This window comes from Psychrobacter sp. ASPA161_6 (genome assembly GCF_051970285.1).
Classification (GTDB): domain Bacteria; phylum Pseudomonadota; class Gammaproteobacteria; order Pseudomonadales; family Moraxellaceae; genus Psychrobacter; species Psychrobacter glaciei.
This window is the reverse complement of record NZ_JBEFNJ010000002.1, coordinates 230685-461370: the sequence shown is the minus strand read 5'-3', so window position 1 is coordinate 461370 and position 230686 is coordinate 230685. Positions and strand designations below refer to the sequence as shown.

186 protein-coding genes and 4 tRNA genes (2 of these 190 only partly in view) are annotated in these 230686 nt (G+C 43.1%); 80 read left to right on the top strand and 110 right to left on the bottom strand.

The features are described from left to right. A protein-coding gene (locus tag ACTQ9T_RS08025; RefSeq protein WP_440464712.1) for a RidA family protein crosses the window boundary here: on the top strand, positions 1-357 show its 3' portion. Its footprint begins 132 nt before the window's first position; only the last 357 of its 489 coding nucleotides appear in the window; its start codon lies beyond the left edge, outside the window; the stop codon is at positions 355-357. 121 nt (positions 358-478) lie between these two features. Here ACTQ9T_RS08025 and gspE read toward each other — a convergent pair whose 3' ends face one another. Further along, entirely contained in the window at positions 479-2017 is a 1539-nt protein-coding gene (gene gspE / locus ACTQ9T_RS08020) for a type II secretion system ATPase GspE (protein WP_026037034.1), read from the bottom strand. A gap of 375 nt (positions 2018-2392) precedes the next feature. On the opposite strand from gspE, the gene ACTQ9T_RS08015 reads away from it, so the two are divergent. Continuing rightward, entirely contained in the window at positions 2393-3214 is an 822-nt protein-coding gene (locus ACTQ9T_RS08015; protein ID WP_010195851.1) for a thiazole synthase, read from the top strand. Between the two features lie 311 nt (positions 3215-3525). Further along, complete coding sequence (locus tag ACTQ9T_RS08010) at positions 3526-4917, top strand: WS/DGAT/MGAT family O-acyltransferase (RefSeq protein WP_413189904.1); 1392 nt, start codon at positions 3526-3528, stop codon at positions 4915-4917. A gap of 165 nt (positions 4918-5082) precedes the next feature. On the opposite strand, the gene ACTQ9T_RS08005 is transcribed toward ACTQ9T_RS08010, so the two are convergent. Next, complete coding sequence (locus ACTQ9T_RS08005; protein WP_010195855.1) at positions 5083-5910, bottom strand: inositol monophosphatase family protein; 828 nt, start codon at positions 5908-5910, stop codon at positions 5083-5085. Between the two features lie 329 nt (positions 5911-6239). Continuing rightward, positions 6240-8345, bottom strand: a complete 2106-nt coding sequence (locus tag ACTQ9T_RS08000) for a 1-deoxy-D-xylulose-5-phosphate synthase (RefSeq protein ID WP_440464711.1) — start codon at positions 8343-8345, stop codon at positions 6240-6242. A gap of 544 nt (positions 8346-8889) precedes the next feature. On the opposite strand from ACTQ9T_RS08000, the gene ribA reads away from it, so the two are divergent. From ribA to ACTQ9T_RS07985, 3 genes are all read left to right on the top strand, one after another. Continuing rightward, the gene (gene ribA / locus ACTQ9T_RS07995) at positions 8890-9564 is read left to right on the top strand and encodes a GTP cyclohydrolase II (protein ID WP_352310563.1); all 675 of its coding nucleotides are present in this window, start codon (positions 8890-8892) and stop codon (positions 9562-9564) included. Between the two features lie 8 nt (positions 9565-9572). Then, positions 9573-10622, top strand: coding sequence for an oxygen-dependent coproporphyrinogen oxidase (gene hemF / locus ACTQ9T_RS07990; protein ID WP_440464710.1), 1050 nt, complete (start codon positions 9573-9575; stop codon positions 10620-10622). Positions 10623-11007: 385 nt separating this feature from the next. After that, on the top strand, positions 11008-11484 hold the full coding sequence (locus ACTQ9T_RS07985) for a c-type cytochrome (protein ID WP_201592598.1): 477 nt from the start codon (positions 11008-11010) through the stop codon (positions 11482-11484). Positions 11485-11621: 137 nt separating this feature from the next. Here ACTQ9T_RS07985 and ACTQ9T_RS07980 read toward each other — a convergent pair whose 3' ends face one another. From ACTQ9T_RS07980 to ACTQ9T_RS07970, 3 genes are all read right to left on the bottom strand, one after another. Continuing rightward, entirely contained in the window at positions 11622-12611 is a 990-nt protein-coding gene (locus tag ACTQ9T_RS07980) for a mechanosensitive ion channel family protein (RefSeq protein WP_440464709.1), read from the bottom strand. 70 nt (positions 12612-12681) lie between these two features. Then, entirely contained in the window at positions 12682-13260 is a 579-nt protein-coding gene (gene gloA, locus ACTQ9T_RS07975) for a lactoylglutathione lyase (protein WP_440464708.1), read from the bottom strand. A 255-nt stretch (positions 13261-13515) separates the two neighbouring features. Continuing rightward, positions 13516-14154 (bottom strand): carbonic anhydrase, encoded by a 639-nt coding sequence (locus ACTQ9T_RS07970; protein ID WP_189583081.1) that lies wholly within the window; start codon positions 14152-14154, stop codon positions 13516-13518. 648 nt (positions 14155-14802) lie between these two features. Here ACTQ9T_RS07970 and potA point away from each other — a divergent pair. The 4 genes from potA (at position 14803) to ACTQ9T_RS07950 (ending at position 18706) form a co-directional block, all read left to right on the top strand. Further along, positions 14803-16038: a spermidine/putrescine ABC transporter ATP-binding protein PotA gene (potA, locus tag ACTQ9T_RS07965; protein WP_440464707.1), complete on the top strand. Its 1236-nt coding sequence runs from the start codon at positions 14803-14805 to the stop codon at positions 16036-16038. Beyond that, on the top strand, positions 16038-16916 hold the full coding sequence (potB, locus tag ACTQ9T_RS07960) for a spermidine/putrescine ABC transporter permease PotB (RefSeq protein ID WP_440464706.1): 879 nt from the start codon (positions 16038-16040) through the stop codon (positions 16914-16916). The genes potA and potB overlap by 1 nt, the downstream gene beginning before the upstream one ends. Next, positions 16916-17722, top strand: a complete 807-nt coding sequence (potC, locus tag ACTQ9T_RS07955; RefSeq protein ID WP_440464705.1) for a spermidine/putrescine ABC transporter permease PotC — start codon at positions 16916-16918, stop codon at positions 17720-17722. The genes potB and potC overlap by 1 nt, the downstream gene beginning before the upstream one ends. 93 nt (positions 17723-17815) lie before the next feature. Next, entirely contained in the window at positions 17816-18706 is an 891-nt protein-coding gene (locus ACTQ9T_RS07950; protein ID WP_440464704.1) for a LysR family transcriptional regulator, read from the top strand. A gap of 250 nt (positions 18707-18956) precedes the next feature. Here the strand turns inward: ACTQ9T_RS07950 and ACTQ9T_RS07945 are convergent, their stop codons facing one another. Continuing rightward, positions 18957-19175 carry a DUF4926 domain-containing protein gene (locus ACTQ9T_RS07945; protein ID WP_415228517.1) on the bottom strand — a complete coding sequence of 73 codons (219 nt, stop codon included), beginning with the start codon at positions 19173-19175 and terminating at the stop codon, positions 18957-18959. A 168-nt stretch (positions 19176-19343) separates the two neighbouring features. Between ACTQ9T_RS07945 and ACTQ9T_RS07940 the strand changes: the two genes are divergently transcribed. Then, entirely contained in the window at positions 19344-19925 is a 582-nt protein-coding gene (locus tag ACTQ9T_RS07940) for an Imm42 family immunity protein (protein ID WP_194197461.1), read from the top strand. 260 nt (positions 19926-20185) lie between these two features. On the opposite strand, the gene ACTQ9T_RS07935 is transcribed toward ACTQ9T_RS07940, so the two are convergent. The 4 genes from ACTQ9T_RS07935 to ACTQ9T_RS07920 form a co-directional block, all read right to left on the bottom strand. Then, entirely contained in the window at positions 20186-20557 is a 372-nt protein-coding gene (locus ACTQ9T_RS07935) for a CrcB family protein (RefSeq protein ID WP_440464703.1), read from the bottom strand. Between the two features lie 55 nt (positions 20558-20612). Continuing rightward, entirely contained in the window at positions 20613-21671 is a 1059-nt protein-coding gene (gene tsaD / locus ACTQ9T_RS07930) for a tRNA (adenosine(37)-N6)-threonylcarbamoyltransferase complex transferase subunit TsaD (RefSeq protein ID WP_440464702.1), read from the bottom strand. A 423-nt stretch (positions 21672-22094) separates the two neighbouring features. Further along, positions 22095-22616: a c-type cytochrome gene (locus ACTQ9T_RS07925; RefSeq protein WP_440464701.1), complete on the bottom strand. Its 522-nt coding sequence runs from the start codon at positions 22614-22616 to the stop codon at positions 22095-22097. Between the two features lie 109 nt (positions 22617-22725). Beyond that, on the bottom strand, positions 22726-23100 hold the full coding sequence (locus ACTQ9T_RS07920; protein ID WP_440464700.1) for a hypothetical protein: 375 nt from the start codon (positions 23098-23100) through the stop codon (positions 22726-22728). Positions 23101-23800: 700 nt separating this feature from the next. Between ACTQ9T_RS07920 and rpsU the strand changes: the two genes are divergently transcribed. Both rpsU and ACTQ9T_RS07910 read left to right on the top strand, forming a co-directional pair. After that, entirely contained in the window at positions 23801-24016 is a 216-nt protein-coding gene (gene rpsU / locus ACTQ9T_RS07915; RefSeq protein ID WP_010195908.1) for a 30S ribosomal protein S21, read from the top strand. Between the two features lie 238 nt (positions 24017-24254). Further along, complete coding sequence (locus tag ACTQ9T_RS07910; protein WP_194620723.1) at positions 24255-24704, top strand: GatB/YqeY domain-containing protein; 450 nt, start codon at positions 24255-24257, stop codon at positions 24702-24704. 76 nt (positions 24705-24780) lie between these two features. Here ACTQ9T_RS07910 and ACTQ9T_RS07905 read toward each other — a convergent pair whose 3' ends face one another. Then, positions 24781-26340 (bottom strand): M48 family metalloprotease, encoded by a 1560-nt coding sequence (locus tag ACTQ9T_RS07905; protein WP_440464699.1) that lies wholly within the window; start codon positions 26338-26340, stop codon positions 24781-24783. Between the two features lie 636 nt (positions 26341-26976). On the opposite strand from ACTQ9T_RS07905, the gene ACTQ9T_RS07900 reads away from it, so the two are divergent. The 4 genes from ACTQ9T_RS07900 to thiS all read left to right on the top strand — a co-directional run bounded on the left by ACTQ9T_RS07900 (position 26977) and on the right by thiS (position 29426). After that, a complete protein-coding gene (locus tag ACTQ9T_RS07900) occupies positions 26977-27444 on the top strand; it encodes a sulfurtransferase TusA family protein (RefSeq protein ID WP_440464698.1) in 468 nt (155 codons plus the stop codon). A gap of 241 nt (positions 27445-27685) precedes the next feature. After that, entirely contained in the window at positions 27686-28549 is an 864-nt protein-coding gene (gene rpoH, locus ACTQ9T_RS07895) for an RNA polymerase sigma factor RpoH (RefSeq protein ID WP_201574459.1), read from the top strand. A 65-nt stretch (positions 28550-28614) separates the two neighbouring features. Further along, positions 28615-28989 carry a DUF423 domain-containing protein gene (locus ACTQ9T_RS07890; protein WP_440464697.1) on the top strand — a complete coding sequence of 125 codons (375 nt, stop codon included), beginning with the start codon at positions 28615-28617 and terminating at the stop codon, positions 28987-28989. Positions 28990-29225: 236 nt separating this feature from the next. Beyond that, positions 29226-29426 carry a sulfur carrier protein ThiS gene (gene thiS, locus ACTQ9T_RS07885; RefSeq protein WP_010195929.1) on the top strand — a complete coding sequence of 67 codons (201 nt, stop codon included), beginning with the start codon at positions 29226-29228 and terminating at the stop codon, positions 29424-29426. Between the two features lie 367 nt (positions 29427-29793). Here the strand turns inward: thiS and hpf are convergent, their stop codons facing one another. Both hpf and rpoN read right to left on the bottom strand, forming a co-directional pair. Next, on the bottom strand, positions 29794-30174 hold the full coding sequence (hpf, locus tag ACTQ9T_RS07880; protein ID WP_010195932.1) for a ribosome hibernation-promoting factor, HPF/YfiA family: 381 nt from the start codon (positions 30172-30174) through the stop codon (positions 29794-29796). Between the two features lie 360 nt (positions 30175-30534). Then, positions 30535-32232: an RNA polymerase factor sigma-54 gene (rpoN, locus tag ACTQ9T_RS07875; RefSeq protein WP_440464696.1), complete on the bottom strand. Its 1698-nt coding sequence runs from the start codon at positions 32230-32232 to the stop codon at positions 30535-30537. 404 nt (positions 32233-32636) lie between these two features. Here rpoN and ACTQ9T_RS07870 point away from each other — a divergent pair, with 404 nt between their 5' ends. Beyond that, complete coding sequence (locus ACTQ9T_RS07870; protein ID WP_440464695.1) at positions 32637-33551, top strand: nitrilase-related carbon-nitrogen hydrolase; 915 nt, start codon at positions 32637-32639, stop codon at positions 33549-33551. A gap of 59 nt (positions 33552-33610) precedes the next feature. Here ACTQ9T_RS07870 and ACTQ9T_RS07865 read toward each other — a convergent pair whose 3' ends face one another. The 4 genes from ACTQ9T_RS07865 to lptM all read right to left on the bottom strand — a co-directional run bounded on the left by ACTQ9T_RS07865 (position 33611) and on the right by lptM (position 37508). Next, entirely contained in the window at positions 33611-34627 is a 1017-nt protein-coding gene (locus tag ACTQ9T_RS07865) for a tyrosine recombinase XerC (protein ID WP_440464694.1), read from the bottom strand. Positions 34628-34633: 6 nt separating this feature from the next. Further along, positions 34634-35521, bottom strand: coding sequence for a diaminopimelate epimerase (gene dapF, locus ACTQ9T_RS07860; RefSeq protein ID WP_010195942.1), 888 nt, complete (start codon positions 35519-35521; stop codon positions 34634-34636). A gap of 201 nt (positions 35522-35722) precedes the next feature. Beyond that, on the bottom strand, positions 35723-37099 hold the full coding sequence (gene lysA / locus ACTQ9T_RS07855; RefSeq protein WP_440464693.1) for a diaminopimelate decarboxylase: 1377 nt from the start codon (positions 37097-37099) through the stop codon (positions 35723-35725). A 94-nt stretch (positions 37100-37193) separates the two neighbouring features. Then, positions 37194-37508, bottom strand: a complete 315-nt coding sequence (lptM, locus tag ACTQ9T_RS07850; protein WP_010195946.1) for an LPS translocon maturation chaperone LptM — start codon at positions 37506-37508, stop codon at positions 37194-37196. Between the two features lie 867 nt (positions 37509-38375). Here lptM and ACTQ9T_RS07845 point away from each other — a divergent pair. From ACTQ9T_RS07845 to ACTQ9T_RS07790, 12 genes are all read left to right on the top strand, one after another. Further along, complete coding sequence (locus ACTQ9T_RS07845) at positions 38376-39608, top strand: acetate/propionate family kinase (protein ID WP_201593283.1); 1233 nt, start codon at positions 38376-38378, stop codon at positions 39606-39608. A gap of 131 nt (positions 39609-39739) precedes the next feature. Beyond that, positions 39740-41887: a phosphate acetyltransferase gene (pta, locus tag ACTQ9T_RS07840; RefSeq protein ID WP_194620713.1), complete on the top strand. Its 2148-nt coding sequence runs from the start codon at positions 39740-39742 to the stop codon at positions 41885-41887. Between the two features lie 429 nt (positions 41888-42316). Next, a complete protein-coding gene (locus tag ACTQ9T_RS07835; RefSeq protein WP_440464692.1) occupies positions 42317-43246 on the top strand; it encodes a nicotinate-nicotinamide nucleotide adenylyltransferase in 930 nt (309 codons plus the stop codon). Between the two features lie 129 nt (positions 43247-43375). Beyond that, a complete protein-coding gene (gene rsfS, locus ACTQ9T_RS07830; protein ID WP_010195955.1) occupies positions 43376-43789 on the top strand; it encodes a ribosome silencing factor in 414 nt (137 codons plus the stop codon). Positions 43790-44002: 213 nt separating this feature from the next. After that, entirely contained in the window at positions 44003-44782 is a 780-nt protein-coding gene (locus tag ACTQ9T_RS07825; RefSeq protein WP_440464867.1) for an MOSC domain-containing protein, read from the top strand. A 157-nt stretch (positions 44783-44939) separates the two neighbouring features. Further along, entirely contained in the window at positions 44940-46295 is a 1356-nt protein-coding gene (locus tag ACTQ9T_RS07820; RefSeq protein ID WP_440464691.1) for an APC family permease, read from the top strand. A 44-nt stretch (positions 46296-46339) separates the two neighbouring features. After that, positions 46340-47236, top strand: a complete 897-nt coding sequence (locus ACTQ9T_RS07815) for an N-acetylmuramoyl-L-alanine amidase (RefSeq protein ID WP_440464690.1) — start codon at positions 46340-46342, stop codon at positions 47234-47236. A gap of 50 nt (positions 47237-47286) precedes the next feature. Continuing rightward, positions 47287-48033, top strand: coding sequence for a pyridoxine 5'-phosphate synthase (locus ACTQ9T_RS07810; RefSeq protein WP_440464689.1), 747 nt, complete (start codon positions 47287-47289; stop codon positions 48031-48033). A gap of 234 nt (positions 48034-48267) precedes the next feature. Beyond that, positions 48268-49458, top strand: coding sequence for a glycine C-acetyltransferase (gene kbl / locus ACTQ9T_RS07805; protein ID WP_440464688.1), 1191 nt, complete (start codon positions 48268-48270; stop codon positions 49456-49458). A 63-nt stretch (positions 49459-49521) separates the two neighbouring features. Beyond that, positions 49522-50547 (top strand): L-threonine 3-dehydrogenase, encoded by a 1026-nt coding sequence (gene tdh / locus ACTQ9T_RS07800; protein ID WP_440464687.1) that lies wholly within the window; start codon positions 49522-49524, stop codon positions 50545-50547. A 119-nt stretch (positions 50548-50666) separates the two neighbouring features. Continuing rightward, a complete protein-coding gene (locus ACTQ9T_RS07795; protein ID WP_440464686.1) occupies positions 50667-50843 on the top strand; it encodes a hypothetical protein in 177 nt (58 codons plus the stop codon). A 111-nt stretch (positions 50844-50954) separates the two neighbouring features. Further along, positions 50955-54035 carry an HD domain-containing protein gene (locus ACTQ9T_RS07790; protein ID WP_440464685.1) on the top strand — a complete coding sequence of 1027 codons (3081 nt, stop codon included), beginning with the start codon at positions 50955-50957 and terminating at the stop codon, positions 54033-54035. A gap of 418 nt (positions 54036-54453) precedes the next feature. Here the strand turns inward: ACTQ9T_RS07790 and purL are convergent, their stop codons facing one another. Further along, on the bottom strand, positions 54454-58464 hold the full coding sequence (purL, locus tag ACTQ9T_RS07785) for a phosphoribosylformylglycinamidine synthase (RefSeq protein WP_440464684.1): 4011 nt from the start codon (positions 58462-58464) through the stop codon (positions 54454-54456). Positions 58465-58918: 454 nt separating this feature from the next. On the opposite strand from purL, the gene ACTQ9T_RS07780 reads away from it, so the two are divergent. Then, entirely contained in the window at positions 58919-59413 is a 495-nt protein-coding gene (locus tag ACTQ9T_RS07780; protein ID WP_189583168.1) for a pyridoxamine 5'-phosphate oxidase family protein, read from the top strand. 127 nt (positions 59414-59540) lie between these two features. Here ACTQ9T_RS07780 and pgsA read toward each other — a convergent pair whose 3' ends face one another. From pgsA to ACTQ9T_RS07735, 9 genes are all read right to left on the bottom strand, one after another. Then, on the bottom strand, positions 59541-60221 hold the full coding sequence (gene pgsA / locus ACTQ9T_RS07775) for a CDP-diacylglycerol--glycerol-3-phosphate 3-phosphatidyltransferase (RefSeq protein ID WP_440464683.1): 681 nt from the start codon (positions 60219-60221) through the stop codon (positions 59541-59543). Positions 60222-60950: 729 nt separating this feature from the next. After that, positions 60951-62168 (bottom strand): NAD(P)/FAD-dependent oxidoreductase, encoded by a 1218-nt coding sequence (locus tag ACTQ9T_RS07770; protein ID WP_440464682.1) that lies wholly within the window; start codon positions 62166-62168, stop codon positions 60951-60953. 383 nt (positions 62169-62551) lie between these two features. After that, complete coding sequence (gene acs, locus ACTQ9T_RS07765) at positions 62552-64522, bottom strand: acetate--CoA ligase (RefSeq protein ID WP_440464681.1); 1971 nt, start codon at positions 64520-64522, stop codon at positions 62552-62554. A gap of 521 nt (positions 64523-65043) precedes the next feature. After that, complete coding sequence (locus ACTQ9T_RS07760; protein WP_189583181.1) at positions 65044-66273, bottom strand: ABC transporter substrate-binding protein; 1230 nt, start codon at positions 66271-66273, stop codon at positions 65044-65046. Between the two features lie 152 nt (positions 66274-66425). After that, positions 66426-68396 (bottom strand): AMP-dependent synthetase/ligase, encoded by a 1971-nt coding sequence (locus ACTQ9T_RS07755; protein ID WP_440464680.1) that lies wholly within the window; start codon positions 68394-68396, stop codon positions 66426-66428. 5 nt (positions 68397-68401) lie between these two features. After that, positions 68402-69244 carry an ABC transporter ATP-binding protein gene (locus ACTQ9T_RS07750; protein ID WP_010196012.1) on the bottom strand — a complete coding sequence of 281 codons (843 nt, stop codon included), beginning with the start codon at positions 69242-69244 and terminating at the stop codon, positions 68402-68404. Beyond that, the gene (locus tag ACTQ9T_RS07745) at positions 69244-70011 is read right to left on the bottom strand and encodes an ABC transporter ATP-binding protein (RefSeq protein WP_010196014.1); all 768 of its coding nucleotides are present in this window, start codon (positions 70009-70011) and stop codon (positions 69244-69246) included. Before ACTQ9T_RS07745 ends, ACTQ9T_RS07750 begins: the two co-directional genes overlap by 1 nt. Beyond that, a complete protein-coding gene (locus tag ACTQ9T_RS07740; RefSeq protein ID WP_189583192.1) occupies positions 70008-71105 on the bottom strand; it encodes a branched-chain amino acid ABC transporter permease in 1098 nt (365 codons plus the stop codon). The genes ACTQ9T_RS07745 and ACTQ9T_RS07740 overlap by 4 nt, the downstream gene beginning before the upstream one ends. Before the next feature lie 49 nt (positions 71106-71154). Continuing rightward, positions 71155-72033 (bottom strand): branched-chain amino acid ABC transporter permease, encoded by an 879-nt coding sequence (locus ACTQ9T_RS07735; protein ID WP_189583195.1) that lies wholly within the window; start codon positions 72031-72033, stop codon positions 71155-71157. Positions 72034-72396: 363 nt separating this feature from the next. On the opposite strand from ACTQ9T_RS07735, the gene ACTQ9T_RS07730 reads away from it, so the two are divergent. Both ACTQ9T_RS07730 and ACTQ9T_RS07725 read left to right on the top strand, forming a co-directional pair. Continuing rightward, positions 72397-73710, top strand: coding sequence for an NAD(P)/FAD-dependent oxidoreductase (locus ACTQ9T_RS07730; RefSeq protein ID WP_440464679.1), 1314 nt, complete (start codon positions 72397-72399; stop codon positions 73708-73710). Between the two features lie 168 nt (positions 73711-73878). After that, positions 73879-74883 carry a pirin family protein gene (locus ACTQ9T_RS07725; RefSeq protein ID WP_440464678.1) on the top strand — a complete coding sequence of 335 codons (1005 nt, stop codon included), beginning with the start codon at positions 73879-73881 and terminating at the stop codon, positions 74881-74883. A gap of 165 nt (positions 74884-75048) precedes the next feature. Here the strand turns inward: ACTQ9T_RS07725 and ACTQ9T_RS07720 are convergent, their stop codons facing one another. Then, entirely contained in the window at positions 75049-76152 is a 1104-nt protein-coding gene (locus tag ACTQ9T_RS07720) for an alkene reductase (protein WP_440464677.1), read from the bottom strand. 551 nt (positions 76153-76703) lie between these two features. Here ACTQ9T_RS07720 and ACTQ9T_RS07715 point away from each other — a divergent pair. From ACTQ9T_RS07715 to ACTQ9T_RS07705, 3 genes are all read left to right on the top strand, one after another. Continuing rightward, positions 76704-77960 carry a PAAR domain-containing protein gene (locus ACTQ9T_RS07715; RefSeq protein ID WP_440464676.1) on the top strand — a complete coding sequence of 419 codons (1257 nt, stop codon included), beginning with the start codon at positions 76704-76706 and terminating at the stop codon, positions 77958-77960. Positions 77961-77963: 3 nt separating this feature from the next. Continuing rightward, positions 77964-78533: a hypothetical protein gene (locus tag ACTQ9T_RS07710; protein ID WP_440464675.1), complete on the top strand. Its 570-nt coding sequence runs from the start codon at positions 77964-77966 to the stop codon at positions 78531-78533. 63 nt (positions 78534-78596) lie between these two features. After that, entirely contained in the window at positions 78597-79499 is a 903-nt protein-coding gene (locus tag ACTQ9T_RS07705) for a tetratricopeptide repeat protein (RefSeq protein ID WP_440464674.1), read from the top strand. Between the two features lie 72 nt (positions 79500-79571). On the opposite strand, the gene ACTQ9T_RS07700 is transcribed toward ACTQ9T_RS07705, so the two are convergent. From ACTQ9T_RS07700 to ACTQ9T_RS07690, 3 genes are all read right to left on the bottom strand, one after another. Further along, positions 79572-80774: a serine hydrolase domain-containing protein gene (locus ACTQ9T_RS07700; RefSeq protein WP_440464673.1), complete on the bottom strand. Its 1203-nt coding sequence runs from the start codon at positions 80772-80774 to the stop codon at positions 79572-79574. 189 nt (positions 80775-80963) lie between these two features. Next, complete coding sequence (locus tag ACTQ9T_RS07695; RefSeq protein WP_440464672.1) at positions 80964-81920, bottom strand: hypothetical protein; 957 nt, start codon at positions 81918-81920, stop codon at positions 80964-80966. A 154-nt stretch (positions 81921-82074) separates the two neighbouring features. Beyond that, the gene (locus tag ACTQ9T_RS07690) at positions 82075-84210 is read right to left on the bottom strand and encodes an FAD-dependent oxidoreductase (protein WP_440464671.1); all 2136 of its coding nucleotides are present in this window, start codon (positions 84208-84210) and stop codon (positions 82075-82077) included. A 345-nt stretch (positions 84211-84555) separates the two neighbouring features. On the opposite strand from ACTQ9T_RS07690, the gene ACTQ9T_RS07685 reads away from it, so the two are divergent. Further along, positions 84556-86220 carry an AMP-binding protein gene (locus ACTQ9T_RS07685; protein WP_440464670.1) on the top strand — a complete coding sequence of 555 codons (1665 nt, stop codon included), beginning with the start codon at positions 84556-84558 and terminating at the stop codon, positions 86218-86220. 146 nt (positions 86221-86366) lie between these two features. Here the strand turns inward: ACTQ9T_RS07685 and ACTQ9T_RS07680 are convergent, their stop codons facing one another. The 4 genes from ACTQ9T_RS07680 to hemA form a co-directional block, all read right to left on the bottom strand. Beyond that, complete coding sequence (locus ACTQ9T_RS07680) at positions 86367-86786, bottom strand: DUF6691 family protein (RefSeq protein ID WP_189583229.1); 420 nt, start codon at positions 86784-86786, stop codon at positions 86367-86369. A 72-nt stretch (positions 86787-86858) separates the two neighbouring features. Next, complete coding sequence (locus ACTQ9T_RS07675) at positions 86859-87296, bottom strand: YeeE/YedE family protein (RefSeq protein WP_010196045.1); 438 nt, start codon at positions 87294-87296, stop codon at positions 86859-86861. A gap of 280 nt (positions 87297-87576) precedes the next feature. After that, a complete protein-coding gene (locus ACTQ9T_RS07670) occupies positions 87577-88713 on the bottom strand; it encodes an aminotransferase class V-fold PLP-dependent enzyme (RefSeq protein ID WP_440464669.1) in 1137 nt (378 codons plus the stop codon). Positions 88714-89126: 413 nt separating this feature from the next. Beyond that, on the bottom strand, positions 89127-90518 hold the full coding sequence (gene hemA, locus ACTQ9T_RS07665; protein ID WP_440464866.1) for a glutamyl-tRNA reductase: 1392 nt from the start codon (positions 90516-90518) through the stop codon (positions 89127-89129). Positions 90519-90942: 424 nt separating this feature from the next. Here hemA and ACTQ9T_RS07660 point away from each other — a divergent pair, with 424 nt between their 5' ends. The 11 genes from ACTQ9T_RS07660 (at position 90943) to ACTQ9T_RS07610 (ending at position 100494) form a co-directional block, all read left to right on the top strand. Further along, the gene (locus ACTQ9T_RS07660) at positions 90943-92859 is read left to right on the top strand and encodes a tetratricopeptide repeat protein (protein ID WP_440464668.1); all 1917 of its coding nucleotides are present in this window, start codon (positions 90943-90945) and stop codon (positions 92857-92859) included. Between the two features lie 180 nt (positions 92860-93039). Beyond that, positions 93040-93684, top strand: coding sequence for a lipoprotein insertase outer membrane protein LolB (gene lolB, locus ACTQ9T_RS07655; RefSeq protein ID WP_440464667.1), 645 nt, complete (start codon positions 93040-93042; stop codon positions 93682-93684). 74 nt (positions 93685-93758) lie between these two features. After that, positions 93759-94703, top strand: coding sequence for a 4-(cytidine 5'-diphospho)-2-C-methyl-D-erythritol kinase (ispE, locus tag ACTQ9T_RS07650; protein ID WP_440464666.1), 945 nt, complete (start codon positions 93759-93761; stop codon positions 94701-94703). Between the two features lie 77 nt (positions 94704-94780). Then, complete coding sequence (locus ACTQ9T_RS07645; protein ID WP_440464665.1) at positions 94781-95260, top strand: hypothetical protein; 480 nt, start codon at positions 94781-94783, stop codon at positions 95258-95260. A 214-nt stretch (positions 95261-95474) separates the two neighbouring features. Beyond that, positions 95475-95550 (top strand) — tRNA-Gln (locus ACTQ9T_RS07640). A 242-nt stretch (positions 95551-95792) separates the two neighbouring features. Beyond that, positions 95793-95868: transfer RNA gene (locus ACTQ9T_RS07635), tRNA-Gln, on the top strand. Positions 95869-95978: 110 nt separating this feature from the next. Continuing rightward, complete coding sequence (locus ACTQ9T_RS07630) at positions 95979-96926, top strand: ribose-phosphate pyrophosphokinase (protein WP_010196062.1); 948 nt, start codon at positions 95979-95981, stop codon at positions 96924-96926. 419 nt (positions 96927-97345) lie between these two features. Then, positions 97346-98035, top strand: a complete 690-nt coding sequence (locus tag ACTQ9T_RS07625; protein ID WP_010196063.1) for a 50S ribosomal protein L25/general stress protein Ctc — start codon at positions 97346-97348, stop codon at positions 98033-98035. A 205-nt stretch (positions 98036-98240) separates the two neighbouring features. Next, complete coding sequence (pth, locus tag ACTQ9T_RS07620) at positions 98241-98822, top strand: aminoacyl-tRNA hydrolase (RefSeq protein ID WP_201593610.1); 582 nt, start codon at positions 98241-98243, stop codon at positions 98820-98822. 100 nt (positions 98823-98922) lie between these two features. Beyond that, on the top strand, positions 98923-99303 hold the full coding sequence (panD, locus tag ACTQ9T_RS07615; protein WP_010196068.1) for an aspartate 1-decarboxylase: 381 nt from the start codon (positions 98923-98925) through the stop codon (positions 99301-99303). A 210-nt stretch (positions 99304-99513) separates the two neighbouring features. Beyond that, positions 99514-100494, top strand: coding sequence for a calcium/sodium antiporter (locus ACTQ9T_RS07610; RefSeq protein WP_010196070.1), 981 nt, complete (start codon positions 99514-99516; stop codon positions 100492-100494). A gap of 42 nt (positions 100495-100536) precedes the next feature. On the opposite strand, the gene ACTQ9T_RS07605 is transcribed toward ACTQ9T_RS07610, so the two are convergent. From ACTQ9T_RS07605 to ACTQ9T_RS07595, 3 genes are all read right to left on the bottom strand, one after another. Further along, positions 100537-101190: an RDD family protein gene (locus tag ACTQ9T_RS07605; RefSeq protein WP_352309652.1), complete on the bottom strand. Its 654-nt coding sequence runs from the start codon at positions 101188-101190 to the stop codon at positions 100537-100539. A 352-nt stretch (positions 101191-101542) separates the two neighbouring features. Beyond that, positions 101543-101619, bottom strand: a tRNA-Arg gene (locus ACTQ9T_RS07600). Positions 101620-101795: 176 nt separating this feature from the next. Next, positions 101796-101885: transfer RNA gene (locus ACTQ9T_RS07595), tRNA-Ser, on the bottom strand. Positions 101886-102338: 453 nt separating this feature from the next. On the opposite strand from ACTQ9T_RS07595, the gene ACTQ9T_RS07590 reads away from it, so the two are divergent. Continuing rightward, entirely contained in the window at positions 102339-103145 is an 807-nt protein-coding gene (locus tag ACTQ9T_RS07590) for a hydroxymethylpyrimidine/phosphomethylpyrimidine kinase (RefSeq protein ID WP_440464664.1), read from the top strand. An 81-nt stretch (positions 103146-103226) separates the two neighbouring features. Here ACTQ9T_RS07590 and ACTQ9T_RS07585 read toward each other — a convergent pair whose 3' ends face one another. From ACTQ9T_RS07585 to ppx, 5 genes are all read right to left on the bottom strand, one after another. Beyond that, positions 103227-103796: a YggT family protein gene (locus ACTQ9T_RS07585; protein WP_010196074.1), complete on the bottom strand. Its 570-nt coding sequence runs from the start codon at positions 103794-103796 to the stop codon at positions 103227-103229. Positions 103797-103928: 132 nt separating this feature from the next. After that, a complete protein-coding gene (gene proC / locus ACTQ9T_RS07580) occupies positions 103929-104759 on the bottom strand; it encodes a pyrroline-5-carboxylate reductase (protein ID WP_189583258.1) in 831 nt (276 codons plus the stop codon). 176 nt (positions 104760-104935) lie between these two features. Further along, positions 104936-106501 (bottom strand): tRNA lysidine(34) synthetase TilS, encoded by a 1566-nt coding sequence (gene tilS, locus ACTQ9T_RS07575; RefSeq protein WP_440464663.1) that lies wholly within the window; start codon positions 106499-106501, stop codon positions 104936-104938. Positions 106502-106668: 167 nt separating this feature from the next. After that, on the bottom strand, positions 106669-107472 hold the full coding sequence (locus ACTQ9T_RS07570; RefSeq protein ID WP_352309658.1) for an acetyl-CoA carboxylase carboxyltransferase subunit alpha: 804 nt from the start codon (positions 107470-107472) through the stop codon (positions 106669-106671). A 198-nt stretch (positions 107473-107670) separates the two neighbouring features. After that, positions 107671-109197: an exopolyphosphatase gene (gene ppx / locus ACTQ9T_RS07565; RefSeq protein ID WP_189583278.1), complete on the bottom strand. Its 1527-nt coding sequence runs from the start codon at positions 109195-109197 to the stop codon at positions 107671-107673. A gap of 390 nt (positions 109198-109587) precedes the next feature. Between ppx and ACTQ9T_RS07560 the strand changes: the two genes are divergently transcribed. Then, positions 109588-110019 carry an Mpo1-like protein gene (locus tag ACTQ9T_RS07560; protein WP_440464662.1) on the top strand — a complete coding sequence of 144 codons (432 nt, stop codon included), beginning with the start codon at positions 109588-109590 and terminating at the stop codon, positions 110017-110019. A gap of 127 nt (positions 110020-110146) precedes the next feature. On the opposite strand, the gene ACTQ9T_RS07555 is transcribed toward ACTQ9T_RS07560, so the two are convergent. After that, positions 110147-111910, bottom strand: a complete 1764-nt coding sequence (locus tag ACTQ9T_RS07555; protein ID WP_440464661.1) for an AMP-binding protein — start codon at positions 111908-111910, stop codon at positions 110147-110149. 396 nt (positions 111911-112306) lie between these two features. Between ACTQ9T_RS07555 and ACTQ9T_RS07550 the strand changes: the two genes are divergently transcribed. After that, positions 112307-112696 (top strand): lysozyme inhibitor LprI family protein, encoded by a 390-nt coding sequence (locus ACTQ9T_RS07550; protein WP_440464660.1) that lies wholly within the window; start codon positions 112307-112309, stop codon positions 112694-112696. Between the two features lie 95 nt (positions 112697-112791). Here the strand turns inward: ACTQ9T_RS07550 and hemL are convergent, their stop codons facing one another. Further along, positions 112792-114093: a glutamate-1-semialdehyde 2,1-aminomutase gene (hemL, locus tag ACTQ9T_RS07545; protein ID WP_440464659.1), complete on the bottom strand. Its 1302-nt coding sequence runs from the start codon at positions 114091-114093 to the stop codon at positions 112792-112794. A 103-nt stretch (positions 114094-114196) separates the two neighbouring features. Then, the gene (locus tag ACTQ9T_RS07540; protein WP_057758016.1) at positions 114197-114550 is read right to left on the bottom strand and encodes a zinc ribbon domain-containing protein YjdM; all 354 of its coding nucleotides are present in this window, start codon (positions 114548-114550) and stop codon (positions 114197-114199) included. Positions 114551-114849: 299 nt separating this feature from the next. On the opposite strand from ACTQ9T_RS07540, the gene ygfZ reads away from it, so the two are divergent. Continuing rightward, the gene (gene ygfZ / locus ACTQ9T_RS07535) at positions 114850-115602 is read left to right on the top strand and encodes a CAF17-like 4Fe-4S cluster assembly/insertion protein YgfZ (protein WP_440464658.1); all 753 of its coding nucleotides are present in this window, start codon (positions 114850-114852) and stop codon (positions 115600-115602) included. 92 nt (positions 115603-115694) lie between these two features. Then, positions 115695-117020: a D-amino acid dehydrogenase gene (locus ACTQ9T_RS07530; protein WP_440464657.1), complete on the top strand. Its 1326-nt coding sequence runs from the start codon at positions 115695-115697 to the stop codon at positions 117018-117020. A gap of 114 nt (positions 117021-117134) precedes the next feature. Here the strand turns inward: ACTQ9T_RS07530 and ACTQ9T_RS07525 are convergent, their stop codons facing one another. Further along, positions 117135-119297 (bottom strand): molybdopterin oxidoreductase family protein, encoded by a 2163-nt coding sequence (locus tag ACTQ9T_RS07525; protein ID WP_440464656.1) that lies wholly within the window; start codon positions 119295-119297, stop codon positions 117135-117137. A 211-nt stretch (positions 119298-119508) separates the two neighbouring features. Next, entirely contained in the window at positions 119509-120195 is a 687-nt protein-coding gene (locus ACTQ9T_RS07520) for a TetR/AcrR family transcriptional regulator (protein ID WP_440464655.1), read from the bottom strand. Between the two features lie 178 nt (positions 120196-120373). Here ACTQ9T_RS07520 and ACTQ9T_RS07515 point away from each other — a divergent pair, with 178 nt between their 5' ends. The 4 genes from ACTQ9T_RS07515 to ACTQ9T_RS07500 all read left to right on the top strand — a co-directional run bounded on the left by ACTQ9T_RS07515 (position 120374) and on the right by ACTQ9T_RS07500 (position 124454). After that, positions 120374-121603, top strand: coding sequence for an NADH:flavin oxidoreductase/NADH oxidase family protein (locus ACTQ9T_RS07515; protein WP_440464654.1), 1230 nt, complete (start codon positions 120374-120376; stop codon positions 121601-121603). A gap of 454 nt (positions 121604-122057) precedes the next feature. After that, positions 122058-122261, top strand: a complete 204-nt coding sequence (locus tag ACTQ9T_RS07510) for a CsbD family protein (protein WP_010196100.1) — start codon at positions 122058-122060, stop codon at positions 122259-122261. Positions 122262-123386: 1125 nt separating this feature from the next. Further along, positions 123387-123866, top strand: coding sequence for a hypothetical protein (locus tag ACTQ9T_RS07505; RefSeq protein WP_210540862.1), 480 nt, complete (start codon positions 123387-123389; stop codon positions 123864-123866). Between the two features lie 225 nt (positions 123867-124091). Further along, the gene (locus ACTQ9T_RS07500; protein ID WP_440464653.1) at positions 124092-124454 is read left to right on the top strand and encodes a hypothetical protein; all 363 of its coding nucleotides are present in this window, start codon (positions 124092-124094) and stop codon (positions 124452-124454) included. 179 nt (positions 124455-124633) lie between these two features. On the opposite strand, the gene ACTQ9T_RS07495 is transcribed toward ACTQ9T_RS07500, so the two are convergent. From ACTQ9T_RS07495 to ACTQ9T_RS07460, 8 genes are all read right to left on the bottom strand, one after another. Beyond that, positions 124634-124945, bottom strand: coding sequence for an NGG1p interacting factor NIF3 (locus ACTQ9T_RS07495; protein ID WP_413189842.1), 312 nt, complete (start codon positions 124943-124945; stop codon positions 124634-124636). A gap of 70 nt (positions 124946-125015) precedes the next feature. Next, the gene (locus tag ACTQ9T_RS07490) at positions 125016-125648 is read right to left on the bottom strand and encodes a DNA-3-methyladenine glycosylase (protein ID WP_440464652.1); all 633 of its coding nucleotides are present in this window, start codon (positions 125646-125648) and stop codon (positions 125016-125018) included. A 677-nt stretch (positions 125649-126325) separates the two neighbouring features. After that, entirely contained in the window at positions 126326-126553 is a 228-nt protein-coding gene (locus ACTQ9T_RS07485) for a hypothetical protein (protein WP_440464651.1), read from the bottom strand. Between the two features lie 551 nt (positions 126554-127104). Continuing rightward, the gene (gene purC, locus ACTQ9T_RS07480; RefSeq protein WP_010196111.1) at positions 127105-127818 is read right to left on the bottom strand and encodes a phosphoribosylaminoimidazolesuccinocarboxamide synthase; all 714 of its coding nucleotides are present in this window, start codon (positions 127816-127818) and stop codon (positions 127105-127107) included. A gap of 140 nt (positions 127819-127958) precedes the next feature. Further along, positions 127959-128279, bottom strand: a complete 321-nt coding sequence (locus tag ACTQ9T_RS07475) for a hypothetical protein (RefSeq protein ID WP_227669975.1) — start codon at positions 128277-128279, stop codon at positions 127959-127961. Between the two features lie 126 nt (positions 128280-128405). Then, a complete protein-coding gene (gene dapA, locus ACTQ9T_RS07470) occupies positions 128406-129311 on the bottom strand; it encodes a 4-hydroxy-tetrahydrodipicolinate synthase (protein ID WP_189583329.1) in 906 nt (301 codons plus the stop codon). A gap of 700 nt (positions 129312-130011) precedes the next feature. After that, positions 130012-131220 carry a hypothetical protein gene (locus ACTQ9T_RS07465; RefSeq protein WP_440464650.1) on the bottom strand — a complete coding sequence of 403 codons (1209 nt, stop codon included), beginning with the start codon at positions 131218-131220 and terminating at the stop codon, positions 130012-130014. Positions 131221-131465: 245 nt separating this feature from the next. Next, a complete protein-coding gene (locus tag ACTQ9T_RS07460; RefSeq protein WP_189583335.1) occupies positions 131466-132920 on the bottom strand; it encodes a Do family serine endopeptidase in 1455 nt (484 codons plus the stop codon). A gap of 664 nt (positions 132921-133584) precedes the next feature. Here ACTQ9T_RS07460 and ACTQ9T_RS07455 point away from each other — a divergent pair. Continuing rightward, entirely contained in the window at positions 133585-135816 is a 2232-nt protein-coding gene (locus tag ACTQ9T_RS07455) for a cation:proton antiporter domain-containing protein (RefSeq protein ID WP_440464649.1), read from the top strand. Between the two features lie 391 nt (positions 135817-136207). On the opposite strand, the gene tmk is transcribed toward ACTQ9T_RS07455, so the two are convergent. After that, positions 136208-136918 carry a dTMP kinase gene (gene tmk, locus ACTQ9T_RS07450; RefSeq protein WP_440464648.1) on the bottom strand — a complete coding sequence of 237 codons (711 nt, stop codon included), beginning with the start codon at positions 136916-136918 and terminating at the stop codon, positions 136208-136210. A 111-nt stretch (positions 136919-137029) separates the two neighbouring features. After that, the gene (gene mltG / locus ACTQ9T_RS07445; protein WP_440464647.1) at positions 137030-138325 is read right to left on the bottom strand and encodes an endolytic transglycosylase MltG; all 1296 of its coding nucleotides are present in this window, start codon (positions 138323-138325) and stop codon (positions 137030-137032) included. Positions 138326-138494: 169 nt separating this feature from the next. Here mltG and ACTQ9T_RS07440 point away from each other — a divergent pair, with 169 nt between their 5' ends. Beyond that, positions 138495-139259 (top strand): DpnI domain-containing protein, encoded by a 765-nt coding sequence (locus tag ACTQ9T_RS07440; RefSeq protein WP_440464646.1) that lies wholly within the window; start codon positions 138495-138497, stop codon positions 139257-139259. Here the strand turns inward: ACTQ9T_RS07440 and ACTQ9T_RS07435 are convergent. Both ACTQ9T_RS07435 and ACTQ9T_RS07430 read right to left on the bottom strand, forming a co-directional pair. Then, complete coding sequence (locus tag ACTQ9T_RS07435; protein WP_440464645.1) at positions 139256-139750, bottom strand: hypothetical protein; 495 nt, start codon at positions 139748-139750, stop codon at positions 139256-139258. The genes ACTQ9T_RS07440 and ACTQ9T_RS07435 overlap by 4 nt on opposite strands. Positions 139751-139809: 59 nt before the next feature. Then, a complete protein-coding gene (locus ACTQ9T_RS07430) occupies positions 139810-140376 on the bottom strand; it encodes a hypothetical protein (protein ID WP_010200911.1) in 567 nt (188 codons plus the stop codon). 155 nt (positions 140377-140531) lie between these two features. Between ACTQ9T_RS07430 and ACTQ9T_RS07425 the strand changes: the two genes are divergently transcribed. Beyond that, positions 140532-140729 (top strand): DpnD/PcfM family protein, encoded by a 198-nt coding sequence (locus ACTQ9T_RS07425; protein ID WP_141629748.1) that lies wholly within the window; start codon positions 140532-140534, stop codon positions 140727-140729. Here ACTQ9T_RS07425 and ACTQ9T_RS07420 read toward each other — a convergent pair. Then, complete coding sequence (locus ACTQ9T_RS07420; RefSeq protein ID WP_440464644.1) at positions 140726-141748, bottom strand: aminotransferase class IV; 1023 nt, start codon at positions 141746-141748, stop codon at positions 140726-140728. The two genes, ACTQ9T_RS07425 and ACTQ9T_RS07420, sit on opposite strands and share 4 nt — an antisense overlap. A gap of 15 nt (positions 141749-141763) precedes the next feature. Continuing rightward, positions 141764-142438, bottom strand: coding sequence for a hypothetical protein (locus ACTQ9T_RS07415; protein ID WP_415195660.1), 675 nt, complete (start codon positions 142436-142438; stop codon positions 141764-141766). A gap of 376 nt (positions 142439-142814) precedes the next feature. Between ACTQ9T_RS07415 and aroE the strand changes: the two genes are divergently transcribed. Next, entirely contained in the window at positions 142815-143675 is an 861-nt protein-coding gene (gene aroE / locus ACTQ9T_RS07410; protein WP_440464865.1) for a shikimate dehydrogenase, read from the top strand. An 81-nt stretch (positions 143676-143756) separates the two neighbouring features. Here the strand turns inward: aroE and ACTQ9T_RS07405 are convergent, their stop codons facing one another. Then, positions 143757-144896 (bottom strand): FUSC family protein, encoded by a 1140-nt coding sequence (locus tag ACTQ9T_RS07405; RefSeq protein WP_440464643.1) that lies wholly within the window; start codon positions 144894-144896, stop codon positions 143757-143759. A 405-nt stretch (positions 144897-145301) separates the two neighbouring features. On the opposite strand from ACTQ9T_RS07405, the gene ACTQ9T_RS07400 reads away from it, so the two are divergent. Both ACTQ9T_RS07400 and ACTQ9T_RS07395 read left to right on the top strand, forming a co-directional pair. Further along, positions 145302-147122 (top strand): acyl-CoA dehydrogenase C-terminal domain-containing protein, encoded by a 1821-nt coding sequence (locus ACTQ9T_RS07400; protein ID WP_440464642.1) that lies wholly within the window; start codon positions 145302-145304, stop codon positions 147120-147122. Between the two features lie 151 nt (positions 147123-147273). After that, positions 147274-147741: a hypothetical protein gene (locus tag ACTQ9T_RS07395; protein ID WP_440464641.1), complete on the top strand. Its 468-nt coding sequence runs from the start codon at positions 147274-147276 to the stop codon at positions 147739-147741. 54 nt (positions 147742-147795) lie between these two features. Here the strand turns inward: ACTQ9T_RS07395 and ACTQ9T_RS07390 are convergent, their stop codons facing one another. Both ACTQ9T_RS07390 and ybaK read right to left on the bottom strand, forming a co-directional pair. Further along, the gene (locus ACTQ9T_RS07390; protein WP_440464640.1) at positions 147796-148170 is read right to left on the bottom strand and encodes a 5-carboxymethyl-2-hydroxymuconate Delta-isomerase; all 375 of its coding nucleotides are present in this window, start codon (positions 148168-148170) and stop codon (positions 147796-147798) included. Between the two features lie 70 nt (positions 148171-148240). Then, positions 148241-148729: a Cys-tRNA(Pro) deacylase gene (gene ybaK, locus ACTQ9T_RS07385; protein ID WP_440464639.1), complete on the bottom strand. Its 489-nt coding sequence runs from the start codon at positions 148727-148729 to the stop codon at positions 148241-148243. 293 nt (positions 148730-149022) lie between these two features. Between ybaK and plsB the strand changes: the two genes are divergently transcribed. Continuing rightward, a complete protein-coding gene (plsB, locus tag ACTQ9T_RS07380) occupies positions 149023-151800 on the top strand; it encodes a glycerol-3-phosphate 1-O-acyltransferase PlsB (RefSeq protein WP_440464638.1) in 2778 nt (925 codons plus the stop codon). Positions 151801-151913: 113 nt separating this feature from the next. Here the strand turns inward: plsB and ettA are convergent, their stop codons facing one another. Beyond that, entirely contained in the window at positions 151914-153575 is a 1662-nt protein-coding gene (ettA, locus tag ACTQ9T_RS07375) for an energy-dependent translational throttle protein EttA (RefSeq protein WP_010200887.1), read from the bottom strand. A 515-nt stretch (positions 153576-154090) separates the two neighbouring features. Here ettA and ACTQ9T_RS07370 point away from each other — a divergent pair. The 4 genes from ACTQ9T_RS07370 to ACTQ9T_RS07355 all read left to right on the top strand — a co-directional run bounded on the left by ACTQ9T_RS07370 (position 154091) and on the right by ACTQ9T_RS07355 (position 158265). Further along, on the top strand, positions 154091-155395 hold the full coding sequence (locus tag ACTQ9T_RS07370) for a flavin reductase family protein (RefSeq protein WP_440464637.1): 1305 nt from the start codon (positions 154091-154093) through the stop codon (positions 155393-155395). A 504-nt stretch (positions 155396-155899) separates the two neighbouring features. Continuing rightward, positions 155900-157234 (top strand): fatty acid desaturase family protein, encoded by a 1335-nt coding sequence (locus ACTQ9T_RS07365; protein ID WP_440464636.1) that lies wholly within the window; start codon positions 155900-155902, stop codon positions 157232-157234. A 195-nt stretch (positions 157235-157429) separates the two neighbouring features. Continuing rightward, positions 157430-157723: a GNAT family N-acetyltransferase gene (locus ACTQ9T_RS07360; protein ID WP_189583406.1), complete on the top strand. Its 294-nt coding sequence runs from the start codon at positions 157430-157432 to the stop codon at positions 157721-157723. A 248-nt stretch (positions 157724-157971) separates the two neighbouring features. Then, entirely contained in the window at positions 157972-158265 is a 294-nt protein-coding gene (locus tag ACTQ9T_RS07355) for a 4a-hydroxytetrahydrobiopterin dehydratase (protein ID WP_010200883.1), read from the top strand. A 141-nt stretch (positions 158266-158406) separates the two neighbouring features. On the opposite strand, the gene ACTQ9T_RS07350 is transcribed toward ACTQ9T_RS07355, so the two are convergent. Then, positions 158407-158562: a DUF1328 domain-containing protein gene (locus ACTQ9T_RS07350; RefSeq protein WP_010200882.1), complete on the bottom strand. Its 156-nt coding sequence runs from the start codon at positions 158560-158562 to the stop codon at positions 158407-158409. A gap of 471 nt (positions 158563-159033) precedes the next feature. Here ACTQ9T_RS07350 and ACTQ9T_RS07345 point away from each other — a divergent pair, with 471 nt between their 5' ends. The 3 genes from ACTQ9T_RS07345 to ACTQ9T_RS07335 all read left to right on the top strand — a co-directional run bounded on the left by ACTQ9T_RS07345 (position 159034) and on the right by ACTQ9T_RS07335 (position 162499). Continuing rightward, the gene (locus ACTQ9T_RS07345; protein WP_440464635.1) at positions 159034-160338 is read left to right on the top strand and encodes a saccharopine dehydrogenase family protein; all 1305 of its coding nucleotides are present in this window, start codon (positions 159034-159036) and stop codon (positions 160336-160338) included. A gap of 445 nt (positions 160339-160783) precedes the next feature. Then, the gene (locus tag ACTQ9T_RS07340) at positions 160784-161620 is read left to right on the top strand and encodes a hypothetical protein (RefSeq protein WP_440464634.1); all 837 of its coding nucleotides are present in this window, start codon (positions 160784-160786) and stop codon (positions 161618-161620) included. Positions 161621-162055: 435 nt separating this feature from the next. Next, positions 162056-162499 (top strand): hypothetical protein, encoded by a 444-nt coding sequence (locus ACTQ9T_RS07335; RefSeq protein ID WP_440464633.1) that lies wholly within the window; start codon positions 162056-162058, stop codon positions 162497-162499. Between the two features lie 145 nt (positions 162500-162644). On the opposite strand, the gene ACTQ9T_RS07330 is transcribed toward ACTQ9T_RS07335, so the two are convergent. Then, entirely contained in the window at positions 162645-165182 is a 2538-nt protein-coding gene (locus tag ACTQ9T_RS07330; protein ID WP_440464632.1) for a helix-hairpin-helix domain-containing protein, read from the bottom strand. A 359-nt stretch (positions 165183-165541) separates the two neighbouring features. Between ACTQ9T_RS07330 and ompR the strand changes: the two genes are divergently transcribed. Together ompR and ACTQ9T_RS07320 are read left to right on the top strand one after the other, a co-directional pair. After that, entirely contained in the window at positions 165542-166300 is a 759-nt protein-coding gene (gene ompR / locus ACTQ9T_RS07325) for an osmolarity response regulator transcription factor OmpR (protein ID WP_025651114.1), read from the top strand. A gap of 55 nt (positions 166301-166355) precedes the next feature. Further along, the gene (locus ACTQ9T_RS07320) at positions 166356-167576 is read left to right on the top strand and encodes a CobW family GTP-binding protein (RefSeq protein WP_440464631.1); all 1221 of its coding nucleotides are present in this window, start codon (positions 166356-166358) and stop codon (positions 167574-167576) included. Positions 167577-167682: 106 nt separating this feature from the next. Here ACTQ9T_RS07320 and ACTQ9T_RS07315 read toward each other — a convergent pair whose 3' ends face one another. The 4 genes from ACTQ9T_RS07315 to ubiG all read right to left on the bottom strand — a co-directional run bounded on the left by ACTQ9T_RS07315 (position 167683) and on the right by ubiG (position 170764). Continuing rightward, entirely contained in the window at positions 167683-167949 is a 267-nt protein-coding gene (locus tag ACTQ9T_RS07315) for a DksA/TraR family C4-type zinc finger protein (protein WP_010200867.1), read from the bottom strand. 152 nt (positions 167950-168101) lie between these two features. After that, positions 168102-168875, bottom strand: coding sequence for a YciK family oxidoreductase (locus ACTQ9T_RS07310; protein WP_415195723.1), 774 nt, complete (start codon positions 168873-168875; stop codon positions 168102-168104). A 225-nt stretch (positions 168876-169100) separates the two neighbouring features. After that, positions 169101-169811, bottom strand: coding sequence for an HAD family hydrolase (locus ACTQ9T_RS07305; protein ID WP_189583430.1), 711 nt, complete (start codon positions 169809-169811; stop codon positions 169101-169103). Between the two features lie 71 nt (positions 169812-169882). After that, entirely contained in the window at positions 169883-170764 is an 882-nt protein-coding gene (ubiG, locus tag ACTQ9T_RS07300) for a bifunctional 2-polyprenyl-6-hydroxyphenol methylase/3-demethylubiquinol 3-O-methyltransferase UbiG (protein WP_440464630.1), read from the bottom strand. Positions 170765-171189: 425 nt separating this feature from the next. Here ubiG and ACTQ9T_RS07295 point away from each other — a divergent pair, with 425 nt between their 5' ends. Further along, a complete protein-coding gene (locus ACTQ9T_RS07295; protein WP_440464629.1) occupies positions 171190-171810 on the top strand; it encodes a thiol:disulfide interchange protein DsbA/DsbL in 621 nt (206 codons plus the stop codon). Between the two features lie 183 nt (positions 171811-171993). Here ACTQ9T_RS07295 and yjgA read toward each other — a convergent pair whose 3' ends face one another. From yjgA to mazG, 8 genes are all read right to left on the bottom strand, one after another. Further along, the gene (yjgA, locus tag ACTQ9T_RS07290) at positions 171994-172506 is read right to left on the bottom strand and encodes a ribosome biogenesis factor YjgA (protein ID WP_010200860.1); all 513 of its coding nucleotides are present in this window, start codon (positions 172504-172506) and stop codon (positions 171994-171996) included. Between the two features lie 210 nt (positions 172507-172716). After that, on the bottom strand, positions 172717-173676 hold the full coding sequence (gene rapZ / locus ACTQ9T_RS07285; RefSeq protein WP_440464628.1) for an RNase adapter RapZ: 960 nt from the start codon (positions 173674-173676) through the stop codon (positions 172717-172719). Positions 173677-173726: 50 nt separating this feature from the next. Then, entirely contained in the window at positions 173727-174647 is a 921-nt protein-coding gene (gene panC / locus ACTQ9T_RS07280; protein ID WP_440464627.1) for a pantoate--beta-alanine ligase, read from the bottom strand. Positions 174648-174711: 64 nt separating this feature from the next. Then, positions 174712-175512: a 3-methyl-2-oxobutanoate hydroxymethyltransferase gene (gene panB / locus ACTQ9T_RS07275; RefSeq protein ID WP_440464626.1), complete on the bottom strand. Its 801-nt coding sequence runs from the start codon at positions 175510-175512 to the stop codon at positions 174712-174714. Positions 175513-175588: 76 nt separating this feature from the next. Continuing rightward, positions 175589-176119: a 2-amino-4-hydroxy-6-hydroxymethyldihydropteridine diphosphokinase gene (gene folK, locus ACTQ9T_RS07270; protein WP_440464625.1), complete on the bottom strand. Its 531-nt coding sequence runs from the start codon at positions 176117-176119 to the stop codon at positions 175589-175591. Beyond that, entirely contained in the window at positions 176112-178427 is a 2316-nt protein-coding gene (pcnB, locus tag ACTQ9T_RS07265) for a polynucleotide adenylyltransferase PcnB (RefSeq protein ID WP_440464624.1), read from the bottom strand. The genes folK and pcnB overlap by 8 nt, the downstream gene beginning before the upstream one ends. A 166-nt stretch (positions 178428-178593) precedes the next feature. Further along, entirely contained in the window at positions 178594-178968 is a 375-nt protein-coding gene (locus ACTQ9T_RS07260; RefSeq protein WP_440464623.1) for a ComEA family DNA-binding protein, read from the bottom strand. Next, on the bottom strand, positions 178965-179831 hold the full coding sequence (gene mazG, locus ACTQ9T_RS07255; protein WP_440464622.1) for a nucleoside triphosphate pyrophosphohydrolase: 867 nt from the start codon (positions 179829-179831) through the stop codon (positions 178965-178967). The genes ACTQ9T_RS07260 and mazG overlap by 4 nt, the downstream gene beginning before the upstream one ends. A 300-nt stretch (positions 179832-180131) precedes the next feature. On the opposite strand from mazG, the gene ACTQ9T_RS07250 reads away from it, so the two are divergent. Beyond that, complete coding sequence (locus ACTQ9T_RS07250) at positions 180132-181619, top strand: phosphomannomutase CpsG (RefSeq protein ID WP_440464621.1); 1488 nt, start codon at positions 180132-180134, stop codon at positions 181617-181619. A gap of 95 nt (positions 181620-181714) precedes the next feature. Here the strand turns inward: ACTQ9T_RS07250 and ACTQ9T_RS07245 are convergent, their stop codons facing one another. From ACTQ9T_RS07245 to ACTQ9T_RS07225, 5 genes are all read right to left on the bottom strand, one after another. Next, the gene (locus ACTQ9T_RS07245) at positions 181715-183061 is read right to left on the bottom strand and encodes a UDP-glucose/GDP-mannose dehydrogenase family protein (protein WP_440464620.1); all 1347 of its coding nucleotides are present in this window, start codon (positions 183059-183061) and stop codon (positions 181715-181717) included. Positions 183062-183109: 48 nt separating this feature from the next. Further along, complete coding sequence (gene pgi / locus ACTQ9T_RS07240; RefSeq protein WP_440464619.1) at positions 183110-184777, bottom strand: glucose-6-phosphate isomerase; 1668 nt, start codon at positions 184775-184777, stop codon at positions 183110-183112. A gap of 3 nt (positions 184778-184780) precedes the next feature. Continuing rightward, the gene (locus ACTQ9T_RS07235) at positions 184781-185653 is read right to left on the bottom strand and encodes a UTP--glucose-1-phosphate uridylyltransferase (protein ID WP_440464618.1); all 873 of its coding nucleotides are present in this window, start codon (positions 185651-185653) and stop codon (positions 184781-184783) included. 56 nt (positions 185654-185709) lie between these two features. Continuing rightward, a complete protein-coding gene (locus tag ACTQ9T_RS07230; protein ID WP_440464617.1) occupies positions 185710-186687 on the bottom strand; it encodes a CgeB family protein in 978 nt (325 codons plus the stop codon). A gap of 177 nt (positions 186688-186864) precedes the next feature. Next, positions 186865-187989, bottom strand: a complete 1125-nt coding sequence (locus tag ACTQ9T_RS07225; RefSeq protein ID WP_440464616.1) for a hypothetical protein — start codon at positions 187987-187989, stop codon at positions 186865-186867. A gap of 99 nt (positions 187990-188088) precedes the next feature. On the opposite strand from ACTQ9T_RS07225, the gene ACTQ9T_RS07220 reads away from it, so the two are divergent. Both ACTQ9T_RS07220 and ACTQ9T_RS07215 read left to right on the top strand, forming a co-directional pair. Next, positions 188089-188442: an IS630 transposase-related protein gene (locus ACTQ9T_RS07220; protein WP_440464615.1), complete on the top strand. Its 354-nt coding sequence runs from the start codon at positions 188089-188091 to the stop codon at positions 188440-188442. Beyond that, positions 188393-188935 carry an IS630 family transposase gene (locus tag ACTQ9T_RS07215; protein ID WP_440464614.1) on the top strand — a complete coding sequence of 181 codons (543 nt, stop codon included), beginning with the start codon at positions 188393-188395 and terminating at the stop codon, positions 188933-188935. The genes ACTQ9T_RS07220 and ACTQ9T_RS07215 overlap by 50 nt, the downstream gene beginning before the upstream one ends. Positions 188936-189024: 89 nt before the next feature. On the opposite strand, the gene ACTQ9T_RS07210 is transcribed toward ACTQ9T_RS07215, so the two are convergent. The 17 genes from ACTQ9T_RS07210 to sdhC form a co-directional block, all read right to left on the bottom strand. After that, positions 189025-190818, bottom strand: a complete 1794-nt coding sequence (locus ACTQ9T_RS07210; protein ID WP_440464613.1) for a hypothetical protein — start codon at positions 190816-190818, stop codon at positions 189025-189027. A gap of 60 nt (positions 190819-190878) precedes the next feature. Further along, positions 190879-194817 (bottom strand): hypothetical protein, encoded by a 3939-nt coding sequence (locus tag ACTQ9T_RS07205; protein WP_440464612.1) that lies wholly within the window; start codon positions 194815-194817, stop codon positions 190879-190881. A gap of 130 nt (positions 194818-194947) precedes the next feature. Continuing rightward, a complete protein-coding gene (locus ACTQ9T_RS07200) occupies positions 194948-195679 on the bottom strand; it encodes a DUF6270 domain-containing protein (RefSeq protein WP_440464611.1) in 732 nt (243 codons plus the stop codon). A 141-nt stretch (positions 195680-195820) separates the two neighbouring features. After that, entirely contained in the window at positions 195821-197326 is a 1506-nt protein-coding gene (locus ACTQ9T_RS07195; protein ID WP_440464610.1) for a hypothetical protein, read from the bottom strand. A 33-nt stretch (positions 197327-197359) separates the two neighbouring features. Continuing rightward, positions 197360-199336: a heparinase II/III family protein gene (locus tag ACTQ9T_RS07190; protein WP_440464609.1), complete on the bottom strand. Its 1977-nt coding sequence runs from the start codon at positions 199334-199336 to the stop codon at positions 197360-197362. A 136-nt stretch (positions 199337-199472) separates the two neighbouring features. Continuing rightward, positions 199473-203174, bottom strand: a complete 3702-nt coding sequence (locus tag ACTQ9T_RS07185; protein ID WP_440464608.1) for a glycosyltransferase family protein — start codon at positions 203172-203174, stop codon at positions 199473-199475. A gap of 103 nt (positions 203175-203277) precedes the next feature. After that, on the bottom strand, positions 203278-204519 hold the full coding sequence (wecC, locus tag ACTQ9T_RS07180; RefSeq protein ID WP_440464607.1) for a UDP-N-acetyl-D-mannosamine dehydrogenase: 1242 nt from the start codon (positions 204517-204519) through the stop codon (positions 203278-203280). A gap of 26 nt (positions 204520-204545) precedes the next feature. Further along, on the bottom strand, positions 204546-205691 hold the full coding sequence (wecB, locus tag ACTQ9T_RS07175) for a non-hydrolyzing UDP-N-acetylglucosamine 2-epimerase (RefSeq protein ID WP_440464606.1): 1146 nt from the start codon (positions 205689-205691) through the stop codon (positions 204546-204548). Positions 205692-205826: 135 nt separating this feature from the next. Continuing rightward, positions 205827-206702 carry a succinate--CoA ligase subunit alpha gene (gene sucD, locus ACTQ9T_RS07170; protein WP_440464605.1) on the bottom strand — a complete coding sequence of 292 codons (876 nt, stop codon included), beginning with the start codon at positions 206700-206702 and terminating at the stop codon, positions 205827-205829. 159 nt (positions 206703-206861) lie between these two features. After that, positions 206862-208028 (bottom strand): ADP-forming succinate--CoA ligase subunit beta, encoded by a 1167-nt coding sequence (sucC, locus tag ACTQ9T_RS07165; RefSeq protein ID WP_240216310.1) that lies wholly within the window; start codon positions 208026-208028, stop codon positions 206862-206864. Positions 208029-208187: 159 nt separating this feature from the next. Then, the gene (lpdA, locus tag ACTQ9T_RS07160) at positions 208188-209642 is read right to left on the bottom strand and encodes a dihydrolipoyl dehydrogenase (protein ID WP_201589356.1); all 1455 of its coding nucleotides are present in this window, start codon (positions 209640-209642) and stop codon (positions 208188-208190) included. A gap of 247 nt (positions 209643-209889) precedes the next feature. After that, complete coding sequence (odhB, locus tag ACTQ9T_RS07155) at positions 209890-211149, bottom strand: 2-oxoglutarate dehydrogenase complex dihydrolipoyllysine-residue succinyltransferase (protein ID WP_210540907.1); 1260 nt, start codon at positions 211147-211149, stop codon at positions 209890-209892. A gap of 141 nt (positions 211150-211290) precedes the next feature. Then, positions 211291-214170, bottom strand: coding sequence for a 2-oxoglutarate dehydrogenase E1 component (locus tag ACTQ9T_RS07150; RefSeq protein ID WP_440464604.1), 2880 nt, complete (start codon positions 214168-214170; stop codon positions 211291-211293). A gap of 832 nt (positions 214171-215002) precedes the next feature. Next, positions 215003-215713 (bottom strand): succinate dehydrogenase iron-sulfur subunit, encoded by a 711-nt coding sequence (locus ACTQ9T_RS07145; RefSeq protein ID WP_010200796.1) that lies wholly within the window; start codon positions 215711-215713, stop codon positions 215003-215005. Between the two features lie 180 nt (positions 215714-215893). After that, on the bottom strand, positions 215894-217744 hold the full coding sequence (gene sdhA, locus ACTQ9T_RS07140; RefSeq protein WP_440464603.1) for a succinate dehydrogenase flavoprotein subunit: 1851 nt from the start codon (positions 217742-217744) through the stop codon (positions 215894-215896). Between the two features lie 255 nt (positions 217745-217999). Further along, positions 218000-218386, bottom strand: a complete 387-nt coding sequence (sdhD, locus tag ACTQ9T_RS07135; protein ID WP_227500963.1) for a succinate dehydrogenase, hydrophobic membrane anchor protein — start codon at positions 218384-218386, stop codon at positions 218000-218002. A 20-nt stretch (positions 218387-218406) separates the two neighbouring features. Then, entirely contained in the window at positions 218407-218793 is a 387-nt protein-coding gene (gene sdhC, locus ACTQ9T_RS07130; protein ID WP_010200793.1) for a succinate dehydrogenase, cytochrome b556 subunit, read from the bottom strand. A gap of 1027 nt (positions 218794-219820) precedes the next feature. On the opposite strand from sdhC, the gene gltA reads away from it, so the two are divergent. Continuing rightward, positions 219821-221101, top strand: a complete 1281-nt coding sequence (gene gltA, locus ACTQ9T_RS07125; protein WP_010200792.1) for a citrate synthase — start codon at positions 219821-219823, stop codon at positions 221099-221101. A 125-nt stretch (positions 221102-221226) separates the two neighbouring features. Here gltA and ACTQ9T_RS07120 read toward each other — a convergent pair whose 3' ends face one another. Together ACTQ9T_RS07120 and ACTQ9T_RS07115 are read right to left on the bottom strand one after the other, a co-directional pair. Beyond that, entirely contained in the window at positions 221227-222207 is a 981-nt protein-coding gene (locus ACTQ9T_RS07120; protein ID WP_440464602.1) for a hypothetical protein, read from the bottom strand. 81 nt (positions 222208-222288) lie between these two features. Continuing rightward, positions 222289-222801, bottom strand: a complete 513-nt coding sequence (locus tag ACTQ9T_RS07115; RefSeq protein WP_240216316.1) for a type IV secretion protein Rhs — start codon at positions 222799-222801, stop codon at positions 222289-222291. A 408-nt stretch (positions 222802-223209) separates the two neighbouring features. Between ACTQ9T_RS07115 and ACTQ9T_RS07110 the strand changes: the two genes are divergently transcribed. Then, complete coding sequence (locus tag ACTQ9T_RS07110; protein ID WP_440464601.1) at positions 223210-224499, top strand: replication-associated recombination protein A; 1290 nt, start codon at positions 223210-223212, stop codon at positions 224497-224499. Between the two features lie 328 nt (positions 224500-224827). Beyond that, entirely contained in the window at positions 224828-225940 is a 1113-nt protein-coding gene (ribBA, locus tag ACTQ9T_RS07105) for a bifunctional 3,4-dihydroxy-2-butanone-4-phosphate synthase/GTP cyclohydrolase II (RefSeq protein WP_189583552.1), read from the top strand. 95 nt (positions 225941-226035) lie between these two features. Here the strand turns inward: ribBA and ACTQ9T_RS07100 are convergent, their stop codons facing one another. The 5 genes from ACTQ9T_RS07100 to ACTQ9T_RS07080 all read right to left on the bottom strand — a co-directional run. Continuing rightward, complete coding sequence (locus ACTQ9T_RS07100) at positions 226036-226527, bottom strand: acyl-CoA thioesterase (protein ID WP_440464600.1); 492 nt, start codon at positions 226525-226527, stop codon at positions 226036-226038. 74 nt (positions 226528-226601) lie between these two features. Further along, the gene (locus tag ACTQ9T_RS07095) at positions 226602-227609 is read right to left on the bottom strand and encodes a hypothetical protein (protein WP_440464599.1); all 1008 of its coding nucleotides are present in this window, start codon (positions 227607-227609) and stop codon (positions 226602-226604) included. Between the two features lie 99 nt (positions 227610-227708). Further along, positions 227709-228695, bottom strand: a complete 987-nt coding sequence (locus tag ACTQ9T_RS07090; protein WP_440464598.1) for a uroporphyrinogen-III synthase — start codon at positions 228693-228695, stop codon at positions 227709-227711. A gap of 205 nt (positions 228696-228900) precedes the next feature. Further along, complete coding sequence (hemC, locus tag ACTQ9T_RS07085) at positions 228901-229935, bottom strand: hydroxymethylbilane synthase (RefSeq protein ID WP_440464597.1); 1035 nt, start codon at positions 229933-229935, stop codon at positions 228901-228903. 194 nt (positions 229936-230129) lie between these two features. Further along, positions 230130-230686 carry the 3' portion of a LytR/AlgR family response regulator transcription factor gene (locus ACTQ9T_RS07080; RefSeq protein ID WP_010200781.1) on the bottom strand. 181 nt of this gene lie beyond the right edge of the window, so only the last 557 of its 738 coding nucleotides appear in the window; the start codon falls outside the window, past its right edge; its stop codon occupies positions 230130-230132.

Genomic DNA, 230686 nt, shown 5'->3' with positions numbered 1-230686 from the left:
CCTGTCTTTTTGGGTGATGGTGGCAACTATCCGTTTTCAGAAGCGGTACGTGTCGGCGACACTTTATACATGTCTGGACAAATCGGTTTTAAAGATGGCAAATTGGTCAAAGGCGGGATCAAAGCGGAAGCAAAACAAGCTTTAGACAACATCCATGCCACGCTACTAAAATACGGCTATCAAAAGTCTGACATCGTAAAATGTATGGTGATGCTGACAGATATGGATGACTTTGATGATTTTAATAAAGTCTATAAAGCTGAATTGGCTAAGCCCTATCCTGTACGCTCCGCGTTTGGTGTCGCAGAGTTGGCGGCGGGTGCTAGCGTTGAAGTCGAGTGCATCGCTGAAAAATAGTAGCGCTATTAAAAATAAGCCAAACTGGCTTTTTCCATGACGCGGTTATTGAGTCAATTGACCTAACTTTTGACTCAATAACCGTTCTGCTTTAGACAACCATGCTTTATACAATCACGCTTTATACAATCATATCATCAGTGAGTGCGCTTTCTTTGGTCACTCGTAACACTTCTTCCAACGTTGTCCTTCCTGCGATGACCTTGCGCAACCCATCAGCACGTATCGATGGTGTCTGCTGGCGTGCGTATTCTTCTAGCTCGTACTCCGCCGTATTACTATGAATCATCCGTCGCAAGGTGTCGTCAACGGGAACGACCTCATATATCGCGGTACGCCCTTTAAAACCCGATTGATTACATTTATCGCAGCCCACTGGTTTGGGTAAATTGATGACCTCAGCTGCCAAACCTTCAACACCCAACGGTATGCCAATTTCTGTAAATAATTTTGCCTGTTCGCTATCAGCAGGCTGCCACGTGTGACAATGCGTGCATAGTGTGCGTACCAAACGCTGGGCAACCACGCCGATGAGCGATGAAGATAATAAAAATGGCTCTACGCCCATATCTTGCAAGCGCGTCACCGCACCGATGGCAGTATTGGTGTGCAAGGTTGATAATACCAAATGTCCTGTTAACGACGCTTGTACCGCAATCTCAGCGGTCTCTAAATCGCGAATCTCACCGACCATCACCACGTCTGGATCTTGGCGCAACATCGCACGCAGACTCTTGGCAAAGGTCATATCAACTTTATTATTGACTTGCGTCTGCCCAATACCATCGAGCTGAAATTCAATCGGATCTTCTGCGGTCAAGATATTACGGGTTTGATCGTTGAGGTCAGTCAATGCTGAGTATAGCGTGGTGGTTTTACCCGAACCTGTCGGCCCTGTGACCAAAATAATGCCATGGGGACGATGAATTAAGCGTTTAAGCTCGCTATAATCATTATCAGAGAGTCCCAAATAGGTCATGTTGAGGCGACCCGCTTGTTTATCGAGCAGACGCATCACGACCCGCTCACCAAAGCTCGATGGCAAGGTCGATACCCGCACATCTACTTCTCGTCCTGCTAAACGCAAACTGATACGCCCATCTTGTGGTACGCGCTTCTCAGCGATATCGAGCTTTGCCATGACCTTAATACGCGAGACCAATAGCGGTGCCAACTGGCGTTTTGGGGTGATAATTTCTTTCAACTCGCCATCGACGCGAAAGCGCACAACCAGACGTTTTTCAAAGGTTTCAATATGAATATCTGAGGCGTTGAGGCGAATCGCTTCGGACAGCAACGCATTGATCAGCCGAATAATAGGCGCATCGTCTTGCTGATCCATCAAGTCTTCAGTTTCAGGTACGCTATCCGCTAAACTATCGAGGTCGGGATGATCTTCAAGCCCAGCAGCGATATGCTGTGATTCACCCGTGTTGCCCGCATAAGCGGCGTTCATGCGTCTTTCAAAGTCATCAGCGCTGACGCTTTCGTAAGTCGGCACACCACGTATGCCCTGCTGCTGTAAAAAACGCACCGCCTCATTAATCGCTGACAATGGCGTGGCTTTGGTCAGCACTAAAGTCGGTGGCAGCTCAGGATCAATAGCAAGAATGACCAAGAGTTGATGGCGTTTGGCAAAACTGTACGGCAGTTGCATCATATAGTCGACCTGATAAATAGACATAACGTCAGAAATAAGAGCCTTTTCATGCTTCACAAAGGCATTGTGCACCTAATTGACTAAACCAAAAAAGACTGCAAGTAAGCGCGCATGAGTTTGTTATAATAGCATTTTGTTTTGAGCGAGTAGCATTTTATGTGGCTGGCTTATTCGCTAACCGCTTTATACTCAATAAGACTACCATGTGATTTCTTATTTTGCTGACAATGCGTTACTATTAGTTAGTAATTACCATCTACGAGTTGACGGCTATTAATTAATAACTAGTGATTAACACTCGCTTCTTAACGGCTTACATTGTTAACGCTATTTTTTCTGTCCAACCCTGCACCCTCGCTATTAGGATTCTCAGTTATGTCACAGGCTTCCACTGCTACCATCCCTATGCCACTTTCCCAAGACACCTTCACTGTCGGTAGTCGTACATTTTCGTCGCGACTGTTGGTCGGTACAGGCAAATATAAAGATATGACTGAGACAGGGGCTGCCATTGGTGCCTCAGAAGCAGAAATTGTCACCGTCGCCATTCGCCGCACCAATATCGGTCAGAATAGTGACGAGCCCAATTTACTTGATGTGATCTCCCCTGATAAATACACCATTTTGCCCAATACTGCGGGCTGTTTTGACGCTGAAACCGCGATTCGTACTTGTAAGCTTGCTCGCGAATTATTGGGTGGACACAATCTGGTTAAGCTGGAAGTGTTGGGTGATGAAAAAACCCTTTATCCTAATATCATGGAAACTTTAAAAGCCGCAAGAGTGCTGATTGATGACGGCTTTGAGGTCATGGTTTATACCTCAGACGATCCAATTGTCGCGCAAGAGCTTGAAAGCATGGGCTGCGTGGCGATCATGCCGCTTGGTAGCTTGATTGGCTCGGGTCTTGGTTTGCTCAATCGCCACACCCTTAGCCTCATTATCGAAAACGCCAAAGTGCCTGTGTTGGTTGATGCGGGTGTCGGCACGGCTTCTGATGCAGCGATTGCCATGGAGCTTGGCTGCGATGGCGTATTGATGAACTCAGCGATTGCCAATGCTCAAAACCCAGTGATGATGGCTCATGCGATGAAGCATGCTGTGTGGGCAGGACGTCAGGCTTTCTTAGCTGGTCGTATGCCGATGCGCAAAATGGCCACTGCCAGCTCACCGCAAACAGGCTATTTTTTCCAGTAGCTGTCGGCTGGGTTGCTGGTTAGCATAGCGTTTTTAATACATATTTTTAATGAAAAACCAGTGATAAACTAATAAGATAGAAACCACATAACGCTGATGGGTGCCATGACATTTTATTAAATCATGGTTTTAGTAGCCATCCAAATAGCCACTTATTGATGATGGTCAGTCCACAATAGTATCGATACAATAAGACTGAGTGTAAGCGATACCTTATTTAGTATGGCTTACGAGGTTATTGCTGTAGCGATTTTATAATGGGCAGATCATATATTTTTTATTGAAAACTTATCGCCATAAAAGGATTTATTATGCGACTACTCACCGCTGTTGACCAGTTATTCTTACTTCTTGAGTCGCGTAAACAACCCATGCACGTGGGAGGATTGTTCTTATTCGAGTTACCACAGGATGGGCAAAATGAGGATGGTGACTTTGTCAATCAGCTCGTGCAGCAGATGCAAACCGCCACGGTACCGCCAAGCTTTCCCTTTAACCAAGTGCTCGACAGACTGGTGTTTTGGAAAGAAGATGAAGAGTTCGATGTGGAGCATCATTTCCGTCATGTCGCGCTGCCAAATCCCGGGCGTGTTCGTGAACTGTTGATGTATATCTCGAAAGAGCATAGCCGTTTGCTAGATCGCGCCATGCCTTTGTGGGAATGTCATATTATCGAAGGTATTTTGCCTGAATCCGAGGGTAGACCTGAACGTTTTGCCTTATATTTCAAAATCCATCATTCATTAGTCGATGGTGTTGCAGCCATGCGTCTGGTCGAAAAATCCTTATCACAGTCCCCCACTGAGCCTGTCAGTTTGCCGATATGGTCATTGATAGCGCGTCATCGTAAGTCAGTGGATAAGTTATTACCCGCTGACCGCTCTATAACCAGTATCTTAAAAGAGCAATTATCTACCATCAAGCCCGTCTTTACCGAACTGCTCGACAACTTTAAGCATGGTGATGATGAAGGTTATGTCGGTACCTTTGATGCACCCATGAGTATTCTCAACCAACGTATCTCAGCCTCACGGCGTATTGCCGCTCAATCTTATGATATGCAGCGCTTTCGTGTCATCGCTGATGCATTTGAAGTTAACGTCAATGACGTGGTGTTGGCTGTCTGTGCAGGAGCGCTGCGTCGCTACTTGCTCTCCATGAATGCCTTGCCGACTAAGCCATTGATCGGCTTTGTACCGATGTCTTTACGTTGCGATGAAAGTGCATCGGGCAATCAGATTTCATTTTTGATGGCAAATCTGGGCACGCACTTAGACGACCCAGCCAAGCGTCTACAATTGATTTATAAGAGTATGAATAGTGGTAAACGTCGCTTTAGACGCATGAATAAAGCGCAAATTATCAACTATAGCGCGATCGCTTATGCGTGGGAAGGTATCAACGTACTGACAGGTTTATTCCCTAGAAAGCAGGCGTTTAATCTCATTATCTCAAATGTGCCAGGCTCTAAAAAACCATTATATTGGAATGGCGCACCGCTAAAAGCGCTATATCCAGCCTCCATTATCGTTGATGGACAAGCGCTGAATATCACGCTTTCTAGCTATCAAGATAAAATTGAATTTTGTATTACTGCTTGTAGTAAGCTGCTACCGCACGTTCAAGACATGCTAGGATTACTTGAGGAAGAGCTAATCTTATTAGAAGGTATCAGCGAGGCTAAGACTGTAGCGGCAAATTAATAAAATATTTCAGCAATAAAATACCCAAGCTATTACGCAATAAAAAAGCTGGCACCATTATGGCGCCAGCTTTTTTTATGTCGAAAACTTGAAGGCTAGGAATACAATATTACTGACTCATCATTTGAGCACATATCACGCCATCACAAGTTTATCGATGATTTACTATACCGCGTCACCCCATATTGGGACAACCACTTGCATCAGTGGTTTTAGCAGCTTAATGTTGCACGCAAAGATAGAGCCTGAAGTCATTGAGTCGTGTGCACCAGTATGATCGACGACCACACCACGTGCCTCAGTGACGATAAGCTCACCAGCAGCGATGTCCCACGGCTTGATAGACATCTCAAAATAACCATCGAAACGACCAGCGGCCACATAGCATAAATCAAGTGCCGCTGAGCCTAAACGACGAATTTGACCGCCCGCTTCAGAGACTTTCTGTAGGCTTTCAAAATGCTCTTTCGCATAAGAGACAATCTCACCATTGCGCTTACGCTCAAGCGGATGACCCGTAGTAAATAGGCCACCGTCAAGCGTTTTGCGTTCGCTCACTTGCATACGGCGATTGTTCAAGCGCGCGCCTTTACCGCGGCTAGCAGAGAACATCTCATCACGGACTGGATCATAGACCACGCCATGTTGGGTGACACCTTTATGCTGTACAGCAATCGATACGCAGAACTGCGGCACACCATGGACGAAGTTTTTGGTGCCATCTAGCGGATCAATAATCCAGCACCAGTCAGCGTCTTCGCCGCGACCTTCTTGCATACCAAACTCTTCACCCAAAAACGAATGGTTTGGATAGCTGGCCTTTAGCGTCTCAATCGTCAGCTCTTCACTGAAACGATCAATACGTGTGACCAATCCATCAAGTCCTTTTGACTCGATGTCCAATTCGATTTTGTGGCGGTTTTGATGCGCATATAAAATCTCTTTACCAACTTTTTCAGCAGTACGTGCTGCGATGACGACCATGGGTTCCATAAATAACCTATTTGCTTGATGAATGAATATAAAAATAAGACTAACTCTGTGCCCACAACATGCCGATTAGACTAGCCGCATCACACCACATCTATGCGATTTAAAAACGTGTCTTTTATAAATAAAAACTTATAAACGACAACCGCATTATACTAAAATTGTTCGATAAAAACGAAAAAACCATTACGCTCACAAAACCAACCATTATTTTGGTGGTCGTCACGAACTGCGCAAGTTGTAAAAAAGTCAGCACCCACGGCTAAGTAGGCGTTATATCTATTAATCAAGCTATCTGTTTTTTTACTTAAACAGGTCGCTATCAAAATATTTTACGATAATAAGTTTTGTAGTTGGCCAACCACGCCTTGGACATCTAAACCACAATCAGCCCATTGCTCAGCTTGTGAACCATGCGCGATAAAGCGATCAGCGATGCCAATATTACAGACAGCCGGACGACTATTTTTGAAGGCTAGCGATTCGTTAAGCAAATACTCATTGACCGCACTACCTGCGCCGCCCATCGTCATATGCTCTTCTAAGGTCGCGATATGCGTGATACCTTGCTCAATTAAGGTTTCGAGCAATTTAGTATCTAACGGTTTTACCCAGCGCATATTGACCACATGCACCTGACAGTCTGGTTCTGAGTGTAGTTCTGCATCATCATTGGCGATAGCTTGTGCTGCTTGCTGAGCCGTCGCAACCATCGTTCCAAATGCCAGTAGCGCCAGTTTATTAGGCGCATTGTCGTTACCTAATACTGACTCTACCACTGCCTCGCCGATGTTATAAGTTTGTGCTGGCTGAGTAATAATAGCCCCAGTACCGACACCGCGCGGATAGCGTACGGCTGTACAACCTTGGTACTCATAACAGGTATTGAGCAAATGGTAGCATTCGTTCTCATCTTTTGGCGCGGCAATCAACATGTTGGGCACGCAGCGTAAAAAGGCAAAATCAAACACGCCAGCATGGGTTGCGCCATCTTCACCAACCAGACCCGCGCGATCGATAGCAAAGGTCACATCAAGGTTTTGCAACGCCACATCATGAATCAGCTGATCGTAACCACGTTGCAAGAACGTCGAATAAATCGCCACGATAGGTTTAACGCCTTGGGTCGCCATACCAGCGGCCAGCGTCACCGCATGTTGTTCAGCGATAGCAACATCAAAAAAACGCGTTGGGAAATGATGAGCAAAGTCGATCATCCCCGAGCCTTCTTCCATAGCAGGCGTAATAGCCAACAACTTATCGTCTGTCGCCGCTTTATCACATAGGAACTGGCCGAATACTTGCGAGTACTTTAAGGCAGGCCTAGTTTTTGGAATGTCAGCTTTTGGAATATCAATTTTTGGAGTATTAGTTGCTGAAACTTTGTCTTCTGTAGGTTTTGCTTCAGCATCTTCGACAGGCAATTTACCGATAGCATGATAGCCAACTGGATCTAATTCAGCTGGCGCAAAACCTTTACCTTTAGTGGTATAAATATGGACTAACACCGGACCCTTTACTTGCTTGGCAAGCGACAATACTCGTAGCAGCTCAGGCACATTATGTCCGTCAAAGGGACCAAAATAAGTAAAGCCAACCGCTTTGAATAAATTGTCTTCTAGCTGCGGCACATCGCGCATTTCTTTATGGCGTTTACGGCGGTCAAACGCTTGCATATCAGGGCGCTGGCATAGCACTGGCTCGCCTGCATCAGAGATATCAACTTGATAACCTGATTCCCACAGCATGGCTAAATGCCGTGAAAAGCCGCCGATAGAGCAAGATATCGACATATCGTTGTCATTTAAAATAACCAACAGATCAGCATCTTGTTGCACCGCGTCGTTCATGGCTTCAAACGCCATACCACCGGTCATCGCGCCATCACCAATAATACAAGCCACGGTTTGCGCGCGGCCTTGGTAACGCAGCGCCAGACTCATGCCTAGACCAGCTGAAATGGAAGTCGATGAATGCCCAACGCCGAACGTATCGTAAGCTGACTCAGCACGCTCAGGAAAAGCGGTCAAACCGTCTTTAGAACGAATCGTTCCGAGCTTATCGCGGCGGCCTGTCAGTACTTTATGCGCATAAGCTTGGTGACCCACATCCCAAACGATCTGATCTTGCGGCGCATCTAAGAGGTAATGCAGCGCAATCGTCAGCTCAACCACCCCTAAATTTGCACCGAAATGTCCGCCACTCTGACCCGCTGAATACAATAAAAAAAGCCGCAATTCATCAGCCAAATTAATAAGCTGCGCGGTAGTAAATTTTTTCAGATCAGAGGGCGTATTGATCGCATCGAGTAGCGGTGTATGAGGACGCACACGTGGAATCACTGCATACGTCTGTTGCAGACTGGATAGCTTAGCAGCAGACTCCATGGCTGACGCAGATACTGACTGAGACTGTGGGGAATAAGGTGACTGCTGCATAAACCGTACGATACCTACCAATCTGCTGACAAGGGATTACCCTAGAATATTACTATGGTTATCAATAACTAAGTGGCGTTAATAATAGTGGCGTTAATAATAGTGGCGTTAATAATAGCAATAATCACGACACCATGATGGATGTCATTGACTATAAAATTACTGATAGCGCTCATCGCTTATATAATGACGCATAGCAATAAGTACGCCGCCATAATAGACGACGATGGTCTTAACGCTGTGACACCAAGTATTGCTATTATGCCTCATTGTCTGGCATCAATATCAGACGTTAGTGACGACATAGTAATGTAAGGGCAAAGACTTGTCACTGTATCCGTTAAAATAGTATGGCATAATAGCATTATTTTTTAATTGTCGCTTTAATCATCGTGCGTCGTCTGTGAACTTTGTGTGTTTTTATAATAAGCGCTATAAACACGTTGTCTTCACGAACCGGTTATACTGATAACCTCTTAACCATAATAATATGGCTATGCCAAAATCCGCTACCGCCTCGATGATCGGCTCATGTAGGACATTAATGTCATATCAATTTATCACCAGCGCCACACTACCTACTCGTCACGGCGAGTTTGATATCCATATCTTTGAAAATGAAGACGGTCAAGAGCATGTGATGCTGACGGTCGGTCTGTCTGTGGTTGAGCAAAATAAAGACGCTGTCGATGTCTTGACGCAAAAGCATGACACGCTAGCAGAACGACCTATCCCATTGGTACGTATTCACTCTGAATGCTTGACTGGTGATGCATTTAGTTCATTGAAGTGTGACTGTGGCCCCCAGCTTAATACAGCGATGCAAGCGATACAAGAAACTGGTTACGGGGCAATTCTTTACCTGCGCCAAGAAGGTCGCGGCATTGGGCTGACCAATAAAATCCGTGCCTATGCGCTGCAAGATCAAGGGCATGATACCTTAGATGCCAATCTGATGTTAGGCTTGCCTGCTGACGCGCGCGTTTATGATATGTGCAGCCCGATGCTCGCCCATGTGGGCGTTGATGCAGTGAGACTGATCACCAATAATCCAGACAAAGTTGCTTATTTGACTGCCCATGGCATCGATGTCGTGGAGCGCGTACCATTGGTCGTTGGTGTTAATGACATGAATGCAGACTATCTGGCCACCAAGCGTGATCGTATGGGACATTTACTCGATAAAGAATTCAATACCGCAATACACCTGAATAAATAGATATTTTTATGAACAATCAAAATTTAGACAACAATGCAAACCCCTTAACTACAGACTCTGCAAACCTGGAATCGAAGAACCTAGAATCGAAAAAACCGGAATCGAAGAAAACAGTCACTCCGACCAGCGATGATATCACGCGCGTGCGTGCGTTTTTAGTCGATTTGCAAGCGCGTATTTGCCAAGCGTTAGAAGCACAAGAGCGCGACGGTGGAGGTACTGCAACTTTTGTTCCCGACGATTGGGAGCGTCCTGAAGGCGGCGGTGGTAGGTCGTGTGTATTGGCAGATGGCGAGGTCATCGAAAAAGCTGGCGTCATGTTTAGCCATATTCATGTGCATAACTTACCTGCCTCTGCTACTGCGCGTCACCCCGATATTGCAGGTCGCAAAGCACAAGCCATGGGTGTGTCATTGGTTGTTCATCCCAAAAATCCCAACGTCCCTACCAGTCATGCCAACGTACGCTTGTTCATCGCCGAAGCCGAGGGCGAAGCGCCCATCTGGTGGTTTGGTGGTGGGTTTGATTTGACCCCGTTCTATCCAGTATTAGCCGACTGTATCCATTGGCACCAAGTCTGTCACGACCTATGCGCACCCTTTGGCGACACTGTCTACCCTGACTTTAAACAATGGTGCGATGAGTATTTCCATCTGCGCCATCGTGATGAGCAGCGCGGTATTGGCGGTCTTTTTTATGATGACGTCAGTACTGAAAGTCGCGGCTGGGACTTTGAGACTTGCTTTAACTTTATGAAATCCGTGGGCAACGGTTATCTTGACGGTATCATGCCGATTTTTGAACAGCGTAAAAATACGCCATATACTGAAGCGCAGCGCGAGTTTCAACTCTATCGTCGTGGCCGCTACGTCGAGTACAATCTGGTATATGATCGTGGAACGCTATTTGGGCTACAAAGTAACGGACGTATTGAGTCAATTCTAGTCAGTATGCCACCGCTTGCCAGCTGGCATTATCGTTTTGAGCCTACGGAAGGAACGCCTGAATTTGAGTTAACCGACTTTTACTTAAAACCGCGTGAATGGTTAGCGCTATAGGTTTTGTGAACATTACGGTATTCATACTTTTTGAAAACATTAAGAAGGTCAGCTACTATCGCTGGCTTTTTTTATTGTCAGTACTGTTTAAACCACCCACTCTCTCGTTGTTATCGTAAAAAATATGTTGTGTAATTACTATACAATCATCGCAACCAACCATAAGCAGCCATACCTAAGTTAAGTTATACTTATTTAAAATATTACGAGGATATAACAACTATATAATTCCCATCGCCCAGATAACCGTTACAATAGAAGGCATTCTTTATTAGCAACTGTGCTCAAAAGAATTTTAGGCAGTATTTTGTATAACTATATTTTACGACAAAGCGAGCGTTTGTAATCGCGCTTACTATTAGCCAAGTTTAAAGGAGTAAGTCATATGGCACAGGTTTATACCAATAAATCTTTCAAATCTTTGGTTAGCATTACTTTGATGGCAGCTGCACTGGGTCTAACGGCCTGTAGCACCTCAACAGAATCTAACCCTGACGTGCAAGCGCGTCAAGACACTATGAAAAACTGGGGCGATGCAATGGGCGTCATGGGTGATATGGCAAAAGCACCTGACACATTTGATTCTGAAGTATTTAAAGAGCAAGCGGCGTTCTTAGCAGAAGATTCCGCCAAGCCTTGGAGTCATTTTGAAGATCCAGAAGCGGTAGGTAATACTACTGAAGCGGTTTGGTCTAATGCGGATGAGTTCCGTGCAGAAGCCGACAACTTCCAAAAAGTCACTGCTGAGCTAAGCGCTACCGCACAAACTGCCACTAGCATGGATGATGTTAAACCTGCCTTTGGTCAAGTTGGTGCAAGCTGCAAATCATGTCATACAGATTTCCGAGCTAAAACTGAATAAATACCCGTTGATTGATAACAAAAAAACCGCCGTATCCTTTGATATGGCGGTTTTTTTAATGTCGTTTGAAAGTTCGATTACTTAGGCAATAGATTTGGCAAGTCTATCGAACAAACAAAATTGCCTCACCAGTTCAACTACTCTGTCGCTGCTTTATTAACATCAACAGCTTGTTGCTCATTTTGTTGCTCATTGATTTTATTGACAATCGCTTTCACGGACGGATCACTCAAATCGATCGTGCGTATCGGGAATGGAATATTGATCTCTGCTGCATCAAGCGCATTTTTAATCTCTACAATAACTTGGTGAATAGAGGCAACCTTATTGGCCTGCGTACCATCTTCAATAAACCAGCGCACCATCAGATCCATAGACGATCCGCCAAATCCCGTTGCAATCACGCTTGGCTTAGATTTAATGGAAACACTATCCACTTTATCCAATGCTTGCATAATCTCAGCTTTGGCCGCTTCGATATCATCTTCATAACCAATGCCGACCGCCACTTGTAAACGACGCTGTTTGTAGGCGGTATTGACCGTCAATGCTGAGGTATATAGGTCTGAGTTTGGGATAACGACTTGTCGACCATCATAAGTCTTGATGGTGGTTGCACGGATTTTAATATCCTCAACTGTACCCTCATATTCACCAGAAACGATCTGATCGCCAATACGAAACGGCTCCGAGATGAGTAGCAAAATACCCGACAGTAAGTTTTGAAAAATATCTTTGAAAGCAAAACCAATCGCGACCGAACCAATACCGAGTGCGCCAATCAGCTTGGCAGGCGTAAATCCTGGTACGGCGATCACCATGGCAATCATGAAACCAATAAAAATAATCAGCGCGCCGCCTACCCGTTGAAACACTTTGACCAAGTTCTGATGCCGACTACGGCTACCCAGCAATTTGTAGACGATTTTTTTGAAGACGATTGATAGAAACCAAAAAATCAGAACAACGATAATCGACGCTACAAAGTACGGAATACGCTCAACAAAGCCGATAAATATTCCATTCGCCGAATCAATAATACTTTGATAAGTAAAAACATCAGTCGTTGTCGCTGAGTTCATCGTCGCTGGATCAGCAGTAGTAGGGTTTGCCTCAGGGCTGGGCATGCAGGGATCACTCCTTAAATTATTAAAATTTTTTATTCATCAATGCTTATATTTTTTAACTGTCTAACATTTAGCGCATCAAATCTGCTTGTACGATTTCAATCCAGTAGCCGTCGACGTCTTTGATAAAGGCGATGTTTTTCATACTACCCTCTTCTGGACGTTTTTTGAATTCGACATCATTTTTATCAAACCAAACAACGGCTTCATCTAAGCTAGGTACGCTAAAGCAAATATGACCAAAGCCTTGTGGTTCGCCATTGCCATCGTGATAGCTGAAGTCAGCCTTTGTCTCAGTACCGTAATTATGGGTCAACTCTAAAATTCCGCGTTGACGGAACGCAAATATTTCTAAGTCGTCACCAGCGGGCAAATTGTCCCGCTCACTCTCAGTTAACTGGGCTAAAAAGTATAAATCAAAACCCATATCAGGGAACTTTTTTACCGCGAGCAAGGTCATACCAAGAACACCAGTATAAAACGCTAATGATTTTGCAGGGTCTTTCACGCGTAGCATCGTATGGTTAAAAGTAAAGCCAGTGGTTTGTGCGGCAATCGACTGCACACCATCGGCCTTAACACTGTTTGCGGGCTGCGCGACCGTTGCTTCATTATGCACATTTTCTGAATGGGACGCTGAAGTAGACATGTTTATCCTAATAGTTGAAGAGTTATTAATATTGAAAGACCAGAAAATCATGGTTGTCATGATTGGCCTGAAACTCTCATCATAATAAAAAATCGCGGGACTAGTGATAGGGTTTTGTAAGAGCTGATAGTCTATACAGTCAATCGATAGGGATATTTATATGAAATAACTCGGTGTAGCCGCACAAACCATACATCAAATAAGAGTAAGGCAGGCGCGACTTTATTAATAAGTTTATTAATAAAAGAATAACTATTAGCTGTCTAAAAATCTTACCTTTCCTGTCTCTAAATCATACTCTGCACCAACGACCAATAACTGACCACTGCTGGTTAAGTCTTCTAACGCTCGCGAACCATGCTTGAGCTGGCTGACCGACATGCGCACGTTGGCACGTATCGAGCGATCAACCAATTCATCAGCATCGACATCTTGCCCATTGGCAGTGGCGAGCTCATGAAGGTTGTAGACGCTTGGGCGAATACGATCGACGATTGACTGTAAGTTTGGCGAATAATTTTGCTCAGGATTAATCAGCGCCTCGACGCAAGCAGTGACAGCGCCGCAATGCGAATGTCCCAAGACCACCACCAATTTTGTGCCAAACTTTTCGGCGGCAAACTCTACCGAACCGATTTGTGAAGGCGCAACCACATTACCCGCTACTCGAATGACAAACAAATCACCCAAGCCTTGATCAAATACAATCTCGACTGGTACGCGAGCATCCGAGCAACCCAAAATGATAGCCAGCGGGTCTTGATCGCTCACGAGTTCTGGACGTCGTTGCATCATTGGATCAGTGTTCGTCAGGCTATCAACGTAGCGCGCATTACCGTCTCTTAGTAGTTCGAGTGCTTCTAGACCTGTTTGTGGACGAGTATCATTAGGCATAAAGGGTCCTTGATTATCAAATGATTAGAATAATAAATCTCTGTTTTTTGACCATGGCTGGCTAGGGCGTGTCTTCATTTCAAAAATGGTGATAAAAATGAGATAAATTGCCGTCAAACAAGAAAAATAGCGCAGATAATATCGGGATATTAACCAGCTATTTGACGATGTTTGGCAAGATTTATCCATTTTTAGCCCATTTAGATGACTATCGATTGAATTGAAGACACGCCCTAAGCATTTTGCCATACATAGCCGGCTCATTTTATTTCTTAGCCACAAAATGATTGTATAGGAATAAAAGCAGAAAAATAATAAAAAAATCGCTTTTAATCTCGCTAGGGCGTGTCTTCATTTTAAAAACGATTTTAAAAACGAGATAAATTGCCGTCAAGCGAGAAAAATAGCATGGATAATCTCAGGATATTAACCAGATATTTGACGATGTTTGGCAAAATTTTATTTTACGACAAAGTAGCATCGCTAACTTATAACGAACTGGCACTGACTTATATCCAAGGTTTGTTATAATACGCAGCAACCAAACCCTATTGATACCCATCGTTTATACCCATACCAAACCACCTTGAAGGCAGTGCTTTAGACGTATAGCTGTACTGAGATGTTGGATACTTAGGAACCAACCTTATGACCGAATCACCTTCAAACACGCACCAAGCTGCGGCATCAATCGACACGGTACTGCTGCAACTGACTGGTATAAAAAAAACCTATGACCAAACCGAAGTACTAAAAGACATCAATCTCGACATCAAGCATGGTGAGTTTTTGACCTTGCTTGGCCCGTCAGGCTGCGGCAAGACGACATTGCTACGCTTGATTGCCGGTTTTGAGCAGCCAAATGCTGGTGCTATCTATCTAGATGGCGTGCAGATGTCAGGCTTGCCAGCGGATAAGCGTCCGGTCAATACGGTGTTTCAGCAGTATGCCTTGTTTCCGCATATGACCGTCGCGCAAAACGTGGCTTATGGTCTTAAAATTAAAAAGGTGCCTAAAGATGAGATTAAAACGCGCGTGAGCGAGATGCTAGCAATGGTACAGCTAGAACATCTCGCCAATCGCAAACCGCAGGATTTATCTGGTGGTCAGCAGCAGCGTGTTGCCATCGCACGGGCGGTCATTAATCGTCCTAAATTATTGTTACTTGATGAGCCGCTATCGGCACTCGACCACAAGCTACGTTTGCAAATGCAGTCTGAGCTTAAACGGCTACAGCGTGAGCTGGGCATTACTTTTGTTTTCGTCACCCATGACCAAGAAGAAGCACTATCGATGTCAGACCGTATTGCGGTGATGAAAGACGGCACCTTTCAGCAAATCGGCACACCTATCGAGATTTATGAAACGCCCGCGAATTTATTTACCGCCAAATTTATCGGTGAGACCAATCTATTCAAAGCAGAAGTCAAAGGCGTCTACGCTGACCAACCAGATCGTGATGGCAAAGTCACTAACGGACGTATCGAAGTCGAAGTCTGTGAGGCACAAGCGCAAGACGGCCCGACGACGTTACGTAATTTACGTCGTCCTGATTTTGCCAATGATGTGCAAGTAGGCGACATCGTCAACTTACTACTGCGCCCTGAAGATTTGCGAATTTATGATCCTAATGACGATGTCCATACTGGACTGTTTGGCCGAGTGATTGAAAGTAACTATAAAGGCAGTACTTTGGACTCGATTATTGAATTGGCAAACGGTCATATTATCAAGGCTTCTGAATTCTTCGATGAAGATGATCCAAGCTTTGATTATAAATTGAATGAAGCGGTCAAGGTCTCATGGGTTGATGGCTGGGAATGGGTATTGCCAGAAGACTCTGAAACTGTGCCCGACACGACTGTACAAAAGGACGGTAGCTGATGGCTCGCAACCACTTAGGCAGTAAAAGTCCATTTCGTACCGCCACGCTTTGGCTAATATGGGGTTGGCTACTGATATTTGCACTATTACCAAATATCCTAGTCATCGCTGTCAGTTTTTTGACCCGCGATAGCAGCGCTTTTATCAGCTTGCCGGTCAGCATCGACAGCTATGTACGCATAATTGATCCGTTGTATTTTGAGGTATTTGTCCATTCATTATGGATGGCAAGTATCACCACGGTTATCTGCTTGCTGCTTGGTTATCCTTTTGCGTGGTTGGTCTCTAAAGCCAAAACTTGCTGGCAGCCGCTGCTCATGATGCTATTGATATTGCCGTTTTGGACGAACTCTCTAGTACGCACTTATGCCCTCAAGTTATTGTTTGCTAATAATGGTTTGATTAATAAATTCTTGCTAGCGATAGGTGTGATTGATACTCCTATTGATATTTTATACACGCAAGGCGCGGTCATAGCGGGACTGACCTACTTATTATTTCCCTTTATGGTATTGCCGTTGTATGCGGTCTTTACTGACTTGCGCAATGATATGCTACTCGCGTCGCAAGATTTGGGTGCATCGAGAAGGCAGACCTTTTGGCATGTGGTGCTACCACTCACAACACCAGGGATTATCTCTGGGGTACTGTTGGTGTTATTGCCAGCGATGGGTATGTTCTATGTGGCCGATATTTTGGGCGGCTCGCGCAACTTGTTGGTCGGTAATATTATTAAAAACCAGTTTTTGGATGCGCGTGACTGGCCCTTTGGTGCAGCGGCAAGCGTATTATTGACACTGGCGATGGCGGTATTATTGCTCGCCTATCGTGCCAGTAGTCGCCGCATTGGCAAGACTGACTTTAATGAGGTGGCCTAATGTCTTATAGATCACCAACCAAAAAACCTCGTACGCTTAAGATTGGCAGTATCGCCGCCAAAGGCTATCTCGGGTTGATTTATGCCTTGCTATATCTGCCCATTATCGTCCTAGTCGTGATGTCTTTTAACAAGTCAAAAATCGGCTACAACTGGGATGGCTTTAGCTTAAAGTGGTACGAATCACTATTTGATAACCAAGCCATGCTCGATGCATTTTGGCACTCTATTGTATTAGGCTTGGTTGCCGCGACTGTCTCGACTTTGATAGGAACGCTCACTGCCCTAGCCTTACATCGCTATAATTTTCGCGGTAAAGGCTTATTAAATGGGCTGTTATTTGTCCTGATGATGTCACCTGAGATTGTATTGGCTATCTCATTATTGGCGCTATTTTTGCTGATTGGTCTACAGTTAGGCTTTATCTCACTGCTATTGGCGCACATTACTTTTTGCTTACCGTTTGTCGTCATTACTGTCTTTGCACGCTTAAGCAGCTTGGATGAGCGCTTGATGGAAGCGGCGCGCGACTTGGGCGCCAATGAATCAACCATGGTGCGTACCGTGCTGATTCCCGTTATTTTGCCAGCAGTAATGGCAGGTTGGTTGCTCGCCTTTACGTTGTCATTGGATGATGTGGTGGTTTCAACCTTTGTCACAGGCCCTAGCTATGAGATATTACCACTACGAATTTACTCGATGGTACGGGTAGGACTCAAGCCGGAAGTTAATGCTATTGGTACCCTATTATTAGTCGCTTCTTTAATATTGGTCATTATCTCACAGCTACTGTTACGCAAGCGCTAGCTGTCCATGGCCTATTAATCATACGCTATGAATGAAAGTCAGCAACATATGTACTATAATGAATTTTTCTCAACTTAGCAGGCAGGTTGTCTTATGCTAGAGCTCCGCCATCTTAATACGTTAACTGCATTACGAGCGCATGGTTCACTTGCTGCGGCTGCCGATGAGCTGCATGTGACAGCTTCTGCAGTCTCGCATCAGCTAAAAGAGCTAGAGAATTATTACGATATTAGCTTGGTCAATCGCCGTACACGTCCGCTGACTTTTACGCCAGCTGGCAAGACGGTATTGGCATTGGCAGACAGCATTATGCCGCAGGTTACCCGTACCAAATCCAACCTTAAACGCTTAGCGCATGGTCAAGCGGGTAGATTACGCCTAGCATCTGAGTGTCATAGCTGCTTTGATTGGCTAATGCCGATACTTAATCATTACCGCCGCGAATGGTCGGATGTCGAGCTGGATTTTGCGACAGGTTTTGAGCCTGAGCCGCATCATTTATTAATGGAAGGTGATATTGATCTACTCATTACGACCAGTGATTTACCGATAGAGGGCATCAGCTATCAGCCGTTGTTTGAGTATGAGAGTCGCTTGGTGCTATCGCCAACGCATGATTTGGCGGTGCAGAAGTTTATTGAGCCGACTGATTTGACTGAAGAGACCTTGATTGCCTATCCGGTAGAGGCCAAGCGTCTCGATATCATTGCCAATTTTATGACGCCAGCTCAGGTCAGTTTTGATAGTATTCGTACGACAGAGTTGACGGCGATGCTGATTCAGCTGGTCGCTAGTGAACGCGGTGTGGCAGCATTGCCCGATTGGGTCGTTGCTGAATATGAGAAAAAAGGCTGGGTCGTCTCGCGACCGCTAGGTAATGGTGTGCATTGCCAGCTGTATGCAGCGACACGCACGTCAAGTCGAGATACGGCGTATATGCAAGGATTTGCCAGTTTATTGGAAGGGATAGTAAAGCCGGTGTAATATTTCGCTATTTACTAAATTATTCCAGTTAAGAAATATCGTTCGCTCTCTTACGTCATGACGAGCATTATGGTAAATGACGGTTCCCTAGTGAGGACTTGAAACTTCAGCTATAACCCACGTGATTCCAATAGATATAGACTTTTATATTGAATCAATGTACATCTGAGTGTACTTAATGGGCTTGGCTTAATGGTTTTTTGACTAGGTTATTAGGTAGTCATTAATAATAAGGGTAATTCACCGTTGACTATTCGACATATGTTTCAGTGCTGGCAACCCAATAAAGGCTCATGTCTTCTTCTTTTAGAGATGCCATGTCAGTTGTACGGCCTTCATTATCAATAAACTCAATTAAGTACACAGGGGGATTTTGATCAAAAATATGTACTACAGTACCCAAATGACCTGCTCTGATATCGTCTTGAATATTTTTTGACACCTTAATGACATCGTTTATATTCAACATACTGCTAAGCCTTATATTTAATAACATCTTTTATTGGAACATATTTGGTGCGCTATACAGGCATCGAACTATAGGTTATATATGTATTAATTAGACTTCTTGCAGCCGTTGGAGCTTCGGTGTTGAAAGTCAATAAAAATGGTACTTGTGTAAAAGGTTTAATAAACTATGATTTTTGGTAAACCTGAAGAATTCGCTTTGTATGTTGATACTATCCAAGAACGAAGTAATGAATTTAATGACCTAGAAGGCATAAGTGGTATTTGGTTAAAGAATAGATTATTCGTTACTAACTCAGGTTTAATTTCGTTACAAAGAGATTTCGAAAACATTATTGAGACAGCACCGCAGCTTATAGAATGTTCAAACCTTTACATGCTTGATAATCTAGATATTCTAAAGGAAATATTAAAGAAAAGATTTCCTAACTGGTGTGCAAATTCAGATATAGAGTGGGAAGAAAACATCGATGAATGGCTTGATATCGCAGAGACTACTCAATATGATATTTGTCTTGAAAGTTGCACTATGGGAAATGCGCTAAGTTATTACTTATTTGCTGTAAAACATGATGATATGGTAAAAATATTAATGTATATAAAAAGCAAAGAACATGATTTCTTTAATTTCGGAACGATAGTAGACAGTGATCTAGAATGTGTAGAAATATCGTATAGAGAATTTCAGACTATAATTGGCCAATTAGAAAGTTTTATAAAAAAAAGTAGACTTGATATTTTAGGTCGTTAATTTTTACTCTTAATACATTAAAAATAAAATTTTTTGTTTGAGCTGACAGTCCGCAATCAGTCAATAATAGTAGGATAAGAAATAATCCCTGACGCAGCGAGTAATTATGATCTCACCATATCAGAAATAGCCCTAATTAGGGTATACCCTATCGGAACCACCTAAAAGGTGCCAAAAACCAATTAATAGACCACTTAAAATAGACTGCAATAAAAGAACTACTCAAATCAGACCATTAAGTGAGTAATATCTATCGAAGGTTACAAAATCAGCTTAAACAAATAAAAGCCAAGCGCCGTTGCCAATAATGTCAGTCCCACATGTAGACCGATGAGCGCCAATCCTGCCAGCAAACGGCCGTCATTAATAAAGGTAAAGACCTCCGCGCTAAAAGTGCTAAACGTCGTCAGCCCACCCAAAAAACCAGTGATTACGAACAGCCTAACATTGTCAGACAAGCCGCTACCCATGCGCCCGAACCACACTAGAGCGAGCCCTATTAACAAGCCGCCCAACACATTAGCGCCCAACGTACCTAGTGGTATCCAATGATGCAGCGGATTAAAGCGCGCAAGCCAGCCTCGAAAACACGCGCCCAGTGCGGCGCCTAAACCAATCGCAATCCACTGCATAGATCATCCTTAGGCTTAATAAAGGTTAACGAATAGCGTATTGAGAAAGTCATCTTTAAACCGCTGGTAGCTCTGTCATCGGCCAGCGCGGCACGCAGCTCACCGCCAAATCATCTGACTGTCCCGCTTGCAGGCGCTCGTAACCGGCATAAGCAATCATCGCACCATTGTCCGTACATAATGCTGGCGGTGCATAATGAACCGTCGCGTTTATCTTAGCCAGCTCAGCTTCTAATGTCTCGCGCAGATGAGTATTGGCACTGACGCCACCCGCAATCACCAAACGGTTCATCTCTGCTTGCTTGAGCGCTTTGATGGATTTTTTTACCAGTGTATCGACCATCGCGTGTTGGAAACTGGCAGCGATATCCGCGCGAACTTGTGGATCGCTGTCCGAGACATTACTCGAACCACCTGAGCATGGCGTGTCTTTGATAAGGTTATGCACGGCCGTTTTCATACCGCTAAAGGAAAAATCCAAACCACGGTGTAACATCGGTCTTGGTAAACTGTAAGCATTTGGGTTGCCAGTCTCTGCCAGTTTGGCGATATTGGGGCCACCAGGATAAGGTAAGCCCAACATTTTGGCGGCTTTGTCAAAACACTCACCTGCTGCATCATCGATTGACTCACCCAATATCTCATACTGACCCACACCACGTGCGGCGATAAGCAAAGTATGCCCACCAGACACTAACAGCGAGACAAAAGGAAAGGCTGGAGGGTTTGCACCCATGAGCGGTGCCAACAGATGACCTTCCATATGATGGATACCAATCGCAGGAATGTCTAAGCCATACGCCAAGCTGCGTCCAAACAATGCACCCGTCATTAGAGCGCCAATAAGCCCGGGGCCTTTGGTATAAGCAATCGCATCAATCTCGCTTTTCTTGACGTCGCACTGCTCGAGCAACTCATTAAGCAAAGGCACCAGCTTGCGAATATGATCACGGCTGGCAAGCTCAGGTACAACGCCGCCGTAGAGTGCATGCAGCTCTATCTGTGAATACAATACCTGTCCAACCAGACCTTGATTGTCGCTGTTCATTTGCTCACTATCAAAAATCGCCAGTCCCGTCTCATCACAAGAGGTCTCTAAACCCAATACCTTCATACTTTTGCCTTTACACCTTTATTTTCGAGCTGCTTTTTGCCGTTTTTTTATCTTACATCACTTTAGGAATTTGAATAGCGAATAAAATAAGCCAAATACTATTTCTAGGGCGTGTCATCATTTAGATTGTGAGACTTAAAATGAGGAAAATTGCAGCCAAACAAGGAAGAAATTGCCGTAAATATGAACATATTGACAAGATTTCTGACGATGTTTGGCTAAATTTAGCCATTTTAAGACCACTAAATGTATTCATGTGCTAATTGATGACACGCCCTAGTTCAACAAATGATTTTCGCACAGTCAGTCATCTTCGTTAAGGTTGATATCAATAAAAAACGGGCATAAAAAAACCGCCATTGTCAGTCACAATGACGGTCAGTTTAACAAATTTCAATGGCTAATATATGCCATTAAGCCTTATTAGCTCACAGATGCTAGCATATAATCAACCGCTGCATGCACTTGCGCTTCAGTGACGCCATTTACCGCTTGCGCTGGCATTTTATTAAAGCCTTTAGCGGAGTGACTATACAGCGTTTCTTTATCCTTGGTCAGACGAGCCGTCCAAGCCGCCGTATCGCCATATTTTGGCGCATTGAGCAAACCAGCAGCATGACAAACCTGACAGTTTGACTCATACAGTTTAGCACCAGCATCAGCAGCCAGCACTTCAGGCTCAGCAACAGTTTCAGGTGCTACCGCTTCTTCAACTATCATGTCGGTAAACTCTGTTTCTGCTTCAATCACAGGCTCAGGCATCGTGATTTCAGGTTCTGCTACGACTGTCTCTTCAACGGCAGTATTAGTATTAGCAGGTTCATTGGCTGCTGTAGTCTCTTCAGTGGCCGTGTTATCGCCACTACAAGCACTCACTGCAAATATCACGCTCATACTGATTACAGACAATCTCAGTTTCTTCATATACGACTGAATATCAATCATGGTTTTACCCTTACTTAATAAGTCTGTAATCGGTTAATAATGCATTATATAAGCTCAAAATACTTGCCTATACTACTAATGACTGTCTAAGAGTTCGTTCAGCACTAACTTATTCAGCAGTGGTTGCCGCTGCATCTTCAGTAGCCATATCAGTGCTGTCAGTAGTCGGAGCAGCAGCTGTATCAGCACTATCGGTAGCCGTTGCTTCTGCCATATCAGTATCAGCCATACCGGCTTCAGCAGTAGTAGCACCATCGACTGCCATACCGTCTGCAGTCATATCCGCAGCTGGCATCGGGGCGGTTTCTGGAAACTCCATTTCTTCAGCAGGTGGGCCATTTTTGATCGCAAGTGCCGCTGCTTCATCAACGCGATCTTTTGCATATACTTCATGCTCTTTGTCGCCACCACAAGCGCTCACGCTCGCACCCAAAGCAACGATAAATGCTGTGCTCAACACCGTACTTAATACTGTTTTTTTCATGCCAACATCCTCAATAAAATACACATAAAACGGTTCATATGCTTACTAGGGTCTATTTGATATTCAAACGTGGTGCTGGCACTCACTATTTTTTAGACAATATGCAGTGAAATTGTTGAAGCCTAGTCATTCTAGGTTAAACCATTTCGCCATATATTGGCAAAAAATAGCCCTGCCCTCCACTCGAGCACAGCTCTTGCCTTGCGAACGGGCAAAGCAGTGCTTTGCTCTATCCGTTCTCAAGGCTGATGCTAAAATTACCCCAACCGTTGTTGAAAACCTAGCTAAGGTCTCGACATTATCGTCGGTTTTCGCCTAGTTTGAGTTAACTTTAGCCATCAGCAGCCCTAATATTTGAATATCAAACAGACCCTATAATATGGAAATTATCATAGCATAAACTCCAACCAAACCGTTATAGACTGTAGGGACTTTTTATTCACGGTAAATTTTGTGCCCTGACTCAATCTAAAGCAAGACAGTTGCGCCTAAATACTCATCTAAGCAAATAACATATAGACAATAAACCATTAAAATCGTTGACTTTGTTGGTATTTTTTATTAAAATACCTGCCCTTGTGCTAATGCGCAAGAATTGTCCTAGTTTGAGCTGATGCCAGTAATCTTGAGATATTACGGCTAAATACTAATACACAGCCAAGCTAATGCCCTTATATCTCATCCTAATCGAGGAGTCTTCATGCCTGCAGTTAAGGTTAAAGAAAACGAACCAGTAGATATCGCTATCCGTCGTTTCAAACGTGCTTGTGAAAAAGCTGGCGTATTATCAGACGTACGTAAGCGTGAGTTTTATGAAAAACCAACGCAAGTACGCAAGCGCAAAAAAGCAGCTGCCGTAAAGCGTTATAAAAAGAAATTACAACGCGAAACTATTCGTACCACTCGTATGTACTAATCAGTAATCTGATTTAGTTACGTACAAGCGCTACACTAACGCCACTGTTATCCATTGATATCAGTGGCGTTTTTTATGCTACAATTTTTGTTATTACTGCTGATACATTTTTTATCAAAGCCACTTTTTTTATTAAAGCCACTTTTTTATTAAAGCCCCGATCAGCAGGTTTTGCTCTAAAAACCTAACAAACAACATATGACAAATAGCATTTAACAGATAAATAAGGATGATAGCAGTGAGCCAACTTAAACAGACTTTATCAGACAATATCAAAGTTTCCATGAAAGCTCGTGAGCTTGAGCGCGTTAAGGTATTACGTAACGTACAATCAGTCATCAAGCAAATTGAACTTGATCGTCAAATAGAGCTCGATGATGCAGGCGTACTCGAAGTTTTACAGAAGCAGCTTAAACAACGCCAAGAATCGCTTGGTATTTTTACCGAAAACGACCGTGATGACTTGGCAACCAAAGAGCAGTTCGAGATCGATATCATCAATGAGTTCATGCCACAGCAAATGAATCAAGACGAGATCATGGCATTGGTAAATGCCGAGATTGCCACGCAAGGTGCTACTTCTATGCGTGATATGGGTAGTGTGATGGGCGTGCTAAAGAACAAAACCGCTGGTCGTGCTGACCCTGCGCTCATCTCTAAGCTGGTAAAAGAAGCTTTGCAAGGTTAATACTTTTTATGGTCAACATCGTTGCTTGAGACTGATGTGCCGTAGCTATAAATGATGAACATATAAACACAACCGCCTAAGGCTTAAAGTCTTTGGCGGTTTTTACGTCTTTGATTTCTGCATTAATACTTGCCAAGAGCGGACGCGCACTATTTGCTTGCGCGGTCGTTTGCATGCTTTCAGCCAATCGTTTGGCCTGCGTTAAGGAAGTAAGCGCACTTTCATAGCGCCCATTCCATAGCTGATCATGGCTGCGATAGCGCAATGCGTTAATTGTCGCGATGTTGGCTAGCTGCGGGGAGTCAGTCGTTTTGGCAATTTTCTCATTGGCAAGTTGTAAGCTTTGCCATGCATAACGATCGCTTGGTTGCTGCTGGGTCAAAGGTTTTAACAAAGCTTGTGCTTTGGTCGGCTGATTACTGTTCGTCAACGCTTCGGCTAAATACAAGCGCAAATCACGGCGCTCTGGGTAAACACGCTGCTGACGCTCTAATACTTCGGCGGCTTGCTGCCATTTGCCTTGTTCACTCAGCATTTGGCTATGCGTAATCGACAACAATGGCTCTAATGACTGGCGCTGCGCCGCTGGTAACACGACAAGTTCCGCCAATATGTCATTGGCATCAGTAAAGCGTTGTTGCTCGCTATACCAAGTCATCAACGCCAATTTGGCTCCTAAGCTGTTTTTGGCAGCCGTTGTCAGTATGGTCTCAGACGCATGCTTACCTGTACTTTGGACGCGCCAATAAAGCAAATCAAACTGCACTTGATGACGCTGCTGCTGGCTTAATGACATGGCGGGATACTGCTGGGCGCGGCTCTGTGATTCGCTCAAACGTTCATTGCTTAAGGGATGCGAACGTACAAAACTGGGCAAAAACAGATTGGCTGTCTGATTAAGTTGGTTTTTTTGATTCATCGTGGCAAAGAATCTCGGCATCGCGCGTGGGTCATACCCAGCTTGGGTCATAATTTGCATCCCTACCCGATCGGCCTCGCGTTCGTTGTTGCGACTAAAAGCCATGCTGCTATTCATTAGTGCTGTTTGGCTGCCCATCAGTACTGCTGCTGTGGCGTCACCATCGACCGCTGATGCGGCAATCGCAGCCAGCATACCGCCTATTTGCATCAGCAAGGCTTTCTTACGTTCATCAACGCCACTCTCATAATGGCGTTGGCTAATGTGCGCCACTTCATGAGCGACGACACTAGCCAATTCATCCATACTACTCGCAGCCAGTATCGTCCCTGTATTGATGCCAATGACGCCGCCTGGCACTGCAAAAGCATTAATACTGGGATTGTCGATAATGACCAAGCCCAAGGGCGCTTGCTCACGCGCTTGTGCATTGAGCCGCCACGTCATTTCTTTAACCGTTTCTTGCACCCAAGGATCATGCTCCATTTTTGCGCGACCATTGATACGCTGTAATGACCATTCACCAAGCAGCTTATTTTGATACTGTTCCGCGAAGCTCAGTCCTTGCCCGCGTAAATTGGGTAAATCGAGCGCTTCTGCCGCTGGTGTTTGCCATGAGTTATAGGCAAATGGCGCAGCAGAATTTTCGCTACTATTGGCGCCAGTTGTCAGAGCCAATAATACAGCCGATAGCCCTAGCTTGATTGCATGAGGCATAAGCAAACGACCTGTTTTTTGTTTGGATACAAACAATATCATTTTCTGTATATCCTTAACGATGGCGCACTCATTCAATATATTGCTGCCTTGTCTATAGTCGGTTCAGTATAATTTGGATACAAGGAAGGCGAGTGAAAGTACTACAAGTAGTAGACTAAGCAAGCTTGACACCGTATCCAATTTATAGAGGATTGACTATACCAAGCAGTGACTGTCTATTAGAATGATACAGATGCGCATCTTACCCGCTTGATAATAACGTAATTTTGACTATACGAGCTTGTTTATACAAGGTCAATTCTAGTCTGTATTTAGCTACCAATAACTCGGCTGTGCGTCACTATTGTGCAACATGACAATGTAATTATTGATGGTCAATTTTTGGTTTGATTGTTGATAGCATTTTTAGCCGTCAGCCTTGAGTAGTCATTCTAGTGAGCCAAACATTACGATGACTATATTCAACTGCAACTGCATCGCGGCAATTTGCTATAATAACGAATGGTGGCGAAATGTCCACATTAGTGCCTTTTACTTAATAGACCCAACATATTAATAAGTTAATATTAATAAATATGGTCTATTAAATTCTCTACGGCTACCAACTCAAGTTTTAATATCTCAAGGTTTTTTATGTCTGCTGACAGTCAGTTAATTACCGCACAAGGGTCTTACTCTGTTTGTTTGTCAGCAAGTTTGCCTGATACGCAGCAGCATGTTATTAAAGAGTTATTAGACTTATTGCCTACTGGTCATACGGGTAATATGGAGTTGGATGGCACGACAGGCTCCGCTCAACCGATTCTTAATATAAAAAGTTGGGTAGACGGGCGTGGACTTGCCTGCCCGATGCCACTTTTAAAAACCAAAGTGGCACTACGCGATGTAGCAGCTGGCGAGTCGTTATATGTGGTGGCAACCGACCCTAACTCGAAAGCGGATATCACCGCTTTTTGTCAGCAAAGCAAGCAAGCTAAAATGACGCCTAGTTTGGGATTAACGATGAGCGAAATGACCGAAAAAGTACTGGTTGATGGCGCTACATCACAGCGTTTCGATACAATATATCACTTCATCATTACTAAAACTGATAGCAACTAAGCGTCGCTATCCTTTACAATTACAACAATAAAGATTTTTATCTGACTGTTTGTTTATCTATTTAACCAAGGTCAAGAATATGGCTACTACCGCTAATGATGCTGCGAAAACACGTAAAAAAGATGGCGCAGCGCCTGAAAAAAACGAAGCGCGCGATGCAGCCCTAAAAGCTGCTGCCGCGCGTCCACCTTATGATGCGAGTGCATTTGAAGATACGAGCACTCGTGACTTAGTCCCAGCGATGCCAACGCATTTGTCAGCGCCTGGGGTGAATTTGGGTGCTTATATTAATACTGTGCATCAAATCCCTATTTTAACCCCGACGCAAGAGCAAGAGCTTGCCCATCGCTATTATGATGAAGGCGATGTCGAAGCAGCACGCTTGCTCGTTATGTCGCATTTGCGCTTTGTGATTCACATCGCGCGCAGTTATTCAGGCTATGGTTTACCACAAGCAGATTTGATCCAAGAAGGCAACTTGGGGTTAATGAAAGCCGTCAAGCGTTTTGATCCGAATAAAGGCGTGCGTTTGGTTTCTTTTGCAGTGCATTGGATCAAAGCGGAAATTCACGAATTTGTGATTCGTAATTGGCGCATTGTAAAAGTCGCGACCACCAAGGCGCATCGTAAGCTGTTCTTTAACTTACGCAGTCTTAAAAAGACCAATAACCAACTCACCCTTGAAGAAGCAGATGCCATCGCCAATGACTTAAATGTTACGCGTAAACAAGTGCTTGAGATGGAATCACGTCTCACCTCTTATGATGCGTCATTTGAAGCGCAATCTAGCGATGATGACGATGGCCGTTATGCGCCGCAGCTGTTTTTAGAAGACGGTATCGATCCTGCTGAGATGGTGGAAGAATCAGATTGGGAAGAAAACAACTCATCGGCATTGATTGCGGCGATGGATACCCTCGATGATCGTTCACGCGATATCGTTGAGCAGCGCTGGCTGTCTGAGCAAAAATCAACCTTGCACGAATTGGCAGCGGTTTACTCTATCTCGGCTGAGCGCGTACGCCAAATCGAAAAGAACGCTATGGATAAAATCCGTGAGGCGATGACTATCGATAGTGTCATTTTACCCAATGACATTCAGTAAATCGTCCCCTATGCGCTATTACCACCGCGCTATTGACAGGCTTGAATGATAATACGAGTTTTCGCATGGTAAATTGGATAGGTATTGCAGCGATCAATATGGCCATTGCTGTTGGCTTAGGCGCGTTTGGGGCACATGGTCTCAAAGGTATGGTCAGCACTCAGCAGCTTGAGTGGTGGCATACCGCAACACTCTATTGGTTTGTCCATGCACTCGGTTTATTGCTGGTCGGCATACTTGTCCGTCTAAATTATACGACTCAGACGAGTGCATGGTTGCTACAAGTTGGCGTCATTATATTTGCTGGCAGCCTGTATGCGATGACATTGGGCGCACCGCTTTGGTTTGGCGCAATCACACCTATTGGTGGTGTTTTGATGATTGCAGGTTGGCTATGGCTTGCTGTCTCAGCGTTCCGCTTGAGCAAGGTAGCCAGCTAAATATAATCAAAATATTCTAAAGACGCGACGGTATTGCTGATATCAATTTTTTGTAGCCTCTGTCTGCGTAGGCATAGCAAGCAAGAAAAATTGATATCAGCATTGAGTGATTTATCGATATTACTTTTCACTGACTACAGTAAAGTGATTAACAGCTGCGAGAAAGATAGATAATAATGATGTGACTGAAAGATATGGCAAAAAAAGGAATTTTAATCAATTAAGGAGTACATTTTATGAGTACCATTAGCGTTAATGGTAAACATCTACAGACCACCCATCAGACCGTGCAATTGGTCATCAATGAGCTTGGACTGAGCGAAGGTCGCTATGCAGTCGAGGTCGATGGAGATCTGATCCCAAAGAGTGAGCTGGGTCAGCTACGTATCACTGAGGGGATGAATATTGAGGTGGTACAAGCAGTTGGTGGCGGCTAGTTGTTCATTTCCTAGCGACCTCCAAAATACTAATTGAGCAATATCAGTAGCTACAACAAGCAAAAACTTATTAATAACATCCTCTCTTTCGTTAAATGATGACGGGATGATAAGCAATAAAAAGACCTCAACGTTAGATACGTTTGAGGTCTTTTTTATTGCTTATTACGTCGTTACTCAATCAATGGGCTATTTATATTATTTATTCATATAGTCGATTCAATTTAAAAGTAGTACAAGGCAACCGAGTGTAGATGTATATGTGATACTTCAAGCGAGGTTAACGCTGTAATACTTATATAGTGGAATGACTATACTATTTATGGGTTTATTAGCCACTATATATTGAGCATCAATCATAATAAAACTAAACGGCTGGCGCTACATCAGCGGTGCTGAGATCTTCATAGCGTCCGTCACGCCCTGCACCCTGAGTCTTTTTACGCTCTTGACGGGTTTTATACTTACGTACTTGTCTATCAAGCTTGTCTGCCATCTCATTAATGGCTTTATACATATCATCCTCAAGCGCTTGGACAAACATTTCTTGACCTGAGACTCGCATAATCGCTTCGGCTTTATGGCTCTTTTTACCACCATCACTTGCGCCGCTATTGTCTAGCGATAAGATCACTTTAATACTTTGTATCTGATCGAAGTGACGCTCTACTTTTTCAAGTTTTTCGCGAACCGCTTTGTCCATTGCATCGGTAACACTGATATGGTGACCACTGATAGAAACATTCATATTATTGTCCTTTTATTTATGACTTACAATCAACAGATGAGGTGGCATTCCTACCCTTTTCATCTTGCCTTACCAACGACCGCTACAAAATTTTCGGTAAAAACTGACATATCCTTATATTGCCAATTTAGTATCGCCATTTTTTTACCAAAAAAAAATTTGCGTCGTTTTTGTCCTTGGTATGACTCTAATTTGTCATGAAAACCTGATAGTAGCAAGACAGTAAATTGTAATTAAATGTAATAAAAACTGTTGTTTCTTGCAGGTTTCTATATAATCAAAAAATTTTATTTTTTATATTTATAATCAGGTATATTGAAATTTTCCTGACTTTGAGGATAAGTCATTGAATCATGACAATTAATATTTTTGTTTGCGCTGGGCAGATGAGCCAATATTCATCGCTTCACGATATTTGGCCACCGTTCGGCGAGCAATATCGATACCTTCAGAAAGCAGCTGATCTTTTATGCGATTGTCAGACAGCGGTTTTTTGGGGTCTTCATCCGCTATCAGCTTCTTAATCATCGCGCTGATAGCCGTCGAGGAGATGTCGCCATCGCTACTACTGACATGCGATGAGAAGAAATGCTTGAGTGAAAACAAGCCTTGCGGTGTCAAAATGCTTTTGCTAGTGGTCAAACGCGAGACGGTCGATTCGTGTAAATCAACCTCTTCAGCGATGACTTTTAAGATAAGCGGTTGCATGGCAGTCGCGCCGTGCTGCAAAAACTCTTGCTGATAGCGCACGATACTGGTCGCTACCTTTAACAGGTTTTGATTGCGCTCTTCGATACTACGAATAAACAGCCGCGCATCGGTGAGATTTTCACGCAAATATTGATTGTCAGGGCTGTCATCGCCACGTTTGACCAAATTGGCATATTCTTGATTGACCCGTAGTTTTGGTAATGTCTCAGGGTTCAGTCGTACTTGCCAGCCATCTATTTGTGCAGTAGCATTGGCTCTGTTGCTATTATTGGTGTTCTGAGTATTATGGCGACGGATAGGCGTAACCAGCACATCAGGAATGTCATAACTGGCAGGCGGTTGAGCGTAATCTGGCTGATTGCTTTGAAACAGCAAACCTGGCGAAGGGTTTAAGCCGCGCAGTAAGTTAAGCGCAGGGGTAATGTGCTCAGGTGCCAACCCTGTCCGTTCAGTCAGCGCTTTGATATTATTACTGACTAAATGTTCACTGGCGGACAATAGCGCTTGCGCCTCTTTGAGATAGTCAGTATCAGCATCGAGCTTGACCAGCTGAATCGCTAGACACTCACTCAGATTGCGCGCACCGACGCCCAATGGATCGCACGATTGGATAACGCGCAGTACCGCCATGACCTCATCATGCTCAACGCGCTCCTCCCATTGATAAAAGCTTGCCATGGTCTCAAAGCTTTGTAACAGCTCATCAATATCAAGGCGCACAAAGCCCATATCATCCATCGAGTCCATCAGATATTCTGCAATCAGCATGTCCGTCTCCGAGAGACGCTTAAAGTTAAGCTGCCAACGCACATGATCCTGTATCGTGGCGCAGGTAGCACCTTGATAACGATCAAACTCATCATAATCTGATTTTGCTAAAGCACTAGAAGCACTGCCAGCACTAAAATGACTGGCATCAAAACGGTCAGTATCAAAGCGACTATCGTCATCGTTATCTAACGCTTGATAATCTGTCGCACCCTCATCGATACCTGACTGCTGTAGTTTATCAAAGCTATCCGCTGAACCATCACTGTAATCGCCCGTACTATCATCGTCATAGCTGGAAGTAGATGACGCGGTAAATGAATCAGCGCTAGCAGCTTGGTTCCAAGTATCGAGGGTTAATGGCTCGCTAAAGTCATCTACCATCGTATCGTTATTGCTCTCGTATTCGTCTTCCTCATCCTCGATACGTTCAAGCAGCGGATTACTATCCAGCTTGGCCTGAACCTCTTGTGCGAGCTCAAGACTAGAGAGCTGCAACAATTTAATGGCTTGCTGCATTTGCGGGGTGAGCTTTTGTGATGTACTTAGCGTGGTCGCCAATCCGAACGACATACTCATAGGTAGCTTATTACACTCCAATCGTGGTGATATAGTCTATAGTTAATTTACTCTAAATCAGATACGGCGTTAGGCTTGCTTAGTCCACTGTTTGTAGTACTTCCAATCGCCTGCTTTGTATCTAAATTATATTGAACCGACTATATGTTATGCTGATTAAGGTCGTGAGTTCATATTATCAGGTCATGACGATAGCATTTTTTGCCACAATTTTGCTATGATAATTTATACCCCATGCGCACGAGCTTTTAATACCTTTCTTATAAAAATACCTAGATACAGATTTTACTGCCTAAATGAATCAAGATTTCAGCACATATAACCTGTTAATAATGACAAGCTTATTATGATAAGAAAGATGAGATAAGCGCCTTGTCAGCTCAAGAATAACTGAGGAGCAAACTATGAATAATCCTATAAATAATACGCAATTCACCATTGCTGCGATCCAAATGAACAGTCAGCAAAACACGGATAACAACTTAGCTGATATAAAAGCCGCCATCATTGATGCCCGTGCCCAAGGTGCTCAGCTGGTTGTGTTACCAGAAAACTGCTGCAGCATGGGTGAGCAGTTTGCCACTGCTGAGCAATTTGATGCACTATCAGCGACGTTGGCGGATTACGCTCGTACCTACGGTATTTATGTGCTGGTCGGCTCTCTGCCCTGTGTTTATCGCCCAGATGGCATGGTCGTACCTGATGGTAGATTGCGTCAAGTCAGCCAGTTATTTGCCCCTGATGGCAAACGGGTAGCACGCTACGACAAAATTCATTTATTTACAGCGACGGTGGCAGATAAGCAAGGCAACTATAATGAAGCCGCCACGTTTGAGCCGGGCACACAAACCATCATCGCACCGATTGAGGTAAATGATGCCGTGTATCAACTGGGGATGATGGTTTGTTTTGATTTGCGTTTCCCCGCCTTGGCTCAGCGTTTGCGCCAAGCGGGTGCTGACATATTGAGCGCCCCGTCAGCCTTTACTTATCTGACGGGGCAAGCACACTGGTCGCTGTTGCTACGTGCGCGGGCGCTAGACAGTCAATGTATGGTCATTGGCGCAGCACAAGGCGGTGACCATCTCTACAAAAATGGGAATACACGGCAGACGTGGGGACATACCGCCATCACCGCTTTTGATGGCACTATTATAAATAGTTATGATGATAGTGCACTGAGTAAGCAGGCTGTGGGCGAAGAAGCTGTTGTTCAAGAACAGCAAAATTATGAAATCGTCTTGGCAACTTTTGATAAGTCTGCCCAAGCGCAAGGTCGGCAAAAGATGCCTATCTTTGACTGCCATCGTTTGGCTTAAGGGTAGCGCTGGTTTGTTTACATAAGCGGCTTTAGGGTTTGAATGTCAGTCTTTAAACTTTACGTTGAGTCTTTGTCATTCTGCGCATGAGTCGCGCGCGGATGGGCGCGATCATAGACTTGCGTAAGCTTAGCAAAATCCACATGGGTATAAATTTGTGTGGTGCTAATGTCGCTATGCCCAAGCATCTCTTGTACCGCACGCAAGTCGCCACTGCCCGACAGCATGTGCGAGGCAAAGCAATGGCGCAATAGATGCGGATACATATTTTGGGCAATGCCTGCCCGCGTTGCCGCGACTTTTAGACGTTGTTGCACTGCTCGCGTTGACAAGCGTGTGCCCAATTTCTCACTGATAAATAATGCGGTGTCCATCTGCTCTACCCACAGGTTACGATGCGGTAGATAGCGCGTAATCGCTTCTGCTGCTTTGACGCCCAATGGTACTAGGCGCGTCTTATTGCCTTTACCTGTCACTCGTACCCGCAAATCAGACAAATCCACATCTGCCATATCTAGGGCGACCAACTCGCCGACACGCAGACCACTGCTATAAAGTAGTTCAAACATCGCTTTATCACGCAACCATAAGCGCGCTTGCTCCGGCGTATCAGGGATTTCTTGATCCAGTAGTTGCGTCAGTAAATCCACGTCAGCGATCGACGGTAGTGGTCGAGGGCTGCGCTTAAGCTGATAGCCGGTCGTTGGATTGATACGTGCTAAATCCTGTTCGATCAACCATCCATAAAAGTGGCGGATGGCGGACAGCTCTTGCTGGACACTAGCAAGTGCCAGCTTATCTTCATCGAGTCGTTGGCTGATATGCTGGGCTAATTGACGCTTATCACAGCGCGTCCACGTCAAACGCTTGCCGCGTAAAAACAGCGCCAGTTGGTTCAGTCCCGCAAAATAAGCGGTCAATGTATGAGGTGAATGATTGCGCACTGACAAAGTGTTTAGCCAACGATGTACTGGTGCGAGCAGCTCTCGTAACGAAGCGTCTGACTCGATAGTGGCGGCCAGCTCAGCGGATAGCCACGATTTTGACTTGGAATCTACTGTAGGCGCTGTCGTCATTGTCTATCAGCTATCAGCACTGGGCTTGATGCCCGCTTGCGCCATCAGACCATCTGGGCTAAATACGCCCTCGTAGACAAATGCCGTTGGCCCCGTCATCATGACCGAATAGCCCGGCTGCCATTTGATAATCATGCTACCGCCATAGAGCTGTGCGCGCACATCTTCGCCTTCATCGAGCCAGCCTTCACGGATACCGACCGCCACTGCCGCACATGCGCCAGTACCACAAGCTTGGGTCTCGCCGACACCGCGCTCATAGACACGTAGACGAATATGACGCTGGTTCATCACTTGCATGAAGCCGACATTGACACGGTCGGGAAATGCCGGATGTGACTCAATGGCTTTGCCCAAAGTTTCAACATCGGCATCGAGTACGTTGTCGACTTTTATAACGGCATGCGGGTTGCCCATATTGGCAACATAGAGCTGCACAGGCGTCCCATTAACGTCTAGGTGGTAAGCGTTTTGGATCTTGGTGGTGGCTCTTGGGGTAAATGGAATCTCGTTTGGCTCAAATTTCGGCTTGCCCATATCGACTTCTACCCAACCATAACGATCAGTGGTCAAAGAAATAATACCGCTCGCTGTCTCAACACGCAGACGCTGCTTAAATGACAGTTTACGTGCTTGTACAAAACGCGCAAAACAACGTGCGCCATTGCCACACTGCTCGACCTCGGTGCCATCAGTATTAAAAATACGATAACCAAAATCGACATCAGGGCGCATGGGCGGTTCAACCACGAGCAATTGATCGAAGCCAATGCCCAAATGACGATCACCCAACAACTGCACCAAATCCTTGGTTAATTCTAAGCGCTGGGTCACCAAATCGATGACCATAAAATCATTGCCCAGACCATGCATTTTTGTAAATTCTATGAGCATATCCTTGAGTCCTATCCTATTTTTATGTATGTGTTATATTAGCACGCTGTCAGATACAATCATAATTATCACCGCTATCAAATACTAAGTTATATTTATCCTTTAAAACCAATATCTTGGTAAAGCTCTGCCATAAAAAAACCCACTATCAGTACGATAGTGGGTTTTTTATATTCAAATGTCATGGTAGACCTAATAATGTTACTCGGCTTGCCACAGCGTTTCGTCTGCATATAACGCTTCAGTGGTTTCGCGTTTGCGAATCAGCTGATGGCGATCATTAGCCACCATGACCTCACTAGCACGCGGACGCGAATTATAATTGCTACTCATGGTAAAGCCATAAGCACCAGCGCCCGTTATCGCTAAAACGTCACCTGTAGCGAGCGACAACAAACGGTCTTTCGCTAAGAAATCCCCTGTCTCGCAGATAGCACCAACGATATCCCATGGCTGTGTACCGTCAGTGTCTAGACCATTCTGTGGTAACATTTCAGGAATCACTGCCATTTCAGCTTGGTATAAAGCTGGACGAATCAAATCGTTCATCGCGGCATCAACAATGGCAAAATTCTTATGCTCGGTTGGCTTTAATACGTCAACTGTAGTCAATAAGATACCGGCATTGGCCACAATACTACGACCCGGCTCAAAGAATACCGTCAGGCCAAGCGCGCTTAATTTAGGTAATAACGCCTCGGCAAACTCATCGATAGACACGGGCGTTTCATCAATATAACGCACCCCTAAGCCGCCGCCCAAATCGATATGGCGTAGCTCGATACCTTTGTCGCGCAGGCTATGCACCAGTTCAATAATTTTATCGAGCGCGGCAACAAATGGCTCAACCTCAGTCAACTGCGAGCCAATATGACAATCAATTCCGACGATATCGATATGCGATAATTCTGCCGCTTGTTGGTAGACAGCAGCCGCATCTTCATGGGCGATGCCGAATTTGTTGTCTTTTAATCCAGTTGAGATATACGGATGGGTGTTGGCATCGACATCTGGATTGACCCGTAGTGATATTGGCGCAGGCTTATCAAGTGACTTTGCGACGTCATTGATTAAGGTCAGCTCGCTAATAGACTCGACATTAAAGCAGCCAATACCTTGGGTCAGTGCATATTCGATATCACCGCGAGTTTTACCCACGCCGGAGAATACCACGCGTGCAGCTTTACCACCTGCTGCCAACACTCGCATCAGCTCACCACGCGAGACAATATCAAACCCTGCACCCGCTTGCGCTAGGATACCGAGCACGGCCAGATTAGAGTTGGCCTTAACCGCATAACAAACCTGATGCTTTAGACTAGAAAAGCTATCCGTATAGGCTTGATAGACATCTAATATCGCCTGTTTTGAGTAGACATAACAAGGCGTACCATAATGCTTGGCCAACGCTGCAACACTAACTTGCTCCATATATAACGCGTCGTCGCGATAGTGCAGTGCTGGTAAGTGGGCAGTTAAAGCGTTAGGGTCGATATATAACCCTTGCTCAGTCTGGGTGGTGACTGACTCACCAATAGTAAAATCGGTTACGCCTGCGTGTTGCTCAGAATGACTCATATAAACATCTCTAATTTCATCAGGTTATCAAGGGTAAAGATTGTCGGTTGCGGCGAGCAAGAACGGCTCTTTGACAAACAATTTTTCTATAAAATTAATAATCGTTAATATCGGTGCTCGGCTCAGGCAATACTTGCTGCTGTTCTAGGTAGCGCGTTTTTTGATAGTCATCATCATCGACACTAGCGAAGGCAGCGTCTTGTGGATTGCTGGTACTGTCGATTTTATCGGTACTCTCTTGCACGGTCTGGCTACTGGAGTCTACTAAATACAAATCGCCTTTTTGCCCGCAGCCTGACAAGCCCAACATCATGGTACTGCCAATAATGAAAGTATAGAAGACACGACGGCTACTGCTAACCAATACGTTAGTAGACTCAGGCTTGGAGAAATGGGGTTTAATAAACATAGAATAGAGGACCTTTAACGTTGCAATGGTGTGGAGGCGCTAAAAACAAGCAGTATTAGGGCGTGTCTTCAATTCAATCGATAGTCATCTAAATGGGCTAAAAATGGCTAAATCTTGCCAAACATCGTCAAATAGCTGGTTAATATCCCGATATTATCTGCGCTATTTTTCTTGTTTGACGGCAATTTATCTCGTTCTTATCACCATTTTTGAAATGAAGACACGCCCTAGTAAAAACCAAATTAAAAATCGAGCACCAAAACAGGAGGATACGACAAGGTTTTAATCATAGCATTATTCTATAAAGCTGTGCGCATAGTGGCTATTAATAATGACCATTCATAATGGCTATTCATGGTTGCTATTCATAGTAACTGTGAATCACTCAAAAATTTATTAAGCGTTGGTATTATTTTGAGGGGTTACTTTATTTTGGATGTACTACATTACCTTTAGAACTATTACGAGAGCACCATTTTAGTTAGCAAATAGCGTTTTGGCAGCTTTTTGACAAACTTTCTTACAATTTATATTGCTTATGGTTTTAGTGCTTTAGCAGCTATCACACCCCAATGATACTCGGTGCACAGTTGTATTAATTACACGCTCAGTACTGAATTTAAACCTTATCGTGGTCGTGGTATAAGCACAAAAATATGTTACATTATAGCCCGACCTTGCAGCTGTGACGAGCGCGCTAGCAAGCGCCTCATCGACACTCGACAAGTATGGCCGTGCAAGAATGACCAAAATCAGCCCTATTTTTGTTTGACGGATGTCAGCATGAATACGGCTGGTTTTTGTTTATTTAACCCGTGTTAATCTATAATGATTCAACACTTATAAAATATAATCTAAGGATAGAGTATGAGCGCCAGCCTGACCACCACTTTTGATGATAAAAACTCTGACACATCAACCCTGACCAGTCCTACTTTAGTCCTTAATTGTGGCTCTTCTTCTATCAAATACGCATTGATTAGTGATGACAACTCTACTCGTATTACTGGTCTTGCCGAAAACTTAGGTCTGGATACTGCCCGTATCAAACACACCACTCTAAATGGCGAAAAACTCGAAATCTCTATCCCGGGTGGTCGTCATAAATTGGCGCTACAAAAAATCCTTGAGCTATTAGAGCAGTACCATTTCATCGCGGTCGGTCATCGCGTGGTACATGGTGGCCGTGAATACTCAGCAGCTGTGCGAGTCGACGATCATGCACTCGCAGAAGTCAAACGCCTCAAGATACTGGCACCACTACACAATCCTGCCAATGCGTTGGGTATCGAAGCGGTGCAAGCCATTTATCCTGATATGCCGCAAGTTGTGGTGTTTGATACCGCCTTTCACCAAACGATGCCGCCCGTTGCGTTTCGTTATGCCCTGCCAAAGTACCTGTACGAAGAACACAAAATCCGTCGTTATGGTTTTCATGGCACCTCTCATGCCTATGTCTCAGAGCGTACCAGCCAAATCACGGAGTCTAAAGGGCCACATGGTTGGCTAACAGCACATCTCGGTAATGGCTGCTCGGTGGCTGCCGTATACGATGGCAAGAGTCTCGATACCAGTATGGGTCTGACCCCACTCGAAGGTCTGATGATGGGTACGCGTAGCGGTGATGTCGATCCTAGCTTGCACATGCATCTAAAGCGTCAACTCGGTATAAGCCTAGAAGAGACTGATAAAATGCTCAATAGTGACAGTGGACTGCTGGGCATATCAGGCTTATCTAACGATTTGCGTACTATCGAGCAAGCAGCCAGTGAAGGTCATAAAGACGCGCAACTTGCGATCGAGATGTTCTGCTACCGCGCTGGTAAATACCTTGCCAGCTTGAGCTGTGCGCTACCGGAGTTTACTGGTATCGTCTTTACCGGTGGTATCGGTGAAAACTCAGTGACCACGCGTGCCAGCATCTTAGCAGTGATGCGTCATTTTGGTATCAAAATAGATGCGGACAAAAACGCGGATTTATCCCGTGGTAAAGAAGGCAGCTTCCATGCAGATGACAGTAGTATTGAGCTGTGGGTCGTACCAACGGATGAAGAATACCGTATCGCGCAAGAGACGCGTCAGGCCTTGAATTTGGTATAAGCCTATTTAGATATTATACTCAGCGTTTATCATTCTTGATGGTTATAAAAAAATAGAATAAAACGCTCAGTATTTTTTATGCTACCAATAATAAATCGAAGTCTAAAACAAAATAAATCGTAGGAAACCTTATGCAAACCATTTTACTTGTTCCCATCAGCCGCGGTATCGGTGTGACATCGGCTGCGCTTGGATTGATTCGGGCGTTTGACTATAACGGTATAAAAGCGGGCTTTATGAAGCCGTTTTTGCAAGATGACACCCTTGATAAACAACACAGCTTGGACAGCTCAAGTGCGTTGGCCATGCATGCCTTTGGTCTAAAGCCACCCAAATCTATCAGCCGTCAGCATGTCGAGCGCATGATCGGCGATGACAACCTCGATGATTTAATGGAAGAAGTCGTCGGCAATTATCATACGCTCGGCGATGATTATGATGTGGTCATCTGCGAAGGTTTGGTGCCGACCACCGAGACCTCTTATGCCTCCCAAATCAACCGAGCAATCGCTCATGCTTTGGATGCCAAGATTATATTTGTCAGTACCGCTGACATCAGCAAACCGGCCTATTTAGCAGACAAACTTGATGTGCACGCCCGTGAGTTCGGCGGTGTCATCGATTCGCGTACGTTAGGCGTGATTTTGATGCGTGTGCAAGATGTGCCCAACACTTTTGACAATCAACCTGTCGCACCTGGGGAAGCCGTCGTCAGCTTGGACCAGAACTTTATGCAAGAAGTTCAGCGCTTATCACCTTCGTTCAATACCGAAGCGTTTCGCCTCATCGGTGTGGTACCCTTTAGCGATTCATTATCTGTGCCGCGTACATGGGATATTGCTACAGAGCTTGATGCCACGTGGCTAAACATTGGGGAAGCCAAAACACGTCGTATCAACCGTATTAGCCTAACGGCGCGCTCAGTGTCACGCGTCAATGAAGTCTTTAAGCGTGGCACCTTAATCGTGGTGCCGGGTGATCGTGATGACTTGCTGTTGGCCGCTGGATTGGCCTGTATCAATGGGATTCCACTGGCAGGCTTGGTATTGACTGGCGGTATCACACCCAGCCCGACGGTTACAGAGCTTTGGCATTCAGCGCTCAAAACTGGCATCCCTGTCATGAGTGTCGAAAGCGACAGCTATGAGACAGTACAGAGCCTTGTACACATGAGCTCTGAGATTCCAAGCGATGATATTGACCGCGCTGAAGAAGTGGCTCGTTATGTGGCTGCGCACTTGGATCTAAGCTGGATTAAAGAATACTTTAGCCGCAATCATGAGCCGCGCTTGTCACCTTCTGCATTTCGCCATCAGCTAGTCAAAAAATCCCAGCAAGCCAAAAAACGCATCGTGCTACCAGAAGGTTCTGAGCCACGTACCGTAGAAGCTGCCTGCATCTGCCAAAGTCGTGGCATCGCTAACTGTGTACTGCTTGCCAAGCGTAGCGATGTCGAGCAAGTCGCCAAAAACCGTGATTTGACGCTGCCTGAAGGTCTAGAAATCATCGACCCTGACAGCCTCGACATGAGCAAATATATCGCCGCCATCGTTGAGCGCCGCAAGGGTAAAACATCCGAAGACGTCGCTGCCGAATACCTAAAGGACACCGTGTACTTGGGTACCATTATGCTTCAGTTAGATGAAGTCGACGGTCTGGTTTCAGGTGCGATTCATACGACTGCCAATACGGTACGCCCAGCATTTCAGTTAATCAAAACCGCGCCGCAGTATTCCTTAGTATCGTCAGTCTTTTTTATGCTATTGCCTGAGCAAGTGGTGGTCTACGGTGACTGTGCGATCAACCCTGATCCCAATGCTGAAGAGCTGGCAGAGATTGCTATCCAGTCGGCACAATCTGCCGCAGCCTTTGGTATCGATCCAAAAGTCGCGATGATCAGCTACTCGACTGGCTCATCAGGCACAGGCGCGGATGTCGAAAAAGTCGCCCGTGCAACTCAAATCGTCCGCGAGCGTGCGCCAAACCTAAAAGTCGACGGCCCACTACAGTACGACGCGGCCTCTGTCATGAGTGTCGGCAAGCAAAAAGCGCCAGACTCACCTGTCGCTGGACAAGCCAATGTCTTTATTTTCCCAGATCTTAATACGGGCAATACCACTTATAAAGCAGTACAACGTAGCGCCAACGTCATCAGTGTTGGGCCGATGCTACAAGGCTTGAATAAACCAGTAAACGATCTATCACGTGGTGCCTTGGTCGATGATATTATCTATACCATCGCGCTAACTGCTATCCAAGCCCATAGCGACTTAATTTAAGTGACTTAATTTAAGTGACTTGATTTAAGTGACTTGATTTAAGTGACTTGATTTAAGTGACTTGATTTAAGTGACTTGATTTAAGTGACTTGATTTAAGCATCACACGGTTTTCTGATTAAAAGTTTAATGATTAGCAGTATATAACACCGCCGACTATCACTATGATGGTCGGCTTTTTATTGCCATTTTAATGACAGACGCTCCGTTGCCCACTACAATAGCGCTATAGTCAGGTCAATATAAAAAAGAGACAGTGTGACTGATATAAATTTTTTGTAGCCTCTGTCTGCGTAGGCACAGCAAGCAAGAAAAATTTGTACCAGTCACGCATTATAATGTCGTGTATCTATTTTATTTAGTATCGACTATATCGTCTATTTTTAATCCATCATAACGTTTTCTTATCAGCCATTTGACCCATTTATTTATGCCAAACCTTACCCATGACCGCCTTGCAGAAAATCCTGCCCCTGCCATTCGTGCCTATTTGGGTGGCTCATTTGATCCGGTACACAAGGGTCATCTGCAAATGGCGATGTACGTCTACCAGCATTTATTGCCAATAACGAAGCAGCAACAGCGTGCACTGCATGTGTCCTTATTGCCCAATGCCCGCTCGCCTTTTAAAAATGAAAGCACCAACCCTAAGCACCGTTTGGCAATGCTAAAACTCGCAACACTTAATACCCCATTACAGATTGATGAGCTGGAGCTGTGGCAAGCACCGCCCGTCTATACCATCGATAGCGTCCGCACCTTACGGCAGCGCTATCCGCATGACAGCCTGATATTTATTATGGGGATGGACAGTGCACGCAGCTTAGATAAATGGAAAGACGGACTCAAGCTGACGGATTATGTCGACCTCTGGGTTTTTAACCGTGGTGGCTTTTCTGACAGTGATGACCATCTTTTTAACATCACTACACATCTTGCTGATAAAAAACCAACGATGCAGACGTTAGCCAATCTACAAACCCAGCTGCACGCCCAGTTACCTATTGAAATGCAAAATAAAACAACCGACTCTCCTGCTGAACTGGTCGCGCTACCTACACCCACACCCACGCAAACTCAAGCAGATAGTGGCGTCTTGAAAAATCCTCATCAAGGTCGCATCTATATAGACCCGCGTCCTATATCGGCCATATCGAGCACTCAAATACGCAAGCAGCTACAAAATCTCGGCAATCAACCAAATATAATGCCTTCAGCCGAAGCGCAAATCACATCTATCCCGTCAATAAATGATATCATTGGCAATACTGAATCCAATCCATTCGCTAAATGGCTAAATCCTGCTATTTATCAATATATTATTGCCCATCAGCTATATTCTGCTGCTCAATTCCGTTAAAATTGTCTTATCTTTGTTTTTTGCCTATTATATCTCTATACGTCACTGCCTCTATCTGGTCAGTGCGAGATGGCAAATTGACAATTAACCTATTTATTTTAATGTTTACGATTCAAGAGATTAAATTTTATGACCAACACCATGACTGAAGAACGCTTAAAAGAATGCTTAACCGTTGTTGAAACTGCGCTAGACGATATGAAAGCGAAGAACATCACTGTAATGAATGTAGAAGATTTGACAGATGTGATGGAGCGCATCGTGATCGCTGACGGTACCTCTAAGCGCCATGTACGCGCAATGGCTGACAGCGTTGGTGCTGAAGCTAAGCAAGCGGGCTTTATGCCGCTTGGCCGTGAAGGCGGTATCGATTCTGACTGGACGTTGATCGATTTGGGCGCTGTTGTCGTCCATATGATGACGCCACAAGCTCGTGAGTTTTATGACTTAGAAGGCCTATGGTCATCACCTGAGCAGTTGGCTGAGCTAGTCGCCGTGCCACGCGAAAAGAAAACGGCCGGTCGTCGTAACAAAAATAAATAAGATTATTGAATGCAATGATCATGTAAAATTAAAAAGACCAGAATATCTATTCTGGTCTTTTTTTATGTAAAATTAAGCGGCTCTGTATCTAGGAAATGTTCTCGTAAATATTCTGAAAATGGTTCAAGATTAGGCTAAGATATCAGCAACCAGTCAGCATTTACTGCCTCAAAAAACAACCAACCATCAGAGCGGCTTATGAGCACAGAACCGATGATATCTACGTTACCAGCAACGGCACAAAGCAAGCCAGACTTTAACCAAGACTTGCCGCTACATATTGCCACCCTAACCTGTGTGCGTGCTGGCAAGTCCATGCCATTCACCCGTGAACAACTGAGCGCCATTGATAAAGCACCCATCAAAGCGCCTGTCGCGGTCAATTTCATGGGGTTGATCACTGATGAGCAAGCCGATCGTAAACATCATGGTGGTCCGCTAAAAGCGGTGCATCAACTGGCACCTGCGACTTATAAGCACATCAATACAGAGTTTGGCCTAAAAGTACGCGTCGGTACATTGGGCGAAAATCTTACGACCGAAGCCGTCAACGATCTACCAGAAATGACTGAGTCTACGGTTTGTATTGGTGACATTTTTGAGTATGGTGATACGGCTACTAGTGCTGATGCTGATGCTGATGCTGATGCTAGTTATAATTTACAACTGCGCATCGTCCAACCGCGCCGCCCTTGCTATAAAATCAATGATCAAATTGGACAGTTTACCAAAGTGCCAAATATAGCAGCATGGGTCAGTAAACAAGGTATCTCTGGCTGGTACTTCCAAGTCGTGCGTGATGGCATCATAGATGCTGATTTACCTGTGTATTTGGTTGAGCGCCCTTATCCGTTTGCAACACTTGAGACACTGTGGCAACTGGCCAATTCTAAAGAGAAATACAATACTGAAGTAATTGAGCCATGGCTCGCGATTGAGTGTTTGGAGGACAGTTGGAAAAAAGTATTGGCTAAAAAAATTCAACAGGATTGAAAAGGTATCACTCAGAAAAAACCTTTAATATGACTTTTCCATTTATAAAAGATAGCCACTACCCTGGGTAGTGGCATCACAAGGTTTTTCATGTCCTGCATTCACCTTTTAATAAGCACTCCCTCCTTCTCCATTTTTGATCGTGAAGGAGTATTCTATGAGTGAAAAAACAGAAAGTATCAGCTATCTACAAGCGATAGCGATTAGCGTCGGTGCGATTATTGGTTGGGGTGCTTATGTCATGCCAGGCGATTTGTTTTTGCCGCAGTCACAACTATTAGGTTCTTCTGTCGCCATCATTATCGGTACTTTGGCCATTTATATGGTCGCGCGTGCCTATATTAATTTGCTAACCCAAACACCAGAAACTGAGTCAGGCGGTATCTATTGGATTGAAAAATACATCAATAGAAAACACGCCTATATTTATGGTTGGGGCGTCACGATAGGCTATATCTCCATTATCGCGCTCAATATCTCAGCTGTCGCTTTGCTGCTGCGCTACCTGTTACCTAGTGGCTTACAATTAGGCTATCTGTATACGATTGCTGGTTGGGAGGTCTACGCTAGTGAAGTGTTCTTGTGCAGTGCAGCTATCATTTTGTTCAGTTATATCAACTTAAAGGGTGTACGAGTCGGTGCAAAAATCCAACTCTATATCGCCCTCTTTATGATTCTGTCAGTCACGGCGCTGTTTTTTGCCTCGCTTTGGATGACACCAACGACCCAAGCATTTTTGCCAACTGATATGTCTAGCGGCTCAATCACCAGTCTGGCATGGTTACCTATTTTGGCCGTTATGCCATGGGCGTATGTCGGTTTTGAGACCACACCGCAGATTTCAAAAGCCATTAGCGATTCAAAAACCAAGACCAAAAGCATTATCCTAATTTCACTCATCGCAGGTATTTTGTTTTACTTTTTAATCAACTACTTTACCGCGCTAAACATGAGCTTTGACTATCAAGCCATCAAAGACAGCCACTGGGCAACAGGTGAAGGCATAGACAATCGTATTGGTAGCATCGGTATTTGGCTACTATCAATTGCTATGATCGGCTCGATAATGAGCGGTATCAATGGCTTTATATTGTCATCGGTTAAGCTCTTAGAGTCTATGGGCGACACTTCATTATTGCCTAGCGTATTTACGGATAAAGACAACCAATTCAGTAAGCAAAAGACCGTTATATTGATATGCTTGGTGTGTTTACTTTCTCCTTGGCTAGGTAGAAACTATCTACTCGATATCGTAACGATGGCATCCTTGGGTATCACCGTTGGCTTTGCATATGTCACGACCGCTGACCTAATTAATGAGCGAAAAAAGAAACAAGCCAATCTACTGAACTATCTTTCTGTATTGATCAGTGTGGTCTTTATATCGCTGCTGCTTCTACCATTTTCGCCAGCGGCATTGTCATTTAATGCTTATATCTTGCTAGGATTCTTTATTGTCTTGGGCATGATAGGGTATCGAAGAATAATGCCTGTGCAAAAAGTAACACCGTAGCGCATAATATCAGCGCATAACTTCCCAGCTATATAGAGCAATTTATGGCAAAAAGTATTACCTCTTTAGCATTGGCTTCAGTATTAGCATCGTGCTTAACCCTGCCCTTGATTGGCTGCGTGACCACGACCTCCCCAGTCGCGACCACTGAGAACTACATCGTAGATAATAAAACCTATCAAGCCACTGGCAAAAGCGAACGTATCAAAACCATTGTGCTGCACTATACGGTTTCAGACAATGACCGATCTATCAAAACACTGACCACAGGCAAGGTCAGCGCCCACTATCTAGTGTTAGATAATGACGATGATAAAATCTATAATCTAGTACCAGAAAACGAGCGCGCGTGGCATGCGGGTGATGGCGGTTTTGCAGGACGGACGATCTTGAACGATACCTCTATCGGCATCGAAATAGTCAATACAGGCATTGCGCCTGAGTATCAAAATGCCCTAAAAGACGGCAAGTTGGCGTATCATCCTTATGAGCATTATGTTGCCTTTAACGAGTTGCAGATTAAAAAGGTCGCGGAGCTGGTGCAAGATATCACCGCCAGATATGACATCTCACCAAAGAATATCATCGGTCATTCTGATATGGCACCCTCGCGCAAGATAGACCCCGGTGCAAAGTTCCCTTGGCAGCAGCTGTATAAGCAATATGGCATCGGCGCTTGGTATGATGACGCTGATAAATTTTCTTTTATGGACATAGACGCATTTGCAGCGGCAACGATACCTGAGATTAAGCAGCAGTTTCGAGACTATGGCTATCAGATCAATAATAGTGATGAATGGGACAAAGCCAGTCGCGATATCGTCTATGCATTTCAGCTTCACTTTAGACCCCGTAACCCAACAGGAACGGTAGACTTAGAGACTTATGCTATTTTAAAGGCATTGAATAAGAAATATGCTGATACCAACGATTTTTATTAGCCATTAACAACCAGAAATCTATCCATAACAACAATGAAAAAGGAAATACTATGAGCACATTGTTTAGCGTAAATTTGAATAAATTGGCTTTAATCCGTAACTCTCGCGGTACTGACTACCCTAACCTGTTGACCTTTGTGAAGAAGCTAATTGATCTAGGTGTCAAAGGCTTTACCGTACACCCGAGACCCGATGAGCGTCATATCAGATATCAAGATATCTATGATATCAGTGCGTTCTTAAAGGACTATCCAGAGATTGAGTTCAATATCGAAGGCAACCCAAACGAGCAGTTTTTAAAGATTATCCGTGAAGTAAAACCGCATCAATGCACGCTCGTACCAGACAGTGATGATCAGCTGACCTCCGATCATGGCTTTGATATCATCACACATCATGAGTTTTTATCAACGTTAAGCAAAGAGCTAGAAGCGTTCGGTACGCGCTGTGCGGTATTTATCGACCCTGATATCGAACAGATCAAAGCGGTCATCGAGAGTGATGTACAGACGATCGAGATGTATACCGAAGAATGGGCGCGCGCTTACAGTAATGGTAAGAGCGATGACAATATTGATTTCGATGAGGTCAAGCAACGCTTTAGCGACTGTATCACCCTAGCCAATCAAAACGGGATCCGCGTCAATGCGGGTCATGATTTGAATTTGGATAATTTGGCTGACTTGCTCGCGCTTAGTGATATCGCTGAAGTGTCGATTGGTCATGCCTTTACGATTGAATCGCTGGAGCAAGGCATGGATAATGTGGTGCGTCAGTATTTAGCAATTTGTGGTTAGTTCATATTAATGAGTAAATAGTCTATTCACTTTACACTCGATGCGGTGATGCTGGGATATATTTTATGCAGCCTCTGTCAGCGTAGACACAGCAAGCAAGTAAAATTTATACTAGTAGCACGGCAATATTGGCGTATCAATTTTATTTTAAAATGACTACAGTTTGGTTCTATGAGCAGTCCTAATATCTGCATTATCAATACGAACGCCAATAATATTAAAAAAGGAATCTTTATGTATCAAGACTTTCAGAAGCACTTACAACAAGAAATCAGTGATATACGCGCGGCAGGCCTGTATAAAAACGAGCGCGTTATCACCTCCCCGCAAGATGCGCTCATCAAGATTGCCGATGGTCGTGAGATGCTTAACTTCTGTGCCAATAATTATCTTGGATTGTCTGATCACCCTGAGATTAAAAAGGCGGCTATCGAAGCCATTGAAAACTCAGGTTATGGCATGTCATCGGTGCGGTTTATTTGTGGTACGCAAGATTTGCATAAGCAATTAGAGGCGGCGATTTCTAAGTTTTTTAATACCGAAGATACGATTCTTTATGCGGCCTGTTTCGATGCCAATGGCGGTGCCTTTGAGCCACTGCTAACTAGCGAAGATGCCATTATTTCTGATTCGTTAAATCATGCCTCAATCATCGATGGTGTACGCCTGTGTAAAGCCGCGCGTTATCGTTATGCCAATGCGGATATGCAAGATTTAGAGGCGCAGTTACAAGCGGCGCAAGCACAGCGTTTTCGTTTGATTGTCACCGATGGTGTGTTTTCAATGGATGGTAATGTAGCGCCAATGGATGAAATTTATGCGTTGGCACAAAAATATGATGCCATGGTGATGATTGACGAGTCGCATTCAGCAGGCGTGGTCGGTCACACTGGTGGCGGCGTGACTGAATTGTTTGATCTACGTGGTGATATTGAGCTTATCACTGGTACCTTGGGCAAGGCTTTTGGCGGTGCTATTGGCGGCTTTACGACGGGTAAAAAAGAAATGATTGAGATGCTGCGTCAACGCTCACGCCCGTATCTGTTTTCAAACTCCATTCCTCCTATGGTGGCTGCCGCTGGGGTAAAAGCGTTTGAGATGCTGTCGCAAGACAATACCCTACAAGATAAATTGCATGAAAATACCGCCTATTTTGTGAAGAAAATGCAAGATGCAGGCTTCGATATCAAGCCCACTGCATCGGCAATTTGTGCGGTTATGCTTTATGACGCCAACGTCTCCCAACAAATGGCAGATGCGCTGCTGAAAGAAGGCATTTATGTGATTGGCTTCTTTTACCCTGTCGTACCCAAAGACGAGGCGCGCATCCGCGTCCAGCTCTCTGCCGCCCATACTCGCGAGCAGCTAGACAAATGTATCACCGCCTTTATCAAAGTCGCTAAGCAAATGAATGTGATTGATTAAGCGTCGTTCGGTATTTATCTAAATTCAACCATTAAGTACAACACAGCTAAATAAGAGAAAAGTATGAAAGCACTGGTTAAAGCCCATGCCAAAAAAGGCATCTGGATGCAAGACATGCCAGAACCTACTGTTGGCATCAATGACGTTAAAATTAAAATTAAAAAAACCGCCATTTGTGGGACAGATTTGCACATTTATAAGTGGGATGAGTGGTCAGAAAGAACCATCAAAACGCCTATGATCATCGGACATGAATACGTCGGTATCATTAGCGAAATGGGCGATGGTGTAAAGCACTTTGAAGTAGGTGATCGAGTCACTGGCGAAGGGCATATCGCTTGCGGGCATTGCCGTAATTGCCGCCGTGGTAAGCTACATGTGTGCGAAAACACCATCGGCGTGGGCGTCGACCGCGATGGCGCATTTGCCGAATATTTGGTGATACCTGCCGATAATGTCATCAAACTCGATGAGCGTATCAGCGATGAGATGGCAGCCATCATGGATCCCTTTGGCAATGCCACGCATACTGCCCTTTCATTTCCTGTCCTTGGTGAGGATGTACTGATTACGGGTGCGGGACTGATTGGTTCGATGGCTACGGCGATTTGCCGATTCGCAGGGGCGCGTAATATTGTGGTCAGTGATATCAGTGATTATCGCTTAGAGCTTGCCAAAAAGATGGGCGCGACCATGACCATCAACCCAGCCAAAGGTGAAACCATCGAAGGTGCCATTGCTGAGTTAAAAATGCACGGCTTTGATATTGGGCTTGAGATGTCAGGCTCGCCTCAGGCCTTTGATTCGATGATTACTAACATGTATAACGGCTCTAAAATTGCGCTCTTGGGCATTTTGCCTAACACCACCACGGTGGATTGGAGCAAGATTATCTTTAAGGCGTTAACCCTAAAAGGTATTTATGGGCGTGAAATGTGGGAGACGTGGTATCAGATGGAGCAAATGCTGATTAGCGGTATTGATCTGTCGCCCATCATTACCCATCGCATGCACATTGATGACTTTCAAGAAGGCTTTGATATCATGGAAAGTGGGCAATGCGGTAAGGTGATTTTAAGCTGGGATTGATAATTTGGTGCGTCAGTATTTGAGGAGTCGTGGTTAGCTTTTACATTGTCACGACTTATAAAACGGCACTGATTTCAGTGCCGTTTTTTATAGGGTAAAAATTATATGGGGGATAAACTATGGGCGATTCTGAAGCCGATAAACTTGAAAAGTATTTAGTAGAGAAAGCCAAGCAAGCACAAGAAAAGGAGCAGGAAGCGAAACCGCTTTCTGCCTATGATGCTTGTGTGCTAAAAGAAAGCGCTAAGATTCATGAGTTGATTGCTGAGGCTAAAAAGCGTTCAGAGAACGAATAGTTGGATGGAAATACTTTTATCCGTTAATCTTGCGTTTACGGTAAAATCAACCTATGTTGATAAGTAATATAAAACTCAAATGTCATATGTAAAAATTAAAAGGGACTTACCATGAGCGCAGGATTAATCAAACATCTAAGAAAGAAAACTGATGAAGACAGCAATACCAGAATATTGATGTCGCAATGGGAGTTTGATGAAAAGCTCGTCGGTAAGTCGCTTGAAAATGTGGGTAGTTATTACCCACACTTTAGTAGTCATAACGAATCACATTCACAGCAAATCCTCGTCAATATAGAACGTTTACTTGGTAGCAATATTGAAAAGCTGACAGCGACAGACACATGGTTAATTCTAGAAGCTGCTTACTGGCATGATATCGGTATGCTATTTAATGCTGATGAAGTTCAAAAGGTCTTTGAAGAAGATGACTTTAAAGAGTATGTCGAAAGCCTAGCTAATGATAATACGCAAGACTTACATGAATTTGCAAAAGTGTGGCATGAAGATGGTTGGAATAAAGCACTGGTTAATCATTCAGACCCACATACAGGCGTAGAAAAATATCGTCAAATGATCGCTGAATGGTATCGCCGTGGTCATGCCAAAAACTCAAATTCAGTGGTTTTAGATCCTTTTGAGAAACTTGGTATTAGCTCTCCTCGCACTGAACTCCTCCCGAAACGTATCTATCGTTATCTTGGTCAAATATGCTGGGCACATGGTCTTGGTTTTGAAGATTATGTGATGAAAACATTACCTTTCCGTCAAACAGGTATGGGGACAGAAAACTGTCACCCTCGTTTTGTCGCTTGCTTACTACGCTTAGGTGACTTATTCGATATCGATGACAATCGTTTTTGTCCTGTCATGGCGAGACAAGTTGGTAATATGCCATCGTTTAGTGAAACCCATAGACATAAGCATCAAGCGATTCGTGAGTTTCAGCTAGATAACGAGACCGTTAGTATTACTGCTGTTTGTAGTACAGAAATGGCATATATTGAATGCCGTAACTGGTTTGATTGGATCAAAGAAGAAATTCAAAATCAAATGTCACAATGGAAAAATATCGTACCTAGTCGTGATTTTGGATTACTTCCAACTATCAATAAACTTGATGTCAAAATGACTGGTAAAAAGATTTTACTTGATTATAAACCGATGAAATTCTCACTAGATGAGCGTAGCGCTATTGAGTTGTTGCAAGGTAATAATTTATATGAAGATGATATGAGTATCTATCGTGAGCTCATTCAAAATGCTATTGATGCAACTATGATTCGTGTTTGGTTAGAGCATGGAAAAGAAAGTTCTCAAGAAGTTTTACCATTTAACTCTAATCCATACGATGAAGATACTCGTAAGCTGTTTGAAAAATTTCCTATTACAATAGATTTTAAAAAAGTGATAGACAACAAAGACTTAAAACTTTGGGAATTTAGTGTTGAGGATAATGGCATTGGTATTTCCCTTAAAGATCTTGAGTATATGCAGAAGATTGCAGGTTCAAAAAATAATAAAGAAAAACGAAGAATCATTCGTGAAATGCCTCAATGGATGCGTCCCTCAGGAGAGTTTGGTATCGGCCTACATAGTGCATTTCTTCTTATGAGAAATTTACCATCAGAGCAGCAGAAAATTATTATCTTTACTAAAAGTCGCATAACTAATGAGAGTCTAAAAATCGAATTAAACTCTCCTCTTTCAGATAAGGCTGGATACTGTTTCATTGAAAAAATTGACGATATAGGTAGATATGGGACGCGTTTAATTATCAAAACTGTATTTAATGAAGAGAAGTATCTCCAAAGAGCTTCCCATATATCTCCATGGGTAAAAGACTACAAATTTGATAACTCTGTTGTGTTGGATCACTTGTTATCTATAAATGAATTTATTATACATAACAGTCCTTTTAAAATACAGTTCACCAGTAGGATCAGTAGTCTACTTGATACAGCTTTTACTATGTTTGATAACTTGACTACATATTCTTTGAACGTAGAGGCAAACTACAATAATAGTAAGGCTTATTGGAATGAAGAATATCAGTTTGCTCTAAGTATTTTCATTCCTAAAAACCTTTCTGAACACACATACGGTTTTTCAGATAATATAATTATGTATAAAGGTCAATCAGTTGGAAACTATGAAATATCTGAGAATCAAGACTATCCTTTTTATAGAGATTTATTCTTAGGTTATCACTATAAGTTAGATATATACGATTCGACCTCTGGAAAGTATTTAAAAATAAGTAGAGATGAATGGAACTACGATTATCTTAGGAATAAACTTAAATTGTTTAGCGATGCATTTTTAAAAGAAAATTTGTCTGGTATATCTAGTACGGCTCTGGCTTTCAATAAAGATAAGACTAAACATGCATTGTTTTCATATAGCTATGAACCCAACGATTCGCTTATAAGTAGCATAAAAGAATACAAAATAAATGAAACTGACTCTATTGGCGACTTATTTAAATTTGAATCCTTTCAACTTGTGATAAATATAGAAGATTTTAAGAATACTAATTCACCACATTGGGTTAACTGCTTTGAATGTAAGATTAATTACCCTACCTATTTAGTTGAAACTGTTTTTTCTATATTCAAGAATGAAGGTTATAACATCTATTACTATAAAGAAGAGTTTGGCTCTAGAATGAAACTCAATCTTAAACAGAGAAAATCTGTTTATTTTTCCCGAATAGAGCAAACAGGAGAATTTCAACACTTTGAATTTAATAAAGATAATTTGAAATTAAGTAATGAAATGTCAAATTTGGATAGTGTATTTTACTACTTAATACCAAGTCTATATCCTATGGATAGAAGAACTTACTTAGCGCATGGAAGTTTGACTAGTATGCCGTCGCTCGATTTAGGTAACTACTCAGGTTTTCAAGACATCAATATACAAGGGAAAGTTTATATACCCTTTGTAAGGATTGATGATTTGATTGTTAAAACTGAAATAGATAACTATGTAAGATTCATAATAGACCATAAGCCTGAATACAATGAAGTATCTATCAGAGAACAATACGAAAAACTTGTTGAGCTAGTATTGAACCATGCTTCCAAGCATAAAGATTATGAAAGATGGAAAGATGCTTATGTTCGTGGTGAAATTTTCAAACCATTAAATCTGTCCTCATTAGACGAACTGTATAAACTAACTTTATAGTTAAACAATATATTTTAGAAGATTTAATTGTTGACTTGAGATGCGTTTTAGCCCCGACTGTAGCGGTATCCTGCTGGTTTGGGCGAGTTGCGATGGCTAGGTTTTGGGGTGGCGACGCGAAGCAAGCGACGATCCAAACCGTAGCCAGCGCCGCGTCCAGACTGGCGGATACAAGTGGAAGGCGGGAAATAGCTCCCCTAAAATCGTTGGGTGTCGAAAGCTACACACCAACCTACTCAAAATTCAATCTCCAAACACAAAAAAGGTGAACCGAAGCCCACCTTTTTCTCTTAAAAAATAGCTACCTAAAACTATAAGCAATTGCTAGAGGTTTGAGTAGCGAGGAAAACATGCGCAAGCACTACATGTCGTAGGCTCAGCAAGTTTGACGAAGCTAATCAAGCATCTAGGTTTGCGACTAGCGCAACCAAGCACGGGCGTTACGGAACATACGCATCCACGCGCCGTCCTCGTCCCACTCTTCTGGTTTCCAGCTGTGGTTATAGGCTTTTAGGTTACGCTCAGGATGCGGCATCATGATAGTGACGCGACCATCAGTGCTACACAGACCCGTGACACCGCCGACCGAACCGTTTGGATTGAGCGGATACGTCTCAGTTGGATGACCTTGGCTATCGACATAACGCATCGCAAGCTGACCGTGTTTTGCCATACCGTCGATTTCGTTATTATCTAGTGTGGCATAGCCTTCACCATGCGCCACAGCGATTGGCAAGATGCTGTCTTGCATGCCTTTGAACAGAATAGACTTGGTACGCTCGATTTTTACATTGACCGTACGCGCTTCAAAGCGAGCCGATTGGTTGGCGATGAAGCGTGGGAAGTTATCTGCACCTGGGATGAGGTCTTTTAACTGAGCCATCATCTGACAACCGTTACAGACACCTAATGAGAAGGTATCAGGACGGGCAAAGAAGCGGACAAACTGCATGCGTAGCTCGTCATGGAACAAGATAGAGTTCGCCCAACCAGAGCCTGCGCCCAGTACATCACCATAACTAAAGCCACCACAAGCGACCAGACCGTCGAAGTCACGTAGGTTGATACGGCCACTGAGTAGATCGCTCATATGTACATCGACTGCTTCAAAGCCAGCTTGGGTAAAGCCTGCTGCCATCTCTGTCTGACCGTTGACTCCTTGCTCACGCAAGATAGCGACTCTTGGTTTATTCTCGCGACTGGCTAAATACGGCTCTTCAACTTTTTGATTCAGATCAAAGTTTGGCGCAGCGATCAGGCCTTTATGGCTCGCATCAGCAATCAAGTCATACTCTTGCTGTACGCACGCTGGGTTATCACGGCGACGCGCGATTTGATAGCTGACCTGAGTCCACGCTTGCTGCAATTCAGTACGGCTAAAGCGTAAAGTGTCATTAATACCATCGGCACCCATGAGCGTTGGCGTTTGGATAAGTAAGCTGTCTTCTTCCGAGCTTTGACCAACAAGGCTGAGCATATCAGCAACGTTAAACTCTTCTGCCAACTGCATTAGCGCCGCGACGTTTTCTGGTAATACTTGGATGACTGCGCCTAGCTCTTCACTGAACAGTTGACCGAGTAAGTTATCATCGGTCAATGACAGTTTGATACCTTGACGGCTAGTGAACTGCATCTCAGCTATGGTCGCCAGTAGACCACCATCACCGATATCGTGATAGGCGCTGATGACGCCTTGTGCATTGCCCGCTTGGACAAAGTTAAAGAAATCAACCAAGTCGCTCGGCTGCGCCAAATCTGGGCAATCGTTACCCAATTGACTCAGCGTTTGCGCAAGGATTGAACCGCCTAGACGTAGCTTGCCTTTAGACAAGTCAATACGGTAGAACGCGCTGTCGCCATTGACTAGCTCAGGGGTTAGCGTTTTTGCCACATCAACGACAGGAGCAAAGGCCGTAATCACCAAGCTCATAGGTGACACGACTGATTTGTCTTTGCTTTCGCCATTGTCGTTGTCAGTCCAGTTGGCACGCATCGATAGCGAATCTTTACCGACTGGAATCGCGATACCCAGTGCTGGGCACAGCTCTTCGCCGACTGTATAGACCGCGTCAAACAAAGCTGCATCTTCTGCGTCATCACCACATGCTGCCATCCAGTTCGCTGACATCGTGATGTCAGACAACTGAGCAATACGCGCACCAGCGATGTTAGTAATCGCTTCGCCAATTGCCAGTCGTGCTGAGGCTTGTGGGCTGATTAGCGCAACTGGCGTACGTTCACCGATACTCATGGCTTCACCACTCATCACCTGGCCATCTAGTGCAATCAAGCCTGACGCTGTCACCGCACAATCCGATACAGGCACTTGATAGCGACCCACATACTGATCACGCACGACCATACCAGTGATAGAACGGTCACCAATGCTGATCAAGAATGATTTGCTAGCGACGGTTGGGTGACGCAACACGTCTTTGATAGACTCAGCTAAATTGACTTCGCCTAACTCTAATGCAGGTAAGCTGGTGTCATGACGCTCAAAGCTACGCTTCATCTTCGGCGTGCCACCGAGCAATACTTGCATCGGCATATCAACAGGCTGCTCAGCGAGCAATGTATCATCAACGACTAGCTGACGCACATCCGTGGCTGTTCCTAAGATGGCATACGGGCAACGCTCACGCGCACAGATCGCATCGAATTGGGCTTCGCTTTCTGGACGAATCGCGAGGACATAACGCTCTTGCGCTTCGTTTGACCAGATGGCCATTGGTGACATGCCAGCTTCTAACGATGGAATTTTACGCAGGTTTAGTACCGCGCCCATCTCGTGGTCATTGACCAGTTCTGGCATTGCATTAGAGATACCGCCAGCGCCCACATCATGCAATGACACGATAGGGTTGCCGTCTTTACCATTATTGCTCGCATCAACGTCATTACCGGCTAGTGCCCAGCAGCGATCCATCACTTCTTGGCAACGACGCTCCATCTCAGCATTGTCACGCTGAACTGAGGCAAAGTCTAAGCCTTCATCAAGTGAACCACTATCAACTGAAGACGCCGCACCACCGCCCAGACCAATCTGCATCGCAGGGCCACCAAGGACGATTAATAAATCACCTTGTTGAATGGCATTTTTTTCAATGAGATTGCGTTTGATATTGCCGTAACCACCTGCCAGCATGATTGGCTTATGATAGCCGCGCATCTCGCTGCCGTCTTTTGCCGCTGACGTATCAAGCTGGAAACTACGGAAATAACCGCATAGGTTAGGACGACCAAATTCGTTTGAAAAGTTGGCTGAACCGAGTGGCGCTTCAGTCATGATCTCAAGACTGGTTGCCATACGATCTGGGGTGCCATAAGCCTGAGTACTCAACTGACCCGACTGCTCCCATTTTTCAGCAAGCTCTGGGATATGTAGATGTGATACGTGAAATCCTGTCAGACCTGCTTTTGGTTTACCGCCACGACCTGTAGCGCCTTCATCACGAATCTCACCGCCAGCACCTGTCGCTGCACCCGCATACGGGGCGATAGCCGTTGGATGGTTATGCGTTTCGACTTTCATCAGAATGTCGATTGCTTCTTGATGGAAGTCATAAGGATGGGCAGAGTTTGCATCCATCGCATCAGTCGGAATTGGGTAAAAACGCATGCCGTCAGACCCTGCCATCACCGCAGCGTTGTCTTTATACGCTGATAAGATACCTTGTGGATTAGACTGGTAAGTATTTTTAATCATTTGGAACAGTGACTTTGGCGCCACAATGCCATCAACTGTCCACTCAGCGTTAAAAATCTTATGACGGCAATGCTCTGAGTTGGCCTGTGCAAACATCATCAGCTCAACGTCAGTTGGATTACGCTTTAGCTCATTGACATAAGCATTCATTAAATAATCAATGTCTTCACTTGATAATGCAAAACCAAACTGGGTATTGGCAGATTCTAATGCTGACTGACCTTGTCCGATGACGTCAATATGATTCAATGATGCTGGCTGCTCATCATCAAACAATTTGTTCAAATCATTCAAATCATAAACCAAACTCTGCGTCATACGGTCAAACAATAATTGCTCAGCGTCTACTGGTAGTTTTTCGCCTGCTTCACCCTCAATCGTTAACGTATAAACAACGACGCGTTCAACACGGTTAAGCTCAATTTCACAGTTATTAAAAATGTCAGTCGCTTTACTTGCCCATGGCGAAATCGTGCCAAAACGTGGACCAACGATGACTTGTAATTGATTGTCCTGCGGGTCAGCGAGTACTGTCGCACTGTCAACAGCGAGTAGGTCTAACGCCTTTTTATGTTCATCACCTTCGAGCTTGCGTGATAGCACATACACTTGCTGGGTACTTATTTGACTGACATTGAGCTCGGTTTTTTGCTGAAACTGACTGATGAGTTGCTGCGTCTGAAAATCGGTAAGAAACGGTTGTCCGGCGATGGTCATCATAAAGGCATAATCCGTAAGATCAAGGCATCTCTGCCATGCTAAGTAAATGGTCTGCGTATTATAACAAGAAGCCCTGTAATAAGCAGGTCTAAACCAAGATAAATTGCTGATAGGTTGCGCTCTGCTACGCAGTCAGATATTTGCAGAATAGCGAGCTTGCACTGACGTCTAAACGCTACCCTATTAACTTTGAACTAGATAATCAGACAGCAAAAATACACAGCGTCACAATTTTTACCTAACCCTCATACTCCTTACAAACACTCACATCGCATTACTGGTCGCCTATATAAATGTATGGGTACAACTCGGTATTCTAGTTCCAGTTGTTAGGACGATGATTGTTTTCACTATGTCGAAAGCATCTAGCCAGAATAAAAATTACTAATATATAAACAACCAATTATTTAATCACTATTATTATTTAATCACTATAAAGAAAAGGAAATCAACTATGAGTAGACAAGACCATATCGATAAAGTACAAGCTTTGGTAAAAGAAGTGAAATTTGCCATGATGACGACTCGCACTCACGAAGGCCATTTACATGCCTGCCCAATGACAACGAGTGAGACAAGCATTGGCGCAAAAGAGATTTGGTTCATCGGTGATAAGAGCACTGAAACCGTCAGCGACATTCAAAAAGACCCACAAGTGAACTTGGCCTATGTCAGCCAAGATGCAAAAGACTATGTGTCAATCAACGGTAAAGCAGAGTTGGTAGAAGACCAAGAGAAACTCGATGAGCTATGGTCACCAATTTACAATGCATTCTATGAGCAAGGCAAAGAAGATCCAAACGTCCAGCTAATCAAAGTCGTACCACATGGTGCCGAATATTGGTTAAGCGGTAGTTCAGTGGTCAATATGTTTAAAATGACCACTGCTGCCGTAATGGATGGCAAAAAAGCGACTAACTTGGGTGAGAACAACTCAGTGACGCTATAAAAAATAGTTATTTAAAAGAAAATAGCAAAAACAAAAACGCCAGTGGCTAATGCGACTGGCGTTTTTTGTTGTCTAACATTTATGTTTTTGATACTAAGGTTATGAACTTAACCGCTTTGCTTGAAGTTTAACCGCTTTGCTTGAGGTATGGCCAAGCAGCTTTTAAATAAATCATCATAGACCACAACGTCAGTATCACAGCAGCGACCATCAATATATAGCCAATCATTTCGAGCGATTCCCAGTTGAGTAGTAACACTGTGATAGCCACCATCTGAAAGGTCGTTTTTAGCTTGCCGACATAGGACACGGCAACACTGGTACTTTTACCCAATTCTGCCATCCACTCACGCAGCGCTGACACCGCGATTTCACGCGAGATAATCACAATCGCTGCTATCGCCATAATGATGTTGGGATGCCACTGAACCAATATAATCAACGCAGCGGCGACCATGAGCTTGTCCGCAACGGGATCTAAAAAGCGCCCAAACGCTGACATAACATTGAGCTTCCGCGCAAAGTAGCCATCCAACCAGTCGGTAATCGCCGCGATGATAAACACGCCAGTCAGTAACAAGTGCCGCAATAAGCTGTCGCTGAATTCACTCATGCCAACTCGGGCAATTACGTTATCTGAAATGGCTGGCATCCCGATACCCATGGCTGGTGGCCAATAGGCAATCGCCACAAACAGCGGAATCATTAGGATACGCGCGATAGTAAGGTTATTGGGCAAGTTAAAAATACTTTTGGTATTTTGCGTACTTGACGGCTCCTGCGTATGCACTTGCGTATTCTCAGTCATGGCAAACCCAGTTTAATAGAGACATAATAATGGCGGATAGCTTAGCATTTTTCCAGCACGTCGTCATGCCATCTCTTGATGTATTGTTTTACTGCTCGTACTCAAAGACAGCCATTACTTTTATCTCAATACATCAATCTTGACTATCCACTGCTGAAATAGTGATAGCGCTATCTATTTTATAACACAATCACACGTCGTAAACACATGCAATTTGCTAAACCAAATCCCTCATTCAGCAATAATTGCTCAACGCATAGCAAGGGATGAGAATATCGAGAAACGTAATGTCATGTAACTAAAATAACCAAATGAGAATTATTTGCGCTATGATAGCGAAGGTAATAAAACAGTTGTACACTTAAATTTGTAAGCAAATATATATACCCATTGAATTCTCCATTATTACCCTAATCTTAGTTAAACAATAGCAAAGAAAACCAATAATAATAAGTCATCATCACTGCCCTGTAGTCAATCTACACGATCAGTTTTCCTCAGCCCACAGCACCTCCTCTGTGGGCTCTTTTTTTGTCTGTAAATTCTTGATATAGCCAAAAAGGCTATGAATAACGTCGTTACGTTAGCCTTTTTACTTTTCAACTTAAAAAGGTGCTAAGAATCGTAAAATGAAGAAACAAGCAAGACGATTGAAAGCACGACAAATAGTAGGCTAAATGAGCCTGACACCGTATTTAATTGATATAGAATTGACGATATCCTGCTTATTTATGGTGTGAATTGTTTGATTGCCTGAACCGTTTCTACTGCCATTTGATAGCAACTTTCTATATTGCCCTGTCCGCACCAGTCACCACTGACAATCCATTGATGTTGTGGATCAACCAAGATACCCAGTGCCTCGTTATCATCGACAGTCGTTGCTGCATAACGCCAGCGATGGCAGTCTACTTGGCTTGGAGCACTATCTTTGTCCCAGTTTAGGGCTTGCTGCGCGGCTTGCAATAACTGCTCTGTTATTGTGTCGATGTCGTCATCAACGTGTATCTCTGACCAGTCGTTACGCGCATGAATGGTGACACTGGGCAGCAAATCATTATGAGCAGGCTTTTGATGCTCGATAAATATTCTGTCTAATGGTGAATCATTTACGTAAGCCACGTCCCATCTTGATGGTGTTTGACTGGTCAATGTTGCAGGTAATGATTGCACCTCACCCCAGCCTAACATTAAGGTATAACATGCCTGCATCTTTGGCTTGGCGATGTTGGCTGACTCCGTAAAGCCGCTCTCTGCCATCAGCTCTAGTGCTTGACTATTTGGCGTGGTACAAATTACCCAATCAAAGCAGCCCAGACTATTGCCAGATTCATCGAAAAGCTCAGTCTTGTCATCAGTTTGGTTTTGAGGATATTGCGCAAGGGGTGCGACGCGAGTTTTGAATTTTATATTGGTATGTTGCAAATCTTCGGCTAATGCGCGCCCCCAACTTGTCATTTTTGGCGTACTGATGTAGCGAGCTTGGGCAGTACCCCATTTATCTTTGTAATGCATATCAGATGACTGAGTGTTGTCATTAGCGGGCGTTAACTCAACCACTTCGGCACACCACGGTTGTAACAAATCAGTCTCAAGCCAAGGTGCAATAAACTGCTGAAAGCTAGGCGTTTTTGCGGTAAAAAACTGCGCCCCAAATGCCCATTGCCAATTTTTACCAGTTTGACTATCGGTACGATAACGGGTGGCTAAGCGCCCTACACTGCGTGACTTTTCAAAAATGGTTATTTGCGGTATAGAGGATTGGTCTGTGCTTTGAATGTCTGTGCTTTGAATGTCTGTGCTTTTAATGGCTGTGCTTTTAATGGCTGTGCTTTGAATAAAGGCACGCTCTAGTAATGTGGCGGTCAACAATCCTGTCAAACCACCACCGATGATGGCTATTTTTGGGAAAGATTCATCAGTTGAGAGTAAAGTGTGATCAGTCATAATGACAGTAGACCTTATAAATTATTTGATAAAAAAAGACTTATATTCAACATATCCTAAAACTAGTCAAAATACCCCAAGAACGCTACGATACTGATGATATCAATTTTTTGTAGCCTCTGTCTGCTCAGGCACAGCAAGCAAGAAAAATTGATATCAGCAGTACATGATGTATCGATATTACTTTGTACTGACTATATAACAATGGCAGGGATATTTTGAATAATATGTCTATCAATCATATTTAACCTTTGAAAGGCTTCAAGATCAATATTATCTCCGTAAAAAAGCCATGCTATTCTCGATAACATGGCTTTTACTCAGCTGTGATAGACGAACGAGAACAACTGGCTCTCAACAACTCTTTTAACAATATAGCCCTATTAACCAGCCTTCTCTGCGCGACCAGCTTTGACCACGTCGACCAACTGATTGATCACAGAGCTGTCTGCAAGCGTAGACAAATCACCCAATCCAACATACTGTCCCGCCGCAAGGTTACGCAAAATACGGCGCATGATTTTTCCTGAGCGCGTCTTTGGTAGCGCATCAACCATATAGATGGCATCTAAAGTGGCAATTGGGCCAATTTCAGTGCGCACATGACGTTTTAGCTCAGCCTTGAGTGCGTCTGTTTTTTCTTCACCAGATTTTAGGATAATAAAAGCACAGATGCCTGTACCGCGAATCTCATGCGGCATACCGACGATAGCGGCCTCAGCAGTAGCAGGATGAGCGACCACCGCGCTCTCAATCTCCGCAGTGCCCAAACGATGTCCGGCAACGTTGAGTACATCATCGACGCGGCCTGTGATCCAATAATGACCATCTTCATCACGCTGGGCACCATCACCAGTGAAGTAAAAACCTGGGTAATCACTAAAGTAGGTCTTCAAAAAGCGTGCGTGGTCATTATAAATGGTACGCATTTGCCCCGGCCAGCTACTGTTAATCGCCAGATTTCCTTCTGCAGCGCCTTCTAGTACCGCACCATCACCATCGATAATCTCTGGTTTGATACCGTATAGTGGCGTCATCGCTGCACCTGGCTTAAGATCAACCGTGCCTGGAATAGGTGCCATCAAAATACCGCCAGTCTCGGTTTGCCACCACGTATCGACGATTGGACATTTGCCATCACCAACGACATTATAGTACCAGTCCCATGCTTCTGGATTGATAGGCTCTCCAACCGAACCAAGCAAGCGTAGGCTTGAACGATCTGACTCTCGTACAAAAGCATCCCCCTCTTTCATCATCGCGCGAATCGCTGTCGGTGCGGTGTATAAAATCGTAATGTCATGCTTGTCGACGATATGACCGATGCGCGCCCACGTTGGATATTCTGGCACACCCTCGAACATGACTGTCGTTGTGCCATTGGCAAGCGGTGCATAAGTTGAGTATGTGTGACCAGTAATCCAGCCCACATCTGCCGTACACCAATACACATCGTCTTCTTTAATATCAAAAACATCACGAAAGGTAGAGAGTGCATAGGTGATATAGCCGCCGGTGGTATGCAGTACGCCTTTGGGCTTGCCTGTAGAGCCGGAGGTGTATAATAAAAACAGCGGATCTTCGGCATTCATGACTTCAGGCTCGCAGTGCTCTGATTCACCGTCTATCAGGTTGTGATACCAGACATCACGGCGACCGCTCATCGGTATGGCACTACCCGTGCGATGGACGACGATGACTTTTTCTACACTGTCCGTGCCATCTATATCTAACGCGTGATCGACATTGGCTTTGAGCGGTGTATGCTTGCCACCACGCAGGCCTTCATCAGCAGTAATGACGACTTTTGAGCGGCTATCGATTAAGCGATTGCCCAAGCTCTCCGCAGAGAACCCACCAAAGACCACTGAATGCACCGCGCCAATACGCGCACATGCCAGCATCGCTATCATGGCTTCTGGTATCATCGGCATATATAGCGTGACGCGATCGCCTTTTTCGACCCCAAGCTTACGCAGTGCATTGCCTAGACGACAGACTGATTCATATAGCTCTTTAAAAGAGATAATTTTATGTAGTGAGGGATGATCGCCCTCCCATATGATGGCGGGCTTATAAGGGCTTTTTTTCATATGTCGATCAAGGCAATTGACGGAGATATTCAGTTCACCATCTTCGAACCACTTAATATGGAAATCATCTAGATCATAATTGACGTTGCTGATTTTGGTGGGTTTTTTGATCCAATCGATTAGCTCAGCACGCTTCGCCCAAAAAGCATCACTTGTCTCAGTTGATTCGATAGAGTGTTCGTAGTCTTTGAGGTACTGCTCAGGCGTGGTATTGGCAGCAGCCATGAAGTCGGCGGCGATAGGAAATGATTTCTGGGTCATAGTGTTCATCCTTTTTAATTATTATGACCTATATAAATAATCGTCTATAACGACCATCTATACGGGCAATAAGAGTCATCTTCCATAATGTGTGACACTTCATGATAGTTTGACAAATAAGCGCAACGGTTGCAAGGCATCAACAGTCAATCATAACAATTTCGCTGTACATCTGTATACTTAGGCACAGATAGTCTCATCCTTATAAAGCGACTAATTTGTCATCCTAGTTAATTTTTATTATCGGTAGCTAGTGGCTTATTTTGTGTTAAGTACGGATTTTAAACTCATAAAAAGCTATAAAGTAGTTAAAATATAAAATGAGACTATAGTCGGTTCAGTATAATTTGGATACAAGGAAGTCGAGTGAAAGTACTACAAATAGTAGACTAAGCGAGACTGACACCGTATCCAATTTATAGAGGATTGACTATAATCAAACACAAAGTTTATAAACGATACAAGCCATACTTATGTATGGCTTGTTGCTATCAAAATTTCACTAAATGAATAATGCGTACTTATTTGAGCTGTTTAACGGTTTTCCATGCACCGCTTTGTACTTGCGATAAGTAAACATCGTTAAAGGCGACATGGCTTTCAGGAGTAATCGCAATAGTAGATCCTGTGATGCCATCTACAAAACTAACGGTTTCCATACCGGTATTAAAAGTATCGGCATTCAAATCTTTGCCAGCAGCTTTGAGTCCTTCAACAGTGATTCTGGCTGAAGTATAACCAAGGATAGCACCTGCTGATACATCTTCCCCTGTGACTTTTTTATACTTTTCAATAAAGGCTTTGGTCTCAGGCTCATTCGCTCTCAAAGCCAAATCGTTATAGTAAGAAACTGCATATAGGCCTTCACTAGCGCCACCTGGTGCCTCGGCAACTGCGGGATGGAAACCCGTTGCAGGAGCGATGAATTTTACGTCAGTCCAGCCCATAGCGTTCGCTGTCCCTACCGCAGTGATAGCGCCGCGTATCGTAAGAGATAGGCCGATTAGCTCGCAATTGGCTTCTTTTAATTTGGCGATTGCACCAGCAAAGTCTGTTTCATCAGGACGATGTGAGCTGGCCTGAACTAACGTGACATTAGGATTGTTATCGCTGATATCCTTAGCCGCCTCATTGGTCTCTTCACCATAATCTGAGGGGATATACATGACACATAAGTTTTTAATATCATTTTCGGCAATCAAATATTCCATACCCATTTTCATAGAGTCGTAATACGTACTACCCATCGTATAACGGCGATTGAAAGCCCCTTCTTCTTGCATTGGCTTTGCAAAAGTGATCGGCATAATATTAGGGACATTGGCGCGATCCATAATAGGGAAACTCGCTAAGTTATGCGGCGTACCAAGCGACATCAGCATACCAAATACTTTATCGCGACTAACGAGCTTATTAGCAGCCTGTACCGCCTTTGGTACTTGATAAGAATGATCCTCGACGACGTAACGAATCATGCGACCGTTGACGCCACCTGCCGCATTTACCTCATCGAAATACATATTGGCACCCGCTACCGCAGGATTACCGAATCCTGCGAACGGACCTGATAGATCATTCGCACCGCCCAATAGAATCTCGGTATCCGTAACACCTTGCACTGGCATATCACTCGTTGAAGCGGTTTCAGTATCTGTACCAGCTGCGGCGGGCGTTTCTGAATTGCTACACCCTACTAAACCTATCGTACCGACAGATAGTGCCAGTAGCGTCGTCTTGAATGTCCATTTCATTGCCTTTCTCCTTGCGACTCCAGTCGCTGTTAGTTTGATGCTTTTGAGATTAATACTTTTGAGGCTGATACTTTTAAGATTAATACTTTCAAGGTTGAGATAACGTCAAAAAATCTGAACGGTGCTAAGCTGAACTTTGATAAAGAGCTAGCTCAGTACATAGAGTCGATAAGAACGTGATGCTTTTTCTCAACCAAACTTCTTTTCAATTTCATGGTCGCAGTCAATTCGTCATCTTCAGGACTGAGCAGCACATCAATAAGCCGGAAGTGCTTGATGGTTTCCACCTGAGCTAACGTCTGATTGGTAGACTGGATAACCTCATCTATTAAGGCGATGACTTCTGGCGCATGACACAGCGAGCGAAAATCTGAGAACATTACCTGATTGTCTTGCGCAAACTTTTCGACATTTTCCTGATCTATCATAATCAGGCAGGTCAGATATTTGCGTCTATCACCGATGATAACGGCATCTGAGATATAAGGTGAGAATTTAAGCTTGCTCTCAATCGCAGCTGGTGTGACGTTTTTGCCGCCTGCGGTGATAATAATGTCCTTAATACGACCGGTAATGAATATATAGCCCTCTTTTATCTCGCCAACATCACCAGTATGTAGCCAGCCGTCCCGTAAGTCCTCAGCGGTTTTTTCGGGCTTATTCCAGTAGCCTGCAAAAACGTTCGCCCCTTTTACGAGTATTTCCCCGTTATCGGCAATGCGGACTTCAGAATCGGGTAGTGCCTTACCTACGCTACCAGCCATCTGTGCTTCAGGCGTATTAACCGATATCACACCCGCACTTTCAGTCATGCCATAGCCTTCATAGATAGGCACGCCTATCGCATGAAACCAGCGGATAATATCTAGCGAGATGGGCGCGGCCCCAGTGGTGGCACGGCGAATATTACTCATGCCTATCAGGTCACGAATTTTATATAGCACCAGCTTGTTCCAAAACTCGTAACGCAGTCGTTGACCTGTCGTGGGCGTATTGCCTGCCATCACGATATCAGCGTGGTCATGACCTGCTTTTATGGCCTGATCAAATGCCCAGCCATTAAGCGCACTGGCATCACTACGCATATTACTGATGGAGGCATACATTTTTTCCCACAATCTAGGCACAGCGGTAAAGGTATCAGGCGAGACTTCCTTCATATTCTCAAATACCGTCTCTGTGCTCTCAGCAAAGTTGACAATACAGCCTCTATGGATAGGAAGATCCACTGATGTTAGGCGCTCAAGCACATGGCACAATGGTAGAAAACACAGCTGCTCATCAGTGGGCAATATAGGAAGGATATCAATGCTTGTTTTTAGCTCAAAGAGGACATTGGCGTGCGTTAAAATCGCACCTTTTGGGTTGCCTGTCGTGCCAGAAGTATAGATTAAGGTGCGTATATCGTTCGCTGTACCTTGATCGATATAATCGCCAAAACGCTCTCTTACGTTTTCAATAGTCCGACCGATCGTATATAGATCATCTAAGAACATAACCTGATCATCATCTAGGCTACGCAAACCTTTACGCTCAAAGACAATGACTTTCTTAATATTAGGCGTTTGTTCACGAATCTCTAAAAACTTATGCAGCTGCTCATCGTTTTCTACGATCAAAAACTTAGAGTGGCTATCACTCAGTATATAAGCAAGCTGCTCGGGACTGTCGGTCGTATAGACACCGTTGGGTATCCCGCCTACGCCGCAGATGCCCATATCACAATAGAGCCATTCTTTATTGTCTTCGCTTAAGATAGAGACAGTATCGCCTTTACTCAGACCAAGCTCGACGAGTGCCATGCCGATATCGCAGCCATGATGATAATAGTCAAGCCAACTATAACTCTGCCAAATACCAAAGCTCTTTTCGCGATGAGCAATCTTGTCGCCTCGGCTCAAGCAAACCTGTCGCCAAAGTTTGCTCAGCGTATCGCACCCTTCTAGGATTTGGGGCGGATGATCGAAAGGCGCATTGCGTATCTTTCGATTAGTCTCATAATCATTATCGTTGGAGTAATCGTAAGACGATACTGGCGCGGCAGATGTGACTTTCGTGACCGTCGCATCCGCAGGAGAAAGTGAAGTATTGCTTTCAGTAGGAACATCAATAGAGGTCGTCATGATTATTATCGCCAAGTCTTTTTGCGTTTCCACCGAGTGGCTTCCGCAGTGTTGTCTTTGGTTTGTCCCAAATAGAACTCTTTAATATCATCAGAGTGCATCAGTTTGTCCGCTGAGCCTGCCATGACAATACGCCCTGTTTCTAACACATAACCGTAATCCGCTGCTGCCAAGGCAACTCTGGCGTTTTGTTCAACCAGTAAGATGGTCACGCCCTGCTCTTTATTAAGCCTGCGAATAATCGCAAATATTTCTTGTACTAATAAGGGAGACAGTCCAAGAGACGGCTCATCAAGTAGCATAAGAGAGGGTCGTGACATCAGTCCGCGACCGATAGCTAACATCTGCTGCTGACCACCGGACATCGTGCCCGCTGCTTGTGTACGGCGATCTTTTAGGATGGGAAAATACTCATATATCATCTCGACATCGCGCTGTATCTCAGACTTGTCACGCCGAGTATAAGCGCCCATCGCCAAGTTTTCGGCGACATTCAAAAAGGGAAATACCTCGCGCCCTTCGGGTACGTGCGACAAGCCTTTCTTCACCAGCCGATCAGGTTCAGTGCCATCGATACGCTCACCATGGAACCACACTGCTCCTTTGCGAGGATTGATAACCCCCGAGATAGTCTTCATTAACGTCGTCTTGCCTGCACCATTCGCCCCCAAAATAGTGACGACTTTACCTTCGGGCACTTCTAGGCTCACGCCTCTCAATGCCATAACCGGACCGTAAGCGGATTCTAGATTTCGCACTTCAAGCACGTTGTTTTTTACTTCAGAGTCGACCAAATTCATTTCAGTAGCCGGCGCGGCAGAGGATAGTGATTTTTTAATAGCTGACATTACACACTCTCCTGTCCAAGATAGGCTTCAATAACCTGTGGATTGGCTTGCACCTCAGCTGCCGTGCCCTGAGCCAAAAACTTACCTTCAGCGACGGCCAATACTCGATCTGACACCCGATTCACAAGACTCATGTCATGCTCTACCATCAAGATAGTCAGGCCAAGATCCTTTTGCATGTCTTCGATCCACCATGCCATCTCGGACGTCTCCTCTACGCTGAGACCAGAAGCAGGCTCATCGAGCAAAATAAGTTTTGGATTAGCGGCTAGTGCGCGCGCAATTTCGACTACTTTTCTAATACCATAAGGCAAACCTGCGATCAGCTTATCTCGATAAGGCGCTAACTCTAAAAAATCTATAATTTTTTCAACTTGCAAACGATGCTCTCGCTCACTACGGCGCACCTTTGGTAAAAATAATAAGTCCTGTATCCACGACGTATTGCGCTGCGAATGTCGACCGATAAGCAGATTCTGTAACACGCTTGAGTGATCAAACAATTCGATGTTTTGAAAGGTACGGGCAATACCCAGTTTTGCAATATCGTGAGCAGGCAGCTTGGTAATATCAGTACCATCAAAGGTAATACGACCACTAAGCGGCTCGTACAAGCGACTGATTAAGTTAAAAATCGTTGATTTACCAGCGCCATTAGGTCCTACGATAGTAAATACCTCGCCCTCGTTTACCTCAAAGCTAATATTATCAACGGCTTTGACACCACCGAACGCGATAGATAAGGAGTCAACTTTTAATAAGCTCATCGCATACGCTCCGTTTTCAGATAAGTTTTGGAACGACGAAATAGTCCTTTTCGATACAATGGAAACATCTGAAACCAAGTCCGTATCTTTATCCAAATACCGTATATACCGCGTGGCTCATAGATGATCATGATGACAATGACTAAGGCAAATAGCGCCGTATCAATACCAGGAATACTGGTGATATTAGAGCCCGTACTTTGACCGATGACATCGCCTAAGATAGCAATCACTTGTGGCAATAGGACAACTACGATAGCACCAAAAAACGCGCCATGTATCGAGCCTAAACCGCCGATGACAATCTGCAATAGTATGGTGATGGAGATAATAACGGTGAAGCTTTCATAATTGACCGCTTGCACAAAGTGCCCGTACATAGCGCCGCCAATAGCGGTAATCGCACAAGATATGCTAAAAGCGAGCGTTTTGGCTTGCGGGACATTGACGCCAAGCGCGCGGGCGGAGACTTCGCTGTCTCTAATGGCTAGGAACGAGCGCCCTGTGCCGCTTCTGAGTAAATTGATATAACCTAAGGTCACCAACACTACTAGCACGAGGCACAAGTAATAAAAGGCCTTTGGCGTGATGTAGCGATCGATAGTGTAGCCAAAGAGATTAATGGGAGAGGCAAAGGTACCAGAGATACCGCCCGTAATAGGCTCAGCCACGATAGCGATGTCTTCGACGATTATGCTAAGCGCCAAGGTCGCGATGGCTAAATAGATACCGCTGGTTCTCAAGATTGGTCTGGCAATGATAGCGCCGATCACTCCGGTGATAAGCGCGCAGGCAATCAAGGCAGGGAAAAAATTCCAACCTCGAGCCATCAGTGCCATGTGGCTAAAGGCACCTATCGCCATAAAGGCTGCGTGACCTAAGCTGACTTGTCCGGTGTGACCCGTCAAGAGCATCAGACCCAGTCCAGAGATAGACCAGATCAATATGGCACTGAGCTCACTAATATAATAGTTACTCAGCAGCCAAGGTGCCATTAAGAGGAGTAAGAGGAGTACGCCATACTTTATGAGTTGGCGCTTGTCATCGAAGATATTGATATCTTGATCGTAACTGTGTTTAAACTGGGCTTTCATGGGCAGTACTCATCCTTGAAATATTTTAGTCATCCTTGACTCAAAACTTCTATACTTTTTTCTGTTTTACCTGAGAAAAAATACCGCCTGGACGTACGATTAGCACGATCAGCATAACCACATAAGGCGCAATTTGACTTAAGCCTAGCGGTAGATAGCGACCAGCAAAGGGCTCTATCACCCCTACCAGCAACCCGCCTGCAAGCGCCCCCGGTAAAGAACCTAAACCGCCGATTACGGCAGCGGCAAAGGCCTTGATACCGAACAGTAGTCCGACAGAAGGCTCAATCGCGCCTTTGGCGGCAAATAGTATGCCGGCAAGTGCAGCAACCACCCCTGATAATGCCCAAACGATACCGTTGACGCGCTTAACGGGAATACCCATATAATAGGCGGCCATTTGGTTTTGGCTACTGGCTTGCATCGCAATACCGAGCCGCGTATGGGCAAAAAAGAAGTATAAAATGGAGGTTAATGCGATGGTAGATATGATGATAATGATGTCGACATAAGCAATGCTAAGCGAGCCTAATGCCATCATCTTGCCTGAGAATGGTGTCTGTAGTGAGACTGGACTATGTCCCCAGATAACACCAGCGACAAAGCGCATTAAGAATCCGAGCGAGATGGTAAGGATGACCATCGCAAATTGCGGTTGACCAAAGATACCACGTAGGACAAAGCGATCGAGTAAGTAGCCAAATGCGCCCATGATAATAGCCGCAAAGGTGATACCTAATAAGAAAGGAAAGTTTGCCTGATCGGCATTAATGAAAGATATGCCTAAGAAGGCACCGAGCATAAGCATGTCGCCTTGGGCAAAATTCACTGCCTCTGAGGCTTTGTAAATGAGCACAAAACCCAGCGCTAACAGCCCATATATACAGCCATTAGCAATCCCGCTAATGAGCAGTTGTAGGATATCCATAAAGTCCCTTTTGTCTTAGCATTGTCATCCGTGACAATGTTTGAATAAGCCGTTCAATCGGCTGGCTTTTTAACTCAACTACTTTTGAAGAAATTCATTTCCTTCAAATAAAAACGACTAAAATTCTAATAGGTAACAAAAGTGGCAGCAATAGGTGCGAATAACATTCATATTTTTACATTATACCAATCATCAATTGTTGTCTATAGAAAAAGTAAAGTTATTCAATGATTTATAGCAAGCAGACTAAAGCTCTCTATATTACTCACCTAAAAACACTTCCATTATTGCCATGGTATAATTGAGATACTTTATATCGTTTATCCAAACCTATTATCTTAACCTACCCTATAAGTCATTATCATGAGCCAAATGCAAAACCAAGCCGCACCCGTTAAGTTAAACAGCCAATACGATGTCATCATCATCGGTGCAGGCGCTTCAGGGTTATACTGTGCGCTCACTGCGGGTCGCCGTGGTCGCCGCGTGCTGGTATTAGACCATGCCAATAAAGCTGGCAAAAAAATCCTCATGTCGGGTGGTGGCCGCTGTAACTTTACCAATTATTTTGTAGAGCCTGAGCACTTCATTGGTGCCAATCAACATTTCTGTAAGTCAGCCTTAAGTCGTTATCCGAGTTGGGAATTTATTGGCATGGTGGAAGCGCACAAAATTGCTTACCACGAACGTGAGCATGGTCAGCTATTCTGTGATGACTCGGCACAAGATATTTTGACCATGCTGCTGGATGAATGTAGCGCGGTAGGTGTACAAGTAAAGCTGAATGCGCAAGTTGAAAGCGTTCAAGCGATCAAAAATGATAAAAATGCCCGATTTGAATTACTGACAACCAAGCAACTCAGCAAAAAAGAAAAGCAAGAGAGAAAAGAATTAGGCAATCAAACCAAGCTGCCGCAAACAGGCTACCGCTGTGAATCTTTAGTGGTGGCGACTGGCGGGCTGTCTATCCCAACGATGGGCGCTAGTGGCTTGGGTTATGAATTGGCGCAGCAGTTCGGGCATACGCTTGTCGCAACCGATGCCAGTCTCGTGCCTTTTACTTTCACCGATAAAACGGGCGAGCTCATCCGTGCTTTGGCAGGTATTAGTCTGCCAGTGATTGCCAGTAATGAGCGCATCTCCTTTAAACTGCCTGTGTTGTTTACCCATCGCGGACTCTCAGGTCCTGCTATGCTACAGCTTTCAAACTACTGGCAAATTGGCGAAACCATCAGCATTAATTTACTACCAAATATCGATATGACAATGCTACTTTTGGCGCATAAAAAATCGCATCCCAGACAGCTCATTCGTACCGTTTTGGCTGATTATACCGATAGTGCATTACCCAAAAATCTATTGGCAGCGCTGCAAACGCACTTGTGGGATGACATCAAAGACACAGAGCTGGCCAATATTAAGGACGAGCGTCTGACTGAACTTGGTACGACGCTCAATGGCTGGCAGCTTAAGCCGTCTGGTACTGAAGGATATCGTACCGCGGAAGTGACGCGCGGCGGTGTCAAAACAAATGAAGTCTCGTCAAAAACCATGCAAAGCAACTTTCAGGACGGCCTATACTTTATCGGAGAAGTATTGGATGTCACAGGTTGGCTCGGTGGCTACAATTTCCAGTGGGCGTGGGCCAGTGGCTTTGTCTGCGGCGAAGTGGTTTAATAGAAATGGATTTTATATAGGGTCTATTGATAAGTTTAAAAATAAACCCTAAATAGAGCCCAGATAGACAGTTATCGTCTGGGGACGTGTCAATCCGTTGTATATACGATTGACTGTGATGACCATCATTATAATAGTAAATATAAACACGGGCTTGCGAGGTGAACAATGCGTGCAATTAAACATATTCATGGTGACAAAACACCGCATTGGGTCGGTGACGGTTTTTATGTGAAAACCTTAGTAAATCATCTTGAGGATGATCCCAGTTTTAATTATAGCCACACTGACCCATTTTTATTATTGGATTATGGCAAGCCCACGACCTTTGCCCCAAACCCCAATTATGAAGCGCAGCCTCACGGTGTCGGACAGCATCCACACAAAGGCTTCGAGACCGTGACCATCGCTTACTCTGGTGAAATCAGTCACAGGGACTCAGCTGGCGGTAACGGCATCATCTTCGAAGGTGATGTGCAATGGATGACTGCAGGGCGCGGTATCTTACATGAAGAGTTCCATTCGCAAGGTTTTGGACAGCGCGGTGGCGTCTTTAGTATGGTGCAAATGTGGTTAAACCTACCAAGCGCCCACAAGCTGACTGAGCCAAAATATCAGTCCATCAGACGGACTGATATGCCGATTATTGAATTGCTAGATGATAGTGAGGCTGCCCATCAAACAACCATTGGTAAAGTCGCTATTATCGCTGGTGAGTGGCAAGATATAACTGGAGCAGCCGATACTTTTACACCTATTAATTTATGGGATATCGAGCTGCATGCAGCAGGATCGACGACGCTACAGGTGCCAGACAGCCATAATGTCTTATTATTGGTACAAGAAGGCGAGCTACTCGTCAATGATACCTCTATCGCAGCGGGTCAACTGGTTCAGTTTATAGCACCTACCAAAAACACTATAAACTCTCAAACTATAGATTCACAAACAGGACAGTCTGCCTCATTTATTGCCGATGCCACTGACACTATTCAGCTGACTTACCCAGCAACGTCTGATACTGAAAAAACCGTCGCACCTGTTAAATTACTGCTATTAAGTGGCGAACCCATTGGCGAACCTATCGCCAGTTATGGGCCGTTTGTCATGAATACTCAGGCCGAACTAAAACAAACTTTTCGCGATTATCAAACAGGTAATTTTGGTAAATAATAGGGTCTGTTGAATAGTATAAAAGCCATAAGAAATGAACACAGTAAACGTTCAAATTATTGACAATAAAAAAGCCACCTCACTATTGATAGTAAGGTGGCTTTTTAATGGATATACCTTTTACAGATATTTATTGGCTTAGCATTTACGCTAGCTGACAGTCCATTATGCTTGGTTTAGAAATGGATAATCGGTGTAGCCTTCAGTGCCGCCGCCGTAGAAGCTTTCTGGATGCTGCTCATTTAGCGCAGCGCCTTCGCGGATACGTTCGGCCAGATCAGGATTGGCGATATAGTCACGACCAAAGGCGACCGCATCGATATAACCTGCTTTGATGTTTCTCTCTGCTTTTTCAGCAGTATAACCACCAGCCGCGATAATTGTCTGACTAAAGGCTTGGCGGATGTGCTTACGGAATTCATCGTTATAAGGCGTGCCACCTGCCCAATCAGGCTCTGACAGATGTAAATACATCAAACCACGGTCATTGATCTGCTCAATCATCCAGATGTTTTCATCTTCATTATAGCCAGCTTCGACATTATTAAAAGTACCAAGTGGCGAAATACGAATGCCCACATGGTCGGCATCCCAAGCGTCGACACAAGCATCGATAACGTCAAGCGTCAAGCGAGCACGGTTTTCGCGACTACCACCATACTCATCATCGCGCTGGTTGGTTTGCTCAACCCAAAACTGATGCAATAGATAACCATGAGCCCCATGAATCTCTACACCATCAAAACCTGCTTCTTGCGCATTTTTGGTTGCTTGTGCAAAATCAGCAATGACTTGTTTAATTTCATCAAGTGTGGCTGGACGTGGTGTCGTTGCTTCAACACGGATGGCTTGATTGTTGCTATCGCGCAATGAGGTACGGATACCAACATGAACATCTGACGCAGAAATTGGCGCTTTGCCATCAGGCTGCACGCTTTCATGAGAAACCAGACCGGTATGCCATATCTGTACGACGATTTTTCCGTCTTTGGCATGTACATTATCAACGATGGTTTTCCATGCTGTAATTTGATCTTGGGTATGAATACCCGGCGCGCCAGCATAGCCTTTTGCTTGAAAAGAAACCTGAGTCGCCTCAGTGATGACAAGCCCAGCACCACTACGCTGTGAATAGTATTCGCTTGCCAATGCTGTCGGAACATCACCTGGCTCGACAGAGCGCAGACGCGTCAATGGTGCCATGATAATGCGATTTTTTAGGGTTTGAGTGCCCATATCGAGTGGTTCAAATAAGTTGTCGTGTGCCATGATATGCCTTATATCTAATTGGTTTGTTATTACAAATGATGATCGTTGTTGTAGATGCCCGTTACTATAAATCAATCCGCTCAGCGCTATGAAAAGTTTATGAGTTATTGAGTTCATAAAATGTATCCATGCTTGCGATTGAATCATGCAATCGATACACAAAGTATCTTGTGAGCAGTTCGACTACATTATGGGGAATAAGACTTTATATTCAATGATAATTTATCAATCCTGTTGTTTGATAAAGCTAATTTTAACTATCAAAGCCTTACTCCACAGACTTCCGAGACCACCTTATTGAAAATATCAGGGAATACTTGATTGGTGAGTTGGAAGGTTAGATTTTTGCTAGGTATTGAAAACAAGTGAAATGGTTGAATCTTTAGTACAGTCAATCGCTTTTACGCTAAGCAGTGCCTAAACTTGCATATAGACGATATACTTTGACGAACTTAAGTTTGATTTTTAACGCTTTAGGCCTCTATAATGTCAGGCAAATAATAGATTCGCGATAAGCGTCTAAACGTTGGGCATTTAAGCAAGGTAGCACTATGGCAGCCTATATCACAGTCGGCGCAAAAACCTCACATGGTGGGACGGTCATCTCTGGTTCACCGCACACCACTCATAACGGCATCCCTATCTCGCGTAAAGGCGATAAAGTTGTTTGTAAAAAATGCAAAAAGGTCACGACTATTCTTACGGGTGACCCGTCGTTTATCGTCGATGGCGCACCCATTGCACGCGGCGGCGATGTGACCAGCTGCGGGGCTAAGCTGATTGCGATTCAGCAGGCGTTTGCGGAGTCTGGCTTTGAGGTGTTTGGGGTTGAGCAGGCGGCGCCTTTGGTGTTTGCGAAGTCGGATAGGAGTAATTCGTTTGTAGAGAATGATGAGGAAAAACTTGAAGAGATTCACTTTGCTATTGAAGTAATTGAGTTCAACCATGAAGAAGATCCAATAAGTAATTATGGTTCAGAACGTAGCTCTAGCAATATTGCAGTCGATAAATACAATAGCGATGGAGATTATGTAGGTAGTTATTCTCTAGCAGATAACCCTAGTGATCTATTGGCTTCTGATTCAACTTGGTATAAAGAAAAAGGTATTGGAAATCAGCTCTCTGCTCTTGCGTCAGATTCGTATAAGGAAGCTGTTGATACTGTAACTTCATATTGGGGTGGCACTAAAAAGAAAGGAAAAGAGTTTGGTGAAAATACGGTCAATGTTGCCAAGCATACTAAAAATGCCATGATTGTAAACCTTGGCGTTATAGAAGCTGGATTAAAGGATTTTCCCCAAAGAACTAAAGCCTCAGCAGCAACTGCCATGCTACGATTTGGCCAAAGATCGAACGTAGACTTTGTATATATCGCAAGTGGCGGCGGTGTTAAGCATTTTGGTATTGATATAGGAATGTCTGTAAACGTTCATAATGGGAACGTATATGAGCCTGTAACTGCAAATGCTAATGTTAATACTAATAAAGCGCCATCCATTAGTGTCCAGGTAGGGGTTGGACGTATTATAAGTAGTAATGCTGGCGATGGTACTAAAGCGACAGATACCATCCTATCAGGCAAAGGACACTCATATTCCATCGAAGTTGGTCCAGCAACTGCTGCCATAGACACTACTGATGATGGCCATACAATAGCAGGAACTATTGGAGTTGCAAAAACTTATTCGGTAAATGCTAGACAAAGTAGTTCCTCTACTGGTGCTAGCAAAGGCTCTACAAATATGGAGTTAGCAAAAGGTATGAAGTATAACGCTGCAAAAAACATAATAGTATATACAGGAAAGTAATCAGTGGAAATAAGAGGCAAAGAATATAAATTATCCGATATCTTATTTATTGCTTTCGTTCTCATTTTCTTTATTTCATTTATTAAATTAGAACCAGATAAAGCGCTTGAAGTATATCAACAAGAATTGATTGAGAAGGAGAGTTGGTTAATATACCAGTTAAATGATATCGCAAATTTCATTAACTTTAATAAAAATGAATTTGATTATATTAACCGAAAGGTTTGGTTTACTGCTTGGTATGTTAGTCCTGAGTTTAATGAGAAAAAGCTGTTACGTTTACATAGCTTTCTTCTCAAAGAAGGCTGGGTAGATATGACTGATAAAATTGACAAAAACGATTATATAATCAAAACATCAAGCAGATCTGATGAAGCATCTAATCATGTCCGTATACTTTGTAATAACAAAGCTACTATATTTATGTACATGATAGACATGAGAAATTATTATGAATATAAATCCTTTAAAACTGGTACTTTAGTAGAACTATTATATGACTCTAGCCTACCCTGTTATAATTTAGATGAAAAAAAATATGAGAATTCTAGCGACATAGAACTAAATAATTAGTATCACTTTCTAAAATTTAATGGCGAGAACATATAAAAAAATAAATTGTTAAAAGGATATCCAATGTATCAAAGAAAAACTAATACTCTCATTCCGTCTCTACTACTAGCTACAGTGCTATCCAGTAGTTTGTTAGCTTCTGCTTGTTCAGCGGAGTCTTCAAGCACACCTATATTATCTAATCAAAGCACCCCTACTGAAATATATAAACTCGGGCTAGCCTACTACGAAGGTGACTCAGTCCCTGAAGATGATGACAAAGCTTTTGAATTATTTCAAAAATCTGCCGATCAAGACTATGCCCCTGCTAAATACTATTTAGGTATTATGTATGATGAAGGTATTGCGGTTGAGCAAGATTATCTAAAAACATTTGAGTTGTTTCAACAAGCCGCCAACCAAGGATATGCTGATGCTCAAGTTGATCTTGGCGTTATGTATCATGAAGGGACTGTTGTCGAGCAAGATGATTTAAAGGCAATTGAATGGTTTATACAAGCTGCCGACCAAGGATCCGCCAATGCTCAAACCTATCTCGGTGTTATGTATCATCAAGGTAGTGGCGTTAAGCAAGATTACCAAAAAGCAATGGAGTGGTATTTATTAGCAGCTGATCAAGAGTTGGATTTAGCCCAACTCAATATTGGTAGTCTTTATGAGAACGGTTACGGTGTAACGCAAGATTATGATAAAGCTTTTGAATGGTATACCAAAGCGGCTGATCAAGGGTTAAATGTGGCACAACTTAATATTGGTGGTCTCTACGAGAATGGCTATGGCGTGCCGCAAGATTATGATATAGCTTTTGAGTGGTACAAAAAGGCCGCCGACCAAGGCAATCAAGAAGCCAGTAATCGCATTGGTAGATTGGTCATGGATGATAAAATCGACGGTACAGGCATCACTATCTACAGCACCCAAGAAACTGGTCTCACATTAGGTGATATTGAAGATATGAGCCAATGATAATGATGGCTGTATGAGCCAGTAGCTTTTAACTCATACAGCCACTAGTTTATGAAATATCTAACAACCCCATCACTCCACCAAACCATCCAAAATCATTTTCACCTCCGTCACATATTGACCCAAATCTGGCTCTAAATGAAATCCCTCTACTGGTGTGGGCAAACCTTTCTGCTTGCCCAACCTGACGATGATTGCATTCTCTTCTGGCAACACTAATACTCTCTGACCTAAATGACCAAGCATTGCATAAAACGGAATCGGACTGTCCATATCCGTCCACACTGAATGTCCATAAACTTGCGCCTGCCCTTCTGCAAATGCACCCGCGTTTGGCGTAATCATAAAATCAACATGCGCTTTGCTAAGCAGTTGCTCACCTTGCCACTCGCCACCATTTAATAATAACTGCCCAAATTTAGCAAAATCCAGCGCACTGGCGTTTAGACAGCAATATACTTTTTCGATGCTCTCTGAGCCGTCAAGCGACCAGTAAGCGTCACCTTGCATACCAAGTGGCTGCCAAAACTTCTCTTCCAAATAGCTAGAAAGTGTATAGCCATGAGGTTCTAATGCACGTGATAGAGCAATACCGAGCATTTGCGTGTCACCCGATGAGTATTCAAACTGACCGCCACACGCCTCTACGAAATCTCGATTGACCATTTGCTTGACTAAGTCATGACCATAGTAGGATTCTGCGGTGGGGTTAATTGGAAAGTAGTAATCCTCCGTCCAATCATAGCCTGAGGTCATCGCTGATAAATCCGCGAGGGTACAGTTTTGCGCATATTGATTGTCCGCATATTCAGGCAACCACTTGGTAATCGGCTCATCAATGCTACCGATGTATCCGTCTTCCACCGCCTTGAGATAGAGCATAGTTGTGACGGTTTTTGCCATCGAAAAGCTGTTGGTGTGCGAATCGCTGCCATAACCTTGCCAGTAGTTTTCGTACAGTAGCTTGCCGTCTTTGATAATAGCAAAGGCCACCGTTTGGTCTGTATCTAAAGCATTCTGCAACGTTGTGGTGAGTTTGACTTGCTCAAAATTGGAATCTTTTTCCCATTCGATAGCGTCTTTTGCGCGGATAGTCCGATTATCAAAATCGACATAATCATCAATATTGGCAGTGGCTTCACCTTTAAGGTAAGTAAGCTGTAAACCGCGAAAGATATAAGCATTACCGGTCACTACTAAGCCCAAGCTGATAATAATTAATAAACCTAGGATGGGCACAATGATCCATTTAAACAGTGTCTTTAACACTACCATTATAAAATCCTTTTTTATGGCGTGATTGATAGATATGACTATCGTTGATAGGGTTTAATTTAGCATGGATAGGGAGGTTTGGGAGGGGGTTTTTTTGGGTGATGAGCTTAGGTTGTAGGCTGGGCTTTTGGCCTAGCTTTGAAACTTTGCAAAATCAAAATGCTGGGTTAAAAACCCAGCCTACGCTTGCTAATCGCTATAACTTTCTCTACATTTAATTTTAGTCTCCAGTATCTTTTCGAGATGCTTAATAAATACTTTAGTCTCAGGTCTACTATGCTCGTCAGTAATCACTAAACCTTCTATCGAGACATAGCAGACACCACCAAACTTGGTGGGTAGCAGGTTATTCCAACTACAGTTAAGACCTTTTTCTAGTTTTACCGTTTGCCAATAGTCCGACAGATAATAATCTCCTGCTAAAGATTGCCACGTACAAATTTGAGATTCAGTTATTCTTGATCGTATCGCTAATGGGGTCTGAAAAAGGGCTTCTTTCTCCAGTCCATCAAATGCTCGGACAACAAAGTCAGCGGGATAATCTGAGAACATATCTCTTTCCCTTGATCGTCGCATATCTTGTGCCTGCTTCGTCTGGAAGGACTCAATAGAACTAAGAACAATTTGATCCGCCATTTTAGCTTCCATATCTCTTATAGGCTTTGAATATAAGGCATCTAAAAGCCCTACGTCAGTCAACCATATTGACAAACAGCCAATAATTCTTTCATCGTCTTCCTCTCTCACGCCACCATACATACTGACGCTGATCCTACAATTATCAAATACCCATTCACAGTGTTCTACTACATTATCACTATAGTAATGGCTATCGGAGGAATAGTCTGACCCTTGTCCTAAATAGGCTATAAGTTTTTTAATAACTTGTTGCCTATCTATTAGTTGTGCTGGAATATTAATCCATATTGAATCAATCAGTCGGTCATCATCTACTGCACTAAAATGACAGTGAGCAACATTAAGAGTCCAAAACTTAGGTAGTTTTATGGTGACTACTTCAGGCATGTAACTTGCCTCATCAGAAAGAGTTATCGTATCTTTCTCAGGGAGTTGAGACTTAACGTCAGCTAACTGGTCACCCCATTTAAAATTTACGTCACCAAATTGAAAGTTTTCTTTTCTCATACCTCTTAGCCTTTACCCAAATAGTTATTTAAAGACAAATATAACTTTTTGCGATCATCTATACACTGAGCAAGTGTATATTATCTAACAAAAAAAACGGCGAGATAATTAATCTCACCGCTTCTATTTTCGAACTAAGCTTTTAAATCAAACCTTAAATCGCTGCCGCAACCTCAGCACCATCACGAATCGCGCGTTTGGCATCCAGCTCAGCGGCAAGCTTGGCACCACCGATAAGATGGTATTGCGCGTCCGGTGCATCACCGACATTTGGCATCAGCTCAACGACCGACTCTTGACCGGCACAGACCACGACGCTATCGACACGGAGCAACTGAGTTTGGCCTTGGTTATTAGTAATCCAAACACCTTCATTGGTGATCTTATCGTACTGCGCACCCGATACTTGAATGACACCATGCGATTTAATATGAGCACGATGTACCCAGCCCGAGGTTTTATTCAGACCACTACCCAAGCGACCTTTGGTACGCTGCATCAGATAGACTTGGCGAATAGGCTTGATCGCTTCAGGCTTAATCAGACCACCCTCAGTTTGGTAATCGGTATCAGAAGTTACGCCCCACTCTTCACGCCACTCGCTAACTGACTGTGCTTTTGGACGATAGCTTGGGTCTTTTAACAGCTCAGGGCCTAGCTCATCAAGTGGCTGACCATGCTTAGCTGTGAGATATTCACTGACGTCAAAACCAATACCGCCAGCACCGATGACGGCGACGGTATCACCGACTGATTTTTCACCAGAGAGCAATTCAGCATAGCTCATCACTTGTGGCAAGTCAGCTCCTTCGAGCTTACCTGCGAGGCTTCTAGGCACGACACCAGTAGCAACGATGACATGATGGAATTTGGCTTTTTCTAGCATAGCTTTATCGACTTTGGTATTGAGTTTAATCTCAACGCCTAAGTGCTCAAGCTCATTGATATAGTAGCGAATGGTCTCAAAGAATTCTTCTTTACCCGGGATGACTTTGGCATAATTGAACTGCCCGCCCAAGATATCTTTTGCTTCAAATAGCGTGACCTTATGACCACGTAGCGCGGCGACGTGAGCGGCTGACATACCAGCGACACCGCCACCAATGACTGCGACCTTTCTAGGTTTTTTGGTTTTCTTATAAACCAATTCAGTCTCGTAGCAGGCTTGAGGATTGACCAGACAAGTTGAGCGTTTATTGGCAAAAGTATGATCGAGGCAAGCTTGGTTACAGGCGATACAGGTATTGATGCGATCGGCTTGACCGTTTTTGGCTTTATTAACCCAATGGGCATCGGCTAAGAATGGACGCGCCATTTGAATCATATCCGCCTGACCACTAGCGACAATCTCTTCAGCGGTTTCTGGCATATTGATACGGTTAGCCGCCATCATTGGAATATTAATATGCTTTTTAATTTCAGCGGTAAAATCAATAAACGCCGCACGCGGTACACTAGTGACAATCGTCGGAATGCGAGCTTCATGCCAGCCGATGCCCGTATTCATGATGGTCACGCCCGCCTCTTCTAACGCTTTGGCAACAGTGATGACTTCGTCCATGACGTTACCGTCTTTGACCAAGTCAATCACTGATAAGCGAAATAGAATAATAAAGTCTTCACCGGCAGCTTCTCGCACCGCTTTGACCACATCAACCGCAAACTTCATACGATTTTGAATGTCACCGCCATACTCGTCCGTCCGTTTATTGACATGGCGCGATAAAAACTGATTCAGCAAATACCCTTCTGAGCCCATGATTTCGACACCATCATAACCCGCCTGCTTAGCAAGCTTTGCGCAACGGGCATAATCTTTTACCGTTTGCTCGATATTTTTAATGCTCATCTTACGCGGTTTAAATGGCGAGATTGGTGATTTTATCGGACTTGATGACACCACAAACGGTTGATAACCGTAGCGTCCACTGTGCAAAATTTGCATGATGATTTTGCTATCATACTTATGTGCTGCACGAGTGACACGCTGATGATTAATCACATCAGCTTTGGTGTTCATCGTGCCACCAACAGGCGACAACCAACCTTCACGATTCGGCGCAATACCACCGGTGATCATCATCGCCACGCCGCCTTTGGCACGCTCTGCGAAATATGCTGCCAGTTTACCGTAATTATAAAAACGGTCTTCGAGACCTGTATGCATCGACCCCATCACTAAGCGATTTTTTAGCGTGGTAAAGCCCAAGTCTAACGGCTCAAATAAATGTGGATAGTGCTCATTGGTGCTAGCGGTCTCAATAGAATTGGCAGTGCGGCTGGCGGTCATATCATTTTCCTTATGAATGGTTTGTTGATCTAAACACAGTTTACAGTTTTACATGACTGGTATCGTAACACACCGCTATTATTATCAGCTACGCAGACGAGCGACTGATGAGTGAGCACTATATCGACAGCCCTCTTTAATCACGCAATTTTATGGTATTTGGTTAAGTAAAAACCACAAAATCAGCCTAACTTTGCCACGCCTTTGGCTATAATAAAGGCTAATTATTGATAGCATAGCCACTACCAGTTCCACATTTGAATGTTCAACAGACCCTAGTTATCAATAGAAAAACCCTGAGCTATAAAAATAGCCAAACTCAAAGTACGATAAAGGACTATCTCCATGACTGACTTTCACACAGGTCTCGGCAAAACCCCTGCCAATTATCAACCGCTGACTCCCATCGATTTTATCATTCGCAGTGCACAAGTTTATCCTGACAAAACTGCGATTATCTATGATGACTTAGAGCACAATGACCTCACGCAGACTTGGCAACAGACCTACGATCGTTGCAGGCAGTTGTCAGATGGCTTACGTAAACTAGGTATTGATAAAAATGATACCGTCGCGGTCATGATGCCCAACACCCCAGCGATGGTCGAATGTGCCTTTGGCGTGCCCATGTCAGGAGGTGTACTTTGTACCTTAAACACCCGTCTCGATATCAATGCGCTTACCTTTTGCTTACAGCACTCAGAAGCCAAAGTGTTGATTTTAGACAGTGAGTTTGCTGATTATGCTGAGATTATCGATGAGACTTTTCCTAACCTAATCGTCATTCATGCGACAGACAACGCTATCGATGTCGAGCGCTTTGGAAAAATGAGTTATGAAGCATTGATTGCCAGCTCAGACAGCTTAGATAACTGGGAAAAGCCAGCAGATGAATGGGATGCTATTGCGCTGAACTATACGTCTGGCACGACGGGCAAGCCCAAAGGCGTGGTCTATCATCATCGCGGTGCCACTCTCAATGCAATCTCTAATATTTTAGATTGGGACATGCCAAAGCACCCAATGTATCTGTGGACACTGCCATTATTTCATTGCAATGGCTGGTGCTTTCCGTGGACGATCGCTGAGCGCGCTGGGGTCAATATCTGCTTGCGAAACATTGATGCTGATTTGATATTGCAGTTGATTGCCAAGCATCAAGTCAGCCATTATTGTTCAGCGCCTGTGGTACACAATATGATTGCGGGCGGCAAACCTGAGTATAAAGAAGCCATCACTCATACGGTCAAAGGCTGGGTCGCTGGTGCGCCGCCATCTGAGACCATGCTCGCAGCCATGGAAGCGATGGGCTTTCACATCTCTCACGTTTATGGTCTCACTGAAGTTTATGGGCCCGTCACCGTCTGCGCAGAACAAGAAGAATGGGATACGCTTGATGTCGCTGGCCGCGCGCAGAAAAAATCACGTCAAGGGGTGACGTCACATTTGATGACGGGATTTGACGTGTTCAAACAAGGCACGACTGAACCCGTTGCCACTGATGGTGAAGAAATGGGCGAGCTGGCACTGCGCGGTAACATGGTCATGAAAGGCTATCTAAAAAGCCGTAAAGCGACCGAAGAAGCCTTTGCTGATGGCTGGTTCCGTACGGGTGATTTGGGCGTCAAATATCCTGATGGCTATATCAAAATTATGGATAGACTCAAAGACATCATTATCTCGGGCGGCGAAAATATCTCTAGCATCGAAGTCGAAAACGTCTTATATAAAATGCCTGAAATCCAAAGCTGTGCTGTCGTCGCCGCGCCACATGATAAATGGGGTGAAGTCCCTGTCGCTTTTATCGAAATCCATGAAGGTAGCACCTTGCAGCGCGATACCGTCATGGAACATTGCAAGCAGCATTTAGCGGGCTTTAAAGTGCCCAAGTATATTGTGTTTGCCGAAATTCCAAAGACCAGTACGGGTAAAGTACAGAAATTTGAGCTGCGCCAAGCCGCCAAATCATTGGCACATGAAACGCCTAAAGTTACTCCAAGCGCCAAGTAAGCTTTTCCAGTATCAAATGATTACTGAATAGCCATTAAATAAAAAGGGTCAGTCTAATAAATTTAGACTGACCCTTTTTTTCACACTGTTATGAGTAAAGCAATTATTTGTCATAATATTTTTGAGAGATATCAACCAAGCTCATGTTAGTTGAGTTTAGGCTCAAGCCATTGATAGACCAACATCCCAACGATCATCGCTGGAATAAACACATATATTTGCCATTGTCCCGTCCCAAGTAGCACGATACCGGGTCCTGGACAAATACCGACTAGACCCCAACCGATACCAAACAGCATTGCGCCGATAAGCAGTTTTTTATTGATGACGGTTTTGTTTGGCATCTCAATCAATGTGCCAATCCAGCTGGTCTGTTGGCGCTTAGCCAATTGCACGCCGACCATTGCCACTATCAATCCGCCACCCATCACCAGTGCGAGTGAAATATCCCACGCACCAAAGATATCCAAAAACCCCTGCACTTTAACAGGCTCGGTCATACCAGATATCAATAACCCAAAGCCAAATAATAATCCAGCCAGTAATCCAATTATATTTTTTAGCATGGTTGTGTCTCGCTATTCTCTTCTATTTATAGTATCAAGCACTGCCTTCGCAACGTGCTGTCTATGCCACTGTTAGATCAAGCCCAAGCCATGCCGACCAATATAGACGGTCACAATACCAAACAACATAAAGGTCACCGTCGCTGCCATAGAACGTGGTGACAGACGCGCATTACCGCAGATACCGTGACCACTCGTGCAGCCAGAACCCAAGCGCGTGCCGAAACCAACCAGTAATCCCGCCCCAATTAATAATGGCAAAGAAGTACTCATCTCTATATCAGGTAACGGTTTTCCCAGACCATATAGTATCGGCGAGACAACCATGCCAACTATGAACAATACCTGCCACATCTCTACCTGCTTGGGTTTAAGCAGATTTGAGAAAATACCACTGACACCAGCGATACGCCCAATACCTAATAGCAGAATAACTGTCGCTACACCCAGTATCAGACCACCCACTAAGGAGATAGGCGTAAATGCTTGCCAGTCTATTTGTATATTCATAATATTTACCTAGCTTGCTTGTTTTCTCAGTTGCTTAATTGCTTAGTTGCTTAATTCATTGATAAGTAACTAACTCATATGACAGCTTTCGATTTATCAAAAAACATTATATTATAAAATATAATAAAAAGGTAAAAAAATACTGAACCTATTGTTATAAAGGCTCAGTATTTTTAAATTAAATAGATTTCATTTTGAGTAGCAAGGAAAGCGAGCATCAGTGCTACTTCAAATAGATAAAGCAAATTTGGCACAGCCAATCATGCTTCTGCGACAGCTGCTATTTCGCCAATACTTTATCAAGCGCGGTTTCAAAACGCGTTACCGCACCATCAATATCCGTCAATTTATCTAGACCAAACAAACCCAAACGGAAGGTTTTAAAGTTTTCTGGTTCGCCAACTTTTAATGGTACACCAGCGGCGATTTGCAAGCCCGCTTCAGCAAAAGCGCTACCTTTATGCATGTCATCACGCTCAGTATAAGCCACCACCACACCTGGCGCTTTAAAGCCTTCAGCGGCAACACTTTCGACGCCTTTGTCTTCCATGACCTTACGGACACGGTTGCCAAGCTCCCACTGTGCGTCAGACAGTTTAGCAAAGCCCACTTCTTTGGCCTCATTAATAGTATCGCGGAACTGACGCAGGCCATCGGTTGGCATGGTCGCATGATAAGCATGACCACCATTTTCGTAGGCGCGCATGATGTTCAACCATTGCTTAAGATCGAGGCTAAAGCTATCAGATTCTGTATTATCGACTTTTTTGACGGCTGCATCACTTAGCATCACCAAACCAGCACAAGGCGTACTGCTCCAGCCTTTTTGTGGCGCGCTGATAAGCACGTCAATGCCCAGCTCTTTCATATCCAACCAAACACAACCTGAGGCGATGCAATCGATGACCAATAAGCCACCTACGCTATGGACGGCTTCGCCCAATGCTTTAATATAGTCATCTGGTAGAATAATACCAGCTGAAGTTTCGACATGCGGGGCAAAGACAATGGCTGGTTTTTGTTCTTTGATTTTTGCTACAGCGACATCGATATCGACTGGTGCAAACGGCTTTGGCGCATCAGTATTTTCTGTACGATCAGCGGTCAATACCGTCGAGGACTTGGCAATGTTGCCTTTTTCTAGGATTTGCGTCCAGCGGTAGCTAAACCAACCGTTTCGGATAATCAGACAATCTTCATCCTTTGCCAATTGACGGGCAACAGCTTCCATCCCATAAGTGCCAGAACCTGGCACGATAGCAACGGCATCAGCGTTATAGACTGATTTTAGCTCGCTAGATAAGTCGTTCATTACTTGTTGAAAGACTTTAGACATATGGTTGAGAGCGCGGTCAGTGTAAACCACTGAATATTCTAATAGGCCATTTGGATCAATATCTTGACGTAATGCAGTCATGGAACGCTCCTAGTTTATGGTTAGATAATTTGATGGCGCTTAAATCTCAGTACAGCCATATCCAAATATGGATACAGCCTAGGTACTAATATCGGATAAGAAACCAGAAAACGACGTAAGGCTGACAATATTGTACTTTAGCCTAGAGCGTGTCCTCAATCTGAACGGAAGAGACTAAATGGGCTAAAAATGAATATTGATAAAGCCTATAAACGCTAAGCCAATATATTCATAGCCACACGCTTAGCGAACACCAGTACGGTATCTTAATCCAAACCATTTATTTAATGAGAGCTTGATATTAGCACCGATACCGAGGGTTGACAACGATACGCCTAGGCAATGATATGACTTGCACTATTGACTGTTTATTGGTAAATACGGCTTATTGGTAAATGCGGTGCTGATCAGCATCAATGTCCACGATTGGCATCTTTTAGTCCTGAGACGACAAAGTCTAACAATTCACTGTCCCCTTCACGTGCCGCTTTACGCATCAGCTTGGATGGTGCATGGGTCAAAGTTTGGGTTAAACGTCTGGACAGCTCGGCTATGATATCTTCAGGGCTCGCACCCTCAGCGTTAAGCTTAGCAATAGACTCATTAAGCAGCTTATCTACTTGGTCATGAGTACGCTCACGATACTGCTGAATATCTTTGCCGACTTGGCGCACTTGAAAACGTCGATCCATTTCGACGACCAATTGGCTAACGAGTAGCTCGGCATCTACTGCTGCTTGACGACGCTGTTCAATATTACCCGCTATCACATGTTGCAAGTCGTCGACAGAATATAAATACACGTCATCTATGCGGCTCACGGTCGAATCGATATCACGTGGCACCGCCAAATCTATCATCAGCATTGGCTGATAACGACGACGTTTCAGCGCCTGCAATGTCATGGTCTTATCAATCAATAAATCCATACTACCGCTACAGCTACTGACAATATCAGCCTCTGCCAGCACTTGCGGCAACGCTTGCAAAGTTCTGACTTCCACTTGTCGTCCAGGTTTGCGCAGCTCAGCCGCTAGAGCCTCAGCACGCTCAGGGTTGCGGTTACAAATAATCACCCGCCCTACCCCAAGCCCCGCAATATGAGTGGCAACCAAACGATTCATCTCGCCAGCGGCAACCACCAACAAAGTACGATTGGGCAAATCATCAAAAATCTGCGTCACCAATTTAGCCGCAGCAAAGCTGAGCGATACGGCTTGAGCGCCAACCTTGGTCTCATTACGTACCCGTTTGGCAGCAGCGAATACCTGATCGACGATCCAACCTAGCTGATTGCTTAATACTTTTTGTTCTTGCGCCATATGTACGGAGCGCTTGATTTGACCCAATATCTGCGGCTCACCCAATATCATAGAGTCCAGCCCAGCAGCAACCCTCAACCAATGAGTCAAGGCGTGAGTATCACGGTGCACATATAGATATGGGTCAATCTCGGTGAGCGACAGTTGCTTAAAATCAGCCAGCCAAGTTTTAATCTTCACGATATGGGCGCTGATGACCGCTGATGAGATATTGGTGCTGAGCGCAGCATTGCTAGTATTGCTGCTAAAAGATGGCGAGGTAACGTCATTGACCGTGGGCGACGCTACTGCTTGCTGAGACAAAGTCTGCGGAACGAGGGCATAAATCTCCGTACGGTTGCACGTAGAGACAATCACGCTACCATCGGTAAAGGCCTCTAACTGCTCAAGGGCGATAGCCACATCCTCACCCACAAGCGCCAAGCGCTCTCGTAGAGCGACTGGTGCGGTTTTGTGATTGACCCCAATGACCACTAATCTCATTATTGATAGACCATAAATATAACGCTCACTTGCCAGCCAAGCGTGCTCGCCGTTTGCCAAAGGCAGTTTTTATAAATTAGAAAAGCAGTGTTTAGCAAACAGCGCTTAAAGGAAAACCTAAAACCGCTTATTATATCATTATTGCTGGCTTTATTTAACACTCGACCACCTATGGTGACTATTTGCTTGTATCTGGGCGCATGAGTAACAAATCAACTACCTGGTAGATTTTTTGGACGAATAATTGAGTAACACGGGCGCTATTGTTTATCACCTCAATCTCCTTCTATAATGTCAATCATGGGTACTGGCTACCGATGTCTATTTTAAAATCATCAGTATAAAATTGCCTTATTAATGGGTAAACAATAGGTGTACACTGCTATTTATGATTTTTTTTGAGTCATCATTTCGATCACAACTTGTGCATAACGATCAATCTAGCCTTCGCGCTTTATTACACGTCATTATTGAACGTCTATGCCAACGTTATAAGCTAACATTATCGTTGGCCATTTGTCTGTGCCTAGCCTCACCCGCTCATGCCAATCCGCTCGACCCATCAGACATTCATAATGCCACTAATAATCAATCCTCATTAAGCCAGCCTTCAGTCGCAATGATGAATACAGATGCGACTAATCGTAATACATTTTCCAATGAACCAACACAGAACGAGTCAGCAACGACAATAACAAGTGTGGCAAATGTAAATAGCTTACCACCGACGATTGCCGCACAACCGACGCTGACCGAGCCAAGCTTGTATGCGCTTTTGGATGCAGAATTTTCCGCTGATCGCAATGACACACGCCGGGCGGTGATGATTTATAAGCAGCAATCTTTTAAAGAAGATGCGACGGCAGTGTTTGAGAGAGCGCTTAGCTTATCTTTGCGTAATGAGAGTGTTGAAGATTCATTACAATTTGCCAAAACGTGGCAAGATCAAAATCCCGATCATGTACCCGCATGGTTTTATGTGGCACATTTGGCCTTGCGCGCGCACGACTATCTGTTGGCAGGTGAGACCTTAAATCGTATCTTGCGTTATGACCCTCGGGCAGACTTAAGCGAAATCCTTATCGGCATTTATCCCAATACCGATAATGACAAACGAGAATTACTCGCCGCCCTACAACCCCTTGATAGTGAACAAAATGCCTCGCTATCGGTGTTAAAGGCAGGCTTGCTATACCAATTTAACGAACCTGAAATTGCCATCGTCCATATCAATCGCGCGCTAGAGCGTCAGCCTGACTATGTGCCTTTTATTACCTTAAAAGCAGATATATTGCGCAACATAGAAAAGCCTGAAATGGTGATTAATTATGTTAGCCAATCACGTCTGCGTAATCCTGATAGCAAAAGCTTGTACCTATATGAGATTCGTTACTTACTGGATTTGAAACAAAGCGAGCAAGCGTGGCAGCTATTACTAGAGGCGCACAATCGCTTTGCTGATGATGCTGAGATCACCTTATTGGCCGCACTGGTCAGCTTGGACATTGAAGAATACCCTAGTGCTGACCGCCTACTCAATATGCTGGCAAAAAGTCCTGCTTACCTTGACCAAGCCTATTATTACCTCGGTATCAGTGCCGAGCGCCAGCAACGCTTTGATCAAGCGAAATACTATCTCAATGGTGTCATGCAAGAAGACTTAGTGCTAGAAGCACGCAAAAAAGTCGTCGCTTTTGAGTTGATTAATGATGACGTGGATGCAGCCATCGCTACCTTAGAAAAACTACGCAAAGAATTTAACGTCTTTGCGCCTGACACTTATGTACTACAAGCCGATATTTTATGGCAACAGAATGAGCCAGAGGAAGCGCTGCGGTTGTTGACGCGGGCAGCGCGTAAGTATCCTAATAGTGAGATGTTACTGTTTGCCCGTGCTCAGCTGTTAGATGATAAAGCCGACTACGTGGTCAAACGCACCTTGCTCAATCACTTGCAAGCGCTCGATCCTAACAATCTCTCTTATCAGCTTAGTTACGCCCAATTATTGCTCTCCAACGAGCGCAGCTCTGAGCAAGGGTTGGCGCTAGCGACAGCGATTATCCAAATTCGCTATGATGACCCACGTTACGATAACGAGCTACATCTGCAAGCATTGAATATCTTGGCAGGCAATGCCTTGGCCAACGAAGACTATCGCCAAGTGATCAATTACCTGCAAACCCCTTACGATGTCTTACCCACTCTACGTTCAGGGACACTATTGCTGCGTGCTTATCAAGGCCTAGGGGATAATGACAAAGTCGACGCCTTGCTCGCCGATCTACAGCAGCGCTTCTCATTTGGGCAACACAATGTTAATGACCGCATACAACTGTATTAATGACAGTTGGCGTCATTTTTAAGCAATATCTTGTATAACAAATAAGCCATAACCATTGCGCAGGCTATCAAAACCCAAGTTATCAAAGCTACAAGGCTCTTATAAGAAGCTAACAGCGACGTATAAATGGGTAACAAATTCAGCTTAAGCTATTATCTTTGTTAATTTTGAGGAAGCATCATGTCAGTATCACAAACAATCCCTTTTCCAGCCAAAAAACTAAGTCTAATGACGGCTTTGACAGCAGCCATTTTGGTGACGACTGGTTGTCAATCATTAAAGACCACCAGCGGCACAAACCAAGCTAGTAGCACCGTACAGGGACAAAGTGGCCAGCAGCCACAAAAGCTTGAGAGCTTCAATATCACTGGCAAAATTGGCGTTACGACACCTGCTAATGACACTAACGGTGCTCAAGGCGGCAGTGCCTTTTACGCATGGGGACAACAAAACGACCGCTTTGCGATTGAGTTGATAGGTGCGCTCGGGATTGGTAAGACCAACATTGAATACAATGGTCAAACGGCAACGCTAGTCAGCGAAAAAACCGGTACATTGACCGCTGACGATCCTGAAACCTTGCTCAAAAAAGCCACTGGCTGGCAAGCACCGATCTCGCAAATGCCGTATTGGGTATCTGGTCGCCCAGCGCCTTCCGACACCGCCCCTACCCTTGACAATCAAAATCGTTTGATTAGCTCAGTTAATGGTGAGTGGAATGCTAGCTTTACCTATAAAGGCAACGATAAGCTGCCTAGTAAAATCAGCGCTGCACAATCACAAGGCAATAAAGTCGTCATGACGATTGATCATCAGAATCGTTAAAGCATTGAAATATTGAGACATGTAAACGTTGAAATGTTGAAACATCCATAAATCAAATGGCGATGCAAAATAATATGAGCGCTAAAACGACCATCACTCGCTTGTCCCCAGCAAAAATCAATTTGTTTTTGCACATTACTGGTAAGCGTGCTGATGGCTATCATGACTTGCAAACCGTTTTTCGCCTTCTCGATTGGGGCGATTATTTGCACTTTTCGGTCACAGATGATGCCGTCATTTCTACGGCTGATAATCGGTTAGATGCCAATAAACTTTGTCTTCAGCTGCTGACCTTAACTGGCGCAGACGCAATAACTGCCAGTATAGATGACAATTTGATTTTTAAAGCCGCACACGCATTGCTAGCATTTGTCATAGAATCAACCAAATTACCTAAGCAATTAGCGTCAGTGCAAATTACTTTAGACAAGCATCTACCGATGGGTGCAGGCTTGGGCGGTGGTTCTTCCAATGCCGCGACGACGCTACTAACATTAAATGAGATTTGGCAGCTTAATTTAACGTGTGATGAGCTGATAAAAATCGGTGCTAAAGTGGGTGCGGACGTGCCAATCTTTATTTTTGGTCAAGATGCCATTGCGATGGGTATTGGCGAGGAGCTGACAGCGATTGACTTGCCTGAGCAGCAATACTTAGTCCTAACGCCAAACGCGCATGTGAATACCGCCAAACTGTTCGCCCACCCTGAATTAAGGCGCGATATTACGCCACTATCAATTGAGACGATTAAAAATCAGTTCAATGACTATACTCAACGTTTGAATGTGCCTTATCACAATGTCTTTACGCCAGTGGTGATGAGCCTCGCACCTGCTGTTAGAGAGGCATTGGATTATTTGCAAGGGTTAGAGGCGCAAGCACTAGGCACAGCACGCATGACCGGCTCTGGTAGCGCAGTGTTTTTGCCATTGGATGCAAGCGTTGCTACTGACAAAACACTTCTAGCAAAGTGGGTTGCGGAAGCTCCTTGTGCGGCATATATAGTTGGGAGTTTATAACTGCGCAAGTTTTTATAGATAGATGAAAAGGTAAGAGCCGCAAATACTATCAAGCCTAAAGCATTTAAGAGCAAAATATGATCACTCTCGGAAATACAGAAACTATTGCTTTTAAAATACACGAAATGGAAAAACCATTCATAGTGATAGATATTATTGTGAACTCAGTAAACATCAGTTATCAAGATAATAATTATTATGTGTTTCCACTTGTTGACAATATTAAGAAAGAAATAGAACTTATTACTAATGGCGAATTTCACCTAAGTAAGAGCTTGATCAATAAACCACGGAGCAAGCTACACGATATTTTTTATGAAAATGAAACTGGAGTTTACGATAGCAGTAGTGAGAAAACTAACTTTTTGTTCTATGACTTATCTACTAACAAATCTCTATTTTACGTTTATCAAGAAAATGAATGTCTGATATTTTTTGGGAAATTTTTTGATAGTAATAATACTATCACTTCAAGAATAAAGAAAAGTGAGTTCTTAGCTACATTGCTAAAGCTGTTGCATACAGTTGAGTCTTACGCTGCTCCTCGGAACATATAAGACTACTTTGGAAATCCCGTACCAGACACGCTAGTCTCAAGCTCACTAATATAGCCCTACGAGAGGATATCAGTAAGGCATCAATCCTTATTACCGACTTTCACCATATACCTATCGAAATCATACCGTCCTTGATGAATTAAGAATAAATAGCAGAAAAAGCCGCAAATGACTTGCAAAATCTGAAAATTTAATTATAATAGGTCGCCTCAATAGGGGTATAGCCAAGTTGGTAAGGCATCAGGTTTTGATCCTGACATCCGTTGGTTCGAGTCCAGCTACCCCTACCATTTTTTAGTACGAAGCGTTCGATAGACACTGATTATAATTGGTATTATAAATACTCACTTATTTTGATTGTCATTGACAACGTTATCCCAGTTTCGGTATAGTTCGCAATGGACACCGCTAGGGAAAAAGTTGTTTTTTAGACGGTTTAATCGTTTATGAGATAATTAACAGGTGATGACATCATTCTAAGAATAACTAGTAGTTACTATTAGATATCGGATGTTCATAGCCTAGACATTACAGGGGTATAGCCAAGTTGGTAAGGCATCAGGTTTTGATCCTGACATCCGTTGGTTCGAGTCCAGCTACCCCTACCATTTTTTACTGTAATAGTAGTCTCCAATCATTTTCACCACTCTTTTCTGAATTTGAGCAGTTTGACACTGCTTAGCGGTCGCTGCTTGAGTCAATCAATAGGACTTCTGTCATGCCTTATTTGGCGATTTTTACGGGCAATGCCCACCCAGAATTAGCAAAAACCGTAGCCGATCACCTTCATATACCTCTTGGTAAAGCTGACATCACGCGTTTTTCTGATGGCGAAATTGCCGTGGAAATCAAAGAACACGTACGTGGTAAAGATGTGTTTATCATGCAGCCTACTTGTGCACCGACCAACGACAACTTGATGGAAATCATGATGATGGCTGACGCTTTGCGTCGCTCTAGTGCTGGCCGTATCACGGCTGTTATGCCTTATTTCGGTTATGCCCGCCAAGACCGTCGCCCTCGTTCAGCTCGTGTACCTATTTCGGCCAAAGTCGTCGCTGACATGTTAAACATCGTTAGTATCGATCGTGTCATGACCGTTGATTTGCATTCAGATCAGATTCAAGGCTTCTTTGATATTCCAGTTGACAACATCTACGGTACGCCCGTACTACTCAACGACCTCAAAAAACAAGACTATGACAATATCATGGTGGTTTCACCTGACGTTGGCGGTGTGGTACGTGCGCGTGCGATGGCCAAGCAATTGGGCGATACCGACATGGCGATTATTGATAAACGCCGTGCCCGTGCCAATGAATCACAAGTGATGCACATCATCGGTGATGTCCGTGACCGTGATTGCGTCATCGTTGATGATATGGTCGATACTGCAGGCACATTGTGTAAAGCGGCTGAAGCATTAAAAGCAAACGGTGCGCGTCGCGTCTTAGCTTACATTACACATCCTGTTCTATCGGGTAATGCGCTGAAAAACATCAGCGAATCTGCGCTAGACGAAGTCGTCGTTACCGATACAATTCCGTTATCGGCTGAAGCTAAAGCATGTAGCAAAATTCGTCAGGTCAGTATTGCCCCAATGCTTGCTGAAAGCTTACGTCGTATTAACAACGAAGAATCTATTAGCGCAATGTTTGATGCCTAATTTTAAACCGTTATTGCAGTGATTTTGATAGTAAGCACTGTGACCACGAAGCCTTAATAGCAAAAAATAGAGCGTCAAGTATCATTACTTGGCGCTTTTTTTTAGGTAAGCCTTTTGTCTAGGTCTTTATTATCACAACAAAACCACGTATAATGCGCGCCTGTGCCGACCATTTATCTTATCTAAAGTGGTCGATATTACCAAAAGTGCTGATCACGCTGATAAGTAATGGCTTTTATGCTCACTATAATGACTTTTATGATCATTATAGTGATAGAAACCGTTGCTATGAGCGAATGGTTTAAGAGGCTGATTATTAATCATTAGCCATCTTAGCTATCATCACGTCTTAGTGGATCGGTCGCAAATCCACTTTTTATGACCAGACACTTTTTCATTCTTTTTATAGGATTATATCCATGAGCATTAACCATTTCGAGCTAAACGCAGTTGATCGTTCTGCTGAACAACAAGGTAAAGGTGCGAGCCGCCGCCTACGTAAGCAGAATCTAGTTCCTGCTATTATTTATGGTGGCAACGAAGAGCCTACCTCTATCTCTATCAAAATCAATGAGTTGGTAAAATCGCTTGAATTTGAAGCGTTCTTCTCACACATTTTGACCATCAATGTTGACGGCGTAGAGCATCAAGCTGTTATCAAAGATTTGCAACGTCATCCAGCTAAAGGCTTCCCGATGCATGCTGACTTCCAGCGCATTGTGAAAGGTCAAAAAATCCACATGAATGTTCCTGTGCATTTCACTGGTCGTGAAGATGCGCCTGGTACTGCTGCTGCTGGTGTACTATCAACGCTAGTATCTGACATCGAAATCATCTGCCTACCATCACTACTTCCTGAGTATCTAGAAGTAGACGTATCTGGTATGGAAATCGGTGATTTGTTCCGTCTATCAGACATCAAACTTCCTGAAGGCGTTGTCATTCATGAGCTTGAGCTAGAAGACGGCCATGACCGTACTATCGTTAACATGCAGCCACCAACGGTTGAAGAAGTTGACGAAGATGCAGCTGACGTTGATGCAGCTGACGTACCAGCCACTGAGCAAGATGCTGACGGCGAAACTGAAGACAAGAAAGACGGCGAATAATAAACCACCACTATGTAGCGACTTATCGTAGGCTACGTAGAAAAGGTTTGTTTGGTTAGAAAAACAGCAGGTGATGAATATCTCCTGCTGTTTTTGTCCGTAAGGTTTGAAAATTAGGACAACTTTTATATAGGCTAAATATTATAGAGTCGTCTTACTTTTCAAACCTTATCACTCATTTATTAAATTTAAGCAGGGTGTTTTTATGGCCATAAAACTTATTGTCGGTCTTGGTAATCCCGGTCAGCAGTATATGTTTACGCGCCATAATGCAGGATTTTGGTTCGTCCATCATTTAGCGCAGCAGTTTAATATCACGCTCGCCCCTGACAAAAAGTTTCACGGGGTAACAGGACGCGGGCAAATTCATGGGCACGATGTTCGTCTTTTGATGCCGCTGACTTTTATGAATAAATCTGGCGAATCCGTGGTACCCATGATCAATTTTTATGGCATCCACAATGATGAATTGTTGATCGCTCATGATGAGCTCGATATCCCCGCTGGTAGTATCAAGCTCAAAACCGATGGTGGTCATGGTGGTCATAATGGTCTGCGCGATATCACGCCTCACATCGGCAATGATTTTCATCGCCTACGTGTGGGTATCGGTCACCCTGGTCACAAATCTAAAGTCAGTGGGCATGTCCTTTCTAAAGCGTCTCCCGATGAGCAAATTGCCATTGATAGCGCATTAACTGCTGCCTTTGAGGCCTTGCCATTACTGCTAGGTGGTGATGTCGAAAAAGCACGTTCACAAATTAATGGCTTTAAATTACCCGAATAATATAGTGGTGCTATTATAATGGCCTTTTATTTTGGCAGTTCTGTCCCCATTAACCTTTTGATTTAGTTATTTAATATCAGTTACGCTAAGGAAGCAACCTATGCTACTTAATATGCTTAAATGCAAATTACACCGTGCTCGCGTTACCCATGCCGAGCTTCATTATGAAGGCTCATGTGGTATCGATGGTGATCTGTTAGATCTTGCTGGTCTACGTGAAAATGAATCTATCGATATCTATAATGTGACCAATGGCAAGCGCTTTCGCACCTACGCTATTCGTGCTGAAGCAGGCTCTGGTATTATCTCGCTAAATGGTGCTGCGGCGCATATGGCAGATTTGGGTGATATCGTCATCATTTGTGCTTATGCGCATTTTGATGAAGTTGAAGCCTCAACGTATCAGCCAAAACTGGTCTATTGTAATGAAGACAACACCGTAAAAGACACGGCAAATATCATCCCAGTACAAGTGGCTTAAGAAAATTACTTCAAATTTTGTTACATAAAGTATGGGTAAATACGTCATCATACAGTTGCTGTTGCTGTCAAAATCCCATTAAAATACTTGCACTTATATCGAAGCTGAATCCAGATTGTGATTCAGCTTTTTTTTATGCCATTTTTATATGATGTAAGCTTATTCAACATCTAATATCTATTTTTTATCCCTAACGAAGGAGTTATCTACATGTGGTTGGCAGTCATTGCAATTTTGATTGGTTTAGCAATTTTGGTTTGGAGCGCTGATGTTTTTATTGATGGAGCGACCGCTTTAGCCATTAAGTTACGCATGCCAAGTTTTTTGATTGGCGTGATTATATTGGGGGTAGGCACATCCGCACCTGAGATGGTCGTCTCCGTGTTGGCCGCACTAGAAGGCAGCCCTGAGCTGGCATTAGGTAATGCTTATGGCTCTAATATCATCAATATTGCTTTGGTATTGGGTGCAACCGTATTGATTAGCCCTATTATCATTCATAAAGGTGTCATAAAGCGCGATCTACCGATACTGGTAGTGATTACCGCATTGGCAGCATGGCAACTGCGTGACGGGCTGCTGAGCTTAACTGACGGGTTAGTATTATTAGGAATGCTAGTGCTCGTCTTAGGGATTCAAATCGTGCTGAGCTTACGCGAAGGCAAATCAAATGACGCCGATGCTATTACAGAAAGTTTGAGCGACACAGAGCACAATCATCCTAGCTTGATGCGTGGGTTAGGCAGTTTACTGATTGGCTTGTCAATGCTGGTAGCAAGCTCGCAAGCCATTGTCTGGGGTGCGGTAGAGCTGGCAACGTTTTGGGGCTTAAGCGAGCTAATTATCGGCTTAACCATCGTTGCGGTTGGTACATCGCTGCCTGAATTGGTCGCCAGCTTGTCCGCAGCGCGTAAAGGCGAGCACGACATGGCGTTGGGCAATATCATTGGCTCTAATATCTTTAATACCTTAGGCGTCGTTGGTCTGGCCGCCCTCATCGCCCCCATCACTGCCAATCCGATTATCTTATCGCGTGATATTTTAGCGATGGGGTTGATCACTCTATTACTCGTGGTACTGTGTGTTTTTGCCTTTATGACCAAGCGTCCATTTGGTCGCATATCTGGCGCGACCTTAGTCATGTTTTTCGTCGGCTATACTTTATGGCTGATGCAGACAGCCAACATGTAACGCTTAACGTGTGTTGACAGACTATGGCGATGATGGTGCGGTTTATTTTCCTTGCTTGCGGTTTCTAATGACCCGCCATAGTCCTTCATTCTCTGCTTTTGGCATTTTTAACGTGATGGTATTGGATAGCATATCTTGCACCGCGAGACCACGCGGGTTGAAGAAGCAAAAAGCATAATTAAAGATGAAGCCCAAAAAAGCACTGGTTAATAAGATAGCCCGCGAGCCATCGATGACACTACCAATGATGCCAAATATGAGTGGCATGATAAAGGCGGCTAAAATGCGCTTAAAGGACTGACCCCACGTCAGTAAATGACCGCTATTATTGACCGTTTTTAAGCGCCACGTCTGCATACCTAATGTCTGCCCACCACGACGCCAAAATATCCCGTAGAACCCCACCAGCGTCAGTATAAAAGACGGCGTCATAATAAAGTTTTGATACCATGTCGGCAGCGACTGCGCTTGTGAGGACTCGCTACCCGTCTCCATAGTCATAAGTGTGCCAATCACCGTCAGCAAAGTCCCTACCAAAAATAACAACGCTAAAATCAGCATCCCATCATAAAGGATCGCTGCCATACGAGTGCTAGGTTTGGCAATCGTTGGTTCTTCAATTTCAGGGGCACGAGGCATGGAGGTTTTTGGTGGCAATTTGGCTTTATTAGCCGCTTTTGACGACGATTTTGACATGATACAAGCCCATAGCAAGCGAAAAATAGAGCGCTCATTGTACCGTAATTCAGGCACTTATCGTACATTATGATGAGAGAAGACGTCAGATGCAAAAGACTGTTTATTCAAATCTAGAAGAAGGATAACAAGTAGGACATGGCTTTATAATATAAATAGTGGCTTTATAAATAGTGGCTTTATAAATAGTGGCTTTATAAATAGTGGCTTTATAAATAGTGGCTTTATAAATAGTAGTTTTATAAATAGTAGTTTTATAAAAACTGTAGACATAAAAAAACCGCCAAATTGTCATAAGACAGGCGATTATTTTAATGTTTCTTTAACTGGGTTAAAGAAGTGATAATGCAAATGGTGCGCTTGGAGAGATTCGAACTCCCGACCCCTTAGTTCGTAGCCAAGTGCTCTATCCAACTGAGCTACAAGCGCGTACTTTGCACATCATTCACTACGCAGTAAATAACTTTGTAGTAAATTAGGTTGGTCATTATATAGATAATATCGCTTGTGTCAACATATTTATTCATTAAAATCAAATTACTTTTTAAATGATAAAAAATCAACCACTAATTTTTTCGATACTACTCTAAAAACAACACTATAAATGGAGGTGAAGGAGGGATTCGAACCCTCGATACGCGCAAACGTATGGTTCCTTAGCAGGGAACTGGTTTCAGCCACTCACCCACTTCACCAAACGATGTAAGACTTTTTAAGTTCTAAAAAATAGTATTATTGCTGATAATACGTCTTATCCCGTGGGCGAGTATTATAGCAAAGCCGAAACGAATTGCAAGCGTTGTCTACAGATTTAATGCGATTTTTATCATATTTATTTGTTTACATCGCCTTATACCCTCTTGAACGACCAAAGTACCAGAGTAATCAGTAAAAACGAGGTTTAGAGCAGTCAGCCTAATCTGATACCATTCACAAAAATTAGAGTAGCAAGGAAAACGAGTGTAAGTGCTACGCATTGTAGACTAAACGAGTTTGACACCGCTAATCGTACTTTTTGGGTTTGGTATGCGTTGTTATTGATTGATGGATTGACCGTCTATACACAACCTCTAACCTGCTATGGCTTTTTTAGTAGTGGGTGTCTATAGTATTTGTTACTCATTTTAGATTATGTCAAAGGAAATATTATGCGACCAGTAGTACTGTGTTTTTCAGGATTGGATCCCTCAGGCGGTGCTGGATTACAAGCAGACATCGAAGCCATTGGTCAAGCAGGTGGTCATGCTGCCATTGCTTGTACAGCCATTACCATACAAAGCTCGCAGCAAGTTTTTGGTTTTGAAGCTTGTAGCGCTGAATTAGTCAGAAATCAAGCTATGGCAGTGCTCGATGATTTGCCAGTAAAGGTTATCAAATCGGGCATGCTCGGCACTACTGATAATATAAAAATGATGACTAGATTATTCGCTAATAAAGTTATCAAGAAACACACCTCTTTTGTACTAGACCCAGTATTGGTTGCCAATAGTGGTGGTAGCTTAGGTGACGAGCAGACGTTGGTTGCCGCTTTCAAGAAGCTGCTGCCCTATGCCACTCTAATTACCCCAAACACTTATGAACTGCGAGCCTTGAGCGGTGAGCAAGACTTGCATACAGCTGCGAAAAAACTGTGCGCACAAGGGTCTTATGCCGTATTGGTCAAAACCTCACACGATTTTGATAGCGGTGATATCGAGCAATATCTATATGTACAAGGTGATATGGTGCATAAAAGCACTTTACCACGCCTAACAGGTGAATTTCATGGCTCTGGCTGCTCGCTGGCTAGCTTTATCGCTGGACGATTGGCGATGGGAGACGTGCTTATCGATGCGGTCAAGGCAGCCGATAGCTGGATTACACAAACCCTGCGTGCGGCTGATGCTCCGCACCCTGAGGATAACCAAGCCCAATTGATACCCAATCGTTTTATAGACTTTCAGAATAATCTATAAACGATAAATAAAAAAAGACGCTCTATATTAATAGAGCGTCTTTTTTAGCGAATCTTTTCTTAGCTTTCTGTCTTTATTTTACTAGCCCAACATCGGCATAAAGCTCGCTGCCAAACCACCAATGAGCATTTCGAGCAAAATAAAAGCAAAAAAGGCGACCATAGGTGACAAGTCAAGCATGCCTAAATTTGGTGTGATACGGCGAAAGGGCGCTAAGATTGGCTCAGCCAAATTAATGATGATACCAATAATAGGATGCTCAGATTTAGTGAACACAACAATCCAGCTCACAATAATAGAGCCGATGACCAAATAGCGACACATGCGCAAAAAGTCTAATATCAAGCTGATGGTACCCGTAAAAAATAGCGGGACAGGTGCGATGCCTTTATGGGTCAGCGCGGCTTTACCAGAGATATCAATCAGGCGTATCAAAAACATCAGCACGATGGCGGCAATACTGATACGACCTTGCCCGACAGTTGGGAAAATACGCCCAAACACATCGACGATATGAGTCGCTTTGTAAGCCGGAGCAATCATCGGATTGCTAGCATCCATCCCTGCAAACTGCAGCATAAAACGGATGAAGACCAACATCATAGCGAAGGTGGTGACCAAATCAAAAATTTGAAATAACAGGTTGTTCATGAATTGCTACTCAATGGGCTTGTACGCTAATAACAACAAAATTAATAAAAGACGAATAATCGAGACCAGTATTAACCATTTATGATGACAGCCACTCTCAAAGTGGCTGGTTGTATCTGGTGGCTATTGGTATTATTTCATCTCTTCGCTAAGCGCTTGGCTACGGTCATAACAAGCTTGCATGGCTTCACCGATTTGGCGACCAATCTCATTGGCTTGCATTGATTCTACCGCAGCTTGAGTCGTACCGTTCGGTGACGTGACTTTGCGGCGTAGCTCAGCAGGCGCATCATCACTATCCATTGCCATTTTTGCCGCGCCTAGCATGGTTTGCATGGCCAATGCTGAGGCTTGTTCTTTATCTAAACCTAAAGCAACTGCCCCATCGACCATCGATTCGATGATATAAAACATATATGCTGGCGCTGACCCTGACACGGCTGTGACTGCATGCATATGCTCTTCCTCATCAACCCACATGACCAGACCCGACGCTTCCATCACCGCGGTTGCTAACTGCTTTTGTTCCGTAGAGATATCATCCGTACCATACAGACCGGTCGCACCCATCTGAATCATGGCAGGTGTATTTGGCATCGCGCGCACGATGTTACTATAGCCACCTAGCATGCCTGACAAAATATCCGTCGATAAACCTGCCGCGACCGAAATCACCAATTGCTTGTCTAACACATCGGCAAAAGCGCTCACAACCGGTTTCATCACTTGCGGTTTTACTGCCAGTACCACAATGTCAGCATCGATAATAGCAGCAGTTGCATCTACAGTGGGGTCAACCGTATTCAACCCTTTAGCAGCCAGTTGCTCGCGAGCCTCGCTACTAGGATCAGCAACAGTAATTAAACTCGGTTTGATACCGCAGCTCACAAGCCCGCTAATCAAAGCCTGCGCCATATTTCCGCCACCGATGAAGCTAATTTTCTTATTATCTAATACTGACATACATGTCTCCTACTCAAAAAATTCAAAGGTAATCAAAGTAACATAATGGCATTTAAAATGACACTCAGTTTACCATACTGCTACTACGACCGTTTGATAAATTCAAAGTACCCGTTATGCTCGTTATGCTGTCGCGCCTAATGCTATCGTTACATTAGAATGAACTCAGTAATTATTCAGACTCTCTTATTTAGGCTGAGATTACTCTCAATATATTTTGCCAACTGATTGTCGTCGAAATGAATACCTGAATGATCACTCCCTAGCACCCAACTTTCAAATGGCGATACTAGCAATAACGGCAATTCTTCATCTGTATGAATACACATTACACTAACCACTATTAAACTCTCACGTAGCCATGATGGAATGCCCAACGTTTGATACAGTTTTTTTCCTGATTGTGGGCGCGATGCCAATGCAGTCTGTAAGCGCTGCTTGCGATCTAGTGCTGTTATCTTCACTACTGTCTGTAACGCATGCTCATCTTCCGTATTGTCTAATAACTGTGTCAATGCCTGAGGTGATATCTGCAACTGCCAAGTAAAGTCGGTGCTCGTTCGTAAATGAATCGGTGCCAAATTATTCTCAGATAAGCCATTGCTAGGAATGTTGGACAGATTGGCAGGGGCTAACGTTTGGGTTTGTTCATTAAGCGGCATGTTAAGCCATGCCAACCAATCATTGCTTAGACGATAAAGCTGCTGCCGATAACGACGAATAGTATACGCATGCTTACGAGCTTGCCAAAAAAGTTCCGTTTGGTGATCATTATCATCACGTTGGCTTAGATGTAGTACATCATCGACTAGCTGCTTAGCGGGCGGCAATGGCTCATCTTGACCGAGCCAATGATGCAATAATTGACGCTTCCGATAAAGCGGTAGTTTCTGTAGCTCATCAATATTTAGCACACGCTGCGCAGGTGGTAACTGTAGCGAACTACTAGCTGTGTGATGCATGTCTTTTGCTGATTGAGCGCTGACAGTCGCTTGCGCATCGCTTAGTAGCTGCGCACTTCGAGCAATGTTATCAATGACGTTGGGATTATATTTTGTCAGTGCTGGCATGACATCACGGCGCAGTCCACTGCGTACATTGTCGCCAACATCATTGGTCGGGTCGTCGATATAGGGCAGTTTTAAATGCTGGGCATAGGTGCTAATACTGGCACGTTGGACGGTCAGCCAAGGCCGCCATAGTGCCATACGATGTGTGCCCTGCGTTTGGATGCACCACGGCTGTATGCCTGAGAGCCCATTCACCCCAGCGCCCTGAATCAGCCGCATCAATACCGTTTCTGCTTGGTCATCGGCATGATGCGCTAAGAGCAATACATCATCTTGATTGAGTTGCGCTCGCATGACACCGTAGCGTGCTTGCCGTGCCGCCTGCTCATCATGACCGTTCACTTGCGCATGTAAAATCTGACACGGTATTTTTTGCACCTCTGCCCAATCAGCGACATGTTTCGCCCAAGCACCACTATCCGCTTGCAAACCATGATTAACATGCAGTAATTGCGGTAAAAATGGCAATTTACCTTGGCGATAGAGTTGCACACACAATGCCGCCAGTGCCAATGAATCGCGCCCGCCACTACAAGCCAGCCAAAGTCGTCGACCATGCAGCTGCTCACTGTACTCAGCCAAACTGGTCAATAACGCGGTTGCTAGTGTCTCATCGACTGGCAAATCGGCAATTGATTTAATAGGATGCGAGATGATTGCGCTGCTGGTCATAATCAGCCTTATTTGTAGTTACGTTAGATGCTTCATATACTAACAGCCATAAAAAAACGCGCCATTAAATGACACGTTTTTATTTTAGCATTAAGATTCAGGCTCTAATATGAAAAGCCTATTATTAAGTAGTAGAGACTTAACAATAAAGGCGCCGTAGCAACCAATTAAGCAGGCAACATCACTTCTGAGTTAAAAGTTTTTAGCTTCTCATAGCGTAGCTCGCAACGCTCATGCGCATCTAAATCCTTAAGCTCATCTAACTGCTCAGCAATGAGTGCTTTCAATGCAATCATGACTGGCTGTGGCTGAATATGAGCGCCTTCACCCTCTTCGATGACGGCATCAATTAAACCCATTTGATATAAATTAATGGCATTTAATTTTAAGGCTTCACTGGCATCTTGTGCTTTTTCGGCCGTTTTCCACAAGATAGAGGCACAGCCTTCCGGAGAGATAACTGAGTAAATACTGTTTTGCAGCATATTTACCTTATCACCCACACCAATCGCTAATGCGCCACCTGAACCACCTTCACCGATAATGGTCACGATAATAGGTACTTTTAAGCTAGAAAACACTGCGATGCTTTCGGCAATGGCTTGCGCTTGTCCACGCTCTTCCGCGCCGATACCAGGGTACGCGCCTTGAGTATCAACAAAGGTCATCACGGGAATATTAAAACGCTCCGCCATTTTTACCAAGCGAATCACTTTGCGATAACCTTCAGGATTGGCCATACCAAAGTTATGGGCGATACGCTCGCGAGTACTGCGACCGCGATGTTGACCAATCACCATTACTGGCATACCGTCAAAGCGCGCAAGCCCGCCCAAGATGGCTTTATCATCAGCAAACGCACGGTCGCCGTGCAGCTCATCAAATTCGGTAAACAGCTGATTAACATAGTCCATAAATAATGGACGCTTGGCGTGCCGTGCAAGCTGCACACTATCCCAGACAGTGCTCATAGACCTTTCCCTTTAATAATTATATTTAACAATAGCATCGTTATCGGTTTGTAGATAATAAAAGTACAGTTGTAAACTCAATAGAAGCTATAGTAGCACATCTTAAATGGCATGACATTACCGACAAAGCCGCTTTTGTTACGTTAATCTGTAGCTTACTCATCACAATAGTAACGACTCAATGCTAGCGCTCAGCACTTATGCCTCGACCACGCTTAACGTCACGCCCCACTTAGCAAACTGCTCGACCTCATTGTGCAAATCTGACAATAGAAAAGCATAATGCTCATTATTATCGGTCACTGTGATTTGCCAGCAGTTGGTATCAATGACTTGAAGCTGCAGCGTTGGTAATTCGTTATCGCTACGACTGTGATGCGCGAGTACTGCTAACCGTAACAATAAGCATAGATAAACCAGCGAATCACCGCCAATAGTACAAGTCTGCTCTAACATATCCGACTTGAGCTTGCGACGATGATTAAGCATCAGCTGCGCCATACGCTTTTGATCTACTTGTGAAAACCCGGGAATATCAGAGTGTTCAAGCAAGTAAGCGCTGTGTTTGTGGTAGCTGCTATGGCTAATCGCCAATCCTATCTCATGTAAAAACGCCGCTCGCCTGAGCAAATCGCAATCGTCGCTACTGAGTGACAGCTTCGCCTTCACTTGCTCAAACAGATTACGACTGGTTTTTACCACCTGCTTGGCTTGTTTTTTATCCCCTGAGTATCGTTTAATCAGCGCGAGCACACTACGGTCACGCACATCTTCACTAGCAAAGCGCCCGAGCATGTCATACATGACGCCTTCGCGTAACGCGCCATCAGAATAGGTCATAGTCTCAATGCCCAGCACTTTCATAACTGCACGCAGCACTGCCACGCCTGCAGGGAAGACGGCCTTGCGATGCTCCTTGACGCCTTCAAGCTCAATATCATTGACATTGCCAATCTTAATCAATAATTTTTCTAGTTTTTTGACGCCTTTATAAGTAATGCGTTCTTGCTCATCCGCCCAACCTTTAGAGACAAGCACGTTACGCACCGCTTTAATTGTGCCACTAGAGCCAACCACGCTGCTCCAGCCCGTCTTTTGATAGCGCCCGTTAATCGCCAATACTTCTTTGCGTGCGCCTGATATGGCATTGTTAAACGCTTCTTTGGTAATCTGCCCGTCATCAAAATATCTTTTGGTAAAGGCAACGCAGCCCATTTGTAAGCTTTCGGTCAATAGCGGGTCAAACTCTTGACCAATGATGAACTCGGTCGAACCACCGCCGATATCGACGACCAAACGCTTATCACTACTGGCATTGGTGTGTGACACGCCCAAATAAATCAAACGTGCCTCTTCTCGTCCAGCGATGATTTCGATCGGCTTGGGTAAGATTTTATTGGCACGGGTAATAAAGTCATTCGCATTCTTAGCTTGGCGCAGAGCATTGGTCGCCACCACGCGGATGCGCTCGGCAGGCACCGAATCGAGGCGAGCCACAAACCGACTTAAGCACTCAAGTCCGCGTTGCTCAGCTGCCGCCTCCAAGATATTATTTTTGTCCAATCCTGCCGCCAACTGCACCTTTTCAGACATGGAAACCACTTTTCGTACCTCACCATGATCGAGACGCGCAATGGCCAAATGAAAGCTGTTCGAACCAATATCAATGGCTGCCATCATTTCATCTTCGGCGATTGGTGGGTTTGCTAAATAGTCATTAGGCATAGGAGATATCGTTACCGTGTTAGATAAAAAGGATAGGATATTTGCTGAAATATAAGAAAATTGCTCTATGAATAGCTTATATCACTGAACGAATCACAGCGAGTTTCGCCATTAAAGCATTTATGCCAAACACTGGCAAGTAAGACGCACACTTGGCTAAAGCCCCGCACCAGCACAGACAAGTAGAGCACATTTGGCGCTTGTGTTAATCAGGGTGATTTGCTACATTAAAAACCATAAATATTATAATAAAGAACAAGCACTTACTTATCCATTCTAATTTTCTATTAAACCAATCCGTGCTCATCGCATAGTAAAACCGTTCGGCTTTGGTAACAAAAAGCGCCACGGACGGATGATTAATAAATAACCCGCAAGGAAGCGACGACAATGAATCAAACCACCAATCACACACTGCATGCCAATCAAACATCGCATAGCAATAAAACAGCAAATGCTCAGACAAACAGCCAAGTGAACCATGACATAGTAAAAGCTGCCACGCCCACTGAGCAGAAGTTTTACGATTTCTATTTAGAAGAACATCAAAATATGGCGTGCCGACGACTGCATTTCGCAGGCAGCAGTTTTGGCTTATTGGGTTTGGCAAAGTCGGTCAAAACCCGCTCACCAAAGCCATTGCTAAAGGGTATCGTGGCAGGCTACGCTTGTGCTTGGGTCGGTCATTTCTTTTTTGAAAAAAACAAACCTGCCTCTTTTAAATTTCCGTTAAAGAGCTTTGCTAGCGACTTCCGAATGTATAGCGATGTGCTACGCGGCAATTTGAGTTTAAAAGATCGCAAGTTTGATAAATCACGATAAGACTCAATCGTTATATACAGCACGCATTAAAAAACTGGGCTCCTAAAAATAGCAGCCCAGTTTTTTAATTTGTATTGAGGATTTTATTTATGTCAGGTCATTTTCATCAGTGAAATGACACATTCATTTAGCGTAAAGACTTACGTAATATTTTACCGACTGCCGTCTTTGGCAACTCATCGATAAACGCATAAGACTGTGGACGTTTGTAGCCCGTCAGACGCTCACTGGCAAAAGCAGCCAGCTCCTCAGCCGTCAAGCTTGGATCTCTTTTGACCACAAAGGCTTTTGGCACTTCTCCACTATGTGCATCTTCAATCCCAATGACCGCTACCTCAAGCACTTTTGGATGTTCAGTCAACGCCGCTTCTAATTCGTTCGGATACACATTAAATCCTGACACCAATATCATGTCTTTTTTGCGATCAACAAGCGTCAAAAACCCTTGCTCATCCAGCACGCCAATGTCTCCTGATTTGAAATAACCATCGGCACTAAAGGTATCCGTATTGTCTTGACGCCAATAACCCTGCATCACTTGTGGCCCCTTAATACCTACTTCTCCTGGTGTTCCGATAGCACACGCTGAGCCGTTGTCATCCATGATTTTGATGTCCATCATGGCGAGTGGCAGACCCACGCTACCATTAAAAGTCGTAATCCCTGGTGGATTGAACGAGATAACTGGTGCCGTCTCAGACATGCCATAGCCTTCATGAATCATAATGCCAGTGACTTGTTGCCACTGCTCAGAGACCGCTTTGATAATAGCTGTACCACCACCGATGGAGAGTGCCAGTCGGCTGAAATCAAGGCCTGCAAATTTTGGATGATGCAGCATCCCGATAAACAAGGTATTGACCGAAGGAATGACATGAGGACGATGCTGTTCAATTGTCTTGACCAGACCATCAATATCACGAGGATTGGTGACCAGTATATCTTCCCAGCCGCCGTAAAGACCAAGCAGCCCGCAGACTGTAAATGAGAAAATATGATATAGCGGCAATGGATTGAGTATTTTAATCTGCTCGCTGCGACCGGTTTCAATCGCTTTGCCAAACATCGCATAACACTGACAGACATTGGCCATGACATTATAGTGTGTCAGCATCGCGCCTTTTGGCTTACCAGTCGTGCCGCCCGTATACTGCAATAAAGCCAAATCTTCACGCTCGATAGTGACGGGCTGACATTGCTCAGCATGGTAGGTATTCATAATATGCGCAAAGCTGACGCTCCGTGCTGAGGTATCGTTTGTAGCGACATCGTTTGCGGCGACATCGCCTGTGGTTTCGTGAGCGTTATTTGCTTGGCTTGTAGCACTTGCTGTCTGATCGATATGAGTAAGCAAGGCGATATCGTTATCGGTAGGTGCGACAGTGGGATCAATAGAGCAATGTATGACTAATAACAATTGCGCTTTTACTTCCTCATCGAGCTGCTCATAAGCGGATGCCATGCCATCAAGGACAATGAGTACGCAGGACTCAGAATCAGTCAGCTGATGTGCCAATTCATAATGGGTATACATCGGATTGACATTGACCAATACTGCGCCTGCGCGCAGACAACCGAGCAATGCCACCGCGTACTGCAATATATTTGGCAGCTGTACGGCAATTCGTGCCCCTTTTTCGATGTTTTTTGCTTGTAAAAATGCAGCAAAGCGCCGACTAGCGATATCTAATTGAGCAAAGGTAAGTGTGGCGGGTCCCATGCTAAAAGCCACAGAATCACTATGCTGATCTATCTTTGGTTGTAATAAATCCAGCAGATTGTGCTTACCTTCTAACACATCTAAATTATTTCTTAGCCCATACTTCTCATACGAAGCTTGCCATAACGGTGGCGTATTAGTGCTAGGCATATTATTAGTGCTGGTAGTCATGAGTTAGCGTCCTTGCTGAGTAAGTTTTTCTCAGCATAGCACACTCTAATCCTAATTTTCTAAGCGGTTGAGTCACTCTATTAGGTCTGTCATTAACAGTATTTTTGGTCTATACGAATCGCCTTTTATGACCAGTATATAGAACAAAAACTTGGCGCTACCAGCTTAAAACTACATAGTCATTCCACTAAAAAAGTGTTACTGCGTTAACCTCGCTTGAAGTATTTGATATACATCTACACTCGGTTGCCTTGTACTACTTTTGAATTGAATCGACTATAGGTTCAATTCCGTACGAACATTTACCAAACCTCTCATAAATTTGAGATATGTCCGAAATATAGCCATGTTATGCTAAATGCCATTTCATACCAGTAACGAGATTATATGTTTATCATGAGCCATATTAAAAACGTCGGCTATCTTGCTTTATTGTCAACAGGGCTATTTTTCAGTGTTCAAGCATCCGCAGCAAACACCTGCGACAATGCATATACTCAGACTGATATTAACAAGTGTATTGCAGCTGATCTGGCCGTAGAAGACAAAAAACTGAACCAGTCTTACCGTGATTTTCAGCGCTTACTTAATAGCTCTGAGAAAAAGCAATTAAAAACGGTGCAGTTGGCATGGATTGATTTTAGAGACAAAGCTTGCCAGTTTTCTGCCAGTCCGGTTCGTGGCGGTAGTGCTTATCCAATGGTGCTCAATGGTTGTTTGACCACTTATACACAACAACGACGCGTACAATTAGACGCCGATATTAAAAACATCAAAAGTAAATAGATGACTGTAGAAAATAAATGGCAATAAAAAACCAGCACCACTCATAAAGTGACGGTACTGGTTTTTTTATAAGCTAAAAAATAGCTCTAGCTAAACTATGCTTTTGCCATTTCTGCAAATATCTCATCAGCAGCTTTGATAGACGCATCAATATCTTCATTGCTATGCTTGATAGACATAAAGCCCGCTTCATAAGCCGACGGTGCCAGATAAATACCACGATCGAGCATACCGTGGAAGAAAGTATTAAACACGGTCATGTCACACTCTGTCACGTCATCGAAGTTCTTCGGCGTTGCAGTTTCAGTATCTTTGACAAAGAACATACCAAACATGCCACCCAATTTATTGGTACGCAAGTGAATACCATGTTTGTCAGCCGCCGCTTGAAAACCATCCACTAGATGGTCTACTTTCGCTGCTAACTCGTCATAGAAACCCTCTGCCGTCAAATCTTCAAACATGGCAATACCAGCACGCATCGCGAGTGGATTTCCTGATAACGTACCGGCTTGATAGACACCGCCAAGTGGTGCAATGCAAGACATAATGTCTTTTTTACCGCCGAACGCACCAACTGGCAAGCCAGCACCGATGATTTTACCAAAGCAAGTCAAGTCTGGGTCAATACCGAAATGCGCTTGTGCACCGCCAAGTCCGACGCGAAACCCAGTCATCACTTCATCAAATACCAATACCGCACCATTGGCAGTACACTCTGCGCGCAAGGTGTCATGGAATTCTTGAGTCGGAATGATCATGTTCATGTTACCAGCGATCGGCTCTAAGATAACGCAGGCAATCTCTTCGCCCCACTTTTCGAAACAGTCTTTGATCGCTTGCGGATCATTATAAGGAATCGTAATCGTGTGCTTGGCGAAATCCGCTGGCACACCTTTAGATGTTGGTTCACCAATATCAAGCATGCCTGAACCTGCTTTTACCAATAAGCTATCTGAATGACCATGATAACAGCCTTCAAATTTGACGATTTTGTCACGTTGGGTATAACCACGTGCCAGACGAATCGCGCTCATGGTCGCTTCTGTACCAGAGCTGGTCATACGAATCATCTCAACGCTCGGGACTATTTCGCAAATCTTATCAGCAACGGTGGTTTCAAACGGCGTTGGTGTACCAAAGCTCAAACCATCATCGGCAGCCTTTTTAACGGCATCAATAACTTTTGGATGCGCATGACCCAAAATCATTGGCCCCCAAGAGCCGACGTAATCGATATAGGCATTGTCTTCGGTGTCATAGATTTTGCTGCCATTGGCACGGTGCATAAAGATTGGCGTACCACCGACCCCTGCAAAGGCGCGGACTGGTGAGTTGACACCACCTGGGATATGCTTGCGTGCTTGCGCAAAGAGCTGTTCGTTTTTAGTACTCATAGTTATTCTCTATTTATTGGTTCTGTATTATTTTATTAAAAGTAAACTTTCTGATTAATTATTATCAGATTTTAGTATTATTCTTTGAATTAAACGTAGCCGCTTAAGCTTTTTTGACAACAGATGATTTAAGCTTCATTGGTCCGTAGCCATCAAGTTTGCAGTCGATATCATGACCATCGGTCGCATCTGGCAACAGACGAATACTTTTCGCTTTAGTCCCTACTTTGATCACAATTGAAGAGCCTTTGACCTTTAAGTCTTTGATGACGGTCACAGCATCGCCATCTTGTAGCTCATTGCCAACAGCATCACGAATGACGGCATCTTGGTCTTCAGCTTGCGCTGCATCAGTTTCAGCTGCCGTCCATTCATGAGCACACATAGGACATACCAGTAACGCACCATCTTCATACGTATATTCAGCATCACATTTTGGGCAATTGGGTAAGCTCATTCTATCCTCGGCAGCCATCGTACATTAGGTTAATTGTAGAGCCAATATTGTACCGTAACTCGCCATCTTTAACCAATTTGTACGGTTGAAAATGGGACGCTATGCCCAATTTAACGCTTAACCCATCGCTTAGTGATGACGTTTCTTATGACAGGGGTTTTTGTGGTACTCTTCTTAGCCTCATTTAGATTTATGTGCACATATACTGTCAATGATAAAAGCGCCCGTATAATTTTTTATCACTTCGATTTACCCTCTATATTATTAATAAATAAGCTCTCATCAGAAGGATAATAACAATGACTCAGTCTTCAAATACATCAGCCGTACCGCAGTTTTCGCAATTAACTATTCAAGGTGAGGACGCCGAAAAGTTCTTACAAGGGCAATTGACTTGTGACGTCACCAAACTCGGGCTTAGCTATCAGGCAGCCGCCATCGGCAACTTAAAAGGTCGTATTGAATTTGGTATTTGGATCAAAAAACAAGCAGAAAAGCATTATGACGTGGTCATAAGTAGCGATTGTGCTGAGTCTTTACAAGCACATCTCAATAAGTACGGGGCGTTTTCAAAGTTTGAAACCAGTGCCCCAGCAGCGATTTATCCTTGTGTATTAGCCAGTGAGCCAACTTTTAGCCATAAAGACGATCACAATACCGTCGCCGACACACAGGATTGGATGGCATGTAGCATAGCCACTGGTAATTATTGGATCGTAGCTACGACTCAGGGCCAGTTCCAACCACAAGAGCTGCGTCTACATCAGCGCGGCGGCATGGATTACGATAAAGGCTGCTACTTGGGTCAAGAAGTCATCGCCCGTATTTATTTTAAATCTGCCCCCAAAGCATTTTTACACTATGTACAAGGCACCGGTGAAGCACCAAGCGCAGGTGACAAGCTTGATAAAATCCAAGTGGTCAATGCGATGAAAAATGATGATGGCTTTACCGCTCTGGTCGTGGCTCGTCCTGAACAGCTAGCAGAAAGTGGTCTGAGCATATTGGACTTGCCAGCTGCTCTACAGGTAGATGTTGCACGTCCAAAATAAGAAGTAAATCGAATCAAGCAAGCGACGCAGCAAAGGTGATGGCAGTTTAATACAGCGCTACCGTCATGATTAACATGAGCATAGAGAATCCTATGACACATATTGCGGTACTCGGAGCAGGCGTGGTGGGCGTGACCACCGCATGGTATCTACGTCAGGCAGGCTATGATGTGACCGTGATTGAGCGCGAATCAGCGGCAGGTATGCAGACATCATTTGCTAATGGCGGTCAAATATCAGTATCGCATGCTACGCCTTGGGCCAATCCTGCGACTCCGATGAAAGCGCTTAAGTGGTTGTTTAAAGAAGATGCACCACTACTCTATCGCTTGCGTGCAGATAAAGCCCAGCTCAAATGGGCCATGCAATTTTTGCAAGAGTGCCGCGCCGATAGAGCCGATGCCAATCTCGTGCAAATGGTGCGCTTGGGTCTGTATTCGAGAGATACTTTGCAACAGCTGCGTGCTGATATCGGTATTGATTACGAGCAGCAAACGCGCGGTATCATGCATTTTTATACCAGCCAAGCAGAGTTTGATGCTGCCATCGAACCAACCGAACGCATGCAAGCGCTTGGTTGTGAGCGCTACGTGATTGATATCAATAACGCTGTCAGTTTGGAACCAGCGCTTTACCCAATCGCGCATAAGCTCACTGGCGCAACCTATACCAGCCGTGATGAGTCTGGTAATGCACATCTATTTACCCAGCGTTTGGCACAGCGCTGCATAGACGCTGGCGTACAGTTTTTATATGATACTGAGATTTTGGCACTTAATACTGATGCTGACTCTACCCGTCCGCGTGTGCACAGTATTACCATTCGCCCAAAAGGCGAAAATGCGCAGACCTTTAGTGCTGATAGTCATGTGTTGGCGCTTGGCAGCTATAGTGTCTCCCTATTAAAACCGCTGAACATTCATGCACCTATTTTTCCCGCCAAAGGATATTCAGCTACTTATCAAATCAATCCCCGTGCACCGCATTTAGCGCCTTTTGTTAGCTTGATTGATGATGAGTTTAAGCTAGTTACCTCACGATTGGGTGACAAGTTACGGGTGGCTGGCACCGCAGAGTTTAATGGCTATAACTTAGACTTAAATACCACTCGCTGTGAAGCCATTACTCGGCGCGTGCAGCAGTTGTTCCCCAAAGGAATTATTGCAAATTCCGTAGAATACTGGACGGGACTGCGGCCTATGACACCTTCAAATGTCCCACTCATTGGACGGGCACATTGCGGTCAAGTGAAACACGGTAGCCGCAACGATGGTGCCACCTTTGATAATTTATGGCTCAACACGGGTCATGGCACACTAGGCTGGACGCATGCTTGCGGCTCTGCAAAAGCAATTAGCTTATTAATCCAAGGTAAAACCCCTAACGTGGATTTTGACTTTGTCGGTATGAGCGCTTAATCGGATAAACGATGTATTAAAATATTATGTAAAAGAAAGAAGGCGCTTACCTATAGTAAGCGCCTTCTTTTAAATTTAGGAAAAATCTTATATTACTGTGCTGCCCATCAAGATTTATGATGCCGTAGCCAATGCGTCATCTGTTGCTGATTCAAGCGCTTCTAATTGTACTGGCACACCATTCACTGCTGCATTTCCACTTAACTGATCGATTAGGGTATCATCTGTCAGATCATTAACACTGACCCCTGCATGCGCTTGCGCAATCTTCTGCTTAACGCCTTTGCGACCATGACCGAAGCCATGTGGAATACTCACAACGCCTGGCATGAGCTCATCCGTCACTTCTGCTGCAATGATAACGCTACCCACTCGAGAAGTTACTCTGACATCTTGACCATCTTCAATACCATGCTGCTCAGCAGTTTCAGGGTGTAACATTAACGTACAACGTGATTTTCCTTTTACCAATCGATGGCTATTATGCAGCCAAGAGTTGTTGCTGCGCACATGACGGCGGCCAATGAGCAAAATGTGACTGTCATCATATTGCTGCATCATCTCTTTTACACGGTCTAAATCTGCTTGATAAAAATCAACATTGAGATGAATCTGCTTGTCTGCATGCTTGATGGCCTCTGGCAGCATACTGTGCAGTGGCCCTAAATCAACACCGTGCGGATTGTCTATCAGCACATCCAAGGTAACCTCTTTATAAGGCCCATACTTGAGACCCTGCTCGAGTAAAAACTTTGGCCCAAACGCTTTTGTCGCTGCACGTTCTTTTTGTATTGCTTCTGGGGCATCTTTATCCAAACGATCAGCCAATTCTAAATAAATCTCCCAATCATGCTTTTCATTGTCTTTTCGATCAAACAAGGCAGGCGAGTATTTGGCGACATTGTGCACGGCAAAACCATTAAAGGTCACGTCATAATGGTCACGTTCTAGTGGCGATACCGGTGGTAAAATAATATTGGCATGACGGCTGGTTTCGGTCACAAAATAATCGAGCGACACCATAAACTCCAACCCTGACAAGGCTTCATCTAATTTTTCACCATTTGGGGTGCTGAGGACAGGATTGCCGGCGACACTCATAAATCCTTTCAACTGACCTTCGCCTGCTACCAACATCTCATCCGCCATCGCAACCACTGGATACTCGCCATTGAAGTCAGGCAGATTGCTTACTCGGCTGTGGCGTTTGCCTAAATATCCTAGGCCCGAGCTATTGACAACATCGACCGCAGGATTAGGGAACATCAATCCGCCCACTTCATCTAAGCGACCGCTCACGATATTAATGACCATCGACAGATACTGGCTTAACAAGCCGAACTCTTGCACCGATATACCCATGCGACCATAGCAGACCGAGCTTTCAGCCTCGCAAAACTCTTTTACTAAACGTTTAATTTCAAGTGCGGTAATACCAGTAATACTGGCTACCGACTCAGCCGTATAGTCTTTGGCAAAAGAGGCTATACGATCAATCTCTGGGGCCAAAGCCGCCGCTCTACTGTCTACCTTGGCATAGCCTTGCGCGTAGATTTCGTTCAACATAGCCAGTAATAACAGAACATCAGTTGCGGGACGAATAAAATGATGCTCGCTGGCAATCTCTGCGGTTTCTGTGCGTCTTGGGTCAATCACAACCACTTTACCCGCGCGAGCTTTGATATCTTTTAACTTTTGACGCATGTTCGGCGCAGTCATGATACTGCCGTTAGAGGCCAGCGGATTACCACCAATAATCAACATATATTGTGTGCGATTCACATCGGGCACAGGGATACGCAGCATGTGACCAAATAGATGCATGCTGACGATATGATGCGGCAGCTGATCAATTGAAGTGGCAGAAAAGCGACTGCGTGTTTTTAGGCTGGTTAATAGTTGCTTGACCGTTAGCATGCCACCCATGTTGTGCACATTCGGATTTCCCAGATACACCCCAAAGGCGTTTTGACCGTATTTTTGCTGTACTGATTGGATGCCTGCCGCTACTTTGTCTAGGGCGTCCGTCCAGCTGATTTCCTTCCAACCGTCAGCGGTTCTTTCGACAGGTTGACGCAAACGGTCAGGATCTTCATGCAAGTCTTGTAAGGCCGTGGCTTTCGGACAAATATAGCCTTGAGAAAAGGGATCGTTTTTATCGCCTTTAATCGATAATACTTTTTCGCCATCATGTTTTATTTCAACGCCGCACATCGCCTCGCACAATGTGCAGGTCCTAAAATGTGTTTGTTCGTCAGCTACCATTTCTTTAGCCATAGTCGTGCTCCCTGTGTGTTATTTACTCTAGTTTCCGTTCTACTTTCGTTTTATACAGTCGATTCAATCTAAAAAGAATACAGTGCTGTTGGGATAAATTTTTTGAAGTCTCTGGAGTGCAAAGCACGCAGCAGTCAAGGAGTATTTATACCAGCAGAACACTATTTTTAACGTGCCCCTTTTATTTTGAACCAACTACAAGTTACTTTCTTTATTGTTGCGTTCGTGCAAAAAAATTGCCAAACAATGCAGCAAAATTTGCACTCAAAATGGTGATCGCTTGTTGTTTTGAATAACGCTCTTGATGACAGCCTAAAATTAATTCATGGACTTGTGCGCTAGCAATATCGACACAGAGATTCACGTGAGTGCGTTCAATAGAACGACCAGATAACTGTAGTCCCTGAATGAATATCTCCGTCCACTCTTCTTGTATTTCTGTAATAAGATTGCCTAACTGTTTATGCTCCGAATCCTTATTCACGGCATTTATTGTCTTTGAGCCAAAGCGCGGGCGGTCTTCGACTAGGTGTTGAAACAAGGCAATATTCTGAAACGCCGCATCAAAAATCAGGGTCAAACAGGACTGGCAACGCTGGTTAAATTGCTCTTTATTCAAAAAATCATAATCTTTTATCATCGTTACCCAAGCCATACGCATGGGGGATAGATAGTTGTCTTTGAGCTGTTCGCTTAATTCATGTTGCAAGGCATCGAGGCTATCAAAATGATTGTAAAAGCTAGGTTGAGCAATGCCTGCACCCTTGGCAACTTTATTCATGCTCATGCCACAAGCGCCCTCTACGCTATAGAGCTGTAGGGCACTCTTTAATAGCGCGCGACGCGTTTTGGCTTTTGCCAGCTCACGCTTTGATTCGGTTGCTGGACTGGCAGCCATGCGAATGAAGTCTGTTCTAGCATTTACCTTCAATATCGACCTCGATTGATGTTTTAAAATGACTTATGGGAATAATTACTATATCGACTATAAGATTATAGTCATTTAAACTATAAGTCTATAGTCAAATTCATCGTCAAACTTATTTTTCACGAAACAATACTTTTAGGTTGCCATCATGACATCAGCAGTTTTTTCTCCTTTTTTATTACCTTGTGGCACCAGTCTCTCAAATCGCCTTGCCAAAGCTGCTATGGAAGAGAATATGGCAGATGAAGGACAAGTCCCTGGCTCTACTATTTTGCGCTTATATCAACGCTGGGCTGAGGGTGGTACTGGCTTATTAATTACCGGTAATGTGATGGTCGATGGTCGCGCGATGACCGGTCCGGGCGGTATTGTATTAGAAAAAGACAGTGATATAGCTCCTTTTGAAGCGTGGGCTAAAGTGGCCAAAAAGAATGACACCCAAGTTTGGATGCAGATTAACCATCCTGGTCGCCAAGTGTATGCGGCTATGGGAGGTGATGTGTTGTCACCTTCTGACGTTTCCCTTGATTTAGGAAAGCACTCTCATCTGTTTGGCAAACCCCGCGCCATGACCCATCAAGATATCGAGCAGCTGATTCAACGTTTTGTCGATACTGCTTTAAAAGCAGAACAAGCTGGTTTTGACGGCGTGCAAATTCATGCCGCTCACGGTTACCTTATCTCTCAGTTTTTGTCGCCATTAACCAATAAACGTGACGATGAATTTGGCGGTTCGATTGAAAATCGTATGCGCTTATTAATCACGGTTATTAAAGCTGTTCGTGCACAAGTTTCGCCTCGCTTTGCCGTCACTGTAAAAATGAATTCAGCCGATTTTCAGCGTGGAGGTTTTGATGCTGATGACGCAAAGACCGTTATTCTAGCAATGAATGGGCTTAGCGTTGATTTGGTGGAGTTATCTGGTGGCAGTTACGAAAGCCCAGCGATGCAAGGCACAACAGCAGACGGCCGAACCTTGCAGCGAGAAGCTTACTTTTTAGACTTTGCAAAAGAGATTGCGCAAGTGGCCACCATGCCCATTATGACCACAGGCGGTGTCAGGCGTTTGGCAGTAGCAGAAAACGTCCTAGCCCAAGGCATTGATATTGTCGGGATGGGCACAGCCTTAGCGATGAACCCCGCTTTGCCTAATGACTGGAAAGAAAACGATCAGCTCAGTGCCCACGATCCAGTGGTTCAGTGGAAAGACAAAACCTTGAGTGCGATTGCGACTATGGCTGTCATTAAGCGCCAGCTACAACGTATGGGTGCAGGAAAGCCACCAAAACCCAATGCTTCACCCCTATTTTTATTGATTCGTGATCGTCTCCGAGTAAAGAAGCTGACCAAGCGTTATCAAGATTACTTGGCTAAGTAGTCTGTGTTTGCACCTTTATAAGAGGCGTGTTACACCTTTATAAATAGGCATTGCTGATTGCTAAAATTGTTCTAGGGCGTGTTCTCATTTTATTCCGAGCTAAATACAGAAGAATACAAAATCTGAGCCATTGATAAATCATGATGGTATTGGTAGATTGTCAGAAAATCTCTTAGGTTATTTACGTATTTCGCTGACAACACACCCTATTTATTACACAAATATGGTCTCCATAACATACTCATGCAGATTGCTATCATGAAGTAACACTCTAAACATTGCATATACAGACAGCGTAATTTTCAAAGCCTATATTAGGGGCATCAGTTAGCTTATTTTTATAGATATCCAATAAATGGTAACTAAATAAAAATAGCGACTGAACTTAGCATTAAGTAAAACCAAACAAGATAAATATCTGGATTAATTAATAATCAAAAAAAGGAATATAATAATGAACGAACATACCCTAAAAGGTGAATGGAACCAAGTGAAAGGCTCAGCTAAGCAGAAATGGGCTGATCTTACTGATGACGATTTATTACACGTTGAAGGCAGCCGTGATAAATTGGTTGGTAAAGTCCAAGAGCGTTATGGCCATAGTAAGGATGATGCTGAGCGTGAAGTAGATGATTGGCGTCGCGAAAACAAATACTAAGCTATCAGTTAAGTCACAATGACAATATTGATGATTTGATAAGTAAAAAAACCGCATGATTCTCATGCGGTTTTTTATTAGCAGTTATTTAACGCTTTATACAGTACTCAATAACGTACTTAGAACAGGTTGAATAAAAATTTCTCAACCTATAGACACGATAAAACCGCATAGCAATTAATTGTTATGCGGTTTTATTGTTAACCATCCATGTTACCTATCACGACTGTAATCTATGCATCCTTGCATAACGTTCAGCATGTTGCGATACCGGGCATCCTACCCTATTTACTACGGTTACTAGCATTAACTGCTATCAGCAAAGGTTATGTATCCTTTCTTCATTTACCGTTATCATCCTGATGCCAGTAAACGAATCATTATCCTTAATGCGGTCAACTCAATCCTTGAGTTACATTCCCTGATGCCGTGTATGTATAATGCCTAATTCTCACCCTGATGTTAAGTCGCGTAAACGTCATTGCTTGTAAGCATATGCTTACAAGCCCAATTTACTCTAATGTCGTTAATACTTCCAAATCAGCATTTCTCCCAAAACACTTCCCTACCCTTTGGCAATATAACGAACGCCAACGCGTAGAAAACAATACTTACCCCACATGGCATAAAGGGGTAAATAAACTCATATTTAACGGAGCTGTCTTTGACATGGCGGTCGAAATATTGGTCAGTAGCCTACATACAAGCACCGTTATACCTACAAATTATGGAAACAACATAAGCTTAAATAGCATCTATGGTTTTTTTATTGCTAATACTCAGGTATGTGCCGTATTGTTGTTTAAGTGATTGTTTAAGCGACATATCCTTAAACGTGGAATTACAACTCACTAACGCAAATGACACTTAACATCAAGTTTTGTGCCTTATCATAGATAATGTAAGAAAATATTTCAAAACGCAATATTCTCCAGTTATTAGAGCAAACAAATAAGACGGCTAATATAAAAAGGCATCAAGTCCTTCTTTATTGGCGCTACTAATTTATCGGTGCTATTAAGTCAAATATATATCAACTGCATTACGCTGTTAGAGGTGAAAAGCAATCACGTAACTATCAATCACGTAATTATCAATCAAAAAAATATCGTAGGAGATTTGATCATGAAGATTTTACAGCTATTCTCATTGAAAACAGCGAGGTCTGCTGGCCTTTCGCTCACATTGTTAGGTACGATGGTTGGTTGTACTGTCGTAGGACCAGGCTATGACAATAACTCTGTCTATCGCGGTGACAAGGGTTATGACAATAACGCTAGCTATAACCGTGTGAGCCAGAAGCTGCGTCAGGATTTGCGTCGTAAAGGCTATCAGGTCATAGACATTAAATCCGATAATTATCGAGGCAATCGAGCGATCACTGCCTATGCCAAAAAGAGCAATCAAACCTATGAGCTCAAGTATACTTATCCCAGCCTAAAGCTTATCAGCTCAAACAGACAAGACTGGTCTAAGAAGCGCTACGATGACAAATATGATAATGACCGTGACTACGATAAGCATGATTATGATAAGCACGGTAAATACAAGAAAAAAGGAAAAGGTAAGTACAAAAAGAACCACAAATATAAAAAGAACTGGTAATCCTAAGAAAGCCAGTGAAGTGCTGTATTTAAATAGTTTTCAGTCGTAAGTTTCACATGATATCTCGAAACTTACGACAAGGTAATGCTAGATCTCATATTGCCTTAATGTAAAATTTTGGCATCGTTAACCTATTGATGTCTAAGGTCAAATAAGCCAGCCCTTGGTTTGTTTGGCCATTTTTTATAACACTGTCAAAAAACTTGAACTTGATAAGAGGACATTATGAATATCACAACCCTACTAAAGCCAACCGTTGCCACCGCTATGATTACAGCGTTAATGATAACGACAGGTTGCGTCACTGCCCCCGGCTACAATGCGTACGGCGACCTTTACGAGGACGTTTATAAAGACAATAAAGTCTATAAGAAGCATAAAAAAGCTATCAAAAACGTTGATAAAGAGCTTTATCAACCAGCTATCGAACAACGAGCCGCCAATAAAGTCAGTAATATGGGCTACCGTGTCAAAGACGTCAAATATAAAAGAGGCGATAGCAAAATAAAGGTAAAGGCCACACGTGGTAGTAAAGATTATAAAATCGAACTTGGCTATCCAGGCTATCAAGTAATTAAGATAAAATAAGCCTAAACCACTGCTAATAGCGCTATAGTCAGGTCAATGTAAAAAAGAGACAGCGTGACTGGTATAAATTTTTCGTAGCCTCTGTCTGCGTAGGCACAGCAAGCAAGAAAAGTTTGTGCCAGTCACGCATCATAATGTCATGTACCCATTTTATTTAGTATCAACTATACCTCTAAAGCTCAAAAATCTAGCACTTCGATGACATCATAGGCAGGCGTCTCATAAGGGTGTGCCTGCTTTAGTGCATCAATGACTTGCTCAATATTAGCAGTGGCAACCACCATCTCGACTCGCCACTCATCAACTTTTTCGAGCTTATCTTGCGCGCCAATATGCGGATCACTGCCTGCCAGCGGCATAAACTGCCCCACCCCTTGTACTTGCCAGCAGCATTGCTCGTAATTGCCAATCGTACCAGCGCCTGCGGCAAATAAAGCAGACTTAACTGGCTCTAATGCCGCTTCGGGAACAAAAACCGTCAATTTATACATAGTGTCACCCTTTGTTTTATCTATTAGCATGAGAGAGCAGCTCTATTACCATCATAGCGCAGCCATCGTTTTATTTTTTTGATAATGAAGGATGGTCGCTCCAGATATAGCGCAATAGCCAATCTTTGGCATCGCCAGCATAGTCAATGCCGATACGAGGACGCAGCGATACTGGTGGCTGGCAGTCATCATCTTCGAGCCATACTGCTGACTCCACACTGATAGATTTGCCATTTAACGCGCGATCAATTTGTAAGCGCTTCGTTAATTTGCCAGGACCTGCCATCTGGGTTGGATGAGTAAGTTGCTTGTTCGTGCTCAGAAGCTGTTCTTCCATCAAACGATCACTATCGTCGGTTAAAAACCCAGCCCGTATTAATACCGACTCAGGAGACTCTTCTCCACCGCTGACCAGATTGAGCATATGATGCACACCGTAAGTCAGATAGACATAAAACATGCCGCCTTGCGCATACATAATTTCAGTACGAGCCGTTCGGCTACCCGCATGCGAATGACAGGCTGGATCGTCCTCACCGATATAAGCTTCGGTTTCTGAGATACGCATGCGCAAGATTTTCACTATGCCATCAGTATCCGTTAACTTTCTACACAATACTTTGCCAATCAAATCAGCGGCGACTACGCAGGTTGGTCGAGTAAACCAACTAGGGTCTAAAACAGTTGATGAAGCAGTAGACATTAGCGAAACCTTCTCTTATTTTTATCATCTAATTGACATGACCAAATATTAATAAACAAGTATTAATAAATTAGCATAAAAGTAAGATAAGATATTGAAGACAATGTTGGCGCTATGTTTGATTTTTTATACGAATTAAGCTACAAACTTGTGCCTAAAGGGATAATATTCATGGTGTCTAACAGACATCAATAATTATGGCTAGAGAGGATTTTATCACTGAGCATTATTAGGGCGTGTCCTCAATTCAACCGATAACTACCTAAATGGGATAAAAGTGATTAAATCTTGCAGTCTGTTTTGAGTGGTTCCATTACAACGGTCTGTTTTAAATGGTCTATTAATTGATTGATGACACTAATTAGTTGGTTCCGGTGGGGTATACTTTTCCATGTTATTACAGAAGTAAGTGTGCCATCAATAATGATTACTATACCCAGAATGATACATATTTTTTAAGAAGTTTCTGAGCTTATTTTTTTGATAATAGCAGTCTTATTCTTTAAGGTTTTTTCTGTACAAATAATAGAAACGAGTAGATCAAGACATAAGACAACCGCAAGTACTGAACCTAGAGATTTAATGATAACTTTCCTATTACCATAACCTGCGACACAAAAAACAGCTTCTAATTAGGAGCTGTTTTTTATCAGATAATACGATTAAAATTACATCAACTAACGGCGGTTTTGAACATATACCACTTTAGATGCATGCTTATGGTTTTGAGCCACAAATTTCTTATGTGCAACTTTCTTAACGACCACTTTCTGAGGGGCTTTTTGTTGCTGTCCATGGGAGACTTTATGTTTTACAAAATGCGGTGCAGGTGCGGCACTTGCTTGACCAATCATCGCAAAACAAGCAGTAGCAGCTAGAATAGAACTCATCATTATCTTTTTCATTATCATTTCCTTCCAAATGCTTATCAAGCATGAGTTATTAATTAAGATGTAATGCTTACAATCAAACAAAATGGTTTGATGAAGCCTTGCTTTGTTGACAAAGGAAATAATAAACGATTAGGAGGTTGCGTAGCTTTATGAAACTTAAAGAAAGGTTACTACTGTTACTAACTGCTCTAATCTTCTTGAGAAGTATGATGTTCTTGTATTTTTGCTAGCACTGGTAACGCTCACTAGGGGGTATAAAGATCTATCAATACCAATTTTTTTGGAAAACCATAGCCTTAAGCCATGCTATCGATTTCATAGTTATTAAATTCATATCCAACACAAGCAGTTCGATACCTATATAGCGCATCGATCACAGATAGAGTATGTATGATAAGTAAACCGTAAAGTACACTGTGGCTATCTCAGCGTGTCAAAACGTTGATATCATTAGCCCACAGCCGTAGATTCAAGTCCTCACTAGGGAACCATCATTCATATAATGCCATAAAAAAACTGAGCACATGGCTCAGTTTTTTTGTTTTGCGCTAGACATTTACGACTTAGCTAAGTGGCACACCAATACGGTTGGCCACTTCTTCGTAAGCTTCGATAACATCGCCCAATGATTGACGGAAACGGTCTTTATCCAATTTCTTCTTGGTATTTTTGTCCCAAATACGGCAACCATCTGGTGAAAACTCATCACCCAAAACGATACGGTCATGGAATACGCCAAATTCTAATTTGAAATCGACCAGTATTAAATCGCCTGCATCAAACAATGCTTTTAATACATCATTCACTTGATGCGTCAGCTCTTCCATTTTTGCTAATTGTGCTTCGGTAGCCCAACCAAGAGACACAGAAAGTGACTCATTGACCATCGGATCACCAAGCGCGTCATCTTTGTAGAATAGCTCATAAGTAGGCGGCGTCAATGCTTGGCCTTCTTCTAAGCCTAAACGACGAACCAAACTGCCCGCAGCGAAGTTGCGTACGACGCACTCAACTGGAATCATATCCAAACGCTTGACCAGCACTTCGTCATCAGACAATTGTCTTTCGAAATGAGTTTCGATACCAGCGGCAGCCAGTTTTTGCATAATAAAAGCATTAAAGCGGTTATTAACCACGCCCTTACGTGCCAACTGTTCGATACGCTTACCATCAAGCGCCGAGGTATCGTCACGAAAGTGTAAAATCAGAAGGTCATTGTCTTCTGTTTCATAGACTGATTTGGCTTTACCTTTATACAGCAGTTGTTGCTTTTGCATTATGGAGTTCCTGTTCGTTCAAGCTTATGTGGTAAAAACGCGCAGCGACCGCTGAATCCTATATGACGTCATTCATGAGACCATCATGTCCTGAACAATCACAGTAAAAAGTCAGCGGTGTAAGTAGGGAAATACGGTGTTTAGTTTGAAGTATCGCTCACAGCGACAGCGCGTTGAGGCTTAGGCAGTTGATACTGCTTACCTGCTTCGTTCTGTAAGGTGAGCGTGTTTACGCCTGCATTTGGGGTTGTGTATAACGGCACAAAAGCTGCTGGTTGTTGAGTCACTGGTAGCTCTAGTGGTGCAAGCTTCTTACTCTCTTGATACTCTAAGCTGCCATTATCGCGCTTACCAAGAAAGCCTTTGGTCATTTGACAGCCACTTAATACTAGTGTGCTACCCAATACCAAAACCATCATAGCAGGAAACGTTCTTGTAGGGGTTGATGATACTTTCATCATATTATCTCTCTGAGTTAGCAATTTTTGCTCATTTGGACGATTGGCTCGTCGTTTTGATAGAACCTTATAAGTTCTTGCTAAGCCAATGTCATCAGCGACTGGCTCAGCATTTACAATGCTTCACTTCTATAATAAATTTGCGCGAACCAACGCTTCATCAATAGTGGCATGATGTTGTTCTGCTAGCCAAACCAATGGCAAGCGGATACCCGTATCTATCATACCCATTTTATGTAACGCATATTTTGCTGGAATGGGGCTCGATTCAATAAATAAATCACGATGCAAGTGCTTAATCACGTCATGTACTTTGTGCGCGGCATCAAAATCACCACGTAGCGCGGCCGAAAAGGTCTCACTCATGGCGTTCGGTGCGACATTAGCCGTTACTGAAATATTGCCTTTGGCACCCATTTGCATCAAATCAAGCGCCGTGCCATCATCGCCAGATAGCACGACAATACGGTCGCCAACCGCTTTAATCAATTGCTCACCGCGAGCGACTGAGCCCGTCGCATCTTTAATCGCAACGATATTATCGATATCAGCCAAACGTTCAACCGTATTTTGAGCGATATCGACCACGGTACGCCCCGGTACATTATAGAGCATCTGCGGGATGTTTACGGCTTGGGCAATGGCTTTATAATGTTGGTACAAGCCTTCTTGTGGCGGCTTATTATAGTAAGGAGCAACCAATAATGCACAGTCTGCACCAGCATCCGCCGCATCTTGCGTCAGTTTGATGGCTTCAGTCGTATTATTCGCGCCTGTACCTGCTATCACTGGCACGCGGCCTTTGACATGCTTCACAAAGTAACGAATCACATCGCTATGTTCTTGCATCGATAACGTCGCTGATTCGCCAGTGGTACCGACGGCAACGAGACAGTGGGTGCCTTGCTCAATCTGCCAGTCTATGAGATCGGCCAGACGTTTATAATCGACCGTGCCGTCAGGGTGCATGGGCGTTACCAAGGCTACCATTGAACCTTGTAGTCGGGTTTTGATCTCGTCGTATGCTGTGCTCATAACCGTGCCTTACTGTTGTATTATCCTAGCTTTATTAAAGCTGTCACATGATCGATCATTTGCAACTACCTATATCCATTTTTAAGTCAATAGACAAGCCAATGACAGGTATTGCTTGATGTTCATACTGGGTGTTTATATACCTACAATAATGACATTTGCACTATAAAATCATGTGCAGGTCTACCCGCACTAACATTATTTTTGTCAATTGCCGATGTTGTTTATTGATAGCCATAAAAACGCTTACTAGTGTAGCATATTTTGATTTGACCGCTATCAGTCAATTAATGCTCAGCCTAGGTATATCGTGTGCCATTTTAAGCCCTATTTAACGCGATGGTAATGCGCAAGAGTGACTGATTATAGACTTTATTATTTAGGGTCTGTTGAACATTCAAATATTAGGACTGCTGATCGCTAAAATTGCCCCAAACTAGGCGTAAACCGACGATACTGTCGAGACCTTAGCTAGGTTTGCAACAACGTTTGGGGCGATTTTAGCATCAGCCTTTCAGGGCAGGACTATTTTTTGCCAATACATGGCGAAATTGTCTACCCTAGAGCGACTAGGCGTCAAAAATTTCACTGCGTATTGTCTAAAAAATAGCCACTGCCAGTTCCACATTTGAATGTTCAACAGACCCTAATAGTTAGTTTAGCGTAATTATGAAACTGGGATAAATGCTTTTGAGTCGTTTTAACGAATCGTCAACACATCGATAGTCGGACGATACAAGCGAAAAGGCAATCCTCGAGTGCCCACTCCGCTACTGACAAATATCTGCGCGCTACCATGCTGATATAAACCGCGCTGCTTACCCATCCGGCTGCTATCCAATAACGACGACTGATTGCCTATACGGCGAATATCTTGCTTTTTTTGCGCCTTTAGTATGTTTTTCTGTATCGCTTTAGCAGCCCCCGTTATCAATAGTGGTCGCGGCTGTAGCAATTTTGGTAAGTCGCTAATACTATCAAATCGTGACGCAAGGATAATGACAGGTTTAGTCGCCTGCGCGATTTCGGCACTGAGCGCCACTTTACTAGGTACCTGCAAAGTTTTGGCATCGCTCGATTGTTTCGGAACATCTTGCCAACCGCAAAGCACCGCCACGACTGGATTATCCTTTGGGTTTGTTTGTGTACGGGTATTCGGGTGACCTTTAACGGAGCTTGTTTGATTTGCTCTTGATCGACCGTTGCCAGTTTGGGCACATTTAAGCGGCAACGACGTACATTGCTGCCCGATATAATTGATATCAAGCACATCAAAGGCACTGGCCAAGGTATCTTTCAATAGTGGCTGACCTTGCTTGGTAGTATTAATCGACTGATAACGCAAATCCGAGGTACTCATCACCGTATAAACGGGTTTGTTTACTCCCTTAAACAGCATCAACTGCCCCACCAAATCTGCGCTCGGATAATAGAGCCAGTCACCTGTAATCAGCACTGCATCTGCTGACAGCGCATTGATGGTAGCGACAAGCTTGCGAATATGACGCGGCTTGCCACTATATAAGCCAATACGCAAATCTGCTAATACCGCTACTGTGAGCGGGGCTGACAAGTCTAAATCAACCGCATGATGCTGCACGCGCAAACAGTTGGGCTGCACAACGACAGTATAAAAATACAGACCCATCGCGATGGTAGCCATCAATACAACGCTCGGTGATAATTGTGCCAGTAAAGGCGTCACCTCTTGTACTCGCCCAATTACCAACAGTAACGCCCAAACTGGCATGGTATAAGCAGCATAATATAGCGTCAATTTTGACCAAATACGCAAAAAGCGTTTTGTAGGATTGGCATTGAACGTCTGTAATCCTGACCACAAGATGATATACGCTAGCAATGCTGCCGCTGTCGTGATGCTGAGCGTATAAAAAGCGTGGTCAGTCATAATTACCTAGCTGTATATAGAGGTATGAATAGTCGTTTGTGCAGTGGTCAATTAATGTTGTTCAATCAAATCAACACCCAACTCAATGTCGCTTAATCAAAGTTAAATCGAGCAATAGCATATCATCAAAATCAATCGATAAAAAAATCAGCCATTATAGAGGTCGCGCTCTATGATAGACAAGTATAATTATCAACGCTTAGTGAGATACTTCATTTAAGCATAGTGGATTGACTATATGGTGGCTATTCAATGCGCAGGCCGATAATACCGGGGATGCCTTGGCGCATGACTTCAATCGTTACTACCCCTTTTTTGGGAAGTGAGGAGATAGCGCTGGAGAAATCCGTGACCTTCGCAATCGGTTTTTGGTGAAAGTTGGTAACGATATCGCCAGCGAAAATACCTGAACGAGCGGCTAAGCCAGTCGGGTCGACGGTCGTGACCAATATGCCTGTTTTGTTGTCAACAGCTAGCTCTGCCTGCTCATCTGGAGTCAAATTGCGCAGACGTAAGCCCAGTTGTATCTCATCGTCTTGCTGTGAGCCGCTTTGCGCTCGGACATCATTTGGCGCGTACGTTAGCGTGCCTTTTACGGTCATTTGCTTGCCATCACGCTGAATCTGAGCACTGAACGGATCATTGGGTCGCGCCCGATTGAGCAGATTCAATAAATCTGCGGCGCGCATAATCTGCACATCATTATATTGCAAAATAATGTCGCCTGATTGCAGACCTGATTTTTGTGCTGGTGAGTCTGGTGAGACACGTGTAAGCAGAGCGCCCTGTGGACGAGCCAAGTTATACGCTTCGGCCAGATTGCGATCGATGTCTTGAGGATAAATACCCATATAGGCACGCGCGACTTCACCATTGGTTTTTAGCTGCTCGTAGATATCCATCGCCGCGTCAATGGGGATAGAAAACGACAAGCCCATATAACCGCCCGTCCCGCTAAAGATACGTGAGTTGATACCGATAACTTCACCGCGCTGATTGAATAAAGGTCCACCTGAGTTACCCGGATTTAATGCCACGTCGGTTTGAATAAAAGGCACACTGGTCTCACGTGAAAAACTGCGTGACTTGGCACTCACGATACCTGCGGATGCCGAATAATCAAAGCCAAATGGCGAGCCAATCGCCAATACTGGCTCACCTACTTTTAGACTGTTTGAATCGCCAATGGGCAAAGCTGGGAACTGATCACCCACGACTTTGAGCACGGCCACATCTGAGCGCTCATCGCTGCCCACCAAGGTCACATCCAGCTCGGTTCTATCATTAAGAGTCACGGTGATTTTGTCTGCTCCAGCAACCACATGATGATTGGTCAACATATAACCATCAGTGGTGACAAAAAAAGCAGTGCCATAAGCGTGTTCAATCGCGGGCTTCGCTGCTTGATCTGGGATACGCAAGCGATCCCCGAAGAACTGACGTAACAGCTCGGCGGTTTGCGCTTTGGCAAGCTCATCTTCACTGACCGTTTTGGTGACATTGACCCGTGCCACCGCTGGCGTCACTTGCTGTACCAAGTCAGAGAAATCAGCAGTGGTGACCGCTGCTTGTGCCTGAGGCATAGTGGCTGCATTAATGCCTATCGCCATTACCGTGCCGATAGACAGTGCCAAACTGCTACGTTGCAACCAACGCTGCATACGAATAGTGGGTTGCGCTTGAAACATATTGATAGGCATATTGTCTCCATATGAGTGGTTATTATTGTTAGCAACAATATTATCGCTATTATCGCCATAATAGAATAGATAGCAAGCTTGTATAAATCTATAGGGATAATCTATAGCAATAATTTATAAGGAACAATTTATAAGCAACCATCTTGAACGCTGGTCAGCTTATTACTATTACTTGCCTACCAGTTTGTGTCGTAGCGATGGGTGAGGATAATGACGTGAATATAAGCCATTCTGATACCGCGTCGTCTTATCCCCTCGATTTTGTAGTCTTTTATAGCGCGTTCACCTAATCATGTGTCAGCGCAGAACGATGGCGCGCGGCTATCGCGTCAGACAGACCCTTGACATATATAAAATAAAATCATGATATGATAACAAGCCTAATAAATTTTTTAGCAAACAATAGTTAGCCGTATCAAGCAGCTATGAACTATACACTAATCGAATTGGCTTTTAACGCCCTTATTTTCCATCTTTTGCGCTTCTAGCATTTTTTTATTTATCTAGAGACGCGTTTGTCTTTACTACTATATAGTATATATATCATCCATGATTCATGATGGCTATGGTTATTATTAATTTGCCGTTATAAAAGGTTTTGGCCGCTAACGATAACCCACTTTAATAACTAGACAGCATCACAAGATTATAAAAGGATTAATTTATGGATACCGCCCTATTATTATCCGGCGTGGTTGGGATCGGCATTGCCGCCCAATGGTTGGCTTGGTATTTAAAGCAACCGTCCATTTTATTTTTGTTACTCATTGGCATTATTGTTGGACCCGTACTCGGCGTTTTCGACCCTGATTTAGTCTTGGGTGAGCTGATGTTCCCGTTCATCTCTTTGGGCGTGGCGATTATTCTGTTCGAAGGCTCACTGACCCTTGAGTTTGATGAAATCAAGCAACACGGCACGGTCGTACAGATGCTGGTGTCGGTCGGGGTGCTCATCACCATTGCTATCGTCGCGCTGTCGACTTATCTATTGTTCGATGTCGATCCATTGATTGCGTTGCTATTCGGGGCGCTGGTATGTGTCACTGGTCCGACGGTGATTATGCCGTTGTTACGTAGTGTGCGCCCCAACAAGACCATCTCCAATATCCTCAAATGGGAAGGCATTATCATCGATCCCATTGGCGCTATCGCCGTGGTATTGGTCTATGAGTATATTATCTCTGGTGGTGAAGCCAGCAGCATATTGCTATTTGCCAAAATTGTCGTGCTTGCAACGGCGCTTGGTATGGCTGGCGCGTGGGCATTGGCGTTTTTAATGCGCCGCCATATGGTGCCTGAGTTTTTACGCAATGTCTTTACCCTAGCCTTTGTTTTGGTTTTATTCTCTGTCTCCAACCATTTAGAGCATGAGTCTGGTCTGCTAACCGTCACCGTCTTGGGCGTCGCACTGGCGAACTGGCCCAAGTTCCCACGTGAGACTATTTTAGAGTTTAATGAATCTTTAACCGTTTTACTTATTTCGGTATTATTTATCATTCTAGCAGCTCGTGTGGAGCTGGCAAGCTTAATGAGTGTGGGCTTTGCAGGCTTGGTGCTACTCGCTATCGTGATGTTCATCGCGCGTCCCTTATCGGTCTGGGCTTCTTCTATTGGCTCAAACCTAAAAACCAATGAAAAGCTAATGATCAGCTGGATTGGACCACGCGGTATCGTCGCCGCTGCTATCTCATCGCTGTTTGCGATTCGTTTGCAAGAGTATGATATTCAGGGCGTTGAGCTGCTCGTACCTTTAGTATTTATGGTCATCATCGGTACGGTCATGATTCAGGGCTTGGGTGCAAAAGTAGTGGGCAACTTACTTGGCGTGCGTGAGCCTGAGACCAATGGTATTCTTATCGTTGGCTCCAATCCAGTTGCGTTGCTAATCGCAACCTCCTTAAAAGACCAAGGCTTCGATGTCATCGTCGCTCATAATAACTATACCAATATCGCCCGCGCGCGTATGAGTGGTCTGCGCACCTATTTTGGCAACCCCATCTCCGATCACGCCGACCATCATCTTGACCTTATCGGTATTGGTCATCTATTCGCGATGAGTATGGATAAAGAGATGAATACCTTGTCTGAGATTCATTACCGCCATGAGTTCGGTGAGCGCAAGCTCTATCGCCTCAAGTTCAGCGATGAAAAAGTAAAAAGTGAGCGCGATGATAAGCAGTCAAACTTTCATTCGCAGTGGTTGTTTGGCAAAGACGTAACCTATACCAAACTTGCTAGTATGCTGTCCAAAAAAGCCCGTATTAAAATCACCAACATCACGGACAGCTATACGTTTGAGCAGTATAAAGCCGACAATAAACAATTTGTGCCGCTCTATACCCTAGACAAAGAAGGCAAGCTGCAAGTCATCACTGATAAGTTCGAAGGATCAGTACCACGTGATCGCAAGCTGATTTCTCTGGTCGTTGATGATGAAGTCCAGCCAAAGCCAGTGGACGTCACGCCAAAACAAGAGCAAGCCCGTGCTGCCGCAGATGCCAGTTTTGAAGCCAACTCTAAAGCGCCTGAAAAGCGTAAAGAAAAAGAGATGGTGGAAGATATCGCTGATACGCCAGAGCAAGAGCCATCCATAGCGGTGGATAAAGAGAGTGACGCAGCGAAAAAAACCGTAAAGGCTGAAATAGATAAACGTCAGGGAGCGGAAGCTAAAGATGTCTCTACTAGCACAGTCAACAAAGGGGTGATGGCAGATAATTCAACGGCAATGTCAAAAACCAGTAAGTCGACTAATAGTAGTACAAACGGTAATGGTAGTGCGCCCAAGATAAAAGGTGGTGCGCTCGACCCTAACCGCCTACCCGACTCAGATCATGACAATACCACCAACAATGTGAAGGTGAAGGATTCGGTAAAAAAGGATGCGGATAAACCATAAACGCTATAGTCGATTCAATTTAAAAGTAGTACAAGGCAACCGAGTGTAGATGTATATGTGATACCTCAAGCGAGGTTAACACTGTAATACTTTTATAGTGGAATGACTATATTGTCTGAAAAGCTAATAAGCAAATTAAAAGCCCTCATACTGATTATGAGGGCTTTTTTATAGGGCACTAGTTGACGATGTTTGGCAAGATTTAGCCCATTTAGATGATATAGTCAGTGCAAAGTAATATCGAACCATCACGCACTGCTGATATCAATTTTTCTTGCTTGCTATGCCTGTGCCTGTGCCTGTGCCGACAGAGGCTACAAAAAATTAATATCAGCAGTATCGTAGCGTTTTTGGGGTATTTTGACTATATCGAGTGAATTGGAGACACGCCCTAGCTAAGATGAAATCTTGTCGCAACTGTTTGCCATACTCGTGCACTGACCTCCTCAGCGCTACCTGAGGCATCGATACGCTGGATACGCTCAGGGTGCTCGGCTGCGAGCGTACTGAAACCTGTATGCACCCATGTAAAAAACTCAGTCGCCTGCTGCTCAAAACGATCCGCAGCACCGCGCTTATTGGCACGTGCCATGCCTTCTGATATCGATAAATCCAACCATAGGGTCAGCTCAGGCAACTGCGGTACGAACTGACTGATAAGCATATCAATCTTAGCTCGTACAGCCTCATCACCATGCGCACGTCCGAATCCTTGATAGGCGATGGTAGAATCGGTAAATCGATCACATATCACCCATGTACCCTGCTGCAATGCAGGTAGAATCACTTGCTGTATATGATCACAGCGCGCGGCAAACAGCAGCAACAGCTCGGTATCATCCTCGATATCCGTTGTAGGGTCTAATAATATAGCGCGCAAACGCTCTGCAAACGGACTGCCACCTGGCTCACGCGTACGAATATAGGGGATGCCACTGTCCTCTAGTCGCAAGCACAGTTGCTCAATCGCAGTGGTTTTTCCCACCCCTTCTGTGCCCTCAAAGCTGATAAAACGCCCTGTATTGGGCGTGCTAGTTGTAGGAGAAGTATTTGATTGATTTGGATTCGAAGATGATACGTTGGTGTGCACGGGTACTGACATGATATGACCTTGTGTCATCGATGAGCGCCATAGTGAGATTATAGCCGTCAAGTTATAGCGCTCAATAAACGATAGGTTTTAAAAGAGTAAAGGTGCTGCTGTTATAGACAGTTACTGCGCTGCTGCTTGAGATTTTTTCTCACGCATGACGCTCAAATAGTCTTTAACCGCTTGATTATGTGCCGCCAAGCTGTTGGTAAATTTATGCCCGCCGTTACCGGTTGCCACAAAATAAAGCGCGTCACTATCGGCAGGGTGTAGTGTCGCTTCGATAGAGGCCGCAGACGGTAGCGCAATCGGTGTGGGCGGCAAACCATCGATTTGATAGGTGTTGTAGGATGTTTTTTCGTCGATGTCTCTACGGCGGATATTGCCATCATAACGACTGCCCATGCCATAGATGATGGTCGGATCAGTCTGCATGCGCATTCCTTTATCCAAACGATTTCTAAACACGGCAGAGACGATAGGACGCTCCTCTGATACGCTGGTTTCTTTTTCAATAATAGAGGCCATGACCAGTGCTTCGTAAGGTGTCTTATAAGGTAGGTTTGGCGCACGATTTTCCCATGCTTTGGTCAACGCTTGCTGCTGACGCTTATACAAATCCGTCAATACCTGCTTGTCACTGGTGCCCTCGCCGTAATAATAAGTGTCAGGCGCAAACCACCCTTCAAGATTATGATTGACGATAGGGTCGTTACTGTTGGTCACGCTCTTTGGCAATATACCGACCAAGTCCAGTCCTTGAGCAATACTGGCGTTACTAGCATCACCGCTGCCCGCTATTAGCACTTCTTTTTTGATATTGTCGTTATCACGTAGCGATTGATATAAGTCTTTGGACGTTTTACCTTCGATAATTTGCACTTTTACCATTGCCGCTTTAGCACCCTGCGCGAGCACTTGTAGTGCCTCAGCGATGGTTGGGTTCTCTGGTAATTGATAAATGCCTGCATGTAATGGTGCATCGACTTGCGACTTAATATAAAGCTTGGCGACACTAGCAGAAAACAGTGGCGTCTGCTGTTGCCACTGCGGCAGCAATCCGTAGTAGGTCTGACCTTGCTCGATCGTGACCATCTGCTGCGGCTGCTCAATCCGTCCAAACAGTGTCTGGTAGACTATGACTAAGAGAAACGCAGCAATAAGCCCCAGCACAAGCAATACTTGATAGCCACGCTGCATAAAGAACGATTGATTGTCCACTTTATATTTACGCGGTTTACTTTTGCCGCTGATGAGCGAGATATCCGTTGCCGGCAATTCTTCGCCTGCGGCCTCATCCACGACTGGCTTGGCATCCGATGGCGCTCTAGCGATGCGCTCGTCAACAGTGCCCTCTTGCTCATTGGATGGAGTATCATTAGGACGTTCAGGAGGCGTTTCAGGTGTTGGATTGCTCATGGCAACTCGCAAGGCAGAGGTTTGCTAGAATTTAGCACTGAACCGTGCGCTTTTCAATGGTATTTGCTTAGCTTGTGAATTAACTTGCTGTAGATGCGCATTTATATGACTGAATATTCCTGCGCTTTTATTGATATTTTTGTTTTGTCTACTACAACGAAAACTTATTATGAATCTATATTTCAATCAACCTCTCTCTGCAAACTATCAATCTGAACCCCAAAGGATTCGTGTGCTCAGTGAAGATTGGGTTGCGAACCAAAGCTATTGCCCTAATTGTAATGCCGAGCCATTGGTTGAATTTGTTAATAACCAACCTGTCGCTGATTTTTATTGCTCAAACTGTCATGAGGAATATGAGCTAAAAAGTAAAAAGGCAAAATTAAGCAACATTATTAATGATGGTGGTTATGACACTATGATTGAACGTATTAATAGTGACAATAATCCCAGCTTTTTCTTTTTGACCTACTCTCAAGAATATAAGGTGAATAACTTTTTAATCATTCCTAAGCAGTTCTTTCAGCCGGACATGATTATAAAACGCAAACCATTATCCGTTACTGCCAAACGCGCTGGTTGGGTTGGCTGTAATATTGACTTGCGTAAAGTGCCTGAGTCGGGGAAAGTGTTTTTGGTCAAAGACCAGCAAGTCATACCACGCGATAATGTCACCAAGCAATTTCAGAAAACCTTGTTTTTACGCGAGCAATCTATCACATCACGTGGCTGGACATTAGATGTTTGGCAGTGTATCGATAGGCTGGATGTGAATTTCTCTCTCAATCAGGTTTATGCTTTCGCTGACTTATTAAAACTCAAACATCCCGAAAACAACCATATAAAAGATAAAATCCGTCAACAATTACAAGTGTTACGTGATAGAGGCATTATTGAGTTTTTGGGTCGTGGACATTATCGAAAATTATATTAAATTTGATTATCATCCCAAAGTGGCAAATAAGCGCTTGCCACCAATCGTTCATAGAATTTGTGCGGAGGATAGTCCATTTCCAACTCATCATTTACTTTAAAAAAAGTGTCCATATTGTCTTTAATACATTTAGAAAATTTGTTTTTTACCTGTTTATTCCAGCCTATTAATAGTTCTAATGGCGTACGAGAAGCCTTGGTAAAAGCTTGTCTTTTTACGGTAAGCGCACACATCACAAGCTCATCATGAGGCAGTTTATCTACGCCTTGCTCTATGACTTCTTGGCGGATATGCGCATACTTAAATACCCCACCAAATGCTGTATATTTTTTATCTTTCTTAGAATAAACAATACTGAATGCTATCTTCGAATAACCAGCTAAGTGAACAATTTCATCAGGGTGTTTTTTTGCTTTACGACATATTTCATTAAATAGCATTAATCGGCGGATTTGTAGTGGGATACGTTTTTCTTCATAGGTAGTACGCATTTTTTATCTCCTGCTAAATAATCTTTAATCAGATACGATTGATTTCTACGTATTTTAAATTATATTAAACGTTTCTCATTGAAGCGTTCAGGTTTTGGCTGCCCTTTATTATCACGGTAGACGTCTGCGATTAACTCCTCTCTATCGTCCCATAAAGGTAAACGTGCCGTTGCAACGAGACGGTCATGAAACTTATGCGGTGGGTAGTCTGAGTCAATTTCATCATTAATCCGAAAAAACACTTCTTCACGATAATCGACGTAAGCGTGCATTCTATTTTTAACATAGTTATTCCAATACCAAACTAGCTGGATAGCTGTGCGCGCGGGCTGAGTAAACTGCTTTAAATTGACTGTTAGTGCACGCGTGACTGGTTCGTCGTTAGGAAAAACTCTAATACGTCGCTCGATAACTTCCTCTCTTGTTTCTGCGTACTCAAACACACCGCCAAACGCAATAAACTTTTTAAAGCCTTTCAAATACATAACACCGAGCGATAATTCCGTGAATCTTGATAAGTGAATAATTTCATCAGGTTGTTTTTTTGCTAATTTGCAAATCTCATCAAAAATTAATAGTCGACGGATTTGTAAAGGTATACGTTCATCTTCGTAGACGTAGTCCATGGATTTCTCTCCTTATCAAATCACTATCATTGATCGATTTTCCTTATCGCACAAGGCTACGTAACAAAAGACGATCACTTCTTTTTAAGCGCTTTTGCTAACCTAGGCTATATGAATAATAAAGAAATTTTGATAAAGATATATTGGGAACAGCGATGATGAAAACTGATAAGAAATTGAAGAGAGTTTTTCAGATAGAAATTGTCGAAACGTTGAGTAATATCGTGGAGGTTAACGCAGAGAACGAGCAAGACGCGCTATTAAAAGCACAAGATATGTATCGCAATGAAGAAGTCGTTTTATATCCTGATGATTTTCTTGACACCAAATTTAATATTTTTAAATACGGTTAAACTGATTCAAAACCCACCACTTCACCCGACAATAACGTCAAACTGGTCATTGGCATGATGCCGCGTAGCGCATTACAAAAAAATAGCTGCTTTACTTTAGGTAAATCCGCATCTTGCAACGATCTAATGATGACCGGCTGCTCTGTGCTGGATAACCCATCGATAAGCACTTGTCGCATTACGCCAGCGACACCCGATTGCGCCATCGACGGCGTGTACCATTGACCAGTGCTTAGATAACTGCTGTTTTGAAGAGGTGGAGGATTGGAAGATTTTGCGAATGGCGATTCTGATAATTGATAGAACACATTACTCATCGTCCCTTCAACCCAGTGCCCGCTCATATCACGCAGCAGCCCCTCACCGATATTGGGTTCGGCACTCGCTGGTAAAAGATTGGACGATAAATGATTGGCTGGTAAGAAGGGGTTGGATGTTAATGTTTGGGCTTTAACGCGTTGTAGCTCAGCGCTTGCCAATACATTATCCAGACGATTTAAGCTTTTGAGTCCGGCCAGCGGTGGCGGTAGACAGGCGAGTTGTGAAGACAAGCAAGTGGCAGAAGCCACTGGTTGCACAGGCACTAAGCGTCCATTCGGTAGACGTAGCTGATCAGCAGTGGCGATAGACATGGCAGAAGACTTGAGCCAGACCTCGCAAGCACTACCGGATGTACTTGGCGCATAACCATAACCACGGACATCTTGCGCCGCGCGGGTGACGATAAGCTTAAGCATGCCTTGCTGCAATTGCTTGGCCTGTGTCTGCAAAGTGGCCAATAGCGCTTGGCTATCGATATCGAGCTGTAGAGCGTCGGCATGAGAGTCAAGGCGCTGCTGATGATAGTCCGACCACAGTATCAGCCCATCGATGACGCCCATAGTGGTAAAAAATCCATCACCGTATGCCAGTCCGCGATTGTCTAACGGCATTGTTAACGCTGTTACTGCTGTTACTGCTGCTTTATCGCTAGCCTCGCTTAGAGGTTGCAGACGTATCCAGCTGTTAGACGGCGGCATGATAGCTCCCACCATTTAGCTATTGTCTGTTTGGGCAGCAGCTTTATTAAGCACCAGCATACAACTATAAAACTCACATTTCGCCAGCTCTATTTTTTGCCCACCGATGGTTTTATCTTTGATAATTTGACCGTTCAGCATATCAGCGAGCACTTTGCCACCGTCATCACCCATCAGCTGACGCGCTAGCATATAGGATTTTTTGGCATGATTTTGACTCAGCTCTTTTTCTTTATCAGAGTCAGTTGGATTGGCATAATACCAGCCAAGTTCCAGATATTTTTCGGAATCGATGATATCTAAATAAGGCGCATCGGTATTCATAAAGCGATACTTAGAAGCTGGATTACTGGCATAGTCTAGGCTGTTTTCGTCGGTACTCACCACTTTACCAAAGGTCGCTTTGATACCATCTAGCTCATCAACCGTGATCGGCTCTACTTGGTCAGCGCCCCATGCCAGCACATCATATTTTACTGGTGTGCCTTGCTGAGCAGTCGCACCATCTAAATCAGCCGTACCAGTCGGAGCGGTCTGCGTAGAAGTATCTGTGGCGGTCTGCTCGCTAGTGGTTGCCGCGCCAGCCTCTGGATCTTGGGCGTCTTCTTTGGTGCTATCACAGCCACTCAACGTCACGCCAACTGCCATTATCATACTGACCATCAGGGTCTGTAGGTTATTATTCAACATGGACAATGTACTCACACTTTTAGATTGATCTCAAAATAGTATTAACGAGCTGGCAGATACGCCACTGATAATGAAGAATGTTTTATTAAAAAGCTTGGTGATAACCTAGCAGTTACTAGCGCATATTGATATCGATTTTTATGCTCACTAGTTTACCCAACTGCTGAACGCTTGACTACCTTTTACGTTACGGATACCACTCCCAGACAGTACAGATTTGTTAAAGACCTCACGTTTTAAACCCCTATGTTCAATCCTGTATTTGTCGCTTGACCACCCTATTTGTCAAACATAGCGTTATCCCTTATGATGAATGGGTTTGAACGGTTATCAATCTGACTCCTTCATGCCCTTACTGCCAGCGGACTATTTATTTATGACCCAGCACTTTATCGTTATTGGCAATCCGATTGCCCACAGCAAATCTCCTGGAATACATACGCTATTTGCGGCGCAAGCAGGCATTGATATTCGCTATCAACGCCAGTATTGTCCCGATGATGCAGCCAGCTTTGCCGCGGTCATCGAGGCATTTTTTCATGGTGGCGGTGTGGGTGCCAATGTGACAGTTCCCTTTAAACAAGTCGCTTATGCGTGCTGTCAGTCGCGTGGTGGCTTATCAGAGCACGCCAAAGTCGCTGGTGCGGTCAATACGCTACTGCTCAATAAAGCACTATTAAACAGTGGCACGCCAATAGCAGAGGCGCTGTACGGTGACAATACCGATGGGCAAGGGTTAATCAATCATATCACCAGCTTAGGCTGGCCGCTGGATGGTGCTCGCGTTGCCATCATTGGCGCTGGTGGTGCCGCGCGCGGGGCAATATTACCTTTGATTCAATCCGGTATCGCAACACTCACAATTGCCAATCGCACAGTGAGCAAAGCCACCGACTTGGTCAACGAGCTTAGCGCTGCCAGTACGTCTATTAGTCAGCAGCAGATTACTACTTGTACGACTAGCGAGTTGAGCGGACAGTTTGACATTATTATTAATGCGACATCGATTGGTCTATCGGGCGAGACCTTGCCACTGAACGACACGCTAAGCACGCAATATGCTTACGACATGATGTATGGTCGCACTCTACCGTTTTTAGAGCATTTTTCGGCACGTGGGACGCAGACCTCAGACGGCTACGGCATGCTTATCGGACAAGCGGCGCTAAGTTTTGAGCGCTGGACAGGTCATAGTATCGATGTCGTACAAGCCACTAAAGCTCTCAACGCCAAATAAATCAGACCGTCATTTATATGCTGCTTTGAACCACAAAGGCGTATGAAGCCGAATCAGACAACTTTGTCATACGCCTTTCATTTATTCTTTCGTTGTCTGACCAAAACGCGCGAGCAGCCAAGCTTCTATTTGTCTTAGCGGCACACGCAAACGGCTTGAGTGTATGGCCAGACCACCGCTAAGCCCCACCACGCAACCAATCGTAGTATCAAGCATACGCACACGAATGATCTCCTCGGCGACAGGCGGCACCAGCGACATGCTGCCATATTCAGCGATAAATATCGTCAACGGCGTGATAAATACCACTGCCAAGCCGTAATGACGATCGACTAATGACTCGATACAGAGCATCATTATCAAAATAGCGATCGCAACGCCCCATATCGATAGCCCCCACGACAGCATCCAACTCGCCACTGCCATTCCCACTAATGTACCGAGTAAGCGATGCATTTGTTTGATCCACATCGTGCGTAGCTGCATGCCTTGAATAATGATGAAACAGCTCACAGCTGCCCAGTAGGGATAAGGCATCTTTAGCAAAATCGCGATGGCCAACGCCAAGCTCACAAAGCTGGCCACAATGAGACTGTCGCTAATCATGTCCGATTCATAAAGATAAACGGGCGCAGGCACAGTAGGACGCGTCGCTAATAAAAACAGACTATATAACAGCGCTAGTAACATCGACATGCCACCACCTAACATCACTAGCCCTGTTGCTGATAGTACTTGCGCCAACGGCACAGGAATAAATAACGCGATCGCCCCTGCCATCATCACAAACAATCCTGCCGGTGGCGGCTGTCGATAGTAACGACCCAACATGACGATAGCAAAAGCGAGCAATGCAAATACAGGCAATCTGAGCACAGGTATCTGCTGAGCGATCAGTCCGAGTGCAAAGCTCAACACCATGGCAAATCCCCACGCCATGACCGTCACCAAACGATACGGTAGTGTGCCTGACAACGGCAAGTTGAGGATAATCATCGCCCCCAGCGAAGCCTTAATACCCGAAGACAAAGCATCAAAATAAGCACCGACGAACACGGGGAAGCTAATGGCAATGGCAGCGATAATCGGCATATGCCATGGTCTTTTGCTGCGACTAACTGTTAACAAATGCGGCAACTCACCTAACACTAACGACTTAACATAGGCAAACCGTTCTGCCAGCCAAGTTATCCAACTTGCCTTACGCTTTGATGCGCTCATAAATCGATTTTCCTCTTGCCTCGATATTGCGCCGATTGATGAAACATTGTCTTTCTTACTTTAATTTGCACGATGTTTGAATGAAAATGACTCGTAATGCCATTATTTAAACGTGAATATTTTACCGACACATAACTTAATTTAATATACAATAATACGAATTATGAATATTAGTTATAAGTTATATATTTGTCGTTATAGAAGTCTTATACTTGGATAACTATCATAATAGTTAACTTTTATTAAGTAACACTTAGCGACTGTCATTACAGACGATATTTTAATAAGTTTAACTCACCATCTACAATATCATTCATTTGTATCAAAATAAGCAAACATCCGCTCGAATAAACTCTGGTTTTCAATCCTAAGTCTACGACAGCGAATTAACCAAAGAGACCGACTATGTTAACTTACAAAGCACCTTTACGTGATATCAAGTTTTTAATAAATGATGTGTTCGACTATCAAACGCATTATAAAAGCTTAGACAATGGCGAAAACGCTGACCCTGAAACCGTTGATATGATTCTTCAAGGTATGGCAGATTTTGCCGAAAACGTCTTGGCACCTTTATATCAGCCAGCTGATGCAGAAGGTTGTCATTTTGAAAATGGCGTAGTCACAACCCCTAAAGGTTTCAAAGACGCTTATGACCAGTTTGTAGAAGGCGGTTGGCAAGGTATTTCTTATCCTGAACAATACGGTGGTATGAACTTACCGACTTCATTGAACCTAATTAAAGCTGAAATGATCGGTACGGCGAACTGGCCATGGGCAATGTATCCTGGTCTATCTACAGGCTGTATCAACACCATCTTACAGTATGGTACAGATGAGCAAAAAGAGACTTATCTACATAAATTGGTCGAAGGCTCTTGGGCAGGCACCATGTGTCTGACTGAACCACAATGTGGTACTGACTTGGGTCAAGTAAAGTCGAAAGCCATTCCACAAGATGACGGTAGCTACAAGCTGGGCGGCACCAAAATCTTTATCTCAAGTGGTGAGCATGACTTAACAGATAACATCATTCACATTGTGCTAGCACGTCTACCGGACGCACCAGAAGGCACACGTGGTATTTCATTGTTTATCGTACCGAAATTTTTGCCGAATGCTGAAGGCGAAATTGGCGAGCGCAATGGCGTTTCTTGTGGTTCTATTGAACACAAAATGGGCATCAACTCATCAGCAACTTGTGTCCTAAACTTTGATGATGCGGTCGGTTACCTCATTGGTGAGCCAAACAAAGGCTTAAAAGCCATGTTTACCTTTATGAACACCGCTCGTATCGGTACTGGCATCCAAGGTTTGGCGCACACTGAGCTGTCTTTCCAAAACGCCCTACCTTATGCGAGAGATCGTCGCTCAATGCGTACGTTGTCAGGGACTAAAGATCCTGAGAAAGTAGCCGATGCGATCATTCATCATGCCGATGTCCGTCGTATGCTATTGACCCAAAAAGCCTTTGCTGAAGGCGGTCGCTCGATGATTTATCATTCAGCCCGCTATGCTGATAAAATGGCACAAGGCATCATCAATGGTGATGATGAAGAGTTTGAAAAATGGGATGATAAACTTGGCTTCTATACACCTATCCTCAAAGGCTTCTTGACTGAGCTAGGTATTGAAGCGGCCAAACACGGTCAGCAAGTATATGGCGGTCACGGTTATATCAAAGAGTGGGGCATGGAGCTGATTGCTCGTGATGCGCGTATCGCTACTATGTACGAAGGTACGACTGGTATTCAGGCACTTGATTTGCTCGGTCGTAAGGTTATCTTGCAGTCTAAAGGTAAAATCATCCGCGATTACACCTCAAGCATCATGAAATGGTGTGGCGAGTATGCACTTGATAAAGACATGCGTAAATTCGTTTGGGCATTGACCAAGCTTTGTGCTGAGTGGAATACCTTAACGGTTCGCTTGATGCTAATGGCTCGTAAAGACCGTGAAATCATCTCAGCAGCATCAGACGATTTCTTGATGTACTCAGGCTATGTCATGATGGGTTATCACTGGGCACGTATGGCGGCTGTCGCTTATGACAAGCTTGAAAATGGCGGCACAGAATCACCAGAGTTCTACAAAGCCAAAATCCAAACTGCTGAGTTCTACTTCGATAAACTGTTGCCACGTACCTCAGGTCACGCCGAAGGTATGGTTGCACCAAGCAGCAGCATGACTGCCATGAAAATCGAAAACTTTGCTTTCTTAGATTAAGATTTAAGTTCAAAAACAAATTCATCAATCATTGATAAAAAAAGCGCCTATTATTTAGGCGCTTTTTTATGCTTAACTAAAAGTCAGAGAATACTAGATCTGGAAATAATAGATAGATAACAAACTCAGTTAGGAGGCGATGATGTTGTCCATGAATAACAAGAGCACTTTGTTAACCGCACGAGTGATAAAAACGCTGTTGCTGAGTGCCACATTAATAGGTGTTAGCGCGAATAGTGCGTTGGCTAAAAGTAGCGACACTCCTATTCAGTTTGCTAAAGGTGCTATCAGTAGCACGGTAACTGGTCAGCTAAAGCCTAATGAAGATGAGCGCTGGTATCGTTTTCACGCCAACAGTTGGCAATATGCCATCATTAATATTGCATCACTTGCTGGTACGCCTGAGACTGCCAATGTCGGTGTGCTGCATATGCCCAATGGCACACAAGATGGCACCAAAGGCGGTATCATTTATCAAGGCTGCTTGCCTGCCACGGGGATTTATCGATTGCGCATTGCTCGTAATCTGATGGCCACCCAAGGTCAAACGGCAGGTTATAGCGTTGAAGTGATTGTCTTACCTAAGTATGCCAGCGAGCCACTGTGCGAGTATTTGTAGATTTACTAAAATACGAGTAACGGTAAAGCACACGGCAAATATTGATTAATAATACTATTCACCAAGCATTTTTTTATGATAGACCGCACTAATCTCTTCAACTTCCACGCATATCTGCAATGCTGAACGTCCCGATTGCGCGGCGCTCAACTGATCTTCTATCGTTGCGACCAATAGCTCTGCCAACTGATTGCGAACGGCAATATCGCGTCCTGTCATCATTTTTAGATGCGCGTAAATAAATCCATTGGCCTGCTCATCATCTTCCACACCCACCAGAAATGTTTGGATGGGTAGGATACGTGCTTTGATATCAGTTTGTTGTTTGAACTGACCACTGTCCCATAGCACTTTATTGAGCGACTTGAGCAATGATTCTTCATGAGCAAGACTGACGTTAGGCGTGACTTGGATAGTTAAATGCGGCATGAGTCTATCCTTAAAGAAGTGTGAATAATGAGTGAAAATTTAGTGTCCATATCAAGTCTGAGTTTAACCATTAGTCATCGGTAATATCAGCAAAACAGGCCTCAAGAGTGGCAGCCAATTGTGTCGGTGGTAATTCGATTTCTAACCCGCGGCGACCCCCGCTCACATAAATGGTTGGCTGCTGTTCAGCCGACATATCAATGACGGTCGTCAAGCGCTTCTTTTGTCCAAGGGGACTAACCCCGCCCAGTACGTAACCTGTACTACGTTCAACTTGCTTAGGGTCTGCCATTTGTACTTTTTTGCAGGCTATCAATTTATGAGCCGATAAGGCTTTTGCCATTTTTTTGAAGCTCAGCATTTTGTCCACTGGCAAAATAGCCACTGCCAGTGAGCCGTTGTCAGTGGCTACCACCAAAGTCTTAAACACTTGAGCTAATGGAATGCCCAGTTTTTCGGCAGCTTCCAATCCATAAGAAGCGGCATTACTGTCGTGAGTATATTCGTGCAGCTGATAATCAAGGCCGCGCTGTTTGGCAAGTTTGATAGCAGGAGTCATAGGTATTTAACTTATGGTTATGTAATTGAAATAAGTGAGAGTAAAGATTAGGGCGTATCCTCAATTCAACCGATAGCGATCTAAAGTTTGATATTTAGTAGTAGTTTACGCCACTATATCATTGCGCTAAAGCCTTTATACCTCAAATAATTAAGCATCTCACACGGTATTTAACTCTCGAAATGGTCACCAAATCGTATTAATATTAGCAGTATATACAGACACAATATATCGCTTTGATGGCTTTTATGGCATCATGAGGGCAATACAATTTACTAATTTTGATATCCATTATGATACCCAGTTTCTTAAAGAATAAGTTCCTAAAAAAACGGATTTTTAAAGCGCCAGTCGTGACCGATAGCCAGTCAGCGACAGGCAGCGATGCAGCAACCGATGACGCTGCAATTGCGACTAAGCCTTACTCGAATGCGCCCATCAATCAGCTATATCGCAAAGTATCGGGTCAACTGCTCGATATCGCTGTTAAGCCGAAGCTGTTGGGTGAATTGCCGGAGTTTGATACTGACGATCAGACGCTAAGGTTTTATGTGCTGCAAGATTATTCACGCTCCAACAGTATTTTGATCGATTTGCAGACGCAAGAGCACAATCTGCCACCAGCATTGGTTGGGGTAAATGACGCCGCCCATAATATTAAAGAGAATGCGGCCATCATATTTTTGCACCATCCCCATGCCAAAGACAGTCAGCTATCGCCGCGCCTTTCTCGTTTGGTGTCTGCTGTTTTACAGTATCCAGAGCTAAAAGTGCGTCTAGTGCCGGTATCTATATTGTGGGGACGCGCACCTGAGAAAGAAGACTCCCTCTTTAAGCTTTTAACGGCTGATAACTGGGAAGATCCCAGCATTACCAAGCAGTTATTTAATATTGGGGTGATGGGACGCGATACCTTTGTCCAGTTCCATCCACCGCAAGATTTGCGTACCCTTATTAATGACAATCTTAAAGGGCACGTAGAAGGTCCAGCTGTCTTTGATTCTGTTGCCACTGATTCAGTCAATTCAACTACTGATGGCACCAATGAGACGGATACCGTACCAAGTTATGCGTTGGTCGCAGCTGCCGATGGCAATCGTGAGATGGTGCGCATGCTGCAACAACAGCTCAAGATCTACCTAGACAAGCAGCGCGCCAGTATGCTCGGTCCTGATTTATCAGACAGACGCAACTTGGTCGATAAGCTGGTCTATTCACCAGCGATTAAGCATGCGATAGAAGCTGAGGCCGAAGCATCGGGGATCAATGTTCGTGACGCCCGTAGCCTCGCGAAGGGCTATGCCAATGAAATGGTGAATGACTACTCCTACCCGATTATTCGTGTCTTTGATCGATTTTTGACATGGTTATGGACACAGCTTTATGACGGTGTAGAAGTCCATCATTTTGAGCGAGTGCGCGAGCTGGCAACAGATCACGAAATCATCTACGTGCCTTGTCATCGTAGTCATGTCGACTATCTGCTACTGTCTTACGTTATCTACAAGCGTGGTCTGAGCATCCCTTACGTTGCAGCAGGTGATAACTTAGATGTGCCTGTCTTAGGTCCACTATTACGCGGAGCGGTGGCGTTTTATATTCGTCGTAGCTTCCGTGGTAATGCGCTTTATACCGCTGTGTTGCGCGAATACATGCATACGCTTATTACTCGTAATACGCCTATCGAATACTTCATCGAGGGCGGTCGCTCACGCTCAGGTCGTCTGCTACCACCAAAGATGGGCATGCTGGCGATGACTGTACACAGCCAGTTACGCCAAACCAATAAGCCAGTGGTATTCATTCCAACTTACATCGGCTATGAGCGGATTATGGAAGGCGGTACTTATGTGGGCGAACTAAAAGGCAAGCCAAAAGAGTCTGAATCTTTAATCGGCTTACTCAAAGTTGGTCGTAAAATTGAGCGCATCTTTGGCAATGTCCATCTAAGTTTTGGCAAACCGCTTCACCTTAGCGACTTTATGACAAAGTTCGATGTGGCAGCCAATAGCTTACCGACTGATCGCACTGATACCCCACTTGATGTCAAAACCAGCGCCATGGTCGATAATATCGGTGTAAAAATCATGCAGCATATCAATAAAGCTGCGGTGGTCAATCCCGTATCGTTACTGTCATTAGTACTCCTATCCGCTCCCAAAGCGGCACTAGATGAAGATATCTGCCGTGAGCAAATCGCGCTCTATCAAGGTCTTGCTCAGCAGCTAGCTTATTCAGAGGATACAGTCATCACTGATATGAGCCCGCAGCAGATTATCGATTATGGGGTCAAGCTCAAACTGATCGAACGTATTCCACATATTTTAGGCGACATCATTCAGGTCGCAGACAAGCAAGCAGCACTGCTTAGCTACTTCCGTAATAACATTTTGCATGTCTTTATTCTGCTATCATTCCTAGCTGCTTTAGTCGCGCGCAATGGACGTATCGAACGCAGTCGTTTGGATAATATTGCCGAGCAATTATATCCATTTTTACAAAGTGAGCTGTTTTTATATTATCCAGCACATGGCTTAGCCGAAACACTCAACAAAAAAGTAGATAATCTGCTCAGTCATGGACTGATCGTGGAGTTGGGTGATGGCGTACTTAGCGTCCCCGAGTCCAATAGCAAATGCTATCAGCAGCTACAAGTGCTTGCAACACCAGTTGAGCAAAGCCTTGAACGTTACTTTATGACGCTTGCCCTCCTTGCTCAACAAGGCTCTGGCAACCTGACTGAAAACGAAGTCGTTGATCTGTGCCACTTGCTCGGTCAGCGCTTGTCTGTGCTGTATGCGGATGACATTCCTGACTTCTTTGACCGCGCCTTATTTACTAGCTTTATTAGCGCTTTGACTCGCCTTGACTATCTACAAAAGGACGATGAAACGGGCATACTGACCTTTGATCACCGTATTCATGACATTGCGCATCATGCCAAATACGTGCTAACGCCTGATATGATGCAAATCTTGCAGCAAGTCGCCAGCTTAGATGAAGAGGAAATTACCCATGCGATTACTGAGATTAGTAATAAAAAGCAGCGTAAATTTGGGCGCAAGCGCTAATCTCTAGCTGGAATTGATTTATCACCAGTTATCTTAAGTAGATGAAGCACAAAAAAAGACCTCTAACGATTAGAGGTCTTTTTTATTGGATTGCAATATACTAAACAGCCGTATTAGTTCGTAATCTTCTTATACTTCATACGCTTAGGAGTGGCAGCATCACCCATGGTCTTTTTACGATAGGTCTCAAACTCAGAGTAGTTACCATCGAACCAAACAGGGCCTTCTTCTTCGAACGCCAAGATATGGGTGGCGATACGGTCAAGGAACCAGCGATCATGCGACACGACCATGACGGTACCTGGGAATACTTGGATCGCATCCTCTAGTGCACGCAGGGTTTCGATATCCAAATCGTTTGATGGTTCATCGAGGAGTAATACGTTCGCACCCTGCTTTAGCGTCTTCGCCAGTTGCAAGCGGTTACGCTCACCACCAGATAACTGCCCGACATGCTTCTGCTGGTCTGAACCTTTAAAGTTAAAGCGACCGATATAAGCACGACTTGGCGTGGTATATTCACCAACAGTGATGATGTCGAGGCCGTCAGACACTTCTTCCCAAACAGTTTTGCTATCGTCTAAGTTGTCACGTACCTGACCAACATAAGCGACTTTGACACTTTCACCCAAATCAACGGTTCCAGTATCTGGCGTATCACGTTCAGTAATCATGTTAAATAGCGTGGTTTTACCCGCACCATTTGGACCAATGATACCGACGATAGCACCTGCTGGGACGTTAAAACTTAGGTTTTCATAGAGCAAGCGATCGCCAAATGATTTAGAGATGTCATTAATCTCAATAACCTTGTTACCCAAGCGTGGACCAGGTGGAATATAAATCTCAGCCGTCTCGTTGCGCTGTTGGAACTCTGTTGAGTTCAGCTCTTCAAAGCGTTGTACACGAGATTTAGACTTGGCTTGTTGGCCTTTTTGGTTTTTACGAATCCACTCAAGCTCTTTTTTCAGCGCTTTAGCAAAGGACTCTTCTTGCTTATTCTGCTGCTCTAGACGCGTGTTCTTTTGCTCTAGCCACTCAGTATAGTTGCCTTCATACGGATAGCCATGGCCACGGTCAAGCTCCAAAATCCACTGCGCGACATTATCCAAGAAATAGCGATCATGGGTAATGGCAACGATAGTACCGCTGTAGTTCTGCAAGAACTGCTCAAGCCATGCGACAGATTCGGCGTCCAAATGGTTGGTCGGTTCGTCAAGTAATAGCATATCAGGGCGTGATAATAGCAAACGACATAGCGCCACACGGCGTTTTTCACCACCTGACAGTTTACTAACATCTGCATCCCATGGCGGCAGACGTAAGGCATCAGCGGCTTTTTCTAACTGAGTGCTTAAGTTATGGGCATCCCATGTTTGGATGATGTCTTCCATTTTGCCTTGCTCTTCAGCAAGTTTATCGAAATCTGCATCAGGTTCAGCGTATTCAGCATAGATAGCATCTAAACGAGCGAGCGCATCTAACGCTTCGCGCATGCCGTCTTCGACGTTACCACGTACGTCTTTGCTGTCGTCAAGCTGTGGTTCCTGCGGCAAATAGCCGATTTTGGTGCCCGTTTGCGCGCGTGCTTCGCCGCTAAATTCTGTATCCACACCTGCCATGATGCGTAGCAAGGTTGATTTACCTGAGCCGTTGATACCGAGTACACCGATTTTGGCACCCGGAAAAAACGATAGGTTGATATTTTTTAGGATTTCACGCTTAGGTGGAACAAGTTTTGACACGTTGTTCATCGTGTAAATATATTGAGCCATTAACACTCCGATAGACTGCATAGAAGAGGCAAGCAAATCATACTTAGCAATGATGCCAAGCGTGCTGCACCTCAAAATCAGGGTTACAAATTATAGGCCATTATCGCATTGTGGCGCATACCCTGCAAGCTAGTAGATGGCTTTAGCACTCTTTGGCATTGATTTCGTATTTTTGCACCTATAAGCGCAAGTTTTTACGCCTATCAGCACAAGATTATTTGCTTGAATGCAGCCTATAATAGTCAGTATAAGCCCTAATTTGAACAATAATCATATCACCCTGATACGCTTCTGTTTTATAAACTCCACAAAAAGTTGCAGCAAATTTTTCGCAAAATTAATGAATAGCCGTTAAGATATTAGATATTCTTAATAAAATATTTCAGTAATTGTAGAGTTGTTTTGTCTGTTCTAATATGTATAAACGCTGATAAAAATAACGGCAAAAGCACTTAGGTGAGCAGTCAAACGCACGACTTTACAATGATTGAAAAGCATATGATAAAAGGTATTCTATGACGACCGGCTACCGCCCTGAGATTATCCAACGCGCGTTCGTTGATTTCATTGGGTCGCGCCTGCATCCGTTTTGGTCATTGACCACACCAAAACTTCGCCTTGTGGCACGGCAAGTGCTCAATGAAGAACTGATTGCGCTGCAATTTGAAGTCAATCAGGCATTCAAACGACAGGCATTTTCGGTCAACGATAGCTGGCAAGGTGGTCAATATATTCATTTGACCGTACCTATCGATGGCATCAATCATCAGCGCAGTTACTCGCTGGTTGGGCTGTTTCCTCAGCCAAAAAATTTATATGATGCTATTTTCACTAAGAACTTTGTAGACAATAGTGTTGCTAATAACGCTGACCATAATACTGAGGATCGCGCTAGCAATACTCTACATGCTACCGTCACTATTGCTATCAAATCGCAAGGGCTGGTTTCGGACTATCTGACCAGACAAGCGCCACTTGGTACGGTATTTAATAGTAGCGTTCCGAGCGGTGACTTTACCTTAGCGGATACATCAGAAAAATTAGCCAAGCAAAAAAGTGGACTGCCACACTCTGAGCAGTCGCCCCTCTTATTTGTCGCTGGTGGTAGCGGTATTACCCCAATGTTAGGGTTGATTACTCAAGCATTGACACAACGACGTCACGTTACTTTGTTATATTATTATCGTTCGACATTGGCAAGAGCGCCTTTTCAAGCGTACTGGCAACGACTAGCTACCACCTATCCCAACTTTGCTTATTATATGGTTAATACCACTGATCCAAATAACCACAGTAGCCAGCTAGCAGGCACGCGACATTTAGACGCTGATACTTTATCACTGCTACCATTATCATTAGCAGAGTCGACGATATTCGCTTGCGGCTCATCCTCATTATTAGCAGGGCTTTACCGCGCCCTTGACACACTAAGCCCGCCAACAGATAAAGAGAGCTTAACTAACAAGCACTCACTACGAGACAACGTGATTATCGAACATTTTGGCACGGCATTGACCGATGCTGATATGAACGTTGGCACAGATGAGTCAAGCAAAACGGCAGATATAGCAGCACAAACGGTATATTTACGCGGGCGACAGCAGCAGTTTAGTAGTCGCACCACCTTGCTTTTAGGGGCTGAGCAAGCAGGCATACGGCTGAGCTATGGTTGTAGACAAGGAATATGCCAGCTGTGTCGCTGCCAAAAAATAAGCGGTGTCGTCAAAAATATCCAAACGGGCAAAGTGAGCAGCAATGGTTATGAATCTATTCAGACCTGTATCAATATACCAATGACAGAAGTTATTTTAGATGTATAAAGCATATTGCTTCTATTAAGCGGCTATTTTTAATAGAGACTCATAGATATTTTTTATAGATAGACTTACAGTGTTGGTACCGCCTTATTAACGGTTTTGAAGCATTTAAAATACCTTGTGAACTCAAAATAAAGCCCCGCTCACTCATTAATTATTCTTATCATTATTACTGTTTAATTAAGACCTGCCCTAGGGCGTGTCATCATTTAGATTGTGAGGCTTAAAATGAGAAAAATTGCAGCCAAACAAGGAAGAAATTGCCGTAAATATGAACATATTGACAAAATTGCTGACGATGTTTGGCAAAATTTAGCCATTTTAAGACCACTAAATGTATCAATGTGCTAATTGATGACATGCCCTAGGTAAACTAACTAAAATACAGCAACTTGTACCAGATTTCGATAGATTAACATTGGTGCATATTATATGCTAAAACTCACTTGAATCATTGGACCGACGCTGTCGTCTGACACCCTAAGCAGTCTCGGTTAAGGACTATCTATGCGCTTATTACCCTCTATGTTCACCGCACAGTCTGCCGTGCCTACATTTTCTGGATTAACGACTGTACCGCCAAAACAAGGTTTATATCCAACTTTGAGCGGCTCGCAATTGTCAAAAGCGCGTACAGAAGCATTGGCTGCTGAGTTAAACACTCTGTATCAGAGCGTGATGGACTCACTGGGTGCTGAGGATGCTCGCTATATTCAGCGCGTTTATACCACCGTCGTCTATAGTGAAGTGCTGGCACGTGGTCTACTGGCTGTCGCAGGTCGACTGTCATCACGACGACGTATAGTGGCGACTTGGTTATTGGGTACTTCCTTACTAAGTTTTAGCAAAATCTTAAACAATATGGAGCTTGGTCATAATGTCATGCACGGGCAATATGACTGGATGCAGCATCCGCATCTGAATAGTAAGCAGTTTGATTGGGACATCGTTTGTCCTGCCCCACTATGGCAGCATTCGCACAATTATTTGCACCATACTTATACCAATATCGTTGGTCGCGATCATGATGTGGGTTACCATTTGATTCGAGTGACTGACGAGCAGCCTTGGGTGCCAGAAGATCGCTACAACCTGCTTAGTACCGCAGGACTGGCACTTGGATTTGAGTGGGCAGTTGCTTTTCATGATATTCAAATCAGTACCGATGAGTATGCGGACTCTCCTGATCTGCATAACATCATGCAGCAAAAATCTCGCGCTTTATTTGCCAAAATCGGTCGACAAGTGGGCAAAGACTATATCGCCTTGCCAGCCTTAGCAGCAGTAACGATGGGGCGTCGTAGCGGCATAAGTACATTAAGCGGCAATTTCACTGCCAATATCGCTCGCAATATCTGGACGTGGGCAGTGATATTCTGTGGTCACTTTACCGAACAGGCGCATATCTACACCCATCTCGATGCTAACGAAAGCAAAGGGGACTGGTATGTCCGTCAAATCCTTGGCTCTAGTAATATTCAAGGTAGCAAATGGTTTCATCTTTTAACGGGTAATTTGTCACACCAGATCGAGCACCATATCTTTCCTGATATGCCCGCTCGCCATTACGCTCGTATCGCGCCACAAGTACAGGCAATCTGCCAAAAGTATGGCTTGTCTTATAACACTGGTCGGTTTGGTCGCCAATTCAAACAAGTAATAGGTCGTATCAAGCATTTTAGCAAACCAAGTGCAGAAGAATGGCAGGCACATTTGCAAGCACAATCCAATCTACCAGCGCATGCAAATAATGTTGTCGAACCAAAAGATGAACCGCTCATGCGCGGCTTAAGCAAATATCTACCGCCTGTGGTGCAAAACGCCTTATTTTATGCCAAGTAGATGTTATAAGAATGAACGGTAACATTTCGCCTATCTGTATTTACCATAAGCATTCGTAAGTATCTATTATATCTATGAGCAATGACTCATAATAAAGATTGGCAATGACTCACATAAAGAAATAACTAATTATAAAAACAAGTCATTTCATACAAACATTAATAATGCGAAAACTTATAAAAAATGGAGTGCTATATGAACGATAATATTGACAAAAAACACTTAGATATTGTCCATGATGAACAAGCCAAACGTTTTGAGACCTCAATCAATGGTCACACTGGCTATATCAGCTATCAAGAACGCGACGGAAAGCTCGTCTATGACCATACGATCGTACCGCAAGAATTGGGTGGACGCGGTGTCGGTTCAGGTCTAGTCAAACATGCGCTAGACTATGCGCGCGAACAGGATAAAAAAGTCGTGCCACAGTGCTCGTTTGTCGCCTCTTACATCAGCAAACACCCTGAGTATCAAGATTTGGTATAGTCGAATACCATCCTTTAGCTCTATTAAAATCCAACAATTGATGCCACACTACCCTCCTATTTGTTTGCTATCTACAATCATATGTTTATCGTTAAATATATGACAAGATGTCGAATATAGGTGGGTTTTTTGTCCTATTCTAATCATAAAACCCATATAGCATTTACTAAAATGGAGAAGTCTACCAATAACCAAAAGCTAGCGAATACTCGACCAGTAAATCCAACATAATAATAAAGGAGAACACTATGAGTAGTTTATCTGACAAGCAAATTGATCTACAGCTAGAAGACTTGGCTGGCTGGCAGCGCGATGGCAACGGTATCATTAAGAGCTATAAATTTAACGACTTTATCGAAGCCATAAGCTTTATGAACCAAGTTGCATTTCACGCCGAAGCACTCGAACATCATCCTGAATGGCACAATACTTATAACGTCGTAGATGTGCGTCTAACGACCCATGATACGGGCGGTATTACCAGTCTTGATATTCGCTTAGCTAAACGCATGGAACATATTGTTCAGCCCAAACATTTATAATTATTTAGCTCGCCTCTTTTATATATAGAGACGTATTTAATACCTCAAGCAATACCTTTAGTAAAAAATCCCCATAAAAAAAGTCCTCAATCGAGGACTTTTTTTTATTACTGAATAACGTTTATTTCGTTCAACTTATCATTACATTTTACGACTAACAAACGCGACAATGAACAAGATCACAGCCAATGCTAGCAAAATGTATGCGAAGTTTGCAGACAGTCCAGCGACACCGCCAAACCCTAGAAAACTTGCGATAAGTGCGATTACGGCAAAAATAATAGCCCAGCGAAACATAGATTTCTCCTCAATAATTATCAAAAATCAGATGCTAAGACACATATAACAGACCTTATAAACGACCGTTACTAATATTTGCCTTACCTCATCCAATATCCATTTTAAGTTGTTGTTTTTTTTAATACTGTCTATAACTGCTTACAAACATAGATTAGCAATGTTTCGCACCGATAAACGTTCATTTTGGTAATAATATCGGTAGGTTATGTAACCTTTGTAGCAAATCTTAATATGCTGATATTTTTTCTTGGCTTTTCGAGATTTATATGTAGAGATAGTAAAATACCCCTCAATCACTAGCATTTTCCTCTTATAGTCTGCTATAAACCATCACAGTTCACACTAACGGGTTTCTACTTACGGTTAACATGTCTTAGAATAGAGTCAATGGCATATAAAAAATGATTTTTTATTTCTACCATTCAGTATGAGATCACATATAAAAAACACTTATTAAGGATAATAAATATGGCTACAAATACGGATACCTCAAAGACTATCAATGCAGCAGATGATAATAAGCAGACCAGTAGCGAACAGCGTCCTTACACCATCGTCTTATATGGTGCGACAAGTTTCGTTGGGCAAATCACCGCCCATTATTTAACAAGCTTTTTGTCTGATGCCAAAAATAAAAATGGTGATAGCGTCACGTGGGCGATAGCGGGTCGTGACGAGGACAAGCTTAACGAATTACAGTCCAAGCTTGAGAACAAAGTAGACATCATTATAGCCAACAGTAAGGACGCTACCAGTCTTGATAAGATGACCAAACAAACACAAGTCATTATCTCAACCGTCGGCCCTTACCTAAAATATGGTGAGCCGTTGATCAAGTCTTGCGCCGAAAATGGTACAGACTATGTCGATCTCACCGGTGAAGCTATCTTTATCAAAGACATGATGGATAAATATCAAGAAACTGCCAAACAAAGCGGTGCTCGTATCGTCAACTCCTGTGGTTTTGATTCTATCCCGTCAGATTTGGGCGTTTATTTTACCCAGCAGCAGGCAGAAGCTCAGTTCGATAGCACTTGTGATGTGATTCACATGCGCGTAAAAGCGGCGAAAGGTGGCTTATCTGGTGGTACGATTGCCTCGATGGCGACCATCTTTGAAGAAGTGGGACAAGATAAATCACGTCGTAAGCAAGTGGCAAACCCTTATCTGCTCAATGATGATAAAGACGTGCCTAGCGTGCGCCAAGCCAATATCAGCAAGCCAGAATATGACAGTGAGCACAAACGCTGGTTGGCTCCTTTTGTGATGGCAAGCATCAATACCCGTATCGTACATCGCAGTAACCAACTACTCGGCTATGAATATGGACGCGACTTTAAATATGACGAAGCCATGTGGATGACAGATGGCATAAAAGGTAAGCTGTCAAGCTATGCACTGAGCGCTGGACTGTTAGGATTTGCCACCGCGATGATGATTAAGCCAAGCCGCGAGCTACTGTCCAAGCACGTCTTACCAAAAGCTGGTTCTGGCCCGTCAAAGTCTGATCAAGATAATGGTTACTACGATATTCGTCTCTTTGGCCAAACTGCCAATAAAGACACCATCAATACCAAAGTAACGGGCGACAAAGATCCTGGCTATGGCAGTACATCACGCATGCTGGCACAAGCGGCCTTGTGTTTAGCGCAAGATATTAGCAAAGACGATGTCTGTGGTGGGTTTTGGACGCCAGCATCTGCAATGGGCAACAAACTGTTAACGCGCCTAGAAACGCATGCAGGTCTTAGCTTCGAAATAGTCGAGGGTTAGACTTTTATAGATTATAGAGTGATAAAGTCTTAAGTTTTACTAACCGTATCTTGGTAACAGGGTACGGTTTTTTAATAGGTAAAATTTCCCATGATTTTTTAGCAGATGTTAATAAATAATAATAACGTACATTTTTGGTGAACAATGTTGCCAGTTTTCCCTTTTTTTATACATTATGCTACACATTCTTAGCCTGATGTCACAGCCATCTATTAGCAACTGACGTAGCATTGAAAACGTTAAAGTAAAGAAACATTAAGACAGAAACATTTAATTAGAAATTACGACGTTATTTATTAAGTAAGTGATTTTATTAAGTAAGGAATTACTTCACTAATAATTTTCATTAATGACACGCCCTAATGACTCAGTATAAAAATAAGCCATACAAGCAAGCCACCATTCTGACTACAACACATTTATTTATAATTAAAAGGAATTAACTATGAAATTGAATATATTAACCGCCGCTGTCATCACCTCAGGTCTGGCAATGATTGGCAGTAATGCAAATGCTGGGATGACGACCGATACTCACGGCAACGTAGGCTACGACAGTTACGACGAGTGCGTCACCGCTGTCAAAGATGGCTCAGCCAAATTTTATACCCCTTATACGTATCAAAATCCCAAACGCCAAGCTGGTGAAACCTCTATCAAAAAGATGCGCTTATCTGATGTTATGATTCCACAGAATGTCGTTGACAGCAATAACTTGAATACTAGCGACTATACAGCAGGCGCTTGTGATTTAGGCGTTGGACAATCGAATGGTCGCTACGGCGTGTCGGGTGCCTTGGTCGGAAAATACGTTCCCATTGCTGCTGATATGCCAGTCAACGTTTATATGGACAAAACCGGCAATCCTGTTCGTCTAAGTATGCAACAGTGTGACAATCATTTTAGCACCAAATTCCCGACACCGATTATGGCTGAAGTCACTGAAGCTGACGCGCCAGAAGCACAACTTGCGATTACTGAAGAGCGTAGTGTAGAGCCAGTCATTATCGAAACCACTCGTGTTATTCGACCCGCTAAGTATCGGGTAAAAGAAGTAATCGTCGCTCCCGTGGATCAAATCAAACGTGTCAACACGGCTAACGGTACTGCCATTGCTGTAGAAGACGCTGGACGTACCGTCGTCGTTGGCGAAGCAGCAGATGCCGAGGTAATCGACAGTACAGAAATTAGCCAGACTTTCCCAGTTATCCGTGTCCCTGATAATGACTTACAGCAGCGCGTTATCGACCCTACGACTGGTAGATATGTCATCGTCGAATAGTTTTTTCTACAGGACAAAGGCTTGACTCTCAGTAGGTCATGCGCTTATTTAGTAACCGACATACCTAAAGATAAGGTGGCAGCGCTCATATTCTTACCTGACAATAAGAATACAATAGTTGCACAAAGTCACCTGCGAGCGCTTGTCTGTTAGATTTTTAATCTATGTACTACTGAAATATTAATGGCTTAGTTGGTATTCTCTTGCTTAGAGTTTTATTAGATGATTTTATAAAGCTTTTCGTTCAAATTGGTCATGATAATCGCTATACGGTTGTCATGATTTTATTTTATCTACACATTAAATGTTAGATATACTAAATATATATATTCAAAATACTAAATTAATTTATGATAAACGAAAGCATATAAATAAGCGTCAAGTTTGAAATACTTTAAGCTGACACTATAAGAATGCAAACTGAGGAATCAACTGATGAAAAACCGTACCCTACCTTTATCGTTACTTATTGGCGCTGCACTTACTATCCCAAGCTTGGCCATGGCAGCACCTGCTGAGACTGCACAAGCAGATATGCAAAATGCTACTACCGCTACCACACTCGAGACTGAAGCTGTAAATGCTGACAATCAATCAGTACCAAATCAATCTAATTCGATTCAGATCAGCGAAACTCAGCGCATCTCAAGAGCAAGCGTGAATAGCAACGCTAATCAACAGCAAATGGCGCCTAAGCTTCAAGCACAACAACAAGATCAAGATATGCAAGTACAACAACAAGAGATGCAGCAAGCACAGCAACAAGCCATGCAAGCACAACGACAGGCTATGCAAGCCGAACAACAAGCGATGCAAGATCCAGAAGAAGACATGCTAGATGAAGAGGATTTATTAGAGTCGGAACAAGACGACCAATAAGCTGAGTTATTAGCCACACTAAAGCACTTCTAGTAATATATGTTTCAAATATATTCCCAATAAAAAAGGCAGCCTAATGGCTGCCTTTTTTATTGATTATTGCTGTTAATTATTTAGAAACGACTTAAGAAATCCATAAAGCCACTTATTTTTTAGTTTTAGTCACACCTGCTTCTTGCAGCAATGCACCCAACGTACCCATTTTGCTCGGCACTTCTGTTTTATCAGCCCTTGGCGCTTTGCTACGATTGTTGCTCGCGTTGTCTTTATCCTGACGCTTACCACGTGGCTTAGACGGACGTTTATCAGCAGCTGGGCGACTGCTAGTTGGACGGTCACTACGCGAGCGATTACCCTTCTCATCAGAACCAGCATCTCTCGCAGTAGGTTTTGCTGCTGGGCGTGCAGGTTTCTCAGATTCAGGCTTCATGCTAAACCCGATACGACCACGTTTTTCATCAATAGAGATAACACGAACTGACACGATATCACCCGGCTTGACGCGGTTCATTGGATCGGCAACGAAATCATTGGCCATCTGTGAGATATGCACTAAGCCATCTTGATGGACACCAACGTCAATAAAGCAACCAAAAGCCGTCACATTGGTAACCACGCCTTCTAACGTCATTCCTTCGCTCAGATCTTTGATGCTATTGACATCGTCACGGAAATTAGCTGTTTTGAACTCAGGACGTGGATCGCGAGCAGGTTTGGCAAGTTCTTCGATAATTGCTTTTACACTGATATTGTCATCATTTGCAGCGATCGCAGTAGTGTCGATCGTGTTTAGTACACCATCATTCCCCAATACTTCCGGCAATGCTTTACCGGTTTGCGCAAGTAAGCTATCAACCAGCGCATAGCTTTCTGGATGTACGCCAGTCGCATCAAGTGGATTGCTACCGTCGTGTATACGTAAGAAGCCTGCTGCCTGCTCAAATGTCTTAGCACCCAAGCGTGGGACATTCTTCAATGACTCACGACTGTCGAATGCACCGTGCTCTTTGCGATAAGTGACAATTTGCTGGGCGACGTTTTTATTCAAACCAGCAATGTGTGCCAAAATAGCAGGGCTTGCCGTATTCACATCAACCCCAACCGCGTTTACGCTGTCTTGGGTCACTTTATCTAGACTATCTGCTAGCTGAGTCTGATTCACATCATGCTGATATTGACCAACACCAATCGCTTTTGGATCTACTTTGACCAGCTCTGACAACGGATCTTGTAAGCGACGCGCGATAGAAACCGCACCGCGTACAGAGACATCTAAATTGGCAAGCTCATCACTGGCAAGCTCACTCGCCGAATAAACAGAGGCGCCAGATTCATTGACGATGACGGCTTTGGCTTTTAGCTCAGAATTGGCAGCCAAAATTTCTTTAATCATCGCATCTGTTTCGCGGCTCGCCGTACCGTTACCGATAGCGACCAAATCAACGTTGTAAGTGCTTAACAGCTCATCGATGACTTTTTTAGCTGCATCCATCTTATTATCAGGGGCAAACGGATACACGGTAGCGACAACTGGCTTGTCTTCGTTATCCAACATGACATGACCTTGGGCATCAACGATGGACATTTTTACGCCATGACGAATACCAGGATCAACGCCTAAGATAACCTTACGACCAGCAGGTGCTGACATCAATAGGTGCTGTAAATTATTGGCAAACACATCAATCGCATCTGCTTCAGCGGTCAAACGTTTTTCAGTCAATAAACGATGCTCGATATGCGGACGCCATTTTTCTTTCCACAAGCTACTCGCCGCTTCTGCTAAAAACTCACGACGGGCAGCAGGTGCCTTGGCATCGATATCAAAATGAGCAATAATCTTTTCGATAAAAGGAGTATCTTCGCCTTCAATTTTGAGACCCAAAACGTTTTCTTGGCGACCACGTAGCATCGCTAATAGGCGATGATTCGGTAGACGAGCAAGGCTTTCACTGTGCTCAAAATAGTCTTTAAATTTCTCGCCGACTTCTCGCTTATCATCACTGGCAACTGCCGAGACGATGCTGGCCGTTTTGGCAAAACCACTGCGTAAGTTATCCAGCAGATCTAATGCCTGCGTCCATTCATCAACGATGATGGCTTGTACGCCAGCCAACTGCTTGTCGATATCGCTAAAGTCGACCTCAATCTCATTACCGCTATCGTCAGAGATACTAGATGGCGCTTGATAGTCAGCCAGTGCCTCTGTTGGGGTAATCTCTTGTATTAAGACTGCTTGAGCAGCCACATCGAGACCGGCAGCGCGTGCTTTGGCCGCTGGTGAACGGCGACGCGGACGATAAGGCAAGTAGATGTCTTCAAGCTCAAGTTTAGACGTCGCGTTATCAATACGCGTCTGTAGCTCGTCGGTCAAATTGCCTTGCGTACTAAGCAGCTCAGTAATTTTAAGGCGACGCGTTGCCATGTCGCGCTCATAATTGAGCGACTTCTCTAAAGCACGCAGCTGCGCATCGTCAAGATTCTGCGTTTTTTCTTTACGGTAACGCGCGATAAACGGAACGGTCGCGCCTTCATCATAAAGTTTGACAAACGCATTGACTTGAGCAGTCTTAATGCCAAGCGCGCGAGCAAGCTTGTCGTGAATATTCGCGTGTGTGGTTGCATCCAAAACCTGTGCATTTGTCGAGGTTTGAGATGGCGTTAAGGTATCAGTGCTACTCATAGACGTATCAATCGTTGATAAATGGTGTTTGGCATTATAGCAAAAGCTGCATGAATAAAAATCCTTTTTATCTTTTCCTTATTTATCTGTGATTTTATAGCTTAATTCGGTTGCTATCCTAAGTTCTGTAGCCTTGTTAAACAAACGCATACAGCATTTATGCCTACAGGTGATGCAATTGGCGGTGCAATCTTATACACTAAAGTACCAAGAGCACAAATATTGATACGTACTGACGAATTGAACAAAAGTTTTTTATTTATATGCAATTTCTATAATAAATGGCTCAACCATAAAATAACGACAGTGTTTTTGCTGATAATTTCTACTAATAATAATTTTTATAAGAGGATGCCTGTATGCCTGACAATAACAGCCCCGATACTTTGACTCAGCGTATCTTAGTGGTCGATGATGATGCCCGTCTGCGTTCTTTATTACAACGCTTCCTAGAAGATGATGGCTTCGTCGTTCGTACTGCCCATGATGGCAGTCAAATGGACAAGTTGATGCAACGTGAGCTTTTTTCTTTGGTGGTGTTGGACTTGATGCTACCGGGTGAAGATGGCATTAGTATTTGCAAGCGTCTGCGTGAAGACAATGGCGATATTCCAATCATCATGCTGACTGCAAAAGGCGGTGATGCTGATCGTATCGCTGGTCTTGAAGCGGGCGCGGATGATTATCTGCCTAAGCCCTTTAACCCAAAAGAGCTGCTTGCTCGTATCAAAGCGGTACTGCGTCGTCAAAATCGTGAGCTGCCGGGTGCGCCAAGTCATCAGCTAGAAGTGGTTGAGTTTGGACCTTGGACACTTGATTTATCGACTCGTACGCTCAAACGTGACGGCAACGTCGTTACCTTAACGACTGGTGAATTTTCAGTACTAAAGGCATTGGTTCAGCATCCCCGTGAGCCGTTAACTCGCGATAAGCTGATGAATCTAGCCCGTGGTCGTGAATGGGGTGCGATGGAGCGTTCAATCGACGTACAAGTCTCACGTCTGCGCCGCCTCATTGAAGACAACCCTTCGCAAGCCCGCTATATCCAAACCGTTTGGGGTGTAGGCTACGTGTTCGTTCCTGACGAAGCTGAAGTTGAAACGGCAAAAAGTGAATAGTATTTACTTTATAGTTGCTGCTTTATAACCACTTATGACGATGGTTTAGACAACAATGGCTTTGACCAAATCAACCATGATTCAAAACATACCCTGCACCTTGGTGACAGGGTTTTTGGGCGCGGGTAAAACCACCGTCATCAACCAGCTACTCTCTAGCAAGCCCGCCGATGAGCGCTGGGCGCTATTGATTAACGAGTTTGGGCGTATTGGCATTGATGGTGCGCTGCTAGCAAGTGCGCAAGACGACAATGCTGATGCAGGTAGCATTGCCATTCGTGAAGTCAGTGGTGGCTGTATTTGTTGTACCAGTCAACTGCCCCTACAAATTGCGATTACTCGCCTGCTTAGTGACCATCGTCCGCAGCGTCTTATTATCGAACCCACTGGATTGGCACATCCGCGCGAGTTGATACAACAATTGAGCGCTCCACATTGGCAGACAGCGCTCAATATGCAGGCCGTGATTACGGTGCTGAGTGGCGTGCAATGGCAACAACAAAAGTATCGTTCGCACGATGGTTTTCAAGCGCACGTCCGTGATGCTGATGTCTTAGTGATCAATCGCTATACGCAACTGGATGCAGATGAACTCAAGGCTTTACAAGAGTGGATAGCAATGCTCAATTCTGAGGTGGCTGTCATCTGGACAGAGTCTCTCTCTCGAACCGAAGATAATAGCTCAAATAATACAACTACTTTGAATACCCCCTCGTCAACGCTGATAGCACAGCTGACCAAACCAAGCCATACCATCTCTCAGCAACGTGCTACCGATAAAACCAAGCCTAATCATATTCGTACTTCTTTAAAGCCACTTACTAGACAGCCATTTACTAGCTTGATGTCTAACCGAGCTACAGAGAACGACCAAAGTCTTGAAGACATAGAGGCAGATACCGATCTACCCTACCGCTATCATGAGCAACAACAAGATGTGCTGCTAGGTGGCTGGTGCTTGCCTGCACATTATGTGTTTAACGCTGATGGTCTACAAGAATGGCTGTTAAGACTGCCTAACTGGCAACGTATTAAAGGCTTGGTTAACACCTCTGATGGTTGGTTAAAGATTAATTTTACGCCTGACAGTTTGACTATCACCACGGCGAGCGCCCAAATTGATAGCCGACTAGAGGTGATTTTGCAGTCAGTTATAGATAACGGTGTAGTGTCTAATAAAGCAGAAGTAGAGAATACTCTACCGTTATTATCTTCACTAGATTGGCAGGCTTGCGACAATGAGCTGATGGCGCTGTTGATGGAAGACATGCCCTAGTTACCTATAAAAAGACTCCCTTTTAAAAAATACTACGTTCAAAAAAAAGACCAACGCTACTAAGTAAAATAGTAGTGTTGGTCTTTTTTTAATTAACTTGTACTAATTAACGCAACTGACTGTCTTTACTGCCGCGACGATTAAACAGTTCAGCCGCTCTCGCCTCTTGCTCAAGCTCGGTTTGACAGCCGACGCAGTGCTGCACACCCGGCACGGCAATACGTCGCGCTTCTGGAATCGGATTGCCACACTCATCACAAAATTCTGCACTCTTACCCGTTGGTTGCGCACGCCTCGCGCGCTCAAGCGCATCATTGACCGTCGCATCCATTTGTTCGTGCTCGGCACCATCTTTTGACCAGCCACCTGCCATAATCTTATCCTTTTTGTCTATTATTATTAATATCTTATAAGATAAAAGTCTTTAAGAACAGATAGATGGGGCTTTCTAAGCCCAATTACAACCCGCCAGCGACTGTAAAAAAACATATATAACGCTATGGTTTTTACAGTCATCTTTCTCTGCTAGTCTTTTGGTTGTAAATCTACCACTTGTCCACGTATTCCAATACTGGCGTCACTCATCAAACAAACATAGCCCGCCATAATGTCTTCAGGTGTCTTAAGAGACATAGGATTCTCACCGGGATAAGCGTGAGCGCGCATATTGGTACGAGTGCCACCAGGATTGATACAGTTAAAACGCAGATTCGTCGTATTCTGCGTCTCTTGAGTAAAAATATCACTCATTCCTTCGACGGCTTGCTTGGAGAGCGCATAAGCACCCCAAAACGCGCGAGGGTGCGTACCGACCGTGCTAGAAGTAAAGACGATAGAACCATGATTCGCGTCCTTTAGCAGCGGTAACAACGCTTGCGTGAGCATAAAAGTCGCTGTAAAATTGACCTTCATTACTTGATCAAAAGTATCAATGTCATACATCTCAAGCGGCGTCAATTGTCCGAGCATACCAGCGTTGTGTAATATACCATCAAGCTGACCCACTTCTTTGTCGATAAGCCTTTCTAACTTCTGCATGTCTGCATAGGTTGCACCTTCTAAATTCATCGGTAGCATGGCTGGCTGCTTGCCACCCAAGCTCTCAATTTCATCATAGACATATTCAAGCTTGCTACTCGTGCGACCCAATAGTAGAACCGTGGCACCATAACGGGCGTAGGTTAATGCGGCAACCCGTCCAATGCCATCGCCTGCACCTGTTACCAAGATAGTCTTACCATCTAAACAGTCAACAGGTGGCACAAACTGACGGATATCGTCGTGCGTTAAAGGTTGCATCGCTTTTCCCGTGGCTGCTTGATGGTTCTGTTCGGTCGCCGACTGCTTAACATTGTCGCTCATGATATGACTCACTGCTTGTTATTTATAATCAAAGGTATTTAATTTCAAAAGCATTTATTTTTAGAAGGACTTACTTAAAGGCAACTATTGCAGGTGACCTATTTATGAGTCATTTACTTATAGTTGATGTTCCTATCACGGCTCTACTGATGATTGGTTTGTTTATAGATATTCAAATTTACCTGAAGTAAGCAATAGCTTCTTCAACTGCTCAGGGGTGTCAGTAATATAGTCTGCGCCCCACTTCTTTAGGCTTTTTTGATCTTCAAGTGGAATATAGCCATAAGCGGCCAAAATCGTCGACATGCCAGCGGCATTGCCAGCGTCAATATCACGTATGTGATCGCCGACATAGAGAACACAGCCAGCAGCGCCGCGCGGTATACCGAGTTTCTCTAATGCCATATACATCGGCTCTGGATCAGGCTTGGAACGTGACACATCCTCAGGACAAACTAAGGCTGCACAGCGTTCATCTAACTGCATTTTTTGTAACAGTAGCTCTGCTAGATAGCGCGGCTTATTGGTGACAATACCCCAAGGTACGCCTTTTTTCTCAAGTGTGGTCAACACTTCTTCTAACTCGCTAAATACACAGCTATCAATACAAATATCTGCGGCATAATCATCCAAAAACTGCTGACGAAAACCAAGTAAATCATCTTCGCTAACGCTGTCTTGCCCATTTTGATGCAGCATGAGCTTGACCATGGCTGACGCACCGGCAGAAACTTGTTCTCGAATAAGCGCTTCAGGCGGGGCTTGCCAATCGTTTTCGCGGCTCATTTTACCGATAATTCGTACGAAGTCAGCGGCAGTATCGATTAGCGTCCCATCAAGGTCAAATAAAACGGCTTTGACGAATTGGCTCATAAGGCATACTCTTTTAATTAGTGAGGTGTTTGGTGCGTTAATGATGGGACGATAAACAATGACTTAAGCTATCAAGCCTTTGGCTTTTGTACGGCTATCATATAATTGACATCGACGTTTTGTGCCAGCCAGTAACGCTTGGTTATTGGGTTGTAATGTAGTCCAATGATATCTTGGCGTGTAAACCCAGCAGTAACTGCCATTTTGTCCAGCTCAGCAGGCGTGATAAATTTGGCATAATCATGGGTGCCACGGTCAAGCAAGCGCAATACATATTCGGCGCCAACGATAGCAAACAGATACGATTTAGGATTACGGTTGATCGTCGATAACACACACACACCGCCAGGCGCTAACAGCTCAAAACAAGCCTGCACAATCGAGCTTGGATCAGGCACATGCTCAAGCATTTCCATGCACGTCACCACATCGAACTGACCCGCATGGGTTTTTGCTAGCTGTTCTACTGGGATATGCTGATAGCGCAACGTCTTTTCTAAATTGCTTTGTCCGGCATGAAGCGTGGCCGCTTTTAGGTTTTCAGTCCCTAAGTCTATACCGGTCACATCAGCACCGCGACGTGCCATCGACTCAGACAATATACCGCCGCCACAACCGACATCAAGCACTTTTTTGCCACTCAGACCCATCTCAGCAGTCTTACTAGCGTTTGTACTATCACCGCTATTTTGATAGCCGCGCTTAATATTTTCTTCTATCCAGTTCAGGCGGAGTGGATTGATTTCATGCAAAGTCGCAAACGCGCCAGTATTACTCCACCATTCGCTCGCCAATTTATTAAACTTGTCGACTTCGCTAGGATCCACATTTATCGTCGCAGCCGTTGTACTATCAGCCACAGTATCATCCGTAACCGTATTATTAGTATCAGCATCATCGAAACGGCTGGTCGCTTGATCATTTACAGAAGACGAAGATAAAGCTGCGCTCATAGCATTTTCCTTTAGAGTTATTATCGTATACAGTGCACGATTATATACTTAATATTAGCATGCGAGCGGCGGTTTTGTCGTGAGTACATCGTCACGGATTGTGAATGAGGTTAGCAAATACTTGAACATCATCATCACCGTGTGCTGTTTACTTTATAGTAACTGTTGCGTCAATGGCAATTTCTATCTTTACCTGATTAAAGGTTTCAGTTTTGAAAATCAGATAGTGATAAGTAAGATACCTTAAATAATAGCTCACAGGTTTACAACCGTTAGTTAAGAATCGGGTTCACAACCACACCTATTTTACGTTATTATAGTCGGTACTCTACTGTAGGTTGATTATACTCGACACTTTGTCATTTATACCTTCAAACCCATAGAAACTTCTAAAACTCTCAGTCTCTACCTCTCAAGGAAAAAGTATGAAACGTGTCATTACATTGACTGGTCTGGCTTTCGCCATTGGAATCGCCAGTATGGGCGCACAAGCAGCCGATTATGTCGCCGGAAAAGATTATCGCGTGCTAGACAATCCAGAAAAAATCACCGGTGATGCTATTATTGTGCGTGAATTCTTTTGGTATGGTTGCCCGCATTGTAATGCGCTTAATCCACATATGGAAAAATGGGCAAAAAACAAAGACAAAGATGTGGCATTCTTCAAAACGCCAGCAGCGCTTAACCCTGTTTGGGAAGCCAGTGCCCGTGGTTTTTATTCTGCTCAACTCCTAGGCTATGAAAACAAAACCCATGATGCGTTATTTGATGCCATTCATAAAGATGGCAAAAAGCTGTTTGACCAAGCTTCATTAAGCAAATGGTATGCATCTCAAGGTGTTGATCAAAAGAAATTCAATAGCCTTTATAACTCATTTGCCGTTGGTACAAAAATTGGTCGCTCACAGGCAGGCGCTAAACGTTATCAGCTATCAGGCGTACCAGCTGTTGTGGTACAAGGCAAGTACGTGGTAACGGGTGAAGACGCCAAAGTAGTTAAGGTTGTCGATTACTTAGTTGACAAAGCACGTGCTGAGAAAAAATAAACACAGGCATGTCTACGTTTATGACGTTAATTGTCTTTAATTAAACTGTATTAACGCCGCTAAAAAAGCCAATCACTCATGATTGGCTTTTTTATGTTTAGACTTCGATAAACTTTCTTTTTCGTCTATCTATTGGTATTTGTGCAGATAACCGTTGTAGCGCTATTAGTTGTTGTAGGACAACTATCCTTTTAAATCCGATAAGATTGTCACTTCGCGAATATAGCTGGCCAAATCTTCTTTAGACTCCATCATCAGCTCGTCATCGTGCGTGTGCTTGGCGTATTCGATCCAAAGCAATAACTGATAAAGACTGTTGCGCTCTGAAATTTTATACTGTTTGACAAACTGCTTTAGTGTGCCTTCATCATTGATATTTAGACGTTCGGACCAGCTTTCTATTTTAGAGACTTGTTCTTTTGGGAAAAAGGCATCGAATAAGGCTTTTACCAATTCATGGCGATTTTCTTCGCTGATCAATTTGCCGACTCGCTTGGTCTGTCTAATACGCGCAGTGGCACTGGTGATATCCGCAAGAGCCATCAACTCTGCCATAAAATAATCACTGGCTGGCAGGTTTTTCAGCTGTTTTTTCGACAAGCTGGCAAGTGGTATCGATAACTGTTGTAAGCGCTCATGGGATTTTTTGAGTTCTGTGCGCGAGACGCGCATATCATGTTCTGACCAGTCAATCATAAAAGCGTTCCAAAATAATGAATAATAAAAGTACTAGGGCGTGTCCTCACTCTAAAAACGGCGATAAAAATAAGACAAATTGCAGTCAAACAAGAAAAATAGCGCAGATAATATCGAGATACTAACCAGCTATTTGACGCTGTTTGGCAAAATTTAGCCATTTTTAGCCCGTCAATTAAATTGAGGACATATTCTAATGTTTACCAATAACTACCAACGGTTTTTTTCACGATGTTTCGCCAACACTTTTATAGTGTCTGGCATCGCATCGGCAAGACGACGTTGTAAACTATCGGTAATAAATACTGAGCGGTGCTTGCCACCAGTGCAGCCAATTGCCACTGTCACGGTATGACGGTTATTGTGTAAAAAGTCAGGCAGCCAACGGCTTAAAAACCTTTCGAGATCGTCGGTCATTTCAACCACTTCTGGATAATCTGCAAAAAATTCACCGACCTCAGAGTCAAGACCAGTCAAAGCACGCAGCTCAGGTTTCCAGTGTGGGTTTGGCAAAATCCTAACATCAAATATAAAATCAGCATCAATTGGGCTGCCGTACTTAAAACCAAAAGACAGCAAATTAATGACAATTTGATTGTCAATACCGACATAGGCACGCAACGTGTCTTTGAGCTGATGGATATTAAGCATACTGGTATCAATTGTGATATCAGCATGGCTAGCAATGGGCTCTAACAGCTCGACTTCTTTTTTGATCGCGGCTGGTAGATTGAAAGCGATATGCCTAGCATTATCACTGTCGACATCTTGTGACATCAACGGATGAACACGTCGCGTTGCATTAAAGCGTGCAACCAAGGTGCTTTCTTGCGCGGTCACATACACTACTTCAACAGCCTGCTTACCATAAGTCTGTTTTAGAACGTCATGGGTCTCAGCGAAATTAGACAAGTCAGCGCGCGGGGTACGAATATCGACACCAAGCGCGATGCGTTTGATACCACTGTCTCTGACCAGCTTCTTGGCAGCATCAGGCACCAATGATAACGGTAAATTATCGATAGAATAATAGCCTAAATCTTCTAAGATATTCAATACTGACGTTTTACCTGAGCCAGAACGCCCTGACACGACTAAAATGCTCAGCCGCTCATCGTTCGTTACAGCCACCACTTCTTGCTCTATTTGCTTACTGTCGTTTGCATCCATGATCCGTCATCCTAGTCCATTGCATCCAGCAAATTACTACGTCACAACGGCTAATGTACCGTCACTAATTGGTTGTCTAACAATCGTGCCCGTCCTAGCCAAGCAGCGACTAGAATCATTAAATGGCTACTTCTACCATTACCGTTTGCTTCACTACTATCACTAGTATCAATAGTCCCTAGCTGGTCAGTTTTTATTTCTAGATAGTCGATATTGAAGCCAGCATCGCTAATACGCTGATACGTTTCTGCTAGTAATACGTCAAACCCTTGCATGCCCTGCTTATTACCCGTTAACTGCTGTGCTAGTTTCTGTGCTAGGCGTTGCAGCTCCATATGAAGTACGGGAGCTGTTTTGCGCTCAGCGGCGCTCAAGTATTGATTGCGTGAAGACAGCGCCAAACCGTCGGCAGCACGAACAATAGGTGCACCCACAATCTCAATGGGATAGCTCAAGTCGCGTACTAACTGTTTGATAATCGCTAGTTGCTGGTAGTCTTTTTGTCCAAATACCGCCACATCAGGCTGCACGATATTGAATAATTTAGAGACGACAATACCAACACCATCAAAGTGACCAAGACGTGATTGACCACATAGTTGATTGGTAATGGCACCAGCAAGAACTGAGGTCGATGGTGGCAATACCGGGTACATCTCATCGACATTGGGTGCAAAAACATAATCTGCACCAACCGTTGCTAGCTTAGCGACATCTTCATCCAAGGTGCGTGGATAACTATCAAAATCCTCTCCTTCCCCAAACTGGGTAGGATTGACAAAGATACTCACCACCACAATATTGGCATGCTGCTTAGCAATGCTTACCAGCTCAAGATGACCTTCATGCAAATTGCCCATCGTTGGTACTAAAGCAATACGCTGAGTGCTATCTGGTTTATCATTTCTTTGACCACGATAAGGCTGTAGAGCGGCGCGCAACTCTGAAATCTGCTGATAAATGATTGGCATCGTTAAATATTCTTCTACTGATAATCGTAAAAACCAAAAGACTCGTTAAGACTGGCTAAAAAAATTAGCTAAATTGGTGCTGCTCGGCTGGAAAACTGCCGTCGCGCACTGACTGCTGATAAAGGGCAAAGGCGCCTTCGATACTGTGCGTACTATTGCGCTCATCAGTTAAAAAGTCATGAACGAAGCGCGGTACTCGGCCATGAGCCATGCCCAGCATGTCATGCATGACCAAGACTTGACCATCCGTATCTGCGCCAGCGCCAATGCCGATCACTGGTACTGTAACCGCTTCCGTAACCGCTTTAGCAAGCTCAGCAGGTACGCATTCTAATACTAAAAGTGCGGCACCTGCGGCAACTACCGCTTTGGCATCAGCAAGCAACTTATCAGCTGCTGCGTCACCGCGACCTTGGATTTTATAACCGCCAAACACATTGACTGATTGCGGGGTCAAGCCAAGATGGACACAAGTGGGCGTACCTGCTTGCGCCAATGTAGTCACCAGTTCACAAAGCTCACTACCGCCTTCGATTTTAATCACATGCGCGCCAGCTTGCATCAATCGACGGCTGTTAGCGACCGCTTCTGGCAAGGTCACATAACTCATAAACGGCAAGTCGGACAATATCAGTGCGTATTTATTGCTACGGGCAATATTGGCTGTATGATAAGCCATATCATCGACTGTTACGGGCAAGGTGGAATCATGGCCTTGTACCACCATACCCAAACTATCACCGATCAAAATGGTATCAATCTGCGCCTTGTCCATCATGCGTGCAAACATCGAGTCATAGCACGTTAAGCAAGTAAACTTGGTGCCGTCTTTTTTGAATTTATTTAAAGTAGATAACGTCGTCATATGACCCTCGATTAATCTTCAATGCCTTTAGTTATAAATACCTTTAACTATTATCGTGCCTATGATCCAAACTTTATCAGTCGCTTGATAATAATTTTAACCCTGTCCAATCTTTACTAGATGGATAATCATCTATCGATATACCATCAATGATGAGCGCTGAGGCTAACTCTCGCAGCGGTAACAAGACAAAATTACGCTCAAGCAGTCCAGCATGCGGTATGGTTAGCTGCGGCTCGGTAATTCGCGTGTCACCATATAACAAGATATCGACGTCCAGACTACGCTCACCCCAACGTCGTAAGCGTGCCCGCTTAGCCTGCTCTTCTAGCTGCTGACAAAATGCGAGCAACTCAAAGGGGGGCAATATCGTCTTAAAACCAGCCACTGCATTAACGAAGTCAGGCTGATCTTGTGGCCCCATAGGCGCTGACGCATAAAATGAGGAAGCTCTAACCTCGCGTATCTGCTTATGCTCTCGCAACCCTTGCAATGCCTGCTGCAAATGCTCTGTAGGTGAACCCAATTCATTGGTTAGATTGCTACCCAAGCCCACATAGCAGGTTACCCAATTAACATTATCCGCATCGTCAGCAATACTAGACATTATCAGTACTGGGCTGGCGACGGCGACGTTTCGATGGTACAGGGCCTTTATTGTCGCCCATTTGATTGTCGCTCACTTGACCGGCCAACGATTTGCTATCAGCATTTTGACTGTTCTTAGTAGATCTAGCCTCTGCTGCTTTGGCTGGTTTTTTAGCTTTCGCAGATACAGTCGCTTTATTGGTTTCTGTCTTATTCCCTGCCGTCTTAGTTGCTGCAGGTTCTACTGTTTTTTTAGCTTTACCAGTAGATTGAGCTGCTGGCTTAGGTGCTTTTTTGGTGTACTTCGCTTCAGTTTTATCGGCGTTATTAGCAGCTACTTGCTTCTCGGTGCTGTCAGCAAGATTAGTATTGCCTACACTTGGCTGACGGCGACGGCGTTTATGCGGTATCGGCTCATTGTTCATAGTGACGAGCGCAGGCGTTCTTGCTACCGAACGGGTAGGATAGGCATTAGCAGCAGGTGACGTAACCTCTGGCTGTTTATCCTTATTTGAGCGATCAGCCTTGCTATCAGTTTTTGCATTCTGATCATGTAGATCTTTATCAGCTGATGCGTTCTTAATAGCTGACTTTTTCTGCACAGACTCTGGACGTTGCTTAGGCTTATCAGCAGGTGATAGCTGCTTTTGTAATGGCGGAACGACGTTTGCGTGCTCGATAACAAACAATGGCGCAGGCTTAGAGTGATGGCGTTTATTTGCATTTTGACTACTGGTATTAGCAAGAGACAACTGCTGTAGCTGAGCAAGCTCATTACTGTCTTGTTTTACCTGCTGCAAATCATGACCTTTATCTTTATTACCACTAAACTGCTTGGCAGGAGTAGATTGGCTGGCAGCACGGCGACGGCGTGAGGGGATATTTGACGAATCATTTACCACGGCTTTTTCATGACCATTTTTCTCAGTACTGTGATTTTCAATGCTATGTTTTTCAGTGCTATGCTTTTCAGTGCTGCCATTGGCTTTGCTACGCTTAGTGTTGTTTTGATTAGACATCGATTCATCCACTATATTTGATTCCGGCTTTTGACGATTACGTCCGCGCCCTCGCTGCCCTTTCTTATAGGCACCGCGACGAATATTTTCATCGAAATCATCAATCGCTTGCTCTTGCTCTTGTTCAGACAAGGTTTGATACGTTTGCCACCAGTCGCCCATATCATTGGTCGATTCGGATAGCGGATGCTCAGCATCACCGCACTGTTCGCGCAATAGTAAAAAGTCAAAGCCCGCACGGAAGCGTGGGTGCTCAGAGAGCTGAACGATTTGTTTACTACGCGGAGCCGCTAGTTTTGGCTGCAATATCCAAATATCACGGATAAACTGCTCTGCAAATTTAGGAATAGCGGTCTTGATGCGTTGACGATCAATGACTTTGCCGGCCGCATGCATCTGCGCTTCAGCAAATGGCATATTGCGCTTTTTGGCTTTTTCTAACTGATGCAGGTAATTTTCCCATAGTATGGCTGCGTAGAAAAATGCTGGGTTGATGCTTTTGCCTGCCGCGATACGTTTATCCGTATTGATGGCCACTTGTTTTACTAAAGGACTGGGCTCAGATGGCGGATAAATAATTAAGCTATCAATCGCACCTGATTCAAACAATAACGGCAGCAATGGCACCAGATAGCCACCCGTAAACATTTTCTGCGTTTCATCATAGAGACGATGCGGTGATATTTGCTCAAGCAGCGCCCAATTACCATCATGAAATTGCTCAGACAATGCGTCATCAAACTCAAAACCGAGCTTGGCTTTAAAACGTAACGCCCGTAATAAGCGTACTGGATCTTCTTCAATACGAACCGGCGCATGACCTAAGAGACGAATGATTCTATTATCAATGTCTTCAAGCGCACCGCAAAAATCATGAACCACACCTTTAAGTGGCTGATAATAAAGCGCATTGATAGAAAAATCGCGACGAGAGAAATCTTGCTGGATATCGCCCCAGACGTTATCACGCAGGATCATACCATCTTGATTGGTGGTACCACTGCTGGTGGGCGGGCCACGGAAGGTAGCGACCTCAATCAGCTCACGGCCTGAATATACGTGCGCCAACTGAAAGCGGCGACCGATAATACGGCAGCGCTTGCCAAAGACGTCTTTGATCTCATGCGGCTTGGCATCAGTGACAGCGTCAAAGTCTTTTGGACGTAAACCCAATAAGGTATCGCGCACGCCGCCACCGACGATATAGGCGTCAAACCCAGCTCGGGTCAAGGTGGCAATTACTTCAGTAATGGAATTGGGTAATTCAGATTTATTCAGTTCTAACTGCTTGGCGGCACGCTCGGCCATGCATCTACTCCTCGCCGGTATTCTTTAACCACCCCTGACGAACACAGCGTTTATCAGGCGGATGTACTCACTAGTTTAACAAATTTTGCGCGCGCTGGGTGCGTTATGACATGTACTTACGTGCTATTTTGTCAATATTAGGGTTAATTAATGCAAAACACGGCCATTAATCCTGCACACTTAAACGTCTTCGATTTTTCTCAACTGTTTTTGCACCAATACCTTTGACCTTTGCTAACTCATCTACTGTCTTAAAACTACCGAACATTTCACGATATAAAATAATCGCTTGGGCTTTGCTACTACCAATACCATTTAGTGAAACCAGCTCGCCTTCGCTGGCACGATTGATATTCACGGTATATTGCTCACGCGCTTGAGTGTTGGCATTTTCTTGCGATAAGAGATAATCGTAAGCCCTTTGAGGATTGTCAAAACAGGGTGCAGCATTAGCATTGTTAAGCATCAGAATAGCCAAAACATGACCTAAAACAGCAGTCTTGACTAAACCGATAAACGAGACTTTAGAATAAGCGTTCATGATGATCGTTCATATTGTTTCGCCGCTTCCCACAATGCATCCATTTCTGTTATGTCGCTGTCTTCTAAACGCTTGCCAGCTGCTGCCAGTTGCGCTTCAATATAGCCAAAACGTGACTTAAATTTGTGCACACACGTCAGCGTTGCTGCTTCTGCATCAAGGTTCAATTTACGCGCGACATTGACCAGCGCAAACATACAATCGCCCAGCTCCTTTTCAACCTCTCTGATATTTGTTTTGACCTCAGTTTTAGATTTATCCGTCAGCTCATTTTTTAGCTCGGCAATCTCTTCATCTAGCTTATCAAAAGCACCGCTAACGCCTTCCCAATCAAATCCAAGTTTTGATGCCTGATTTTGTACATCTTGTGCTTGCATGAGCGCACTGCCCGCTTTGATATTGTCTAGACGACGTTTGGGTTTACCGCGTGCCTCGCGCGCTTGCTGCTCTTCCATTTTAATCTCATCCCAACGTACCTTTACCGCTGCGTCATCTTCAAGGGTTTCAGCTTCAAACACATGCGGATGACGACAAATAAGTTTCTCTTGCAAAGTAGTAATAACATCGCTCATATCAAAGCGACCTTGCTCCGCATACATCTGGCAATGGAAAACAACTTGCAGCAGCACATCACCAAGCTCGCCTTTGATATCCTCATCATCCTCACTCTGTACCGCTTCGCCTAGCTCATAAGCTTCTTCGATCGCATAAGGAATTAGGCTGTGATTGGTTTGCTTTTTGTCCCACGGACAGTTAACACGTAGCCGTGCCATCAAAGCTAATAAATCGTTTAATTCACCACTGGCAGTTGGCGTTCCTTGTACTGGTGCAGGCGCTGCTATTTTATTGTCTTGATTGCTCATGAGGGATACTCTTACACTTTCGTTTGTTATTAGATATAGTCAGGTCAATATAAAAAAGAGACAGCGTGACTAGTATAAATTTTTCGTAGCCTCTGTCTGCGTAGGTACAGCAAGCAAGAAAATTTTGTGCCAGTCACGCATCATAATGTCGTGTAACCATTTTATTTAGTATCGACTATAAAATTACGTTAAGTTCATAACGATTTTCTCGTTAGTGTAGCATTGAACGCTTATTAGCTTATAATTGTGTTGTCCATCTCATTATTTTATTACTGCTTTAGCATAAGGAATTTTATCATTATGTCTACGTCTGCGACCACTAGCTACCAGCCAGCGACTGAATTCAACCCTATTATTATTGATTCATTCAAAGCTTACGATATTCGCGGCGAGCTGGGGGTAAATCTAAATGAAGACATCGCTTACCGTATTGGTCGTGCCTTTGCACAGATTTTATCTCAGCGTTATAGTGCGGCGGTTGAGGCTCATGACAATGATATGGCAACTCTAAAACCTGCCATCGTTATTGGTAGCGACATTCGCCATTCAAGCGAGCAATTAAAACAGGCGACCATCGCTGGTATTGTAGATGCTGGTGTTGACGTGATTGACTTGGGCATGAGCGGTACAGAAGAGGTGTATTTTGCCACCAGTCATTATCAGGCGTTGGGTGGTATCGAAGTCACTGCCAGTCATAACCCTATTAATTATAATGGCTTAAAATTGGTTAAAGAACACTCAAAACCAATCAGTGCTGATGATGGTCTGGCAGAGATTCAGGCACTGGCAGAGTCTGGGCAATTTACCACTGAAAACCGATCAGGAACATTGCAGTTATTAACTGATAAAAGTGCGTATATCAATCATGTCATGACTTTTATTGATACTGATAAACTCAAACCGCTTAAATTAGTGATTAACTCAGGTAATGGCAGTGCGGGACCTGTGGTTGATTTATTGATTGAAAAGCTTGCACAAGCTGGCGCGCCAATTGAAGTGATTAAACTACACCATACACCGGATGGTAGCTTCCCCAATGGCATCCCCAATCCTATGATTGAAGCCAATAGAGTCGCAACCCAACATGCTGTTTTGGAAAATAAAGCTGACCTTGGTATTGCTTTTGATGGCGACTTTGACCGCTGCTTCCTATTCGATGAACATGGTGAATTTATCGATGGTAGCTATGTTGTAGGCATGCTTGCACAAGCGTTTTTAAACAAATATCCAAATGAGTCAATCGTCTACGATCCGCGTGTCATTTACAATACTGAAGCAGTGATTAAGGAACATAACGGTAAGGCTGTCATCAGTAAATCTGGACATTCATTTATTAAGCAAGTCATGCGTGATTCTGGCGCTGTTTATGGCGGCGAGATGTCTGCACATCACTATTTTCGTGACTTTTTCTATTGCGATAGCGGCATGATTCCTTGGCTGTTAACGATTGAGCTATTATCTATCACCGGTAAAACCTTGTCAGAATTGGTCAGCGGCTATATCAAAGCTTATCCAAGTTCAGGCGAGCTTAATTTTCGTCTCACCACTCATGATGCGCCAATGATTATTAGCGCTATTGAGGACAAGTTTAGCAGCGAAAATCCGACCAAATCAATGCTTGATGGCTTGAGCCTTAACTTTGGCGAGTGGCGCTTTAATCTGCGAGCTTCCAATACCGAACCGCTTATCAGATTAAACATCGAAAGTCGTGGTGATAAAGAACTGCTGGCTATTAAAACTCAAGAAGTTCAACAGTGGCTAGCGGCACAAGGTGCTGTCCCAGCATAAATTAATACGATTTAATACGCCCTACTTAAAATCAAAAAAAAGCTCGCTGATTATTATTAGCGAGCTTTTTTAGCAATAGAAAAACTTGAATAGAACTATTTAGACCGACCAATACCCAAATAGTCACCCACTAAACTATCTATCTGCGAGCGTGTCATTACATTTTGTGCATCAAATACTGGCATCGCCTGTTGATTAAGCTTGGCAATATCTAGTTGATCTTGTGGCGACCAACTAACGATAAAAACAGCCTGTGCGGCATTTAGCTGCTGATAAGGAGTATTAATCAATTGCAGTAATGGTTGCTGCTGATAAAGCGCGGCAAGTTCATCTTGTGCTTTATCGCTATACACCAAAGTACGAATATTATAAGACCACAGCAATGCTAGTAATGGATGTATGGCTGAGCCTGCAGTACGTCCAGAGCCTGATTTATAACTACCGCCCCAAATCATCACCGTTTTGTTATCAATAAAGCCATCAAAATATTGCCAAAATTTACGGAATATCAGCTCTTTTTGGTCTTCATTGATGTGCATGACTGACTGTAACAGCGGCATATCTAAACTATGACTCACGCTCGACTGCTGTAATTTAGCCAGCTCGGTCGGCAATGTATTGCCTCCAAAGCCCCAGCCTGCTTGCAGATAGCTGCTGCCGACACGCTCATCTAGCCCCATAATACGACTGACTTGCTTGATATCAACCTGCTGACTATCAGCCAAGCGTGACATCTCATTCATAAAACTCACTCGCGTCGCGAGCATTGCCATGATACTGCTACGGGCAAATTCTATCGTCGCAATATCAGCGTAATGAGTGGCACGCGCATGCTGCATTAACGGCTTAAATATCTCTAGATGCTGGCTACTGTTGGCTGTTTTTTCACCGAGTAACCACAATGCAGGGTTCAACATCGAGCTATAAGCATCACCGTCTTGCAAGAATACAAACGGCACATAATATACCCACGCGCGCTGCAAATTCTGAGCGAGTACTGAGACAATCCCTAGTTTCTCAATACCACTCATAATCACAGGCAGCGCCTGTTGATGGCTGTGGTTGAATGCGGTAATCCAGCTGGTTTCTGCCCATACTGGCTTGATACTGTCTAAAAACAACCAATAAAGTGCCACAATGCTCTGAGTATCCGCTTCGTCATGACCTACTGATTCATAGCCTTTTATTAATGTATCAGCACTATCTGGCAACGCTTTACTTAGAATGATTTGCTGCTGCTCATACATTTGCCACAGCGCTTGCAAGTGATGCTCAAAGCTATATTGCTGCAACTGCTGCTCTAGCATCGCTACGTCTGCATATAAATGAACAGTCTGACCCAAGCTTGCCAGCACTACGGCACTGGTAATGGCTTCAATACTATGACCAACGAGCACGCAGACGGACGGTTTTTTACATTTATGACTCAGTTCATCTGACATAGAACGACCTTTCGATATGTTTATATTAATATCAGTATGCGAGTAACGTTAAGACCAACGCTTGATATGCTTTAACAGTTGATCAGTAGAGGTATCAAATTGACCGCTTACCTCTTGCTGCATGGCTTGATGTACAGATTCTGCCATCTGCTTGCCCATCTCCACGCCCCATTGATCAAACGGATTAATATCCCAAATGCTGGCCATGACATAGACTTTATGCTCATAAAGTGCAATCAGTGCTCCCAAACTGTGCGGCGTCAGCTCATCGATCAGCAGCGTGGTTGACGGCTGGTTGCCACGGTAGTATTTATATTTTTCCGCAGCAGACGCTACTTGTACCTCAGACTCTTGGAGCGCAGCATTACCAAAGGCCAGCACCCGACTTTGTGCCAAACAGTTGGCTAAAGACAGCTCATGCTGCTGTTGCAATGGCGCGTTTTTCATCTGACCACTATAGCGACGCACACAAGCAATAAAGTCACAAGACACCTGCTGTGTGCCTTGATGTAGCAACTGATAAAACGCATGCTGAGCATTGGAGCCAATTTCACCCCATAGAATCGGGCAAGTATCATAGTCAATATGATCGCCATGTTGGGTGACAGACTTACCGTTACTTTCCATCTCCAGCTGAGTTAAGTAGCTTGGCAAATAGCTGAGACGACCATCATACGGTAATACCGTATGGGCATTCACCTGTAAAAAAGTACTATTCCAAACAGCAAGCAGCCCTAATAGTACTGGCAGGTTCTCTGAAAAATTAGCTTGCGCAAAGTGCTCATCCATACTATGCGCACCAGCTAATAATGCTTTAAAACCAGACATACCAATACGAATGGCAATGGCCAGTCCAATCGCCGACCATAAAGAAAATCGACCGCCAACCCATTCCCAAAGCTGTAGCTGATGCTCTGGATGAATACCCCACGCACTCATTTTTTCACTATTGGCCGATATGCCAATAAAGTGGCGACGTAGCACACTGTCTTCCGTACCAGCACGCAGCTTGGCAGTGGCAAGTAGCCATGATAATGCTGTCTTAGCATTAGATAACGTATCAACCGTGCCAAAGGATTTGGACGAAATAATAAACAAGGTGGTCTCAGGATTAAGATGCTTGAGCAAATTATCAAGCTGAGTACCGTCCATGTTAGAGACGAAATGTACTTCAATCTCGGTATCTGCCCACTCATCCAGCGCGGTAGTCGCCATCAGCGGTCCAAGATCAGAGCCACCAACGCCAATATTAACCACATCCGTGATGGCTTGACCCGAAAATCCACGCCATGTACCGTTGCGGACACGTTCAGATAAGCGCGCTACTTGTGAAAGACTATGATGGACGTCAGCAACGACATTTTGGTCACCAATTTTCAGCTCTGCCGTCTCGGGCAAACGTAGTGCCGTATGCAAGGCTGCTCGCTCTTCACTGGTATTCACCATCGCGCCTTGCATGAGTGCATCAATCCGTGTGGACAGTTCACAACTATCTGCTAGCTGTAATAGAGTTGCCAGCACCTGCTCATCGATACATTGCTTGCTATAGTCCATATATAGCGCGCCAGCTTGCATACTAAAGCGCTCAGCACGATTATCATCTTGCGCAAACAAGGCTGACAGTGACCATGGCTGCTTAGCAAGCGTTTGTAATTGCTGCCAATATGTAGAGTTTCGAGCACTGTTGTAAGCGTTATCGCCCTTTATCTCATCCATCAGCTATTCATCTTCTGCTAATTGCTGCTGGGCAAAATAGATAAACGCCTGCATATATGAACGCATGTCACCAGCATCATAGCTGTCACCTCGCATGGTCGTGACGTTGACGCCATATTCACTAATCAAGGCATCGATAGCATCCGTCAACTGAATTTCACCACCGACCGAGGCTTTGGTATTGGTCAAATAGTCAAAGATTTGATTGCTAAAGACATAACGACCAACCACTGCTAATTTAGAAGGTGCATCGGCTAAGTTAGGCTTTTCTACAAATCCTGCGACTTTAAAGCTAGTATTAGTATCTGATTGCTCATCAATCTCAATAGCGTCGCTCAGCTTAGCAATACCATATTTATGCACATCTTCATCGGCAACATTATCAACCAATATCTGTGAATGTGCATCGTTGGCAAAAGCATCAATCATAAAGGCTAAATTATCATTAGTCATATCGCCCGTAAACGGATCAAGCACAACGTCAGGTAATAATACAGCAAAGTCATGCTCGCCAATGATCGGGCGAGCCGCGAGTACCGCATGACCCAAACCTAATGCCTTGCCTTGGCGTATCATAGAGACTGTCACATCGTCTGGTAACCAGTTTAAGCTATCCGCCAGCGCGTCTTTACCTTTTGCTCTAAGCTGACTGTCTAGCTCAGCATTGATATCGAAGTAGTTTTCAATCGCACTTTTTTGTGCATGGCCGACTAGTACAATATGCTTGATACCAGCAGCGATTGCCTCTTCGACCACATAATGAATAGCGGGACGATTACCTAGTGGCAATAGCTCTTTTGGCACAGATTTAGACAATGGCAACATACGAGTGCCAAAGCCTGCAACAGGTATAACAGCGTGAGTGATTTTTTTCATAGTATGTTAGCTATATTAAGAAGATATAAGGAAATACAATATATGCTGATAAGGAGCTATAAATCAATAAACTCTACAATCCGTTTAATCCATTGATCATAATTATAATTTTGTAATACATGGTCACTGGCGTAGCGCATCATCTCTGTCTGCTGTTTAGTATAACTTCTAGATAATTGTGCAAATAATTCATCTGCTTGCTCTTTACTATCAATGACTTCACACATACCTTCAAAGCGGGTACTGACCGACAAGCTAGGATTGGTCACTGCTAGTCGTCCACAAGCCATAATCTCAATCAGACGACGGGAAAACATACTTGGAGAGTCAGTCACAGTATTGACATTGAGGCAATGTGAATAATTCCTAAATAGTTCACCTGTCTTGTCATAAGGTACCGCAGGCTTGATAGTCATGTTCGGTAGCTCTGGATAACGATAGACATCTGACTTACGGTCAGAGTTACGGTCTACGATAGTCAGTCCATAAGGAGAAGCGGCCGTAAATGCCATATCTTGCCACTGTTGCCGTGCATTATGTATGTGGTGACTATAGCTACCAACAAACAAACTTTCGTTATAACGTGGTGGCAACGCGGTAGGATAATGAAACTTAGGCTGGACTGCAAAAGGCAGAACCCCTACTTTTACGCTCTTACCTAATATAGCGCGGTAACGCTCGACACAGTTTTCATCAACTGTCAGTATATATTTGAATAAACTGGCAGAATCGATAAAACGGTTAAAGTGAGCACCATCTTCTTTATTCCAAAAAACTGCTGGAATATTGTACTTATCTGCCATCTCTAAGAGTTTACGTAGTTCAACATTACTGCGCTCAGGGTAATCAGGATAATTGGCTATTTTATAACGCCATTTGTCTTTGTGACCGCGCCAAACAGATTCAACAAGAATAAAATCGGGCTTATGACGGCGTTTGAATTGATAATGCCAATTTTTGTGAACTACTTTTACAGCCCCTATTAGATCTAGCGCTTGCGAGGTTAATTCATCACTGATCAATGCTATTTTCAAGAAATATCTCTCAATTCTACATATTTATGTGGTAATTTTAGCAATTATTGAATCAGATAGGGGATTGCCAGCATGTTAAAAAGCGAACGCGTATGGTTACTAAGAAATAATGAACACAGGTTTTAGGTTATTAACCCTACAAGACGGATCAGTACTCTGAAATATTCATTTATATAATCAATGTAGTTGCAGTGCTATTTGTTTAGAGCTTTTATTAGCTATCATTTCTGATAATACCTTTAAAATAACATCTTCACTCGGGGCTATATGTCCTTTCCCCCATTTCTTTAACCAGAAAGTCAAGGTTTTAACTTCACCACTTATAAAAGTGTATTCATCTACATTTTCCACTTCTAAAGCTTTCATTAAAGGTTTAGCATGCTTTTCAATATGGTGTGTATCACCTGTATTTTGTAAAAATAAAATGTTATCTGATTTCTTCAGTTTACGATAAATAGATATTAGATCATGAGAGACACCTATACTTTCTAGATTTTTATACAAATCACTTTCAATAGTATGTGAAGAATAACAGCTCTCAATATAACGTATTACTTCTTGTTTCGTATATTTGGAAATTGAAGTTTGAGGATTCCAAACAGCTACATTTACTACATGTGACATCTCAGCTGCAATATTCAAGGCTGCAAAACCTCCACCTGAGCCACCAAAAAGTGTTAACTTAGTGTCGAACTTTTTTACAACCATATCAAGTATATTAGCAAGTTGTTTAGGAAGATCCTTAATACTCTCATTACCTGCGTACCAACTTAAAGCTAATGAGTTCGATAATGACAATGAAGGATCCGCAATTGCAACTAGGGGCATATCTAGTTTCTTAGCAATCTTTAGGCCAGAAAAAAAAGGAGCTTGCTTAAGATGCCTACTGCCTATAGCGGCTGAAAAGCAGACCAGTATACCTTTATCTAGGTTTAGACTATCAAAGTTATGAAATAAGATATCTATAGAGCAGTTGCTCAGTTGCAATTGATGTAGACCATCTAAATTATTTCTAGCATTCATAAACGAATCAATGCTAGTCTTAACTATTCTAGTTCGCCATCGGTCAATATTGTATGGCTGTAAGTTAATAGCTAATTTTTTAGAACTACAGCTCTGAACCTCAGCAGAATCTATTTCTCGAACAAAGCATTTGACATGAAACCTACCTACTCTATTACCAATATCAAATAGTACTTCTGTATATTTAGAATAACCTCTTTTTTCATCAATAAAGCCATCCTTGTATAGAAAAAAAGCATACTCATATTTAGAAAAATCAAAGAGTAAATTATCTATCAATAGCTTTCCTAAGACTTTATCTTCAAATATTGATATATAGTCAGTCTTTTATAAATAAGATACAATGCTTTTAAAATAAGCAAAGTGGCAGAAGAATCCATGACCTACTCAGCAGATTTCCGAGCGCAAGTGATTAAGAGCGTTAAAAACCAAGATATGACTATCCGTCAAGCTTGTATTTTCTATAACGTGAGCAAAACTGCATTACAACGCTGGCTGAAAAACCCAACTATCAAGCAATCTCGGAATAAGCCACCCAGTAAAATACTGAATGAAGCGCTATTAAAAGACGTTGAACAGTATCCAGACGATTATATGTACGAGCGAGCTCAACGTTTAGGCTGTAGCAAATCGGGTATTGAGATTGCCTTAAAGCGTTTGAGTATCAGTCAAAAAAAAGACCTTGGAGCATCCAAAAGCCTGTCCGATAAAAAGAGCGGCGTATCAGAGTAAGCTTAATAGGCTTACACAACAAGGCTATCCCATTGTTTATATGGATGAGAGTGGCTTTGAGGCAGAAACCATTCGTCCTTACGGCTATGCACCGATAGGTAAACCTTGTATTGATAGCTACAATTGGCAAGCTAAAAAACGTACCAATGTCATCGGTGCGCTTTATGAAAAAATGCTATTTGCGCTTGATTACTTTGAACAGAATATCAACAGCCATATATTTTATGACTGGTGCAAGTTCACTCTAATTCCAAGTCTTAAAACTAAATGCGTGATTGTCATGGATAACGCTCGGTTTCATAAAAGCAGACGTATCCAAAAATTACTGAACAGGCATGGTCATCGTATCCTTTGGCTACCACCCTATAGCCCTGATCTTAATCCCATTGAAAAGAAATGGGCACAAGCTAAGTTTCTACGCCAAGGATGGATGGAGAATAATTTGCCTAAACTGTTTCATGATATGGGCTGTATCTCTTTTATTCTGGATTGACTATAAATACTTCAATCATTTATTAGTCCTAATATAAGTTGTTAAAAAATCCATAAAAATATTCATTTTATTTCTTATATAATTATTAGTTATTTTAACCAATTCTCTGATAACCAAACATCTGCTATAAAGAGTCGCCATATTGCAGATTTGAAATTTCTTAAATGCATATTAGAAGGTGGTTGTATAGTACCCAATGCAGACTTAGAAACAGCTTCAATAAAATCACAACTTAAAATTTCCTTGTAATCCTTTAAGCGAATGGAGTTTTGAATTTGCTTTGCCAATTCAAATATGGTCTTGTCACTCATTGCAGAAATATATTCCCTGGTAACATATTTTGGAGGGATTTCTAAGTTCTTAGACAAGTCCTCTATCGTTGCGTCATTCAGTTTATCACCTATAGAGGCACTTGTACCAGCGGGCCATCTAGAATTAGCTAAAGGTAAATGCGTTATATAATTGTCCATACTATCCATTACAGAATATAGAGCACTTTGAGAAACCTTTTCAAACATTGTCAACGCATCCGAAACTGCGGTGACTTCCGCATCACTTATAGGATAAAGAACGTCAGCATCTCTTGAAAGTAATGCTACATTACTCTGTAGCCATCTACCTGAACGGAAAGTTCTAGAAAATAAATAAAGTTTTTCTAAGTTGCTAGACGCACTTGTTTGATTCATCCAATCAAGTATGTAATTTTGAAAATAATCATAATGCGTTTTTTCAAAAATAGGATAAATAATACTGGTAAGTTTTTCTTTTAATACCTTCTCATCGTTTTTCATGCTATTAGCATAGCCACCTTTAAATAATGGCCATTGGCCCATCATAATTGACTCGTTATCCGTTCGTGGCTCAGAGCCTACATAGATGGCCGTATGGGGTTCAGAGGGCAGTATACCGTCTGAAAGCATTAAAAGATTCTCTACCTTTTCCTTAATTGAATTTCCTGAAATGAGTTTGGGAGAAGTTATTTCTAAAGGAATATTGACATAATTACAAATAATTGCAGAAAGATCAGTTTCCTCTTCTTCCATCTTGCCAAAGTTAACTGCAAAAAACTTACTTTTATAAGGTTGAGCTAATAGAGCGCATAACCTAGAATCTTTACCACCGCTCATTCGCAACTGAATTTTCCTCCCTCTCATATTGCTAATAGATCGCTTCATGGCATTTTCTAGTGCAAGTTTAAGATGTTGTCGGGCTTCTTCCTGAGTATGCTCAACGGGCAGGGTGGACTCAATGAATAGTGGTGCATCCTTGAAGCTAATGTGACCGCGAATAACGTTTAACATCTTATTAGGGTGTAGTATCTTAACGCCTTTATACGTGGTATTACCAGTGATTGAATAACCAAATGCTAAGTACTCTGCAAGAAAATCAGTGTTAAAGATGACATCTTTAATTACTCCTTTACTCATGGCTAAGGCTATAGGTAGAGGTCTGTTACTCACGTAAATATAGTTATCGTCCTCGGCATAATGGATGGACTCGATAGCAGGCACAGTATTCCAAGCTTGAAACTGACTCAAATATAACTCAGCACGGGTAACTGTATAATGTCCCCATATGGGCTTTAAATACTGTAACTCGCCACCCCGTCTAGTAGTTTGCTCAGCTATATTTTTTGAGACATTGGTACTTGAAGAAATCGCCCATACTCCATTACTGTTTTTATGAAAAAAAGAAGCTGGATCAATTCTATCCCATACTATTAAGCTACCTGATTTATAAGGATTATCAGGCATATAAAGATGATACTTATAATCAATATCGCTAAATAATTCACTATAACCTACTGCAACTTTCTTTAACAAACTTTCTAAGTGAGAGTTGTTTGATTCGATTTTTGGTAACACTACTAAATATATAGACATTTTACACGCTCTTATAAAGACATCATTTTATAGTTTTAATCAATTTCTTAATGAAATATTTTACTGAACAATCATTTTGTTTAAGCCACTAAGCACTTTTTGATAGCCAAATTGATCAACTAAATACGCTCTATTTTTCTGTGCCAAATCGTCAATATTGTTATAGCTTATATATCCTTCAATGAGAGTTCTGGCTTCGTCCACATCTTTAACCACCCAGTTTTTAGGATAAATAACTGTTGACTCCTTCCAGTTCCATACTACAGGCAAACATCCAGACAATACGCCGTCAGCTACAGCATAATGGAAGGACTCATTCTCTGAAGGCGATAAAATAATATCTATTTCCTCATACCAATCGCGAACATTTGCTCCCCAACCCTCAAAATTGACATACTCTGCTAGTCCGAGACTATTAATCATTTTGTAAGTATCATAATAATAGTCTAGTTCCTTTACTCTAGAAGGAGCATGCATAAACTCAAGCTCTTCAGGTCTGTGTCCTTTCACGCTTAACGTTGCATTAACTCCGGACTTACGTAGTGAATCTAAAAGTAATACAGCTCGATCCAATCGTTTTGTCTGTGGAACAAATCCAAGCAGACCTAACGTCACAGTATTCTTACTTCTATTTCTTTTGGCAAAATAGAACTCATCGTCCATTACAAAATTGGGGATGAATTGAGTTTTACTTTCTTGATAACCGAACAGCTCAATAGCTTGCTCACATATATTTTGAGAAACAAAAATAATCTTTTCTATGTTGTCCATATCAATTTGTTTACCAAATTTCTGAGCCCTTTCTCTTACTTCTTGCGCATGCATTCGAACATATATTGGTTTATTATCAGGATTATTGTTGGAGTACCAAACAGCATTGGCTAAGCCCCATTCACAGAAAATAGTATCAGCCCAATTATAACCATCTATCAGTTGTTTCGAGTTTTTATGACCGCCCCATTCCCAGACCTCTCTCTTAACTGGTACGCCTTTAGATTTTAGGTAAGAAATATAAGCATCTATGAATTTGAAATCGTGACCTGCAAAAAGCACCTTGTTTTTAGATAATGCCTTTGATAAAAAATGGCTATGGAAATTCTCGCTAATTTTCTTTAGAGAATGTCTCTGCCAAATATTTTCAGAAAACTTACTATCGAGCTGCAATTCCCTTTTACTCAAAATATCTTTGAAATCATGGTAGTTTTTAATGAAGAAAGGATAATCTCTTCCTAACGATTCGATATTAATAACGCTTGGATAACACAAGCATCGACCCCCAATCGCAACCGATTCAACAAGTTTTGTCGATAATTCCAAAGTAGCATTTTCAAAATCAGCAGGTCTAAAGCACCATATAAAGTCCATTTTAGAAAGCATTTCAAGGCTTTGCTCTCTATTAAAATTATCGTAATACTTGACATTAAGCTTTTTAAACCAGTTTTGAATTTTCTGACGAAACTCTTTCAAATTGGTAGGTGATGATATCTTATTGGCAGCCATATAAAGCTCTACATCAAAACCATCGCTTTTTAATTTTTCAACAAAACTAAATAATTCAAATATACCCCAGCCAGGGGTTATTTTACCTGCATAGCCAATCTTTATAACATTGTCATCTGCCCCAGAATTAGTATTTATTTCTAGTCTATCAGTTATATTGTTTGTTCCCTCAAAAAACTTATCATTAATTGGCGGCGGCATATCAATATACTTAGGACTGTTACTCACTATTTCATCAATTTTATTTTTAATCAATTGAGTTTGTACAAGCATATAAACAGACCTAAGACTAATCAGTTTTAGCTTTTCGACCTTTTCTTCATTCATTATCAGCTTATTATCATCAACTGTATAGAAATCTGTAATGTAACTGGCTAGTCGATTATAAAATTGTCTAGTTTCTGATAGCCTATATGCTACTTCACAACCTCTTACTACCACTAATTTCAAATTAGGGGAAGCATCGTCGATTTTTCTGAGTAGCTCAACACCTTTTTCAATATCGAACACACCATCAAACCCAACTTTTTCCGGTGTTATTAGTTGTACATTTCGGATGTTTTCAATATTGGATACAATTTGATTATGTCTTAAGTTTTCCTTTATTATTATTGCCGTTTTGCCCTTAGCAGCCAATATACTTGCCATTGATGAATACCATACAGAAGATCCATCAACGACGTTAGCATTTATATCAGCATATAAGAGAAACTCTAGATGCTCAGTATTGATTTTATCTAGTGTAATTCTATTCCATTCACTATTTAGCTTTGAAATAACTTTTCCAGACTTAGTTATATTTTTATTATTTTTTTCTATAACAAACTTATCAATTTTAAATTCTGGTAAAGTGCAGTAAAAATACAACTCGCATTTTTTTATTGAAATATCAATATCTAAATAAAAATCCTGATAAAAAACACCATCTTTCTCTAATCCTGAACCCATATAACAAAATGGTTGTTTATTAAAATCTGATATATATAAGTTTTTTTTATTTTTATCTGACAGTCCTTTAAAAAAAAGAATTAAGGACTTTCTGTTCTCGAATACTTTTTTATTTTCATGAGTAACTAACATTCTATATTTGCCATCTGCGAAACTTCCTAAAGAAAAAACTTTGCTAGTATTTTTATAAAAACCTAAGTTTAAATGCTCTTCTTTAGATTGTGTACTTATGTTCTCAAATCTTTTACGTATCTCAAGCTCTGTTTCAGCACGAATTGTAAGATCACTTAATATCACCTGCTCACTCTCTGAACATAAAAATCTATTAAACCCAAAGTGAATAGTCGTTACCCCTTCAGGTACGACGAATGTATATAGCTCTTCTACTACACCTTGTGTAGGAGCAAGATATTTAAAGTGTGCATCAAAAGCTTCAGACCATGCCATTTTACTAAAAGATACGTTAACTTCATTAGCAGCTTTATCATACGCTCGAATCAGTAAGACAGCTTTGCGAGTATTAGCAGGGTCAATGTTTAGATACTCTACTATCGCTTTAAGATTGATTCTTTGACCTGACTTCACAATCGTTGGATACCAGACGGGCACTTCTAATGGCAGTGAAATATTTTCTATAAGCTGGGTGTTTGGTGTTTCTAGCTTTTTAGTTGATTCAATTATTTCCGTCTCTACTTCAGGCAATATAGTAAGATCACTTAATATCACCTGCTCACTCTCTGAACATAAAAATCTATTAAACCCAAAGTGAATAATCGTTACCCCTTCAGGTACGACGAATGTATATAACTCTTCTACTACATCTTGTGTAGGAGCAAGATATTTAAAGTGTGCATCAAAAGCTTCAGATCTTGCCATTTTATTAAAAGATACGTCGACTTCATTACCAGCCTTATTATAGACTCTCATTAGCAAGACGGCTTTACGAGTATTGGCAGGGTCAATGTTTAGATACTCTACTATCCCTTTAAGATTGATTCTTTGACCTGGCCTCACAGCTGTTGGATACCAGACCGGCTCTTTTAATGGTAGTGGAAGCCTTTCTATAAGTTGGGTGGTTGGCGTTTCTAGTTTTTTAGTTGATTCAATTATTTCCGTCTCTACTTCAGGGAATATAGTAAGATCACTTAATATCACCTGCTCACTCTCTGAACATAAAAATCTATTAAACCCAAAGTGAATAGTCGTTACCCCTTCAGGTACGACGAATGTATATAGCTCTTCTACTACACCTTGTGTAGGAGCAAGATATTTAAAGTGTGCATCAAAAGCCTCAGATCTTGCCATTTTATTAAAAGACATATTCACTTCATTACCGGCTTTATCATACGCTCGAATCAGTAAGACGGCTTTACGAGTATGAGCAGGGTCAATGTTTAGATACTCTACTATCCCTTTAAGATTGATTCTTTGACCTGGCCTCACAGCTGTTGGATACCAGACGGGCACTTCTAATGGCAGTGAAAGACTTTCTATAAGCTGGATACTTGGTACTTTCAATTGCTTGCTCACTCTATCTTTACTCTTGCGCATAGTAAAATTACTCTATAATATATTTTTTGGATTTGTCTTTAATTTTTGGGTAGCATTGATATAGATAAAGACCTGCAAGTTTCATTCAGTTAATTCAAATTAATTCTAAGGTTTAGCTAAAAAAACAAAGCTAACCTCTGAATGTATTCACCATCCTTCTGTAATAATCATCGGTAAAATGAAAGGGGGATAGTCCCCACTTATGGTCTGAATCTGCTATTAGCAACTCTTTATCAATTTCAATAATGCTTGATGATGGCAGAATTTTTTCGACATGCTCATACATAGCAGCAAGTTTTGCATTATTTTTTTCAATATCCCACTTCTCATTTAATACAATACTATCTTGTGAATTAGTCGCAACATTTGTCCAGTAGACCTTATTAATCCTTACAGCTTCTAAACCTACTGTATTACTAACCGCATTAAATAGGTTATTCACTCCTTCTTTCCATAATTTGAAATACTGCTCTGAAAAGGTATTTATAACTCTATCAGGCTTGATACCTGAACGTAGAAACTCTACTGAACGAGTCACTAGCTTACCGTCTATTTCAGCCAAGTGCAGTCTATCAACAAGAAAATCGATTAGTAAAAAATCATAGTCATTTACAGCTGTAGACTTTATGACTTCATTATCGAAATCGGACTCAACCATACGACGTTGAAACTTTGATTCTATATTAGACAAAGAGTCATAATACTTCTTTGGAATTTTCTTTGCTACATTATCAGATCCAATGGTCGCTAGAGAAGATCTTGCATGATAGTGAACTAGCTGAAGCGTATCAGAATCATCAAAATTAAAAATATCTCGAGAAACGCAACCGCCATAAACTTTGAAATTTATTTTATTTGACAAATAGAACCTCTCTTGTTGTTTAAAAGTTAAGCCTAATATGCAATATCTTAAGAAATCAATGAGTGAACAAACCTAAGAAAGATCCAATCTATGGAAATTACGACTCAAGCACCTCTTTTTTCTTTAATAAATTAATAGCATTCAATTATATCTCAGATTCGATAAAGCCTGTCTAGCTTCAACTCGTTTCTTCGCTCTATTAGTTATCTGTCTAACTGTCTTTTCCAATTGAAGTTTATTTATTTCAAAATCAGAATCACTTTTTATCAATCCCATATTATAAAAATATAAACACTGACCTAAAGCAGTTTGATCCAACATCCAGCCATCCCTACCAGTCTGGAAGCAAAATTTAATATACTTTATCAATACATTAAAAAAATTTGCGTTCCCAGTATGTTTACCAAAGACATTAAAACCTGCTGTGACTCTTAACCAAGGTAAATCATTATCTTTGATGTTTAACGCAAATTCATTATCATTTACGCTGGTAACCACAGATATAAGCCCTATGTTCAGGAAGTCTAAATCTGCATCCGCTACAATAGTAGGTAAATTATATCTATTAAGTATCTCTGGAAGAATTAAGTAACGAGAAACACTATAATAAGTTCTAAAATTACCTATGGACTCATCGATAAGTTCATAGCTTACAAATATATTTTCATGCTGTTCGGATATCTTACTTAAGTTTAACTCTTCAATACTACCAGGTAAAATTAAATGCAAGTGAACAGTTAAATTTTTATCAAAAGTATGTAAAATGTTTTTTAGGTAAGCTGAAAAATATCCAAAATCACATGATACTAATATACAGCCTTGAGAGTTTGTAGGTAGAGACTTGTTTATGTAAGTTATTTGAGTCTCATTAAAGTCGTTATCTAGAAATTTACTAGTATCTGACAAATACGATAAAGCCCCAGTTTGGTGAAAATCTAATTCACTCTTATAGGATAATAAAACACTAAAGGCACTATAAGCTATGTCTCCACGTCCTAGTTTGTGCTGCATAAGTCCAAACCAGAACAGTACATCTTTTCTAGCCTGATTAAATTTATTTATGATAAGTTGACTAAATAAATTACGCTCATGTAAAAGTAAGAAATCTTTATTTCCTATATAAAAAATACAGTTAAATAAAAACTTAGCAGTTTCATATGTGCAATTTTCTGTAGAAATAATTTTTAGAGCAGCTTCTGATAAACAAAAGAAAAAATTATATTTTTCACTATTCCATTTATGTTTCTCTACTACAATAACTTTGAAATCAATTTCATTTAAACCCGTCTTTACTAAAGACTGTATTATTTTTTCAGTAGAGTTACATTCATATAATTTAGGCAAGAAATACTTTAAAACTTTTAATTCGATTGGTGAAGTCAGAAAGGACTCAAAATATTTAGTATCGCCTCTATTCTTGACAAAGAACTTTACTTGATACCTACCACTCTCTAGAAATACATTATGACTATTTAATTTGTTTCTGTAACTTACTTTATGTATTACAACTCTAGGACTATCTTTTGCACATTTATATATATATGCAGCAATAGTAATATCATTATTTTTTAAAGTATAATAAGATATTTCTAAAGAGTTTCCTTTAGGAAAAATACCATACTCAAATAATTTTTTAAAATTCTGCATAAATCAATCTCTAATAAATTTTCATTTTTTACATCAAGAAAAAACCATTAACATCCTTACATCAATATTAGTTATTTCTTTAAAAATAAATCTAATTACTTGACTATCAGTATAATTATTCGCTGTAAGAGAAATAATACTATTTATTTGTTTCTTATTTACACCTTTTCTAACTTCAATTTTATCTGGTTTTGCATTTAAAGATAATGATAAAATCTTGTTTTGATTTTTTGAAGATATAAGGATTTGCTCATCTATTATCCTTATTTCCTTATCCATAGGTACATGTAGTAAAAAAGTAACGTTCCTTTCCACATTATCTAAGCAATTAATACTATCTTCAACTTTTATATTAAGATTATTATATTCGATTTTTCTACTATGTTTTACATTTTGTAATACTGTGTTCTCAGCTAAGACATATGGATTACTATCGTTTTCACTATAGTCAATTATTGACCAGCTTTTAATTCTATGACTAAAATCTTCATGGCTATAACTTGTATTAGAAACTAATGGTATGTTGTGAGCTTGCCTTCTACGTACATAATATCTTATAGGGTCTTTGTTTACATAATTATATAACCCAGAATCAATTATCCAATCTTCACCAAAAGCAAATAGAACAAAATTATTCTCATCCTGTTGATGATGGTATCGACTCAAACACCCTGCTTTAAATATCAACTGCATACTGTCTTCAAAGTCTTCCTCATTCCCCCAAGTATTCCTGAATATTGCGTAACCGGACTCTGGATAAACGATATTATTTTTATCTGGTATTTTACCTTTTCTGCCTTGGGTCAAAGAATATAAGAAACACTCATACTCCGCCGTTCCCGAAAAAAAATTTTTATATGCATCGCTAGTGGGTTTTAACTCTGTATCACCTATTATTGGTAACTTGTTATCTGGTCGTAATATATAAGTAATATACTTTAACGCTTTTGGAGCTATCTCTTTGAAGTTAGAGTTTAACTCTAGTAATTTAGTACTTGAAAAGCTTTCAATTATCGATAAAAATATTTTGAATACAAATTGATGATATCCAGGACTATTTTCTTTATGTACGCCTTCGCTAGTGAATGAGAAATTCAACTCATCATTTAGACGTAGAATAGAGAGATCTACCCATTTTTTATTATCTAAAGTGACACCTAAAAGCATGAGAACTCGGACTTGCTCTAGTCCATGGTTGGTATGTTTGGAATAAAAATTTTCTTGCTCTAATTTTGCTCCTAGCACATCTAAGGCCTCAAACAATAAAAGTATAAATTCAAGATGAGAGTTCATCCAAGAATTGTTATATTTTTTTAGATAAGACAACAATAACAATATCTGCTTTGCTCTTAAAGCAGTAGCGTGGTCATGCCATATAAACTCAAAATCTGTTTTTTCATCATACAGATAATTTTTTATCCAACTAGAGATTAATTCTTTTAATTTGCATAGTACTTCTTCATTATTAGTTTTATGATAAAATGCTAAAAGATGCTTACTGAAATCAAACCAATGTAGTGCCCATTGCCAAGACCTATTATTAAATGGGTCTGCTTCCCAATTGTCCCATTTAACTGCTGGAAAAGTAGTTAACTTTAACTTATTATCTTCAAATAACATTCTACCTTTTTCAATATTACCTGTATTTGTAATATATCTCTCTATATCTTTTCCTAATAAAGAGCCATTCGATTCGTTGTTTAAAAAATACTTATATTTATAAAATATATCTAACGATTTTGAAATATAGAAAAACTCAGACGAGCGTACGTTTTTCTTTTTATCCCAAATAAAGAACCTAATATTTAGCTTAGATAATTCTTCTAAGTTAACTGAGTGGAAAAAATCTAGAGCATGTTGATAATGATATTTAACTACTTCTCCATTTTTGAAATAAAAGTAGCAAGCATAAACACAATCTTTTATCTTCTTATTTAGAGAAACTTGTATCTTAGCTTCTGAATCATCAATATAAACAGATAACTTTTCAGAAAGAAATATTTTAATCATATGAAAAGTCTCAGAGGTAGATTTACCAATAATTACTGAAAATACAAATAAATTTCGTATATCCTTGGCTTATATGAAGCATTAAATACTGTATGCAACATACTTATATTTCAATTAAAATACAATAACAGTTACTTCATAGCTCAATCTCTTTAGCTATAGTATTCTCAAAACTACATTGTGTACTAGCACGTTCTGCTGCACCTTCTGACTTGTTTAAAAATAAAGAAGAGTCCCGTACAATATCTTTGATTTTTTCTACCATATCCTGCACATCCTCAGCTTCAAATAATGCACCTTCTTCGTCAGAAATAAACTCTGGCACTGCTGCTACTTTATTAGTTACTACTACCAACCCTGAAGACATTGCTTCATCTCTAGATACACCTTGAGAGTCCCATCTAGTAGGATTTAAAAAAACGCCATGTTCTTTATGAGCTGCTGCAATCTCATGATGACTCAAAAACCGCTTATGCAAATGAATGTTTTCAAATTGCAGTAGAGGCTCATTAATCGAATCAAACTCAAACCCATCACCATAAATATTGATTTCTAAATCTTTAAAGAACTCATATTTGGATAACTCTAATAAGGCATCAGTTGTCATATCATTACCATACTTAAGACCTGAATAGGGTCTAATAGACAGTAATTTAAGTCTATCCTCAGGCTTTTTTTCAGTGTATCCGAATATAGTTTCGTCTACATAATTATGTATTACCATCTTGTTTGAGCTTGGTATGGTAAGTTCTAGATCCTCTTCTACCTCTTGAAGAAAGGTATTAGACACAAAAACTAAAGTGATATTGCTGTTTAACTCCTCAGTAATGAGTTTCTTCCAAAATCTTAAACGGTAATCAGCAAGCTTCTTTTTTCTTTCTATGTCAGAGTTACTCAAGCCTACAAGGTCAAAGTCACGACGCTGCCAGCTTTGTGCTTCAGCTCCATGTAACCATATGGTTATTTTCAACGTTTCTCGATAATCCTTGATTATGCTCCACATCTTTTCATCCATAAGATGAATAAATATATTCTTTACTTGACCTGATTCGAGAATATTTTTTAGGTTACCACTACTCCCACTGAAGACATCAATGGATTCAAATTCTCTAAAACCTACATCAGATTTACTATCGGTAATCCTAAAAACATCTACCAGATGGTTATGGTTTTTATACGCTCTTACTCTACTATGTAGGAAGCCATACTTATATAAGTCATCATAAGAAGGGTATTGCTTTGCCAATACTAAAGTATTAGTTTTAGCAACGAGATCATTCACTATCTCTCGCTTCTCACCAATATTTATCGACTCTATGAATGACTGACCACTACCTGTAACCTTGAACCCAACTTGAACATACTTACAATCTTGAGGTATAGGCATGGTGTGATTATGAGAAACTGCCGCAATATGATGCGATATTTTGTTTTTGTTTTCATCTAAAAACACAAATACAGAACGTAGATCCATGTTGGCATCTGCATCAACTATGAACTGACTGTTTAGACTTAAATTGATATCATCTCTATTGTATATAGACTTAAAATAAATATAGGCAAACTTCTCTTCAGGGAGTGAGGATTTTATCTCTACATTTAAATTATTTCTCTTTATTTGTACTTGCTTACTTTGAGGCCTGATGAGTTGAGCATCTATATCCTCAACTGAAAAAACAAAAGCGCCCGAGTCTTCGTATGCATTTAAATCATCAATCTCATTAACATTACTATCTATCGACTCTGCTACCTTCAAAAGCCTCCCTTCAAAGTCTACTCCTTCATCGATAGTCAGCTTACCGTGTGAATTTAAAGTATCCTCTTTACTAAGACTTGCCCCATTTGACACATAATTAAAGCCATCAATAGCAAAAGATTTTGCTTCAATTTCTAAGCTAGAAATATCCTCGATTTGTTCGTTCTCCAAGACCTCTCTTTTGAATAAATCGATAGGTATTAGGCTTCTACTGGCTTTGAACCTATCTACTGATTGATATTCTTTGTTTTGTACAAATACCGCTTTACCACTAATATTTTCAAAATAACTATCTTTAGTTATAGTGAGAGGACTATCGTTCTGCCCAAGGTAGACTTTACTTAACATTAAGTCAGATAAATAATGAGTTCCATAACTATCATCAGGATTAAATACAGCTAAATAGGTGTCTTCTGGAGACTTATCTATAGCTTGATACATTTCTAACTTATTATCAAACAGAGTAATTCTGTCATCATTTATTTTTTCTAATTCTATTGCACTGAATATAAATAATTTTTTATCTGAGTAATCCTGTGCATTAAAGCTTTTGAGGACATATCTAAGATCATTATTATTTTTGACATGGGACACTACTACTACATCATTACTAAGAATATTCAAAGATGTTTCAAACGACTTTTCTAAGATATACTTTAGTCGATGTTGATAAGTATGATGATTTAAAACTTTTCTAAGACCTTGAAGCTTATATTTTTTCTGAGTCAAAAAATCCTCAGTGAACTTTTCTAATTGCCTAGAAAGCTCAGCCGCTTCATCTGAACAAATGACCAGATCACCAAACAGCAGTCTAACACCTCGTGAGTAGTTGCTTAATACAATCGTATTAGAAGCTAACATCTCAAATACTCGTCTAGCGAACATTGTCTGTGATTGCTTAATAGTATTCATATTGATGCCGTAGACATAGCCTTTATATGCTTTGTCTATTTCAGATGGCTGCAAAGTACCTATTATCATCGACTGATAGCGTTCAGGGAACTCATAGTGCGGATGAGGCTTATCAAAATTACGATCAAAAATATCCAAACCTTTATATTTATCTGCTACGTCAGATAAAACGCTAAAATCACGCTGTCTTATAGGATATTTAAGGTAATATGAGCCTGCAAAATTGAATCTATTTTGACGCTCATAAATTTCGATAGGATTGTGAATAGTGGGTTGAGCCGCAAAACATAGTAAGTAGACTCTATTGTGACCCAAGTGTTTTTTATACTTGCTTATACAGTCAATATCTGTAGTAAATACAATATCAACTAGCTCAGCTACACCTAAAAAAGTTCCGAAATGAACAGGATCTTCTTTACTCCAAAAAACAGTTCTAATATTAACTTCTTCACAAAACTTAATTAAATCAATCAACTCTATTGATTGATGACTGACCTTTGTCTTCCAAAGACCATCTTTACCCTGCCAAGCCGATTCGATAAACAGCATATCAGGTTTGAACTCTAAAATTTCTGATTTCCAGTTCTCTGGAGAGATATGAAAGACACTTGCTTCAGGTTCAAAGCAAAGCGATGTAAACTCATCCATAATAGCTGCAATTCTTAGGCTTTTATCAGAGAAAGCGCTTTGTAAAATAGCTTTATCTACATGCTCATTGTTTATATATTTGACTTTTATTGTTTCAGCTGGTTTTTCAATGCTACGTTTACTTACATTAGTCATTCTTACTAAATCATGTAACTCTTTCTGCTTCTGTTCATTCAACAATATAATAATTTTATGAAACAGCTTAGCGTTTTTTAGATCTTTATTTTTTCTACTAAGTGCGTCAACATAAATAGCATACAATTCTTTACTTAGCATCTTAATATTAGTTTTTCTATTTGCAATATCTATTAACGATTTTCCCAACTGATAGGAAATTGTATTTTTTTCAGCCGATTGATTAAGACGACTTTTCTCACTCTCTAACTCGAGTGACCGTATATAATACTTAAGTTCATCTATAGAACCGCCATACTGCTCTATGAGATTATTGAGCATTTCAAGCTCTGCTTGACTAAATTCATTAGTGTTTTTAGACAGCATTTTAAAAATAGTATTTTTCATAGAGCACCACGACAAATTAAGTAAAAGTTCAAAAGTAAGCAATATGAATAAGCTTGACTATGCATAAATAACCACTGCTATACTTATAGCCAAACCTAAAATCTTAAAGATTAGTCACAAAGCTAATGACATTTTTTTTAGAAATTTCTATTTTTGCAAAATCATCATGGGCAACCAAGATAGCAATGACATCGGCTATATCTATGGCTTCAGATAAGCTTACCAATTTTCCAGAATCTAATGTTTTAGGTAGTTTATCAATATTGGGCTCCACCAATAGAAGTTCTGCTGAATCAACATCCAACATCTCTCTCGCAATATGAACTGCAGGGCTCTCACGTAAATCATCAATATTCGGTTTAAAAGCTAAACCTAACAACGCTACTGTTGGCTTCTCAATACCTTGAGTTTTTAATTTATTTACTTCTGCATTGATCTTTTCGATAACCCAATCAGGTTTACTATCATTGATTTCACGAGCTGCGCGAATGATTTTAGCTTCGTTAGGGTTTTGATTGACGATGAACCATGGGTCGACAGCAATACAATGTCCACCAACCCCAGCCCCAGGCTGAAGGATGTTTACGCGTGGATGATGATTGGCAAGCTCAATCAGTTCCCAAACGTTGATACCTAATTTATCTGAAATAATAGACAACTCATTAGCAAAAGCAATACTCACATCACGAGAGGCATTTTCCGTCAATTTTGCCATTTCAGCGGTACGAGAGTTGGTTGCTAACAAGTCACCTTCTACAAAGATACGATATACTTCTTGCGCTTTATTAGTCGATTCTTTAGTCATACCACCAATAATGCGATCATTTGAAATCAGCTCTTCTACGACTTTGCCAGGTAACACGCGCTCTGGACAATAAGCAACAAAGATATCTGCTTCCACGTCAGGCTCATGGTATTTAGGAAAGGTTAAATCAGAACGCTCTTCAGCAAGCCACTCAACCATTTTTTCAGTAGCGCCTACTGGTGATGTGGATTCTAATATTACTATGTCACCCTTTTCTAACAAAGGTGCTAATGCTTTACTGACAGCCTGAATATAAGAAAGATCAGGCTCATGGTCATCACCTTTAAAAGGTGTAGGAACTGCAATGAGATAAGCGTCTGAATGTACGGGAGTGAGACTAGCCTTGAGCTTACCGTTATCCACTGCTTGCTTCACGATAGCTTCTAAACCTGGCTCGACAATGTGGATTTTGCCTTGATTGATAGTATCAACTGCATGCTGATTAACATCAACACCAATAACATTGGCACCATGATGAGCAAACATAGCTGCCGTTGGTAAACCAATATATCCTAGACCAAACACACAAATATTTTTCATTTTTCTCTCACCTAACTTATATTTATTTATTTTGAAGAATCTGCTTCATTAAAAAAGCTAACAATAGTTTTAGTAATACGTTCTGACGCTTGACCATCACCATATGGATTATGAGCTTCACTCATTTTTGAATAAATGGCCTCATTTTCAATGAGATTGCTAACTTCAGCCACAATAGTAGCGTGATGAGTACCAACTAGCTTAACTGTACCTGCTTCAACTGCTTCCTGACGTTCGGTCGTTTCACGCATTACTAATACTGGGATACCAAGCGAAGGTGCTTCTTCTTGAATACCTCCGGAGTCTGTTAAGATAATATGACTGGTGCTCATCAAATAAACGAATGGCAGGTAATCCTGTGGTTGAATCAGCTTAACGTTATCAAGACCATGTAGTAAACGTTCAACTGGCTCTTTTACATTGGGATTCAAATGTACAGGATAAACAAATTCATAATCTGGATATTTTTGAGCAAGCTCTTGAATTGCTTGGCAGATCGACTCAAATCCATCACCAAAGTTTTCGCGGCGATGTCCAGTAATCAATACTCGACGTTTTGTGAAATCTAATTCAGAAAATTGCTGTTGTAGATCATTACGTAATTGATTGCTGGTTTCTAGCTTCTGCTTCACATCTAATAAGGCATCCACTACAGTATTGCCAGTAACGTAAATAAACTCGGGATTATTGTGCTCGTCGTATAAGTGCTGAGCAGCTGTTTTAGTCGGTGCAAAGTGCAGTTTAGTAATGATACTGGTTAGCTGTCTATTGGCCTCTTCTGGCCATGGAGAATAAATATTGTAAGTACGTAATCCAGACTCTACATGACCAATAGGAATCTGCTGATAAAAAGCAGCTTGAGCGCCACATAATGTTGTTGAGGTATCACCGTGAACGAGTACTAAGTCAGGCTGGCATTCTTCAAGAATAGGTTCGAGAGCAAGTAACATTCTTGAACTGGCTTGAGTTAAGCTTTGGCCCGACTTCATAATATCTAAGTCATAATCAGGTGTAATCTCAAATAACGACAACACTTGATCGAGCATTTCACGGTGTTGAGCTGTTACGCAAACTAATGACTTGATATGAGGGTTAGCTTCTAAAGCTTTAACCACTGGTGCCATTTTAATGGCTTCAGGACGTGTGCCAAATATACTTAGTACTTTTATCATAGATGTATTCTTTTTTAACAAGGATATAGAATATTGTAACGATCTTCTGTTACAAAAAAAGACACCCCATTGTAGGGGTGCCTTCTTAATATTTCAATATAGTTTTAGTAGTTACATTACAAAATTAATTCTGAATTACCAACCAGTAACTTCTTTTAACTTATCACCAAGTTTAGATGGGTCACGCGTATATGCGATACCAGCATCTTCAAATGCTTTGAATTTCTCTTCAGCAGTACCTTGACCACCAGAGATGATAGCGCCAGCATGACCCATACGCTTGCCTTCTGGAGCCGTAACACCAGCGATATAGCCAACCACTGGCTTAGTCACATGATCTTTGATATAAGCAGCTGCTTCTTCTTCAGCAGTACCACCGATCTCACCGATTAGGATGATAGCTTCAGTTTGTGGATCAGCTTCGAACAATTTCAGTGCGTCAATCTGGTTCATACCAGGGATAGGATCACCACCGATACCGATACAAGTTGACTGACCAAAACCAAGCTTAGTAGTCTGGGCTACTGCTTCATAAGTCAATGTACCAGAGCGTGAGATGATACCCACTTTACCCGGCAGATGGATATGGCCTGGCATGATGCCGATTTTGCACTGGCCTGGAGTGATAACGCCTGGGCAGTTAGGACCAACTAAACGCACGTCACCCGCTTCTTCAAGATAGCGTTTGGCTTTTAGCATATCGATAGTTGGTACGCCTTCAGTGATCACAACGATCAATTTAACGCCAGCATCGATTGCTTCAACGATAGAGTCTAGTACGAATGGTGCAGGTACATAGATAACAGAAGCGTCAGCTTGAGTCGCTTCCATGGCTTCTGCCATAGTATTAAATACTGGTAGGCCTAGGTGCGTTTGACCGCCTTTACCTGGCGTTACGCCGCCGACTACTTTAGTACCGTATTCGATCGCTTGCTCAGAGTGGAACGTACCATTTTTACCAGTGAAACCTTGTACCAATACTTTGGTATCTTTATCGATTAATACACTCATTATTTATTCCTTGTATTCGGTTGTCTTGTAATAGCTACCTGATGGTATGTTAACCATTAAATATAAATGATAAATGATAAATGTATACAAACAAGCTGCTATTACACGTTGACTACTATGCTTAAACGCTTATATTTAAAGGACTATGCCTCAAATATATTAAGCTTTAACAGCATCGACAATTTTCTGAGCCGCATCTGCTAAGCCTTGGGCTGTCGTCAGCTTAAGACCAGACTCTTCTAGAATTTGTAAGCCTTTTTCAGCATTATTACCTTCTAGACGTACAACGACAGGTACTTGTACATCGACTTCTTTAACAGCAGCGATAATGGCTTCTGCAATCATGTCACAACGTACGATACCACCGAAGATGTTGATTAGAACACCTTCAACGCTGCTGTCTTCAAGAATGATCTTGAACGCTTCAACAACGCGATCTTTAGTTGCACCGCCGCCAACGTCCAAGAAGTTAGCAGGCTTGCCGCCATACAATTTGATGATATCCATGGTCGCCATTGCAAGACCAGCACCGTTAACCATACAACCGATGTTACCTTCTAGGGCAACATAGTTTAGGTCAAACTCAGCAGCTTTAAGCTCACGCTCGTTTTCTTGAGTTTTGTCTTGTAATGCTGCAATTTTAGGCAGACGATATAGTGCGTTTGAATCGATACCGATTTTGCCATCAACACAAACGATTTCGCCATTTTCACGAACCGCTAATGGATTGATTTCCATTAGCGCAAAGTCGTTTTCAACAAATGCTTTATAAGCACCAGTCATCAATTTAACGAACTGGTTGATTTGCTTGCCTTCTAGACCCAGTTTGAACGCAACATCGCGCGCTTGGAAAGGCATTAGACCAACTAAAGGATCAACATGTACTTTAAAGATTTTTTCTGGCGTCTCGTTTGCTACTTCTTCGATATCAACACCACCTTCGGTTGATGCCATGAAAGTCACACGACGAGTCGCACGATCAACGACTGCACCAAGATATAGCTCAGTTTGTACTGGGTACATATCTTCTGCAACCAATACGAAGTTAACTGGTTGACCATCAGCGTCAGTTTGGAAAGTAACCAAATTGGTACCGATAAGCTCTTCAGTTACTTGCTTAGCTTCTTCACGAGTTTTAACCAGCTTTACACCACCCGCTTTACCGCGACCACCAGCATGTACTTGCGCTTTGATAACCGCAATGTCAGTTGGCGTTTTATCAAAAGCAGCAGCAGCTTCGTCGCCACTATAGGCGAGGATGCCTTCTTGAATCGGCAAACCGTAGCTTTTTAATAGCTCTTTTGCTTGATACTCATGTAAATTCATTGATTGTATCCTTTATTTTTTACAATTAATAAAAAGTGAAATCAAGTGCGCCCATGCATATATTAATCATACGTCTGACGCACTCATGATCGTGGCTATCGCCAAAATAGCGATACCACAATCAGGTTGTAAATCGATAATAATTAAACGAGCAACTGCTTATTTCTTGCGTTTTTTGCGCTGGATAGCGTGGATAGCACGGCCATCTGCAGATAGTGCCGCTTCGTGCACCGCTTCTGACATCGTTGGATGCGCAAACGTCATCAACTGCAAGTCTTCGATACTAGAGACAAATTCCATCGCAATCATACCTTGATGGACGATATCACCAGCACCGGCTGAGATAGCATGCATGCCTAGTAGGCGATCTGTCTTAGCATCAGCCACTACTTTGATAGAGCCTTCTGCTTCGCTTTGAGCCAATGCACGGCCGTTAGCTGCTAAGTTGAATGAACCCGTCTTGACTTCATAGCCAGCTGCTTCAGCTTCTTGCTCAGTCAAACCTACCCATGCAATTTCTGGGTGAGTATAAATGACATTGATGATGGTGTCATAGTTAACTTGAGCTTTTTCGCCATGAATACGTTCCACAGCCATCATGCCCTCTTCCATTGCTTTGTGCGCAAGCATAGGACCACGGACTAAATCGCCAATGGCATAAACGCCATCAAGATTGGTTTTGCACTGATCATTGACATCGATAAGACCACGTTCGGTCAATTGAATGCCACTGTCATCGCCAAGTAATTTTTCAGAATAAGCACGGCGACCAACACAAACGATTAGTTTGTCAAAGCTTTCCTCAGATGACTCACCTTTGTTTTCGCTAGTGACGACCACTTGATCATCTTTAACTTCAGCATTGGTTACTTTGGTATCGACACGGATATCAAGGCCTTGCTTCTTCAGCATTTTGCCAGCTTCTTTTGAGATGTCTTTGTCAGCGGCTGCTAAGAAACTAGGAAGTGCTTCATAGACTACAACCTCGCTACCCAAGCGACGCCATACTGAACCAAGCTCAAGACCGATAACACCGGCACCAATAACGCCTAAACGTTTAGGGACTGAGGTGAAATCAAGCGCGCCAGTAGAATCAACGATACGATCGCCGTCAGTTTTGGCAACTGGAATGTCGATAGGCACTGAACCTGCCGCCAAAATCACATTCTTAGCGGTAATAGTGCTTTCTGCTTCGTCTTCTAAAGCGACAAATTTAACTTGTTTGTCAGCGCCTTTGCCGTCAACCAACGTGCCCCAGCCTTGTAGCCAGTCAACGCCATTACCTTTCAATAATGCCGCAACACCGCCAGTTAATTGCTTAACGATGCCTTCTTTGCGTTCTATCATTTTTTCGATATCAATAGCGACATCGCCGGTGCTGATACCATGCTCATCAAGATCATGCTTGGTCGCTTCATAACGATGCGAGCTATCAAGCAGTGCCTTTGATGGGATACAACCAACGTTTAGGCAAGTCCCGCCAAGTGCTGGCTCACCTTTATAAACACGTTTTTCGATACAAGCAACGCTCATACCAAGCTGTCCTGCACGGATAGCTGCTTCGTAACCACCAGGACCGCCGCCGATAACGACTAAATCATAACTGTCTTTCATAGTACGTTCCTATTTCTATTTTATTTATCATTTATGCTATTGTTTATTTTATTAAGAGATAAACGATGTTTCTCGCTGCTAGTTAATACACTATATCAACGCCACACATTTATTTATCAAAAAACGCTAATAAAATATAGCTGCTGACGTTGCTACTCGAAACGGTAGCATCATTAAAAAACTATTTATACCACGCTACCAAAGTTAAAAAGCTTGTATCGGCGGTTGCCAATACAAGCTTAGAAGCTTATAGGTCTAAGAGGAGCATGGTTGGATCTTCGACCAACTCTTTGAGAGTAACTAAGAACTGTACCGCTTCTTTACCATCGATCATACGATGGTCATAAGATAGTGCAAGATACATCATTGGCAAGATTTTAACTTCACCATTAACTGCCATAGGGCGGTCATTGATGGCATGCATACCCAAGATAGCGGTTTGTGGCGGGTTCAAGATAGGCGTTGACATGAGTGAACCGAATACACCACCGTTTGAAATAGTGAAAGTACCACCAGTCATGTCATCTAGACCAAGCTTGCCTTTTTGAGCCAAGCCACCAAGTTCACGGATACGGCTTTCGACATCTGCCATGCTCATGCGATCGGTATCACGTAATACAGGAACAACTAGACCACGGTCTGATGATACAGCTACACCGATATCATAAAAACCATGATAAACAATGTCGTCGCCATCCAGTGATGCATTCACTGCTGGAAAACGTTTTAGCGCTTCAGTCGCTGCTTTGACAAATAACGACATAAAGCCTAGACGGACGCCATGACGCTTTTCAAACTGATCTTTATATTTGGTACGCATGTCCATTAACGGTTTCATGTTAACTTCGTTGAACGTCGTCAGCATCGCAGTTTCTTGCGTCGCTGACAATAAACGCTCAGCAACACGCTTACGAAGGCGTGTCATTGGCACACGTTTTTCGGTGCGCTCACCAGCTGATTCAGCTACTGGGCGACCGCTATCAGACTTAATAGAGCTGTCTGCTTTTAGCGTTGGGCTTGCCATATCAGTCTTGGTTACACGACCACCACGACCACTACCTTCGACGTCTTTAGGATCAACGCCGCTCTCTTTTGCCGCTTTACGGACTGCTGGGCTTTGATCTTTATGATCAGCTTCTTCTTTCTTATCTGTTACTTGTACTGGCTCGCCGCCATCTGCCGCTTGCTTTGCTTGTACTGGAGCAGCTGGCTGATCTGGATTCACGGAAGGAGCATCACCGTCATTACTGTCGTCTGCACCAGCGCCACTTGCGCCCGCTTCAAACTCTGCAATTAACTCATCAGACAATACAGTATCATCAACTTGCTTAACGATTTTGGTTACCACACCATCATCAGGTGCCACAACTTCTAATACAACTTTGTCAGTTTCAATTTCGGCCAATAGGTCATCACGGTTTACTTGTTGGCCTTCAGTGACATGCCATTCAACGATTGTGCCATCGGCAACCGATTCTGGAAAAACGGGGGCTTTGATCTCAGCCATCGATATACTCCTTAGATTTGGATATTGCTATTTATTATTAAGTCGTGATAGGCAGTCAGTACCGATCTAAAGTATTTACACCATACTGACTGTCATCGCCTGATTCATTTGTCTTATCTAGTCTGTTACTTTGACAACCTGCTACTTAGACAATTCGTCCACACTAATACCAAGACCGCCAGCGATTAATGCTTGTTGCTGTTGTACGTGTAATTTCGCAGAACCTGTCGCAGGGGCAGCACTAGGAGGACGTGCTACTGGCTCCATGACTTTTGCCTTGGTTGGATGCGGTACCACAATACGGAACATACTCGGTGCCAAGTAATACCAAGCGCCCTGATTAAGCGGTTCTTCTTGCGTCCAAACGATTTCTTTTAGGTTGCTGTATTTTTCAATTTCAGCAATCAACCGTTCTTCTGGCAATGGATAAAGTTGTTCGATACGGATGATGGCGACATGGTCAAGACAGAGCGCGCGGCGTTGTTCTAGCAAGTCATAATAAACCTTACCACCACATAGCACCATCCGAGTCACGTTGTCTGCGTTGTGCTCATCCATCTCTGGCAATACAGTCTCAAATTTACCATTGGCCAGCTCTTCGAGATTTGACGTAGCCAACTTATGACGCAATAGGCTTTTTGGTGACATGACGATCAATGGCTTACGAATCGGACGCACTGCTTGACGACGTAGGGCATGATAAATTTGCGCAGGCGTCGTTGGCGTAATGACCTGCATATTGTCTTCAGCACATAACTGTAAGAAGCGCTCAAGACGCGCCGATGAATGCTCAGGGCCTTGACCTTCGAAACCATGTGGTAACAACATAGTCAGACCGCACACACGCTGCCATTTGGTTTCGCCACTCGAGATGAACTGATCGATGACGACTTGCGCACCGTTGACGAAGTCACCAAACTGCGCTTCCCAAACGATCAATGCGTTTGGTACGGTCGTTGCATAACCATACTCAAAGGCCAATACGGCTTCTTCTGACAACAATGAGTTATAGGTGGCAAAACGCGCTTGTGTTTCGCTCATATGAGCCAGTGGCACATACATACTGCCATCATCGATATTGTAAATTTCACTGTGACGGTGAGCGAAAGTACCGCGGCCCACATCTTCACCAGTAATACGAACCAATACTTTATCGTTATCGACTAAAGATGCGTATGCCAATGTCTCAGCAGCACCCCAGTTAAGAGGCTCTTCGCCAGTTTGCATAGCCAAACGCTGATCAACGACTTTTTGAACTTGGCGCTGAAGCTTATAGCCTTCTGGCATTTCAGCCATACGACGTCCGTAACCTTTTAGGATTTCGATATCGACACTGGTATCCCAGTCATCAACCAAATCATGTCCTAGGTAAGGTTTCCAGTCTACAAATAGCTGCTCGTTAGGTTCTTGAACTAATGAGTTGGCAACATAGTCACCACGGTCTAAAGACTCACGATACTCATCTTCGTATTGCTTTTCTTGTTCAGCATTCAAGATACCATCTGCGATAAGCTTCTGTGCATAAATAGTACGAGTCGTCGGCAGTTTCTTAATAACGGCATACATCAAAGGCTGAGTGGCAGAAGGTTCATCTGCTTCGTTGTGACCGTTACGACGATAGCAGAAAAGATCAATGATGATATCTTTATCAAATTGATGACGATAATCTAATGCCAATTGTGCGGCAAACACGACCGATTCAGGATCATCACCATTCACGTGTAAAATAGGTGCATGTACCATTTTTGCCACGTCAGTACAGTATTCAGTTGAGCGAACATCTTCTTGACGACTGGTCGTAAAACCAACTTGGTTATTGATCACAATATGTACCGTACCACCAGTGGTGTAAGCACGAGTTTGTGACATTTGGAACGTTTCTTGAACCACGCCTTGACCAGCAAAAGCAGCATCACCATGGATGACGATTGGCAAGACTGAGTTACCGCCTTTATTGTCTAAAAGAGGTTGGTCATTACGACGAACCTGACGGGCACGTACTGACCCTTGCAATACTGGCGCAACGATTTCAAGGTGCGACGGGTTAAAAGCCAAAGCCAAATGCGCTTCGCCACCTGGCGTCATCACATTAGATGAGAAGCCGTTGTGGTACTTAACGTCGCCTGAGCCTTTTTCTGGCTGAACTTTACCATCGAACTCGTCGAACAAATCAGCAGGTTTTTTACCTAAGATATTCACCAATAAGTTCAAGCGCCCACGATGCGCCATACCGATAACCATCTCTTTGGTGCCATAACCGCCAGCACGTTGGATGATTTCATTGATAGCAGGGATAAAGCTCTCGCCACCCTCTAGACCGAAACGCTTGACGCCCGTATATTTACGCGCCAAATATTTCTCTAAGCCTTCGGCAGCGGTTAAGCGCTCAAGGATAGAGAGTCGTTTGTCTTTATCAAACTCAATATAACCCAGATTGCTTTCGAGATATTTTTCCATCCAGCGCTTTTCTGTACTGGTGGTAACATGCATATATTCGATACCGATATAACGACTATAAACACGTTCCATGATTTCAATAATTTCACGTAACGGTGCTTCGTCCTTGCCAATATTCAAATCATTGGTGGGATATATGGTGTCTAGATCGGCTTCTGAAAGATTGTGATACTCAAGCGTCAAATCTTCTACTTCAGCGCGTGGGTGCAGATCTAATGGATCGAGTTTTGCGCGGCGGTGACCACGGCGACGATAAGCAGAAATCAGCTGCTGTACGCCCATTTGCTTAGGATCGGCACAGTCAGCTGCATTGCTAGTCGTTGTGGCTGCAGGAGTGCCCTTGTTCGCCGTTTGATTGCGAGCAAGTAACAAAAACTGGTCTTTAATAGCATTATGCTGAGCATCGTTTGGCGATTTGTATTGTTCGAAATACGCTTGCCAATCCGTATCAACACTAGTAGGGTCAGTCAGGTATTGCTCATAAAGCACTTCGATATAGTTGGCATTATCAGCGGCCAGTTCAGTATGTTCTACGTCTGCGGCTTCTTTAGTTATACTATTCATAATAATCGTCTATTTGATAGATAAATGAATGGAATCGTGCTTATTATTGTGTCGTTCGTTGTACATTTGATATTTTGACTTTTGAGCTTAAACAGTAATAAGATTTGCTATTGCTGATGACTAATAATTTCTGATGACTAATATTCTGATAACTAATATAAGGCATCGTTGTTCTTACTGTAATAAGTAGCGTTCATCATTATCGATAAAAATATGTCAAGTAATAATGATGGCGCTACTACAACACTCAGCTCAAACAATAGCCATCTGATAAAATTATTTGTGAACGTCCAGTTTTCTTGTCTGACTCGTTTCACAACATTAATTTATATATACTGCTATCAGCTATAACCAATTTATTAATGATAATACCTTTTGCAAATACCCTATCGTTCAGCTAGCCTATAAATTGGCTGTTTTCGCTGAAATGTCTTCTTATGAAGGATATTTATTGTCATTTTTGGCAAACATACATTGCTGTATAGCTTAGCATGCATGCCTTGCACGACATAGTTTGTTTGCTCAATAGTAGGTATTTACATAATGAATATCTATTATAAACCTCTTACTCCGTGCATTTCTACTGCTAATTATATAGACAGTTCGTTTACATAACAGGACTTCTTACATACCACCAACGTATTGTTAATACTGGCTTACTTTTGACCAGCGATTTAACGCGTTTTAGCCAAATGCGCCTCTCCAAATAGTAAACAGAAATACCTCTTCTATCTCCTACCCATACGCAAATCTAGCTAATAAAAAACACCGCCTAATACTGAGACGGTGTTTCATTATGATATGTACATAAACTAGGCAGCGATTAACTCGTTTAACCTGCTTGGTCTATCAGCATGTTACGTAGATGACCGATTGCTTTGGTAGGGTTCAAACCTTTTGGACAAACTGATACACAGTTCATGATACCGCGGCAACGGAACAAGCTAAACGGATCGTCTAAGCGAGCTAAACGTGCTTGAGTATCACCGTCACGGCTATCAGCGACGAAACGATAAGCATGCAGTAATGCTGATGGACCTAGGAACTTATCAGGGTTCCACCAGAACGATGGGCAGCTGGTTGAGCAGCACGCACATAGAATACATTCGTACAGACCGTTTAGCTTTTCGCGTTGCTCAGGTGACTGCAAACGCTCTGTTGGCGGTGCTGGCTGATCGTTGATTAAGTACGGGTGTACTTTTTCATACTGCTCGTAGAATTGGTTCATATCGACGACCAAATCACGAACCACAGGTAAACCCGGCAACGGACGAACAGTAATTTTTTCGGGTAGCGTGTTCATGTTGATAAGACAGGCTAGACCATTTTTGCCATTGATGTTCATGCCATCAGAGCCACAAATGCCTTCACGGCAAGAGCGACGGAAGGTGATGGTTTCATCTTCCTTTTTCAGGCGTAATAACACGTCAAGCAACATACGATCTGAGTCTAACAACTCAACTGTATAGGTTTGCATACGTGGCGCTGCGTCCAGATCAGGATCGTAGCGATAGATTTCGATGGTGCGAGTACCTCGGCTCATAATGCTAAACTCCACACGTAGGTGATGGCGGGCGTACAAAGGTTGCAACATATCAGCGCTAGATAGAGTATCTTTATCACAGCGCTGGCATGAGCATGTAGCTGGCGGTCACCTTTTTAATAAATTAATAAGGGATAAAACGTTAACGCTGTTCATAGAGACCAGCGGCGCAGTCAAAAATTAATAGACGCGAACTTTTGGCTCGATATAATCAACGGTCAATGGCACTTTGCGAACTGGCTTATAAATAATGCGGTTGCCTTCAGAGTACCAAAGCGTATGCTTCATCCAGTCATGATCGTTACGACCGTTTGGTGCATAGTCATCATCTTCTGGACGGTCATAATCAGACACACTGTGTGCGCCGCGACTTTCATGACGCATCGCTGCTGATATCATTGTTGCTTTAGCCACTTCATATAGATTAGCCACTTCGAAAGCTTCGATACGGGCCGTGTTAAAGACTTGTGATTTATCAGCCAAATGAATCTGGTCGATTTTGTCGCCTAGCGCTAAGATTTTCTCAACGCCTTCGTCCATCATCGCTTGCGTACGGAATACACTGGCATGTGTCTGCATGGTCGCACGAATTTCGTCCGCAACGTCTTGAGCATTATAGCCTTCAGTCGATTGTTGCAGTTTGTCTAAACGCTTCACTGTAAAATCAAGGACACGTGGATCAAGTGGTTTATAGTTGTGATCGGCATGATGGAATTCATCAACGATATGTTTACCTGCCGCACGACCAAATACCAATAGATCAAGTAGTGAGTTTGTACCTAGACGGTTGGCACCGTGAACACTGACACAAGCACATTCGCCAATAGCGTAAAGACCTTTAACGACAGTGCCTTTCGTGTATAGACCTTCGTCATCCGTACCCGCTTCTAGATCAGGAGTGATTACTTGACCATGAATCGTGGTTGGAATACCGCCCATCATATAGTGAATGGTTGGGATTACTGGAATTGGCTCTTTAGTGATATCAACGTTGGCAAAGTTTTTACCAATCTCAAATACTGATGGCAAACGCTTCATGATGGTTTCAACACCTAGATGCGTCATATCCATAACGATATGGTCCGCATTAGGGCCACAACCACGGCCTTCTTTGATTTCTTGATCCATAGAACGTGATACGAGATCACGTGGTGCCAAGTCTTTCACAGTTGGCGCATAACGCTCCATGAATGCTTCACCATCTTTATTACGTAAGATAGCGCCTTCACCACGACAACCTTCGGTCAATAGTACGCCTGCACCATGAACGCCTGTTGGGTGGAACTGCCAGAATTCCATGTCTTGTAATGGAATTCCAGCACGGACCGCCATGCCAATACCGTCACCAGTATTGATATAAGCGTTGGTAGATGCGGCAAAGATACGGCCTGCACCACCTGTCGCTAGGACAGTAATCGGTGACTGGAATACAGCTACAGTACCCGTCTCTTGCTCAAGTGCGATAACGCCATTGATGTTGCCGGCTTCGTCTTTGATCAAGTCAAGAGCGATCCACTCGATAAAGAACTCAGTACCTTGCTCTAGGTTTTTTTGATATAGCGTGTGCAATAGTGCGTGACCTGTACGGTCAGCAGCGGCGCAAGCACGTTGTACCGCTTTTTCGCCATAGTTTGATGTATGACCACCAAACGGACGTTGATAAATCGTGCCATCTTCGTTACGGTCAAACGGCATGCCCATGTGCTCAAGCTCATAGACGACTTTTGGCGCTTCACGGCACATATATTCGATAGCGTCTTGATCACCTAACCAATCTGACCCTTTAACGGTATCATAAAAGTGAAAATGCCAGTTATCATTGCTCATGTTACCCAAACTTGCACCGATACCACCTTGAGCAGCAACCGTGTGCGAACGCGTTGGGAATACTTTGGTCAGGACTGCAACCTTCATGCCCGCTTCTGCCAAGTGTAGTGAAGCACGCATACCTGAGCCACCACCACCAACGATAACTGCATCGTAGTTGAGGGTCTTAATATTACTAATGGTATTATCTTGTCTAGTTGCCATTACGGTTTTCCTAATGCCTGTTAATGCTTAGAAGTAAATAAAAAGGCTGTCTCAAAATCATCCTATTGCTGGACAAAACACTGTATTGTCTCGCCCCTACTTGAAATTATCAAAGTGGATGACGCAAACAACCTTTAGCCACCTAATTTGCATATCTATCTTTATATTGGGTTCGCTCACTGACTAAACCATAGCGCACCTATTATATAAGTGACTGACTAAGTCAGTAATATCCAACGCTATGATTGGCTATAGTTAAACGGCAACAACACCGAAACCAGTACCCCAAAAAATCATGATGCCCCAAAATAAAAACACTAAAATAGCAATAATCATCAATGACTGTAGCACTAAGCGTAGACCTGCTGCGCTTGAGCCTAGTTTGCCAGTGGTAATATAATCAGTGAACACGGTCCACATACCAACCCAAGCATGGCCAGCTAGTGCAAGTACCGCCACTAAGCTAAATAAACGCATAGGCAGACTGGTCATGAATGATGACCATTCAAGATAAGTAACGTCGCCGTGCGTCAAAAAGAAGCCCAGCAATACCACACTATAAACAGCTAAAACGACAGCGCTAATACGCTGGATAATCCAATCGCGTGAGCCTGAACCGGTCAGACCAGTCGCACTTTTGATTCCTGAATCATTTTTAATCATTAGAACATCACCCATACAAATGACGCGACAATTAGAATCGCTGCAATCACAAAACTAACCATAGACGCAGTGCGGCCAGATTTTAGTTCTTCATTCATGCCCATATCAGCAAATAAGTGCTTGATACCCATCACAAAGTGATAAGCAATCGCCGCAACGAATATCCATGCTAAAAAGCGCACAAGTACGTTGTCAAATACGGTCTCAAAACTCTCAGGCGACGCCAATGAGTTCTGTAGTAACCACAGCATGACAGGAATCAATAAAAATAGAATAATGCCAGAGATACGATGCAAGATTGAGGCGATCGCAATCGGTGAGCGATTAACGCTAATCACTTGGCTTAAAGGCAGATCAATAGGTCGGTTGCTTTTCACAGCGGGCATCCTTTTTGCGGTTATACTCCTGTATCTGCTAACAACCACTGCTTGATATAAATAGTATCAAGTTAGGTATTGAGCAACACACGAGACGAATAAAGTAAGGAAGAGCTAGCTGACTTCGTTTAGTTTGCGCTAAATATGAAGAAATGGTCGGATGGTAAACGGTGTAGCAGGACTCGTTAAATTGATAAGCTTTTTAATAGCGGCTCATCGACTAACCAACAAGTAAGCGCACTATTCGTTAGAGCGATTAACTATTCTATTTTTACTGATACTTTTCACATAGAAAAAGATCACTGTCTTCTCTACATCAATATGAACCATAAGCGGATTAATTAAAATAGGCTCATTACTTAAAAATAGGACAGTTAACAAGATCTATCAGACCATCACGTAAAGCTCTGGTCTAAACAGTCACCGTCTAGTCGTCACTAAATATAGATAGAGTCAGCTTTAAACGACACTATATCATGACCACTTATCAATTCGCACAAAGCGAGTGCCAGTTAAGTAACGCTAATTATAAAATGACTGGGCGACAATTACAAATTTATCCCTAAACTAATGAAATAAGAAGGCTTATTTAACAAACAAGCGAATTTGTGCAATACTAAATCCCCCCTGACGACTCAGCTCAGAGGATTAGATGACCCATTCCGTTCGCCTACTACTCATACGCAGTCTGTTTTTAGCATAGATAGCCAAAATACGCTTTGCTCTATTTTGGTAAATCGATGCAGATATTATGCGCATAATAGAGTTTGCCTTAACGCTCTAAAAGGGCAGTTTTTAAGCAAAATAACCAAGCAGACATATTTTGATACAAAATTTACAGTAGATAGACACTATGAAACCACACCAGTTGGTGCCTTTGCTGCTAAAAGTTTTTTCAAATCATAGAGAATTGCTGCTAATATAGCCTGCATATTAAATACGTTAAAAACATTTTGACCGTTTTACTAGTAATGGCGCGAGGCTGTGCGTCGGTATATTTTTATTCTAACAAGTTACAACCAATGGAGAGGAATTTATGGCTGACACTCACGCCAAACTAACCGTAGATGGTAAAGAATACGAACTTCCAATTATTAAAGGTACTTTAGGGCGCCCAGTTATCGATGTTGCGGCTTTACAAGAGTCGGGCTTTTGGTCTTATGACCCTGGTTTTAAAGTAACCGCACCTGTTGAATCAAAAATTACTTTTATTGATGGCGGCAAAGGCGAGTTATTGCATCGCGGCTACCCTATCGATCAATTAGCAAACAACGCTGAATATTTAGAAGTGGCTTATGCGCTTGTTCATGGCGAATTGCCTAATGCCGAGCAAAAAGCAGATTTCTTTGAAAAGATCCGTAAGCACTCAGGTGTCCATGACCAATTGCGTAAGTTCTTTGAAGGCTTCCGTCGTGACGCGCATCCAATGGCTATTATGGTTGGTGTTGTTGGTGCTTTATCAGCCTTCTATCATGACAACCTAGACGTCAGTAACGAAGAGCATCGTGAAATCACAGCTATTCGTCTGATTGCTAAAATGCCAACGCTTGCTGCAATGAGTTACAAATACTCTCAGGGCGAACCGTTCATGTACCCGCGTAATGACTTTAACTACGCTGAAAACTTCTTATACATGATGTTTGCAACGCCTGCTGATGTAGATTATCAGAAAAACGATGTCATCACTCGTGCAATGGACAAAATCTTTACCTTGCATGCTGACCATGAGCAAAACGCTTCTACGTCAACGGTACGTTTAGCAGGCTCTACGGGTGCTAACCCTTATGCGTGTATCGCTGCTGGTATCGCAGCCCTTTGGGGACCATCACATGGCGGCGCGAACGAAGCCGTTCTTGAGATGCTAGATGAAATCGGTACTGTTGAAAACGTGCCTGAATTCATGGAAAAAGTAAAAAGCCGTGAAGTGAAGCTAATGGGCTTTGGTCACCGTGTCTACAAAAACTTCGATCCACGTGCGCAAGTAATGAAAGAGACTTGTGATGAGGTATTAGAAGCACTTGGTATCAATGATCCTAAGCTTGAATTGGCAATGGCGCTAGAAAAAATTGCACTAGAAGACCCGTTCTTCATCGAGCGCAACCTATATCCAAACGTTGATTTTTACTCTGGTATCATCTTGAAAGCTATCGGTATCCCAACGTCAATGTTTACCGTAATCTTTGCATTGGCTCGTACTTCTGGTTGGATCAGCCATTGGTTAGAGATGCACAGTGCACCATTCAAAATCGGTCGCCCACGTCAGTTATATACTGGTGAAACGCGCCGTGATTTTGTAAAGGTCGAAGATCGCAAGTAAGCTAAATAGTATTTGAGCAATAAAAAATCCCGCCATCGTGCGGGATTTTTATGCTTTTAGTTTTAGATAAATATATTAGCTCTATTATATATAATTGCTGATTCAAACGTGCGCAATATCGTCAGTTATTGGAATTCTTTTAGTGTCTGCTCATATTTAGCAATCTGTTCATCATACCCTTCGATGGTGTCATTAAACTTAGTCATCAATGTCTCAAACTCTTGTTGCTGATCAACCTTCATTTGTTGCATATCGATGACTTGCTGCGCTTCTATTTGCTCCCAGACTTGGTGTTGAATAATCAAGCGAGCCAGCGCTGGGCTTTTTGCACTGACCCTGCCAGCGATTTCTGCATGTTCGAATAACTGCGGTGTCAAAGTGGCTATATTAATTAAAGTATCGCTATCCTCTGCACTGAGCGGTGTCGTTACTGGTTGATAGAGCGCGTCCATCGCTTGTTGGTAGCTTTCTATCATTTGCTCTTCAGTCATCATCACAGGTTTACGCGGCTCAAGACTGATACGCTTAAGTACAGTCAAATCGCGCTCACCAACTTCAGTACTGGTATTCATCTCAGTATCCGTACTAACCGCACTATCAGTGGCCACTGGCACTGATGCTTGCTCAGATTCATTACTGTCGATGGCCTCTGCCCCTGACTTAAGACTATCAGTCACTGGGGCACTGGCCTGATTAGCGGTGGCCTGATTAGCAGTGTCCTGAGTTGCTCCTTCGAGCAATAAAGCATCGCCATCGGACGCATCAGCAGCTTGCAACGATTCGTACTCTGCTTGTAGCCGACGCTGCAACCCTTGTGCTTGAGCGACGTACAACGGCTGAAACTGTTTAATACGCGCAGCAGCTGAATCACTTTGCGGCATTGGTTGACTGTCTTCAGCACTCGTCTGTTCAGTGCTTTGACTGTCCTTTGGCTCAGGTTGCGTGTCTGCTTGCTGGCAACCACTCAATAGCAATATGCCGCTTAGCATTACCACAAGTACCGTTGAGGGATAACGTAGAGAGCTGGTGCTTTTGTCTGAGAAGCTTTTATTCATGTCGCTATCATGAACCTCATTATCCAGCGTTTCTGGCAAAAATTTAAACATCAGAGTACATATCCTTTGTTAATGCAAAATAATAAAAGTTAGAATTATCACAGCAATCCATTGCTGCTTTATGTCATTTTTTTAGTCGTACTTTTTACCTGTCGTATTATTCACAGCATGTACGCTCAGAAATGGAATACAAGCTTCTAGATCTTGACAGTCTTTGCCAAGTTGCCGACGTACGAAATAGTCTTGTACCATGCGTGCCTGCTGTTCGATACCATATGTAAAAAAGGATTTACCTGTTTCTAACACATAATCATAACGGCGATTGATAATCGCACCGCGTACTACCTTTAATCCTTGTTGTAGCTGCCAAACGTGGGTTAGCTCGTGTATGAGCCAACTTTGCTTACCAATGGACGCATGGCTAAAATCTGCTATCCAATCTGCCGGATGAAAGTAAATATTACCATTAGGGCTGACCGCATAATTTTTGAGTACCCAGCGCGCGGTTTTAAGGTGAACGTCATCGAGGGTGATACTGTTACCGAATACCGAATGAGCGAGCGCTATCTCGCCAGCAGTCAGCTTTCGTGATTGTTTTTTTGAAAATCTTGCTTGTAAAAACTGCTTGAGAGTCTGTTGATACATGGTTAATGAGTTACCTTAGGCTAGTGAATCATGCTAAACCATTAAATAGGGGTACAAACATTGAAACCCAAGCATTGAAACCCAAACACTGAAGAACGAGCATGGAAAAACAAGCATTGAAAAACAAGTATCTAAGACATAAGCTGTACACTTAGCCGATTTTTCTTAACGTCAATCTACGTTAGCCTAGCCGCTCAACTATAATAGTTATGAAGAGCAATGATTAAGGGCTGTTTGTATAAATTAGCTTATTTTTACCACTGATGTCTAATACTGATTATCAAATAACTTTGTTTTTCTACAAAAAATGGCGACTGCCGAATATTTACTCTGTACAAAACAGCTTCATCAAGTCACTCTGTCATTGTAGTAAAGTCATAACTATCCGACCCTATAATAGAGAGTCCTATGCCGCCTAACTTTCATGCCGATACCCCACTCGCCCAGCGTATGCGCCCCACGACTCTTGATGCTATTATTGGTCAAGAACATTTATTAGCAGCGGGTGCGCCATTAAGACGCTTGGTGGAGCAAGGACACCTGCCGTCCATTATCTTGCATGGTGAAGCTGGCATTGGCAAAACCACCATTGCCATGCTGCTCGCTGATGCAGTTGGCAGGCCTTTTCATGCGCTATCCGCCTTGAATACTGGCGTTAAGCAATTGCGTGAAGTGCTAGATACCAAAGATTCTTTAAACTTCGAATCACCAGTGGTGTTCATCGACGAGATTCATCGTTTTAACAAAGCTCAGCAAGATGCATTACTGGGCGCTGTAGAGTCTGGTGATATTACCTTGATTGGTGCGACCACTGAAAATCCTTCCTTTAGTGTCAATAACGCCCTGCTATCACGTTGCCAAGTATATCGCCTAGAACCTCTGACACCAGAGCAAATCAGCGCAGTATTGCAACGAGCCATGCAAAAAGATAACATTCTGCAAAATCTGACTATCGATCTACAAGCGCAAAATACGATTAGCCAACTGGCACATGGTGATGCTAGAAAGGCGCTGAATGTATTAGAGCTTGCCATTCAAACGGCTGATGCTAAACAGTCGCCAGTTATCATTGATGACGAACTGGTTAGCCGAGTGGCGCAAACCGCTTTGGTGCGTTACGACAAAGATGGTGAGCAGCATTACGATATCGTATCGGCAATGATAAAATCTGTCCGTGGCTCCGATCCTGATGCAGCTTTGTATTGGATGGCGCGGATGCTGGTGGGCGGTGAGCCTGCCGACTTCATTGCGCGGCGCTTAGTGATTTTGGCCAGTGAAGATATCGGTAATGCTAACCCCAATGCCCTACTCCTTGCTGATGCAGCGTTGCGTAGTGTGCAATCTATTGGCATGCCTGAGGCACGTCTAATTTTAGGGCAAGTGGTGGTTTATCTGGCGACCAGTGCCAAAAGCAATAGCACGTATAAAGCGATTAATGCTGCGATGGCATTGGCAGAGAAGGATGCCTCCCCTGTGCCGCTACATCTACGTAATGGCGTGACCAAACTGATGCGTAACCAAGGCTATGGTCAGGATTATATCTACCCGCACGATTATCCCAACCATTACTATCCGCAATCATATTTGCCAGACAATTTAATTGGCACACGCTTTTATGAGTTTGCAGACAATCAGCGCGAACAACACAGCAAGCAATTTATGGATTGGCTAAAAACCCAAGCAGCAAGTAATGACTAACCATGCATGACACGGCTCGGTTCATTATCTAATGTACGCTTTAATGCACAAATGATAGCAATCATTGATAATACTTATGACGATTTTTGACATACTGAACGATATAGTGGGAAGATGACACAGCACGTTGCGATGAAAAGCGTTAAAATGACCTCATAATGAACTATACAAGCTATTAAGTGCGTCACTTTTTATTGAATGACATTACTGATAGCGCGCTTTGCTTGACCGTAACAGCGCTTTGTATCATCTGCTGCTACAATAGGTAGATAATGCTCTATATTCCAAATCACACCTATCTATAAATAATAAGACATTGAGATTTACTATGAGTTTAAATACGATTCCTGAGATTATCGAAGACATTCGTGCTGGTAAAATGGTCGTCTTGATGGATGATGAAGACCGCGAAAACGAAGGTGATATCATCATGGCAGCGACCCATGTGCGCCCTGAAGATATCAACTTTATGATTACCCATGCTCGCGGCTTAGTCTGCTTGACCATCTCACAAGCTCGTGCGCATCAGCTGTCTTTACCACTGATGTCTGAACGCAACGAAGCTAAATTCAGCACCAACTTTACTGTATCAATCGAAGCGGCTGAAGGCGTTACGACTGGTATTTCTGCTGCCGATCGCGCCCGTACGATTCAGGCAGCGGTTTCTGCTACTGCTAAAGCTGAAGATATTGTACAGCCTGGCCATATCTTTCCTATCATTGCGCAAGATGGTGGCGTATTGCATCGCGCTGGCCACACAGAAGCAGGTTGTGACTTATCACGCTTAGCAGGTCTTGAGCCAGCATCTGTGCTCGTCGAAATCATCAATGCTGATGGTACGATGGCACGCCGCGATGATCTTGAAATATTTGCTAAAGAGCATGACCTTAAAATTGGTACGATTGCTGATCTCATCAACTATCGTATCGCCAATGAACAAACAGTAGAAGAAGTAGAATCACATCCTTTTGAGACTGAACATGGTACGTTCACTTTGCATCGCTTCCGTGAATTTGGTGCTGATGAGACCCATTTAGCATTAGTCAAAGGCGATGTCAGCGAAGGCGTCAGTACGGTACGTGTTCATGGCTTCCATCCATTACGTGATTTGTTTGCAGCTAAAAATGACATGACTGGCCGTAGTGGCTGGAGCGTACAAGCGGCACTAAAAGAAATTAGCGCCTCAGATCGCGGTGTATTGGTTTGGATTGGTAGTAACCAGCCGGTTGATTTAGGGGATGCGTTAGACAAAGCTGCAGACAATGAATCGCAATCAACGCTTACTCAACAGCCGTATCGTAGCGTTGGTGTTGGCGCACAGATATTACGTCATTTAGGTGTCCGTGATATGCGCCTATTGTCATCACCAATGAAGTTTTATGCATTATCAGGCTTTGATCTGAACGTGGTTGATTTTGTGCATGCGCCGCAGCAAGACTAAAATCTGTTTGCGTTATTGAGTCGAAAAATCAAGCTTAAAAAAGGCACGCTAGCGTAATGTTAGCGTGCCTTTTTATATTTATGAGGTGTTAATTTTTAAAATTTAGGCGTGTGTCCAACGTCTGTTTCTAATGCGAGCAGTCGTTCGCGCTCCTCGATTGTCCAAGGCAACTTAGTTTTGCCATCACTCTCTAAGCGCACCACGACTGCTTCAGCCGTCGCAACGATAGCCAATTGCGCCGTACTATAGTAACGATACTCTATGGTTATACTTGTATTGCCCAAACGTTGACAACGAACGCCTAATAATAAAGTATCCGGATAAGTCACGGGACGCAAATACTGGCAACTGGATTGTGCTAATACGGTGACCATGCTGCCATCAAACATCCCTAACGTCTGCAAATACGCAATACGCGCTGACTCAGCATAACGGTAATAGACGACGTTGTTTAAGTGGTTAAACGCATCCATCTCACCCCAGTGAATCGGCTGATGATGAATAACAGGATAATGCGCCAATTCGTCAGGACGACTATCGTTTAGTACCTCAGTGGCAAAACCGACTGTTCTATTTGGCTGATCCATGTTTTAACCTTATCTTTCAATATTGATATAGACGATTGTCTTAAATAATATTTATTCATTGACGTCACCTTTCATTAACGTTGCGGTTTGTCCAAAATTTGCGTGGTCAACAGTGGCTTTGGTTTTGGTGCATTGGCAATCAGTCTATCTAACCAATCGAGTACTTCTGGAATATCGCTTGGCGCTTTCATTGTTTCTAAGTTCTTGGCCAGATCGTTTGTACTTTCAGCAGCACTCGTCGCATTTTTTGCTGCTTGCGCAGGTTGTTTGCTAGCAGTCATAGAAGACTGTGGCACTAAGGTTTTTAGTTGTTTACGAGCTTGCGTCAGATAGCTGACCAGCTGATCTTGTTCACGCATATTGCTAGCTTGGCTCGCTAAATTCAATGTCATAATAACTTCATGAATGGTTAGTTGGCGGCGTGTCAAAGCAAGGTTATTATTGCTTACTGCTCTACTTTTCTGAGTGCCTTCATTGCCATTATTATTGCTAGTGTCATTACTATTACTATTACTGCTCGTGGCACGCTCATGACTGTGCAAAAAATCTTGAATATTTTGAATCGCTAGATTTTGAATTTGCCACGGGCTTGGTTGTGCACTTTGTGCTTGCAGGCGTTCGATATCTTTGAGCAAGCTTTGCTTAATGACCACGGTCAACGCTGGGGCAATCTCATTGCTGTTTTGTGCCAATTGCCAATGCAGACCACGTAGTAAGTCTATCGCTGCGCTATCGTTATTGTCGGCCAATAATCTATTGGCTGCCTGTATTTGAATACGCAATAAATCCAGCTGATTCTGAGCTTGGTTATTGGTCGCTACGCTCGGCTCTGGTAAGGTCTGCTGACTCATGGCAAATATGCGATCATCCATCTCATTTAGACGGCTGACCACCTGCTCGTTGCTTTGCAGACGCTCATTGACGCTATGTTGAAAACGTTGATGGCTAATATATAAGACTAATAATGCCGCGATAAGTAGCAAAATCACCAACCATTGTAGACGCAACAACAAGGTGTTTGCTTGCCGACGCTGCTGGATAGCAGAAGGTTCCTTAGATAATGATTCAGAATTTATTGACATAAGACAGTACCGTTATGGGTAGGGTTAAACCTATTTAAAGCGAACAAAAAAAGCGTATCACGCTTTAAGTGTTGTCTGGTTATTAAGAAATCGTTTTTTCTATAGGACTTTAGCGCTAATGGATGCCAGAATGGTTTCCGGCGCCAAATCTTCCACACGCCAATAGCTCAATTGCTGTTCTGCGACCATGTTTGCCAAGCGTTCGCCCAATACGATATAAGTAAAGTCTGATAATTTAAGCACTGCATTGTCGATCTTGCTTTTGTTTGCAGCTGCTTCTAAATTCGTCGCTTCTGAAGCCTTTACTACTGTTGCTTTAACAATACTTGCCCAATACTCAAAGGCAGTACCACTACTGATCACGACGACGGGCTTTATTCTGTCTGCTGATGCTATGGTTTTTAATACGTTTTGTGCCTGAAAATCTTGTAGCCATTGCTCATATTGACTCTGCGCCTCGTCAGGCATGATGCGCTCATACCAAGCAATACTATCGATATGTACACCGCGCGCCTGCAAGGTATCGACCAGCAGACGACGTCCGCCAAGCCCGCGCCATATCAATAGTTTATCGCCCGCTTGTAGACTTTCTATCTCAGGCATCGCCAACATACCTTCGTTATTGGCAATGGTAGGTTGAAGCACGTGATAACTTGCCACCGGTAGCTTGGCATCATTGAGGACAGCAGCAGTCGCCTCACCAACCGCAATCAAATGGCTTGGCGTCTCTAGCGCCGCCAATGCGGACTCTGCCAGCTCAGTAATGTTGTTCTGTTTGTGACGCTCAACCTCAAGCGCTTGCCACATGGCTAACCCTGAGGCCGCAGCGGTCGGACTGACAATAACCAATGCTTGATAGTCACCAGCCAGCCATTGCCGCATCATTTTTCTGTCTTCATCGGTCGCTACACGTGCTTGCAATGCCAACATCGGCATCTCAATGACCGACAGCCCTGCCGCTTGTAGACACTGTGTCAGTGGCGCTGCTCGCTCTATCGGGCGAGTATTGATGACTACTTGCGGCAGCGCTGATGATTGCTCAGTTGAGTGAGGCGAATCCGTGAACTGTGATGTTGAACAAGGCATAAACCGACCATGAAACAATGCTTATGAAATTAAAGTGAGCGTAATCAGAGTCAGTATAAGTAATTACCATTCTATGATTGAGCTACTCACCATACAGAAATACTATTCTTAGATGTTATCTACTTAGATAGTATCTATTCGAATATTATCTACTCAGATATCATTCACTAAGATGTTATTCACTAAGATGTTATTCACTAAGATGTTATTCAGGATGATAAATCGCTGATAAGATAGCACCAGCACCATCGGCAAGTAGGAGCTTGGCAACATCAATACCAAGTTGATTGGCCTGTATTTCTTGCTCTTCTTGCGTACCGACTAATGTGACACGCTTTTCTGCCTTTAATAACTGGCTACCATCGGCTTGACCTACTCGACCACGGAGCCACAACACATTGCCATTGTCGTTATTACCGTTATCGCCATTGTCATCGTTGTTGGCAGCTGTTTCATCAGCCATTTGTAGAACGGCATAAGCCGCAATCGGCACTTGGCAACCGCCTTCTAAATGACGGTTTAGCGCGCGCTCAGCGATAAGGCGAATACGAGCCTTATCATCATTTAGCGGTGCAAGCAATTTTATCACCTCGTCATCACCTTCACGGCATTCAATTGCCAGAGCACCCTGCCCAACCGCAGGCAAGCAAGCATCAATATCAAGCTCGCCGCGAATGCGATCGGTAAGCTCAATACGCTGTAAACCACTGGTCGCTAGAATAATCGCATCATACTCGCCAGCATCCAGCTTACCCAAACGGGTACCAACGTTACCGCGCAAGGTTTTGATTTGTAGATCGGGGCGATAGGCTTTGATTTGACACTGACGACGCAAGCTTGACGTGCCAACCACCGCACCTTGTGGCAACTCATCAATACTATTATAAGTATTGGAAACAAAAGCATCCGTTGGTGAAGCGCGTTTGCAATAAACACCCAGCATCAAGCCTTTCGGCAACTGCATGGGCACGTCTTTTAATGAGTGCACGGCGATATCTGCTTGGTTCTCATACAGCGCTTGCTCAAGCTCTTTGACAAACAAACCTTTACCGCCGATTTTGGCCAATGGCGTGTCCAAAATTTTGTCACCTTTAGTGACAATTTTTAGCAGATTAATGGTCAAGTCAGGATACATCTCTAGCAGGCGATCACGAATATGTTCAGCTTGCCATAGCGCCAACGGACTCTGGCGTGTGGCGATATTTAAAGTGGTCAAAGCAGGTTGCTGCGGATTGCTCATAAAGGGCCTCAATAAGTTCGATACGACAGTGCAATATTCATGCGATGTCAATGCGAAACAGTCATGCAAATTTACATTATAAACTATCGATAAAGACCATTTACCATGACTGCCAACGCAAAAAAATACCCCTATTTAAGCATAAATAAGGGTTTGATGATATGGGATGATTATTTCGCTATGACAATGGTGTGTTACATACTCTGAATTTTTTCACGTAACGCTGGCAGGTGGCGGCGGCTAACCGCTAGCGTCTCATCAATACCTTTAAACCGTATCTGATACTGTCCCGCATCTAAGGTCTCTAAAAAGTCCAAAAATCTGAGATTAATAATAGCGTTACGGTGTACCCGAAACAGGCGGTCTTCAAACTCTTGCTCCAACTCTTTTAGGGTCTCGTCAATGAGGACAATACCGTCTTTATGACGAACTTTGACGTACTTTTGATCAGCCGTAAAGTAGTAAATATCTTTGAGCTTAATCAGCTCAACACCGCGGTGGGTACGTGCCGCAATATGTTCACGGACGGGACGTGCCATTGGATCTTCGAGCTTACGAATCTCATTTAACTGCGCTGCGTTTAGATTCTTCGCTTTAGCAAGTGCCTCTAGCAGTTCATCTTTATTGGCTGGTTTTAATAAATAACCAATCGCATTGGCTTTTAGCGCGGCAATCGCATAATGATCGTAAGCAGTGACAAAAATAATCGCTGGCGGGTGCTCAAGCTTAGCAAGCTCTTGCGCACAGCGAA

Coding starts and splice junctions, on each gene's coding strand:
- ACTQ9T_RS08000 (WP_440464711.1), bottom strand. CDS start 8,345: ATGCAGCAGTCACCTTATTCCCCACAGTCTCAGTCAGTATCTGCGTCA.
- ACTQ9T_RS07110 (WP_440464601.1), top strand. CDS start 223,210: ATGCCGCCTAACTTTCATGCCGATACCCCACTCGCCCAGCGTATGCGC.
- tsaD (WP_440464702.1), bottom strand. CDS start 21,671: ATGAAGGTATTGGGTTTAGAGACCTCTTGTGATGAGACGGGACTGGCG.
- sdhA (WP_440464603.1), bottom strand. CDS start 217,744: ATGGCAACTAGACAAGATAATACCATTAGTAATATTAAGACCCTCAAC.
- ygfZ (WP_440464658.1), top strand. CDS start 114,850: ATGACTCAGTCTTCAAATACATCAGCCGTACCGCAGTTTTCGCAATTA.
- lysA (WP_440464693.1), bottom strand. CDS start 37,099: ATGAGTCATTCTGAGCAACACGCAGGCGTAACCGATTTTACTATTGGT.
- ACTQ9T_RS08015 (WP_010195851.1), top strand. CDS start 2,393: ATGTCACAGGCTTCCACTGCTACCATCCCTATGCCACTTTCCCAAGAC.
- ACTQ9T_RS07745 (WP_010196014.1), bottom strand. CDS start 70,011: ATGAGCTTATTAAAAGTTGACTCCTTATCTATCGCGTTCGGTGGTGTC.
- ACTQ9T_RS07675 (WP_010196045.1), bottom strand. CDS start 87,296: ATGAATATACAAATAGACTGGCAAGCATTTACGCCTATCTCCTTAGTG.
- ACTQ9T_RS07475 (WP_227669975.1), bottom strand. CDS start 128,279: ATGATGAAAGTATCATCAACCCCTACAAGAACGTTTCCTGCTATGATG.
- ACTQ9T_RS07810 (WP_440464689.1), top strand. CDS start 47,287: ATGAGCACATTGTTTAGCGTAAATTTGAATAAATTGGCTTTAATCCGT.
- ACTQ9T_RS07435 (WP_440464645.1), bottom strand. CDS start 139,750: ATGCGTACTACCTATGAAGAAAAACGTATCCCACTACAAATCCGCCGA.
- mazG (WP_440464622.1), bottom strand. CDS start 179,831: ATGAGCAATCAAGACAATAAAATAGCAGCGCCTGCACCAGTACAAGGA.
- ACTQ9T_RS07465 (WP_440464650.1), bottom strand. CDS start 131,220: ATGACTGACCACGCTTTTTATACGCTCAGCATCACGACAGCGGCAGCA.
- pcnB (WP_440464624.1), bottom strand. CDS start 178,427: ATGGCCGAGCGTGCCGCCAAGCAGTTAGAACTGAATAAATCTGAATTA.
- ACTQ9T_RS07250 (WP_440464621.1), top strand. CDS start 180,132: ATGTCTACGTCTGCGACCACTAGCTACCAGCCAGCGACTGAATTCAAC.
- ACTQ9T_RS07685 (WP_440464670.1), top strand. CDS start 84,556: ATGACTGACTTTCACACAGGTCTCGGCAAAACCCCTGCCAATTATCAA.
- lptM (WP_010195946.1), bottom strand. CDS start 37,508: ATGTTTATTAAACCCCATTTCTCCAAGCCTGAGTCTACTAACGTATTG.
- ACTQ9T_RS07145 (WP_010200796.1), bottom strand. CDS start 215,713: ATGAGCCGAGGTACTCGCACCATCGAAATCTATCGCTACGATCCTGAT.
- ACTQ9T_RS07790 (WP_440464685.1), top strand. CDS start 50,955: ATGAGCGCAGGATTAATCAAACATCTAAGAAAGAAAACTGATGAAGAC.
- ACTQ9T_RS07315 (WP_010200867.1), bottom strand. CDS start 167,949: ATGGCAGGTGGCTGGTCAAAAGATGGTGCCGAGCACGAACAAATGGAT.
- ACTQ9T_RS07360 (WP_189583406.1), top strand. CDS start 157,430: ATGAACGATAATATTGACAAAAAACACTTAGATATTGTCCATGATGAA.
- pgi (WP_440464619.1), bottom strand. CDS start 184,777: ATGGATGAGATAAAGGGCGATAACGCTTACAACAGTGCTCGAAACTCT.
- ACTQ9T_RS07625 (WP_010196063.1), top strand. CDS start 97,346: ATGAGCATTAACCATTTCGAGCTAAACGCAGTTGATCGTTCTGCTGAA.
- ACTQ9T_RS07220 (WP_440464615.1), top strand. CDS start 188,089: ATGACCTACTCAGCAGATTTCCGAGCGCAAGTGATTAAGAGCGTTAAA.
- ACTQ9T_RS07190 (WP_440464609.1), bottom strand. CDS start 199,336: ATGATTAAAATATTTCTTTCTGAAAAGTTATCTGTTTATATTGATGAT.
- gspE (WP_026037034.1), bottom strand. CDS start 2,017: ATGATGCAACTGCCGTACAGTTTTGCCAAACGCCATCAACTCTTGGTC.
- ACTQ9T_RS07550 (WP_440464660.1), top strand. CDS start 112,307: ATGAGCCATATTAAAAACGTCGGCTATCTTGCTTTATTGTCAACAGGG.
- ACTQ9T_RS07735 (WP_189583195.1), bottom strand. CDS start 72,033: ATGGATATCCTACAACTGCTCATTAGCGGGATTGCTAATGGCTGTATA.
- ACTQ9T_RS07950 (WP_440464704.1), top strand. CDS start 17,816: ATGCTAGAGCTCCGCCATCTTAATACGTTAACTGCATTACGAGCGCAT.
- ACTQ9T_RS07235 (WP_440464618.1), bottom strand. CDS start 185,653: ATGAAAAAAATCACTCACGCTGTTATACCTGTTGCAGGCTTTGGCACT.
- proC (WP_189583258.1), bottom strand. CDS start 104,759: ATGTCAGTATTAGATAATAAGAAAATTAGCTTCATCGGTGGCGGAAAT.
- ACTQ9T_RS07760 (WP_189583181.1), bottom strand. CDS start 66,273: ATGAAATGGACATTCAAGACGACGCTACTGGCACTATCTGTCGGTACG.
- panB (WP_440464626.1), bottom strand. CDS start 175,512: ATGACGACGTTATCTACTTTAAATAAATTCAAAAAAGACGGCACCAAG.
- ACTQ9T_RS07405 (WP_440464643.1), bottom strand. CDS start 144,896: ATGAGCGCATCAAAGCGTAAGGCAAGTTGGATAACTTGGCTGGCAGAA.
- ompR (WP_025651114.1), top strand. CDS start 165,542: ATGCCTGACAATAACAGCCCCGATACTTTGACTCAGCGTATCTTAGTG.
- panD (WP_010196068.1), top strand. CDS start 98,923: ATGCTACTTAATATGCTTAAATGCAAATTACACCGTGCTCGCGTTACC.
- ACTQ9T_RS07570 (WP_352309658.1), bottom strand. CDS start 107,472: ATGAGCACTGTCTGGGATAGTGTGCAGCTTGCACGGCACGCCAAGCGT.
- ACTQ9T_RS07845 (WP_201593283.1), top strand. CDS start 38,376: ATGAGCGCCAGCCTGACCACCACTTTTGATGATAAAAACTCTGACACA.
- ACTQ9T_RS07670 (WP_440464669.1), bottom strand. CDS start 88,713: ATGACTGCATTACGTCAAGATATTGATCCAAATGGCCTATTAGAATAT.
- ACTQ9T_RS07985 (WP_201592598.1), top strand. CDS start 11,008: ATGGCACAGGTTTATACCAATAAATCTTTCAAATCTTTGGTTAGCATT.
- rpoH (WP_201574459.1), top strand. CDS start 27,686: ATGCCAACGCATTTGTCAGCGCCTGGGGTGAATTTGGGTGCTTATATT.
- ACTQ9T_RS07680 (WP_189583229.1), bottom strand. CDS start 86,786: ATGCTAAAAAATATAATTGGATTACTGGCTGGATTATTATTTGGCTTT.
- ACTQ9T_RS07335 (WP_440464633.1), top strand. CDS start 162,056: ATGAAAAACCGTACCCTACCTTTATCGTTACTTATTGGCGCTGCACTT.
- potB (WP_440464706.1), top strand. CDS start 16,038: ATGGCTCGCAACCACTTAGGCAGTAAAAGTCCATTTCGTACCGCCACG.
- ACTQ9T_RS07320 (WP_440464631.1), top strand. CDS start 166,356: ATGGCTTTGACCAAATCAACCATGATTCAAAACATACCCTGCACCTTG.
- ACTQ9T_RS07350 (WP_010200882.1), bottom strand. CDS start 158,562: ATGTTTCGCTGGGCTATTATTTTTGCCGTAATCGCACTTATCGCAAGT.
- ACTQ9T_RS07980 (WP_440464709.1), bottom strand. CDS start 12,611: ATGCCCAGCCCTGAGGCAAACCCTACTACTGCTGATCCAGCGACGATG.
- ACTQ9T_RS07870 (WP_440464695.1), top strand. CDS start 32,637: ATGAATAATCCTATAAATAATACGCAATTCACCATTGCTGCGATCCAA.
- ettA (WP_010200887.1), bottom strand. CDS start 153,575: ATGGCTCAATATATTTACACGATGAACAACGTGTCAAAACTTGTTCCA.
- hpf (WP_010195932.1), bottom strand. CDS start 30,174: ATGAATGTTTCTATCAGTGGTCACCATATCAGTGTTACCGATGCAATG.
- odhB (WP_210540907.1), bottom strand. CDS start 211,149: ATGGCTGAGATCAAAGCCCCCGTTTTTCCAGAATCGGTTGCCGATGGC.
- ACTQ9T_RS07115 (WP_240216316.1), bottom strand. CDS start 222,801: ATGTATCAACAGACTCTCAAGCAGTTTTTACAAGCAAGATTTTCAAAA.
- purC (WP_010196111.1), bottom strand. CDS start 127,818: ATGCAAAAGCAACAACTGCTGTATAAAGGTAAAGCCAAATCAGTCTAT.
- ACTQ9T_RS07345 (WP_440464635.1), top strand. CDS start 159,034: ATGGCTACAAATACGGATACCTCAAAGACTATCAATGCAGCAGATGAT.
- rpsU (WP_010195908.1), top strand. CDS start 23,801: ATGCCTGCAGTTAAGGTTAAAGAAAACGAACCAGTAGATATCGCTATC.
- ACTQ9T_RS08010 (WP_413189904.1), top strand. CDS start 3,526: ATGCGACTACTCACCGCTGTTGACCAGTTATTCTTACTTCTTGAGTCG.
- ACTQ9T_RS07900 (WP_440464698.1), top strand. CDS start 26,977: ATGTCTGCTGACAGTCAGTTAATTACCGCACAAGGGTCTTACTCTGTT.
- pgsA (WP_440464683.1), bottom strand. CDS start 60,221: ATGACTGAGAATACGCAAGTGCATACGCAGGAGCCGTCAAGTACGCAA.
- hemF (WP_440464710.1), top strand. CDS start 9,573: ATGAACAATCAAAATTTAGACAACAATGCAAACCCCTTAACTACAGAC.
- ACTQ9T_RS07490 (WP_440464652.1), bottom strand. CDS start 125,648: ATGTCTACTGCTTCATCAACTGTTTTAGACCCTAGTTGGTTTACTCGA.
- dapA (WP_189583329.1), bottom strand. CDS start 129,311: ATGAGCACAGCATACGACGAGATCAAAACCCGACTACAAGGTTCAATG.
- ACTQ9T_RS07515 (WP_440464654.1), top strand. CDS start 120,374: ATGACATCAGCAGTTTTTTCTCCTTTTTTATTACCTTGTGGCACCAGT.
- ACTQ9T_RS07370 (WP_440464637.1), top strand. CDS start 154,091: ATGACGACCGGCTACCGCCCTGAGATTATCCAACGCGCGTTCGTTGAT.
- folK (WP_440464625.1), bottom strand. CDS start 176,119: ATGTCTAGTATTGCTGACGATGCGGATAATGTTAATTGGGTAACCTGC.
- wecC (WP_440464607.1), bottom strand. CDS start 204,519: ATGAAAAATATTTGTGTGTTTGGTCTAGGATATATTGGTTTACCAACG.
- ACTQ9T_RS07455 (WP_440464649.1), top strand. CDS start 133,585: ATGGATACCGCCCTATTATTATCCGGCGTGGTTGGGATCGGCATTGCC.
- ACTQ9T_RS07330 (WP_440464632.1), bottom strand. CDS start 165,182: ATGAGTAGCACTGATACCTTAACGCCATCTCAAACCTCGACAAATGCA.
- hemA (WP_440464866.1), bottom strand. CDS start 90,518: ATGAGATTAGTGGTCATTGGGGTCAATCACAAAACCGCACCAGTCGCT.
- mltG (WP_440464647.1), bottom strand. CDS start 138,325: ATGAGCAATCCAACACCTGAAACGCCTCCTGAACGTCCTAATGATACT.
- ACTQ9T_RS07770 (WP_440464682.1), bottom strand. CDS start 62,168: ATGACTGATCACACTTTACTCTCAACTGATGAATCTTTCCCAAAAATA.
- ACTQ9T_RS07730 (WP_440464679.1), top strand. CDS start 72,397: ATGAGCCAAATGCAAAACCAAGCCGCACCCGTTAAGTTAAACAGCCAA.
- ACTQ9T_RS07690 (WP_440464671.1), bottom strand. CDS start 84,210: ATGACCGCCAGCCGCACTGCCAATTCTATTGAGACCGCTAGCACCAAT.
- ACTQ9T_RS07295 (WP_440464629.1), top strand. CDS start 171,190: ATGAAACGTGTCATTACATTGACTGGTCTGGCTTTCGCCATTGGAATC.
- ACTQ9T_RS07835 (WP_440464692.1), top strand. CDS start 42,317: ATGCCAAACCTTACCCATGACCGCCTTGCAGAAAATCCTGCCCCTGCC.
- ACTQ9T_RS07510 (WP_010196100.1), top strand. CDS start 122,058: ATGAACGAACATACCCTAAAAGGTGAATGGAACCAAGTGAAAGGCTCA.
- ACTQ9T_RS07185 (WP_440464608.1), bottom strand. CDS start 203,174: ATGAAAAATACTATTTTTAAAATGCTGTCTAAAAACACTAATGAATTT.
- ACTQ9T_RS07340 (WP_440464634.1), top strand. CDS start 160,784: ATGAAATTGAATATATTAACCGCCGCTGTCATCACCTCAGGTCTGGCA.
- ACTQ9T_RS07890 (WP_440464697.1), top strand. CDS start 28,615: ATGGTAAATTGGATAGGTATTGCAGCGATCAATATGGCCATTGCTGTT.
- ACTQ9T_RS07530 (WP_440464657.1), top strand. CDS start 115,695: ATGACACATATTGCGGTACTCGGAGCAGGCGTGGTGGGCGTGACCACC.
- ACTQ9T_RS07430 (WP_010200911.1), bottom strand. CDS start 140,376: ATGGACTACGTCTACGAAGATGAACGTATACCTTTACAAATCCGTCGA.
- wecB (WP_440464606.1), bottom strand. CDS start 205,691: ATGATAAAAGTACTAAGTATATTTGGCACACGTCCTGAAGCCATTAAA.
- ACTQ9T_RS07420 (WP_440464644.1), bottom strand. CDS start 141,748: ATGCCGCCGTCTAACAGCTGGATACGTCTGCAACCTCTAAGCGAGGCT.
- yjgA (WP_010200860.1), bottom strand. CDS start 172,506: ATGATTGACTGGTCAGAACATGATATGCGCGTCTCGCGCACAGAACTC.
- rsfS (WP_010195955.1), top strand. CDS start 43,376: ATGACCAACACCATGACTGAAGAACGCTTAAAAGAATGCTTAACCGTT.
- ACTQ9T_RS07815 (WP_440464690.1), top strand. CDS start 46,340: ATGGCAAAAAGTATTACCTCTTTAGCATTGGCTTCAGTATTAGCATCG.
- ACTQ9T_RS07400 (WP_440464642.1), top strand. CDS start 145,302: ATGTTAACTTACAAAGCACCTTTACGTGATATCAAGTTTTTAATAAAT.
- ACTQ9T_RS07750 (WP_010196012.1), bottom strand. CDS start 69,244: ATGTCAGCTATTAAAAAATCACTATCCTCTGCCGCGCCGGCTACTGAA.
- pta (WP_194620713.1), top strand. CDS start 39,740: ATGCAAACCATTTTACTTGTTCCCATCAGCCGCGGTATCGGTGTGACA.
- ACTQ9T_RS07310 (WP_415195723.1), bottom strand. CDS start 168,875: ATGCAACCTTTAACGCACGACGATATCCGTCAGTTTGTGCCACCTGTT.
- ispE (WP_440464666.1), top strand. CDS start 93,759: ATGAGCGCTAAAACGACCATCACTCGCTTGTCCCCAGCAAAAATCAAT.
- pth (WP_201593610.1), top strand. CDS start 98,241: ATGGCCATAAAACTTATTGTCGGTCTTGGTAATCCCGGTCAGCAGTAT.
- ACTQ9T_RS07425 (WP_141629748.1), top strand. CDS start 140,532: ATGATGAAAACTGATAAGAAATTGAAGAGAGTTTTTCAGATAGAAATT.
- sucD (WP_440464605.1), bottom strand. CDS start 206,702: ATGAGTGTATTAATCGATAAAGATACCAAAGTATTGGTACAAGGTTTC.
- ACTQ9T_RS07100 (WP_440464600.1), bottom strand. CDS start 226,527: ATGGATCAGCCAAATAGAACAGTCGGTTTTGCCACTGAGGTACTAAAC.
- ACTQ9T_RS07935 (WP_440464703.1), bottom strand. CDS start 20,557: ATGCAGTGGATTGCGATTGGTTTAGGCGCCGCACTGGGCGCGTGTTTT.
- ACTQ9T_RS07645 (WP_440464665.1), top strand. CDS start 94,781: ATGATCACTCTCGGAAATACAGAAACTATTGCTTTTAAAATACACGAA.
- ACTQ9T_RS07825 (WP_440464867.1), top strand. CDS start 44,003: ATGATATCTACGTTACCAGCAACGGCACAAAGCAAGCCAGACTTTAAC.
- sucC (WP_240216310.1), bottom strand. CDS start 208,028: ATGAATTTACATGAGTATCAAGCAAAAGAGCTATTAAAAAGCTACGGT.
- tdh (WP_440464687.1), top strand. CDS start 49,522: ATGAAAGCACTGGTTAAAGCCCATGCCAAAAAAGGCATCTGGATGCAA.
- ACTQ9T_RS07905 (WP_440464699.1), bottom strand. CDS start 26,340: ATGCCTCATGCAATCAAGCTAGGGCTATCGGCTGTATTATTGGCTCTG.
- ACTQ9T_RS08005 (WP_010195855.1), bottom strand. CDS start 5,910: ATGGAACCCATGGTCGTCATCGCAGCACGTACTGCTGAAAAAGTTGGT.
- ACTQ9T_RS07520 (WP_440464655.1), bottom strand. CDS start 120,195: ATGGCTGCCAGTCCAGCAACCGAATCAAAGCGTGAGCTGGCAAAAGCC.
- ACTQ9T_RS07555 (WP_440464661.1), bottom strand. CDS start 111,910: ATGACTACCAGCACTAATAATATGCCTAGCACTAATACGCCACCGTTA.
- dapF (WP_010195942.1), bottom strand. CDS start 35,521: ATGCTCATAGAATTTACAAAAATGCATGGTCTGGGCAATGATTTTATG.
- ACTQ9T_RS07505 (WP_210540862.1), top strand. CDS start 123,387: ATGAAGATTTTACAGCTATTCTCATTGAAAACAGCGAGGTCTGCTGGC.
- tilS (WP_440464663.1), bottom strand. CDS start 106,501: ATGACCAGCAGCGCAATCATCTCGCATCCTATTAAATCAATTGCCGAT.
- hemL (WP_440464659.1), bottom strand. CDS start 114,093: ATGAGTACTAAAAACGAACAGCTCTTTGCGCAAGCACGCAAGCATATC.
- ACTQ9T_RS07440 (WP_440464646.1), top strand. CDS start 138,495: ATGAATCTATATTTCAATCAACCTCTCTCTGCAAACTATCAATCTGAA.
- sdhC (WP_010200793.1), bottom strand. CDS start 218,793: ATGCCCGCTGTGAAAAGCAACCGACCTATTGATCTGCCTTTAAGCCAA.
- ACTQ9T_RS07705 (WP_440464674.1), top strand. CDS start 78,597: ATGTATCAAAGAAAAACTAATACTCTCATTCCGTCTCTACTACTAGCT.
- lolB (WP_440464667.1), top strand. CDS start 93,040: ATGTCAGTATCACAAACAATCCCTTTTCCAGCCAAAAAACTAAGTCTA.
- ACTQ9T_RS07820 (WP_440464691.1), top strand. CDS start 44,940: ATGAGTGAAAAAACAGAAAGTATCAGCTATCTACAAGCGATAGCGATT.
- ACTQ9T_RS07605 (WP_352309652.1), bottom strand. CDS start 101,190: ATGTCAAAATCGTCGTCAAAAGCGGCTAATAAAGCCAAATTGCCACCA.
- ACTQ9T_RS07865 (WP_440464694.1), bottom strand. CDS start 34,627: ATGACGACAGCGCCTACAGTAGATTCCAAGTCAAAATCGTGGCTATCC.
- ACTQ9T_RS07120 (WP_440464602.1), bottom strand. CDS start 222,207: ATGTTTAAATTTTTGCCAGAAACGCTGGATAATGAGGTTCATGATAGC.
- ACTQ9T_RS07365 (WP_440464636.1), top strand. CDS start 155,900: ATGCGCTTATTACCCTCTATGTTCACCGCACAGTCTGCCGTGCCTACA.
- ACTQ9T_RS07755 (WP_440464680.1), bottom strand. CDS start 68,396: ATGACGACCTCTATTGATGTTCCTACTGAAAGCAATACTTCACTTTCT.
- lpdA (WP_201589356.1), bottom strand. CDS start 209,642: ATGAAAGACAGTTATGATTTAGTCGTTATCGGCGGCGGTCCTGGTGGT.
- ACTQ9T_RS07195 (WP_440464610.1), bottom strand. CDS start 197,326: ATGCAGAATTTTAAAAAATTATTTGAGTATGGTATTTTTCCTAAAGGA.
- gloA (WP_440464708.1), bottom strand. CDS start 13,260: ATGTCTACTTCAGCGTCCCATTCAGAAAATGTGCATAATGAAGCAACG.
- ACTQ9T_RS07740 (WP_189583192.1), bottom strand. CDS start 71,105: ATGAAAGCCCAGTTTAAACACAGTTACGATCAAGATATCAATATCTTC.
- rapZ (WP_440464628.1), bottom strand. CDS start 173,676: ATGGATGCAAACGACAGTAAGCAAATAGAGCAAGAAGTGGTGGCTGTA.
- purL (WP_440464684.1), bottom strand. CDS start 58,464: ATGATGACCATCGCCGGACAACCGTTTCTTACCGATTTTCAGACGCAG.
- ubiG (WP_440464630.1), bottom strand. CDS start 170,764: ATGAGCGCAGCTTTATCTTCGTCTTCTGTAAATGATCAAGCGACCAGC.
- ACTQ9T_RS07205 (WP_440464612.1), bottom strand. CDS start 194,817: ATGCGCAAGAGTAAAGATAGAGTGAGCAAGCAATTGAAAGTACCAAGT.
- ACTQ9T_RS07945 (WP_415228517.1), bottom strand. CDS start 19,175: ATGTTGAATATAAACGATGTCATTAAGGTGTCAAAAAATATTCAAGAC.
- rpoN (WP_440464696.1), bottom strand. CDS start 32,232: ATGAGTATGTCGTTCGGATTGGCGACCACGCTAAGTACATCACAAAAG.
- ACTQ9T_RS07780 (WP_189583168.1), top strand. CDS start 58,919: ATGAGTAGACAAGACCATATCGATAAAGTACAAGCTTTGGTAAAAGAA.
- ACTQ9T_RS07495 (WP_413189842.1), bottom strand. CDS start 124,945: ATGTATAAATTGACGGTTTTTGTTCCCGAAGCGGCATTAGAGCCAGTT.
- ACTQ9T_RS07560 (WP_440464662.1), top strand. CDS start 109,588: ATGAATCAAACCACCAATCACACACTGCATGCCAATCAAACATCGCAT.
- ACTQ9T_RS07725 (WP_440464678.1), top strand. CDS start 73,879: ATGCGTGCAATTAAACATATTCATGGTGACAAAACACCGCATTGGGTC.
- ACTQ9T_RS07150 (WP_440464604.1), bottom strand. CDS start 214,170: ATGAATAGTATAACTAAAGAAGCCGCAGACGTAGAACATACTGAACTG.
- ACTQ9T_RS07090 (WP_440464598.1), bottom strand. CDS start 228,695: ATGCCTTGTTCAACATCACAGTTCACGGATTCGCCTCACTCAACTGAG.
- potA (WP_440464707.1), top strand. CDS start 14,803: ATGACCGAATCACCTTCAAACACGCACCAAGCTGCGGCATCAATCGAC.
- ACTQ9T_RS07695 (WP_440464672.1), bottom strand. CDS start 81,920: ATGAGAAAAGAAAACTTTCAATTTGGTGACGTAAATTTTAAATGGGGT.
- tmk (WP_440464648.1), bottom strand. CDS start 136,918: ATGTCAGTACCCGTGCACACCAACGTATCATCTTCGAATCCAAATCAA.
- ACTQ9T_RS07540 (WP_057758016.1), bottom strand. CDS start 114,550: ATGAGCTTACCCAATTGCCCAAAATGTGATGCTGAATATACGTATGAA.
- thiS (WP_010195929.1), top strand. CDS start 29,226: ATGAGTACCATTAGCGTTAATGGTAAACATCTACAGACCACCCATCAG.
- ACTQ9T_RS07260 (WP_440464623.1), bottom strand. CDS start 178,968: ATGAACGCTTATTCTAAAGTCTCGTTTATCGGTTTAGTCAAGACTGCT.
- ACTQ9T_RS07920 (WP_440464700.1), bottom strand. CDS start 23,100: ATGAAAAAAACAGTATTAAGTACGGTGTTGAGCACAGCATTTATCGTT.
- gltA (WP_010200792.1), top strand. CDS start 219,821: ATGGCTGACACTCACGCCAAACTAACCGTAGATGGTAAAGAATACGAA.
- ACTQ9T_RS07415 (WP_415195660.1), bottom strand. CDS start 142,438: ATGTTGAATAATAACCTACAGACCCTGATGGTCAGTATGATAATGGCA.
- acs (WP_440464681.1), bottom strand. CDS start 64,522: ATGACCCAGAAATCATTTCCTATCGCCGCCGACTTCATGGCTGCTGCC.
- ACTQ9T_RS07485 (WP_440464651.1), bottom strand. CDS start 126,553: ATGAAAAAGATAATGATGAGTTCTATTCTAGCTGCTACTGCTTGTTTT.
- ribBA (WP_189583552.1), top strand. CDS start 224,828: ATGAGTTTAAATACGATTCCTGAGATTATCGAAGACATTCGTGCTGGT.
- ribA (WP_352310563.1), top strand. CDS start 8,890: ATGTCATATCAATTTATCACCAGCGCCACACTACCTACTCGTCACGGC.
- ybaK (WP_440464639.1), bottom strand. CDS start 148,729: ATGACTCCTGCTATCAAACTTGCCAAACAGCGCGGCCTTGATTATCAG.
- ACTQ9T_RS07525 (WP_440464656.1), bottom strand. CDS start 119,297: ATGGCTAAAGAAATGGTAGCTGACGAACAAACACATTTTAGGACCTGC.
- ACTQ9T_RS07395 (WP_440464641.1), top strand. CDS start 147,274: ATGAATAACAAGAGCACTTTGTTAACCGCACGAGTGATAAAAACGCTG.
- aroE (WP_440464865.1), top strand. CDS start 142,815: ATGACCCAGCACTTTATCGTTATTGGCAATCCGATTGCCCACAGCAAA.
- ACTQ9T_RS07500 (WP_440464653.1), top strand. CDS start 124,092: ATGAATATCACAACCCTACTAAAGCCAACCGTTGCCACCGCTATGATT.
- ACTQ9T_RS07940 (WP_194197461.1), top strand. CDS start 19,344: ATGATTTTTGGTAAACCTGAAGAATTCGCTTTGTATGTTGATACTATC.
- ACTQ9T_RS07305 (WP_189583430.1), bottom strand. CDS start 169,811: ATGAGCCAATTCGTCAAAGCCGTTTTATTTGACCTTGATGGGACGCTA.
- ACTQ9T_RS07245 (WP_440464620.1), bottom strand. CDS start 183,061: ATGTCAGATGAACTGAGTCATAAATGTAAAAAACCGTCCGTCTGCGTG.
- ACTQ9T_RS07925 (WP_440464701.1), bottom strand. CDS start 22,616: ATGATTGATATTCAGTCGTATATGAAGAAACTGAGATTGTCTGTAATC.
- ACTQ9T_RS07355 (WP_010200883.1), top strand. CDS start 157,972: ATGAGTAGTTTATCTGACAAGCAAATTGATCTACAGCTAGAAGACTTG.
- panC (WP_440464627.1), bottom strand. CDS start 174,647: ATGCCAATCATTTATCAGCAGATTTCAGAGTTGCGCGCCGCTCTACAG.
- ACTQ9T_RS07590 (WP_440464664.1), top strand. CDS start 102,339: ATGCGACCAGTAGTACTGTGTTTTTCAGGATTGGATCCCTCAGGCGGT.
- ACTQ9T_RS07715 (WP_440464676.1), top strand. CDS start 76,704: ATGGCAGCCTATATCACAGTCGGCGCAAAAACCTCACATGGTGGGACG.
- ACTQ9T_RS07095 (WP_440464599.1), bottom strand. CDS start 227,609: ATGTCAATAAATTCTGAATCATTATCTAAGGAACCTTCTGCTATCCAG.
- ACTQ9T_RS07460 (WP_189583335.1), bottom strand. CDS start 132,920: ATGCCTATCAATATGTTTCAAGCGCAACCCACTATTCGTATGCAGCGT.
- hemC (WP_440464597.1), bottom strand. CDS start 229,935: ATGAGCAATCCGCAGCAACCTGCTTTGACCACTTTAAATATCGCCACA.
- ACTQ9T_RS07720 (WP_440464677.1), bottom strand. CDS start 76,152: ATGGCACACGACAACTTATTTGAACCACTCGATATGGGCACTCAAACC.
- ACTQ9T_RS07390 (WP_440464640.1), bottom strand. CDS start 148,170: ATGCCGCATTTAACTATCCAAGTCACGCCTAACGTCAGTCTTGCTCAT.
- ACTQ9T_RS07700 (WP_440464673.1), bottom strand. CDS start 80,774: ATGGTAGTGTTAAAGACACTGTTTAAATGGATCATTGTGCCCATCCTA.
- ACTQ9T_RS07970 (WP_189583081.1), bottom strand. CDS start 14,154: ATGCCTAATGATACTCGTCCACAAACAGGTCTAGAAGCACTCGAACTA.
- ACTQ9T_RS07610 (WP_010196070.1), top strand. CDS start 99,514: ATGTGGTTGGCAGTCATTGCAATTTTGATTGGTTTAGCAATTTTGGTT.
- potC (WP_440464705.1), top strand. CDS start 16,916: ATGTCTTATAGATCACCAACCAAAAAACCTCGTACGCTTAAGATTGGC.
- kbl (WP_440464688.1), top strand. CDS start 48,268: ATGTATCAAGACTTTCAGAAGCACTTACAACAAGAAATCAGTGATATA.
- ppx (WP_189583278.1), bottom strand. CDS start 109,197: ATGCCTAATGACTATTTAGCAAACCCACCAATCGCCGAAGATGAAATG.
- ACTQ9T_RS07210 (WP_440464613.1), bottom strand. CDS start 190,818: ATGTCTATATATTTAGTAGTGTTACCAAAAATCGAATCAAACAACTCT.
- ACTQ9T_RS07795 (WP_440464686.1), top strand. CDS start 50,667: ATGGGCGATTCTGAAGCCGATAAACTTGAAAAGTATTTAGTAGAGAAA.
- ACTQ9T_RS07585 (WP_010196074.1), bottom strand. CDS start 103,796: ATGAACAACCTGTTATTTCAAATTTTTGATTTGGTCACCACCTTCGCT.
- plsB (WP_440464638.1), top strand. CDS start 149,023: ATGATACCCAGTTTCTTAAAGAATAAGTTCCTAAAAAAACGGATTTTT.
- ACTQ9T_RS07630 (WP_010196062.1), top strand. CDS start 95,979: ATGCCTTATTTGGCGATTTTTACGGGCAATGCCCACCCAGAATTAGCA.